Source organism: Pseudomonas sp. LH21 (genome assembly GCF_036549575.1).
GTDB lineage: Bacteria > Pseudomonadota > Gammaproteobacteria > Pseudomonadales > Pseudomonadaceae > Aquipseudomonas > Aquipseudomonas peradeniyensis.
On record NZ_CP144367.1, the window covers coordinates 3046482 to 3274674 of the forward strand.

Consider the following 228193-nt stretch of genomic DNA (forward strand, 5'->3'; position numbering starts at 1 on the left):
CAAGGCGGCTTAGGCAAGAACCAGGTGTTTGTCGCGGACGGCGACCCCAATAACATCTTCAATCGCCCAGGTGGCGCGAAATCATTGGGCGTCTACCAGTTCTACGAAGAGCCTGGCAAACCCACATTCACTGCCTACGATGTCGAAATCGACTGTGCGAAGAACCGCGTGCGCATCACGGGTGCACAGGATTTTCGAAGCGTTTTCAATGAGCTGCGAAACGCGAAGTATTCCAATCAATGGCAGAGCAAACCTGACACCTGGTTGGCGCAAAGCCGCGACTTCCTGTGCAAGCCGACCGACCGCCAGGCCCGGAAAATGGAGCGCCTGGGGGTAATGCCTGCATCGCAAATAGCCAAGGCAGGGCCGCAGCTGTTCGAAATATTGAACCGCGAGGCCGCCAAGGCGGCGATCATGCAGAAGATCGACGAAGGGTTCGCACAGATGTCTGCCAAGTAAAGCGGCCTTCAGGGAGAAGACCTTATGAACCGATTGTTCGCATTGGGCCTGTTGGCCACATTGCTCAGTGGCTGCTCATCGCTGGAAGCCAGCAGTGCCTGGAAAGATCGTCCGGTGGGCGAGCTGATCGATTTCTTCGGGGTGCCAAGGCAGATCATGGTGGTGCCGGAAGAAGATCTGGTGGTGCTCAGGTATGTGCGTGACAGCAGCTATGTCACGCGTGAAGCCGCGGGCACTTACACGGGACCACAGAACGGGCAGCTTGTGCACACGGAATACTGGGAAGATGTGCAGCACTCAGGCAGTTGTCAGATCGATGTGTTCGTCAACAGAGCGCGATTAGTGCAGAAGGTGCGAACGAAGGGGCGCTGCGCAGTTGTGGAGATTGCGCCGGCGGCTCGAGCGTGATCTGGAACACAGGTGATCGACTCAGGAGGTCACCTCCCATAATACGTCATTTAACATAATATACATTATGCGTATGTTCGTATTGAGCCTCACGCCCAGAGGGAGGCCAGATTCCAGCCTCCATCAAAGCCCCATCCAGCTCACTGGAACGTCAATTCCTTCGGCACCTCATACCGACTGCCGTCATAATCCAGATTGAACGTCTTCGTCGTCGAACTGCTCTCGATCTCCTCACAGTCATCAACACCTTTCACAACGCTCTGACTTCCGGTCGTGATCTCGGTAACCCGCAACCTGCTGAAACCATCCTTGCCAGGTTTGCCAATCGCCAGAGTCCGCTTTGTCTCGCCGAACTCACCAGCGCAGGAACCATCCCATTCACCGTTGCCCTTGCTTACAACCAGGCCTCCCATGATCTGGCGCAATTGCGAGCCGTCGTTCACGTAAAGACTCAGGGTCTCGCTACTGAACGGATTGACCCGTGACGAGCCGGTATGGCTAATACGCACGCCAAATGCCCGCTGCCCAGGCGCAACCTGATACCGCGCCGTGTCCAACGTCAGGCCTGAAAACTGCACCGCGTCGGAGACTATCGCAGCCTCCTGGTAACTGCGAGCAATGATCTTGCCGCTGGCGGCTTCGGCCACCAGTACCTCCAGACCGTAATCGCCTTGCCCGTACTCATCGACATTCATCATCACGGGCAAGGCTGCCAATACCTGATTGGCGTCTGCGGGATTGACCTTGCATACCGCAAACTCGCTGGCGAGCTTCAAGGTTGGATGCAGGTTCTGGGCCCAGGTTTGCAGGTGCTGCGTGCAGTCGCCCCAGGCGATCATGGGGGCAAACAACAACGGTATTACGGTGAGTCCACGCATGGATATATCTCATTCCTTTGATGGTTTTTTCAGGGTATGTGAACTGGTGGCAAACTTCACATGATCGGCAGGCTCCTGCAACACGTCTGTGTGCCATGCCCGACCATCAATAACCAATAATTATAACTCAACTAAATGAATATTTAGTTGAGTTATATATGAGTTCTTGGAACAGCGTCATGACCCTACGCTCTACCCTCCTCCATGGCCCTTTCCCAACCAGCGAAATACCTCCAGCCATCTATGCTCAGCAGACCTACCCCACGGAGCCTGTTCGAAAATGGACATTCGCCAGAAAACCATCGGGTTCGGTCTTGTCAGCATCCTCGCCGCCCTGTTGCTCGGCGGCAGCGGCCTGCTCGCCGAGCATGACCAGAACCAGGCACTCAAGCGCAGCGAGGCCAGCATGGCCGCCCTGCGCAATCATATGGAAGGCGACATGATGCACGACGCGCTGCGCGCCGATGTGCTGGCCGCCCTGCTGGTCAAGCCGGGCGATACGGACACCGCCAACCAGGTGCTGGCCGACCTCGACGAGCACGCCAAGTGGTTCCGCAGTGTCGTGCAAAGCAATCTCGAACTACCCCTGGACGCTGATCTGCACCAGGCCATCAGCGATCTGGGGCCGTTGCTGGAGCAGTACATCGCCAGCGCCACCTCGATCATCCAGCTGGCATTGAAATCCCCCGAGCAGGCCCAGACGCAGTTGCCGGCCTTCGTCGCGGCGTTCAAGGAGCTGGAGCAGCGCAACAGCACCCTCAGCGACCTGATCGCCGGCAATGCCGACAAGAGCCGCGAGCAGAGCACCGCCACCCTGCACCAGGGCATCGCCGTGCTGGTCGGCGGGATGATCCTGGCCACCCTGGTCCTGGCGCTGTGCACTTTCCTGTTGCTGCGCTCGATCCTGCGTCCCCTGAGCCAGACCATGGCGGTGGCCGAACGCATCGCCCAAGGCGACCTCACCACCCAGATCAAGGTCCATGACCGCGACGAGACCGGGCACCTGCTGCGCTCGCTGGCCGACATGCGCGACAGCCTGGGCAACATGATCAAGGCCATCCACGAGGAAAACCTGCTGCTGCGCGAGGTGGCCGACGAACTGGGCCAGGCCTCCAGCAGCCTGGTGGAACGCACCAGCCAGCAGTCCGACAGCGCCGTGAGCATGGCCTCGGCCACCGAGCAGATGATCGCCAACCTGGCGCAGATCGCCGAGCACGCCCGGGATGCGCAGTCCATCTCCGGCCAGTCCGAGCGCCTGGCCAGCGACGGCGGCGAGGTCATCCTCAGCGTGGTCGGCGGCATGCAGGGGATCGACGAGGCGGTCAACCGCTCCTCCGAAACCATCACCGTGCTGGGCCAGAGTTCCGAGGAGATCTACTCGATCATCCAGGTGATCAACACCATCGCCGAGCAGACCAACCTGCTGGCCCTTAACGCGGCCATTGAGGCGGCCCGCGCCGGCGACGCCGGGCGCGGCTTCGCCGTGGTGGCCGACGAGGTGCGCGGCCTGGCCGGGCGCACGGCGCAGTCGACCCGGGAAATCGCCGACATGATCGAGCGCATCCGCCACAGCACCGGCAATGCCGTGGACAGCATGCAGACCGGCGTCACCCGGGTACGCGCCGGGGTGGAACTGGCCACCCAGGCTGGCGCGTCGATCCAGCAGATTCGTGAAGGGGCGCGGCGCGCGGCTTCAGTGGTCGAGGAGATCTCGCAGACCATCGGCGAGCAGACGAAGGCCAGCCAGGAGGTGGCGCAGCAGGTCGAGCTGATTGCCCGCATGTCGCGGGACAGTACCGACACCACGCGGCAACTGGCGTCGGCGGCGCAGCGCCTGGGCGAGATTGCCCAGGGCATGCAGGCGAGTGTGTCGCGGTTTAGGGTGTGAGGGGGCTGCCTGCTCTTGGTTCAACACATAACTTGTTGATTTAGTATGGACCTGTGGGAGCGGCTTCAGCCGCAAACACCGGCGAAGCCGGTGCCATCCACCGCGTTGCTTGCTTCGCGGGTAAACCCGCTCCCACAGGGTGCGTAGGGCTACCGATCCTCACGGGTGTGCCAGAGCCGCAGCAGGAAGAGCGTGGAGTCCGCTATCTCGTAACGCATCTCATAGTGGCCGATCTGGATCCGGCGCACATCCCGTGGTTCGAACTCTTCCAGGCGTTCACCGATACGCGGATTGGCCAAGAGCATGGAGGCAGCGCCGGTGAGCTGCTGGACGGTTCTCACGGCAGCCGGTTTATTGACCGCCGCAAGAAACTCATACAGTCGGGCAATATCAGAGAGCGCCTTGCTGGTCCACTTCAAGTCCATCAGCGGGGTACAGGTAATGGCGTGTCCGTGCCGAGGCTATCGGCCCAGGCCTGAACGGCCTGATGGTCGATCACACGGTTGGCATCAACATCGGCCAAGGCCTCGCGAGTCAGCCGACTGCGCTCCTCTTCCTGGTCTATCCAGGCAATCAGGGCCTGCTTGACGATCCAGTTCTTCGAGCGCTCCAGGCGTTCGGCCAGCAAATCGACTTTCTCGGCGAGTTGCACCGGTACGTGAGCCGTGACAGAGCGGGTTTTGATGGTGGTCGCCATGATGGGCGCTCCTCACTTGCTTGGCTGAAAGCGAGCCTGCTGGGGATGAGCACCTTTTACGGTGATCTGAGCAGTCTTTCAGCGGTTCGATTGAAAATTAATCATAGTGAATAGTTATCCTGCGTCAAGGGGCTGCAGAGCCTGGCACCGGCTGCGTGGTGATTGCGGTGCAAGTCGCACCGCCCCTCCCACGCAGCCAGCGCGGGTTTGCCTAGAAGTCCACCGAGGTAGAGAACAACAACGACCGCGGCGTCCCCAGCCCACCGGACAGGCCACTGCCATCGCCGCCATTCCACGAACCGATCCAGTAGGCCTTGTTGGCCACGTTCTGCACGGTGGCGCGCAAGGTCACCGGCTTGTCCGAGATCTTCAGGCTGTAGCGGGCACCCAGGTCGAAGATGGTGTAGGACGGCAGCGACAGGTTGTTGGCATCGGTGGCGTAGCGCCGCCCGGCATAGTTGGCGTTGCCGGTCAGGGTCAGGCCGGGAAGCTCACGCAGGTCGTACTCAACGCCGAGCTTGGCCAGCACCTTGGGCACGCCGGTGGCCTGGTTGCCCTCGTTTGCCTTGCGGATCGATTTCGTCAGCTCGGCCTTGGTGTAGGACGCACCGCCCAGCAGGCGCAGCCCCGGCTCGAGCTCGCCGAAGAACGACCATTCCAGGCCACGGTTGCGCTGCTCGCCGTACACGCCGTAGATCTGCGTGACCGGGTCGGTGTAGGCGCTTGGCTTCTTCACCTGGTAGACACTGACCGTGTGCGCGAAGGTGCCCAGGTCGAGCTTGGCGCCCAGTTCGTACTGCTTGGTCTGGTACGGCGCCATGATCGCACCCGCGTTTCGCGCGTTGTCCGGGGCGATGCCGCCCTGGCTCAGGCCTTCGATGTAGTTGCCGTACAGCGACAGCTCGTCGGTGACCTTGACCAGCAGGGCCGTGGCCGGCGATACCCGGCTTTCATCGTAGGCCTTGGAGGTGCGCTGGTGGTTACCGTCGTAGTTCGACGCCCGCACGTTCTGGTGGCGTGCACCGACGGTCCACTGCACCTTGTCATCGAGGAATGACAGAGTATCGAGCAAGGCTTCGCTGCTCAGCCGGGCGCGCATGCGCGAGGTGACATTGCCGTATGCGCCGATCTCCGGGCGCGGGCCGTAGTCCAGATCGTAGTAGTTGGTGAGGATGCGCGTCGGTAGGCGCTTGTCCTTGAAGCTGTTCTCGGAGTCGTAGCGGGTGGCCGCCAGCGACCAGGCGTGGTCCACGGGACCGGTGGCGAAACGCCCGCGCAGACCGACTTCACCGGACTTCTGCTCGCCGTCGCGGGCCGAGCGGATCGGCGTGGCGGAGATGTCGCCGGCATCGTTGAGCAGCATGCCGCTGGTCATCAGGGCGTTGTAGCCCCCTTCCCTGTGGCCCCAGCCGGCGAATGCGGTGAGCGAGTCGTTGAGGTCGTACTCGCCGCGCAGCACCACGGTGTCGGTGTCGTTGACGGTATAGGCCCACTCCGGGGCCAGCGAATGATCGCCCTTCTTGGCCTTGGGCAGGTGAGTCACCCCAGGGCTGATCGAAGAGATGCCGAAATAGTTGACCCCGTCCATGCGCTCGCGCTGGTGGTAGTAGTCCAGCGACGCCCTCGCCCGCTCGCCGCGCCAGTCCAGGGCCAGCGACGACAGCTGCATGCGGTGCTGCTGGTCGTCCACGGGGGTGTCGCCGTCGCGGTAGACGCCGTTGAAGCGCACGCCGAACTGCTTCTGGTCACCGAAGCGGCGGCCGATATCGGCATGCATGCCGGCCAGGCCATCGGACTCGTACGAGGCGGTCAGCCGGGCCAGGGGCTCGTCGCCGGCACGCTTGGGCACGATGTTGATGCTGCCGCCGACGCTGCCGTCAGGCGGCATGCCGTTGAGCAGCGCCGATGGGCCCTTGAGCACTTCGATGCGCTCGGCAAGCTCGGTGGAGCCGCGCATGTTCGGCGCCATGCTCGGCAGGCCATTGAAGGTGATGTCGTTGCCGGTGCTGTAGAGGCCTCGGATGAAGAAGGTCTCGAAGATGCCGCGCTTGCTCGGCACATAGACCGACGGATCGGTGGCGCCGATCACCGAGCCGATGTCCTGGGCCTGGCGGTTCTCGATGTATTCCTTGGTGTAGCTGATGGCGTTGAACGGTGTTTCGCTGAAGTCCTTGTTGCCCATCAGCCCGAGCCGGCTGCCCGAGCCGACCTGGCCACCGGCATATTCCGCTGGCGGAGCGCCGAGGGCGTCGCGGGTGTCCTGTACCAGGGTTTCCGGCAGGGTCAGGCCCTCTTCCTTCACATCGGGGGTCTGTTGCTGCGCCGAGGAAGTGGGGCGTGGCGGTTGCGCGAAGGCGTTGCCGGCGATGGCGGCCATGCCCAGCAGCACGGCCATGCGCAAGGCCCTGCGAGGCAGGTTCGGGGCCTGGGGATGTTGCAGTGGAGACATGAGGGATTCCTTTCGGGACGCAATGGTAATGTTTCTCATTAGTCATTCCGTACGAGTCGGCGAATCCCTCAACAGAAATTACAGTCATTTGGCCACTATCCGTGTAGGAGCGGCCTTGTGCCGCGAAAGGGCTGCATGGCAGCCCCAGGGTTTTAGCGTTGACATAAAGATCGCCGGGGCCGCTTTGCGGCCCTTTCGCGGCACAAGGCCGCTCCTACAGGGGGGCAAATGACAGACTTAGCCCTGATACCCCTTCACCACCTCGTCCGCCACCCGCTCCAGACAGGTCACGCTGGCCGTGCACAGGTACCAGGTCTGCGGGTCGACGAACACCACATGGCCGTTCTTCCACGCCTTGGTCTGGCGAAGCAGCGGGTTGTCCAGGGTCTCGCGGTCCAGCGCGGCCCGGCGCTCCATCACCGCGGTGCGGTCGATCACGTAGAGGATGTCCGGGTCGGCCTGGTGAATGAACTCGTTGGAAATCGGCTGCCCGTGCAATCCGGCCTGCATGTCGTCACTGGCCGGCTTGACCCCGAGGGTGTCGAAGATGAAACCGTAGCGCGAGCGCACGCCGTAGGCGGTGAACGCGCCGTTGTTGTGCAGCACCACCAGCGCCTTCTCCGGGCGCCCGTCGGTCACCTGACGCACCTGGGCCACCTTGGCGTCGATGCGCGCGGCGGTTTCCCGGGCCCGCTCTTCCTTGCCGAGGATCCGCCCGACGGTCAACAGGTGCTGCTTGGCGGTCTCGATGACGTTGCCCTGGCGGTTGTCCATGTCGATGTCGTAGTGCACCGTCGGCGCGATCTGGCTCAGTTCCTGGTAGCTCTGCGCCTGCAGCGGCGAGATCAGGATCAGGTCGGGCTTGAGCGCATGCAGGCGCTCGAGGTTGGGCTGGATGGTGGTGCCGACATCGGCCACCTTGGGGTCGTCGCGGTACTTGACCAGGAAGCCCGCCACGTAGTCCTTGGCGATGCCGACCACCGGCGCGCCGAGCTGGTCGAGGGTGTCCAGCTCGCTCATGTCGAAGGCCACCACGCGCTGCGGCTGGTGTTCGACCAGCGTGGTGCCCAGGGCGTGCTCGACCTTCACCGGGGCGTAGTCGGCGCTGGCGGCGCGCGCCTGGGCCGGCGGGGCCTGGTCGCAGCCGGGCAGCGCGGCCGCCACGGCGGCGGCCAGCAGTATCTTGCAGATTCCGTTCATACCAGCTCTCTCGATAGTGATGGGTTGAAGTAGTTGCAGACGAAACCGTGCGCGCTGGGCAGGATCTCGAAGGCCAGGCCGAACAGCGCGCGCAGGTTGGCCTGGGTGACCACCTCGGCGACCGGCCCGTGGCTGTGCACGGCGCCGCCCTTCATGGCGACGATGTGGTCGGAAAAGTTGGCGGCGAAGTTGATGTCGTGTACCACCAGGATCACCGTGCGCCCCTGCTCGTCGCAGAGCCTGCGGATCGCCTGCATGATCTGCACCGCGTGCTTCATGTCGAGGTTGTTCAGCGGCTCGTCGAGCAGCAGCAGATCGGTGCGCTGGGCGATGGTCATGGCCAGGAAGGCCATTTGCCGCTGGCCGCCGCTGAGCTCGTCGAGGTAAGCCCCGCGCAGAGGCTGCAGCCCGAGGAAATCCAGCGACTCGTCGATCACCTGCTGGTCGTCGGCGGTCAGCAGGCCGCGGCTGTACGGGAAGCGGCCGAAGGCGACCAGTTCCTCGACAGTCAGGCGCAGGTTGAAGTCCAGCACCTGGCGCAGGGTGGCCACGCGGCGGGCGTAATCGGCGATGGCGATGCGGCCGATGTCCTGGCCGTCGAGCAGGATCCGCCCGCGGCTGGCCGGTAGCAGCCGGGCGATGCACATCAGCAAGGTGCTCTTGCCGGCGCCGTTGGGGCCGATCAGCGAGGTGACCTGGCCTGCGGGAAACGCCAGGCTCACGTCGTCGAGCACGGTCTTGTCGCCGTAGGCCTTGTGCAGGTGTTCGAGGGTGATCATGGGGTGCCTCGGGTGCGGACCATCAGCGCGAGGAAATACGCGCCGCACACCAGGTTGACGAGGATGCTGACGCTGGTCCGGTAGTTGAACAGGTGCTCGACCAGCAACTGGGCGAGCAGGAACATGCCGATGGCCACGGCGCAGGCCAGTGGCAGGGTGACCTGGTGCCGGGCGCTGCGCGCCAGGGCGTAGGCGATGTTGGCGACGAACACGCCCATGAACGCGGTCGGCCCCACCAGGCTGGTGGACACCGCCACCAGCACGGCGATCAGCGCCATCTGCAGGCGCAGGCAGCGGCCATGGTCCAGGCCCAGGGCGATGGCCTGGTCGCGCCCCAGCGCCAGCACGTCGAGCACCCGCGTGCCGCGCGCCACCAGCAGCGCAACCGCCGCCACCAGCAGGCCCGAGTACAGCACCTGGGTCGGCTGGGCGCGGTTGAAGCTGGTGTAGCCCAGGCTCTGCAGGATGGAGAACTCCCCCGGGCTGGTCTTGAGCTGGATGAACTGGGTGAAGGTGCCCAGCACCATGGTCAGCACCAGGCCCAGCAGCAATAGGCGGTAGACATCACCCCGCCCCTCGCGCAGCAGCCAGCGCTGCAGCAGCCACGAGTAGCCGAGCATCAGCGCGATCGACAGCAGCGCGTTGCCCTGGGCGCCCAGCAGCGCCACGCTGGCGGTGCCCAGCCACAGCACCAGCAGGGCCTGGAACAGCAGGTAGATGCCTTCGTAGCCCATGATCGCCGGGGTCAGCACGCGGTTGCCGGCCAGGGTCTGGAAGATCACCGAGGACAAGGCGATGCACACCCCTGCCACGACGATCGCGCCCAGGCGCACCAGGCGCTTGGGGATCACGTAGCTGAAGTCCAGGCCCGAGCCCAGCAACAGGAACGCCAGCGCCAGGGCCGGCAGCAACAACCAGGCGGCGCGGCGCATCATTTGCACTTCCACAGGATCAGCAACAGGAACAGCACGCCGCCGACACTGCCGGCGGTCAGGCCAATGGGTACCTCATAGGGATGGATCAGCAGCCGGCCGAGGATGTCGCAGGCCAGCAGCAGCGCCGCGCCGCACATGGCGACGATGGGCAGGGTGCGCTTGAGGTTCTCGCCGTAGCGCAGCGCCACCAGGTTCGGCACCACCAGGCCGACGAAGGGGATCGCGCCCACGGTGATCACCGTGGCCGACACGGTCACCGCCACCAGCACCAGGCCGAGGATGGCGGTGGCCGCATAGTTGAGCCCGAGGCTGGTGGCCATGCCCTCGCCCATGCCGAGCACGGTGAAACGCTGGGCGTACAGGTAAGTGAGCACGACGATCGGCAGGATCAGGTAGATGATCTCGTAGTTGCCCTCGATCACCCGCGAGAAGTCGCCCAGCAGCCAGCCCTGCATGCTCTGCAGGATATTGTGGCGGTAGGCGTAGAATTCGGCGATGGCGCTGAGCAGGCTGCCGTACATCAGGCCGATCACCGGCACCAGCACCAGGTTGGTGAAGCGGATGCGGCGAATGATCGCCACATACACCAGGCTCGCCAGCAGGCAGAACACCAGGGCGAACAGCATGCGCCCGCTGGCGCCGGCCCCGGGCAGCACGGTCAGGGCCACCAGGATGCCCAGCTTGGCCGCGTCGAGCCCGCCGCAGGTGGCCGGCTCGACGAAGCGGTTGCGCACGATCTGCTGCAGGATCACCCCGCAGATCGACAGGCCGACACCGGTCAGCACCAGCGCCGCCAGGCGTGGCAGGCGGCTGGCGGTGAGGGTCAGCCAGGCATCGTCGGAAGCCGACAGCAAGGCCGACCAGGAAATCTGGCTGGCCCCGACCATCAGTGAAACGCCACACAGCAGCAACAACAGTGTTGGCAGCAGCACCCGAGTCAAGCGGTCACTCCATCACCCGCCGCCTCGCCGATGCGCCAGCCCTTGGCGGCCCGGCGCTGCTCGAGGAAGTGCGCGTACAGCCCACCCTCGGCGGCCAACTGGGCATGGGCGCCCTGCTCGCGGATACGCCCTTGGTCCAGCACCACGATCTGGTCGGCCATGGCCACCGTCGACAGTTGGTGGGCGATGACGATCAGCGTGCGCTTGCCGCGCAGCCGTGCCAGCGCCTCGGCGATGGCCGCCTGGTTCTCGGCGTCCAGCGCCGCGGTGGCCTCGTCGATCAGCAGGATCGGCGCGTCCTTGATCAGCGCCCGGGCGATCGAGATGCGCTGGCGTTCGCCGCCGGACAGCCGTGCACCGCCCTCGCCCACCGGCGTGTGCAAGCCTTCGGGCAGGCGTTCGAGGATCTCCTGCACCCCGGCCAGCCGCGCCGCCTCGAGCACCTCGGCCTCGCTGGCATCGGGTTTGCCGAGGCGGATGTTGTCGGCGATGCTGCCCTGGAACAGGTAGGCGTCCTGGAAGATCTGGCTGATCTGCCCGGCCAGCTGTTCGGCGGACATCTGCCGCACATCCGCACCGCCGACCTTGACCCGGCCCTGGGTGACATCGAAGAAGCGGGCGATCAGGCGCACCAGGGTGGTCTTGCCCGACCCTGACGCGCCGACCAGCGCGGTCATGCTGCCGGGCGCGATATCCAGGCTGACCTCGCGCAGTACTTCAGGTTGATCATCGCCGTAGCGGAAACCGACCTGCTCCAGCTGCACCGAACCATCGGCCGGCGCCTGCGGCGCGTTGGGTTCGGGCAGCGGCTCGACGGCCAGCAGCTCGGCCACCGCCTGCAACTGGCCACGGGTGCCGCGCAGCACCTCGCTGTAGCCGGCCACATCCAGCAACGGGTCGATGAAGCGGGTCGCCAGCACCAGCGCGACCAGGGTGGCGATCACCGCCGCACTGTCGAAGGCGGCACCGGCCTGCTCGCCGAGCCACAGCGTGGCGGTCACCAGCAAGGCGGCGAAGCTGGCCTGCACCGCCCAGACATTGAGCACCGACGACAGCGCCGAAAGCTGGATCAGCTTGCGCGCCGCCTGCTGTTGCTGGGCCACGGCCTGCTCCAGGAAGCGCGTCCCGCCCTGCTCGCCATTGAAGGCGCGCAGCACCGACTGCGCCTGGGCGAACTCGACCATGCGCTGGCTGGTCTGCGCGGTGTCACGCTGGTAGCGCTGGTCGGCGCGCTGGCCCAGGCGCATGGTCGCCAACATCACCAGGGCCAGCAGCGGCAGGCTGACCAGGGCCACCAGGCCCAGGCGCAGGTCGACCAGCATCAGCGCGACGAGGATCACCAGCGGCGTCACCACCCCGGTGAACAGCGGCGTGAACACATGGGCCGGTAGTTGGGCGATCTCCATCATGCCCTGGGTGGTGACGTGGCTCAGGCGCGCGGTGTTGGCGGCGCTGAACCAGCCCACCGGCAGCGTGCCGACATGCTCGCCCAGGCGCTGACGGCCACCGCGCAGCACCGCGATGCCGACGGCGATACCGGCCTTCTCCACCCGCCGGCGCAGGTACCAGCACACCACCACGCCCAGGGCCAGCAGGGCCAGCCACTGACCGGCGGCCTCCAGCTGGTTGCCCAGCAGGTGGCGCAGGATCGGCACCAGGGTGACGATGGTCAGCCCGCACAGCACGCCATACACCAGCGCCAGACGGATGTAGCGGCGCAGGAACACGGCATCGGCGCCGAGCAGTCGAACGAATATCCCCAACATGATCAGTGCTCCTCCACCTGCGCGGTCGCCCGCGCCTTGGCATAACCCCCGGCAGCCCACAAGCGGGCGTACAGGCCGCGCCGGGCCAGCAGTGCGTCGTGATTGCCGCGTTCGGCGACCGTGCCTTGGTCCAGCACCAAGATCTGGTCTGCGTGCATCACCGTGTCCAGGCGGTGAGCGATCACCAACAGCGTGCGGCCCTGGGCGAAGCGCGACAGTGCCTGCTGCAGCTTGACTTCGTTCTCGGCGTCGGCCGCCGCGGTGGCTTCGTCGAGCACCAGCACCGGCGGGTCGAGCAGCACGGCGCGGGCGATGCTCAGCCGTTGCAGCTCGCCGCCGGAGAACTGCACGTCTTCGCCGATCACCGCGTCGTAGCCGCGTGGTTGGGCAAGGATGCGCTCGTGAATATTGGCGATCCGCGCCGCCGCCTCGATCTGCTCCTGGCTCGCCGAAGGCCGGCCCAGGGCGATGTTTTCGCGCACACTGGCATGGATCAGCCGCACGTCCTGCAGGACGAAGCCGATGCGTCGATACAGCTGGGCGCTGTCGATCTGGCGCAGGTCGACGCCGCCCAGGGTGATGCGCCCGGCGCTGGGGTCGAAGAAGCGCAGCAGCAGGCGCGCCAGGGTCGACTTGCCGGCCCCTGAAGCACCGACCACCGCCGTTACCGTGCCGGGTTCAAGGGTGAACGACACCTCGCTCAGTACCGGATTGCGCGGGTCGTAGTGATAGCCCAGGCCCTGCACTTCGATCCGCGCATCGGTCGGCAGCTTGCCGGCGCCCTGGCTGTCGGTATCCAGCACCGGCGTGCGCAGCAGCGCCTGCACGCGCTGGGCGGCGCCAGTGGCGTTGTTCAGGTCGTGGGTGATATAGGCCAGCAACAGCAGCGGCGCGCAGATGCCCGGCGCCACCAGGGCGAACGGCAGCACCTGCACCGGGGTGATCCAGCCCAGGCCGACGAACAGCGTGCCGAACGCCAGCACCACGCCGAGCACCGACACCGGGGCGATCATTGCGTTGGCATTGGCCATGGCGCTGACCAGCGGCCGGGTGAAGTCGGTGAAGGCCGCGGCGAAGGCGTCCACCGCCTCGCGGTAGCTGCCATGGGCCTTGCGCTGGCCACCGAAGGCCTTGACCACCGGGATGCCGTTGACGAACTCGACCACCGCCTGGTTGATCCGCCCCATGCCGGCGCCGAAGGCCTGCATGTTGCGGGCGCTGGCCTGGTGGGCGCGGGCGAAGAACAGGAAGAACAGCGGGAACGGCAGCATCGACACGATCGCCATGCGCCAGTCCATGGCGAACAGGTAGACGATCGAGGCCAGCACCGCCCCGGCGCTGCGCCCGAGGGTAGTATAGAAGTGTGCGGTGAGGCTGTGCAGGATGCCGATGTCGTCCTGCATGGCCTGCTTGACCTCGCCTGAGGCGCGGCTGGTGAACCAGCCCAGCGGCACCCGCGCCAGGCGGCGGATGATCGCCAGGCGCAGCGTGCCGGTGATGTGGTTGTCGGCCAGGTGCGCGACCAGGTCGCCCAGCGAGATCAGCGCCATGCCGGCGAACAGGCAGCCCAGCCCCACGGCGATGACCGGCCAGGCCTGGTCGAGGCCCTGCCCGCCGGCCAGGGCCAGCCGGGCGACTTCGGCGATGGCCGCCAGCGGCGCCAGGGTCAACATGGCGCCCAGGGCGGCGAGCAACCCGGCGACGATCAATCGGCCGCGTATCGGCGCAAGCACCGCGGCGACCGGTCCACGGGCGGACGGGTCCGCCACCCCTTGTTCAACACTCATGAATGCTCCTTTTCAGCACGAGGCGCGGACCGGGCCGTCCCAGGGGCGCCCTGCCCGCATGTCCTTCTCAACCTGTATTCCGCACGAGGCGGGCAAACCCGCAAGAAAATCTGCGCGCCCTCAGGCGCCGCCCAGCCGGTAGCGCCTGCAAGTGCGCAGGCCGGCGGCGATGTACTTTTCCACCGAGGACACCGAAACCCGCAGCTCGTCGGCGATGGCGCGGTGGGCCATGCCGTCGAGGCGGCACAGCAACAGGGCCTGGCGCGCCTTGGGCGAGTGCCGCTGCAGGGCGCTGTCGATCGCCCCCAACGCTTCGACTACCAGCGCCCGCGCCTCCTCCGACGGCACCCGTGGCTCGGGCAGCAGGCCATGGTCTTCGAGGTAGCGGGTTTCGCGCTGGCGGCGGCGGTACAGGTCGATGACCTTGCCGTTGGCGATCTGCGTGAGGTAGCAGCGCGATTGCTCGGCGCTGGGCACCTGGCCCTTGTTCATCAGGTGCAGGTAGATGTCGTGGGCCAGGTCCGCCGCATCCACCGAGTTGCCGAGCTTGCGCCGCAGCAGGTCGCACAACCAGCCGTGATGATCCTGGTACAGCTGGTGCAGCTGCTGACGAAGCGCGAACGTTCCGTTGTCCACGGTACCTCTCCCTGAGCGTGGTGCATTCCAGACGGCTTGCTTTGACGTGCGCCAATCTAGATGATAATTATTTGCATCTTTCACACCATAACGAATCCCCGGGATTCACGCAATGCACCCCGGTGGTGCAACCCCTCTGCGCGGCCACTCACCGCGATCCATGGATGGCAGTGAAGGCCGACGCGGGCCTTGAACGATCGAACAGCAGGAAGCTAGCTATGTTGGAACGCAACATCACCCCACCCTCGCCCCAGGCCCTGGACGAACACGAGGAACTCGCCTGGTTCGCCCAGCAGCAGCAACCCGAACAGCTGCACCGGCAACTGGGCGCCTGGCGTCTTGGCCCCCGGGCCGACCTGTCGTTGCTGGCCCTGGCCGTGCAGGCGGTGGTCGAAGCCACGCCGGGCCTGAACAGCCGCTACCACTTCAGCGACGACGGCGACCTGTACAAGACCCAGGAACCCGGCTGGTATCCGTGCCTGCGCATCGAACGGAGCGCGGCCGAGGGCATGGACGCCCTGTTGCGGGCGCGCCAGGCGGCGCCCTGGCATTCCACCACGCAGCCGCCGTTCGAGGCCCTGCTGCTGGCCGGCGACCAGCAGGCCGCGCTCGGCCTGCTCTGCCATGCGGTGCTGCGCCAGTCGCCGCAAGCCCTGCTCGAACGCATCCGCGCCGAATACGACACCCTGGCCGGCGACCAGCCACTGCAGCTCGAGTCGCTGTCCCAGGCGCCCTCTACGGACATCGCGCAACGCATTCTCGATGCGTTCCGCCAGGCCCTGGCGGAGCCTGGCATGACCCTGGACGATGACTTCTTCGACATGGGCGGCCACTCGCTGCTGGCCACCCGGATCATCGGGCGCCTGCAGGGCGAGCACGGCATCGAACTACGCTTCAGCGACTTCTTCGCTTCGCCCAGCGCGTCGGCGCTCGCTACCCGTGCCAAGCTGAGCCAAGGGCAAGCCAGCCAGGCCAGCGACCAGGCCGGGGATATCCAGCAGGCACCGATGGCCCTGGCCCAGGCGTCGTTGTGGCGCGCCTGCGCGGCGTTCGACTACGGCACCATTTTCAACCTGCCCTTTGCCCTGGACTTCCACGACCCGGTGGACGAAGCGCTGCTGCAGCAAGCTTTCAGCGACCTGCTGGAGCGCCACGCCAGCCTGCGCACCACCTACCATGGCGAAGGCGACAGCGCCTGCCAGCGCATCGTGCCGTTGGCCGAACTGGGCCGCTACAAGTGGTTCTGGAACAGCGCCGAGAGCACCGGCGCGAGCCTTGCCAGCGAGGCGAAGCACCGCTTCGACCTGGCCCGCGAACTGCCACTGAGGCTACGCCTGCTGCGTGACCCGCACAGCGGCCACCAGGTGCTGTCGTTCCTGGTCCACCACATGGCCATCGACGAGTGGTCGCTGAACGTGATCATGGCCGAACTGGCCGAGGCCTACCTGGCCCGTGCCCAGGACCGTGCGCCGCAATGGCCGGCGGCGGCGCGCACCTTCCACGAATTCGCCCTCGCCCAGAGTGCCCAGGGCCCGAACCCGCGCCACCTGGCGTACTGGACCGAACTGCTGCGCGACGCCACCCGCGGCCTTGCCCTGCCCGCCTGGGATGATGCCACGCTGCTGCCCGCCGACCAGGCGACCACCCGTGCGCGCTGGCTGGAGCTGCGGCCCGCACCCGGCGTGCTGGAGCAACTCGGCGCCAGTGCCCGGCAGCACCAGTCATCGCTGTTCAGCGTGATCTACACCGCCATCGCCCTGTCGCTGCACAAGCTCGGCAACCTCTCGGACCTGGTGATCGGCACCTCGGCCTCGGGGCGTACGGATCCGGCGTTCTTCGACACCGTCGGCTACTTCACCACCATGGTCGCCCACCGTGTGCAGTTCGCCCCGGAACAGTCGTTGGGCGAGCTGCTGGGCGATGTGACGCGGATGATCAACGACTCGATGGCCTATGCCGACGTGCCCATGGAGACCATCCAGCAGGCGCTGGGCATGACGCCCGCCGAGGGCCTGATGTTCGATGTGTACGTGCAGATCCATGCCAACAACGCCCTCAATGGCGCCCTGCGCACGCCCGAGGGCCAGGCGATCCGCTACAAGCAGATCGACCCGGACAAGAGCGAGTCGATGTTCGGCCTGCAGTTCGAGATCATGGAGGATGTGTTCGACGGCCAGCGCTCGCTGCGCCTGGTGGTCACCTACCGCAGCGAGCGCTACAGCGCCGCCCAGGTCGAGCGCCTGTGCGCGATGATTTCGGCGGCGTTCGGGGTATTTGCCGAGGCGGATGCCGGCCGGCGGGCGCTGGGCGACGTGGTGTTGTAAGCATCACCAGCGTGGGAGCGGGCTTGCCCCGCGATGCGGTACAGCACCGGCTTCGCCGGTGATCGCGGGGCAAGCCCGCTCCCACGCAGTCCGATTTAAATCAGGGCTGCGCAGCAGCCCCATCGTTCAGTCCTGCGGCAACCCATAGCGCTGGAACGACGACCGCTGCGGCACCCGATACTGCGCCCGGCCCAGCAACTGGTTGAGGATCACCGCATTGCGCACCGGCCCCAGCCCCAGGTCCGGCGAACCGACGCCATGCTGGAAGATCTCCGCGTTCTGCACGAACACCCGGCCACTGCCGCCATCGCAGCGCTGCGCGGTGAAATCCTCGCCGACGATGCAGTCGCCATGCGCGTCGGTGGCCAGCACCGTGCCCTTGAGCTGCTCGAACCACTGCGGCCAGGCATGGGCATAGCCGGTCGCCGCGACGATCGCATCGGTTTCCAGGGTCGCACGCTGGTCCAGCTGACGGTGGCGGAAGGTCATGCGCAGGCCCGCCGAGGCCAGGTCCTCAACCGTCTCCACCTCGCAGCTGGACAGCAGCGTCAGACCTGGTTCGCGCCCGCCGATGGAGCGTTCGTAGATCAGGTCGTAGATAGCGCCGATAGTGGAAAAACTGATGCCCTTGTACAGAAGGCCCTGCTCCGCGACGATCTCGCGGCGCTTGTCCCGGTCCAGGGTGTGGAAGTAGTTCATATAGGCCGGGGTGAAGCACTCCTGGCCAAGCTTGGAGTACTCCATGGGATGGAAGCCCCCTGAACGGGTGATCCAGTGGATCGACGCTCCTGCCTCCACCTGCTCCGGCGTCAGCGCATTGAACAGGGCCAGCACGCACTCTGCCGCGCTCTGCCCGGAGCCGACCACCACCACGCGCCGGCACTGCTCCAGTTCGCCCTGGCGCTTGCCGAACTCCGCCGAGTGCAGCACCGGCGCCTGGCTGCGGGTGCGCGCCCAGGCCGGCAGCCACGGCCGGGTGCCGAGGCCGATGGCCAGGTCTCGGCTGCTGTAGCGCCGCTCCAGGCCCGACACCGACACGCTGTCGATGACGAAGCGCTCGCTGCCGCCATCGTAGTGCACCCCGGTGACCTCCTCGCCGAAGTGGCAGGCCGGCAGCTGGCGCGCGGCCCAGCGGCAATAGTGATCGTATTCGCGCCGGGGCACCTGGAAGTGGTCGTAGTAGTAGAACTGGAACAAGCGGTCGTGCTGGTGCAGGTAGTTGAGGTAGCTCAACGGGTGGCACGGGTCGGCCAGGGTCACAAGGTCGGCGAGAAACGGCACCTGCAAGGTGGTGCCCGGCAGCAGCAGGCCCTCGTGCCAGCGAAATTCCGCCTTGCGCTCGAGGAACGCGCAGCGCAGGTCCGGGTGGCGCGACAGCAACGCGGCCAAGCCCAGGTTGAACGGTCCGATGCCGATGCCGGCGATGTCTACGGTTGCTATGTCCATATGCTCGATGATTTCCCAAAAACTACGGATGGCGCCCTGGGTGCGGCCCAGGGCGGTTGATTCAGGCAGGCGTGGCGGCGAGCAGTCGCTCAACGTCTTCGACCGTGCGACACGGCAGCAGCTGTGCGGGCGACAAGCGCACCGCGAAGGCCTCGCCCAGGCGTGCGGCCAGGGGTTTGAGGTGCTGCGGGCGCAGGCCCATGGCGAGGAAGTCCAGGGCCGGCTGCGTGACGCCGAGCACCTGCTGATAGATCGCCAGCACCTGGGCGCAACGCTGCGGGTCACTGGGCGTCGCTGCCGGCGGCTGCTCGGTTTCGCCTTCCAGCAACGTGCGGGCGCGGCGGCGGTCCGGCTTGCCATTGGCCGTCAACGGCAACTCGGCTACCTCGACGAAGCGCGTGGGCACATGGGATTGCGCCAGCAACGCCCGGGCATGCTCGCGCAACGCCACGGCGCCGGGTGGCGCGCCTTTGCGCCGCACATAGAGCGCGCCGATGCAGGCCTCGCCCTGTTGCGTGTCGCCGTAGTCCACCACCAGCACCTGCTGCACCGCCGGATGGCGGATCAGCTCGATCTCGATGTCCGGCAGCGACACGCGCACGCCGCGCACCTTCACATAGCCATTGACCCGGCTGTCGAACAGCAGCACGCCGTCCTCGCGGTAGCGGCCACGGTCGCCGGTGCGGAAAGCCCGCACCGGCGCACCGTGCTCGTCGAGCACGCTGACGAAGTCGTTCTGCACCAGCTCACCCTCTTGCAGGTAGCCCAGGGCCAGGCCCACGCCACTGGTGTGAATACGCCCGGCGACGCCCTGTGGGCAATGCTCGCCGTGCTCGTCCAGCAGCCAGTAGCGGTTGCCCGGCAATGGGCATCCATAGGGCACCCTGGCGCGGTCCTGGTCGCCGATCTCGTGCCAGATGCTCCAGATGGTGGTCTCGGTCGGCCCGCCCAGGGACACCAGGCGTGCCGCCGGCAACTGCTCGCGCAGCTCGGCGATCACCGCCGGCTTGATGTAGTCGCCGCCCTGGGCCAGCAGGCGCAGGCTGCGCAATCCATCGCCCTGGCGACAGGCCAGGAGCATTTCGAGAATGGCCGGCACCGAGCACCACAGACTCACGCCATGCTGCCTGACCAGCTGGTTCCAGCGCAGCGCGTCCTTTTCCTCGCCGGGCTCGGGCAGTACCAGCGCCGCCCCGGCGCAGAGGCTGCCGAACACGTCGAACACCGACATGTCGTGGTGCAGCGGGGTCACCGAGATAAACACATCGTCGCGGCTGACCTGCCACTGCGCCAGGGTGCTGCCGATGACATTGGCCGTGGCGCGGTTGTTCAGCACCACGCACTTGGGCTTGCCGGTGGTGCCGGAGGTATAGAGGTAGTAGGCCGGTGCGGTGCTGGCCGACAACGCCGCCAGGCCCGTCAGGTCCAGGGCGGCCGGCGGGCTGGCCAGCAGTGGCGCGGCGCTGTCGACCACCAGCGCCGGCTGGCAGTTGTCCAGCAGGTAGCGCAGGCGCTCCTCGGGCGCCGCCGCGTCGATCGGCACCCAGACCAGCCCGCTCAGGGCGCAGGCCAGGGTCGTCATGCTGTGCTCGGGACTGCGCGGCAGGCAGATCGCGACCACTTGGCCAGGCTGCAGGCCCCGTGCCTTGAAAGCCTGGGCGATGCGGGCGACGCCCTCGCCCAGTTCGGCGTAGCTGATCCGCCGCTCGCCATGCAATAAGGCGATGCGTGCATTGTCCGGGCCGAACAGGTTGTGGGCGATGCGCCCGAGGAAATCGACAGGTTCGGCCTGCGCCTCGCTGCTGTTCAGGCGGTAGTGGCCAAGGTCGATGAACTGCCGTGCCTGGACCTCGAACGCGGCCTGCCCGCCCAGTTGCGCCACCGCCTGGCCAAAGGCTGCGAGCAACTGCCCGACCCAGCGGCCATCGACCGCTTCGCGGGCATAGTCGATCTCGAACGCCAGGCCTCCCTCGGCGGTGTTGCAGAAACGGATGTCCATGGCCACCTGGGGTGTCTGGGTCAGGCCTGCGCTCAAGGTCATCGGACCCTCGACCGCGCCCACCGGCCAGGACAGGCCATTGGTCAACACCACCGGCAGTGCCGGGCCCGGGCCGTTGCTGTCGTACAGCAGGCGCGCCAGGTCCACGCCGGAGAACGCCAGGTGCTGCAGCCCCTCCAGCACGTCGGCCTGCAGGCGTTTGGCGCGCTCGGCGAACGTCGGCAGTTTGTGTTGCCAGTCGAGGGCGATGAAGCTGGAACGGTTGGCGAACGCGCCGTCCTGTGGCGGTGCCACCGGCACCGCTACGCACAGGCTGCCCTCGTCGAGCCAGTGGCCGAGCACTTCCAGTACCACGGCCATGATCGTCGAGTTCTTGAACAGCCCCTCGCGCGCACCGGCGCGGCTCAACGCCTTGTACGTCGGGGCCGGGATCACCTGGCGCTGGCGTGCGTATCGGGCCACGCCGACCTTGTCCAGGGCGCAGCGCCAAGGCAGCCGTGGCGCGCCATCGACCTCGGCCAGCTTTGACTTCCAATACTCGGCATCGGCCTTGCGCACCTCGCTCCGGTCGACGACGACTGCCGTCGGCTCGCTGGCAGTCAGCGGCTGGCAATGCCCGTCGAACAGCTCGATCATCAAGGTGGCGATGGAGCGTCCATCGAGGATCAGCGCATCGAAGCGCACGAACACCACCAGCTCGCCCTGCGGCAGCTGGAAGGCGGTGACATTCCAGGGCGGCCCGGCCAGGTCGAACAGCGCGTGGGCATAGGCCTCGCGACGGACCTCGAGCTGCGCCTGGGCTTGCTCGGCCGTCAATGCGTGCAGGTCGATCACCTCCAGGTTGACCTGCACCTGGTCGCTCAACGACTGGGTCAGTGCCTGGGCATCGATGCGGGTGCGCAGGCTGTCATGGCGACGCACCATGTCCGTGAGGCGGCTGCGCAGCAGCGCCAGGTCCATGCGCCCGCGGTACTCACGGAACTCCTGCATGGCCACGCCGCCCAGCGTCAGATGCTCGCCACGCCCCAGCAGGTAGGCCTGCTGCAGGGCATTCAAGGGGCGATCCCGGCTGGCCGCGATCGTCAAAGGCTGGTGCAGGGCGCCCGTGTCGGCAGCCACCGCGACGGCCAGGGCAATGAAGCGCTCGAACAGTGCCTGGACCCAATCCGCCGGCAGTGCGTCCAGGCGCACATCCCAGTTGACCAGCAAGCCGCCATCGACCTGGGCCACCTGCGCATCCAGCGCCACCTGCGGACCCTGGGAGATCACCCAGTCCATCGGCCCGAACACCCGGCCCACGCGCTCGGAGAACAGCTCGCCACCGGGCAGGTCCAGCCCTGCGGTGAACACCACCGGCGCCAGTTGCGGCGTGCCGTGATGGCGAGACAGGTCGCGCATCAGGTCTACGCCTGGATAGGCGCTGTGCGCCAGGCGTTCGACCAATTGCCGGTGCAGGTCCTGGCACAGCGCGGCAAGGCTGGCGACGCCGGTGAAGTCGACATCGACCAGCACCAGGTTGGCGAACTCGCCGACGATCCGTTGCACCGGCTCCAGCACCGGTTCGCGCCAGAACACCGGGACGTTCAGGCGCAGACGCCGATCGCCGGTGTGCTCGCCCAGGGCGGTGGCAAACAGCCCGAGCAGCAACGCCGACGAGGTGATCCGCTGCACCCGCGCCGCCTGCTGCAAGGCGCGGTACTGATCGGGTTCGAGCCGGGTGGCAAAGCGCTCGCTGCGTGCAGGGCCCGGGGCAAGCAAGGGCAACGTCGGCGCCGGTGCGATCTGCGCCAGGCGTGTCCGCCACCAGGCGCGGTCGCGGCTGCGAGCATCGCGCAGGTCGGCATCGGCACGCGCCTGGTCCAGCCAGTCGAAGTAGCTCGGCGTGCTCGGCAGCATGGTTTCAGGGGTGTCGTACAGCCGGGCCAGGTCTTCCATCAGCACCCGGAAGCTGGACGGGTCCACCGCGATCATGTCGGTGTCCACGTGCAGCCGAGCGGCATTGCCCGGCAACAGGCTCAGGCCGAAACGCGCACCCTGGCCAGCACCCAGGTCCAGGCGCTGGTGGCTCCACTGGAGACGTTTCTCCAGCAGGCGTCGCTCCACGGCGGGCCCGTCCAGATCGCTGAAATCCTCAAGCTCCAGATGGGCGCGCAGCGTCTCGTCGATGCTCTGCCGCCCCTGCCCGTCGATGCGCAGCCTGAGCATCGGATGTGCCCGGTACAGCCCCTCAAGTGCGCCCGCAAGGCGCGCCACATCGATGGCCTGGCCATCGAACTCGGCATACAGGTGCGCGCTGACGCCACCCAGTGCCGCATGTGCATCCCGCCCGATCCAACAGGCGGCCTGCATCGAAGTTAACTCTCTCATCGCTTACCCGCGTGGTTGACAAATCCATGTGTTTCGCGTCCTCATATTTACTAACGAGAATGATTATATTTCAAGGTTTTCTTTCTCACCCATCGGCCAAGGAGGCTACCCATGAAGACAGGCACCCTGCGTTTGCAAGACAGGGACACCGTGCCGCTCAGCCAAGAGGACTCGAGCTTTTCATTCACATCCGGCGACCGCGAGCTGAGCGTCAGCGGCCTGCGCGAGCGGATCGACACCCCGGCCAACGGCAGCCACCTGGCCGGTAGCGCGCTGCGGCGCAGCATCGACCAGGCCTTCGAACGCGCCCGCCAGGCCGGGCAGGACAACCCGATCGTGGTCGGCGCCATCCCCTTCGACACCACCCAGGCTTGCAGCCTGTACGTTCCCCAGGCCTATGCCTGGCAGCAGCGCACCGCGGCGCCCGCCCAGGCCGGCGCGCTGCCGGCGCTGCACAGCCAGACCAACATCCCCGACGAACACGGCTTCAAGCGCGCCGTGTGCCATGCCATCGTCAACTTCCAGCACAGCGATGTGCGCAAGGCCGTGCTTTCGGTGCAGCGTGAACTGCACTTCGCCGCGCCCGTGGACCCGGCACAGGTGCAGGCCAACCTCAAGGCGCTGAACCGCGAGGGCTACCACTTCCGCGTGCCCCTGGCCGACGGCGCCACCCTGCTGGGGGTGAGCCCGGAGCTGCTGGTGCACAAGCAAGGCACGGCGTTCGTCAGCAATCCGCTGGCAGGCTCTGTGCGGCGCATGGCCGACCCTGCGGCCGACCGCGCCAACGCGCAATGGCTGGCGGCATCTGAGAAGGACCACTACGAACACCGCCTGGTCACCGAGGACATCGCCCAGCGCGTCGGCGAGCTGTGCAGCCGCCTGCAGGTCCCCGAGCGGCCGTCGCTGATCAGCACCGCCGCGCTGTGGCACCTGTCCACCCGCATCGAGGGCGAACTGGCCACGGCCGATATCGACGCCCTGCAACTGGCCTGCCGCCTGCACCCGACCCCCGCCGTGTGCGGCTACCCCACCGAGCGGGCTCGGCAACTGATCCGCTTCGTCGAACCCTTCGAGCGCGGCCTGTTCACCGGCATGGTTGGTTGGTGCGACGCCCAGGGCAACGGCGAGTGGGTGGTGACCATCCGCTGCGGCACCTTCAGCGGCCAGCGCGTGCGCCTGTTCGCCGGCGCCGGCATCGTCGAGGCCTCCAGCCCCGACACCGAATGGAACGAAGTGCAGACCAAGCTCGGCACCATGCTGCGTGCCTGCGGCCTGGACCATTGACCTCAAACCCGCTTTCCGAGATGCCCATGACCATCGAATTCACCCCCTGGCCCGCGGACCGGGCGCAGCGCTATCGCGCCGCCGGCTACTGGAACGACCAGCCGCTCAGCCAACTGCTGATCGAGCGCGCCGCCGCGCAGCCACAGGCCCCGGCGATCCTCTGCGGCGAACGCTGCATCAGCTACGGCGAACTGGACCGGCGCGCTTCCAACCTGGCCTCGCGCCTGGCCGCCCACGGTCTGGGCCAGGGCGACACGGCACTGGTGCAGTTGCCCAACGTCGCCGAGTTCTACATCGTGCTGTTTGCCCTGTTCAAGGCCGGCATCGCCCCGGTCAACGCGCTCTACAGCCACCGCCAGCACGAGCTGGGCGCCTTCGCCCGGCAGATCCGCCCCGCCTTGCTGATCGCCTCGGCCGAGCATGAGGTGTTCCGCAACGACGCGTTCCTCGACGACCTGGCCAAGGAAGGCCTGCGTCCGCAACTGACGCTTATGCTCGATGCCCTCGACGACTGGAGCGCCAGCGCCGATGTGCGCGGCACCCACTACGCGCCCAGCGCTGCCGACGAGGTGGCGCTGTTCCAGCTGTCCGGCGGCAGCACCGGCACCCCCAAGCTGATCCCGCGCACCCACAACGACTATGCCTACAGCGTGCGGGCCAGCGCGCAGATCTGCGCCTTGGACAGCGCCACACGCTTTCTCTGCGCCCTGCCCGCCGCACACAACTACACCCTCAGCTCCCCCGGCGGCCTGGGCGTGCTGCATGCCGGCGGCTGCATCGTCATGGCGGCCAATCCGGAGCCGCTCAACTGCTTCGCCCTGATCGAGCGCCACGCCGTGACCATGGCCGCCCTGGTGCCCAGCGCCGTGGCCCTGTGGCTGCAGGCCGCGCCCGGGCACGCGGCCAAGCTGCGCAGCCTGCGCCTGCTGCAGGTCGGCGGTGCCAGCTTCGCCGAGGCCCTGGCCCGTCAGGTTCCCGAGGTATTGGGCTGCCGCCTGCAACAGGTGTTCGGCATGGCCGAGGGCCTGGTCAACTACACCCGCCTGGACGACAGCGACGAGCAGGTGTTCACCACCCAGGGCCGGCCGATCAGCGAGCTGGACGAGGTGCGCATCCTCGACGAGCAGGGCCAGCCGGTCGCCGACGGCGAGCCGGGCATGCTCGCCACCCGTGGCCCGTACACCTTCTGCGGCTACTACAAGAGCCCCGAGCACAACGCCCAGGTGTTCGACCAGGACGGCTTCTACCACTCCGGCGACATCGTCCAGCGCAGCGCCAATGGCAACCTGCGGGTAGTCGGCCGGGTCAAGGACCAGATCAACCGCGGCGGCGAGAAAGTCGCCTCGGAAGAGATCGAGAACCTGATCGTCATGCACCCGGACGTGACCCACGCCGCCCTGGTGGCGCTGCCCGACGACCTGCTCGGCGAAAAGAGCTGCGCCTTCATCGTCTCGCGCAACCCGCAACTCAAGCCGATCGCCGTGCGCCGCCACCTGATGGGTCTGGGCATCGCCGAGTACAAACTCCCGGACCGGATCCGGCTGATCGACGCCATGCCGCTGACCGCGGTGGGCAAGATCGACAAGAAGCAACTGCGCGCGCTGCTCGCCGTCGCCCCGACCGCCTGACCATCCAAGGACCCGAGATGACCATTCCAACCATCCACGACTATGCCATGCCGCAGCGGGCCAGCTACCCGGCCAACAAGACCCAGTGGCAGCCCGACCCGGCCCGCGCCGTGCTGCTGATCCACGACATGCAGCGCTACTTCCTGCGTTTCTACCAGCCCGACGGTGCCCTGCTCACCGCCCTGGTGGACAACCTGTCGCGGCTGATCCTGTGGGCCCGCGAGCAGGGCATCCCGGTGGTCTACACCGCCCAGCCCCATGAACAGCCGCCCGAGGACCGCGCCCTGCTCAACGCCATGTGGGGCCCGGGCCTGCCGGCGGCCAGCCCCGAGCAGCAACCGATCATCGACGCCCTGGCGCCGCAGCCGGGCGACACGGTGCTGACCAAGTGGCGCTACAGCGCCTTCCAGCGCTCCGACCTGCTCGAGCGTATGCGCGATTGGCGGCGCGACCAGTTGCTGATCGGCGGCGTGTACGCCCATATCGGCTGCATGATCACCGCCGCCGACGCCTTCATGAACGATATCCAGGCGTTCCTGGTAGGTGACGCGGTGGCCGACTTCTCCGAGGAGGAGCACCGCCTGGCCCTGAAGTACGTGGCCACCCGCTGCGGCCATGTCACCGACACCGGCGCCCTGCTGACCCAACCCGCGGGCGAGACCACCCGCGATTGGCTGCATGGCCGGGTGCGCCAGATGATCGAGGACGACAGCGACCTCGACCCACAGGAAAGCCTGATCTTCTACGGCCTGGACTCGCTGCAGGTGATGAAGCTGGCCGCCGAGCTCAAGCAGCGCGGTATCGCCGTCAGCTTCGAGGAGCTGGCCAACGCGCCGACCCTGGACGGCTGGTGGTCGCTGGTGCAAGCGCGGGGGGCCGCCTGATGGCCATGGCCCGTTTCACCGGCCGGCGCGTGCTGGTCACCGGCGCCGCCAGCGGCATCGGCCGCTGCGTGGCGCAGCAGTTTCTCGAGGAAGGCGCCGAGGTCATCGGCCTGGACTGCGAGGAGGCCGACCTGCCGTTCCCGCTGCTGCATGTCGACCTGACCGACCCGGCCGACGTGCAGCGGGTCTGCGACCGCCTCAAGGAGCAGGCGCAGTACCTCGACGTGCTGGTCAATGTCGCCGGCGTGCTGCGCCTGGGGCGCAGTGACGAGGTGTCCTGCGAGGACTGGCAGCGCTGCCTGGATGTCAACGTGAGCGCGCCGTTCTACCTGATGCGCCAGTGGACCCCGGTGTTCCGCCGCCAGCGCCGCGGCGCCATCGTCAACGTCGCCTCCAACGCCGCCCACGTGCCGCGCCTGAACATGGCCGCCTACTGCGCCTCCAAGGCCGCATTGGTCAGCCTGAGTCACTGCGTGGGCCTGGAGCTGGCGCCCTACGGCGTGCGCTGCAACGTGGTGTCGCCGGGCTCGACGCGCACGCCGATGCTCGCCGGTATGCTCGGCGACCCGGCGGGCGAACGCCAGCTGGTCGACGGCTTGCCGGAGCAGTTCAAGCTCGGCGTGCCGCTGGGCAAGATCGCCACGCCCGACGACATCGCCCAGGTGGTGCTGTTCCTGGCCTCCGAGCAGGCCGGGCACGTGACCCTGCAGGATATCGTGGTCGACGGCGGCGCCACCCTGGCCGCCTGAGCCTGATGCGGCACTGACAAGGACTTTCACCCGCACCGCGCTCGGCCCTGGCCGGTCGAGCGCGCACCATGGAGCTGGACATGACATTCTCACCCGCCGACCACAAGCGCCTCGAGGCCTTCTGGCAGTACTGCCTCACCCACCAGTACTTCAACGTCGGCTACCCCGAGTCGGCCGACTTCGACTACAGCCTGCTGCACCGCTTCATGCGCTTTTCCATCAACAACTGCGGCGACTGGAACGAACCCAGCAACTACCTGCTCAACTCCTTCGACTTCGAGCGCGAGGTGATGCGCTTCTTCGCCGAGCTGTTCCACATCCCGTTCGAGGACAGCTGGGGCTACGTCACCAACGGCGGCACCGAAGGCAACATGTTCGGCTGCTACCTGGCCCGCGAGCTGTTTCCCGACGCCACCCTCTACTACTCCAAGGACACCCACTACTCGGTGGCCAAGATCGTCCGCCTGCTGCGCATCAAGGCCCAGGTGGTGGAATCCCAGGCCAACGGCGAGATGGACTACGACGACCTGGTCGCGCGGATCACGGTCGACGGTGAACGCCACCCGATCATCTTCGCCAATATCGGCACCACTTTGCGCGGTGCCACCGACAACATCACCGTCATCCAGCAGCGCCTGGCCCAAGCCGGCATCCGCCGCGAGGACTACTACCTGCACGCCGACGCGGCCCTGAGCGGCATGATCCTGCCCTTCGTCGACGCCCCCGAGCCCTACTCGTTCGCCGACGGCATCGACTCGATCTGCGTCTCCGGGCACAAGATGATCGGCTCGCCGATGCCCTGCGGCATCGTCGTGGCCCGGCGCGGCAACGTCGAGCGCATCTCGGTGGAAATCGACTACATCAGCGCCCGCGACCAGACCATCAGCGGCTCGCGCAACGGCCACACGCCACTGATGATGTGGGCCGCCCTGTGCAGCCGGTCGCTGGAGGATTGGCGCGCACGCATCCAGCGCTGCCTGGACCTGGCCCAGCATGCGGTGGACCGGCTGCGGGCGGCCGGCATCGAGGCCTGGCGCAACCCCAACTCGATCACCGTGGTGTTCCCCTGCCCCTCGGCCAGCGTGTGGAAACGCCATTGCCTGGCCACCTCGGGCGACACCGCGCACCTGATCACCACCGCTCATCACCAGGACAGCACGCAGATCGACGCGCTGCTTGACGAGGTGATCGCCGACCTCAAGGCCCGCACTCGATACCCGCTGCAGGCGCCCCTGGTAGAGGGCCTGGGCAGTCGTACCCGGGTCTACAGCACGGCAGGACTACCTCGGCCTGAGCCGCTGCCGGGCCATGCGAGAGCCACACGCGACAGCGGCCTTGCCCGCCTCAAGGACAGCGATATCTGAACGCCTGGTCGTCTTTACAACCATTTACATGTCAGCCTTTTCCTACAGCGCACTGCTCCTGGACCTGGCGTGCCGAAAAACAGGGGGCGGGCCTGCCCGCCGCCTCGGCACCTTGCCTAGGCAACGCGTTGCCGCTTCCTGCCGATACCCGTTTGACGGCCCCCTGTGTGGCTCTATAGTCCCTTTCCTGCCAGCGCCAAGGATTTGCGCTGGCCTTGAACAAGAACCCGCCATGTACAGGAGTCGCATGATGGCCATGCTCACGGATGACGCCCCCTCGCCTCACCCTCTATACGAATCGCCCCGCCGCGCCGACCTGCGACGACATCCCCGTCACTGACCCCAGCCCCGCCACGTGCCCGTGACCTGCCTTGGGCGGTCACTGCCTTCGTTCGCCTTCAATAAAGACAAAAGGTGCGTCATGACTGCGACCCGTTCGCCGCAAACGGCCGTTGCGCCGTTGCCGGAAACCGAAACACTGCGCTATCGCCCGGCCAGCTCCACCGATATCGAAGCCCTCGCCGCGCTGTTCCAGCAGGTCTATGGGCAGACCACCCACCCTTGCCAGAGCCCGGACTATATCCGCCACTCGATGGGCAGCGGGCAACAGCAATGGTTCGTCGCCGAGGCCCAAGGCCAGCTGCTCGGATGCTGCTGCATCGCCCGCCGCCCCTGGAACCGCTCGTGGGAAGTCTGCCACGGGGTGATCCACCCCGATGCGCGCAGGACCGGCGCCATTTCCAGCCTGGTGCGCCTGGGCTTCGAGACCCACCGGCCCGAGCCCCTGGAGCTGGGCTTCTACATCACCCGCAACATCGCAAGCCACGGCGTCATGAAGAAGATTCGCCCCGCGGTGCTGGTGGGGCACGACGGCGGTCCGGACAAGGTCGACGGCCTGCGCGAGTATCACCTGACCGCCATCCACCCGGTGCCCCAGGCTGGCTTTGTGCATGTCGCGCCCTGGTACGTGACCACCCGCGCCGCCGACTTCGTCCGCCGCCTGCTCTACCCCGCCCTGCAGCTCGCCGTCACCCCCGGCAACTACCCGGACACCTTCCTCAGCGGCCCCACCGGCGCCGAACGCCATGGCCAGCTCAGCTACAGCCACGATCCCCAGGCCGGCGCGCTGATGCTGTCGGGCCAGTGCGGCCGTTACCCGTCGACCCAGGCCGTGCTGGCGGAGCTGGGCGCGCTGCTGCGCCAGCATGCGCAGGCCGAGTACGTCAGCCTGCTGATCCTGGCCGACAAGCTGGAGCTGCTGGCCAGCCTGCGTCGCCTGGGCTTTGCCATCACCGCCTACCTGCCGGCCTGGCACCTGGAGAACGGCAGCCGCTACGACTGCCTCCAGCTGGTGTTCCAGGACTTCGCCGTAGCCCCGCGCAGCCATGGTTTCGACGACGACATCGCCCGTTTCGACCTGGCCTACGCACACCTGGCCAACAACCTCTGCAGCATTCCCGCAGCCCCGGCTTCCCGGGCCGCCAGCTAACCGATCGGAGTTTTTGCAAGTGACCAAGGACCAATGGCTTAGTGTAAGAAAACAGATCCCCGACGGCGCCCGGGAACCCTGGACCGTGATGCTCTGGGTCGCTGACCTGCTGTTGTTGGCGGTGGCCTGGAACCTTTGGCTCGCCGACTCCACCGCCTTGCAGTTGCTGGGTCTGGCGCTGGCCGGCCTGGCCACCGTGCAGCTCTACCTGATCATGCACGAGGCGACCCACGGCGCCGCCTCGGCCAACCGCCGGCTCAACGACTTCATCGGCCACTGCGACGGCTGGCTGATCGCCTTGCCGTTCCTGGTCCGCCGGCGCTTCCACATGGCCCACCACACCTGGACCGCGCACCCGGTGAACGACCCGGAGAACCGCGGCATGATCGAGCGCTTCTCAGTGATGACGAAAAAACAGGAGCGCACCCTGGAGTTCGTCTGGAAGCACTGGATCCCGATGATCGCCGCCAACCATTTCCTGCTCAACTGGCGCGCGCCGTTCATTGCCCGGGCCAAGGGTGACAGTTCGCCGAGGATTCTCAAGGAGATCCGCTTCGCCCGCCTGTACCTGGCCGGTTACCTGGCGGCGGCCGTGCTGGCCTGGAGCTTTGGGCACCTGCTGGACCTGGTGCTGTTCTACGGGATCACCTGGGTATTCCTGTTCTTTATGGTCGAGCTGCTCAACCTGCCCCACCACGCCGAGGCGCCGTTGCTTGCGCGAGATGCTGACCGCCTGCAGTTCTGGGAGCAGGACGGGGTATCCCACGACTGCAAGAGCCTGCCGCTGTGGTCGCGCTATGTGATCCTCAACTTCAACCTGCATATCGTTCATCACGCCTTCCCCTCGGTGCCGTGGTACCGCTTGGCCCAGGTGCAGAAGCTGCTGAGCGAGCATGAGCTCGGCCATGCGCCGTCGCAGACCCATGAGTGGGAGTTCGCGGTGAAGAACCGGCGGCGGCCGTTGTTGCAGCTGATGGGGCACTTCTTCGATCAGCGGGGTTGATTTCGCGGCACAAGGCCGCTCCTACACAGGCACGCGATCACCTGTAGGAGCGGCCTTGTGCCGCGAAAGGGGCGCAACGCGCCCCCAGCGATCCTCAGCCCTGAAAATGTCGATTGGGCACATACCGCAACCCCAGGTTCTCCCGCAACGTACGCCCCTCATACTCGCGCCGGAACAACCCCAGCCGCTGCAACTCGGGCACCACCTGCCCGACAAAATCATCCAGCCCACCCGGCAGATGGGTGAACAGCAGGTTGAAGCCATCCGCCGCCCCTTCCTCGAACCAGCAGGCCATCTCCTCGACGATCTGCGAAGGCGTACCCACCAGCAGCCGGTGCCCGCCTGCGCCGAGCCTGGCCAGCAACTGCCTGGCGGTGGGCCGTTCGCGGCGGATCAGGTCCACCACCAGCTGCTGGCGGCTCTGGTGCCGCTCGGTCAGCGGCAACGGCTCCGGCAGCACCACCGGGGCCTCCGCGGGCAGCCGCTCCAGGTCGATGCCGATGTCCAGCAGGAAGGACAACGCCTTGAGCGCCGCCTCCGGATCCACCAGCGCCTGCAGTTGCTCGTGCTTCTCCTGGGCTTCGCTGGTCGTGCGCCCCACCACCGGCGCCAGGCCCGGAAACACCAGCAACGACTCCGCCGCCCGCCCGGCCAGGGCCAGGCGCTGGTGCATGTCGGCGTAGAACGCCCGACCCTCGCTCAAGGTCTGCTGGGCGGTGAACACCAGCTCGGCGCTGTGTGCCGCCAGCGCCCGGCCGGCCTGCGAGGAACCGGCCTGGGCGATCACCGGCCAGCCTTGCACGGGTCGTGGAGCATTCAACGGGCCACGCACGCGGAAATGCTCGCCCTGGTGGTCGAGCACCCGCATGCGCGCGGTCTCCAGCCAGGTACCGGAGGCCTTGTCCAGCGGGAAGGCATCGTCCGCCCAGCTGTCCCAGAGCCCGGTGACCACATCGAAGAACTCCTCGGCGCGGGCGTAACGATCGGCATGGGGCAGGTGCGCCGCCTGGTTGAAATTCTCGCCACCGATCAGCGCGGTAACCAGGTTCCAGCCGGCGCGACCAGCGGACAGGTGATCGAGGGAGGCGAAGCTGCGGGCGATGTTGTAGGGCTCGTTGAAACTGGTGTTGGCGGTGGCGATCAGGCCGATGTGGCGAGTCACCACCGCCAGCGCCGGCAGCAGGGTCAGCGGGTCCCAGCGCAGGCTGTAGGCGCTGCTGCGCAGCACCCGTGGGTCCAGTTCGCCGACGGCGACGTTGTCGTTGAGAAACAGCGCGTCGAAACGCCCGCGTTCCAGGGTCTGGGCGTACTGCCGGTAGCGCTCGAAGTTGATCGAGGCGTCGGCGTCGGCCTGCGGGTGTCGCCAGCTGCCGGCGTGAGCACCGGAGCCGGAGAGAAAGGCGCCCAGCCGCAGGCGGCCGTCACGCCTTGCCATGGCTGGGCTCCTGGGCGGGTACGCTTGCCTTCTTCGCTCGCAGCAGCAAGGTCACGCCACCCCAGACCAGCAACAGGCTGACGGCGAGAAACACCATCAGCGCCTGGTAACCGTCGAGGAACGCGGCATGCACCCAGCCCTGCAGCACATCGCCGCCCTGCCCCAGGTGCTCGCCCAACAAAGCCGCCCCCTGCTCCGGCGCCGCTGCCGCCCGGGCCAGCCAGTCGGTCTGCGCGGGCACGCCGCTGGCGGCGGACAACGTATCGGTGGCCACCGCCCGGTACAACCCGACTCCCACCGCCAGCCCGAGCCCACCGCCGACGTTGTGCAGGGTCATCAGCGAGCCCATGGCCACCGAGCTCACCTGCTGCGGCACCGAGGAGATCCCCAGTACCGTCGAAGGCCCGAGGATGCAGGCCCAACCCAGCCCCATCACGGCGAATGCGCCCAACAGATGCAACAGTGAGGTGTGCTCGCCAAATGCCGCCTGCAGCACGGCGGACAGCACGAACAGCAGCAACCCGGCCTGCACCAGCAGCGCCGGGCCCTTGCGATCCACCAGACGCCCCACCAACGGCGACAGCAGCGCCACCCCGAGCGTCGTCGGCAGCAACAGCAGGCCGCTGGCCTGCACGCTCTCGCCACGGATCAACGCCAGGTACAGCGGCATCACGAAGAACGCCACGCAGTAGAACACCGCCAGGCCGAAGCTGGCGGTGACCGCCGCGACGAAGCGGCGGTTGGCGAACAGGCGCAGGTCGATGATCGGCGCCTCGACCCGCAACTCGACCGCGACGAAGGCCAGCAAGGCGAACAACGCCAGCGTCAGCAGGCCCAGGGTAGTGGCCGAAGTCCAACCCCAGGCAGCACCTTGGACGATCACCAGCACCAGGCTTGGCAAGCCCACCAGCAACAGCACCACACCCAGCCAGTCGAGCCGCGCGCCCTCCTCGCCGGCCCGCGACTCGTCCGCCGCCACTGCGATGATCGCCAAGCTCAGCAGCACGAACGGCACGTTGACCAGGAAAATCCACTGCCAGCCGAAGGCGCTGGTGATCAGCCCGCCCAGCACCGGCCCCGCGGCAAGACCGATGCCGTTGACGCCGAACAGCACACCGAACGCCTTGCCCTGTTCCTCGCTGGCGAAGGTGGCCGCGACGATCGCCCCCGACGCGGTGTACAGCACCGCGCAGGCCAGGCCCTGGGCGACCCGGGCGGCCACCAGGGTATCAATGCCGCTGGCCAGCCCCGCCGCCAGCGAGGCCAGCCCGAACACGCCCAGCCCGATGCCCAGTACCCGCCGACGGCCTTTCAGGTCGGCCAGCCGGCCAACCAGCACCATGGCGCTGGACAGCGCCAGGATGAAACCGTTGATCACCCACTGCAGGCTGTCCACCGAGGCGCCAAGGTCGGCCTGCAGCGCCGGCAGCGCGGTGTTGACGATGGTGAAGTCGACGCAGCCGAGAAAACTGGCGATGCTCACGCCGAGCAAAGCCCACCATTTGCGTTGCTGTTGCGCAAAAACGCCCATGGAAACTCCTGTTCCGGATTTCAGTATGAAGGCCGTCGTCCGTGTGGCGTGGGGCCGGGGTTGCAGCGATTCAGATGGCGATGGCGCTGGCGGCCCAGGCCGGGTGCACCGCCCCTGGCAGGGTGAAGGGAATCGGGATGCCGCGCTTCTTGAACTTCAGCGGCAGCCAGTGCACCCGCTCCGGCGCGTGCGGCTCGACCAGCAGGCGCCGGGCGGTGGCCATGGCATCGGTCATCTGTTGCGGATAGATCACGTAGTCGTACCCCTCCTCGGCCCATTGGGGCAGGATGATCGGCACCTCCTCGAGGATGTACTCGCGGCACTGGGCGGCGGCGCGCTCCAGATCCGCCTCGGGGTCGCGCAATCGCAAACGCTCGATGAACACGCCGATGGTCGCCTCGATGGCACCGCGCAGGTCCTCGCTGTCGCGGTACAGCTGGTTCACCTGCTGGCGCAGCTCGGCGTAGCGGTCCGAGGCCAGCTCCTGGTTCCAGCGGCTGATGCGCACCGGCGCTTCGAGCCCGGCCAGGTACTTGCGGTTGCGCGCCAGCCACGCGTCGCCGTCGCGGATCGACGCCGACAGCGCCTCGCCCGGCGACTTGCCGTGCTTGTTGTGGCGCTGCAAGGTGTCGGCCACCACCACCTTCACCTGGCTGAAGCCGGACTTGTTGATCAGGTGCACGGTGGAGCTGAGCTTGTGCTCCTCGTGGTATTCCTGGCCCACGCTGACCGCCAGCACGCAACGCTTGCCGGTGAAGTCCAGTTCTTCGCCACCCTTGTTGAAATAGGCTTTGAGGTTGATCGCTTCCACATTGCTCATGTCGCTTAGCTCCAGTAGGCCAAAGGCTGGTCGTCGCCGAAATAACCGATGAATACGCCGAGGGTGACCCGGGTGCTGGTGGCCGATGGGCGCACCGCGTGGATCAGCCGCGGGTTGAGGAAGATCAGGTCGCCCGGCTCGGGCTTGACCACCAGGTCCGGCGGCGGCAGCAGGTGACGCTCGATGCCGTAGGCGCGCTGGCCACGCAGGCGCTGGTATTCGGCCTCGTCGGGGTGCAGGTTCCAGATCTCCAGTTCGCCGCCGTCCTCGGGGATCTGCAGGTAGATGTTGGTCGACAGCTGGGTGAGCAGCCGCGGCTGGTGATCGGCCGGGGCGTTGCGCGCCAGGTCGTCGGTATGCGGCGTGAGGTCGACATTGTTGCCCTGGAAGCGGGCGATGCCGACGAAGCACTTTTGCCCGTTCACGTCCAGCAGCCGCGCCCCCTTGGGCCAGACCTCGTCGAGCAGCAGGCGCAGGTGATCGATGGGCGAAGCCAGCGGGCCGAAGGCGCTGCGGATCTTGCGGATGTTGCCGATGGCCTGGCCGTGGTATTCGGCGCGGCTGGCCTCGTCCTTGATCTCGATATAGGCCTTGCCCAGGCGCACGAACTCGGTCTGTTCACTGAACGCGCCGCGCAATTCGTGATGGCTCAGGCGCTCCAGGGCCAGGGCCACGGTATCGGCGGGTGCAAAACCTTTGATCAGGATGCCCAGTGTACGGGCGTGAATCACATCGTCTAACTGTGCGGCGGTCAACTCCTCGACCGTGGTAATCGTCAGCATGAACACTCCCTCGCGTATTCCTGAACGGTTTGACTGCACCTGTGATGGGCAAATAACCGGCGACATCCGATGGTCGCCAAGCCATCTTCAACAAGCGGCAAGCACTTGTGAAATATCGTTTTTCTCTAGCGTCAAAACTTTTTTCAAAATATTACAGAGCAACTTCAGTCATTATCAGCAATGCGCATGAACATTATAAAAATGACAACTTACGTCACACACATCGGGCAACTTTCACTGAACTTCCGGCGCCTCATTGAACTGCCTGTCCACCTGTTGTTCGGCAACGAAGCCTGGGCCGATCACCCCCTCGTCCCGGTACAGCCGGGCGGTGTCGGCAAGGTCCCTGACCAGGGCGTCGTCCACCGCGACCCGGCGAGGTTTTGAGTAGTGGTTCGAACGCAGGTGCACTTCCAGTGGCAGCCCGCTCTGGCGGGCCTGGATCGCCGAGAACTGCTCGACATGAGCATTGGCCCAGTCCCAGGCGCGGCCGACCCGATGCAGGAAATCCCGCAGTTGCGCCGGCTTGTCGCGGATCGCCGCAGGGTTGGCCACCAGCAGCATGTTGCCGGCGAATAAACCTTCGCCGCTGACCAGCACCCGCGTGCCGCCTTCGAGCTGGACCATGCTGGTGTACGGATCCCAGGTGGCCCAGGCGTCGGCGCCGCCGTTGGCCAGCAGGCTGCGCGACTCGCCTGGCTGGAGGAACACGAACGTGGCGTCGCCGCCGTTGTGGCCGCTGGCGCGCAATGCGGCCAGCGCCAGGTAGTGACCGATGGAGCCGCGGGTGGTGGTGATGCGCCGGCCCACCAGCGACGCCGCGTCGGTCAGGGGTGATGCTTCGGGCACGACGATCGCCACCGCCGTGGGCGTCACCTGCAGGCGCACCACCCCGACGGTCTTGAGCCCGGTGCCGGCCGCCGTGGCGAACACGAACGGCGCGGTGCCCAGGGTGCCGATATCCACCGCGCCGGCCGCCAGGGCCTCGGCGGTGGGCGCGGCGGCGCCGAAGGCGGCGAACTCCAGGGGGTATGGCACATCGTCGAGCTCGCCGGCGGCCTGCAGCAGCACCTGCAGCGAGTTCTTCTGGCTGGAGACGCGCAGGGTTTCGTCGGCGTGTGACACGCCCAGCATCAGGCACAGCAACCCCGCCAGGATGTAACGCCCCCTGAATCCCGTGGGAGCGGGCTTGCCCCGCGATGCAGGCAGCGCGTTGGATGGCACCGGCCCTGCCGGTGATCGCGGGGCAAGCCCGCTCCCACGCTCAATCATGCAGGAAGCTCCCATGGCTGGATGACTCATCAGAACGCCAGACTCACACGGCCGTAGTAGTACCCCCCACCCAGTCCATACGGCGAGAACATCCCGTACTCGTAGGTCCCGGCCCAGGGCACGATGCCGATCTTGTCCGGGTACTTGTCGAACAGGTTGTTGGCGCCCAGGGCCACCGTGATGTTCTGGGTCAGGTCATAGGCCACGTCGATATCGGTGATCCACTTGGCGCCGTAGGTCCGGTCGTTGGCTGGGATGTTCGAGCCTTCGGTGTACTCGCCGTAGCGGGTCAGGGTCAGGTTCACCGTCCAATCGTCGACCTTGTAGTTGCTGTTGAGGATCCACTTGTCCTTGGGCGTGGCCTTGGTCAGGTCGATCTGCTGCTGGCGGTCGAACAGCACGTAGCCCGCCCCCAGGCTCGACAGGCTCGCCGGGGTGTCGGCCAGGTCGCGGATGGTGGTCTTGTTGTGGTTGTAGGCCAGGCTCCAGCGCACGGTGCCGTACTCGGCCAGCGGCTGGCGGTACTCGGCCACCAGGTCGACGCCCTTGGTGCGGGTATCGGCGGCGTTGGCGAAGTACTGCCCCGACAGGTCCGGCGACAGGCCGTTGGCCACCAGGATGCGCGACACCGCGGGGCCGGTGAGCACGCCGGTCTGCAGGATGCGATCGTCGATGTCGATCAGGTAGAAGTCGGCGGTCAGGCGCAGGCGGTCGGTGGGTTCGGCGGTGAAGCCCAGGCTGTAGTTGCGCGACTTTTCCGGCTCCAGGGTCTGGGCGCCGAGGGCGATGGCCTCGGGCGAGCCAGGGCGCATCTGCTTGGTGCGCGCCGTGCTGGTGCTGCCGCCGGCGCCGAAAATGGTCACCGAGCTGGTCGAGGAAAACACGTTCTGCGCCAGGGACGGCGCGCGGAAGCCATTGCTCACCGCGGCCCTGACCGCATAGCCGGGGGCGAACTCGTAGCGGGTGGTGAATTTGCCGCTGACGGTCTCGCCGACCTCCTGGTTGTAGCGCTCGTAGCGCAGGGCGAAGGCGCTGTACCACTGCGGCGTGAGGTTGAGGCCGAAATCGACATAGGCCGCGCCGCTGTGGCGGATCATCTGCCCGGCGTCCTCCGGGGTGGTGCCGTTGACCGAGAACAGCCCCGGGTCCGGGCGCCGCCCGGCCAGCGGGCCGCTGGGGATCACATAGTCACCGTAGTTGTAGGAATTGGGCTCGCCCTCGGTAAGCTCGTACTTCTCCCAACGGTACTCGACGCCGAACGAGGTCTCCAGCGGGCTGCTCCAGCCGATGTCCAGGGCCCGGCTGAAATCCAGGTTGGTGGTCCACTGGTCGAAGATCTCGTCGGTCAGGTGAAAGCGCCGCTGGCTCAGCAACGGGTCGTTGGACAGGTTGAGGTTGTTGTCGGTATACAGCTTGGCCTTGTCCCGGCCATAGGTGGTCGACAGGTCCCAATCCCAATTGGCGGCCAGGCCCTTGAGGCCGGCGAGCAACTGGTAGTCGGTCTCCTCCACTTCGCGGGTGGCCTGGCCGCCTTTCGGATACGGCGTGTTGGCCAGCCAGTTGGTCGCGGTGATGTCGGTGGGCGCGCGGTGGCCGAGGACCTTCTTGCCGTCGCGGTAGCTGAGGGTGGAGAACGAATACAGCTTCAGTTCCTCGCCCAGGGGCAGCTCCAGGTTGTAGGCGCCGCTGTAGGTGCGGTCGCGGCCCAGGCCGTATTCCTCGCCCCAGCCGTGGCGCTCAGTCAGGCGCGGGTCGGGCTGGCCGTTGGCCAAGGTGGTGAAGTTGCCGCGCACGGCGCCGGCGCGGTCGTAGGGCTCCTGCACCTTGGCGTCGAACGACAGGTTGAGGAAGCCGCCGTCGCCCAGGCCGAAGCCGGCGTTGGCCGCCTCATGGCCGCTGGTGCCGTCGCCGGCGTAGTACTGGCCGACCGAACTGTCGGAGGTGATGCCCTCGGCGTCCTGCTTGAGGATGATGTTGATCACCCCGGCGATGGCGTCGGAGCCATACTGCGCCGCCGCGCCGTCGCGCAGCACCTCGATGCGCTCGATCGCCGCGGTGGGAATCAGGTCCAGGTCCACCGGCACCGCAGCGGTGCCGACCCGCGCATTGTTGTTGATCATCGCCGTGTTGTGCCGGCGCTTGCCGTTGACCAGGATCAGCACCTGGTCGCCGCCCAGCCCGCGCATGCTGATGCCGCGCACCAGGAAGGCGGTGCCGCCGCCGTTGATGGTCGGCGCGTTGAACGAGGGCAGCAGGCGCGTGAGCATGTCCTTGAGGCCGTTCTGGCCACTGGTGCGCAACTGCTCGCCGGAGATCACGTCCACCGGCACCGGGCTGTCGGTCACGGTGCGTTGCTGACTGCCGCGTACGCCGGTCACCACCACGGTGGACAGCGCCGGGTCTTCGGCGGCGATGGCCTCGCCGGCCAGGCTCAGGGCCAGGGCGGTGGCCACGGGGGAAAGCTTGAAGGTCTTGGGCATCTGCGGATATTCCTTGTGGCGGCCATGGCCCGGCCGCCGCGCTCGGGTTCGGGGGCTCAACGGGCCTTGGCGGCGACCGCCTCGACTTCGATCAGGGCGCCGGGCAACACCAGCCCGGCCACCTGCACCGTGGTGCGGGTCGGCTTCAACGGCTGGTGCTCGCTGCCGAAGAACTGGCGGAAGCCGCGTTGCAGGCCGTCGAAATCCATGCGCCCCTGCAAACTCGGGTCGCCCACCAGGTACACCCGCAGTTGCACCACGTCGCCCAGGCCCAGTCCGCGCGGGGCCAGGGCGGCCTCTACCTTGCGCAGCACCGCCACGGTCTGCGCCTCGGTGTCGCCGCTGGCGCGCAGCTCGTCCTTGGCCGCCTTGGGGTCGGCCGGGTCGGGCAGGATGCCCGAGACAAAGGTCAGCGCCGTGCCCGGCGGCAGGGTCGCCGACTGCAGGATCGGCGAGTTGGGATAGGTCGAGGGGACGCGCTCGATATCGGCGGCCTGGCTGGCCGCGGCGAACAGGACCCCCAACCCCAGAAGGGCGTGCTTGAAAGGCATGGCGAAGCTCCACTGATGTGTAGGCGCCAGCCTCGGAGGTCCGCTACCTGGCAGGTGGTTTTAGTTGTGTAGTAATTAGGCTGTCTGCCGGCTCTGCGAGGTGCCTTGGGCACGCTTGCACAAGTTGCGCACCACTCGTCGGGCGGCGCCGGCGGCGGTTTCCTGCCAGATACCGATGCCGCTGTGGGCCAGGGCGTCGCTGGTCAGGTGCACCCGGCCCTGGGCCTGGTTGAGCAGGTCGTAGTCGGCGTCGGCCAGCGGGTGGCTGATCCACGGCCCGAGGCTGTGAGGTATGCGCCCCCAGTCCACCACCAGTGGCTTGCGCAGTTCGTGGTCGTGCCCGGGGTGCAACAGTTCCACGGCCTGGCGCGACAGGGCGATCTGCTCGGCGACGGACTTGTCGGCAAACTGGCGGGCGGTCTCGCCGTTGTTGTAGGCGGCGACGAGAATGCCCTCGGCCTGGTTGAAACCGCCGCTGGGGTACCACAGCCCGGAAGATGCCTGGTTGATGAACGACAGGCCGCCGTAGATCTGGTAGTCGGTCTCCCAGAAGCGGCGGGACTGCCAGGCCACCTTGTTGGCATGGCCGAACTGCACGGCGCCGATGGCCTGGCGCACCGGGGCGCTGAAGTTGCTGTCGAGCCTGGCCAGCAGCGGCAGCGGCAAGGCGATCACCGCATAGTCGCTGGTGATGCGCCGTGGCTGGCCATGCTGCTGGTAGCCGATCTCCACCCGGTCTTCGAAGTTGCGAATCGAGCGCACCTCGGCCCCCAGGCGCAGGACATCCTGCAGGTGACGCTGGAACGCCAGGGGAATGCGGTCCATGCCGCCCACCGGCTGGAACATGGTCGGCGAGAACTCCGGGTACTCGTCGATCATCAGCGCCGTGCCCAACGCCGGATTGAGCAAGGTGCGCAGGGGCAGCGGGTCGTTGCGCAGGGCTTGCTGGTCGCCGGCGCCGGGCCAGACCTTGTAGCCCGAGCGCGCCGAGCCCAGGTACTCGAGCTTGTCCGACAGATCGCCCCAGGTACGCAGGAAGCCCAGCAGGTTACGTCGGTCGTCCAGGCTCAGCTCTTGGTCCAGGGCCTGGCGGTCGACGGCCTTGGCCAGCAGTTCGGCCAAGTGCCCGCGGCTGTCGTTGACCGCCTGGCGGATCTGCATCGGTGGCTGGTCGAGGTCGGGGCGCACCAGGGCGTTGCGGCTGGTGTTGACCAGCACCTCCAGCTCCACCCCCAGTTCGCGGCAGTAGCCGAGCATCAACTGGTGATGGCTGGGCAGCCGGCCGGGGCCGGCGTTGAGGTAGAAGCCGTCGTCGAATTCGACGGTCTGCACGCTGCCATCGGTGAACGTGACCCGGTCACCCCGGCGCACGGTCCAGTTGCGCCCGCCGACCCGCTCGCGGGCCTCCAGCAGGGTGACGGCAAAGCCGGCCTTGCGCAGCTCGTAGGCCGCCACCAGGCCGCCGATGCCGGCGCCGACCACGGTGACACTGGCGCCCTGCCCCACACGGGCCAGCGGCAACTGGGCGTAGTTCTCCTGGCTGGCCCGCGCCGGGCCCAGCGACCCGAACAGCCCCAGGGCCGCCGTGGCGGCCTGCAGGCCACCGACCATACCGATACGGGCAATGAGTTGGCGTCTGGTCAATGGCATCGCGGGCACTCTCCCTGATCCACGGTTATCGCTTTCGGTTATGGCTTGATGATTTCAAGCTACGAAAACGCTCTATGTGGAGCCATCCTAGAGAGCGGGATGAGCTAAGAGAAATACATTTTGAGCATATGCAAATATTAAAATGTGTAATGTCTTAAGCTTTGCATGCTGCACAGAATGCATAATTATCTTGAAACACCTGCTCTATTTCTAGGGGACTCTATCGTGGGAGCGGGCTTGCCCCGCGATCACTGGCGAAGCCGGTGCCACCGAATCGCGGGGCAAGCCCGCTCCCACGCTGCCCCAGATAAATCAAACAACGTGGTTTTGGTCCATGTGAGCGCGTTACTCAATGAGCAGCCTGCGCTTCCCCCATCAACCGCAACAGGTTCCCACCCCAGATATCCGCCAGGTCCTGCTCGCTGTACCCCGCCGCCAGCAACCGCGCAGTGATCTGCGACAACTGGCTGACATCACGCAGCCCCTCCACCCCACCACCGCCATCCCAGTCCGCGCCGATGCCGACATGCCGTGGGCCAACCACGTCGAGGATGTGCAGCAGATGCCGCATGAAGTCGTCCAGGCTGGTCGCCGGCAATGGATACCGGGCCTCGGCCTCGCGTATGCGCCGGGCCAGGTCCGCGACCTGCGCCGGTGGCAGGCTGGCCGCCAGACGGAACTCCCGGTACAGCGGCGCCAGGGCCTTGTCCCGTTCCGGGTTCAGCGCACGCGGCACCAGATCGCTGGCGTAGGTGTTGACCTGCACCACCCCGCCCCTGGCGGCAAGCCGGCGCAATCGTTCGTCATCGAGATTGCGCGGATGCGGGCCGATGGCCCGGGCGCCGGAATGCGAGGCGATCACCGGGGCGCTGGACAACGCCAGCACCTGGTCGAACACCGCATCGGAGGCATGGGACACATCAATGAGGATTCCCAGGCGGTTGGCCGCCTGCACCAGTTCGCGGCCAGCCGGGCTCAAGCCATGCCAGTGTGGCAACGCAGTGGCCGAATCGGCGAAGTCGTTGTTCTGCGCATGTACCAGGCCGAGCATGCGCAGGCCCAGGCGGTGGTAGGTGGCCAGCCGGCCGGGGTCGGCCGCCAGCGGTTCGGCATTTTCCATGCTGATCAGCACCACCCGGCGGCCGGAGGCGACGATCGCCGGCACCTCCTGCGCCCGCGTGGCCAAGGCGAATGCGTCCGGCCGGGCGGCGACCATGTCGCGGATCCGGGTGATCACCGCCAGGCCATGCTCGCTGGCCAGGGTGCGGCCCTCGGGCGTGAGCGGCCCCTGGGGGGTGAAGATGGCGAAGAAGCCGCCGTCCAGGCCGCCGTCGCGCATGCGCGGCAGGTCGACCTGGGACAGGTCGTCGGCATAGCTGTGGCGCTGGCCGATGTCCCAGCCGGGCCGGGCCAGTTGCATGGGCGTGTCCAGGTGGCTGTCGAGGACGATCAGGCGTTCGTGGAGGGCGCGGACATCGGCCAGCGCGCAGCCGCAGGCGAGCATCAACGCCACCCAGACATATCGAGTTGAGCGAGGCATAGAATTCCTTATTGCCAGGCGCGGTCCCTGTAGGAGCGGCCTTGTGCCGCGAAAGGGCCGCAAAGCGGCCCCAGGATTTAAAGATCGACGGGGCTGCTCTGCAGCCCTTTCGCGACACAAGGCCGCTCCTACAGGGGGGCCGCGTTAATCACGAAGTCCAACTGAAACTCCGATCCCACAACGGCGCCACATCCAGGCGCTGGGGCAGCACGCCGGCGGCGTAGAAGGTGTCGGCCACGTCCTGCTGCGAACGCACCGCGGCATCGTCCACCGCCTGCAGCACCCGCGGCCCGCTCTGGGCCTTGTACTGGGCGATGAACACTTCCCGGGGAATGCCCAGCACCTGCTCGCAACGCGCAGCCCAGGCCTCCGGATGGTGCTGCACCCATTGCCAGCTGCGGTACTCGCGGCGCACGTAGTCCTCGATCGCCGCGCGCTTGCGCGGGTCCTCGATCGCTCGCTGGTTGGCGGCAATCACATAGTTGCCCGACAGGTAGCCCTGCCCGGTGCGCAGCACCCGCGCCCCGCTGCGCAGCTCGGCCAGCTGGATGAAATAGCCGAAGGTCACCCAGACATCCAGGTTGCCGTTCTGGAACGCCGCGAAACCATCCTGGGGTGTCAGCGCCAGGGGCTGGATGTCCGCCAGGGTCAAGCCCTGGTCCTTGAGGGCGCGCAGCAGCATGTAGTGCGAGGACGTCGACCGGATATAACCCACGCGCTTGCCCGGCAGCTCGGCCAGCGACTGCATGGTAGAGCCCTTGGGCACGACGAAGGCCTGGTTGTTGACGTCACCGGTCAGCACGGCGATGAGCTTGACCGGCGCCTGGTTGCGGATACCGAAGATCGGCGGGATCTCGCTCATCGGCGCCAGGTCCAGGGTGCCGCTGATCAACGCTTCGAAGCCGAGGTTGCCGCCATTGAACTCGGCATATTTCACCTCGTACGCAGGGCGCTCGATGCCGGCCTCCTCGAAGAAGGTCGGCGCGGCGCCCTTGTAGGTGGCCACGCCCAGGGTCAACCCCTGCCAGTCGCGGGCAAAGGCGCCGGGCAGCGCGCAGGCGAGCCCGCCCAGGGCGCTGTACTGCAGAAAACGACGGCGATTCATGGCGCCTCCTTGCACTCAGTCGAGAAAGTCAGGTTCGTCGCGCAGCAGGCGGTCCCAGTACGGCTGGAAGCTGAACCAGCCGCCGAACTCGGTACCGACCTGGCGCGCAGTGTGCTCGGCCACCGCCGCCGGGATCGGCCGCGGCGTGCCGGCGGCCTCGGCCAGCAGTTGCGCATGGGCGGCGTTGTCCAGGGCGATGAAGCGCCATACTGCCGCTTCCACCGTGCGCCCGACGGTGAGCAGCCCATGGTTCTGCAGGATCAGCGCGACCTTGTCCGGCCCCAGGGTGGCGGCGATGCGCGCCCCCTCGCTGGCCTCCAGCACCACCCCGGTGAAGTTGTCGAACAGCGCGTGCTTGCCATGAAAGGCGCAGGCGTCCTGGGTCAGCGGGTCGAGCAGGCGCCCCAGGCTCGACCACGCCTTGCCGTACAACGAATGGGCATGGGCGGCGGCCACCACATCCGGGCGCGCCTCGTGCAGCGCCGCATGGATGGCGAAGGCGGCCAGGTTCAACGCGCCCTGCCCTTCGACGATCTCACCCCGAGGACTCACCAGCAGCAGGTCGCTGACGCGGATATGGCCGAAGTACACACCCACCGGATTGACCCAGAAGTGATCGGGGTACTGCGGGTCGCGCACGGTGATATGGCCGGCGCCGCCCATATCGAAGCCGTGCCGGGCGAACAGGCGGAACGAGCCGGCCAGGCGCTGCTTGCGCAAGCGTCGCTCGGCCTCGTGGGTCGGTTGCTGGGGCGGGTCCTGCCAGCGATGCACGGTGTGGCCGTCGCGGGGCAATGAATAGGCGGTGGGTAGGCGGCTCAGCCTGGCGCTCATGCGGTCTCTCCTTGGGCCAGCAAGTTCTCCAGCGGTCGTCCGCTACGGAAATGATCGAGGTTGCGCGCCAGCAGCGCGGCGAGGTTGCGGTACACCTGCGGCGTGTTGGCCGAGGTGTGGGGGCTCAGCCGGACCTTGGGGTGGCTGTACAGCCAGTGCCCGGCCGGCAACGGCTCGGGCTCGGTGACATCGAGGCTGGCCAGGGCTACTTGGCCGCTGTCCAGTGCCTCGAGCAAGGCGTCCTGGTCGACCAGGGCGCCACGGGCGATATTGATCAGGTGCAGGCCAGGCTTGGCTTGGGCGAGGCTGCGCCGATCGACCACATGCCGGGTCGACGGGTCGGCCGGTGCCGCCAGCACCAGGTGATCGGCGCGGGCGAACAGTTCCTCGACGCTGGCCACGCCCCGCACACCGGCCACCTCGAACGGCCTGGCCGAGCGGCGCAGGGCGATCACTTCGATATCCAGCGCCAGGGCCTTGCGCGCCAGGGCCTGGCCGATCCGCCCGAAACCGTAGATCCCCAAGGTGCTGCCGGCCAGCGAGGCCAGCGGACGTGGTTGCCATTGCCCGGGCTCGTCGATCCACAGGTGAGGCAGTTGCTTGGCGGCGGCGAACATCGCCGCCAGGGCGAATTCGGCCAGGCTGTCCGCCGTTACCCCGCGAGCACTGGCCACGGGCAGCGGCTCGAGCAACCAGTCGGGAAAGTAGTCGGTGCCGGAACTGACCAGTTGCACGAAGCCGAGCCCGAACGGCCAGCCCGAGGGCGGCGCGGCGGCGTCACGCAGGCCAGGGTCGGGCGCGGCCAGCAAGACCCGAATATCCTCCGGCAGCCCATGGGGCACGCCCCTGGGCAACGCCAGGATCTCCACGCCCGGCACGACGGCAGCCAGCAACGCGTTGAACCGCGCATCCAGCTGGCTGGCGATACGCACGCCGCTCATGCCTGGCCGCCACGGCTGGGCAAGGCGAATGCCGCGCGGCCGGCGGCGCCGAGCACCGCGTCGTTCTGCGGCGTGTGGATACGGCTGCACAGCACGTCGCGGTAATGCCGCTCGAGCGGGTTGCCCCGGGCCAGCGCCGGATTGCCGATGGCCTCGATGCCCAATTCGACTGCGCTGATGGCCTGGGTGGTGACCAGGTACTTGACCTGGGTGGCCTCGCTTGCCGGGATGCGCCCTTCGGCGGCGGCGTCGAGCAACACCCGATTGGACAGCAGCAAGGCATCGATACGCCCCACCAGCTCCTGAAAGCGCGGCAGGCTCGACAGCGGCGCGCCGAGGTTGGCCGGCGTGCGCCCGGCCAGCCAGCCTACCAGCCAGTCGCGGGCGGCGCGGGCAACGCCGTCGTAGATGCTCGACAGCAGCACGGCCAGCCACAGCACGCCGTTGTGGTCGAGCTCGGATGGGCGTGGCTGGTGCGCCGGCAGGACATCCACAGCCTGTTCGACGGGCACCAGTACATCATCGAAAATCACATCGTGGCTGCAGGTGGCACGCATGCCCAGGTGGTCCCAGGTTTCCTCGATGCGAATGCCCGGCGTGTCGCGGTGCACCAGCCAGGTGCCGACCCGCGGCTCGGCCTCGTCGCTGCGCGCCCACACCGCCAGCCAAGTCAGCCCGGGGATGCCGGTGGAGTAGATCTTGCGCCCGCTGATCCGCCACCCCTCGGCCACGCGCCGGGCGACGGTGCCCGGCAGGCCGCCCCGGGCCGGGGTGCCCAGCTCCGGCTCGACGCGCAGGGCGTTGACCAGCGCGCCGTCGGTCACCGCCTCGCGGGCCAGGCGCAGGCGCAGGTGCTCGGGCCAGGCCTGGTTCTGCTGCAATCGGGCGTGCTGCAGGTACTGCATCACCAGCACCAGGGCGGTGGACGGCTCGCCCCGGGCCACGGCGGCGATCACCCGTCGGGCCTGGGCCAGCGTTGCTTCGCCACCACCCAGGCGGCGCGGCACGGTCAGGGCCAGCAGGCCGTGTTCATGCAGGCGGCGCAGGTTGGCGTGGGGGAAGCTGCCTTGGCGATCGTGCTCGGCGGCGCTGGCGGCAAATTCGTCGCTCAGGCGGGCCAGCAGGTCGGCGAAGGCCGGTGAGTCGAGGTCGGGCGCCTGGGTGGCGCTGTACAGGTCGAGGCTCATCGTTGGGCGGTCCGTGCGAGGGTGTGGGCATGGCTGGCCGCGGGCGCTTCGACGCCGAGCAGGGCCAGCAGGTGTTGGCGCAGTTCCTGGAAGCCACGGCTGGCCACCTCGCGATGGCGCGGCAGGCGGATCGGGATCTGCTCGGCGATGCGCCCGGCGTCCAGCACCACCACGCGGTCGGCCAGCAGCAGGGCCTCGTCGACGTCATGGGTGACCAGCAGCACCGACGGCTGATGGGTACGCCACAGTTCGAGGATCAACTGGTGCATGCGAATGCGGGTCAAGGCATCCAGCGCGGCGAACGGCTCGTCGAGCAGCAGCAATTGCGGCTCGCGCACCAATGCCCGGGCCAGGGCCACACGCTGGGCCTCGCCACCGGACAGCGTGCCCGGCCAGGCCTCGGTGCGGTGCGCCAGGCCCACCTCACGCAGCGCCGCCAGGGCACGCGCTTTCGGCTCGGCGCCCCTCAGGCCCAGGACGACATTGCGCCAGGCCCGCTTCCAGGGCATCAGCCGTGGCTCCTGGAACACCGCCGCATGGGCGCCAGGCACCTCCAGGCTGCCGGCCTCCACCCGGTCGAGCCCGGCCAGCGCCCGCAGCAGCGTGGTCTTGCCCGAGCCGCTGCGCCCGAGCAAGGCAACGAATTCGCCGGGCGCCAGGTCCAGGTCCAGGCCGTCGAGCACCGTGTGGCCCTGGAACCTGCGCGTGAGCCCGCGCACCCGCACCGGGGGGCGCAGGCGTTGCAGTGCGACTTCCATGGTCAATTCCTTATGAAGGTGGGGCGCCAGGCCAAGGCCAGGCGTTCGAGCAGGCGCACCAGGGCGTCGATGGACAGGCCCAGCACGCTGTAGACGATCAGGCAGATGACGATGACATCGGTGCGCATGAAGTCGCGGGCATCGTTGACCAGGTAGCCCAGACCCGCACTGGCGTTGATCTGCTCGACCACCACCAGGCCCAGCCAGCTGATGCCGAAGGCGTAGCGCAGGCCGACGAAGAACGCCGGCAGCGCGCCGGGCAGGATCACATGCCAGACCAGCCCCAGGCGGCCCAGGCCGAACAGCCGCCCGGCCTCCACCAGCTTGGGGTCGACGCCACGGATGCCGGAGAACAGGGCGAGGTACACCGGGAAGGTGGTGCCCAGGGCAATCAGGGCGATCTTGGGCGTTTCGCCCACCCCGAACCACAAGATGAACAGCGGCACGATGGCCAGGAACGGCAAGGTGCGCAGCATCTGCACCGGCGAGTCGATGGCCAGTTCGCCGCGTCGCGACAGGCCTGCGAGCAATGCCAGCAGAGTGCCCACGCTGACACCGATGGCCAGGCCGCTCAAGGCGCGCTTGAGGGACACCCACAAATGGCCGGCCAGCTCGCCGCTGACGATCATCTGCCAGAGGGTGTCGCCGATGGCGCTGGGCGCGGCGATGATTCGCGGCGGCAGCAGGCCGCTGCGCGAGGCCAGCTCCCAGGCCGCCAGCAGCAGCAACGGGCTGACCAGGCGCAGGCCAAGGTTGCGAAAGCCCTGCCAGTGCAGCAGGGCCGTGATGGGTACGAGGGTGTTGCTTTGCCGGGACATCCCATCTCCTAGCTCAAGGCCGTTCCATTGATTGCTGGCCGTGGCGGGAGTGTCGATCAAGCCCGCCGGTGCCTGGCTTGATCCTTATGCTATCGATCTTAAAAAGTGCCGTGAAATTCGATCTGCTTCTAACCTAATATACAAATAATGCATTTATAACGACTTCTTACATGCAACAATTTTAACCTCCGGATATGGGCGGCGATTGGCTTTACAGCTGATTCGCCACCCGTTGCGCCACGGTCTCACCGAACAACGCCACCGGCGCCTGCAGGTTGCCGAGAAAACGCGGATGGATCAGCCACAGGTCGATCACCGGCTTGAAATCGCTCACCTGCACAACCTCCAGGCGCTCGCGGTGACGGCTGTTGTCCAGCAACGGCCGTGGCACCAGGCCATAGCCCAGTCCATTGGCTATCAAGCCCAGCTGCAGCTCTGTACCGAAGGTCTCCAGGTTGATCCGCAACGACAGCCCTTCGTCGTTCAGCGCCCGCTGCAGGCCGGCACGGAAGCCGCAGCCGTCGGGGTTGAGCACCCAGCCACGCTGGTAGCAGTCGGCGAGCTTGCAACTGCGCTTGCCCACCTCGCCACGGGCAGCCACCACCACCAGGTCCATGCTCGCCAACGAGCGGCCGACGATGCCCTCGGGGAATACCTTGCCGGCCGGGAACAGCGCCGCCACGGCGTCCAGCTCGCCATTTTCCATCTTGCCCAGCAGGTGGCTGCCCCAACCGGTGGCGACCTGGGTCTGCAGGTCGGGGTACAGCGCCTTGAGCTGGCTCAGGGCGTCGAGCAGCACCACGTCGCCGACGGTCTGCGGCACCCCCAGGCGCAGGGCGCCGCTGGGCGAGGAGTCGCTGAGCACCAGCTCGCGCAGCGCGTCCATCTCGCGCAGCACCGCCCGGCACTGCTCGTAGACGCGCATGCCCATGGGCGTGGGTTTCAGCGGTTTGGTATTGCGGTCCAGCAGGCTGACGCCCAGGGCCTCCTCGAAGTTCTGCACCCGACGGGTGATGGCCGGCTGAGTCAGGCGCAGCGACTCGGCCGCCTGGCTGATGGACTGGCTGCGGATGACGGCCACGAATGCATCGATATCATCTATCTTCATTCTTAATTCGCATAATAAATATCTGGAAAAATACGTAACAAGAATAATACCTTTTCCCTCGCCACGGTAGCGCCCGGCGCTGCCTCACCTGACGGACATCGAGGGAACCCATGTCTCAAACGCCCAACCTCGGACGGCTACGCGGCTTCATCGGCGAGCTGGCCGACCTCCTCGCCCAGGCACCGGACGAGCCACGCCTGCTCGACCAAGGCGCGCGGCTGCTGCGCGAGCTGGTCAGTGTCGACGACTGGCTGCCGAACGACTACGCCCGGCCCAACCCGGAGCGCTACCAGCAGTACCTGCTGCACGCCGATTCCAGCCAGCGGTTTTCCATCGTCAGTTTCGTCTGGGGGCCGGGCCAGGAAACGCCCGTGCACGACCATCGCACCTGGGGCCTGATCGGCATGCTGCGCGGCAGCGAGATCAGCCAGGGCTACGCCCTGTCACACGGTGCCCTGCAACCGGAAGGACTGGCCGAGCGGCTGGAACCCGGCCAGGTGATCGCGGTGTCACCGCGCATCGGTGACCTGCACCAGGTGCGCAACGCCCATGCCGACCGCACCTCCATCAGCATCCATGTCTACGGCGCCAATATCGGCGCGGTGCGGCGTGCGGTGTACAGCGCCGAGGGCGCAGAGAAGCCCTTCATTTCCGGCTATTCCAACAACCATCTGCCCAACCTCTGGGATCTGTCGAAAGAGAACCGCGCATGAGCCAGGTCACCCGTCGCAGCTATCACGCTATCCGCACCGCCCTCCTTGCCGGCCAGGAGCTGGCCTTGCTCGATGTCCGCGAGGAAGACCCGTTCGCCCAGGCCCATCCGCTGTTCGCCGCCAATGTGCCGCTGTCGCGCCTGGAGCTGGAGATCTACGCCCGAGTGCCGCGCCGCGACACGCCCATCACCGTCTACGACGACGGCGAAGGCCTGGCGTCGGCCGCCGCGCAGCGCCTGCTCGCCCTCGGCTACACCGACGTGGCGCTGCTCGAAGGCGGCCTGGCCGGTTGGCGCGAAGCAGGGGGCGAGTTGTTCCGCGATGTCAACGTGCCGAGCAAGGCCTTCGGCGAACTGGTCGAGGCCGAGCGCCATACGCCCTCGCTGGCTGCCGAAGAGGTCAAGGCGCTGCTCGACGCCAACGCCGACGTGGTGGTGCTGGATGCCCGTCGCTTCGACGAGTACCAGACCATGAGCATCCCCGGCGGCATCAGCGTGCCCGGCGCCGAACTGGTGCTGCGCGTGGCGGAGCTGGCCCCCGACCCGGCCACCCGGGTGATCGTCAACTGCGCAGGGCGCACCCGCAGCATCATCGGCACCCAGTCGCTGGTCAATGCCGGTATTCCCAACCCGGTGGCAGCCCTGCGCAACGGCACCATCGGCTGGACCCTCGCCGGGCAAACCCTGGAGCAAGGCCAGTCGCGCCGTTTCCGCGCCGTGACCGCCGCCACCCGCGACAGCGCCGCGCAACGCGCCCGCCAGGTGGCCGACCGCGCGGGTGTGGCACGCATCGATCTGGCGGGCCTGCGCCAATGGCAGGCCGAAGCGCAGCGCACCACCTACCTGTTCGATGTGCGCACGCCCGAGGAGTTTGCCCTGGGCCACCTGCCCGGCGCCCGCTCCACGCCCGGCGGCCAGCTGGTGCAGGAGACCGACCATGTCGCCAGTGTGCGCGGCGCGCGCCTGGTGCTGGTGGACGATGACGGCGTGCGCGCCAACATGAGCGCGTCATGGCTGGCCCAGATGGGCTGGGAGGTGGCGGTGCTCGAGGGGGTGTCCTCGGACGACTTCACGCAAACCGGTGCCTGGGTCGCACCCGTGCCGTCGCCGCCCCAGGCCGATACCATCAGCCCCGCCCGCCTCGCCGACTGGCTATCGGAGCCGGGTACCCAGGTGCTGGACTTCACCACCAGCGCCAACCATGTCAGGCAGCATATTCCTGGCGCGGTGTGGGCGCTGCGCAGCCAGCTGAAGGATGTGCTGGCGTCGTTGTCCGGAGCACGACGCATTGTCCTCACTTGCGGCTCGAGCCAGCTGGCGCGCTATGCCGCGCCGGAGGTAGCGGCCCTGAGCGGCAAGCCGGTGTTCGTGCTCGAAGGCGGCAACAGCGCCTGGCACGCCGCCGGGCTGCCGATCGAGCAAGGCGAGCGGCGTCTCGGCGCGCCACGCATCGATCGCTATCGTCGTCCCTATGAAGGCACCGACAATCCTCGGGAGGCGATGCAGGGGTATCTGGATTGGGAGTTCGGGTTGGTGGACCAGTTGGGGCGGGATGGGACCCATGGGTTCTTTGTGATCTGAAGAAAGAACACCCGACAATCGGCCCAGCGCTGTCGCGCAGAAAGCCATGATTGCGCGGCTGGCGCGCACCCTGTAGGAGCGGCTATACCCATCTCAGCCAAGCCCACCAAACCGCCGATAGTAACTCTCGTTGGCATCCGGCAACGGCCCATCCGCCGTTTCCAGCGCGCTGGCCAGGTACTCCTCCGCCCTGCCCTGCACCAGCCGGTACAGGTTGCGGCACAGCTGCCGCGCCGCGCGCCCTTCCCAATCCCCCGGCAACAACTCGTCCGGCAGTTGCGGATCACGCAACAACAGGCGGCGGTATTCGTGGATCAGCAGCGTGCGCGCCAGGAAGCAGTCCTGCGGGCTCGGCGCCTCGATGTCCTTCATGGCCTGCCACAGCGGGCGGAACAGGCGGATGAACTCGCTGTAGTGCTGGCCCAGGTCCTCGATGTTCCAGCTTTCCCGCACCTGGGCGCGCAGGGCCTTGGAGGCCAGCACTTCCTGGGCGTGGGTTTCGAAGACGATGCAATCGTCCTCGGCGTCCTGCTCGCGCAGGGTCGCGGCGAGGTCCGCACGGTCGGTGCGCGGGCAGCCCAGCAGGTTCGCGCCCATGGCGCCGAAGCCCTGCCATTCCAGTTCTTCGCGCACGGCCTTGCGCTTGCCGGCGTCGAGCTGTGACAGCAGCACCAGGGTCCAGGCGCCGTTCCAGGCCGGCAGGCTGGCGCTGTAGACGCGCTTGAAGGCTTTCTCGAAACGCCGCCGGCCGGTGCCGGTCAGGCTGTAGTAGCTGCGCCGACCGACTTTCTCGGCGGTCAGCCAGCCTTCCTTGGTCAGGCGGAAGATCGAGGTACGGATCAGCCGTTCATTGATGCCCATCGGCTCCAGCAGGTTGATCAGGCTGCCCAGCCAGACCGTGCCGCCATGGGGTTCGATGGCATCGCCATAGAGGGTGATGATCAGGGAGCTGGCGCGGATCGGCGTCTGCTGCTGGAAACGGGTGATCAGGTGGTTCAGGGGGGCAAGGCTGCTCATGGGGGAACGAGGCGCGGCTAAAGCCTCGACTATACCTGCCTGCCGCGACCGCGCAAGGCTCATGCGCTACCCTCGGCCTTGGGCCTGAAGCCAGTGTCGCCCATGCGTGGGCGGTCCGCTTCGGGCGCGGTCAGCGGCGGGCACTCCACCAGCGCGGTCATGCAGCGCCGGGCCAGGCTGTGGTATTCGGCGGTGCCGCGCTGTTTCCAGGCCAGCTCCTGGTCGCTGAGCGGGCGCTTGACCTCGGCCGGCGCGCCAACCACCAGGCTTTGCTCCGGGCAGGTGAACCCCGCCTTGACGAAGGCCGTGGCGGCGACGATGCAGCGTGGGGCGATATGCGCGCCGTCCATGACCACCGCGTTCATGCCGACCAGGGCGTCCTCGCCTATCCGACAGCCGTGCAGCACCGCGCCATGGCCGATATGGCCGTTGCGCTCGACCAGCGTATCGCCGCCGGGGAAACCGTGCATCACGCAGGTGTCCTGCAGGTTGGCGCCCTCTTCCAGGATGATTCGCCCGAAATCGCCGCGCAACGAGGCCAGGGGACCGATGTAGCAGTTGGGGCCGACCAGGACGTCGCCGATCAGCACGGCGCTGGGGTGAACATAGGCGCTGGGATGAACCACTGGGGTCAGGCCGTCGAGGCGATAGCAGGGCATGGGCTGGGTGCTCGATATGATTCAGAAGACATGGAGATCCTGTATCAGATCAAATCACTTAGTCAATGCCTTGCTGATGTATCGCTTTCTTCACACGACTTACGCGCATTAACCACCCTATCGCTGGGCAATCTCGCTGCCACGAAAGCCCTAATAAGCGAGGCAGCGTGGGAGCGGGCTTGCCCCGCGATAGCGTCACTCGCCTCAAATACAGATACGTAATTACAATTTCAATGTTGATTTTGCGTATCGCTTTGTACATATACTTGCCCCAGCACCACGAACAACTCCAAGAAAAGCCGGCCCCAGCCGGCGCCGAACGTGCAGCCTGAGGTACCCCCATGCCAAGCAACCTCATCGTGCAGGCCCCGGCGGACGGCGTCCGCCTGATCACCCTGCACCGCCCGCAAGCCCTCAACGCCCTGAACACGGCGCTGCTGGAAGAGCTGGCCGCAGAACTGGACGCCGCCGACCAGGATCCAGAGATCCGCGCCGTGGTCATCACCGGCAGCCGCAAGGCCTTCGCCGCCGGCGCCGACATCAACGAAATGGCCCAGCGCGACCTGGTCGGCATCCTCAACGATCCGCGCGTGGCCCACTGGCAGCGCATCGCCGGCTTTGGCAAACCCCTGATCGCCGCCGTCAACGGCTTTGCCCTGGGTGGCGGCTGCGAACTGGTGATGTGCGCCGACATCGTCATCGCCGGCAGCGACGCCCGTTTTGGCCAGCCGGAAATCAACCTCGGCATCATCCCCGGCGCCGGCGGCACCCAGCGCCTGCTGCGCGCCGTGGGCAAGCCGCTGGCCATGCAGATGGTCCTCGGCGGCGAAGCCATTGATGCCCGTCATGCCCTGCAGGCAGGCCTGGTCGGCGAAGTCACCCAGCCCGAACTCACCGTAGAGCGCGCCCTGCAGGTGGCCGCCGCCATCGCCGCCAAGGCACCGCTGGCGGTGCGCCTGGCCAAGGAGGCGCTGCTCAAGGCCCAGGACATGGACCTGGCCTGCGGCCTGCGCTTCGAACGCCACGCCTTCACCCTGCTGGCCGGCACCGCCGACCGCGACGAGGGTATCCGCGCCTTCCAGGCCAAACGCCCGGCCCGATTCCAAGGGCTGTAAGCCTTCCACCGACTGACGGAGCGAGCCAGTCATGTCCTTCCAGCACATCCTGTTTTCCATTGGCGACGACGGCGTCGCCCTGCTTTCGCTGAACCGGCCCGAGCAGCTCAACAGCTTCAACAGCGCCATGCACCTGGAAGTGCGCGAGGCGCTGAAGCAGGTGCGCCAGAGCGAAACCGCCCGGGTGCTGCTGCTGACCGGCGAAGGCCGTGGCTTCTGCGCAGGCCAGGACCTGGCCGACCGCAACGTCGCGCCCGGCGCCGAGCTGCCTGACCTCGGTCAGTCCATCGAAGAGTTCTACAACCCGCTGGTGCGCAGCCTGCGCGACCTGCCGCTGCCGGTGATCTGCGCGGTCAACGGCGTGGCCGCCGGCGCCGGGGCCAACCTGCCGCTGGCCTGCGACCTGGTGCTGGCGGCGCGCTCGGCAAGCTTCATCCAGGCGTTCTGCAAGATCGGCCTGGTGCCGGACTCCGGCGGCACCTGGCTGTTGCCGCGCCTGGTCGGCATGGCCCGGGCCAAGGCACTGGCCCTGCTGGGCGAGCGCCTGAGCGCCGAGCAGGCCGAGCAATGGGGGCTGATCCATCGGGTGGTGGACGATGCCGCGTTGCGCGACGAGGCGCTCAAGCTCGCCCGCCACCTGGCGACCCAGCCCACCTATGGCCTGGCCTTGATCAAGCGCGCCCTCAACCAGAGCTTCGACAACCGCTTCGACGAACAGCTGGAACTGGAGCGCGACCTGCAACGCCTGGCCGGGCGCAGCGAGGACTACTGCGAGGGCGTCGGCGCCTTCATGAACAAACGCACACCTGCGTTCAAGGGGCGCTGACCATGGCCGCACTCGACAACCACGCCCTGGTGGCGGTGATCGGCGCCGGCGCCATGGGGGCCGGCATCGCCCAGGTGGCGGCCCAGGCCGGCCACCCGGTACGCCTGTATGACAACCGCCCCGGCGCCGCTGCGCAGGCCATCGAGGGTATCGACCGGCAGCTCGGCCGGCTGGTGGAAAAAGGCAGGCTCACCCCTGACAACCGCAGTGCCATCCGCGCTCGCCTGCAACCGATCGACAGCCTCGACGACCTGGCCGATGCCCGCCTGGTGATCGAGGCCATCGTCGAAAGCCTGCCGATCAAGCAAGAATTGCTGCGCCAACTTGAAGCCCGGTGCGCCGACGACTGCATCCTGGCCAGCAACACCTCTTCGCTGTCGATCACCAGCCTTGCCGCCGGGCTCCGCCACCCGCAACGGGTGATCGGCATGCACTTCTTCAACCCGGCACCGCTGATGGCGCTGGTGGAGGTCGTGTCCGGGCTGGCCACGGCGCCGACACTGGCGACCACCCTGTACGACACCGCCCGCAACTGGGGCAAGCAACCGGTGCATGCCCGTTCGACGCCGGGCTTTATCGTCAACCGCGTGGCTCGGCCCTTCTACGCCGAAAGCCTGCGCCTGCTGCAGGAGGGCGCCGCCGACTGCGCCACCCTCGATGCCCTGCTGCGCGACGCCGGAGGCTTTCGCATGGGCGCCTTCGAGCTGACCGACCTGATCGGCCATGACGTCAACTACGCGGTGACCTGCTCGGTGTTCGAGGCGTTCTATGGCGATTTCCGCTTCCAGCCATCGCTGGTGCAAAAAGAGCTGGTCGACGCCGGGCGCCTCGGGCGCAAGACCGGCCAGGGCTTCTATAGCTACGCCGACGGTGCCGAGCGACCAGAGCCTGCGGCACTCACCAGCCAGGCGCCTGTCGAGCACTGCACGGTGGAAGGTGACCTCGGCGTCCTGCAGCCCCTGGTCGAGCGCCTGCGCGCCAAGGGGATGGGCATCACCGAACGCGCTGGCAGCGGTCTGCTGCGGGTGGGGGACGCCACCCTGGCGCTGTCTGATGGCCGCCTGGCCAGCCAGCGCGCCCGCGAGGACGGTTTGCGCAACCTGGTGCTGCTGGACCTGGCCCTGGACTACGCCAGCGCCACGCGCCTGGCCATCAGCCACGACGCCGAGTGCAGTGACGAGGCCCTTGACCAGGCCGTCGCCCTGCTCGCCCAGGCCGGGCTGAGCGTCTGCCCGGTGGCCGACCTGCCCGGCCTGGTGGTGCTGCGCACCGTGGCGATGCTCGCCAACGAGGCCGCCGACGCGGTGCTGCAAGGCGTCGGCACGCCTGGCGACATCGACCTGGCGATGCGCGCCGGGGTCAATTACCCGCGCGGCCCGCTGGCCTGGGCCGACGGCCTGGGGGTCGGCTTCACCCTGAGCGTACTCGACAACCTGCAACGCAGCTACGGTGAGGAGCGTTACCGCCCGTCCCTGCTGCTACGCCGTACCCACGCAGAAGGAGGCCGCCTGCATGGCTGAACAATCCGCACACACCCTGGCCCGCGCCTGTGCCCAGGCCATGTTCGCCCGCGACGCCGCCAGCCAGGGCCTGGGCATCGAGCTGCTCGACGCCGGCCCCGGCTGCGCCCGACTGAGCATGCGCGTGCGCGCCGACATGCTCCAGGGCCACGGCACCTGCCACGGCGGCTACCTGTTCGCCCTGGCCGATTCGGCCTTCGCCTTCGCCTGCAACAGCTACGATGAAGCGGCCGTGGCCCTGGGTTGCAGCATCGACTATGTGGCGCCGGCACGCCTGGGCGATCAGTTGCTGGCCACCGCCGGCGAGCAGAGCCGCAAGGGCCGCACCGGCAACTACGACGTGCGCATCGAGAACCAGCAGGGCGAGCTGATCGCCCTGTTCCACGGCAAATCCTACAAAGTGCGCGGCACCGTGCTGTCGCCGGAGACCTCCCATGACTGATGCCACCCTGCCCCACGCGCTGATCATCGATGCCGTGCGCACGCCCATCGGCCGCTATGGCGGCGCACTGTCGAGCATACGCCCCGACGACCTCGCCGCAGTGCCGATCAAGGCACTGATGGCGCGCCACCCGGAGCTGGACTGGGCGGCCGTGGACGATGTGATCCTCGGCTGCGCCAACCAGGCCGGCGAAGACAACCGCAACGTCGCGCGCATGGCCGGCCTGATGGCCGGGTTGCCGATCGAGGTGCCCGGCACCACGATCAACCGCCTGTGCGGCTCGGGCCTGGACGCCATCGGCAACGCCGCCCGCGCCCTGCGCTGCGGCGAGGCCGGGCTGATGTTGGCCGGCGGCGTCGAATCGATGTCGCGGGCGCCCTTCGTCATGGGCAAGTCGGAACAGGCCTTCGGTCGCAGCGCGCAGCTGTTCGACACCACCATAGGCTGGCGCTTCGTCAACCCGCTGATGCAGGCGCAATACGGCATCGACTCGATGCCCGAGACCGCCGAGAACGTCGCCGAGCGCTTCGCCATCTCCCGCGAGGACCAGGACGCCTTCGCCCTGCGCAGCCAGCTCAAGGCCGCCGCCGCCCAGGCCAATGGCCGCCTGGCCCGGGAGATCGTCGCGGTGGAGATCCCCCAGCGCAAAGGCACGGCCAAGCGCGTCGAGCACGACGAACATCCACGGGGCGACACCACCCTTGAGCAACTGGCGCGCCTCGGCACGCCGTTCCGCGACGGCGGCAGCGTCACCGCCGGCAATGCCTCGGGGGTCAACGACGGCGCCTGCGCCCTGCTCCTGGCCAGCCCCGCGGCAGCCCGGCTACATGGCCTCAAGGCTCGTGGCCGGGTCCTTGGCCTCGCCGTGGCGGGCGTCGAGCCGCGACTGATGGGCATCGGCCCAGTACCGGCCACCCGCAAGGTGCTGGAACTGACCGGCCTGTCCCTGGCCGATATGGACGTGATCGAACTCAACGAAGCCTTCGCCGCCCAGGGCCTGGCCGTGCTGCGCGAGCTGGGCCTGGCCGACGACGATCCCCGGGTCAACCCCAACGGCGGCGCCATTGCCCTGGGTCACCCGCTGGGCATGAGCGGCGCACGGCTGGTCACCACCGCCCTGCACCAGCTGGAGCAGACTGGCGGGCGCTACGCCTTGTGCACCATGTGCATCGGCGTCGGCCAGGGCATCGCCCTGGTGCTCGAACGCCTCTGATCAGCCGCCAGAGACGCCACGCGACGCGGGCAGTATGCTGCCTGCCATGACACTCAGGGCTTCGGCCCACGACAAGAACAACTCGAGTGAAACCATGAATCTCTACCACGATGCCGACCGCGCCCTGCTCGACCCGATGGAAACCGCCAGCCTCGATGCGCTGCGCCAGCACCAGCTGGAGCGCCTGCGCTGGAGCCTGAACCACGCCTACGCCAACGTGCCGCTCTATCGCCAGCGCTTCGATGCGTGCGGCGCCCACCCCGATGACCTGAAGTCGCTGGACGACCTGGCGAAGTTCCCCTTCACCGGCAAGAACGACCTGCGCGACAACTACCCCTACGGCATGTTCGCCGTGCCCCAGGACCAGGTGGTGCGCCTGCACGCCTCCAGTGGCACCACCGGCAAGCCGACGGTAGTCGGCTACACCCAGAACGACATCGACACCTGGGCCAACGTGGTGGCGCGCTCGATCCGCGCCGCCGGCGGGCGCCGCGGCGACAAGGTGCACGTGTCCTACGGCTACGGCCTGTTCACCGGCGGCCTGGGCGCGCACTACGGCGCCGAGCGCCTGGGCTGCACGGTAATCCCCATGTCCGGCGGCCAGACCGAGAAGCAGGTACAGCTGATCCGCGACTTCCAGCCGGACATCATCATGGTCACGCCCTCGTACATGCTCAACCTGGCCGACGAGATCGAGCGCCAGGGCATCGACCCGCACGACCTCAAGCTGCGCCTGGGCATCTTTGGCGCCGAACCCTGGACCGACGAACTGCGCCGCTCCATCGAGCAGCGCCTGGGCATCAATGCGCTGGACATCTACGGGCTGTCGGAAATCATGGGCCCGGGCGTGGCCATGGAATGCCTCGAGACCAAGGACGGCCCGACCATCTGGGAGGACCACTTCTACCCCGAGATCATCGACCCGGTCAGCGGCGACGTGCTGCCGGACGGCCAGCTTGGCGAGTTGGTGTTCACCTCGCTGAGCAAGGAGGCATTGCCGATGGTGCGCTACCGCACCCGCGATCTGACCCGCCTGCTGCCCGGCACGGCGCGGCCAATGCGGCGCATTGGCAAGATTACCGGGCGCAGCGACGACATGCTGATCATCCGCGGGGTCAATGTGTTCCCGACGCAGATCGAGGAACAGGTGCTGAAGATTAAACAGCTTTCAGAGCTGTATGAGATTCATCTGTATCGCAATGGCAACCTCGACAGCGTCGAGGTGCATGTGGAACTGCGCAGCGACAGCCAGTACCTCGACGAGGGGCAGCGCAAGCAGGTGGTGGGCGAACTGGCGCGGCAGATCAAGACCTATATCGGTATCAGTACGCAGATCCAGTTGCAGCCTTGCGGCACGTTGAAGCGTTCGGAGGGCAAGGCTTGTCATGTGTATGACAAGCGGCTGGCTGGCTGACGGCAAGCGCTTAGAAGGGAGCCCCGGCATAGTCCGGGGCTTTTTTTGGCCTTTAGAAAGCCGGGGGCGCTCTGCGCCCCTTTCGCGGCACAAGGCCGCTCCTACAGGGGAACACGAATCCCTGTAGGAGCGGCCTTGCGCCGCGAAAGGGCTGCGCAGCAGCCCAATGTGATACACAATTCATATCCGATACATCAAATACTGTTTGATGTTGTGTTTTGTATCGCTTATAAATGACCCACGCCCCAAGCAGCCCACAACCGGGAGCCCGAACATGTACGCACAGCTCGTAGAAACCGGCGTCAAGCGCCTCAAGTCCCTGGAGGAGATGTCGCCCGAAGAGCGCGCCTTCCAGGAGAAGATCGACGCCGAGATCAAGATCGAAGCCAAGAACTGGATGCCCGAGGCCTACCGCCAGACCCTCATCCGCCAGATCTCCCAGCACGCCCACTCGGAAATCGTCGGCATGCTCCCGGAAGGCAACTGGGTCACCCGCGCCCCGTCGCTCAAGCGCAAGCTGCAACTGATGGCCAAGATCCAGGACGAAGCCGGTCATGGCCTGTACCTGTACAGCGCCATGGAAACTCTCGGCGCCGACCGCGACGAAGAGATCGCCAAGCTGCACAGTGGCAAGGCCAAGTACTCGAGCATCTTCAACTACCCGACCCTGAGCTGGGCCGACATGGGCGCGGTGGGCTGGCTGGTGGACGGCGCGGCGATCGTCAACCAGGTGGTGCTGCAGCGCACCTCCTACGGCCCCTACTCCCGCGCCATGATCCGCATCTGCAAGGAAGAGAGCTTCCACCAGCGCCAGGGCTACGAACTGCTGCTGACCATGATGCGCCACGGCACCCAGGCGCAGAAGGACATGGTCCAGGATGCCATCGACCGCCTGTGGTGGCCGGCGCTGATGATGTTCGGCCCCAGCGACGAGCACTCGCCCAACAGCGCCCAGTCCATGGCCTGGAAGATCAAGCGCCAGACCAACGACGAACTGCGCCAGCGCTTCATCGACCAGACCGTGCCCCAGCTCGAACTGCTCGGCTGCACCGCGCCGGATCCGGCGCTCAAGTGGAACGAGGCCCGCGGCCACTACGACTTCGGCGAGATCCAGTGGGACGAGTTCTACGAAGTGCTCAAGGGCAACGGCCCGTGCAACCAGGAACGCCTGGCCACCCGGCGCAACGCCATCGAAAGCGGTGCCTGGGTGCGCGAGGCCGCCGTGGCCTATGCCCGCAAGCAACAGAACAAGAACGCCGCCTGAAGCGGCGAATGATGCGGAGATACCCCCAATGTCTGTCTGGACCCTGTTCGAAGTCTTCGTGCGCAGCAAGCACGGCCTGAACCACAAGCACGTTGGCAGCGTGCACGCCGCCGACGCCGCCATGGCCATCGAGAACGCCCGCGAGCTTTACACCCGCCGCAGCGAGGGAGTAAGCCTGTGGGTGGTGCCCTCGGCGCTGATCACCGCCTCCTCCCCCGACGAGAAGGACCCGCTGTTCGCCCCGGCCGATGACAAGGTCTACCGCCACGCCAGCTTCTACGAGCTGCCGGCCGAAGTCGGACACATGTGAGGCGCGCCATGCACAAGCAAGCACTGATTCAATACCTGCTGCTGCTCGGCGACAGCGCCCTGGTCCAGGGCCAGCGCCTGTGTGAGTGGTGCGGCAAGGCCCCGGCGCTGGAGGAAGAACTGGCGCTGATGAACGTCGGCCTCGACCTGGTCGGCCAGGCCCGCAACTGGCTGGACTATGCCGCCGAATTGCAGGACGACGGCCGCGATGCCGACGCCCTGGCCTTCCGTCGCGACGAGCGCGCCTACCGCAACCTGCTACTGGTCGAGCAGCCCAACGGCGACTATGCCGTGACGATGCTCAAGCAGTTCCTCTACGACGCCTGGCACCACGCCATGCTCGATGGCTTGAGTGCCTCGGACGATGAGCGTATCGCCGGCATCGCCGCCAAGGCCCTGAAGGAGGTGACCTACCACCTGCGCCGCTCCGGCGAGTGGGTGCAGCGCCTGGGTGGCGGCACCGAGGAAAGCCGCCGACGCATGCTCGAGGCCATTGCGATGCTGTGGCGCTTCACCGTCGAGCTGACGGTCGCCAGCGACAGCGAAGTACAGCTGGCCCGGGCTGGCATTGCCGCCGACCCGACGCAGGTCGCCCAGCGCTGGCACGCCGCTGTGGAGGTAATCTTCGCCTCGGTCGAGCTGCCGCTGCCCAACGCCGCCAGCCACTTCTACCTGGACGGACGCAAGGGCCTGCACACCGAGCACCTGGGCCTGCTGCTGGCCGAGATGCAGTTCTTGCCGCGAGCCTACCCCGATGCGACCTGGTGAGCTGATCGCGGGTGACCGCGGCGCCCGCGCCCTGCGCGACGGCGACCTGGCCCAGGCCTGGGCGGTGCTGGCCGAGGTGATGGACCCGGAGGTGCCGGTGGTCAGCGTGGTCGACTTGGGTGTCGTCCGCGACCTCGACTGGCGCGCCGGCCACCTGCATCTGGTGGTCACCCCGACCTACTCCGGTTGTCCGGCCACCGAGGTGATCGAGGGCGATATCCGCCAGGCCCTGGAACAGGCCGGGTTCGCCGAGCCCGCGCTGGAGCGCAGGCTTACTCCGGCCTGGAGCACCGACTGGATCAGCGACCAGGGCCGCGAGCGCCTGCGCGCCTACGGCATCGCACCGCCCGCCGGCAGTGCCAGCCTGCGCGGGGCCCCGCCCACGGTGTGCTGCCCGCAATGCGCAAGCCGCGATACCGAACTGCTCAGCCAGTTCGGCTCCACCGCCTGCAAGGCCCTGTACCGCTGCCGTGCGTGCCTGGAACCGTTCGACTATTTCAAATGCCTTTGAGCCGTGGAGAACGCCATGAGCCAGTTTCACAGCCTGACCGTCCGGCAAGTGCGCCAGGAGACCCGCGACGCGGTGTCCATCGCCTTCGACGTGCCCGCGCACCTGCGCGAAGAGTTCCGCTTCACCCAGGGCCAGTACCTGGTCATGCGCACCCGACTGGATGACGAAGAGGTGCGCCGCTCCTACTCGATCTGCAGCGCGGTGCAGGACGGCGAATTGCGCGTGGCGGTCAAACGCGTGCCGGGCGGTCGTTTCTCGGCCTTCGCCAACGAAGTGCTCAAGGCCGGCCAGCAGTTGGAGGTGATGCCGCCGTCGGGCAGCTTCTTCGTGCCGCTGGACCCGGCGCGCCGGGGTCATTACCTGGGCGTGGCCGCCGGCAGCGGCATCACCCCGATCCTGTCGCTGGTCGCCACGACCTTGGCCTGCGAGCCCCACAGCCGCTTCACCTTGCTGTACGGCAACCGCGCCAGCAACAGCGCGCTGTTCCGCGATCGTCTGGAAGACCTGAAGAACCAGTACCTCGACCGCCTCAACCTGATCTTCGTGTTCAGCCGCGAGCAGCAGGACGTCGACCTGTACAACGGCCGCATCGACGCCGACAAGTGCGGCCAGCTGTTCGCCCGCTGGCTCGACGTGCAGTCACTCGATGCGGCGTTCATCTGCGGCCCGCAGGCGATGACCGAGACCGTGCGCGACAGCCTGCAGGCCAATGGCCTGGCCAAGGAGCGCATCCACTTCGAGCTGTTTGCCGCCGCCGGTGGCGAGGCCCGTCGCGAAGCTCGCGAGGCGGCGCGCCAGGTGGATTCGGCGGTCAGCCACGTGACCGTGATCAGCGACGGCCGCGCCCTGGCCTTCGACCTGCCGCGCAACACCCGCAGCGTGCTCGAGGCCGGCAACGCCATCGGCGCCGAACTGCCCTGGTCGTGCAAGGCCGGGGTGTGCTCGACCTGCAAGTGCAAGGTGATCGAGGGCGAGGTGGAGATGGACAGCAACCATGCCCTGGAGGACTACGAAGTGGCGGCCGGGTATGTGCTGTCGTGCCAGACCTACCCGCTGAGCGACAAGGTGGTGCTCGATTTCGATCAGCTCTAGCACCGCGTCGCCTGCTTCGCGGGTAAACCCGCTCCCACAGGTACATCGGCGCCCTCAAGATCAGCGCCGTCCCTGTGGGAGCGGGTTTACCCGCGAAGAAGCCAACACCGATACCAGCAACACCCGCGTGACCTGAAAAAACAATTACAACAGCCAGAGAGAACGCCCCCATGACACCCGAACACCTCGAATCCATCAGCAAGCACCCCGCCTTCGTGCAACTGATCCAGCGCAAGCGCCGTCTCAACGGCTCGCTGACCCTGACCATGCTCGTCGCCTACTACGGCTTCGTCCTGCTGGTGGCCTTCGCCCCCGGCGTGCTCGGCCAGTCCCTCAGCGGCGGGGTGACCAGCGTCGGCATGCTGGTGGGCGTGCTGATGGTGCTGCTGTCCTTCGCCCTCACCGGCGTCTACATGCACCGCGCCAACCGCGTCATCGACCCGCTCAACGAAGTGGTCAAGCAGGAGTGCGCGCGATGAACTGGACCGCCATCTCGATGTTCCTGGTGTTCGTCTGTTTCACCCTGCTGGTGACCCGCTGGGCCGCCCTGCGCACCCGTTCGGCCAGCGACTTCTACACCGCCGGCGGCGGCCTGACCGGCATGCAGAACGGCCTGGCGATCGCCGGTGACATGATCAGCGCCGCGTCCTTCCTCGGCATCTCGGCGATGATGTTCATGAACGGCTACGACGGCCTGCTCTACGCCCTGGGCGTGCTGGCCGGCTGGCCGATCATCCTGTTCCTGATCGCCGAGCGCCTGCGCAACCTGGGCAAGTACACCTTCGCCGACGTGGTTTCCTACCGCCTGGCCCAGGCCCCGGTGCGCCTGACCTCGGCCTTCGGCACCCTGGCCGTGGCATTGATGTACCTGGTGGCGCAGATGGTCGGCGCCGGCAAGCTGATCGAACTGCTGTTCGGCATCAGCTACCTGTACGCGGTTATGCTGGTGGGCGTGCTGATGGTGCTGTACGTCACCTTCGGCGGCATGCTCGCCACCACCTGGGTGCAGATCATCAAGGCGGTGATGCTGCTGTCGGGCACCACCTTCATGGCCTTCATGGTGCTCAGGCACTTCGATTTCAGCACCGAGGCGATGTTCGCCAGTGCCGTGGCCGTGCATGCCAAGGGTCAGGCGATCATGGCGCCGGGGGCGCTGCTGTCCAACCCGGTGGACGCCATCTCCCTGGGCCTGGGCATGATGTTCGGCACGGCCGGCCTGCCGCATATCCTCATGCGTTTCTTCACCGTCAGCGACGCCAAGGAAGCGCGCAAGAGCGTGTTCTACGCCACCGGTTTCATCGGCTACTTCTACCTGCTGCTGATCGTCATCGGCTTCGGCGCCATCGTCATGGTCGGCACCGAGCCGTCCTACCGCGACGCCAGCGGGGCGATCATCGGCGGCGGTAACATGGTCGCGGTGCACCTGGCCCAGGCCGTGGGCGGCAACCTGTTCCTCGGCTTCATCTCGGCGGTGGCCTTCGCCACCATCCTCGCCGTTGTCGCGGGCCTGGCGCTGTCCGGCGCCTCGGCGGTGTCCCACGACCTGTACGCCTGCGTGGTGCGCAAGGGCCAGGCCAGCGAGCAGCAAGAGATGCGCGTCTCGCGCCTGGCCACCCTGGGGATCGGCCTGTTCGCGGTACTGCTGGGGTTGCTGTTCGAGTCGCAGAACATCGCCTTCCTTTCCGGCCTGGTGCTGGCGGTGGCCGCCTCGGTCAACTTCCCGGTGCTGCTGCTCTCGATGTTCTGGAAAGGCCTGACCACCCGCGGCGCGGTGGGCGGCAGCCTGGCCGGGTTGGTCTCGGCGATCGTCCTGGTGGTGCTGGGCCCGGCGGTGTGGGTCAACGTGCTGCACAACGAGCGGGCGCTGTTCCCCTACAGCAACCCGGCGCTGTTCTCCATGTCGCTGGCCTTCCTCGCCGCCTGGGCCTTCTCGGTCACCGACGGCTCGGAACGGGCGCGCGATGAACGTGGTCGCTATCTGGCCCAGTTCATCCGCTCGATGACCGGTATCGGCGCCGCTGGCGCCAGCAAGCACTGACTTCAAGAACAATAACAATGTCGGGTACAACAACAATGAACCGCACGCACCTCACGTCAGCCGCCTGGCTGGCCACCCTCGCCCTGCCCTTGCCGGCCATGGCGGACTTTATTGCTGACAGCCACGCACGCCTCGAACTGCGCAACCACTACATCAACCGCGACTTCCGCCAGGGCAACGCCCCGCAGAGCAAGGCCGAGGAATGGGGCCAGGGCTTCACCGCGCGCTTCGAGTCGGGTTTCACCGACGGGCCGGTCGGTGTCGGGGTGGACGCCATGGGCCAACTGGGCATCAAGCTCGATTCCAGCCGCGACCGGCGCAACACCGGCCTGCTGCCCTACGGGCCACGCAGCCTGGAGCCGGTGGACGACTACAGCGAACTGGGCCTGACCGGCAAACTGAGGGTGTCCAAGAGCACCCTGCGCCTGGGCACCTTGCAGCCGATTTTGCCGGTGGTGGTGTACAACGACACCCGCCTGCTGGCCTCGACCTTCCAGGGCGGCCTGCTGACCAGCCAGGAGCTGGACGGCCTCACCTTCAACGGCGGCCGCCTGACCAAGGCCAACCTGCGCGACTCCTCCGGGCGCGACGACATCGGCTACGGCGCCGCCAGCAGCGACCACTTCGACTTCGGCGGCGGCAGCTACGCCATCACCCCGCAGACCAGCGTCAGCTACTACTACGCCAAGCTCGAAGACATCTACCGCCAGCAGTACGTGGGCTTGCTGCACACCCAGCCCCTGGCCGAAGGCGTCAGCCTGCGCAGCGACCTGCGCTACTTCGACAGCCGCGGCGACGGCGCCGAGCGTGCCGGGCGCATCGACAACCGCAACTTCAACGCCATGTTCACCCTGGGCGTGAAGGCCCACAAGTTCACCGCCACCTGGCAGCAGATGTCCGGCGACAGCGCCTTCCCGTTCCTCAATGGCGGCGATCCGTACACCGTCAACCTGGTCACCTACAACACCTTCACCCGCGCCGGGCTCGACTCCTGGCAACTGCGCTACGACTACGACTTCGTCGCGATGGGCATTCCCGGGTTGAGTTTCATGACCCGCTACACCGACGGCCGCCACGCCGAAACCGCCACGCTCAGCAATGGCCGCGAGCGCGAGCGCGACACCGACATCACCTACGTCATCCAGAGCGGCCCGTTCAAGGACGTCAGCCTGCGCTGGCGCAATGTCACCTTCCGTTCCGGCAATGGCCTGACCAACGCCGTGGACGAGAACCGCCTGATCATCGGCTACACCGTGGCGCTCTGGTAACCGCGCCCCTTCAAAGGAGAACAGCATGTCCGCCGCCCCTACCCTGCAGAGCTTCATCGCCGGCCGCTGGATCGGCCAGCACGGCGCCCAGGCCCTGCGCAGCGCCCTCGACGGCCACGTCCTGGCCTACAGCCACGAAGAGCGCCCGGACTTCGCCGAGGCCGTGGATTTCGCCAGGGCCCAGGGCCTCAAGCAACTGCTGGCCATGGATTTCCAGCAGCGCGCCGCCCGGCTCAAGGCCCTGGCGCTGTACCTGGCCGAGCGCAAGGAGCAGCTCTACGCCCTGTCCCACCACTCCGGCGCCACCCGCGCCGACAGCTGGATCGACATCGAGGGCGGCAACGCCACGCTGTTCGCCTATTCCAGCATGGGCCGGCGCGAACTGCCGTCGGGCAACCTGGTGCATGAAGGGCCGGCGATCCCGTTGGGCAAGCAAGGCCATTTCGCCGGCAGCCATATCCTGGTGCCGCGCGCAGGGGTGGCCGTGCATATCAACGCCTTCAACTTCCCGATCTGGGGCATGCTGGAGAAGTTCGCCCCGACCTTCCTCGCCGGCATGCCGTGCATCGTCAAGCCCGCTACCGCCACCAGCTACCTGACCGAAGCCGTGGTGCGCCTGATGAATGAATCGGGCCTGCTGCCGGCCGGCAGCCTGCAACTGGTGATCGGCAGCACCGGCGATCTGCTCGACCGCCTGCAGGGTCAGGACGTGGTGACCTTCACCGGCTCCGCCGACACGGCGGCCAAGCTGCGCGTGACCCCGAACCTGATCCGCCATTCGGTGCCCTTCACCGCCGAGGCCGACTCGCTTAACTGCGCCATCCTCGGCCCGGACGTCAGCCCCGACAGCGAGGAGTTCGAGCTGTACATCAAGGAAGTGGCGCGGGAGATGACCACCAAGGCCGGGCAGAAATGCACGGCGATACGCCGCGCCATCGTCCCGGCCAAACACCTCGACGCGGTGGCCACCCGCCTGCGCGAACGCCTGCGCAAGGTGGTGGTGGGCGATCCTGCGGTCGAGGGCGTGCGCATGGGCGCGCTGGCCTCCCACGACCAGCAGCGCGATGTCGGCGAGCGCGTGCGCCAATTGCTGGACAGCTGCGAGCAGTTGCTGGGTGCCAGTGACGGTTTCACCCCGGTCGGCGATGCCGTGGCCGAAGGCGCGTTTTTCGCCCCGACCCTGCTGTTGGCCCGCGACCCACACGCTGAGGGCGGCGCCCATGACATCGAGGCGTTCGGCCCAGTGAGCACGCTGATGGCCTACGACGACCTCGACGAGGCCCTGGCCCTGGCCGCCCGCGGCAAGGGCAGCCTGGTGGCATCGCTGGTGACCGCCGACCGCGCCGTGGCGGCCAAGGCCATCCCGGTGGCGGCGGCCTGGCACGGGCGGCTGCTGGTGCTCGACAGCGAGGCGGCCAAGGAATCCACCGGCCATGGCTCGCCATTGCCGCAGCTCAAGCATGGCGGCCCCGGCCGTGCCGGCGGCGGTGAGGAGCTGGGTGGCCTGCGCGCAGTCAAGCACTACCTGCAACGCGCGGCCGTGCAAGGCTCGCCGAGCATGCTGATGGCGGTGACCGGCGAATACGTGCGCGGCGCCGAGGTGATCGAGACCGAGGTGCACCCGTTCCGCCGCCATTTCGACGACCTGCGCATCGGCGAATCGCTGCTGACCCACCGCCGCACCGTGACCGAAGCCGACCTGGTCAATTTCGGCTGCCTGTCGGGCGATCATTTCTACATGCACTTCGACGAAATCGCGGCGAAGCAGTCGCAGTTCGGCAAGCGCATCGCCCATGGCTATTTCGTGCTGTCGGCGGCGGCCGGGTTGTTTGTTTCTCCTGGCGAAGGGCCCGTGCTGGCCAACTATGGCCTGGACACGCTGCGCTTCATCACCCCGGTGGGGATCGGCGACACCATCCAGGCGCGCTTGACCTGCAAGCGCAAGATCGACCAGGGCAAGACCAGCCCGCAGGGACAGGCGCAAGGGGTGGTGGCCTGGGATGTGGAAGTGACCAACCAGCTCGGTGAGCTGGTGGCCAGCTATGACATCCTGACATTGGTGCTCAAGCGCTAGTGGCGATAGCCTGCAGCACTCTCGAGATCGAGAGCGCTGCAATCCCGCCGGCAAACACCTGCTGAACGCCCTGCACCAAGCCCGGCCCCCGTCACTGCGCCGGTGCGGTGGCCGGCGGCGCTTCGTTGGTCACCCGCAGGATTCCCCACAGCCCAGAAACATTGCCATAGGCGGCATAGTCGCGGAACAGATAATCCCCTTGCACCGCGTTGGCCCCCCCGGCGCTGGGCAGCATGAAGCTGAAGTGCGCCGCCGGCAGCACGCTTTCCTGCGCGCCCACGTAAATTGCCATCGGGTTGTAGCCGTAGCGCACCGAGCCAATGCCCGGCAGGCCCATGGGGTAGCCATGCACATCGTTCTTCTCGGCCTGGTAGTTGTGCAGCGGCCACAGGTGTCCGTCGAGCTGGTAGGTGATGCCGCGGCTGCCGCCGCTGGGCATCAGCACATGGCTACGCGCAGGCTGGCCCGGCCTGGCCCAGAGCACCGGGGTCTGCGGGTCGCCGCCGACCAGGGCGTTGCTGTAGGCCATGTGGGCGTTGGGCACATCGGCGAAGCCGAAGCCGTCGGCATGGCCGAACGGCGCGTCCGGCGCCAGGCCGAAGCGTAGCCACAGCGGCTCGGTCTTGTAGTTCATCGCCATGTTGCCGTTGTCCTTCGGATCACCGGGCACGCCATTGCCCTCGGTGGCGATACCCTCCACCGGCCGGCCATCGGCCCAGCGCATGTTCAGCGAGCGCTGCCACACGGTGACGAAGTCGCGGTAGTCGGGCTGGCCGCTGACCTTCACCGTGGCCTGGGCGCGGCTGGCGTTGTCCTCAGTCCAGGTCGCGCTCTGCGGCAATACGCTCATGGCGCCCACCAGGCCCTTTTGCGGCTGCTTGATGACATCCGCCGGGGTCAGGTTGAGGCCGCCGAACTCGATGGCCGTGGTGTTGATGTTGTCCACCGTGCGGCCCAGTTGCAGCACCGGCTTGCCTTCGCGCTCCAGGTGCCCGGCATAGTACTGGTACACACGGTTCGGGTAGGCGCCGCTGGCGCCGGCGCGCGGCGGCACGGTCTGCACCGGGTTGAGGCCGACGTTGACGCCGTCCGACTTGGTGATGTCGTAAGCCAGCAGTTGCGCATGCAGGCCGACATGGCTGGACGGGCGCATCAGGTTGTTGTTGAACGCCGTGGAGCCCTCGCCGCCGGCCCGGTCGCGCTTGACCACGTTCTGCATCACCGCGCTGCTGGGCAGATCCGGCATCATCAGCGGCAGGCGGTTCTCCAGGGTGATGCTGATGCAGTCACCGGCATTGGCGCGCAGCACCAGGGGCTCGACCGGCACGCCGGCCTTGAGCTTGCCGGTGCTGGTATCGAGGTCGGCCTTGCGCACGTAGAGCACCGCGGTCGGGTCGTGCAATGGCGAGCTGTGGCCGCCGACGGTGAAGGTCGCGCCGTCCTCTTCGTCGGTGACCGTGGCCATGGGGATATCGACCTTGCGGCTGTTGAACACCAGGGTGCCGCCGTTGGCCTTGAGCGCGCCACCTACATGCTGGCCGATCCCGGCCGGGTCGCTGATGCTGACCCCGTGGCGATTCTCGAGGATGTCGTTGGCCAGGGCCGCGACGATCTCGTAACTGCGTTTGACCGTCGGCCGGGTGCCGATGCCATTGGCGTTGGCCGTGGTTTTCGGGCAGATGCCGTCGAAGTTTACGGTGTTGCGCATGGCCACCGGCTGCGGGTTGTTCGGCAGGGCGAACAGGTCGGCGCGCTGGGCGGTGTAGTTGCGCATGATGCCCCAGATGCCGTTCCAATAGCCTTCCAGCGCGGCGTCCAGCGAGTACAGGTAGTCGCCGTTGGTGGCGGCGGAGCTGGAGATCATGGACACCGGGGCCATGAACCCGAGCTGCTCGGAAATGCCCACCATCTGCGACGACTTCCACCCCGAGTTGGAGCTGTTGCCGAAGCCCGAGCCGTTCTGCAGCCACTTCACGCCGTGCAGGGTGACGTTGTGCTCCTCCTCATGGCCGCCGGCGTGCATGCGCAGGCGCACGTTGTCGCCGGAATAGGTGCGCAGCAACGGGGTGAACGGGTCGCCCGGCTCGGTGCCCTTGTTGACGTGCGGTGGGAACAGCGTAGTGCCGCCGGTGGGGCCGGTGGCCTGGGTGATCGCCGAAGGCGCCAGGTTCATCGCCGGGATGGCGCGGTCGGTGCGGCTCTGCATGGCATAGGCCAGGTCGCCGCCCAGGCCGTCGGCCTGCATGCCGCGCTTGCCGTCCGGGCCGACCTTGTTCGGGTCGAACACGCGCAGGGCCAGCGGCTCGTTGCGGTAGTTGACGACGAACATGCCCGGGTCATCCACCGAGATCGCCTGTGGGCACGGCCGCGTCGGGCAGCCCGGGCTCAGCCCGCCTCGGGACTCGACCACCGACTCGAGCAGCGTCGAGGCTTTCTGCCGCACCGGCGGGTTGATGGCGTAGCGGAAGCTGTCGGCGGTGGCTGGATAGGCCTGGCCATCGGGTATGCCGTTGGGGCCGGCCCCCACATACACGCCGGCCTCATAGGCGTGCTGGAAGTCGCTGTACTCGAGGAAGAACTCGCGATAGCTGTCGTTCTTGCCGTCGCCGTCGTGGTCGCCGGTCTGGATCACCGCCTGCCACGAGGTCGGGCCGCCGTCCTGGCGGGTGGCCGGGTTGTACAGCTGCTCGCCGGTCTCGGCGTGGTACCAGGTGGAACCGGCGGGCTCGGCCAGCACGGTCGCGTACAGCCCGAGTTGCTGGTGGGTCGATGGGCCAAGGTGGTCATGGGTGAAGATGGTGCCCAGGCCACGGTCGACGTTGTGCACGTTCACCAGCGGGTCGGCGAACCAGCGTTGCATGGCGGTGCGCGCGCCGAGCCAGTCGGCCCGGCCGAAACGCCCGAAGTACGGATGCTGTTTGGCTTTCGGGCACGCGGCGGTACCGTCGCGGGCATCGCCCTCGGTGCAATTATTGAAGCTGCGGATGGCATGCACGCGCTCGACCACACTGCCGGGCGAGAGGATGCCGTCTTCGTAGTTCCAGCCGTTGGCCGAGCCGTCCGCGGCGGTCAGGTCCCACTTGGGTAGGTGGATGTGCTGGCCAATCACGTCGGTCGGTGTGCGCACCTGGTAGTCATCCATCTCGTAGAACGACGGAATCAGGTTGGTGTGCACGTACTGGGTGCAGTCGAAGGTGTTCATGCGCATCACCAGCGGCTCCGGCGGGCGCTGCTTGGTGATCACCGGCCAGGCGTCCTCCCACAGGGCGAGGATGCGCGCCTGCGGGAAGTGGTAGCCGACCTTGTTGTACACCGCGTCGAACTGGATGTTGGCCGCCTTGTAGATGCGCGGGCGGTCGGCGGTGAAGGTGGACGAGCCGCGGAAACTCATGCCGCTGAGGTTCTCACCGCTGAAGAACTCGCCGACACCCGAGGACTGGGTCAGGCGCTTGCCACGGTCGTCCATGCAGGGCTCGTAGAACGGCGCCCCCGCCGTGGGCAGGGCGCCGTTGGTGCGGAAGGCCTTGGCCACCGGCGCGCTGCCGGGGATCAGGGCAAAGCTCGGGTGCTCGGCCTTGGCGTGGAACTGCATGGCGGCCTGCTCGACCTCGGTGCCCTCCTCGGGCAGGTAGATCGGCTTGGCCTTGTGCACCACCTTGGAGAAATCCAGCTTGGTGGTGGTGGTCACCGCCTCGCCGCCGGCCGATACGCCGTCCAGCGCGTGGCGACCAAGGCCGCCGTCCCAGCCATCGACCTGGTTGGGGTCGAGGTTGGCCCACAGCGCCTTGCCGCTGTCCTTGAGCTGGCGGGCCAGGGCCGGGTCGAGCATGTCCAGCGGCGGGGTCGGTGGGCGCTGGCCGACGCTGCTTTCCATGCCGCCGATCCAGAACGGGTAGCCGGGGTTCTTCAGGCTGCCATCGGCGTTGCGATTGGTCTCGCTGCGGTCGACCAGGGCCAGGGAGCCGACGGCACGCGGGGTGGCTGGCGCGTTCGGATGGTCGTCGCCCTCCTCCTCTTCTTCATCGTCACGACCGGCGACCAGGGTCTCGGACAGCTTGGGCACCACGGTCACCTTGCCCGGCATCGGCGCCATGGCCTTGCCCGGCAGCGGCACGATGGCCGGAATCGGCGTGCCGGCGATGATCTCGCCGTCCGGCAGCGCCCGGGCGCCCTGGGCCGGCTTGCCATTGCGCAGGGCGAACGGCGTGCTGTGGAAGCCGTTGGCGCCCTCGCCGCTGACCTCCAATCGGGTGCCTGGCTCGAACACGTCGTGCACCCGCCACATGGCCCACATGCCCTGGGCGAAGTGCGGATAGAAGTGGCAATGGTAGATGGCATCGCCCGCCACCCGGTTGCGGTTGCCCGAGCCGCCGTTGGCGATCTCGTAGGTGTAGCCCACCCCCGGGCCGATGCCCTGGGCGTCGATGTAGTCGGAGTTATCGTCGTTGGGGTTGAACAGCCATTGGTGCCCGTGCAGGTGGAAAATGTGCTGCTCGTGGCCGTTGTGGGTGTTGCGGAACTTGGTGAAGTCGCCGATGTAGCTGTGGTGCACGTTGGCGGGCTCGGCCGGGTACAGGGCCATGGTCGCCTTGACCCCGGTGGCGCTGGCCGGCGGCGTCTGGCCAGGGCGGATGTTCTCCAGCCCGACGTTGGCCGGGATATCCACCAGGGTGCCGATATCGCCCACGGTGTGGGCGCTGAGGAAGAACTCCTCGTAGGCGCACGACAGGCAGTCATGCATCGGCCCCACGCCCAGGCGGTTGGCCACCACCTCGGCGCCCATGCCACCGGAGCCGTAGTTGATCATGAACGAGTCGCGGGTCGGCTCGAGTACATGGCCCATGACAGGGTCCGCCCAGTAGGCGGGGAAGGCCTGGGTGGCGGCCACCTCGTCGGCGAACTGCGAGGCGAAGTCGCGGAAGGCTTCCAGTCGGTTGGGCAGCGCCGGGTTGCGCTTGCCGACGCTTTCCAGCGGATAAGTGCTGGCCGGGAAGCTGCCGTCGGGGTTGGGGCCCATGACGATGGCATCAGTCTCGCTGCTGAGGATCTCGTTGCCGTCGAGCATGGCGATGATCGGCTTGCCGGCCTTGCCCTCGGCGATCCACGGCTCGGCGTTGGGGTAGCGGGCGTGGTAGTCGATCACCGGCTGGCCGGTGGCCGTGCGCCCGGTGGTGGCCAGGCGCATCTCTTCCTCGGTCAGGGTGTTGCGGTAGGTACGCCCGGCCTTGGGCACCACCACCACCTGGCCGAACAGGCCGTTGGCGACGTTGCCGGCGCCGCCCTGGCCGCCAAAGGTGGCGCCCTGGCTGGTGACGGCGAACGCCCCTTCGCGCTCGGCGTACAGGGTGTAGCTGCGGGTGCCGCCCGGAGCGACCAGGAAGTTGCCGTTGCGCCCGGTGTTGGCGGCGATGTCGCCGATGCTGTTGACCGCCTGCAGACCATTGACCTGGAAGCCGACATGACGGTCGGTGACCTGCTCGTCGGCAACGAAGTGCTCGCCGCCTTCGTTCTCGACCTCGGCGCCCTCTTCTTCCTCGCCTTCGACTTCGGTTTCGTCGTGGTCGATGCCGTGCTTGTTGGGGTTGGCCTGGTAGGCCAGCAGGTTGGTCAGGTTGACCGTCAGGCAGTCACCGGCGGCCACCCGCAGCACGATCGGCCGCGGGCGCTTGTCCGGGCGCAGGGTGACCTTGCCCGGTACCGCGGCGCCGCCCTTGCTCAAGGGCACCTGGTGCTCGTCCACCACGTCCTGGCGCAGGGCGTACATCATGCCGTTGGCGTTCTGCGCGCCGAGGCGGTTGAACATCAGTGGCTGATCCAGCGCCACCACGTTGGCCACCAGCGTGCGCTGGCACTGCACCGCGGCCTCGCTGGAAACCTGCCAGCCCAGCAGGGCCAGCAGGACGGTGGACAGGACCGGGCCTTTGCGAGTGGTCGACATGGGGCACCTCCGGGGACACAGGGATACTGCGGGGAGGTGAGCAAGGCTTGTGCCAGGAATTTAGTTGTTTTTAATCAAATGCTTGCGAGAAATAGGAAGGATGAGCTGGGCGCTTTCACCCTTAACTGGGGGGCTTTGCTGGAACAGCCTGGGAGCAACTGTCTTACTGAGATTTCTCAACCAGCGTGATCTCTGTAGGAGCGGCCTTGTGCCGCGAAAGGGGTGCGAAGCGCCCCCGCGATTTGTGCATCAAGCAGATATTGCCGGGGCCGCTTTGCGGCCCTTTCGCGGCACAAGGCCGCTCCTACAGGTTGGCGTAGTACCTGTGCGCCGCTCCCACGCTATCGAATCGATAGCATTTAGTGATTGAACACACGCGCAAAGGTGCAGTAAGCTCGGCCTCAATCACTGGAGAGCAACATGTCGAAACAAACCTGCAACCACGCCAACCACACCGGTCGCTCCGCGCACCGCGTGCTGGCCGTTGCCGGTCGTAACGCCGTTGCCAGCTTTTATTTTGGGTATTGGTTTAGCCACTAGGCGCCGATGACCCATCCGGCGCCCACCTTCGAGGGGCCGCCGAACATGAGAATACTCAAACCCCCGGTCGGCTCCCCGACCGGGGGTTTTGCTTTTCCGGACCTACGAAACATACCGATTACCTTGAGGACAGCGACATGAACTACACCACCTATTACCGCACCTTCGCATGGCGATTTAGCCAGTTCCGTTCGGGCCAGCCTGCCGCCTCCGTTCGGTCGATTCCCGGTGGCAATGCCGCACAGACACCCCATTTGACGATCAGTCGAACACCTCGATAGGGCCGACGACGCGGGCCAGAACCCGCCGTCCGCCCAGGGAAAAAACGCCATGCAAGCCTCGAACCTCGCCCTGCCCCTGACTCAGCCGCACGCTGCCAACACCACCGTCAGCCAGCGCCTGCCCAGCCCGCACCTGCTCAAGCAGCAGATGCCGCTGTCCAACGAACTCACCCAGCAAGTCCATGCTCACCGCCAGGCGATCCGCGCCATCCTCGAAGGCCGCGACGAACGTCTGCTGGTGGTGGTCGGCCCCTGCTCGATCCATGACCCGCGCTCGGCCCTCGAATACGCCGACCGCCTGGCCGCGCTCAGCCGCGAAGTCGACGACAAGCTGCTGCTGGTGATGCGCGCCTACGTGGAAAAACCACGCACCACCGTGGGCTGGAAAGGCCTGACCTACGATCCGCACCTCGATGGCAGCGACGACATGCACGCCGGCATCGCCCTGTCTCGCGGCCTGATGCTGGGCATGCTCGAACGCGGCCTGCCGATCGCCACCGAGCTGCTGCAGCCGATGGCCGCCGGCTACTTCGACGACCTGCTGGGCTGGGCCGCCATCGGCGCGCGCACCACCGAGTCGCAGATCCACCGCGAGATGGTCAGCGGCCTGGAACTGCCGGTCGGCTTCAAGAACGGCACCGACGGCGGTATCGGCATCGCCTGCGACGCCATGCGCAGCGCCGCCCACCCACACCGCCACTTCGGCATGGACGCCCAGGGCCACCCGGCGATCATCGAGACCCTGGGCAACCCCGATACTCACCTGGTGCTGCGTGGCGGGCACAAGGGGCCGAACTACGACGCCCAGAGCGTCGCCCTGGCCCGCCAGGGGCTGGCCAAGGCAGGTCTGGCGCCACGGATCATGGTCGACTGCAGCCACGCGAACAGCGGCAAGGACCCGGCCCGTCAGCCGGCGGTGTTCGAGGACGTGCTGGCCCAGCGCCTGGACGGCGACCGTTCGCTGGTCGGGGTGATGCTCGAAGGGCACCTGTTCGATGGCTGCCAGGCCCTGGGCAAGGGCGCGCTGAAGTACGGCGTGTCGATCACCGACGGCTGCCTGGGCTGGGAGGCGACCGAGGCCCTGCTGCGCGAAGCCGCCGCTCGCCTGTAGGCCTCTATGGCAAGCCTTGCGAGACACGGCACGAACAAGTGCGCTAGGCTTGCCTTTTCGACCTCCAAGGAACAGTACCCATGGCCCGAGCCACCGCCCGTCACATCCTGGTTTCCAGCGAAGAGAAGTGCAACGAACTCAAAGCACAGATCGAAGCCGGCGCCGACTTCGCCGAAGTCGCCAAGGCCAACTCCACCTGCCCGTCCAGCCGCCAGGGCGGTGACCTGGGCTCGTTCGGCCCGGGCCAGATGGTTCGCGAGTTCGACACCGTGGTCTTCAGCGCGCCGCTGAATGTCGTCCAAGGTCCGGTCAAGACCCAGTTCGGCTACCACCTGCTGGAAGTGACCAGCCGTCAGGACTGATGCACCGTTGTTCGCCAAGAACAACACCTCCCCTGTAGGAGCGGGCTTGCCCCGCGATAGCGACCGCCCAGGCAGCCTCGATGGCCCTGCTGACGCAATCGCGGGGCAAGCCCGCTCCTACAGAGGCTTGCGAGTATTGCTGGCATGTTGCCTGGGCCTGGTGCTTTGCCTGCCATTGGCAACCCACGCCGCCCCCACCCACGCCCTCACCGTCTACGCCGAAGCCCCGCGCTACCCCGCGAATTTCGACCACTTCGACTACGTCAACCCCGACGCCCCCAAGGGCGGCAGCCTGCGCCGCTCGGCCATCGAGATCGGCAACTTCGACCATATCCTGCCCTACATCGACAAAGGCATCGGCGTCAGCCAGGTCGATGGCTGGCTGTACGCACCGCTGGCCGTGCGCTCGCTCGATGAGCCCTACACCGTCTATGGCCTGATCGCCCAGCGCATGGAGCGTGGCCCCGACGATGCCTGGCTGCGCTTCTACCTCGACCCGCGCGCCACCTTCGCCGACGGCAAGCCGGTACGGGCCGAAGACGTACGCTTCAGCTACGAGCGGCTGATGAACCAGGGCAGCCTCAAGTTTCGCACCCAGTTCGCCGATGTCGCCGCGGTCACGGTCGAAGGCCCTCGCCAGGTGCGCTTCGACTTCAAGCAACCCCATGGCCGTACCCTGCCCCTGGAGCTTGCCGGCCTACCGGTGCTGCCCGAGCACGACTGGCAGCAACGCGACTTCGCCAACGGCGCCGGCTTCGACAAGCCGGTCGGTAGCGGCCCTTACCGCATCGGCAGGATCGACAACGGCCGCAGCATTACCTTCGAGCGCGATGCGAGCTGGTGGGCGCGGGATCTGCCGGCCGTCCGCGGGCTGTACAACTTCGCCCGCATCGGCGTCGAATTCTTCGGCGACACCGAGGTGGCCCGCCAGGTACTCAAGGGCGGAGGCTACGATTACAACCGCGAGTACTCCGCCACCGCCTACACCCTCGGCTACAACGGTGCCTCACTGGATGACGGGCGCCTGCAGCGCGCCCACCTCGCCCCGGCCAAACCGCAGATCGCCCAGGGCTTCGTGTTCAACCTGGACCAGCCGCAATTCAAGGACCGCCGCGTGCGCCAGGCCCTGGGCATGCTCTGGGACTTCGAGTGGAGCAACCGGCAGATGATGCGCAATATGTACATCCGCCAGCAGAGCCTCTACTCCAACACACCTCTGGCCGCCCGCGCCCTGCCCGACGCCGAGGAGCTCAAGCTGCTCGAGCCGCTGCGCGGCCAGGTACCGGACGAAGTGTTCAGCCGGGTTTTCAGCGCCCCGGTCACCGACGGCTCCGGCATCATCCGCCAGCAGCAACTGCAGGCGCTGGCGTTGCTGCAGGACGCCGGCTGGCATCCCCAGGGTGATCGGCTGGTCAACGCCCAGGGCCAGCCGCTGAGCTTCACCTTCCTCAATGGCCAGTCCGGCCTGGAACGCCTGCTGCTGCCGTGGAAGCGCAACCTCGCACAGATCGGCGTCGAGCTGAACATCCGCAACGTCGACTCAGCCCAGTACGTCAACCGCGTGATGGCCCGCGACTACGACATGATCGTCACCGGCTACCCGGTAACCCTGTCGCCGGGCAGCGAGCAGTACAACTATTTCGGCTCCGCCGCGGCCAACGACCCGGGCTCGAACAACCTGATGGTGCTCAAGGACCCAGCGGTGGACCGCCTGCTCGAGGGCCTGGTGCGCGCCACCAGCCAGGCCGACATGCTGCGCCACGCCCGCGCCCTGGACCGGGTGCTGCAATGGAATTACTACTGGATTCCCAACTACTACCCGCCGGGCAGCTCGACGGTGTGGTGGAACCGCTTCGGCCTGCCCAAGGTACAGCCGGCCTATGACGAAGGCCTGGACACCTGGTGGGAAGTCAGCCCCCGGGCGCTGACCAACACGCAGATGGCCGAGCGCCTGCGGAGCGCGCCATGACCACCTACATCCTGCGCCGCCTGCTGCTGATCATCCCCACCTTGCTGGCCATCCTGCTGGTGAACTTCGCCATCGTCCAGGCCGCGCCCGGCGGGCCGGTGGAGCAGGCCGTGGCGCGCCTGCAGGGCATCGGCGGCGGCGCGCCGGGCGCCCGCGTCGAGGCGGTACAGGGCGAATCGCGCGCGACCCGCGGCCTGGACCCGAAGCTGATCGAGGAGATCAAGCGCCAGTACGGTTTCGACAAGTCCGCGCCCGAACGGTTGTGGCTGATGCTCGGCCAGTATGCACGGCTGGACTTCGGCCAGAGCTTCTTTCGCGGCGCCACGGTCACCGAGCTGATCGTGCAGAAGCTGCCGGTAACCCTGTCGCTGGGCTTCTGGGCCACGCTGATCACCTACCTGGTGTCGATCCCGCTGGGCATCCGCAAGGCGGTACGCCATGGCAGCCGTTTCGACGCCTGGAGCAGCGCGCTGATCGTGATCGGCTATGCCCTGCCCTCGTTCCTGTTCGCCCTGCTGCTGATCGTGCTGTTCGCCGGCGGCACCTCGCTCAACTGGTTCCCGGTTCGCGGCCTGGTCTCGGAAGACTTCGACCAGCTCAGCCTGCTGGGCAAGGTCGCCGACTACTTCTGGCACCTGGTGCTTCCGGTCGGCGCCCTGGTGATCGGCGGCTTCGCCACCCTCACGCTGCTGACCAAGAACGCCTTCCTCGATGAGATCGCCCGCCAGTACGTGGTCACGGCCCGGGCCAAGGGCCTGAGCGAGCGCCGGGTGCTCTACGGCCATGTGCTGCGCAACGCCATGCTGCTGGTGGTGGCCGGCCTGCCCCAGGCGCTGATCACGGTGTTCTTCGCCGGTTCCCTGCTGATCGAGGTGATCTTCTCCCTCGACGGCCTCGGGCGCATGAGCTACGAGGCGGCGGTGTCGCGGGACTACCCGGTGGTGTTCGGCACGTTGTTCATCTTCACCCTGGCCGGGCTGCTGATCCGCCTGCTGGGCGACCTGTGCTACACGGTGCTCGACCCGCGCATCGACTTCGACGCGAGGGGCCGCTGATGTTCTCGCCCATCGCTCGGCGGCGCCTGCGGCGTTTTCGCGACAACCGCCGCGGCTGGATCTCACTGTGGCTGTTCGCTGGATTGTTGCTGCTAAGCCTGGGCGCGGAGCTGGTGGCCAATGACAAGCCCTTGCTGCTGGGCTACCAGGGCGAGCTGTACACGCCGGCGCTCAAGCGCTACACCGAGCAGCAGTTCGGCGGGCAGCTGCCGTTCCAGCCCGACTACCGCAGCCAGTACGTGCGCCAGTTGATCGAGGGCCAGGAGGGATGGATGCTGTTCGCGCCGATCCCGTTCAGCGCCGATACCCCCAACTACGACCTGCAGGTCCCCACCCCCAGCCCGCCCAGCGCGAGCAACTGGCTGGGCACCGACGACCAGGGCCGCGACGTGCTGGCACGAGTGTTGTACGGCGCGCGTGTCTCGCTGCTGTTCGCCTTCGCCCTGACCCTGCTCAGCGTGCTGATCGGCGTCACGGCCGGTGCTCTGCAGGGCTACCACGGCGGCTGGGTGGATTTGCTCGGCCAGCGATTGCTGGAGGTGTGGTCGGGCTTGCCGGTGCTGTACCTCTTGATCATCCTGTCGGGGTTCGTCGAGCCGGACTTCTGGTGGCTGCTGGGGATCATGGCGCTGTTCTCCTGGCTGACCCTGGTCGATGTGGTGCGCGCCGAATTCCTCCGAGGGCGCAACCTGGAGTACGTCAAGGCGGCCCGGGCCCTGGGGCTTTCGGACACCCAGGTGATGCTGCGGCATATCCTGCCCAACGCCCTGAACGCGACCCTGACCTATGTACCGTTCATGCTCACCGGGGCGATCACTACCCTCACCGCGCTGGATTTTCTCGGCTTCGGCATGCCCGCCGGCAGCGCCTCGCTGGGCGAGCTGGTGACCCAGGGCAAGCAACACCTCGAGGCGCCGTGGCTGGGCTTTACCGCGTTCTTTGCCCTGGCGTTGATCCTGTCGTTGCTGGTATTCATCGGCGATGCGCTGCGCGAGGCGTTTGATCCCCGCATGTAGGAGCGGCGTACATTTTCAACTATGGGTATCCCTTCCATGCACGACAACCTCAAGGACTACCCCCAGGTCCGCCAACTGGCCATCCGCTCGCTGTTCGAGATCATCGAGCAATCCAGCGAAGGCACGGTGATCGTCGACCGCCAGGCGCGCATCGTCTGGATGAACGAGCGCTATGCCCGGCGTTTCGGCCTGCAGGATGCCGCCAGCGCCATTGGCCAGCCCTGCGAGGCGGTGATACCCGGCAGCCTGATGCGCGAGGTGGTGAGCAACGGCAAGCCGATCCTGCTGGACATGCTCGATACGCCGAACGAGCCGCTGGTGGTGATGCGCCTGCCGATCCATGACGACCAGGGCGCGCTGATCGGTGCCATCGGCTTCGCCCTGTTCGACGAACTGCGCAGCCTGTCGCCATTGCTCAAGCGCTACGCCAGCATGCAGCAGGAACTGGCCTCGACCCGCTCCCAGTTGCGCGCCCGCCAGGCCCGCTACAGCTTCGCCCAGTTCGTCGGCAGCAGCCCCGCCTGCCTCGAGGCCAAGCGCCGCGCCCGCCGCGGCGCGACCAGCGACTCGCCGGTGCTGCTGCTCGGCGAGACCGGCACCGGCAAGGAACTGCTGGCCCACGCCATCCACGCCGCCTCGGCGCGGGCGCACAAGGCGTTCGTCAGCATCAACAGCGCGGCGATCCCCGAGGCATTGCTTGAGGCCGAGTTCTTCGGCACCGCCCCCGGCGCCTTCACCGGCGCCGACCGCAAGGGCCGCAGCGGCAAGCTGCAACTGGCCGAAGGCGGCACCTTGTTCCTCGACGAGATCGGCGACATGCCCCTGGCCCTGCAGAGCAAGCTGTTGCGCGTGCTGCAGGAGAAGGAATACGAGCCGGTGGGCAGCAACCAGATGCTGCGCAGCGATGTGCGGGTCATCGCCGCCACCTCCATCGACCTGCAGGCGGCCATGGCCCGGGGGACGTTTCGTGCCGACCTGTACTACCGGCTGAATGTGCTGCCGGTGCAAGTGCCGCCGCTGCGTGAACGCCTGGAGGACTTGCCGGCGCTGTGCGAGGCGATCCTTGCCGAGTTGGGCAGCCAATATGAGCTAGAGGCTGATGCCCAGGCGCTGTTGGGGCGGCATGCCTGGCCCGGGAATATCCGTGAGCTGCGTAATGTGCTGGAACGGGCGACTCTGCTGGCGGACCAGCCGCGGCTGGGCGTGCATGATCTGATGAACGCGCTGGGGCCGTTGAGCCCGGTGGCCGAGACGGCACCGCAGTTGGGGTACCGGGAGGCCTGTGCGCAGTTCGAACGCGGGCTTATTGTGCAAGCGTTGGGGCGTAGTGGCGGGAATGTACCGGAGGCCGCAAAGGCATTGGGATTGGGGCGCTCGACGCTATACAAGAAAATGGTGGCGTTGGGGATAGAGTCTCAATAGTGAGACTTAGATCCTCAAAACAGAGATCGTGGGAGCGGGCTTGCCCCGCGATGACGTCAGCCGCATAAAATCAAATATTTCCTATTAAGGTCATCGCGGGGCAAGCCCGCTCCCACGCAGCCGTGTCTCAAGATAAAGACTGTTAATTTAACGAGTTCAATTTTCTACATATATATCAATGACTTAATAAACTGGCACGATTCCCGCTATCCCTATTTCCAACCATAAAAACAACAGTTGGAGAACCACCCCGATGACCGTGCTCATCGCCCTCGCTGCCCTGGCCCTGCTGATGCTCGCCGCCTACCGCGGCTACAGCGTGATCCTCTTCGCCCCCATCGCCGCCCTCGGCGCCGTGCTGCTCACCGACCCCGCCGCCGTGGCCCCGGCCTTCACCGGGGTGTTCATGGAGAAAATGGTCGGGTTCATCAAGCTGTACTTCCCGGTATTCCTGCTCGGCGCCGTGTTCGGCAAACTGATCGAGCTGTCGGGATTCTCGCGCTCGATCGTCGCCGCCGCCATCCGCCTGCTCGGCACCCGCCAGGCCATGCTGGTGATCGTGCTGGTCTGCGCCTTGCTCACCTACGGCGGCGTGTCGCTGTTCGTGGTGGTGTTCGCGGTGTACCCGTTCGCCGCCGAGATGTTCCGCCAGAGCGACATCCCCAAGCGGCTGATCCCGGCAACCATCGCCCTGGGCGCGTTCTCCTTCACCATGGACGCCCTGCCCGGCACCCCGCAGATCCAGAACATCATTCCCAGCACCTTCTTCAACACCACCGCCTGGGCCGCGCCCTGGCTGGGGCTGATCGGCACGCTGTTCGTGTTCTGCGCCGGCATGCTCTACCTGCAACGCCAGCGCAACAAGGCCCAGCGCAAGGGCGAAGGCTACGGCAGCAACCTGCGCAACGAGCCGGAAACCGCCGACGATATCAATCTGCCCAACCCGTGGCTGGCCCTGGCGCCGCTGCTGCTGGTGGGGGTGATGAACCTGCTGTTCACCCACTGGATTCCGCAGTGGTACGGGGCCAGCCACACCCTGCAGCTGCCGGGCATGGCCACGCCAGTGCAGAGCGACGTGGCCAAGCTCACGGCGATCTGGGCGGTGCAGGCGGCCCTGCTGGTGGGCATCCTGATGGTACTGGTGTGCGCCTTCGGCACCATCCGCCAGCGCCTGGCCGAAGGCACCAAGAGCGCCGTGAGCGGTGCCCTGCTGGCGGCGATGAACACTGCCTCGGAATACGGTTTCGGTGCGGTGATCGCCTCGCTGCCGGGCTTCCTGGTCCTGGCCGACGCCCTGCGCGGCATCCCCAACCCGCTGGTCAACGAGGCCATCACCGTCACCCTGCTGGCCGGCATCACCGGCTCCGCCTCCGGCGGCATGAGCATCGCCCTGGCGGCCATGAGCGACAGCTTCATCGCCGCCGCCAACGCGGCGAACATCCCGCTGGAGGTACTGCATCGGGTCGCCGCCATGGCCAGTGGCGGCATGGACACCCTGCCACACAACGGCGCGGTGATCACCCTGCTGGCGGTGACCGGGCTGACCCACCGCGAGGCCTACAAGGACATCTTCGGTATTACCCTGATCAAGACCCTGGCCGTGTTCGTGGTCATCGCCACGTTCTACGCCACCGGCATCGTATGAAGGAGAACGGCATGACGCTCAAAGGCAAGACCGCACTGGTCACCGGTTCCACCAGCGGCATCGGCTTAGGAGTAGCCCAGGTGCTGGCCGAGGCCGGCGCGAATATCCTGCTCAACGGCTTTGGCGACCCGGCGGCCGCCATTGCCGAGATCAGGCAGCACGGGGTCAAGGTGGCCCACCACCCCGCCGACCTGTCCGACGTGGCGCAGATCGAGCAGATGTTCGCCCTGGCCGAGCGCGAGTTCGGCGCGGTCGATATCCTGGTCAACAACGCCGGCATCCAGCACGTGGCGCCGATCGAGCAGTTTCCGGTGGAGGCTTGGGACAAGATCATCGCGCTGAACCTGTCAGCGGTGTTCCACGGTAGCCGCCTGGTCCTGCCGGGCATGCGCGCGCGGGGCTGGGGGCGGATCGTCAACATCGCCTCGGTGCACGGCCTGGTGGGCTCCACCGGCAAGGCCGCGTACGTGGCCGCCAAGCACGGCGTGGTCGGCCTGACCAAGGTCATCGGCCTGGAGACCGCCACCAGCAACGTCACCTGCAACGCCATCTGCCCGGGCTGGGTGCTGACCCCGCTGGTGCAGAAGCAGATCGACGACCGCGCCGCCCATGGGGGCGATGCGCAGCAGGCACAGCACGACCTGCTGGCCGAGAAGCAGCCCTCGCTGGCCTTCGTCACGCCCCGGCACCTCGGCGAGCTGGTGTTGTTCCTGTGCAGCGAGGCCGGCAGCCAGGTGCGTGGCGCCGCCTGGAATGTCGATGGCGGCTGGCTGGCTCAGTAAGCGGCTAGAATGATGGTCGGGGTAGCGCATTCTCTTTGTGTAGGAGCGGCCTTGTGCCGCGAAAGGGCCGCAACGCGGCCCCGGCGATTGGTGATGTGACATCATTGGCTGGGGCTGCGATGCAGCCCTTTCGCGGCACAAGGCCGCTCCTACAGGGGGTGCGAGGCGGGTGGATCAGCAATCACCGAGGGTCCCGGCATGAACGACGTACTTTGGCGCCCCTCCACCACCCGCATCGAAGCGAGCCGGATGGAAGCCTTCCGCCGCCGGGTCAACCGGCGCTTCAACCTCCAGCTCGACAGCTACGCCGCCCTGCACCGCTGGAGCATCGAGCAGCGCCCGCAGTTCTGGCAGGCCTTGGCCGAGTACTTCCATGTGCGCTGGCATACGCCACCGGCCAGCGTCCTCGAGGAAGGCAAGCACATGACCGAGGCCCGCTGGTTCCGCGGCGCCACCTTGAACGTTGCCGAGCACCTGCTGCAACGCCGCGACGATCGCCCTGCCGTGGTGGCCGTGCGCGAGGACGGCACGCGCCACTGCCTCACCCACAACCAGCTGGCCGCCCAGGTCGCCGGGCTGCAACAGGCCTTCAGGCAGGCCGGCATCCAGCCCGGCGACCGTATCGCCGCGGTGATGCCCAACACCTGGGAAACCCTGGTGGCCATGCTCGCCGCCACCAGCCTTGGCGCGGTCTGGTCCAGTTGTTCGCCGGAGTTCGGCACCCACGGCATCATCGACCGTTTCGGCCAGATCGCGCCCCGGCTGCTGGTGGCCTGCGCCGGTTACCAGTACGCCGGCAAGACCATCGACCAGGTGGAAAAGATCAACCAGGTCGTGGCCCAGCTCCCCAGTGTCGAGCTGTTGCTGGTAGTGCCCCATACTCGGCCGCAGACCCGCGCCGATGAGTTCAGCGGCAAGCGCACTGCGCTGTGGGCCAAGTACTTCACGCCGGGTGGCGCGCTGGGCTTTACCGCCCTGCCCTTCGACCACCCGCTCTACATCCTCTACTCCAGCGGCACCACCGGCATGCCCAAGTGCATCGTCCACCGTGCCGGCGGCGTGCTGCTGCAACACCTGAAGGAACACGGCCTGCACAATGACCTCAAGGCCGACGACGTGCTGTTCTACTACACCACCTGCGGCTGGATGATGTGGAACTGGCTGGTCAGCGGCCTGGCGGTCGGCGCCACCCTGGTGCTGTACGACGGCTCGCCGTTCCACCCGGGCCCCGAGCGCCTGCTCGATCTGATCGACGCCGAAGGGATCAACGCCTTCGGCACCAGCGCCAAGTACCTCGCCGCGCTGGAGCAGGCCGGTGTCGAACCGGCCAAGTCCCACCGCCTCGACAGCCTGCGGCTGATCCTCTCCACCGGCTCGCCCCTGTCACCACACAGCTACGACTATGTCTACGCCAAGGTGAAGGCCGACGTCTGTCTGGCATCCATGTCCGGTGGCACCGATATCGTTGCCTGCTTCGTGCTCGGCAACCCGCTGCTGCCGGTGCGCCGGGGCGAAATCGCCGGCAAGGGCCTGGGCATGGCGGTGGAGGTGTGGAACGAACAGCGGCAGCCGATCACTGGCGAGAAAGGCGAGCTGGTCTGTGTCCGGCCCTTCCCTTCGATGCCTCTGGGCTTCTGGGGCGACGACGACGGCAGGCGCTACCATGACGCGTATTTCAGCCAGTTCGAGGGGGTCTGGTGCCAGGGCGACTATGCCGAGCAGATCCCGGGGGGTGGCCTGGTGATCCACGGCCGTTCCGATGCCGTGCTCAACCCCGGCGGCGTGCGCATCGGCACCGCGGAGATCTACCGACAGGTGGAAAAGGTCGATGAGGTGCTGGAGAGCGTGGCCATCGGCCAGGACTGGCACGGCGACGTGCGCGTGGTGCTGTTCGTGCGCCTGCACGACGATCTGCAACTGGATGATGCCCTGCGCCAGCGCATCCGCCGGGTTATCCGCCAGTACACCACGCCGCGCCATGTGCCGGCGGTGATCGCCCAGGTCGACGATATCCCGCGCACACTCAGCGGCAAGCTGGTGGAGCTGGCGATCCGCAACGTGGTGCATGGCCTGCCGGTGAAAAACACCGATGCCCTGGCCAACCCCGAGGCGCTGGAACAGTTCCGCGACCGGCCGGAGTTACGCTGATGGTGACATCAGGCATAATGTCGACCTTTTGCCCCGAAGCACAGGTAAGCCCATGAAAGCCCAAGCCCGCCATATCCTGGTCAAGACCGCTGACGAAGCCGAAAAGCTCAAGCAGCGCATCGCCAACGGCGAGGCCTTCGACGTGCTGGCGAAGAAGTTCTCCACCTGCCCATCCGGCAAGCGCGGCGGAGACCTGGGCGAAGTGCGCCCGGGCCAGCTGGTAGGCGCCATCGACCAGGTAATCTTCAAAAAGCCCCTGCGCGTGGTGCATGGGCCGATCAAGAGCAAGTTTGGCTATCACCTGGTGCAGACCTTCTACCGCGACTGACCCCCTCAGCGCCGGGCGGCCAGCAGGCCGATGCCGGCGCAGCCCAGCAGCGACGCGCTGATTCGGTTGAACAGCCGCCGTGGCCCGGGCCGCTCGAACCAGCGCTGCAGGTAGGCGCCAAGCCCGGCGTAAATGGCGATGGCCGCCCACTCCAGCAGCAGGAACAGCACGCCCAGTTGCAGGAACTGCTCGCTCACCGGCGTGGCGCTGCCCACCGAGACGAACTGCGGCAGGAAGGCGGTGAAGATCAGAATGGCCTTGGGATTGCCCGCCGCCACCCAGAACTCCTGGCGCGCCAGTTTCCAGGTGCCGCGCGGCTGCTCGCCGGCCACCGCCGCCTCGCCGACCGGCGCCCGCCACAGCTGCCAGGCGATGTAGAACAGATAGCCCGCACCCAGCACCTTGATCGCCAGGAACAGGTATTCGCTGGTATGCAGCACCACGGCCAGGCCCATGGCGGCCAGGGCGATCATGCCGCTGAAGGCGATCAGGCGCCCGCCCCCGGCCACGCAGGCGGTGCGCAGGCCGTAGCGGCTGGCGTTATGCAGGGACAGCAGGTTGTTGGGGCCCGGCGCCATGTTCAAGGCGAAACAGGCGGGAATGAACAGCAGCAGGCTCGACAGGTCCATTATTCTTCTCCAGCGGGGACCGTCGCAGCGTCGCGTTCGGCGAGCAGGCGCGTCAAGCACAGTGGCGTGGCAAATGGCCGGAACAGTAGGTAGACGCTAGACTGGCGCCCTGCGTCCATTTCCAGGCTCCCTCGACATGCCCCTTTCGAGTAGCGAAATCTGGCACGATCCGGCCTTGCCCTATGTCGAGAGCCGACGCGCCTGCCACAGCCGCGCCTGCTACAAGGCCCACAGCCACCCGAGCTTTTCCATCGGCGCGGTGGATGCCGGCCAGAGCCGCTTCACCGGGGCCGGCGCCGGGCAGGTGCGCCTGATACCGGGTACCCTGGTGTTCGTGCCGGCCCAGCGGGTGCATGCCTGCAACCCCGAAACCGGGCAGGCCTGGAGCTACCAGATGCTGCACCTGGACACCGACTGGTTGCATGGCCTGTGCCTGGAGTCGGGCATTGCCGCCGCCCAGCCCGGCGCAGCGGCCCGGGTCAGTCGCTTGGCGCCGCTGTACCGGCAGTTCTGCGCGCTGAACGCCTTGCTGTTTTCCCAGGCTACGGTGTTCGAGAAGGAGACAGCACTGGTGGCCTTTCTTGGCGACAACGACTTCTCCCTCCATCCGCAGCTGCTACCCGCGCCACCCTTGCCGCCTTCGACACTGCGCGACCTGCTGGCCCATGCCGGGGAGCAGACGTTGGCCGAGTTGAGCCTGGACGCTCTGGCAAGGCTGGCGGGCATGGGGCGCTACCAGCTGATCCGTGCCTTCGGCGCCGCCACCGGCATGACGCCCCATGCCTACCTGCTCAATGCACGGGTGAACAAGGCACGGCAAATGCTGCGCGAGGGCCAGGCACTGGCGGAGGTTGCCTACCGATTGGGCTTTGCCGACCAGAGCCATTTCCAAAGAGTATTCAAGGCGCATGCCGGGATCACCCCCGGGACCTACCGTACCGCGCGTCCATAGAGGGTCGTGACGTCGCAACCCTGGCCAACCCAGCTTTTTCCTCTGCACCAACCACATATTTACTAATTTCCCCGCCCCGCACCCTGTCCCAGTATCTGGCGCAACTACAACAACAACGAGCGGGGAACTGTCATGAGTGCAAGTGCGTCCGTGCCTGCCAGCGTGCAGCACGATCAAGCCGGCTTTCGCCGGGTCCTGGGAATGGGGTCGCTACTGGCGGTGGCCGTCGGCCTGGTGGTGTCGCAAGGGGTGATGGTGATGATGCTGCAAGGGGTTGGCGCCGCCGGTCTGGGCTTCATCGTGCCGTTGGGGCTGGCCTACCTGCTGGCCCTGAGCTATGCCTTTTCCTTCTCCGAACTGGCCCTGCTTGTTCCGCGCGCCGGCAGCCTGTCGAGCTACACCGAAGTGGCGCTGGGGCACTTCCCGGCGATCCTGGCGACCTTTTCCGGCTACGTGGTGGTAGCCATGTTCGCCCTGTCGGCCGAGCTGCTGTTGCTCGACCTGATCGTCGGCAAGGTCTACCCCGGGGTGTTCCCGCAGTACTCGGTGGCCTTTGGCGTGCTCGCGCTGTTCACCGCCCTCAACCTGATGGGCATCGACATCTTCGCCAAGCTGCAGAGCGCCATGGCCGTGGTCATGGTGATCGTGCTGCTGATCCTCGGCGTGGCCGCAATCAGCGAAGGGCATGCCGAAGGGGTCACCAGCACCCTGCTGCAGGGCGACTGGAACCCCATGGGCGTCGGGGTGCTGGCCCTGACCGCCATGGCCGTGTGGGGCTTCGTCGGCGCCGAGTTCGTCTGCTCGCTGGTGGAGGAAACCCGCAAGCCCGAGCGCAACATCCCACGCTCGATGATCATTGGCCTGACGGTGATCTTCGCCACCATCGGCCTGTATGGCCTGGGTGCGCTGTTCCTGGTGCCCCGCGAAGCGCTGAGCAGCGACGCCCTGCCCCATTACCTGTTCGCCACCACGGTGTTCGGCAAGACCGGCGAAGTATTCCTGGTGATCGCCGCGGTGACCGCCACCTGCAGTACCCTCAACACTTCGTTGGCGGCCATCCCGCGCATGCTCTACGGCATGGCCTGCAACGGCCAGGCATTCCCCCAGTTCAAGCAGCTCAGCCCGCGGGCGCGCACGCCCTGGGTGGCGGTGCTGTTCGTCGCGGCGATCACCGGCCTACCGATCCTGCTGATGGGCCAGGACGCCGCGGCGATCAACCTGTTGCTGCTGGCCGCCGCGCTGGCCTGGTTGCTGGCGTACATCATCGTACACCTGGATGTGATCGCCCTGCGCCAGCGCTATCCGCACCTGCCACGGCCATTCCGCACACCGTGCTATCCACTGCCGCAGCTATTCGGTATCGGCGGGATGCTGTATGCGATCTGGAATGCCTCGCCGAGCCCCGAGATGAGCCTGAAGATCTTCGGTACGGCGGGGGTGGTGCTGGCGGTGGTGTCGCTGATCGCCGTCGCGTGGATCAAGGGCGTGATGAAGAAGCCGCTGTTCAAGCCTGAGGCGCTGTAGACCTTGGCGGCAGGAAGCCACACGCCACCTTTCGGGGTGGCGCTTTCCCGCGAAAGATTCGTTAGCCTGCTTCCTTTTGCGCCGGACAACGGCCATGATGCCCGTACGCCCAACCGCCCACCCGCGAACGAGCCCATGACAGCGCAAGAACCTGCCCAAGGCACCCGCTCCAGCATCACCCGGCAGATCCTCTCGATCGTCTTCTACACCTTCATCGCCTTCCTCTGCATCGGCCTGCCAATTGCGGTGCTGCCTGGCCATGTGCACGACCAGCTGGGGTTCGGCGCGGTGATCGCCGGCCTGACCATCGGCCTGCAGTACCTGGCCACCCTGCTCAGCCGGCCCTTCGCCGGACGGGTGGCGGACACCCTCGGCGGCAAGCGCGCGATCCGCTACGGCCTTTACGGCATCGCCGGCTGCGGCGTGCTGACCCTGCTCTCGGCCTGGGCCCTCGCCCTGCCCTGGCTGAGCCTGGCGCTGCTGCTGGGCGGCCGGCTGTTGCTGGGCGTCGCCCAGGGGCTGATCGGTGTCGCGACGCTGAGCTGGGGCATCGGCCAGGTGGGGCCGGAGCATACCGCGCGGGTCATTTCCTGGAACGGCATCGCCTCCTATGGCGCCATCGCCATCGGCGCGCCCGCTGGCGTGCTGCTGGTGGATGGCCTGAGCTTCGCCGTGCTCGGGCCGGCACTGCTGGGCCTGGCGCTGCTGGCCCTGCTGGTGCTGCGCACGCGGCCGGACGTGGTGGTGGGGCGCGGCGAACGGTTGCCGTTCTGGTCGGCGTTCGGCCGCGTGGCGCCCTGTGGCGTGGGGCTGACCCTGGCGTCGATCGGCTACGGCACCCTGACCACCTTCGTCACCCTGTACTACCTCGAACGGGGCTGGATCGGCGCCGCCTGGTGCCTGAGCGCCTTCGGCCTGTGCTTCATCCTGTCGCGGCTGCTGTTCGTCAATGCAGTCAACCGCTTCGGCGGCTACAACGTGGCCATCGCCTGCATGGCCACCGAGGTGCTCGGGCTGACCCTGCTGTGGCTGGCGCCGTCGCCGTTGTGGGCGATGGTCGGTGCCGGGCTGACCGGCTTCGGCCTGTCGCTGGTGTACCCGGCCCTGGGCGTCGAGGCGATCCGCCAGGTGCCCAGCAGCAGCCGTGGCGCCGGGCTGGGCGCCTACGCAGTGTTCTTCGACCTGGCGCTGGCCATCGCCGGACCGGTGATGGGCGCGGTGGCGGTGCACCTGGGGTATGCCTCGATCTTCTGCGTCGCCGCACTGCTCGCCCTGTCAGGGGTGGGCCTGACCCTGCTGCTGGCCCGCCGCGGCTGAACGTTCGGCGGGCTCCGGAGCGCCCAGGGCCTGGCTGAAGAAGGTGGTGGTCTCGCTGCGCAGCGAACGATGGATATGCCGACGGTCGACGCCCTCGGCGTCCTTGCACAGCACTGGCATGCGCTGATGCTGCTCGTCGTCGCAGGGGGCCATGAACACGAAGTGTCCGGCACCGGCCAACAGGCGGTAGTCGGGCGTGACCGGCAGCTTGCGCGCCAGGGCATCGGCGTTGTGCTCCAAGGCCAGCAACTGGTCATTGTCACCGCTGTAGATCAGCGCCGGCACCTGCACGCCGGCCAGGGCGTGGCGACCGAACATCAGGCTCAACGGCGCCATCAGCATTACCGCGCCCACCCGGGGGTCGGCGCGGGGCGCCAACTCGCTGTGGTCGGCAATCAGCACGCCATGGGTCTTGCAGGCGTCGGCGTCAGTGGGGCGTTGCTCGCAATAGCGGCGCAGGCGTTCGAGGTCGGGCCGTGCGCCGGACAGGATCAGCGCGGTCTCGCCGCCGGCGGAATAACCAATCACTCCGACCTTGCCGTCATTCAGATACGGCGCGAGCAGCCTGTCGTTGCGCGCCGCGGTGATCGCGGCGCTGATCTGCAGTGGCCGGCCATAGAGGTTGCTCAGGTTACCCAGGCGGCTATGGTCGCGATTGTTGTCGCCGGGGTGGACTACCGCCACCACCACGAAACCCTGGCGGGCCAGGCCATTGGCCAGGTCATGCAAGGCCATCGGGCTGCCGGTGTTGCCGTGGGAGATCACCAGCAGCGGGAACTGGCCCATGGCTACCGGCGCCTCTTCGGCGACACGGGTCTGGTAGCCCTCGATGCGCACCGGGCGCGCTTCGCCGCTGGAGGGGTAGAACACCAGCGCCTGCATGGGCCGGGCGTCCACCGGGTCAGTGAGCGTCAAGCGATGCAACCCGGCCACCCACGGCGCCGCGTCGGCGCGGGCCAACAGGCCGCCGAGCAGCAACAACGCCATCAGCATGCGGGTTCGTTTCATCGCAGGGCACTCCTTGTCTCAGGGCACTGCGCGGCACTCGGGTATGGATGCCAGCATAGAACCCGGCTCGCCGGCGGCACATGAAAACTGGATGAAAAAAGCCGACTGGCGCACTGGGCGGCAGTCGGCTTTGGGTACGCAGTGCGATCAGGCGGCGGCGAACAGCTCACCGGCGATCTGCGCCTGGGCGGCGTCGATGGCCTTGGCACGGTGCTCCGGACCGTAGGCCAGGCCATGGGCACGGACGATTTCCAGGTCGGTGATGCCGATGAAGCCAAGGAACACCTTGAGGAAGTCTTCATGGCCGACGCCGGTAGGCTGGCCATGGTGCAGGCCACCAGCGGTGGACACCAGGATCACCTTCTTGTCGCCGCACAGGCCTTCAGGGCCAGCCTCGGTGTAGCGGAAGGTCTTGCCGGCCACCGCCACGCGGTCGATCCAGGCCTTGAGCTGGGTCGGCACGGTGAAGTTGTACATCGGCGCGCCGATCACCACGGCGTCGGCGGCGAGGAATTCTTCCAGGGTCTCTGCGCTCAGCTTGGCCTCGTGGGCCTGGGCAGCGTCGCGCATCTCCTCCGGGGTGCCGGCGGCGACCAGGGTGGCGGCGGAGAAGTGGCTGATGGCGTCAGCAGCCAAATCGCGGTAGACCACTTCGAGGCTCGGGTCGGCAGCTTTCCAGGCCTCGACCACTTCGCGGCTCAGCTGGCGGGAGGCGGAATTGTCGCCCAGGATGCTCGAATCGATATGCAACAGTTTCATGGGACTCTCCTGTGAATGAAGACCGCGGCGGTGGGCGATCACGATGGGAGCAATCCTATCGGCACATCGAATAGCTGATAAGTCGGTAAAAACGCGTTAGTTTGTTCCACTGATGGAACAATGAGACTGTCAAATGCAAGACCTCAACGACCTCTTCTACTTCGCCCGGGTGGTCGAAGCCGGTGGCTTTGCCGCCGCCGGGCGCCAGCTGGGCATCCCCAAGTCGCGCCTGTCGCGGCGCATCGCCGAGCTGGAGGAGCGCCTGGGCACCCGCCTGCTCCAGCGTACCACCCGCCAGCTCAAGCTCACCGCCGTGGGCGAGCGCTACCTGAACCATTGCCAGGCCATGCTGCTGGAGGCGGAAATGGCCGACGAGGTGGTGGCCAGCATGTCCAGCGAGCCCCGCGGCCGCCTGCGGGTGTCCTGCCCGGTGGCCCTGGCTCACGCCTTCCTACCGGATGTGGTCAGCCGCTTTCTCAGCCAGTACCCCCTGGTGCAGCTGGACATGGTGCTGCTCAACCGCCGGGTCGACCTGATCTCCGAAGGCATCGACGTGGCCCTGCGGGTGCGCGACCTGGGCGACGAAGACCCGGCGCTGGTCACCCGGCGCCTGCGCCAGGCACAGATGCAACTGGTGGCCGCGCCGGGCTTCGCCGACCATATCCGCGAACCCGCCGAGCTGGCCAGTCTGCCGGTACTCGGCGCGGCCGAGGCTGACCGCCTGGTGCACTTCCGTCTGCATGGGCCCCACGGCCGCCAGGAGGATGTTGCCCTTGAGCCACGGCTGGCCATCGACGACTTCGTCGTGCGCAACGCCGCGGTGCGCGCGGGCCTGGGCTTCACCGCCCTGCCATCGATGTTCTGCGAAGAGGAGCTGGCCCGTGGCGAACTGGTGCGCCTGCTGCCAGACTGGTCGCTGCCCGGCGGCTACCTGCAGGCGGTCTACCCACACCGCCGCGGCCTGCTGCCGGCGGTACGCGCGTGGATCGATCATCTGGCGGTCTCGTTCGAGGCCTGTGGAGAGCGTTATGTCTGAGAAAAGGCTGTCCGAGGATCAGGTGGCGGCGCTGTGCCTGGCCCTGCCCGGGGCGCAGGAAGACTACAAATGGGGCGGCATCCGGGTATTCTCGGTGGCCGGCAACAAGATGTTCGCCGTGCAGGACCTGGGCGGCGCCGGCTTGTCGTTCAAGGTGGCCGACGAGCTGTTCCTCGGCTACTGCGACCGCCCCGGCATTCGCCCGGCGCCCTACCTGGCGCGGGCGAAGTGGATCAGCATGCTGCCGCCCTACCCCATGGGCCGCGACGAGCTGAGCGACCTGCTGCGTCGGTCGCATCAACTGGTGGTGCGACGGTTGCCCAAGCGTCAGCAGGTTGGGTTGCTGATCGGGGCGGACGAGATTCCTTAGGGGGCTCGACGTTGTAGTTGCAGTGCCTGTCAAATCGAGCGCCGCCCGCGCGGCGCATCGCGGCACAAGGCCGCTCCTACATTTGTTGCAACGTGCCGAACCTGTCAGGCCATGGTTGCCCGCCTTGGTACATGTCTTGAGACAGGTGGAGCGGCAGTGGTGTCTACGCTGAGAGCGCGTCGGACCAACAAGGCGTACCAGGTAATGGCACAGGACTCACTGGCCCGAAACAGATGTAGGAGCGGCCTTGCGTCGCGATGCGCCGCGCGGGCGGCGCTCGATCTGATAGGCGCTGCAAGGGTTGCGACGGACACTTGGTGGCCCTCACTCGGTCAACAGCCCCAGCGCCCAAAGACCTTGAAAAGCCTGGCTCTAAAACTTCCTACCCAACGGCGGCCCCTTGAGTTCGACCCGATTGCCATCAGGGTCATAGCAATACAGCGAGACCCCTTCGCCTTCAGCCCCATAACGTTTCTCCGCGGCCTCGACCCTTACCCCAGCCTCGCGCAGCATTGTACTCAGCGCCGATTCATCAAACGGCTCGATGCGCAGGCAGAAATGATCGACATTGTGCCCGCTCGAGCCGGGCGCCGCGCCACCCTCGCGCCCCAGCGGGCCGTCGACCGCCACCAGGTCGATCAGACCGTCACCGGCCCCCAGGTGGATCATCCCCAGCGAATCCCGGCGCTTGCGCACCGGGCAGCCAAGCAGTTCATGGTAGAAGGCCAGGCTGCGCTGCAGATCGCTGACGCGCAGGACCAGGTGGTCGATATGCAGGATGGTGAAAGCTGGCATGGCAGTGCTCCACGTTCAGGCTTTGTCTAGACCATAGCAGCGTCCCCGCCGGCTGACCTTAGGCCGTCGCCGTCAATGGCCGACGGTGGAGCCGCCGCAGCTGCTGTGGGCCAAACGGCCTCGGACGTGTCAGTCATCGCCCTGGTGGCAGACTCAATTATGTACCACCCGAGGCGCTGCCCCCTGCTCTTGAATAGTCGCTCCCCCTTATTGGAGTGCGACCATGCACAGCATCGATCCTCCCTACCACCAGCAACAGATCCTGCGCAGCCTGCCGGGCTGGACCAGGCACCTGCATCCATCCCACGCGCAAAGGCTGTTGCGCCGGGCACACCGGGAGCATGTCAAGCCGGACGGACAGTTCGCGGACTGGTTCGTCCAGGCATCCCCTGTCCGCCAGACCGAGCTGCGCGAGGCCACCAGGCAGCGAACGACCAGCAGCAAGGCGCTGGCCAAGGCCTTGCAGGGGCTGCAGGGCATTACCGAGTTCTGTGAACCTTTGCTGAAGGCGCGACTGGGTGTCCAGGTGTCCATGACTGAAGCGCAGTTCAAGCAGCAACCCTTCATGCAGGTCCAGGAAGGAGGCATCCCCGACCCGGGGGCGTCCCATGACATACCTAACCCTCCGATCTTGACCGAGCTGCCGTCCGGCACCGCCACCCTCACCAGCCTGCTCGAAGCCGCTCTGCACAATTTCGAAGGCATGGCCGAGGTCGGCCCCTTCAGCACCCTGCAAGCCAGCGTCGACGACAGCACCTCGATCCCCGGGCTGAGTACCAGCACCTTCGTCAGCCACTGCCGTGCGCTCGACCTGGGCAAACGCTATCAGCAGCATCTGCAAGGTATCTATGGCGGTACGCGCAAGGGTGTGCTGCAACCGCTGTGGGCCCAGGCCCGACGCGATGAGCTTGCCGTACAGGCGCTGATCGCCCATATGCGTGGGTACCTGACAGATGATGGCCTCCAGGCCCTGCGCCAACTCTGCGCAACCGACCAAGCGCCGCGCTTTGGGACGGCAATGGCCTCGGTACGAACCTTGAGCATGCTGGGCATCCAACTGCACGACCTGTGGCTGTTGGCTGCCAACGACCAGTCCAATCCGCCCTATATCGTCTACCTGCCCTTCGACGATGATCGGCCGGTACAGGAGTTCATCAACCTGCTGGCCCTAGGTCGGTACCTGCGCCGCCGGCTGCTTGAGCCCGACTATCGAGAACGCTTTCTGGAACATGTCGCCCTCAAGGATCGCCCCGAGATGGCGAGAAAACTCAAGGCCAGGCTGTTCGAAGGCCCCCGGGCCGAGGTGATCCCCCTCGAGACACCTTCCCCCGCCTTTGCCGAGACCGAGCCCGGCACGCACCCCTGGCATGGACAAGAGGCCACAAGCGAAACAGATGACCCATCGGCTCCGCGCCCCGTCCGCTTCCCGGCGCTGGCGGTTCATGAAACCGCGATTGCCTTCCCGGTGTGGCCCAAGCTGTTCAACGACCATGTGCAACGCCTGCAGGACGACGCTCGCGGCGTGGCGGTACCAACGGCGGACATCGACGCCAAGGCCCGGCGCGAGCGCCTGATGTTGTGGGGCGAGCGCGGCCTGACCCTGCTGGGAGTGGCGGCCATGTTCGTCCCCGGCCTGGACGTCGCCATGCTGGCCGTGGGGGCGTACCAGATCATGGGCAGCATCTTCCACGCGTTCGAAGCCTGGTCCGAAGGTGACAACGCCCAGGCCGTGAGCCAGGTCGAGTCGTTGCTCATCAACGTCGGAAGCGTGGTCGCCATCGCCGGCGTCGCCAAGCTGGCAAAGGCCTCGGGATTCGTCGACTGGACGGAAAGTCTCTGGCTTGATGGTGAGGAGCGACTATGGCATCCGCAGCTTGAGCCATACCGCAGTCAGGTCGAACTGCCGAACGAGCTGCAGCCGGACGACCAAGGCATCCTGCAGTATGGCGACCGGCATTTCGTGGAGCTGGACGACACCCTCCACGAGGTCCGCAAAGATACCGCGGGGGACTGGCGAATCCGCCATCCGCAAGACCCCAAGGCCTACCAGCCACGTTTGCTTGGCAATGGCAAAGGAGCTTGGCGCATGGCGCACGAGCGGCCGCAGGAATGGCCCCGGCTCAAGTTGATGCGCCGTCTCGGCCCACTTTGCAAGGGGTTGAGCGATGACGACCTGCTGGCCGCACTCGACAGCAGCGGACTGGAACGAGGCGTGCTGGAGCAGGTCCACGTCGATGGCAAGCGCCCTCCGCCACTGCTGGAGGACGCCCTGCGACGACTGAAAGCCGACAGCACCGCCGACGACATCATCGCCCGCACCCGCCAGGGTCGTCCGCTGGCCGCCTACAAACAGTTCGCCATCAGCGTGCTCGGCGAACTGCCCGGCTGGCCCGAGGATGTGGTGCTGGAAGTGTTCGATGGCGCCGAACCGATGGGCAGCGCCACCCGCTATGGGCGCAACCGCCTCGGTGACACGGTCATCCAGCTGACCCGAAGCGACCTGGAGAACGGTGACCTGGCCCGGATCGTCCTGGAAAACCTGGAGGAAGAAATGGTTGTGGCGCTGCTGCCCGAAGGTACAGCAAACGAGCACCGCCAACAGGCCTTGCAGACGCTGATGGCCGACCGCTTGGGCACAAAGCGATCGTCACTGTTCAACAGCCTCTACAACACCCAGTCCAAGCTACTCTCCCCTGTAACTTCAGCCATCGGCCGGCAGTTCTCTAGCTTGCCCCTGCAGGCACTTGACGAATTGGTCGGCCAGGCTAATACCGCCGAACGCGACAGCCTGCTTGCAGGCCGGGTCCCGCTGCGCATTGCCGAGGAAGCTCGGCTACTGCAAGCCCGCGTGCGACTGGACCGGGCCATCCTCGGTCTGTACCGCGACAGCCTGGCCAACACCGATAGCCAGATCATCAGCGACAACCTGCTGGCACGCCATCCGCAATGGTCCGCGCAGCAGCGCTATCACGCGGCACTCGCCGACCGCTCCGCCGCCGCCCGGCTGATTGGCCAGCAACCCATGTCCACCGGCTTTCGCTCGCCAATGCGGCTGGGTGATGGTAGGTATGGCTACCCTCTGAGTCCCGGGATATTCGCCTCTCGCGCCGAGCGCGAGCTGCATGCCTTGTACCCCGGGCTCACGGGGCGCGAGATCCGACAGCTGCTGGGTACCCTGCGCGCCAGAGGTAGCGCGACCGAGCAGATTCAGGTGTTGCGCGCTCAACTGGCGGTACTGCGCGAACAGCTCGGCACCTGGGCTAGCGCAGGCGCCAACGACTGGGGCGAGGAAGTCGGCGCGTACTACAGCACGACCGCCGACCGGCTGATCCGGGCCTGGCAGCGTCTGGATGGCGAGACACTCTACCTGTCCAACATTGCCCTCGATGCGCTGCCGCCGCTTTCGACACGCTTCGACCATATCACCACGCTGGAGCTGGAGAACCTGAACGTGATCGAGATGCCTGCCGATTTCCTGCAGGCTTTCCCGTCATTGCGGCGCGTCGATGTACGTAGCAGTCCGCAACTAAGCGGCATATCTGTCCTGCAAGCGCTGCGCAATGCCCCGCAGCTGCGGGAACTGCGTCTGAGCGGTGCGCGCCTGGGTGAGTTGCCAGCCATCGCCCACGAAGTATTGCCGGCACTGACCAATCTTCGTAGCCTGGAAATACCTCGTAACCGTCTGACCCTCACCCTGGCGGACCTGCAGATGATCGCAGGCCTGCGCCTGGAGAACCTGGACTTGCGGGCCAACCGCATTGCGCTGGATGCGGACATGGCGGGCGCGTTCCGCTCAATGCGCGAACTGCGGCACTTGCACCTGACCTCGAATCCGCTGGGCCTCAGCCCAGACCTGAGCGGCCTGGAAAACCTGGCCACCCTGCGCCTGGACAGCGGCCAGCTTCAGCAGTGGCCCACCGGACTCAGCACCTTGATGCAGCGCACCCCCTGCATGCTGCGCGAAGTGGACCTGAGCATGAATCGCATCGGGCAGGTCCCCGATTTCGAAAATCTCTTGAACTCACCCTATTTCGGACATCTGCTGGCAAGACGTCCCAACTATCGCTGGCGCTTCAATTACAACTCTTTAGATGAAAACACCCGTGAAAGCCTGAGAGTCATTGGCGCCTCCGTCGAAGAGGAAGCGATCGCGGCCCCCCAGCCCGCTCCATCGCCGCGCTTCAACTGGCTGAGCAACGCCAGCGAGAGGCAGCAAGCCACCTGGAACGCACTATTTGAAAGAGACCGCAATGCCTGCCTGCGTGATGTGGTCGAACAGGTCGGCATGTCGGCCAGTGCGCTGCGTCAGCCCAGGGCGTTTGCCCGTCAGGTCTGGATGCTGCTTGACCGGGCAGCTGCCAGCAGCCGCCTGCGCAAGCGACTTAACGAGGTGGCCGCCGCATTCCCGGTCAGCTGCGGCGATGCCGGTGCCGATGGCTTCGGTACGCTCCAGACCGAAGTCATGGTCTACGATGAAGCCGAAGGCATGGAGACTGCGACGCCACGGCTGTTCCAGTTCTTCCGACGCCTGTTCCGGCGTGATCAGGTAAATGCCCTGGCACAGGACCTGTACAACGCGCGGCTGGCGCGGCGCGACGCACTGCGAGTCTTGGACGCCTGGCAAGCCCGGCCGCTGGGCGAACGCGGCACCAGGCCTGCGCTGCCGGCCCTGCATCGCTTCGATACGCTGCCGGACGACGTGTTGCACAACGGCCTGGGCGAAGGCCTGGATCTGATCGAGATCCGCCTGGCCCTGCGTACGCGCTTGTCGAGGCGTCTCGATTTCCCCGAACCCCAGCAAGAGATGCTTTACCGCCAAACCGCCGAAGTCTCTGCGTGGACCGAGGACGCGGTACATGACGAGGTCGAGACACGAGACGCCAGCGCAGACTCGCGTCGCCAATGGATTTCCCGTCACCCGACCTGGCGCCGTCTGCTGCGCCGGGAGTTCAGTTCCCGCTTCGGTTCGCTCAGGCGCCGCTGGGACGTCGGCGTGGATTACCTCGAAGGCAATGAACTGGACGGCACGTTGGACCCCACGGTAGTCGAGGCCCTGACCCAGGCGCTGGACCGTAGTCCTCTGGGCGAAGATGGCCAACCCCTGCGCCAGGCCATCACCAGCGAGCATTATATCGCCGGCATGAACCGCATGGCCCTGGGCCTGGAAGCGGACGAAGACGCCCTTTACCTGCGCCTGACCACGCGCCGCGACCCCAACGACTGAACCTACTGGCCGCGCAGGTCTTCGAAGAAGGCCTGCCGGCCCTGCACCTGACTCGACGCGCGCGATTGGGCGGCGGCCTCGCTGCTGGCCTTTTCCACATGCCAGTAGCAATGCCGGACGGCTCGCGTCACCGCCACATAGGCCAGGCGCTGCACCTCTTCCTTCTGCGCCGTGTCGAACGCCTGGGCGTCGCCCGGCTTGCCCAGGCCGGCCTGGCGATAGACTTGGTTCTTGTACGGCGAGCTGGTCAGATACTGGCAATCGCCCAACATGAACACCGCGTCGGCCTGCAGCCCCTTGGCACTGTGATAGGTCAGCTGGCGCAGGCGGCGCTGGTCGGGCGGCAAGCTAGAATCGACTTTAATAATCGAAGACAAATACTGTTCTATCAGTAACTTATCGCTTGTTTTTCGAAACAGCATCATGATTGTTTCGCCTCGATCATAGTGTTCGATGACGGTCTCGGCCAATGCCGCCTCGTCCCGATCGAAGACCCTTACCGGCGCGAGCGGGAGCTCGGCGGCAAGCCCCGCTGCCCTGGCCTTCTTGCCGGTGATGGCCGGCGCGCCTTTGACCAGGTGCTCGGCGGCATCGATGATGTGCTGGTGACTGCGGTAGTTCTCCACCAGCATCACCCGCGTGTTGGCGGGTGACGGGAACGTCTTGGTGAACTCCATGAAGTACTTCGGCGAGCTGCCGCGCCAGCCGTAGATCGACTGCCAGTCATCACCCACACACATCAGCGACGAATGCTGCGCCACCCGCCCGACATGCAGGGCCGAGCCACGGCGGCGGATCTCGGCCAGACTTGCCCGCAGCCAGCTGACGATCTGCGGGGAGACGTCCTGGAACTCGTCGATCATCAGATGCGCGAGGGGGCGCAGCAACGGATCAGGCAACAGCCCGAGGTTCTCCGGGTTGTTCTCGCCGAACAGGGCGAACATGCGGTTGTAGGTCATCACCGGCGGCGACTGGGCCAGCAGGTGCGCCTCCAGCGCCTTCCAGTACAGGGCCAGGGCTTCGAAGAAGGCCGCGTCGGTGTCGCCGGACGGGAAACTCATGGCCGCCACCGCCGCATTGACGTCCAGGCCCAGGTTCTCGATGAAACTTGCCGCGGTGACGAAGGCGTCGAGCAACGGTGCCGGGGCCAGCTCACCCTTGACCTTGTACTCGAAGCCCGGGCCCGCCACGGCATCACCCGCCAAGGACGCCGCCAGGCGCTTTGCCGATGAGTAGTTATCAAGCCATATCAATGGCTTACCGCAGAAAGCTTGAAGCAAGGTGCGCTTAACCGCCCATTCCGCACGCACCGCCAGCTTGGCGCCAGGGCGCTGGTACTGGCCGCTCTCGGCCGGGTCGAAGCCCAGCACCACCCAGGCATCCAGCCCTTCCAGGCGGCCGTGCACATGAAAGCGGCTGCCGCGGATCTGCACCGTTTCCCGGCACGGCTCGATACCCTTGATCGGCCAGGCGCCGGCGGCGAACCACAGGTCCTCGATCACATCGCACAGTTCCTCGTCGCGCTGGGCCGCCAACTGGGTCACCTGGACGCGCTTCTGCACGTCCGGGTGATCCGGATCCAGCGGCTTGAGCAGCAGGGCTTCCTGGCGCAGGGCACCGATCAACTGGGCAAAACGCGGGCTCTGGCCCATCAGGTCGCGGTAGCACAGGTTGAGTTGCTGGCGCTGGCCGTCGTTCAGGCGCAGGTCGAACGGGTTGCTGTCGGCGCTGGCCTCGCCCCCGATAGGCATCTCGCTGCCCAGGGTCTCGAACGCCCGCACCTGGGCAAAGCCCGGCAAGCTGCGCACCAGTGGCAGGATACGCGAGTGAAAGGTGCGCACCAGCTCGCGACCCTGGGCTGGCGACAGCTCGACCTGCCACAGGGCGAACACCTGCAGCAGGCGCTGGATGAAGTCCTTTCGCGACTCGCGGGTGAAGGTCACCACGGTCAGGGCATCGAGTTCAAAGCCCAGGTAGTGGCGCAGCAACAGGATGCGCAGCACCAGCGAGGTCGACTTGCCCGCCCCGGCACCGGCCACCACGCAGGTGGATGGCGTGTCGCTGAAGACCAGCTTCCATTGCGCCGCACTAGGTTGCGCCTCGGCGGGCAGTCGCTGGGCGACGTCGGCCTTGAAGCGCTTCTTCAGCTCGGTGGTCAGCGGCAGGCGCCAGTCGTCGAACAGGTTGTCGTCCTGGCCCGGCACGGCAACGTGCTCGGGACGGGTATCACGGATCACCAGGACCTGGCGCCCGGCCTCATAGCCATCCACCCGGCCCCGCTCATAGCCTTCGCGCAGGCCATCGGCATGGCCGTTGCGTTGCCCGGTAGCGTGGCCCAGGAACCAGGAGTCGCGGTGTTGTGCCTGCAGTCGCGACAGGCCACGCCCTAGCAGGCGGGCCGCCAGGCGGCGCAGCCAGGGCAGCTGTGCGGGCGGGGTCAGGTCGGCCGGGGCCTGGGGAAGCTCGTGAGGCACGGTCACTCCATTGAAAATCGAAACAGCGGGCATGTTCGCCTCATCCGCGCAAAAGTGCCAGCGAATGCTTATGGATCAGGGAATTAGGCGATGAAACGCATGCTGTTTCGCATAAACATATATCGAATAATCAAATTATATAAAGCCGATATTTACGCTTTTTATCGATCTATCAAAGTCGCATCATGGCCCCATTCCACCGAATCAGAGGAGCATCACCATGCTGCAACTGCGACCCTTCGAGAGCCTTGGCCACGCCAACCACGGCTGGCTGGACGCCCACCATCACTTCTCGTTCGCCGAGTACCATGATCCGGCGCGTGTGCACTGGGGCAACCTGCGGGTCTGGAACGACGACCTGATCGCCGCCGGCGCCGGCTTCCCGCCCCATCCACACCGCGACATGGAAATCATCACCTACGTACGCGAAGGTGCCATCACCCACCAGGACAGCCTGGGGAACAAGGGCCGTACCGAGGCCGGCGACGTGCAGGTGATGAGTGCCGGCAGCGGTATTGTCCACAGCGAATACAACCTGGAGAAGGTCGACACGCGGATCTTCCAGATCTGGATCATTCCCGAGAAGGTCGGCGACGCGCCGTCCTGGGGTACCCGACCGTTCCCCAAAGGCGAACGCGGCGAGGGCTTCGTGACCCTGGCCAGCGGCCGCGAGGGCGATGAGGACAGCCTGCGCATCCGCACCGACGCCCGCCTGGTGGCCGCCACCCTGCGCGCCGGGGAAAGCGCCGAGTACCGGCTCGATGAAGGTCGCCGTGGCTACCTGGTCCCAGCCAAAGGCCTGGTCGAAGTGAACGGGCTGCAGGCCAAGGCGCGCGACGGCGTGGCGATCGAGCAGGAGACGGTGGTGAAGGTGACCGCGCTGCAGGACAGCGAGATCGTGCTGGTGGATGTAGCCTGATCCATCTCGAACACGGGACAAGCCCGCTTGGGTTTGTCCCGTGTTGCTTCGCTAGCCTCGCCGCCTGAGCGTTGCCGACGGCAACTCACCGAAACGCTGGCGATAGCTCTCGGAAAACCGCCCCAAGTGCAGGAAGCCGTAGTCCAACGCCAGTTCGGTCACGCTGCGCACCGCGCAGCTGGGATCGCTCAGGCAGGCCTGCACGCGCTCCAGCTTGCGTTGGCGGATGTACTGCCGAGGCGTGGTATTCAGATGGCGATCGAACAGCGCATACAACGAGCGCACACTCATGTTCGCCTGCTCGGCCAGCGCTTCGGCGCTCACTTCCAGCTTGAGGTTGCGCTCCACGTAGTCCAGGATCCGCTCCAGGCCTGCGCCCGCCCCGCTCAGCGTCTCCATGCGCACGTTGGTGCTCATCAGCGTCAGCAGCTTGCTGGCGATGATCTGGCTGTAATGTCCCTGTACTCGCGGCAACGAGCCGCTCACTTCGGCTTCGTTGCAGATCATGCCCAAAAGATTGAGAAAGCCGCCCAGTTCCTCCAGCCGGTAGTGGTTGCGCAGGAAGCGCACGCCGCCGCTGGGCCTTTGCCAGCGCTGCTCGTCGCAAATGCTGTCGAGCAGGCGCACCGGCACCTTGAGAATGAACTTCTCGCAATCCTCGGAATAGGTCAGGTCCACCGGGTCGTCCGGGTTGATCAGCAACAGCTCGCCCGGCACCAGGTGGTGTTCGCGCTGATGCCCGCGCCACAGGCAGTTGCCGTTGAGCAGCACCTGCAGGTGGTAGATGGTTTCCAGCGCCGGCGAGGTGACCCGCACACTGCCGCCGTAGCTGATCCGGCACAGGTCCAGTTCGGCGAACTTGCGGTGGCTGAGGCTGGCCTGGGGGTGGGTGGTGCGGGACAGGCCGATATGGTGCTGGCCCACATGCCGGTTCACGTAGTCGGACACGGCATAAGGGTCGGCATGGTGGAACACGCAGCTTTGCTCGCTCAGCAGGCGGCTTTCCATGGACAAGGCACTCGCCATCGTTATTGTTATGGGCGCCGCCCGCTGCTACCCGGGAGGTGCGCAGGTGGTCGTTCACGGTCATTCTATCCAGCAGCCCAGGGTGTGTCGGGGCAGGTGACGGTCGGCTGGCAAGGCCCACACTAAGCAAAAACCCGGGGTCTGGGCAATGCGCAGGCGACAAACGCCGGGCGGACAGCGGACAGTGCGCGGATCAGCTTGTTCGATCAGCGAACACGGCTCATTGCACCGGCAGGAAATTCATCAGCAGCAGGCTCTGCGCGTAGTTCAGGCCGATCCTCCGGTAGCGCTCATCGAGCATTTGCGCCAGCAGGTCCAGGCGGGCGACGACCTTGCCGAACTCCACCGCAAAACTCAGGTTGCTGCCCTGCTCGGTGATCTCGTTGGAGAACAGCAGCAGCACGCCGTTGGCATCCTGGCGCTGGCTGAGCATCCAGGTGGCCTTCTCGATGTTGCGGGCGGCGTTGTTGATGAACAACGGATCGAGGGTGTCGGTCATGTAGAACTCGGTGCGTCCGCCATGGGCGGTGACCAGCATGCTGCCGATGGCGTAGATGAACGCGCCTACCCGATCACCACGAAATTCAGGGCTCAGGGCGTAGCTCAGGGCGGTCAGGTCACGGCGCTCGCCCAGTTGCGGCAAGGGTTGGCGTTGCTCGATGGCGATACGAATCTGCCGCGCCGCCGTGGTGGCGTCAAGGTAGCCGGACTGCTTCCACTGGCTGGGGTTGCGCAGGTACAGCTTGTTCATCAGCAGGTAGAGGCTTTGCAGGTTGTCGCGCATGGCCAGGGTCGCCATGCGATCGACACTGGTCTGGAACAGCTCGTCCGGCTTGCCGTTGCCGAACTGGGTCAGCATGTCACGCCCCTGTTGCTGGGTGCAGGCGGCCAGGCACGCCAGACTGCCGGCCAGTAGTAGACAGCGGGGAAACTGGATGAGTCGTCGTACGGCCATCGGCACCGGTGGGGGTCGTCGGCCCTGCCGGGGATCGGCGGGGCCTGGCCATGCATAGAACGCACAAATGCGAAAAAGTGCGATGGCCAGGCCGATTGCCGGTGCGCGGCCTTACAGGGCGTGACGCAACATCTCCAGCACCTGCGCATGCAGCGCCGGATCGCCACAGGCCACCACGCAGCCACCGTCCTGGGCCGAGCTGCCGTCCCAGGCGGTGATGACGCCGCCCGCCCCTTCGATGATCGGCATCAGCGCCTGTACGTCGTACGGCTGCAGGCTCGCCTCGACGATCACATCGACGAACCCCGATGCCAGCATGCAGTAGGCGTAGCAGTCACCGCCGTAGCGCATCAGCCGCGCCTTGCCGGCGACCGACTCGAAGGCCGCCTTGCGCGCCGGGGTATCGAACATGTCGGGGGTGGTGCACATCAGCGTGGCTGAAGCCAGGTCGGCGCAGGCGCGGGTCTTGAGCGGCGTGTCACCGCGCCATGCGCCTTGTGGGGTGCCGATGAAGCGCTCGCCGGTGAACGGCTGGTTCATCACACCGACCACCGGGTGCTCGCCATCGTTGAGGGCGATCAGCGTGCCCCACAGCGGCAGGCCAGTGATGAAGGCACGTGTGCCGTCGATCGGGTCGAGCACCCAGGTCAACGGGCTGCTGCCCTGTGCGGTGCCCTGCTCCTCGCCGAGGATGCCATGGGCCGGATAACGGGCCTGGATCAGCTGGCGCATGGCCTCTTCGGCGGCCTTGTCAGCGACGGTCACCGGGTCGTACAGGCGTCCGCCCTTGTCCTCGACATCCAGGCTGGCGCGAAAATACGGCTGGATCGCGGTGGCGGCGGCATCGGCCAGCTGTTCGGCGAAATGGCGGAATTCGACGATCTGGTCAGCGCTCAGGGACATGGGGCGGGCCTCGTGATTGGAAAGGATCGGCATCATACCCGACTACACGATGAGGCGGATTCCGGCGGCATCAATGATATTGTTATGCCATTATTCCTGCTTCATTTAACCGTCACTCACTCGTTGTACTAGGATAGCAAGCAGCTTCAACGGCCCCGCCGGCAGTCAAGGACGCTGGTCACTGGCGCGCGCAGGCCTTCGTTCCACCGCTTATCATGGATGACACGATGAATTCGCACTTGCTCTTTCCGCAGATCGGCAAAGTCATAGCCAGTACCGGCAGCCGCCATTTTCCGCGGCATCTGCACGACCTGATCCAGACCCACCTGACCATCGACGCCACGCATATTCGCCAGTTGCGCGACCCGGTTTGCGCCACCCGCCCGGACGCGACGCTGATCAGCGAGACGGTGTTCAGTGCCGGCGATTCGGGCGAAGACTTCGACGACCCTGCGCGCCTGCACCTGGCGCGGCGCAAGGATGGTTACCGCTACGAGATCACGGTGTTGCGGGCTGACCCGCGGGTTGGCTTCTCGGCGACCGAACGCAGCCGGCTCGAAGACATTTCGCCGTTGCTGCTGCCTATGCTGGAGAAGCACATCAATGCCTTGCAGCCGGCCGCTTCTGGACCGGTGGACCTCGACAGCGTCGAGCAGCGGTTTATGGAACGGCTGCGACAGACGGGGATCAGCCTGTCGCACCGGGAGATGCAGGTGTGCGAGGGGTTGCTGGCCGGGCTTACGGCGCCGCAGCAGGCCGAGCAATTGCGGCTCAAGGTCAATACGGTGGAGAGCTACCTGCGCAGGGCGGCGATCAAGTTGGGGATCAGTGGGCGGCATTCGTTGATGAGGTGGATGTATGGTTAGGGGGGCTCTGGTTCTTTGATGATTGTTTTGGTTTTTGTATGCGCATTCGTAGTTGATGTCGACATTTAGTCACCTTTTCGCCTTTACGTGAACTGACCCCCGAAAGTTGGACGCCTGACTCCAACCGGAGGGTGTTCCATGACGAAATACAATCTAGCGCTCAAGCAAGCACTCATCGAAGAGTGCCTTTCTGCACGGAGTGTTCATGAGGTAGCACTGAAGCATAGCCTGAGTCCATCGTTGCTACGCCGTTGGATAAAGGGCTATGAGCAACACGGCGCAGCAGGTCTGACTACCAAGTACAGCCACTACGACGCCCAGTTCAAGTTGAAGGTTTTGCAGTGCATCGAGCAAGGCGGACTGTCAGCCCAGCAAGCCTGCATACAGTTTGATATCCGAGGTCCGAGTAGCATCAGGCAGTGGAAAAGGCTGTACGATGAAGGCGGAGTAGAAGCACTTCACCCGCATCGTGCCCGAGAATCCCGAATGCCCCGCAAAGCATCAAAACAACCCAGCATAAGCCCGGCTACCCCTGCAGATACCGAGCTGACACCTGAGCAGATGCTCGAAGAGCTGGAGTATCTGCGTGCGGAGAATGCCTATCTAAAAAAGCTCGATGCCTTGATCCAAGCGGACCCCAGCACTGCGCAATCAAGAAAGCGCAGACCGTCCAAGGATTGAGGCATGAGCATCGGCTAGCTCTGCTTTTACGCGCGGCAGGGCTGGCACGCAGCACCTTCTATTACCAAAGCAAAGCGTTGGTGACCGACAAGCATGCGGTTCTCAAAGAGCGCATCAATAGCCTCTATCACAAGCACAAGGGGCGGTACGGCTATCGCCGCATCACCGCAGTGCTTGAGCGGCACGGCGAAGTGATCAATCACAAGAAGGTGCAGCGGTTGATGCAGTTGATGAATCTGAAATCCCTGGTAAAAGTGAAGAAATATCGCTCCTACCGAGGTTCCGAAGGGCTTGTTGCATCTGATCTGCTCAAGCGTGAATTCAAGGCGGAAGCCCCTAATCAGAAATGGGTCACCGATGTGACTGAGTTCAAGGTGAAAGGGCAGAAGCTGTATCTTTCACCTGTGATGGACCTGTACAACGGCGAAATTCTTGCCTATCAGATCAATCCGCGCCCTGAGTTCAAGATGGTATCGACGATGTTGGAGCAAGCTTTCGAGCGGCTGAACCCAGATGACAAACCGATATTGCACTCCGATCAAGGTTGGCAATACCGACAGCCTGCTTATCGACATATGCTGGGCGGAAAGGAAATCCAGCAGAGCATGTCGCGTAAGGGCAACTGCCTAGACAATGCCGCGATGGAAAGCTTTTTCGGTACACTCAAGAGCGAGTTTTTCTATCTGGAATCGTTTGACAGTGTTGAGCAACTGGCATCAGGGCTAGAGGACTACATCGCCTACTACAATCAAGAACGTATAAGTCTAAGACTGAATGGCTTGAGCCCGGTACAATTTCGGACTCAAGCGCTGAACCCATAGCGTACCCCGTCCAACTTTCGGGGGTCAGTTCAACGGCGACCTACTTTTCTCTAGGGAAAAGTAGGCAAAACCGTTCCGCTCCGTTCATCCGGCCCCTACGCTGCTCTCCGGGGTTCCCTCGCTCCGTTCTTGCTCCCGTGGGTACCGCGCTGTACGCCCCATCCTGGGGCGCAGCGCTCGACGGCCATCCATGGCCGTCGCCCCACTACGCAAGAACTCCGCTCGGCCTCCTGAAGTCGCAATTGGTGGCGCTTGGACTATTGCGCGCTTAGAAGCAAGAGCAAGAGCAGAAGTTCGAAGTTGGTTGTTTGACAGTTAATTATGTATTGGTTATTTCGGCCCCTTCGCGGGGCAAGCCCGCTCCTACAGGGTTCTATATAACGGCGACTATCGCGTGGGAGCGGGCTTGCCCCGCGATGCGATCGAGAGATTAATTAAGCTTCAACTAGCGACAGCTACGCCAGTCCAGGCACCGCCCGTAACTTCGCGACTTCAGGAGGCCGAACGGAGGTCTTGCGGAGGGAGGTGACGGGCATGGATGCCCGTCAAGCGCTGGGGCCCAGGATGGGCCCTGCAGCGCGGTCCTCCCGGGAGCAAGGCCGGAGTGAGGGAACCCGGAGCGAAGCGGAGGGCCGGATGAATGGAGCGAGGATTTTTTGGTGACTTTTTGATCCTTCAAAAAGTTACCCGCCGTAAGGGCGGAAAGGTGACTTCGCGTCACCATCGCAAATGAATGCGCATACAACTTCCAATACCAGCCAACAACAACAACAACAACAACAACAACAACAACAACAACAACAACAACCCCTAGGTCAGGCCCCAGGTCCCCGAGGTAACGCTTCGGCCTGAGCCGTTCTCGCCGCGACCGGCGGAGTCAACCGCAACACCCGATCCCGCCCCCCCTCAGCAAGCAGATACCCACCCTTACCATCCGGAACAATAGCCTGAGGCGCCTTCAGATAGCTGAGCACCGTATGGCGAGTACCATCACCATCAATACGCAGCAACCGCGCTCGATGAGTCGAGTCCTCGCTGATCCAAAGCCCACGCTGGTCACAAAGCAGGAACGTTGGATTACGCAGCCCCTCCACCACCACTGGATCAGCACCTTCGGCATTGAGCGCACGAACCTTGCCGGCGGCCTTCTCGGTATATAACAGCCGCCCATCGGTACAACGGGTCAGACCTTCCGTTTCGGTCAGCCCCGCACGCAGCACATCGAGTTCACCGCTGCGCCAGTCGTAGCGCATCAACCGGCCATCACCCTTGCGGTCTTCGATGGCATAAAGATGCTGGCCATCGTTATACAGGCCCTGCACGTTGTTACCCTCGAACAGCTGGCTGACTTGCCCATCGCGCGAAACGCTGACCGGTGCCCCGCCTACCTCCTGGCTGAACGCCCAGCCACCCTCGACGGCAACCATGCCGTCGGGCTTGGACAAACGATCAAGCACCACCACCCGATCCCCCTCGGCGGTGATGCGCATGATGCTGCCCTTGCCGCCGTTCAGCTCGCGGCTGACCAGCAGGCTGCCGTCGGCCTGGGGCAGCAGCGAAGCGGCCCGGGTCACCGAGTTGTGCAGCACCTGCACGTTCCAGCCCTCGGCGGCCTGCACCGGATAGAAGGACTGCCAGCCGAAGAAGCCCAGGGTACAGGCCGCCAGGCCCACGGTGGTGGCCAGGGTAAGACGGACAGCACGTTTGCGCAGGACAGGCATCATCGATTCAGCTCCGTGAAAGTGCTGGCGATGCTAGCAAGGTGATGTGAAAAAAATGTCGTTGCCATAAACCCTGGGAAACTTCCTACAACTGCGCCATGGAAACGCTGTCATCACATTCAGTATTTGGATACCGGGTATTCCAACATTTAATTTGTAGATGATGCAGCCACGCCCCTATGCTGGCGGTGCATCCCCTGCACGCACCGGCCGGTGTGGTCCAAGGCATGGGGAGAGAACAACAAGTCGAGACCGTTCATGTCGAAACCTTCCTACTTCGCCCCCCACGGTGGGCACCCGGCTCAGACCGAGCTGCTGACTGACCGTGCCATGTTCACCGAAGCCTATGCCGTCATCCCCAAGGGCGTGATGCGTGACATCGTCACCAGCCACCTGCCGTTCTGGGACAAGATGCGCATGTGGGTCATCGCCCGTCCGCTGACCGGTTTCGCCGAGACCTTCTCCCAGTACATCGTCGAAGTCGCCCCCGAAGGCGGCAGCGAGCGTCCAGAACTGGACCCGAACGCCGAAGCCGTGCTGTTCGTGGTCGAGGGCGAGATCGACATCACCGTCGAAGGCAAGCACCACACCCTGGTTCCCGGCGGCTACGCGTTCCTGGCCCCGGGCGCCGACTGGAGCCTGCGCAACAACAGCAAGGCCAACGTCACCTTCCACTGGCTGCGCAAGCACTACCAGAAGGTCGAAGGCCTGCCGGTTCCCGAGTCGTTCGTCACCCACCGCGACAACGCCACCGTCATCGAGATGCCGGGCACCGAAGGCCGTTGGGTCACCACCCGCTTCGTCGACATGGCCGACATGCGCCACGACATGCACGTGAACATCGTGACCTTCCAGCCGGGCGGCGTGATTCCGTTCGCCGAGACCCACGTCATGGAACACGGCCTGTACGTGCTGGAAGGCAAGGCGGTGTACCGCCTGAACCAGGACTGGGTCGAGGTCGAGGCCGGCGACTTCATGTGGCTGCGCGCCTTCTGCCCGCAGGCCTGCTACTCCGGCGGCCCGGGCCCGTTCAGCTACCTGCTGTACAAGGACGTCAACCGTCACGTGCACCTGACGCTCAATCCGCAGCGTTAGTCGTAAGCATCACCAGCGTGGGAGCGGGCTTGTCGGAACGCCGCACCGCCCGGATCACCGGCGAAGCCGGTGCTCTACACCCCATCGCGGGGCAAGCCCGCTCCCACGCTGTCCAGTGCCCCTGCGCGACGGTGCAGCCAAACGGGCTGGACGACCTCCTGCAGGTCTTGATCCATACTGATCGGACCTTCCCCCTACGGCATCCCCGCCATGACCCTCCTGCGCCCTCTGTTCGTCCTGCTGCTCCTGCTGCCGGGCACCTTGCCGTGGGCGGACGACTGGCAACTCGCCCACCAGGAAGACGGCATCGATGTCTACCTGAGCAGTGTCAGCGGTTCGCCCTACCAGCAGTTCCGCGGCATCACCCGGATCAAGGCCAGCCTGCGCACCCTCACCGACCTGCAGGAGAACCTGCGGGTGGCCTGCAAATGGCTGTACGCCTGCGCCGACATGCGCCTGCTGGAGGTGGACGGCGACACCACCTGGGTCTACCTCACCACCGCCCTGCCCTGGCCGGCCAAGCCCCGCGACATGGTGCTCAAGGTACGCACCGAGCGCCTCGACGACGACACCCTGGTCCGCCACCTGAGCGCCGAGCCCGGGCGGGTACCGGCAACACCCGGGCTGATCCGCGTGCGCCGGCTCAGCGGCGAGTGGATCATGCGCCCGCTGGGCGAGCGCGAGACCGAGGTCACCTACCAGCTACGCGCCGACCCGGCCGGCGATGTGCCGGGCTGGCTGGCCAATCGCTTCGTCGTCGATGCGCCGATGGTCACCCTGAAGACCTTGCGGGCGGTGGCCGAGCGTCAACCGTAATCGCTAGCGACTGCGCAGCAGCAGGGACGCCAGCGCACAACCGAGCAACGCCACGCACGACAGGTAGAACGCATCCGAATAAGCCATCAGGTAAGCCTGCTCGCGCACGCTCTGGTCGATCAACGCCAAGGTCTGCATCACCTGCGGCGACTGCGGGTCGACCATGCCGCCAGGCAGGCGCTGCTGCAGCCCGCCGTCGAACAGCGTCAGCCCTTCGCCGACCCGCACCGAATGAAAGCGCTCGCGCTGCGACACCAGTTGCGTGAGCAGCGCCGTGCCCAGCGCGCCGCCTAGGTTGCGCAGCATCGAGATCAGCGCCGAGGCCGAGCCGGCCTGGGCCTTGTCCAGGCCCTTCACCGCCAGCACCGACAGCGCCACCATGATCAGCGGCTGGCCAATGCCGCGCACCACGGTCGAGGGGATGATCACGTTGCTGCCCGCGTCCACCGTCAGCGTCGAGCCCAGCCAGCAGCCCAGGGCCATGATGGCGAAGCCGCTGGCCACCAGCAGCTTGGCGTTGAGCCAGCGCATCAGCCGGGGCAGCAACGGCGCCAGCAGCAACTGGACCAGGCCGTAGGCGATCAGGCTCTTGCCGATCTCGCTGGCGCTGTAGCCCTGCACCAGCGACAGGTAGTTGGGAACCAGGAACACCAGGCCGAAAGTGGCCGCGCCGAACACCGCCATGGCCAGGCTCGACACGCCGAAGTTGTAGCTGCCCAGCAGCCGCAGGTTGATGAACGGCCGCGTGCCCCACAGCTGGCGCTGGATGAACAGCGCCAGGGCGATCACCGCGACGAGGCTGAAACCGACGATGAAGCGCGACTCGAACCAGTCCTTGCGCCCGCCCTCCTCCAGCACCACCTGCAACGCCCCCAGCCCCAGCGCCATGGCGACGATGCCCAGCCAGTCAGCCTGGCGCAGGGCACTGCGATCACCGGCCTGGCCCTTGATCGACCAGGCCACCGCCGCCAGCAGGGCCACGCCCGGCGGCAGCTGCAGCAGGAAGATCCAGCGCCAGGAGTACATGTCGGTGAGCCAGCCGCCGATCGACGGCCCGGCGGCCTGGGCCACGCTGTTGGACAGGCTGAACAATGCCATGCCCAGCGCCAGGCGGCTGGCCGGCAGCTCGGTGATGATCAGCTGCATCGACAGCGGGATCAGCACCGCGCCGGAGGCGCCCTGGATCACCCGCAGACTGATCATCGCCTCCAGGCTGCCGGCCATGGCGCAGCTCACCGAGCTGACCAGGAACACCGCCGAGCCCACCAGCATCACCCGGCGCAGGGAGAACACCTGCACCAGCCAGGCCGTCAGCGGGATCATGCTGATCTCGGCCACCAGGTAGGCGGTGGAGATCCACGAGCCCTCCTCGAAGCTGGCCCCCAGCGCGCCCTCGATCTCGGGCAGGGCGGCGCTGGTGACATGCACGTTCATGCCGGCCATGAAGCAGCCGAACAGGCCGCCGATCACCGCCACCCAGGCGCGCAGCGAGACTTTGTCCTCAGCGCTCATGGCGGGCCTGCCGGGTGTCGACGGTGGCGATCACCGACATGCCGGGCAGCAGCCGTGGGCTGTCGTCGCCCTCCGGGTCGAGGTGGATGCGTACCGGAAAGCGCTGGACGATCTTGGTGAAGTTGCCAGTGGCGTTGTCCGGCGGCAGCAGCGCGAACACCGCGCCGGAGCCTGGGGAGACGCTGTCTACCGTGCCGCGCCAGTGCTGGCCGAAGGTGTCGACCTCAAGGGTCACCGGCTGGCCGGGGCGCATCTGCGCCAGCTGGGTTTCCTTGAAGTTGGCCACCACGTACGCCTGCGCCACCGGTACCAGCGCCAGCAGCGGCAGGCCGGGGGTGACGTACTGCTGCTGGCGCACCTTGCGCTGGCCGATCACGCCGTCGAACGGCGCGCGGATCTCGGTGTCGGCCAGGGCGCTGCGGGCCAGGTCGGCCTCGGCGCGGGCCTGGTCGAGGTCAGCCTGGCGCTGCAGCAGCTCGGCTTCCAGTTGCTTGCCCTGCTGCTCCAGCATCGCCTTGCGCGCATGCTGGCGGGCCAGTTCGGCGTCGGCGGCGCGCTGCATGGCCTGGGCCTGGATACGGGTGGCGCGGGCCTGCTCCATGCGCTGCACGCTGGCCGCCTGCCATTGTGCCAGGTGCTGGTAGCGCTGCCAGTCGGCCTCGGCCCGCTGCGCCTCGCCGCGGCTGCCACCGCGTTCGGCGTCGGCGCGGGCGATGGCGTGGGCCTGCTCGTCCTGCTCGGCGGCGAAGGCGCGCAGACGCATGCGTTGCACCTGCAGCGCCGCCTCGCTCACCGCCAGTTGCGCCTCGGCCTTGCGCAGGCGGTCGCGAAAGTCGCGTTCGTCCAGGCGCACCAGCAGGTCGCCGGCCTTGACCGTGGCGTTGTCCGCCACCGCCACCTCGGCCACGTAGCCACTGACCCGGGCACTGATCGGTGCCCAGTCAGCGCGCACGTAGGCGTCGTCGGTTTGCTCCAGGAAACGACCATCCAGCCACCAGTAGCCGCCATAGGCCGCCGCCAGCAGCCCCAGTCCCCCGGCCAGGCCGAAGCGCAGCAGGCGCTGGCGGCGCCGGGCGCGGGTTTGCTCGAAGGTGTGCTGGGGATCTGGGCTGACCGCCTGGTTCATGCTGGGCTCCATCCGATGGGGGGAGCGCCAGGGTACGGAATCTGAGATTGTCGTTCGCTCGCGAATCGGCAAGCAATCGTCGCGAAATGGACAGCAAATCAGTGAGTAGAGAACCTGTAGGAGCGGCCTTGTGCCGCGAAAGGGCTGCAAAGCAGCCCCGGCGATCTTTGCGCTTACGCTGAAATCCGGGGGCCGCTATGCGGCCCTTTCGCGGCACAAGGCCGCTCCTACAGGGGGTTGCGTCCGCTGTGGGAGACTTTCAATCCTGTAGGAACGCCAGCACCTGCTCCGCGGCCACCTGCGGATCTTCCTGCATGAAGCAGTGCCCACCCGCCACCTGCCGCGCACTCACCTGGGCGTTGAGCCCCGCCAGGCGCTGTACCGAGTGCGGCACGAACGGATAGGTCTGCTCGCCGTACAGGATCCGCGTCGGCGTCTGGATACGGCCCAGCTGCTGCCACATACGCTCGGGGAACGAACTGAAGATCTCCACCTCACGGCTGGGCCGGCACTTGAGTACCACGCCTTCGCCGCAATCGCCGATGGCGTGCTCCACATAGGCCTGCAAGGCGGCGTCGGTCCAGCCCTTGAAGATCCCCCGCCCTTGCAGCGAGGCCTGCGCCGCCTCGCGATCAGGCCAGTGACTGCGGCGGGTGGCGGCCTTGCGCGCCAGGGCGTGGCGACGGTGCAGGCCGACCATGGCGGCGGCGCCCATTACCCCGATCATGCGCCGGCTGAACAGTACCGGGTCGAGCAGCACGGCGCGTTGGAACAACTGCGGCTCGCTGGCCAGGATCAGGCCGGTGAGCACGCCGCCGAAACTGTGGCCCAAGGCGTAACGCGGGACATCGCCATACTCGCCACGCCCGGCCTCGAACGCCTCCACCGCCAGCGCCGCGCTGCGGTTCCAACCGCAAAAGGCGCCGCCGTGGTCACTGTCGCCATGGCCTTGCACATCGCTCAGCCACAGGTCGAAGTGTTCGCCCAGGCGCATGAGCATCGGTTGGTAGACCAGGCTGCAGAAGCCGTTGCCATGCAGAAAGTGCAGCAGCGGCCTGCCACTGGCGGGGGTTCGCCATCCGCGCAGGGTAAAGCCTTCCGCGCATTCATGGGACCAGGGAATCAACTCCATCGACGGCACTCATCGGCTCTAGGAAAACGCCGATTCTACAAACAGCAGCGGATACAGTGAAATCACCAGCAGCACGGCCATCAGGACATTGAACAGCACCACCGCGCGCGGGTTGCGCAGCAAGTTGCGCAAGGCGCTGCCGAACATCACCCAGATACCGACGCTGGGCAGGTTCACCAGGGCAAAAACGGTGGCGATGACAATCACGTTGAACACGTAGCCCTGGGCCGGCGTATAGGTGGTGATCGCCCCGATCGCCATTACCCAGGCCTTCGGGTTGACCCACTGGAATGCCGCGGCGCCCCAGAACCCGAGCGGCTTGCGACTGCCGACGGTATCGCCAGACATCGGTCCGGAGGTGGCGATCTTCCAGGCCAGGTACAGCAGGTACGCCGCGCCCGCGTAGCGCAGGATGCTGTACAGCGGTGGCCAGGCCTTGAACACCTCGCCCAGCCCGAGGCCCACCGCCAGCACCATCACCATGAAGCCGACACTGATGCCCAGGGCGTGGGGAATGCTGCGACGCACGCCGAAGTTGACCCCCGAGGCCAGCAGCATGGTGTTGTTCGGACCGGGGGTGATGGAAGAAACGAAGGCGAACAGGACGAACGCACTGAGCAGATCGAGCGAGGCAAGCATGGCGGCGGTTTCCGGCTTTTCTGATTATCGAAAGGCCACAGTAGCGGAGGGTTGAATGGAATGACCGGTACAGTTAGGTGAAATTGAGTGGATACACATTTCTGAGCTGGTTGTATGGCCTCCGGGTGCATGCCTTCAGGCTTGCATCGTCCTTGAGATCGAGCGCCGCCCGCGCGGCGCATCGCGGCACAAGGCCGCTCCCACATCTGTTTCGGGCCAATTTTTCCTGTGCCATTACCTGGTCCGCCCTGTTGGTACGACGCGGTTTCAGCGTGGTCGCTACCGCCGCTCCACATGACTGAAGACATGCACCAAGGCGGGCAACCATGGCGTAACAGGTTCGGCACGTTGCAACAAATGTGGGAGCGGCGGTGCGCCGATGCGACTTGACCCGCGATGCGCCGCGCGGGCGGCGCTCGATCTCATAGGCGCTGCAAATCTTCCGACAAACCACCAGTTCTATTAATTGCGAGGCGCCTCGCCCCAGAACGACGCCTGCGCCAATACCGGTACCTCGACGCGGCTGCGCTGGCCGCCGCGCTCGATCACCAGGCCGCGGCCTTCGATGGCCACCAGGTGCACGCCACGGGCCAGTTCCTCGCCGCTGCGCACGGCACGCGCCGGGCCACCGTCGATGCTGACGATGGCCACCGCGCCCTGGCTGCCGGCCATCACCCCGCTGACCTGGATCTGCACCTGCAACGGCAGGTCGGCGAACCAACGCCCGGCCGGCGCTTCGCTGGGCGCCAGGGCTTCGGCGGGCTGCTGCGATACCACGTCCAGCGAGGGCTGCAGCAACAGGCTGGTCCAGGTCACCAGGCCGGCGATCAGGGCCAGCAACCCCAGCCCCTGCAACAACGGGCCGAGGGACAGGTTGAGACGGGCAATACGCATGGTCACGCGCTCCTTGTGTGCCTGCGTCCGAGCATACCGACCTAATCTCACGGTTTTGTTTCACACGGCGATCATCTTGCGCGGGCAAGCTGTCGGGCAGGACAAGGAGCACCCCGTGAACGGACAACGTGGTTTCACCCTGATCGAACTGATGGTGGTGCTGGTGATCGTCGGTATCGCCAGCGCCGCTATCAGCCTGAACATCCGCCCCGACCCAGGCAAGCACCTGCGTGCCGACGCCGAACGCCTGGCGCGCCTGCTGGAATTGGCGCAGAGCGAGGCCCAGGCCGACGGCCAGCCGCTGCGCTGGCAAAACGATCGCGACGGTTACCGATTCGTGCGCGCCGATGGCCAGCTACTCGCCGAGGGCCCGCTCAAGCCGCGCCGCTGGCAGGCCGAGGCGGTCAAGGTTCAGCGCGAACCCCGAGGCGCGGTGTGGCTCGATGGCGAATGGATCAGCGCGCCGCTGACCCTGCGCCTGCGCAGCGGCGCGCTGCGGGTGGAACTGGCGCGCAACGCCGCCGGCCAGGTGCGGGTGAGCCAGCCATGAATCGGCAAACAGGCTTCACCCTGATCGAAGTGATGATCGCCATCCTGCTGATGGCGGTGGTCAGCCTGATCGCCTGGCGCGGGCTGGACAGCGTCAGCCGCGCCGGCCGGCATGTGCGTGAGGCCAGCGAGGACCAACAGGCGATCCTGCGGGTGTTCCAGCAGCTGGAACGCGACCTGGCCCTGCGCGCCACCGTCGAACTGGTCGAACCACCCCTGCCCGGCCGCGAACCGCCGGGCAAGCCATTGCTGCCTGCAGTGCGCGCGCGTGCCGATCGCCTTGAGCTGGTGCGCTCCGGCGCCGTCGCCGGCAGCGGCCTGCAACGGGTGCGTTGGTACGTGCGTGGCGGCACCCTGTACCGCACCGCCGCGCCGCTGCGCGAGCGCTTTCCGCTGCCCGCGCCCAAGGCTGCGGTGGCCGTGCTGGACAACGTCAGTGCCTTCGAGCTGCGCAGCTGGCAGGCCAAGGGCGGCTGGCGCTCACCGGCCAGCGAAGCCGACGACAACCCAGCCGGTCTCGAAGTACGCCTGAACCGCCGTGGCCCCCAGGGCGAGGAGCGTTACCGCCAGGTGCTGGGCCCGTTCAACTGACCAGCACCACGCCGCCCGGCAGCTCCAGGCAGCGTGCGCCATAGGCGACACGGATCAGTTCGGCGGCCTGGCGCAACTGGTCGAAACTGAACCGCGCCTGCACCCGCCGGCGCCCCAGCGTGGGGTTGAGCAGCACCAACCGGCCGGGGCGGTAGCGGTTGATCTCGTCGATCACCCGGGCCAACGGCGCGTCGCGGAACACCAGCATGCGCTCACGCCAGGCCATCACCTGGCCCGGGTCGAACGACTCCGGCATCCCGATGCCTTGCGCGCCATAGCGCAGTTGGCGCCCCGCCGGGAGCACCTCGACCCGGCCCTGGACGGCCACGCGCAACTCACCGCCCAGGCAGGTGACGCAGACCCCCTCATCGTCCTCGCGCACGTTGAACCGGGCCTGCTCGGTGCTGATCACCCCATCCTGCGCTCGCACCTGCAAGGGCTGGCCGGCCTGCACCTCGATCTCGCCGGCCAGCAGGGCGATCCCCTCGGGCTCGCGGCTGACCCGGGTGCGCACGTTCAGCTCAAGCTCGATCCCGGGCGCCAGCGCTACCCGTTGCTGCTCGCCGATATCGGTGGCAAACGCCGGTGCCGGCGCCATGGCCTCTTCGAGCAGTCCGCCACGCCAGGCCAGCAGCGCCACCGATGCCGCCAGCGCGCCGCCCAGCAACGCCCGGCGACCGAGCAGCGGCGCGCCCTGCCCGGCCTGTCGTGCCGCGGGCCCGAGCAGGTGCCAGAGCTGGCGTGCCTGGGCAAACGCCTCGGCATGCGCCGGGCTGCGCGCGCACCACTGGCGCAGGGCCCGGGCATCGGCCTGGGTGGCCTGGCCGGACGTCAGCCGTAGCAGCCAGTCCTGGGCCTGGCGCTGCAAGTCGGAATCGGGCGGAATCTGGGACATGGGGCTCACATGAAGAGGTCGACTATCGTTCAAGACGGTTTTCCCGCGCCGGGACCGAACCGCTGAAACACTTTTCGGTCCAGGCGCATCGCGCAATGCCCCAGCGCCGCCTTGAGTTCCTTCTCCACCGTGCGCGTGGAGATGCCGAAGCGCTGGGAGATTTCCAGGTGCGAGGCCTCCTCCAGGCGGGCGGCAATAAAGATCCGCCGACGCCGGGCCGGCAGCTCGTAGAGGGCACCCAACAGGTTCTGGATCTCGCGCTGGCCGCCGACGATGCGCGCCGGGTCCTGGTCTTCGGCCACCTGCAGCAGCGCCTCGACCTCGGCGCCAGTGAGCAGCCGGGCGTCGGCCTCGCGGCGGTCGGCGGCGACGTTCAGGGCCATGCGGTACAGGTAGGCGCCGGGGCGCTGCAGGTCGTGCGTCGCGTCCATGCGGTCGACCCGTAGGTAGGTTTCCTGCAGCACGTCATTGGCCAGGTCGTCAGAACCGAGCCGACGCCTCAGGCGTACCCTGAAGGCGTCGTAGGAGGTCAGAAACAGCTTGACCAGCGCACTGTCCCGAGGTTTGTTCATGCCGCCGCAGCTCCTTGCGAAAGTGGGCAATCCATAGGTTCCGGACGCAGCAGCAGGGTCAGCGGCTGCGCCAGGGATGTCGGCGGCGCCTGTTCCAGACGCACCGTGCGCAGGCGCTCGACCAGCGCGGCGTCGCGGGCGAAATCGCCGGTCGAGGCCAACAGGCGGCTCTGCACCAGCTGACCACCGGCGTCGATCCATACCTGCAAGGCCGCCCGGTAAGCGCCTGGGCGGGTCAATGGCGAAGCGCACAGCGCGCGCTCGACCGCGTGTTGCAACGCCAGCGCATAACTGCCCGATGACGGGCCGCCGTTGCGCCCACGCTCGGCCGCTGCGCGCAGGCGCAGCGGTTGCAGGGTGAAGCCGCCGCCACTGTAGTGCGCCTGCAAGCCGGTGCCCTGCAACAGTCGCTGCAGGCCTTCACGTGCAGGGTAACGACCCAGGACCTGGCTGGAGCGCTGGCCGGCGAGCAACGCCTGGTCGACCAGCACCGCCAGGCCGCTCTGCCGACCGAAGCTGTCCAGCGCCCGGTCCAGCGCCTGGGCCGGGATATCCAGCGTCAGCAATGGCTGGCCACGCAGCCCGGGGGCCGTCACCAACCAGGCCAGCATCAGCGCGCCGACCACAAGCAATGCACGCACAGCTGTCCGGGCCTCCTTGCTGGCCGCCGTCGCCGGGGAAACGTCATCCTGGGGCCTGTGTATGACGCTGTGGTGACAGCCTGCGGCAACCAAAGCTTCACCCCGATTGCGACCTGCAGGCGCTAGACTGCGGCGAAGAACGACTGCCCGGAGACTCGCCATGGCCCGCCTGCCCCTGACCGCCCTGCCCCTGCTGCTGGCCTGCGGCCTGCCGGCGTTCGCCGAACCGCCCAAGGACGGCCAGGGTTGCATCGACGTGCAGGTCGGGCAGTCGCGTGCGCTGGCCTATGACTGCCTGACCCAGCAGTTGCAAGGCAGTGATCCGCGCGCGGCCAAGGGGCTGCGCGAACAGCTGGATCCGGCGCGGCAGATGCAGCGCAGGGCGCCGAACCAGATGGGGCTGGCGACGCCGGCGGCGACTTCGACACGCATGGGTAACAGTTTTGGCAGCTCGGTGGTGCCGCAGCGGCCTTGATGGGGTTGGCGATGGATCGGCAGCGCTCTTGAGATCGAGCGCCGCCCGCGCGGCGCATCGCGGCACAAGGCCGCTCCTACATCTGTTTCGGGCCAATCAATCCTGTACCAATGCCTGGTCTGCCTTGTTGGCCCGACGAAATTACAGCATGGGCACCACTACCCCTCCCTGCGCAACAAATAGGTATCCATGATCCACCCCTTGCGCCGCCGCACCTCCTCGCGCAGCTGCACGATACGCGCCTTCACCGCCAACAACGGCCCGCTGACCAGCAGCTCGTCCGGCGTGCCCAGGTAGGCCCCCCAATAGATCACCAGTTGCGGGTCGTCCAGGGCGGCAAAGGCGCACTGGCCGTCGAGCATCACCAGCACATTGTCGATCCGCGCCTGTTCGCCCAGGCGTCGGCCCGGCAGCACGGTCAGCGGCTCGCCGATGCGGTTGAGGGGAATCTGGTGGCGGGCGGACAGGGCCTGGATGCTGCTGATGCCGGGGATCACCTGCAAGGCCAGCGCCACGCCTCGTTCGCGTACCAGGTCGAGAATGCGCAAAGTGCTGTCGTACAGCCCGGGCTCGCCCCAGAGCAGGAAGGCGCCGACGTCGTCGGCCCCCAGTTCGTCCTCGATCAGGCGGACGTACAACGCGGCGCGCTGGACGTGCCAGTCCTGCACCGCGCCGACATAATCCGGCGCCTGGCCATCCCGGCGCGGGTCCGCGACCTGCACCAGGCGGTAGCCGCCCTCGGGCCGATAGCGCTCGAGGATGGCCCGGCGCAGGCGCACCAGTTCATCCTTGTCGCTGCCCTTGTCGAGGACAAAGAACACCGTGGCGCGGCGCAGGGCCTCCACCGCCTCATAGGTGACCTGACGTGGATCGCCCGGCCCGATGCCGATCAGTAGAAGCTGTTTCATCGCCTGCCCTGCCTGGTTGCCAGTGGTCATTGTCGACCGACCACCGGCCCTTTCGCAAAGCGGCTCAGAAGATCGAGAAGTTGTAGCTGACGATGACCCGGGTCTCGTCCATGTCACGCGCCCACTTCTCGTAGTTGCTGCGGTAGGTGGAGTTGCGCAGGCGCACGCTGACGTCCTTGAAGGTGCCGGACTGCACCTGGTACTTCAGCTCGCTGTCGCGTTCCCATTCCTTGCCCTCGGCATTGCTGCCCGGGACCTTGACGTTGTCGCCGTTGATGTAGCGGGTGAAGAAGGTCAGGCCGGGCACGCCCAGGGCCTTGAAGTCATAGTCGTAGCGCACCTGCCAGGAGCGCTCCTGGGCGGCGGCGAAGTCGTTGACCTGGGCGTAGTTGACCAGGTACGGGTTGCTGCCATCGAGGTACGGCATGGCGCTGTCGCCGTACATGCGCTGCCAGCCGGCGCTGAGCTTGTGGCCCCCGAGGCTGTAGCCGAGCATGCCGCTGAAGGCGCGGTGGTCGATGTGCCCGGCGCGGGCGTTGCCGATATCGTCGCTCTTGATCAGCCGCAGGTCGGCCGACAGCGTGCCGACCTCCAGGGGCTGGCTGGCGACCAGGCCGAGGAAGTGCTGGCGATAGATGTTCTCGAGCTTGGAGACCTGGTACTGGGCACTGACCCGCTCGTTGAAGCGGTAGTCGACACCGGCCAGGTCGAAGTGGTCGGCCTCGATGTCGCAGGCGTAGCGCTTGTTCTTGCAATGCACGCGGATGTCCTGGCGGTCGGTGGAATCCCGCGCGGTGTACTGGTTCAGGCGCGCCAGGGTGAACTTGAGGTCGCGCACTTCCTCGGAGGTCAGCCAGGCACCGTGGAACATGGTCGGCAGCAGGCGGCCGTCGTTGTACTTGAGCAGCGGCACATCCGGCATCATCGACCCGTACTTGAGCACGGTGTTGGACACTTTCACCTTGCCGGCGACGCCCATCTTGGCGTACTGGTCGGCGGAGTGGCGCGGGTCGTGGCCGGAAGACGGCAACAGACCGCTATTGCTGTCGGCGGGGCTGGAGTCGAGTTTGAAACCGACCATGCCCAAGGCATCCACACCAAAGCCGACCGGCCCCTGGGTATAACCGGACTGGACATTGAGAATAAAGCCCTGCGCCCACTCTTCGCGTTTCGACGCGCCCTGTTTGGAACTGCTGTGGCCGTCACGAAAGTCCCGGTTGAAATAGACATTGCGTGCTTCGACCTTGGCACTGCTGTCTTCAAGAAAACCGGCGGCCTGGGCGTTGACACCGGCACACAGGAAGAACAGGCCGGCAACTCGGCGCCCAGGGGCGATGGGAAAAGGGGCAAACATGCGAGGGAACATCCAAAAGAAAGGCGAAAAACCATCCGGGCAGTCATCTGCACCGGCACTACGCGATGAACGAATACATTTCGACCATCATCCATAATTTTGCGCCAAGGGCTCTAGCATGAGCCATGGGACCATGGTCTAAAGCCTCTGGCCGGGTCGGTTCGAATAACGCGTGAAAAACCGGCAAAGTTCCCCACTAATTGATTGAAAGTTTGCTGTTTACCCACTCGCAAGCGACTACTACACTCTCGCTTAGCGAACAGCTTTACCCATCCACGTGGCCGGCGTTCAGTCTGGTTTCATGTTCGTCACGTCCCGCCACGACAGACTTACAGGAGTGATGACAGTGTCCAGACTTGCAGAGTTTCGTGCTGCCGAAAAAGCGCTCAAGGAACAGATGGCACAACTGGAAGCGCTGAAAAAGGATGCCGGCCTTAAACGCGAAATCGAATTCGAGCAGAAACTAGTCGGCCTGATGAAAAGCTATGACAAGAACCTGCGCGACATCATCGCCATCCTCGATCCGAAGGCCGTGAGCCGCGCCCCGGCGCCGATCAAGCAGCAGCGTCGCCCCCGAGTGGTGAAGGTCTACCAGAACCCGCATACCGGCGAGCGGATCGAAACCAAGGGCGGCAACCACCGGGGGCTGAAAGCCTGGAAGGAACAGTACGGAGCGCAGACGGTGGAAAGTTGGGTGCGCTGATGAAACCTCGACACCTGCTTCACACTTTTTTCACATGCGCAGGCCCACTATCGAACCAGCTAAAGGACTAGCGACCCCATCACGCGCCCGCACATGCGGGCCTCTAATTCCGGCGCCCCGCACTCGTGCGGGGCGCTTTCATTTGCGCTGGCGAGGGACTCCCGTATCATGGTCCGCCTGTTTTAGGCCCTGATTCAGGAGTACCCATGAGCCTGCACGATCTGCAAACCCTGCCCGGCGTCACCGCCCAGCCGGACACCGCCACCGCCAACTTCGTGTTCAACCACACCATGCTGCGGGTAAAGGACATCGAAAAGTCCCTGGATTTCTACACCCGCGTGCTGGGCTTCAGCCTGGTGGACAAGCGCGACTTCCCGGAAGCGGCCTTCAGCCTGTACTTCCTGGCCTTGGTCGACCAGAAGGCCATCCCGGTGGACGACGCCGAGCGCCACCAGTGGATGAAGTCGATCCCCGGCGTGCTCGAGCTGACCCACAACCACGGCACCGAGAACGACACTGAGTTCGCCTACCACAATGGCAACACAGACCCGCGCGGCTTCGGTCACATCTGCATCTCGGTACCGGACGTGGTCACCGCCTGCACCCGCTTCGAAGCCCTGGGCGTGCCGTTCCAGAAGCGCCTGAGCGATGGCCGCATGAAGCACCTGGCCTTCGTCAAGGACCCGGACGGCTACTGGGTCGAGATCATCCAGCCGACCGAACTCAAGGCCTGATCGTCGGTCGCGCTCGTCGGGCCGGGAACTCCCGGCCCCTCGCTGTGGTATCAAGAAGGAACGCCTGTTCCCAGCCACAGCGAGGTAAGGACGATGCAAACCCTTCACTGTGAATACCGCGACCACACCATCACCGCCAGCGTGATGCCCCACCCCGACTCGCCCCTGCCCTATGCGGCCGGCTGCGTGATCACCGATCCCGCGGGCCACAGCAGCCGGCGGATCTCGATGCCGATGAAGTTCTTCGCCGACCTGGACAATGCCCAGCATGTATCCCTGGCCCATGGCCGGGCGCTGGTTGACCAGCAGCTGGACGAGGCTGACCGGCGGGTGTTCTGAACGGAGGCGTTCTCGCACTCCCAGAAAAAATCGAAACTTTTTGATTTCACCGGGACAGCGTGGGAGCGGGCTTGCCCCGCGATCACCGGCAAGGCCGGTGCCATATCACATCGCGGGGCAAGCCCGCTCCCACGCTGATGATGCTTGCAGCTTTGCGCCCTGCGCGACAGTAAAGCCCGAAAGACTTGGCGATCTCCTGCAGGTCGCCACGATGCGGTCAGATATCCCGGGCAAACGCCACTGCCGCGTCTACCTGCTCGGCCGTCGGCCGCACCCCGGTGTACAGCACGAACTGCTCCAGCGCCTGCAACGCGATGACATCGAGCCCGGTGATCACCGGTTTGCCCAGCGCCTCGGCGGCGCGGATCAGTGGTGTCCGCGCGGGCATGGCCACCACGTCGAACACTTGCTGCGCCGCCGCGATGGCGGCTTCACTGAATGCCAACTGCTCAGCCTCCGGCCCTCCGGCCATGCCGATCGGCGTGACATTGACCAGCATGGGCGGACACCGATCGCCCAGGTCCGGCAGCCAGCGGTACCCGCAGACATCCGCCAACTGTCGCCCGGCTTGCTCGTTGCGAGCGACGATAGTGCCCTCACGAAATCCTGCGTCACGCAGGGCACTGGCCACCGCCTTGGCCATGCCGCCGCTGCCGCGCAGGGCGAACGCGGTCGCTGGATCGACCTGGTGCCGGGCCAGCAGCTGGCGCACCGCCAGGTAGTCGGTGTTGTAGGCCTTGAGATGACCATTGGTGTTGACCAGGGTGTTCACCGAGGCGATGGCCGCGGCGGACGGATCGACCTCGTCCACCAGCGCCAGACAGGCCTCCTTGTACGGCATCGACACGCCGCAACCACGGATCCCCAGTGCGCGAATACCGGCTACGGCGCCAGGCAGGTCCTGTGTGGTCATGGCCTTGTAGTAGTAATCCAGCCCCAGCTGGCGGTAGAGATGGTTGTGAAAGCGCACGCCGAACGTCCCGGGGCGCCCGGCCAGGGAGATGCACAGCACCGTGTCCCTGCTCGGTGAATGGCTCATCGCGGTTCCTCTGTCATGGCTGAATCGATTGTGCCAGCGTACCAGACCCTGCCGCCGGTCGCCCCTTACACAACCTTTACCCTTTGCCGGCGCGCACTTTACCGTAGCCGCGGTCATAGTTATCAGGCCCCGTGCGTGGGGCTGTCTTGCGAGGTGTCGCCATGAAGCGTTTGATTCCCGGAATCGCCCTGCTGGTCGGCGCGTTGGCCATCAGCGGGCAGGCATCGGCCCATGGTGGCGGCTGGTATGGCCCGGGGCCAGTGATCGGCGCGGCGGTGGTGGGTGCGGTGGTCGGGGCGGCGGTATCGGGCGGCCACGACCGTACCGTCTACGTCGAGCGCCAGCCGGCCTACTACCCGCCACCCCCGGTCTATGTGCAGGCGCCACCGCCGCCGGTCTACTACCAGCCCTACGTGGTCGAGCGCTATGTGCCCGCCCCGCCGCCACCGGTGTACCGGCGCTACTACGGCCCGCCACCGGTGTACTACGGTCCGCCGCGCTGGTAAGCGCCATAGTTGATAAAAGCAATGACCACTATCGAGGACATTGATTTCAAACCCTGAAGCCATCTGCGTAAGGTGGGGCCATGTTCGAGAGGAGATCCATCATGGCCCCGATCCAGATCATGTCCGTAGTCGGCAGCGCGGTACCCAGCAACCTGCGCCAACAAGGCCTGCTGGCCTGCTGGTACCTGCTGCGCAATGGTGAAACCATCAGCGGCCCGTTGACCAGCCGCCGCTCGGCCGAAACCCTGGCCGACCGCCTGCTCGGCCAGGTGTTCGCTGCCTGACCCCGAATTAGTTGTGCTTTGCTCCCTACGCCCCTTGTGCCCGCCTTGATGGCGGGCTTTTTTTGCCTCGCAGAAACCCGCAACCTCACGGTTTCACGACCTGCGCAACGCCTGCGCCGTGCAGCCGAAGCGCCGCCGAACCCACTTGCCCAGGTAGCTGGCATCGCCCATCCCCACTTCATCGGCGATCTGCGCCAGGCTGTGGCTGGAATTGAGCAAACGCCAGCGCGCCTGCTGCAGGCGCAGCTCCTGCCACCAGGCCTTGGCGCTCATGCCATGACACGCCTGGAACTGGCGGTCGAGCTGGCGCCGGCTGATGCCCAGCTCGGCCGCCAGCGCCTCCACCGGCAACTGCGCCGCCAGGTGATGGCGCATCAGCGCCGTGGCACGCTGCACCTGGCGTCCCTGCCCGACACCAGCGTCCAGCGAACGCAGGGCGTGAAGGCTATCCCGGCTCTCGTCCACCAGCATGTCGGCCAGGCCCTTGAGCGCCCGGGCGCGGCCACTGGCGCGGGCGATCAGCTCCACCGCCAGGTCGATGGCCGCCGTGCCGCCGGCGCAGGTGATCCGCTCACCATCGAAGCAGAACAGCTGCCCGGTCAGCAGGCGCACGCGGGGAAAGGCCAGGCGAAACTCCGCCTCATGGCGCCAGTGCACGACCACCTGATGACCGTCCAGCAGGCCACAGGCGGCCAGCAGGAAGGCTGCGTTGTCGACGCACACCAGCTTCACCCCGGCCTTGCTCGCCTGCTTGAGCAGGGCCTGGTAACGCGGCGCCAAGGCCGCCGTGGCACTGGCGTTGCGCCCGCCGAACAGCACCAGGTGGTCGTAGTCGCCCCAGCGGATGTCCGCAGGGGTTGCCTCGACCTGGACCATCACTGCGCTGCTGGAAACCACTGGCTCCCGGTCCAGCCCGAGCACGGTCCAGCGGCAATAGCGCTGGCGGCTGTAGTCCTCGTCGTCGGCGGAAAAGCGCAGCTTGTCGAGGAACGCGCCGAACGGCAGCAGGGCGAACTCCGGTAACGGCAGGATCAGCAGTCGCAGGTCAGGTGTCATTCAGGAATGTCCAGATATAACCGTTCAATGACCAGATACTACCCTGTATTTCCACTGCCCTGCCCTACACTGGCGCCCTGCACACCCACAAGGCTCCCCCATGGCACTCGACACCTGGCTCATCTACCTGCTCGCCAGCATCGGCCTGTCGCTGACCCCAGGTCCGAACAGCTTGCTGGCCCTGACCCATGGCGCGCTATATGGCGCCCGCCGTACGCTGTTCACTATCCTCGGTGGGGTGCTGGGCTTCAGTCTCCTGATCGCCCTGACCATGTTCGGCCTGAGCGCACTGCTGCAGGCCTCGGCCTCGGTGCTGACGGTGCTCAAATGGGTCGGGGGGGCCTACCTGCTCTGGCTGGGGATCCAGCTGTGGCGCAGCCCGGCGCTGCACCTGGAGCAACCTCGCGGCGGCGTGGCGCTGAGCAATGCCGGGCTGTTCCGCCAGGGCTGCCTGGCGGCACTGGCCAACCCCAAGGTGCTGCTGTTCTATGGCGCGTTCCTGCCCCAGTTCATCGATCCGCAGCGCGGTTTGCTGGTGCAGTTCGTGGTGATGGCGGCGACCTTCGCCAGTGTCGAATGCCTGGTGGAGTACCTGCTGGCACGCCTGGCGTTTCGCATCCGCCCGTGGCTGGCCAAGGGCGGCCGTAAGTTCAACCGCTGCTGCGGGAGCCTGTTCGCGCTGATCGGCGTGGCCCTGCCGCTGGGGCGATAGAAGCCCCGGAGATCAACGCCGGGAAACGCTCAGGAACACCATCAGCGCCAGCGCCGGCAATCCCGCGCCCAGCAACGCCACGCCGCTCCAACCGTACTGCGCATACACCCCGCTGGCCAGCGCCGAGCCCAATGCCCCGCCGAGGAAGATACTGGTCATGTACAAGGCATTCAGCCGGCCGCGACTGGCCGGATCCAGCGCGTACACCTCACGCTGGCCGATGACCATGTTCATCTGCACGGCGAAATCCAGCAGCACCCCGCTCAACCCCAGGCCGATCACGCTGGCGCCCGGCGCGCTCAGACCCAGCAGCAACGCCAGCGGCGCCAGGGCCATCGCCAGCAGCGAAGCACGTCGCGCATGCCCGGCATCGGCCAGGCGCCCGGCCAGCGGCGCCGCCACCGCGCCCACCGCCCCCACCAGGGCGAACAGCGCGATCTGGCTCTGCGACAGGCCGTGCTCGCTGGCCAGCGCCAGCGGCACCGCCGTCCAGTACAGGCTGAATGCGGCAAACATCAGCGCCTGGTACAACGCCCGCTGGCGCAACGCCGGATGGCGACGCAACAGCACCAGCAACGAGGCCATCAGCCCGGCATAGCTGGCCTTGTGCTCCGGCACCCGGCGCGGCAAGGTCAACGCCAGCAGCAGGATGATCGCCACCATCACTCCGGCGGCGCCGACAAACACCGCGCGCCAGCCGAAGTGATCCGCCACCAGGCTCGCCAGCGGCCGCGCCAGCAGGATACCCAGCAGCAACCCACCCATGATGTTGCCGACCACCCGGCCACGCTCACGCTCCGGCGCCAGGTGCGCCGCCAGTGGTATCAGCATCTGCACCGCCACCGAGCTGAAGCCGATCAGCAACGCGTACAGCAGGAACATCTCACCCTGCCCGTGGCCGCTGGTGCCGGCCAGCAACAGGCTGCCGGTGGCCAGCACCGCCGTGGCGATCATCAGCCGGCGGTTCTCCAGCAGGTCGGCCAGCGGCACCAGGAACAACAGGCCCAGGGCGTAGCCGATCTGGGTCAGGGACACGATCAGGCTGGCCCGCTCGGCGGGCAGCCCCAGGTCCGGCGCGATCAGGCCGACGATGGGCTGGGCGTAGTAGATGTTGGCGACGATGGCGCCGCAGCAGAACGCCAGCAGCGTCACCAGGGCGCGGCTCAGGCCCGGGGCCGATGCCTGGGCGACGGCGAGGGAGGGATTCATACGAGGGTACCTCGGCTTGCGAAAGGATGTGCGCGAAGGGTGACGGACAACCGCCCCGGCGAGAATCCATCGCCCGCGCAACGGGCCTTTGCGTGGCGCGCAACGCCTCAGCCGACCAGCAGTTCCTCGCAGAAGGCAACGAACGCCATGACCCGGCGCGAGCCGCGGTGGTTGGGCAGGTACAGGGCGTTGATGCTGGCGCTGGCCGCCCCCGGACTCACCGTCCAGTCGGCAAACAACCGTTGCAGGCGCCCGGCCTCGACATCCTCGCGCACCAGCCAGTCGGCCAGCAGCGCCACGCCGCTGCCGGCAATGGCCGCCTCGCGCAACAGGTCGGCGTTGGCGCTGCGCAACGGGCCGCTGACATCCAGTTCCAGGCGCTGCTCGCCCAGGCTTAGCCGCCACGGCCGCGCCGACTGGCCGTAGCGAAAGCGCAGGCAGGCGCACGCGGCCAGTTGCTGCGGTTCGGTCAGCACCGGCTGCTGGCTCAGGTACGCCGGGCTGGCCACCAGCCAGCGCTCGAAACGCCCCAGCGGGCGACACACCAGTTCATCGCTGGGCGCCGGCTCGCCAAGGCGGATGCTCAGGTCGTAGCGGCCATCGAGCAGGTCGTCGAAGCGGTCGCTCAGGTCGATGTCCAGCTCCAGTGCCGGGTGGCGGGCAAGGAACGCGCCCAGGTGCGGAGCGATGACCCGGCGACCGAACTCCACCGGCAGGCACAGGCGCAACACGCCGACCGGCTCCTCGCCCCGATCGGCGACGCTGGCGTCGGCCTCGGCCAAGGCCTCGAGAATCTCGCGGGCCCGCTGGTAGTAGCTGGCGCCGGCTTCGGTCAGGCTGACCTGGCGGGTCGAGCGGTTGAGCAGGCTGGCCCCCAGCTCGAGTTCCAGGGTGTCAACCTGGCGGGTCACCGAGGAAGTCGCCACCCCGAGCCTGCGCGCGGCGGCGGAAAAGCCGCCGGCCTCGGCGGTGGCCATGAACACCTTGAGCGCCAGCAGCTTGTCCATCGTCAATCTTCCATGGGGCAAAGGCCGAAACCTTCCTACAATCACCGACTGGAATCAACCACGCGAGACACCCATGCCCGACAACCTGTTCACCGCCCTGCCCCCCCTCGCGCCCGACGCCGACGAGCAGTTCACCGACCTGCTCCGGCGCCCGGGCCTGCGCATCGAGCGTATCGTCTCCAGCGGCCAGGCCAGCCCGCCGGGGTTCTGGTACGACCAGGCCGAGGGCGAATGGGTGGTCGTGCTCAGCGGCAGCGCCGGGCTGCGCCTGGAGCACGAGCCGCACACCCGCGTGCTGCGCCCCGGCGACCACCTGGACATCCCGCCCGGTTGCCGCCACCGGGTGGAATGGACCGAGCCCGGCGTGGCGACGGTATGGCTGGCGGTGTTCTATCAGGGCTGAGCCAGTACCGCCGTGGCGGGCGTTGCCTGCAGGCGATAGAACCGCCACGGCAGCAGCACCGCCGCCACGGCCAGGCCACAGGCGAAGCCGACCCAGACACCCACCGCGCCCAGCGAGGAGTGGAAGGCCAACCAGTAGCTCAGCGGCAGCGCCAACAACCAGTAGCTGACCAGGGTCACCCCCACCGGCCAGCGGTAGTCCTGCAGGCCACGCAAGGCACCCAGCGCGGTGGACTGCAGACCGTCGGCCACCTGCATGGCCGCGACCACCACGAACATCGGCACGGCGATGGCGATCACCTGCGGGTCATCGCTCATGGCCTCGGCGATGGAACGGCCGAACAACGCAAGCAGCACGGTGGCCACCAGCATCCAGGCGGTAACGCTGGCAAAGGTGGCGCTGCCGATGGCGCGGATGCGCGCCCTCTCGCCGCGGCCCTGGGCCTGGCTGATGCGGATGCTCACCGCCGCGGCCATGCCCAGCGGCAGCATGTACAGCAGCGCGCCGATCGACTGCACCACCTGGTTGGCCGCCAGGGCCGCATTGCCCAGCCAGCCGAGCATCCAGGCGGCGATCACCACCGCGCCGGCCTCGGCGAGATACCCCAGGCCCAGCGGCCAGCCCTCGCCCAGCAGCGTGCGCCAGCTTAGTCGCGGCCCCTGTGGCGCCTGCCGGTAACGCGCCAGCGAAGGCGCCAGGCGCCAGTAAGCCAGGGCCAGCAGCACAGCCAACGATTCGGCGATCACCCCGGCGACGCCCGCGCCCAGCAGGCCCAGCGCCGGCAGACCGAAATGGCCGTGAATCAAGCCGTAGCTCAGCGGAATGTTGAACAGCACCGCGCTCATCACCAACAGCACGCCCACCCAGGGCCGGCCGATGGCTTCCAGCACGTCCTTGAACACCACCGCCAGGCAGTACGGGATCAGGAACACCGCCATCGCCTGCCAGTACGGCGTCAGCAGCGCCACATCGGGCAGTGGCACGCCCAGCCATTGCACCAATGGCAGGCAGGCCAGCATCGCCAGGCAGCCGAGGATACCCACCAGCAGGCCATAACCCAGCCCGGCACGCAGGGTGCGCGCCACGGCCCCGGGTTCATCGGCGCCATAGGCATGGCCGACGCGCACGCTCAGGGTAGCAAGCATGCCGTACAGCCCGGCATGGAAGATCAGCCCGGCGCTGCTGGTCAGCGCGACACAAGCCAGCACCACAGTGCCCAGCGAGGCCAACAGCACGGTATCGGTCAGGCTGATCAGCTCGGCCGCCGACAGGCCCAGCACCAGCGGCAGCGCCAGGCGCAACAGGCCGGGCAGCTCGCCCAGCCAGGCAACATTCTTGGGTGAAACGAGGGCAGTCACGGTAGTAACCTCCAATTCACATACGCCGCGTATGCTAATGCTATTTATTGACATACGCAACGTATGCTAATTTGCAGGCATTGCTTTTTTACCCGGAGCCTCCCATGCCCAACCCTCGCCGCAGCCGCGCCGCCATGAGCGCGGACACCACCGAACGGCTGATCGCCGTCGCCCGCCGTCAGTTCGCCGAAAAGGGCTTTGCCGCCGTGGTGATGGACGAACTGTGTGCCGAAGCCGACCTCACCCGAGGGGCCCTGCACCATCATTTCGGCGGCAAGGCCGGATTGTTCACCGCGGTGGTGGAGCACCTGCTCGAGGAGATCAACCAGGCGATCGACGCCCGCTACGCCACCCACGACGACCCGTGGGAGGGCTATATCGACACCTGCCTGTACTACTACGACCTGCTGCACGAGCCGGCCCTGCGGCGCATCCTGCTGCAGGACGCCCCCGGGGTACTCGGCCCGCGCCTGCGCGAGCTGGAGGAAGCCAGCTATATCGGGCCCATGGCCCAGGGGCTGGTGGAGTTGCAGCAGGCCGGCAGGCTGCGCGCCTTCGACGCCGTGGCCATGGCGCACCTGATCAACGGCGCGATGGGCGACAGCGGCATGTGGGTGATCGCCCAGGACGATCCGCAGGCGGCGGCGGAGCGGGTGAAGGGGGCGTTGCGCTGTTTGATGGAGGGGTTGCAGGTCTGAATGGCTACGCCCCCCTGTAGGAGCGGCCTCGTGCCGCGAAAGGGCTGCGCAGCGGCCCCAAGAGTTCAGTACTGAGCAAAGATCGCCGGGGCCGCTTTGCGGCCCTTTCGCGGCACGAGGCCGCTCCTACAGGGGGGCGTGTAATCTGCAGAATTTTGCTCGCCGCAAAATGTACTAACCTGTTAATTAGCTTGCTAAGGGCTTAAACTTACCGCATTCCACCTGCGAGATCCCTGGCATGAAAGACTCACCCCGCGCCTGCGGCGCCTCAACCTTCATACTGGTCGGCCTGGGCGTCGTCATCGCCCTGCTCGGCCTGCTCCTGGCCGCCGGCGGCGTCAAGCTGGCCGGCCTGGGCGGTTCCTGGTACTTCCTGGTCGGCGGCCTGGCCATGGCCATTGCCGGTATCCTCATAGCCCGTCGCAAGCCGGCCGGCGCCTGGCTGTACGCGGTGTTTCTCGCCGGCACCGCCGTCTGGGCCGTGACCGATGTCGGGCTGGTGTTCTGGCCGCTGTTCTCGAGGTTGTTCATGTTCGCCGCCATCGGCCTGGCGGTGGCGCTGGTGTATCCGCAACTGGTCCAAGGCCCTGCGCGTGGCGCCTATGGCGTCGCCGGCCTGCTGGGCGTGGCGCTGGTGATCGCCGCCGGCAACATGTTCGTCGCCCATCCCAGCGTCGCCCCCACCGGCAAGGGCCCGGACCTGACCCCGGTGGAGCCGGGCCAGCAACAGAAAGACTGGGCCCACTACGGCAACACCGAGGGCGGCAGCCGCTTCGCCGCGCTGGACCAGATCAACCGAGGCAACGTCGACCAGCTCAAGGTGGCCTGGACCTACCACACCGGTGACGTCGCCCTCAGCGACGGCAACGGCGCCGAAGACCAGCTCACCCCGCTGCAAGTAGGCGACAAGGTGTTCATCTGTACCCCGCACAACAACCTGATCGCCCTCGACGCCGACACCGGCAAGGAACTGTGGAAGAACGCCATCAACGCCCAGTCCAAGGTCTGGCAGCGCTGCCGTGGCATGGCCTATTTCGACGCCAGCGCGCCGATCGCCCAGCCATCCCAACCCGACAGCACACCCGTCAGCGCGGCCAGCGTGCCAGCCGGCGCCAACTGCCAGCGCCGCCTGCTGACCAACACCATCGATGCCCGCCTGATCGCGGTCGATGCCGACACCGGCGCGTTCTGCGAAGGCTTCGGCGACAACGGCCAGGTCGACCTCAAGGCTGGCCTGGGTAACGTGCCGGACTCTTACTACCAGCTGTCCTCGGCGCCGCTGATGGCCGGCACCACCGTGGTGGTCGGCGGCCGCGTCGCCGACAATGTGCAGACCGACATGCCCGGCGGCGTGATCCGTGGCTTCGATGTGATCACCGGTGCCCAGCGCTGGGCCTTCGACCCGGGCAACCCGCAGGACCGCGACGCCCCGCAAGGCGACCAGACCTACGTGCGCAGCACCCCCAACAGCTGGGCGCCGATGTCGTACGACCCGGCGATGAACACCCTGTTCCTGCCGATGGGCTCCTCGTCCACCGACATCTACGGCGTCGAACGCAACAAGCTTGACCACACCTACGGCGCCTCGGTGCTTGCCCTGGACGCAACCACCGGCAACGAAAAGTGGGTGTACCAAACCGTGCACAACGACCTCTGGGACTTCGACCTGCCGATGCAGCCAAGCCTGATCGACTTCACCAAGGATGACGGCAACACCGTGCCCGCACTGGTGATCGGCACCAAGGCCGGGCAGATCTACGTGCTCGACCGCGCCACCGGCAAGCCGCTGACCCAGGTCGACGAAGTACCGGTCAAGCCGGGCAACATCCCCAACGAGCCGTACTCGCCGACCCAGCCGAAGTCGGTGGGCATGCCGCAGATCGGCGCGCAGACCCTGACCGAGTCGGACATGTGGGGCGCCACTCCGTACGACCAGTTGCTGTGCCGCATCGACTTCAAGAAGATGCGCTACGACGGCCTGTACACCGCGCCCGGCACCGACTTGTCGCTGAGTTTTCCGGGCTCACTGGGCGGCATGAACTGGGGCAGCCTCTCCACCGATCCGGTGCATGGTTTCATCTTCGTCAACGACATGCGCCTGGGCCTGTGGATCCAGATGATCCCGTCGCAGAACAAAGGTGCCGCCGCAGGCGGTGGCGAAGCACTGAACACTGGCATGGGCGCGGTGCCGCTCAAGGGCACACCGTACGCGGTGAACAAGAACCGCTTCCTGTCGGTGGCCGGTATTCCGTGCCAGGCGCCGCCGTTCGGCACCCTCACCGCCATCGACATGAAGACCCGACAGATCGCCTGGCAAGTGCCGGTCGGCACCGTCGAGGACACAGGCCCCCTGGGCATCCGCATGCACCTGCCGATCAAGATTGGCCTGCCGACCCTGGGCGGCACCCTGCCCACCCAAGGCGGCCTGGTGTTCATCGCCGGCACCCAGGACTTCTACCTGCGCGCCTACGACAGCGGCAACGGCAACGAAATCTGGAAGGCCCGCCTGCCGGTCGGCAGCCAGGGCGGCCCGATGACCTATGTGTCGCCGAAAACCGGCAAGCAGTACGTAGTGGTCACCGCCGGTGGCGCACGCCAGTCGACTGATCGTGGCGACTACGTGATGGCGTACGCCCTGCCCTGATCCGCGTCGCTCCCTTCGCGGGTAAACCCGCTCCTACAGGACTTTCACTGGACTGCAACTTGTGCGGTCCCTGTGGGAGCGGGTTTACCCGCGAAGGGGCCCTACACACAACCCGAGATTACGCAATGCCCGGTGTTCTTCGTTTCACTCCCTTCTTTCTTGTGCTGACCAGCACCGCGTCTCTCGCCGACGACAACACCCTGACCGGCGACTGGGGCGGCCTGCGCCACCAGCTCGAAGCAGACGGCATCACCTTCACCGGCGACTACAGCGGCGAGACCGCCTACAACGCCCATGGCGGCCTGCACCGCTCGGCCCGCTACTCGCAGAACCTCAAACTCGGCGTGCAGTTCGACCTGTCGAAGCTGTACGGCCTGGCCAACGGCGGCAAGGTCCAGCTGACCATCAACGACCGCTGCGGCAACAGCGCCTCGGAGGACCTGGTGGGCAACCGCCTGCCGATCCAGGAAAACTACGGTGGTCTCTACACCCGCCTGACCGAGCTCAGCTACGAGCGCAACCTGTCGCCGGCGCTGAACCTCAAGCTCGGCTACATGGCCATGGGCAATGATCTCGGCGGGCTGGACAGCGGCATTTTGTGCAACTTCATGAACGCCGGCTTCTGCGGTCACCCGCTGAACATGTCCGGCGGCAGCGGCTGGACCAACTATCCCAACGCCCACCTCGGCGTACGGGTGAAGTACGACCTGACGCCCGACTGGCAACTGCGGCTGGCGGCATTCAACGTCGACCCCGAGAGCAACGGCAATTCCAGCCGTGCCTGGCACCTGGGGCCCAAGCACACCACCGGCACCGTGGTCCCGGTGGAGCTGGTGTACAAGCTGCGCGGCGAACTGCCTGGCGAGTACAAGCTCGGTTACTACTACGACAGCTCGAACGCCAAGCGCATCGGCAGCAGCGCGGAAGTCGCCGGTCGTGGCGGCCATTACCTGCTGGTCGACCAGGCTGTGTGGAACGACCCGGCATCGCCTGAGCGCAGCCTGCATGCCTTCGGCCAGTACTCGGCGTCGAGCAAGGCCGCCTCGCCGTTTACCAAGTGGTATGGTGCGGGGCTGGTGCTCTACAAGCCGTTCACAAACCGGCCACGGGATACCGTCGCATTGGGATATGGCCGCGCGGTAGCGAACCCACGTAGCCGCGAGGTGCTGGAAGACGCCGCCCTGGACGCCGGGCAGCCCTTCCCGAACCTCGACAGCGCCGAGCAACTGGTCGAGCTGAGCTATGGCTACCAGGCCACCGCGTGGTTGAACCTGCGGCCTGATGTGCAGTACATCGTCGAGCCGGGGGCGTTTTCCGGCAACGACATCAAGGACGCGCTGGTGTTCGGGTTGCAGGTCAAGGCGACTTTCTGAGCCATGCAGCCCTTTCGTCACGGCGCTTGGTCACGGTAAATCCGCAGCCACACCCCTGCAATATTCTTCAATACCGGCTCAAGCAGTGGCCCTAGAGTGCAGCTTCCTCTCCCTGGAAGCCTGCACCATGCAACTGTTCCTGCTTATCGCCAGCGCTCACTTTCTCGCCCTGCTCTCCCCCGGCCCGGACTTCTTCCTGGTTGCCCGCACTTCGGCCAGCGCCGGCTGGCGGGTGGCCAGCGGCGCCTGCGTAGGGATCGCCCTGGCCAATGGCGTGTTCATCGGCGCGGCCTTCGCCGGGGTATCGTTTCTGCAAGCCGACAGCCTTTTGTTCGTCGCCCTGCAACTGGCCGGCTGTGGCTACCTGCTTTACCTCGGGCAGCTGTTCCTGCGCCATGCCGGGCAGAGCAGCGTAATCGGTGCCGAGCCCCGCACGGCATCGCACATCGGTGGTTGGCTGAACCGCCTGGGCATGGGCTTCGCCTCGGGCATCCTCAATCCGAAGAACGCCTTGTTCTACGCCAGCCTGGCGAGCATGATCGCCAGCAGCGGCGCCCTGGCCAAGCTGGCCTATGGCACCTGGATGTGCGGCATCGTCCTGGCCTGGGACCTGCTGGTGGCGGTGGCCATCGGCAACCAGCAGGTGCTGCGCCGCTTCGCCCATGCCCTGCCCTGGCTGGAGCGGGCCTCGGGGGTGATGCTGATCCTGCTCGCCAGTGGCGTGCTCATGCACCTGGCCTTGGACTGAGCAGCGTCAGCCGCCGCAGCTCGAGCAGGCTGAAGTAGCCACGGCTCCAGCCGCCGGTGTCCAGATGCCAGACATTGCCCAGCACCTTCATCTCCAGCACCGGTGTGTGCCCGACCAGCAAGGCCCGCAAGCCCTTCACCGGTCGACTGTCGCCCTCCTTCAGGCGCCGTCGCGACCACTGGCACACCTCGCGCACCTGCAGATCGCCCCCGGCCTGCAGGTTCGCGCACAAACGCTCCCAGTCGTCAAAGGGGCTGTCGGCGTGCAGCAGCCCGACCGGCCCGTCGGGCGTGTCGACCTGCAACGCAATCGGCAACCGCTCGAACACCTCGACGAAACGCGCCTGCTGTGTTTTCGGCAGGTCGAGGAACCAGCCGCCGCCGGCCGCCCGGTACATGTCCAGGTCGACCCGCCCGCCGCGCAGATGATTGACCGCCAGCGACTCGTGGTTGCCCTGCACCGCGTGAAACCAGGGCTTGGCCAGCCATTCCAGCGCCTGCGGGCTGGCCGGCCCACGGTCGACCAGGTCGCCGACGCTGAACAGGCGGTCGACCAACGGATCGAACTCGACGGCCTCGAGGCATTCCTGAAGGCGCTCGAAGTGCCCATGAATATCGCCCACGGCCAGGTCACGCCCGCGGGTATTGGCGGTCATCCGCCGAAAAGCGCTCATTGCATCAGTCCTCTGCTTATGCCCCGCACCGGCGTAAAATAGGCAGGCAAGCCGCCCAAACCCGGAGGTGCATCATGCGTACCACCCTGGCCAGCGCCCTGTTGCTGGTGCTGGCATTCGACAGCATGGCACAGGGCGTTCCGACCGCGCAGGTCGAGGTGCGTTTCGACCACCCGGAAAAATTCCGCGATGCCAGCCTCGACAACCGCGGCTACCCCCAAGGCGCCGACCCGCAGGTGATGAAAGCCCTCACCCAACACCTGCAGAAGCTCGGCCAGCGCTACCTGCGACCCGGCCAGCAACTGGTCATCGACATCCGCGACATCGACCTGGCCGGACGTTTCGAGCCCTGGCACAGCCAGGCCTACGATGTGCGTTTCATGCGCGAGGTCACCTGGCCCAGCATCGACCTCTACTACACCCTCCAGCAGCCCGGGCAACCCGCGCTCAAGGCCCAGGAACACCTGAGCGACAAGATGTACCTCAGCCGCCCCGGCCGCCTTGGCAGCAACGACCGGCTGTATGCGGAAAAGGCCATGCTTGGCGATTGGTTCCGTCAACGCTTCGCACCGCCGTCCTGATCGTCACCGCGCCAGCCGGCGCAGGGCGATGGGCGCGATCAGCCGATGGAATGGCGCCACCGGCAACATGTACAGGCGGCCCAGCCAGTTGTGCGTGCGCACCACGGTGCTGACCAGCACCTCGCACCGCCCGGGGGCCGTCGGGCGACGCATCAGGGCAATGTGCACGTCCAGGTGGTGATCGCAATCGGCCAGCAGCACCTCATGCTCGCTGTTGCTGACCAAAGTAAAGATGCCCACCCGCTCTCCAGGCCGGTAACTGCCCGGTGCGCGGGTCTGATCGATGGCGGTCAGCCGGCCCAGGTTCTTCAACCCGAACAGCCCGACCAGGCGGTTGCGCAACACCATCATCTCGTCGATCCAGCCGGGCATGCTCGTCATCAGGCGCAGGAAGTACGCCATGGCCGGTTGCTCGTCGTCCGCCAGGTCGATGGCCCGGCAATGGCGGAAGCCCGCAACTTCTGCATGCGGGATAATCAATGAATCAACAGGTATGGCGGCGCGGCTCATCGAATCCTCATCCATGAAAGTGCTGCCTCACGACTGGTGGAGGCTGCATGCCCGATAGTATCCTCGGCGCTCGTACTCACGCCAGGGATCAGGCCAGATGAAATACCTGTTGTTGACACTGGGCAGCTACGCCGGCAGTTATTACCTGGTGGGGCTGTTGATCCGTGGTCGCCTGGCCGACCTCGCCGAAGGCTTGCGTCATCGCCCCGATGCACCATCACCACGCCTTTACTTGCGTGAAGTCGAATCCCACGCACGACGCGCCCACCGGCATTACAGCCTGGTCGTCGGAACCGTCCTGGCATTGTTGTCATTGCTGGCCTGTATCTGGCTCGCTTGAAATGCTGGGTTCAGGCAAGCCAGCCGGCGTGCTTCGGACAAACTGATCTTGGGTATGACAGTGTCCGGAATGCGTGACGAGGCTGACAGGTTGTAGGCGCGAAAATCGCGGTTTAGCACCTGGTCCGCCATCAGCGACAGCGACGGCAGGATGCGGCTTTCCCAGTGCTGGTCAAGCCCACAAGGCGAACGCGCCTGCCCCTCACGCTCGTAGAACCGCCCGGCTGCCTGGTTCATGTCCAGCCCCACCAGCAGCACGTCATCGAAGCCCAGGTGATAGGCCAGCTGCAACGCCACATAAGCCACCGTGCGCGCATCGAAGAAGCCGTGGGAGAGGTCCTTGCTGAAGCCGATCGAGCGGGAGCGCTTGCTCCACAACGCGCGGTTGCGCACATAGACCCCATCACGCGCGCCCAGCCAGTCTGCAAGGCCAGGATCCTTCGCCTTGCTCAGCGGGTAGCAGACGGTGCCCGGCGGCACCTCGAGCGACTCCAGTTGCTCCGGCCACAAGGCCAGGTGCGCACTGGTGCGCACGGCCGTGGCAAACAACTCGGGTTGCTGGCGAGGAAAGTCCCGGTCAGTGCACAAGTAGAAGAAGGGCCCCAGGCCGGCGGCGTCGAGCATGGCGATGGAACCGTTCATGGCGATCACGGGCACGCTGGAAAATTCAGCAATGGGAAAATCCTTGGCCGATACGCCGGATCCTAGAATCACGACTGGCCCCCGCTGGGTATTGCGACACGCCTCGAAGCTGGAGAGCGCCCCACAAGCAGCATACGGCTGCGAGGGAGAAGAAGACATTGGCGAGTGAAGTCCTTGAAGATACACACAGGCACCTTACAGTTCTTCACAATTCAAATGAACAATTTTACAAAAATCTTACAGAACCGAGACACCTCAAGCCTCGCAGCCTAGAACGCCAGCGCCAGGCTCTGCCGCCCCTCCAGCGCCAGCAGGAACTGCTTGGCCGGCAATCCACCAGCGAAACCGGTCAGGCTACCCGAGGCCCCGATCACCCGGTGGCATGGCGCGATGATCGAGATCGGATTGCGTCCGTTGGCCGCGCCCACCGCGCGGACCGCGTCGGGCTTGCCGATCTGCCGGGCGATCTCGCCGTAGCTGCGAGTCTGGCCGAAGGGGATGGTCAAGAGCGCCGCCCAGACCTCACGCTGGAACTCGGTGCCGACGAAGTCCAGTTCCAGCTCGAAGCGCTGGCGTTGTCCTGCAAAGTACTCGCCCAGCTGGCGGGCGGTCTCGCGCAGCACGCCGTGCTGGTCATCACGGTGCAGTTCGCCCAGGCGCACCCGGTTTTCCCGCTCGTGCTCCCACAGCACGGCGCCCAGCCGCTCGCCTCGCGCCACCAGGGTCAGGGTGCCGACGGGCGATTGCATGAGGGTGAAGGCACAGGACATGGCAGGCTCCGGCAGGACGACGATCACTGCACTGTACCCATCGCGGCGTGCCGGCGCATCCGCTTTCTTGCCAGGGCATCGCCCCTGGCCAGCCCGGGCCTGCGCCCCGTACACTGGGGCGCCACTCGTTTTTCAAAGGATGGAAACACAGTGAACGACGCATCGCCCGACATCGTCATCGAACGTTTTGCCGAGCAGCACTTGCAGGGCATCGCCGCGCTCTACAACGAACCAGCCGTGTGCCGCCAGGTGCTGCAGATGCCCTATCAGTCCGTCGAGGTCTGGCGTGAACGCCTGGCCGCCTATCACGAACGCCAGGTCCGCCTGGTGGCGGTGCACCAAGGCCAGGTGATCGGCAATATCGGCCTCGACCAGAGCACACGCATCCGCCAGGCGCACCTGGGCGAACTGCTCATGGGCGTTGCCCAGGCCTGGCAAGGCAAGGGCGTCGGCTCGCGGCTGATGACGGCCATCCTCGACATCGCCGACAACTGGATGAACCTGCGGCGGGTCCAGCTCACCGTCTACGCCGACAATGAGCCGGCGCTGGCGCTGTATCGCAAGTTCGGCTTCGAAACCGAAGGCCGGCTGCGCGATTATGGCGTGCGCGACGGGGTGTACGTCGATGCGCTGTGCATGGCGCGGATGCGTCAGTCGTAGAACGCCATGCCCGCGTAGGGTTTGACCCGACAGGCCGCCAGCCGCGACTGCAGATCGCCGACATGGGCTTCGAGCTGGTGGCCGTCCGGGTCGAGGAAGTACAGCGAGTCGCCCTCGCTGCTGTCCTGTTTCCACAGCCGTACGGCATGCTCACGCTGCTATCATACCCGCGAACACATCAGCGCCGCATCGAGCAGGCGCCCCTTGTCATACCAGGCATCCCGCTGGTACGCCGAGAACTGCTGCCGCCCGGCGGAGCCTTGAACCTTGACCAGGCCCTCGGCCTTGTTCGGATCGGTGCTGGCGACAAACAGCTCCAGGGCGCCCTGGTTCTGCACGACATAGGTCTTGGCCGTATCGGGAAGCTCGGCCTTGACGCAATTCAGGTACTCCGGCGGGCTTTTCGCAGTCATGCCGAAGGTGTTGTCGCGGCCCGCACGGATATCGGGATCGTGTGCGCAGCCCACCAGCAACAGGCTGGTGGCCACTGCCATCATCAAACGGCTCATACAGACTCCAACCACCCCAGCAGCAAGCCCTGGACAGGGTCAGACACCCACCATCCTTTTTAATAGTCTGCTTACGATCTACAAGACTAGCCCCAGGTGACGAGGGCGGTAGGCCGGTTCGCTATATCGCCTGGCTTTCAGGCCGGCCTGTCGATTCGGTAGAGCACATGCGGCCGCAATGCATTGCCTTCAGGCACCGTCGGGTCGGGGAAGTCCTCCGCCGGATCCGAGCGCATACCCAACCGCTCCATCAAAGCCCGCGACGGGGTGTTGATACCGGAGGTGTAGCCGATGACCTGCCTTAGCCCAAGCGTCGACCAGGCGTGCTCCAGGCATGCGCTGGCCGCCTCGAATGCATACCCCTGTCGCCAGTGGTGGCGTCCGAAGATCCAGCCGATTTCGACGTGCGGGCCGCCCGGTATCTCATCCCCGGTCAAGGACAGTCCAAGCCCGCCGACCAATACGCCATCGACCTTGCGTTCGACAGCGACGAAACCGAACCCATGGACCTGCAGATGTTGATCGCAATCCGCGAGCATCGACCTGGTTTCATCGGGCGACAGTATCGATGGGTAGTAGTAGCGCCTGACTTCGGGGTCGGCATTGATCAGGGCAAAGGTTTCGATGTCCCGCTCGGCCCAGGGACGCAGGACAAGACGTGGTGTTTCGATGAACATGGGTAAACTGCAACTCCCTTCTACCAGGCACTCCTCGCATCGCCCCGGGCAAAAACCACCCGTTCGATGCCTGCAAGGCGAAGGAATCTAGCACAGTCACAGGATTGCAGACGCAAGACTCCGGTCATCGAACGACCGGAGTCCATGCAGGTCAAGCGAACCCGATCAAGGTTTTCCGAACACGTAGAAACTCAGGTTGGCCGAACTCTTGCCGGCGGCGAACAAGCCACGCAGGTTGCTCATCGAAACGCTGCGAATATTGAAGGTCTCCTGGGCGGAGTAGTTCGCATCGATACTGACGTATTGCAGGTTCTTGTCGCTGCCACCAGAGTAGTCCAGGCGCACCATGAACGTGCCCGCACCGGCGGTGGTCCTGAGGATGAAGGATTTGTACTGCTGGATCTGCGCTTCGACGAAGTTCGCGCCGGCCCGCTCTCCCTCCTTGCCCTTCACATCGCAACGACCGCTGCTCAGGTAGGTATAACCCGGAGGTACCTGAACATCGGCGGCCAGTTCTTCATCAAAAGCCTTTTGTTGCTGTGCCATGACTCATGCTCCTTATGAGTGGGACTTGCTTACCGCACGGGTGAGTGTACTAGCGTCCAGAGGGTCGGCTTGTCCAGCAGACAAGCGGAGCACTCACACGAATATCAATTTAAACCAATAAACACTCAAACAGATTTTCTGGTACAGGCCCCAGTTCAGGGGCCTTATCCCCAGGAATGGGGATCAGGCACTGGCCTGCAGGAACACGAAGATCGCCACCACATCCAAAGCCAGCACGGCAGCCACGACGAAGCTCATGAAATTGAAGTCATCCTGGAACATGTCTGCTCTCCCGCATGATCGGTTTCCTGGGTTCAAGCAACTCCCATTCCAGCCCGCCAGCGCCAGGACAACGTCCATTGGTCAGGCGAGACGGGTGTTTCAGGCAAACAGGCGTTTACTGATGGTCATGCCCTCCGGCTCTCGCAAGGATGCCCATCAAGGTGTGCCCCCATGAGACGCATCCAGAAGATCATCCAGCAGCGTCGTCGGCAGCTGCATGTCCACATTCCGCCCAGCGAATTGAAGGGAATGCAGTGTGGCGATGGGGCCGGCACGGCGAAACCGCTGCCGCCGCTAGAGGTTCGCCAGGTAGGAATGAGAAGAGCCGCGCTTGAGGGATCGACCACTGACTGAACAGGCCCTGCCCAAGCTGTTAGAGTGAGCCAGGAGCCAGATCCAATGAGGCCTGTTTACCAGGTTGGCGATAGACTCCTGCCCGGCCCAGACAGGCGATGCCAGGAGGCAATCAATGCAGCCGATCACTTTGCGCAAAGCGCTGCCTCAGGATGCCCTGTGCCTTGCCGCACTGGGTATCCAGGTATTTCTCGACACCTATGCCACCGAAGGCATACGCGACGCGATCGCCCAGGAAGCCCTGGACGCCTTCTCGCCAGACAACCTGTCGAAGGTGATTGCCAGACCAGATACCTTCATCACGCTCGCAGAGATTGACGGGCATCTGGACAATGCTCGGCCACGGGCATTGATCCAACAGCAGATCGCCTCGCTGATCAGCGGGTTCCTGGCGCAGTCATTCAACAACTGAGGATCGCGGACACCGCTCGACGACCTATCCTTCAAGTTCAAGCAGGAGGGATGGGAAATGTGCGGACGGCTGAGCCAGTACCGCGGGCTCCATGACTTCGTTGAAACCCTGAGCATGCCGCGGGCCTGGCGGAACAATGTCGGTGAGCAGCCGCTCGGTCATTACAACGTTGCACCGAGCACGCAGGTTGCAGTGCTTCGAGTAGATGGCACAGGCCCGCGTGCAGACATGGTCAGGTGGGGATGGCGCCCGCACTGGGCGACCGACCGTGCTGCGCCGATCAATGCCCGCGTCGAAAAGGTGGCGCACGGTGCCTTCTTTCGGGCGATATGGCCATACCGTGCCATCACCCCGGTGGACGGCTGGTATGAATGGGTGGATGAAGGCGGGCCGAAGAAGCAGCCCTACTACATCCGCCGACGCGACGGTCGCCCTGCCCTGTGCGCCGCCATCGGCCAGTTCGCCGGCAACGATCATGACGGGTTCGTGATCATCACCGCCGATGCCCAGGGCGGCCTGGTCGACGTGCACGACCGGCGACCGGTTGTGCTGCCATCTGGCCTGGCTAAAGAATGGATGTCGGCCCCTATGCCCAGTGAACACGCCGAGCAGTTGCTGCTCAACCTGGGCGAGCCGTCGGAGACTTTTGAGTGGTACCGGGTGGGCGCTGCAGTGGGTAACGTACGCAATCAAGGACAGGATCTGATCGAACCAGTTCAGTGAAGGACTAGCGACTGGCAAGGGGCTTCAGGTTAGCTCCGTCCACTTCAATCAGCAGCTGTCCAGACAGCCAGCTCATAGCCATCTGGGTCGATGAAGTGGAACCGTTTTCCACCTGGGAACGAAAACACTTCCCGGCTGATCTTGCCGCCCGCCGCCACGACACTGTTCTCGGCCTTGGCAAGATCGCCTGCGTACAGGATGACCAAAGGCCCTCCTGGCCTGACCGGCTCGCCCGTGGTGAAGCCACCGGTAAGCCGACCGTCACTGAACTCGGTGTATGTCGGACCGTAGTCCATGAAGGTCCAACCGAACACCGCGCCGTAAAAATCCTTGCTGCGCTTGATGTCGCTGACGTTGAACTCGATGTTGTCGATCTGACTATCCTTCCCTCGATTGCTCATTGGCACCTCCCTGTTGGAGGCAGGAATCTACCATAGCCCGGCTACAGCCGCCTTCAATGCCCGCGTAGAACCAGATACAGAATCGCCTGGGCAAGACCTGCTACAACTTTTGCCAGTCATGCTGGCGCTGGGCGGATGAAAAAGCCAGGCTGGATCACACCTCGATTTGGACGAGTCCGCTACGTTAAAGATTGCAGGTGTATTGATACTCGAAGGGAAAGAAGACGGTGTCGACCACCAGAGAAAACGGCGCGTCTAGCAGTAGAAAAGGGATCAGCTTTCCTTTGGATGTGCCTACCAGCCACCAATCGAACCTGAGGCCGATGTAAGGACAACGGTGCTTGTCATAATCCATGCGCATGGCGGTGGCCATGCATCCGTTCAAGCTGGCACCAGTAAAATCGCCATGCAAATCACGTAAACTCCTTTTTGCTTCCTTGCACAGCCCCCTATAGACGCCGTTGCGTGGCGTGGGTCACCCACTGGCGCCGATGGTCAAGAGGCTGAGTGAACTGGGGATCAGGAGAGCCCCCATACAACTGTCGTCACACCTATGCGACAATAGCCGCAATGTCTGGCCTCAACTCCCGCATTTATCACCCAACAGCTGGGTCACAGCGTGCGCATGCTGCTGTCGACGCATGCGCGTTGGCTCAACTCAAGCTCCGACTGGAGCGAGCTGGACACGCTCAGGATTGGTATCAGATCGGTATCAGCTGAAAATCCAGCCACGTAAGCTACTGATAGGTAAGCGCTTTGATCTCCACCGCCAATATCACCATGCAGTTCGGCTCCAAGCCCCTGTTCGAAAACGTCTCGGTCAAATTCAACAACGGCAACCGCTACGGCCTGATCGGCGCCAACGGTTGCGGCAAGTCGACCTTCATGAAGATCCTCGGCGGCGACCTGGAGCCGTCCGGCGGCCAGGTGATGCTCGAGCCCAACACCCGCCTGGGCAAGCTGCGCCAGGATCAGTTCGCCTATGAAGAATTCACCGTGATCGACACGGTGATCATGGGCCACGAGCAGCTGTGGAAGGTCAAGGCCGAACGCGACCGCATCTACTCGCTGCCGGAGATGACCGAGGAAGACGGCATGGCCGTCGCCGAGCTGGAAACCGAATTCGCCGAGATGGACGGCTATACCGCCGAATCCCGCGCCGGCGAACTGCTGCTGGGCCTGGGCATTCCCCTGGAACAGCACTTCGGCCCGATGAGCGAAGTCGCTCCCGGCTGGAAGCTGCGTGTGCTGCTGGCCCAGGCGCTGTTCTCCGACCCGGACGTGCTGCTGCTCGACGAGCCGACCAACCACCTGGACATCAACACCATCCGCTGGCTGGAAACCATCCTCACCGCGCGCAACAGCACCATGGTGATCATTTCCCACGACCGCCACTTCCTCAACAGCGTCTGCACCCACATGGCCGACCTGGACTACGGTGAGCTGCGTCTGTTCCCGGGCAACTACGACGAGTACATGACCGCGGCCACCCAGGCCCGCGAGCAACTGCTGTCGGACAACGCCAAGAAGAAAGCCCAGATCGCCGAACTGCAGACCTTCGTCAGCCGCTTCTCGGCCAACGCCTCGAAAGCCAAGCAGGCCACCTCGCGCGCCAAGCAGATCGACAAGATCCAGTTGGCCGAGGTCAAGCCGTCGAGCCGGGTAAGCCCGTTCATCCGCTTCGAGCAGACCAAGAAGCTGCACCGCCAGGCGGTCACCGTCGAGAAGATGGCCAAGGCCTTCGACGACAAGGTGCTGTTCAAGGACTTCAGCTTCACCATCGAAGCCGGCGAACGCGTGGCCATCATCGGCCCCAACGGCATCGGCAAGACCACCCTGCTGCGCACCCTGGTCGGCGAGATGACCCCGGACAAGGGCGAAGTGAAGTGGACCGACAGCGCCGAGGTGGGCTACTACGCCCAGGACCACGCCCACGACTTCGAGGACGACGTCACCTTGTTCGACTGGATGGGTCAGTGGACCAGCGGCGAGCAAGTGATCCGTGGCACCCTGGGACGCATGCTGTTCTCCAACGACGAGATCCTCAAGTCGGTAAAGGTGATTTCCGGTGGTGAACAGGGCCGCATGCTGTTCGGCAAGCTGATCCTGCAGAAACCCAACGTGCTGGTGATGGACGAACCGACCAACCACCTGGACATGGAGTCGATCGAGGCGCTGAACCTGGCGCTGGAGAACTACCCGGGCACCCTGCTGTTCGTCAGCCACGACCGTGAGTTCGTGTCGTCGCTGGCCACCCGCATCATCGAGCTGACGGCCGATGGCGTGGTGGACTTCAGCGGGACCTACGACGACTACCTGCGCAGCCAGGGTGTCGTGGTCTGAGGTAAAAAACATGCCTGGTCGCCTTGCGGCGACTGGGCTTGTCCGTCAGTCAGTCCTGCTTGAGATGGACCACCAAGCGACGCAACATCGCATCACACCCCTGCAACTGCTCGACACTGACGAACTCGTCGGGCTTGTGCCCCTGGTCCATGCTGCCTGGTCCACAGACCACCGTGGGGATACCCGCCTGGTCGAACAGTCCGCCCTCGGTGCCGAACGCCACGGTACCGAAATCGTCCGAACCGCTAAGCAACGCCACCCACTGTGCGGCCTCGCTCTCGGCTGACGTGGCCAGACCCGGATAAGCACTCAACGCGCGCAAGCGAATATCACTGGTCGCATTGACGGCACGCATGCGCGGCAGCAGCTCGGCCTCGGCGTAGCTTTGCAAGCGGTCGGCCACGGCCTGGGCCTCGAAGCCGGGCAAGGCGCGCACTTCGAAATCGAACTCGCACTCCTCGGGGACGATATTCAGCGCCCGGCCGCCCTTGATTATCCCGGTCTGCACCGTGGAGAACGGCGGATCGAAGCGCTCGTCGTGATGCTCGGGGCGCGCCAGGTCGTCACCGATCTCGCCCAGCTTGCCGATCAGCCGCGCCGCGTACTCGATGGCATTGACGCCGTAGGGGGCATAGGCCGAGTGGCAGGCCGCGCCATGCACCTGGCAGCGCATGGCCAGCTTGCCCTTGTGGCCGAGCACAGGCTTGAGTTCAGTGGGCTCGCCGATCAGGCACAGGCGCGGCTTGTGCGGGCGCTGCGCCAGGGCGGCGAGCATCGAGCGCACGCCCAGGCAGCCCACTTCCTCGTCATAGGAAAACGCCAGGTGCACCGGCAGCTTCAGCGGCTGGGCGAGAAACGCCGGCACCGCCGCCAGCACCGAGGCGATAAAGCCTTTCATGTCCGCTGTGCCGCGGCCGTACAGGCGCCCTTCGCGTTCAGTCAGCCGGAACGGTTCGACGGTCCAGGTCTGGCCCTCCACCGGCACTACGTCGGTGTGCCCGGAGAGCACCACGCCGCCACGGTCGGCGGGGCCGATGGTGGCGAACAGATTGGCCTTGGTACCCTCCTCGTTGTGGAACAGCTCGCTGGCAACGTCAAGTCCGGCCAGGTAATCGCGGATGAAGGCGATCAGTTCGAGGTTGGAATCGCGACTGACCGTGGCGAACCCGACCAAGCGCTCCAACAGCGCACGGCTGGAAACCTCATTCATCGCCCGGCACTCCATAGCTCGGTGCTGCGGTCGGGTTCAGGGCGCGGGTCACATAGTCCTGCATCTGCGGGCGGTAGGCCTGCCAGAGGCTGTCCAGCTCGCCGATGGGATCGTGCTCGACCCAGTCCACGCGCAGGTCCACCAAGGGCCAGGTCAGCTCGCCGGCGATCTTCAACGCCGCCGAGTGCACCGGCCCCGCCTCACCGCCTGCGGCCATGGCCGCGTGCATCGCCGCCAGCAGACGGTCGGCCAGGTGGCCGCCGGCGTGTTCGAACGCCGTCACCATGGCCTCGATCACCGCCCGCGACGACAGCAGATTGCCGGCCGCCGCGCATTGCTCGCCGGCCACGGCGTTGTGCACGCCCAGGGCCTCCTTGCCGGTGAACAGCGCCACCTGGCCCTGGCTGTCGATCACCGTGACCTGGCGATATTCGCTCCAGCCATTGGCGCTCAGCACCCGGTCCAGCGCCGCGGCGGGCGGCAGCTGGCCCTGTTCGAGGGCGTCGAGGATCTGTGGGCCGAGGGCCGGCAAGGTGATGTTCTGGGTGGCCACGGCACCAACCCCGGCGCGCACCCACGGGCAGCGGGCGCCGACGGCGATGCTCGATGAACTGATGGCGATGCCGACCTGGCCGGTTTCCTGGCAGCGGCCGATGATGGAGAAGGTCATGGTGCAGCTCCTGTGTTGAGGTTACCGGCATTCTCGGTGGGCCCCGGGAGCTGCGAAACCAACATTTTCCTCGGTACTGGGCAGGAAAAAACTAAGGCGGCGCAAATGCATCCTGTGTAGGAGCGGCCTTGCGCCGCGAAAGGGTTGCGTAGCAGCCCCGGGATTTGTGCCCACCTCAAGATTGCCGGGGCTGCTCTGCAGCCCTTTCGCGGCACAAGGCCGCTCCTACAAGGCCCCATGCAACCCTGAACATCCGCGTCACAACGCAGGCCTTCGCCAATTTATCGGCAACCCCCAGCTAAATACTATTTTCGCGATTTCCCGCCCATCCCTAGTCTGGCCCCAGGCAAAGGCGGTCCCCACCGACCTGAACAAGAACGCCGCTGAAGAAGGGCTGGGACATGACACTGAACAACATCGAAATCGACACCCTCGTGGTCGGCGCCGGCCAGGCCGGCGTGGCCATGAGCGAACACCTGAGCAAGCTCGGCGTGCCGCACCTGGTGCTGGAGCGCAAGCGCATCGCCGAGGCCTGGCGTACCGGGCGCTGGGATTCGCTGGTGGCCAACGGGCCAGTCTGGCACGACCGCTTCCCGGGCCTGGAATTCGACCTCGACGCCGACGCCTTCGCCGGCAAGGACCAGGTCGCCGACTACTTCGAGCAATACGTGCGCAAGTACAACCTGCCGGTACGCACCGGCGTCGAGGTGAGGAAGGTGGTGCGCAACGCCGACCGCCCGGGCTTCACCATCGACACCAACCAGGGCGTGATCCGCGCCAACCGCGTGGTGGCCGCCACCGGTCCGTTCCAGCGCCCGGTGATCCCGGCCATCGCGCCGAAGGACGAGGGCCTGCACCAGATCCACTCCGCCGCCTACTTCAACCCCGAGCAGTTGCCCGAGGGCGCGGTGCTGGTGGTCGGCGCCGGCTCCTCCGGGGTGCAGATCGCCGAGGAACTGATGCGCGCCGGGCGCCAGGTGTACCTCTCGGTCGGCGCCCATGACCGTCCGCCGCGCAGCTACCGCAACCGCGATTTCTGCTGGTGGCTGGGCGTGCTCGGCGAGTGGGACGCGGAGATCGCCAAGCCTGGCCGTGAGCACGTGACCATCGCCGTGTCCGGCGCCCGTGGTGGCCATACCGTGGACTTTCGCGCCCTCGCCCATCAGGGCATGACCCTGGTCGGCCTGACCCAGTCGTTCGAGGGCGGTGTGGCCCGCTTCCAGGACAACCTGGCCGAGAACATCAACCGCGGCGACGAGAACTACCTGGCCCTGCTGGACGCCGCCGACGCCTATATCGAGCGCAACGGCCTGGACCTGCCGGAAGAACCCGAGGCACGCAAGCGCCTGCCCGACCCGGCCTGCGTCAGCCAGCCATTGCTGGAATTGAACCTCGCCCAGGCCAACGTCAGGACCATCATCTGGGCCACCGGCTACGGCGTGGATTTCAGCTGGCTACAGGTGGACGCCTTCGACGCCAACGGCAAGCCGCAACACCAGCGCGGCGTGTCGAAGGAGCCGGGCGTGTACTTCCTCGGCCTGCCCTGGCTGTCGCGCCGTGGCTCGTCGTTCATCTGGGGCGTATGGCACGACGCCAAGCACGTCGCCGGCCACATCGCCACCCAGCGCACCTACCTGGCCTACCGCGACCGCGAGCAGCGCGCGGCGGATGAGCAGCAACCCTCGATCAGCAACGTCAGCACCTTCGGAGCCCTCTGATGCCTACCCACACTCGCATCCGCATGTTCAACACCAAAGCCACCTACCCCAACCAGACCCTGGACAACGACCTGTGCCAGGCGGTGCGGGCCGGCAACACCATCTACGTGCGCGGGCAGGTCGGCACCGACTTCGAAGGCCGGCTGGTGGGCCTGGGCGATCCGCAGGCCCAGGCCGAGCAGGCGATGAAGAACGTCAAGCAGCTGCTCGAAGAAGCCGGCTCGGACCTGTCGCACATCGTCAAGACCACTACCTACATTACCGACCCGCGCTTTCGCGAGCCGGTATACAAGGAGGTGGGCAAGTGGCTCAAGGGGGTGTTCCCGATTTCCACCGGGCTGGTGGTGGCGGGGTTGGCCCAGGCTGAATGGCTGATGGAGATCGATGTGATCGCGGTGGTGCCGGATCAGGTGTGACCGCTAAAAAAATCGCGGGGCAAGCCCGCTCCCACGCCTTGAGTCCACAATGACTCAAAGCGTGGGAGCGGGCTTGCCCCGCGATCGGCGTCAATGCCGGGCGCCGCGCTCGACGCCGCCCATCTGCCCAAACCGCCCGGCCTGGAAATCATCGAACGACTCGGCGATTTCCGCCTGGCTGTTCATCACGAACGGCCCGTAGCCAACAATCGGCTCGTCGATCGGCTCGCCGCTGAGCAGCAGCACGCTCACCTCCTCCAGCGCCTCAAGGCGCACATCGCTGCCATCGCGCTCCAGCAGCACCAGGCTGGCAGGGCCGGCCTCACGCTCGTCGTTGACCCGCAGGTTACCCCGCAGCACCACCAGCGCGGCATTGCGCCCGGCGGCCAAGGGCAGTTGCAACGTGGCGCCGGCCCTCAGCCGCAGGTCCCAGACATCCATCTCGGTGAAGGTACGCGCCGGCCCCTGATGATCCAGGTAACGTCCGGCAATCACCCGCAAACTGCCCGCCTCACCTGCCAGCGCCACCACGGGAATGTCGTTGGCCAGCAGCGTCTGGTAGCCCGCCGCGGCACGCTTGTCCTTGGCCGGCAGGTTGACCCACAGTTGCACCATCTCCAGGGTGCCGCCGCTACGGGCAAAGGCCGGGGAATGGAACTCCTCGTGGATGATGCCTCCCGCGGCGGTCATCCATTGCACATCGCCCGGGCCGATCAGGCCGCCGGCGCCGGTGGAGTCACGGTGCTCCAGTTCGCCCTGGTAGACGATGGTCACCGTCTCGAAACCGCGATGCGGATGCTGGCCGACGCCGCGACGGGCCGTGGTCGGGGTGAAGTCGTGGGGGCCGGCGTAGTCCAGCAGCAGGAACGGGCTGATGTGCCGGGCCAGGTGATCGTAGGTGAACAGGCTGCGCACCGGGAAGCCGTCGCCCACCCAATGGGCGTGGGGGCTGCGGTGGATACCTTGGATCTTTTTCATGAGAAGCCTCCTCTCGTGGATGGGAACCACCTTACAGATGAGGCCAATTGATCGGTAGATAGCTTAAATGGCCTGGATCGTTCCACCGATGGAACAATCAAACGTATCGCGGGGCAAGCCCGCTCCCACGCCAGAATGAAACAGGCAGTGGGAGCGGGCTTGCCCCGCGATTGGTATCAGCGTCGATCAGGCGATCGCCGCGTCTACCAGCACCTGGGCTTCAGCCACCAGGCGCGCCAGGTGCGCCTCGTCGATGAAGCTCTCGGCGTAGATCTTGTAGATGTCCTCGGTGCCCGAAGGACGGGCGGCGAACCAGCCGTTCTCGGTCATCACCTTCAGCCCGCCAATGGCCTGGTTGTTGCCCGGGGCGTGGCTGAGGATCTGCTGGATCGGCTCGCCGGCCAGCTCGGTGGACTTGACCTGCTCCGGTGCCAGCTTGCTCAGCAGCGCCTTCTGCCGCGCATCGGCCTTGGCCTCGACGCGGGTGGCGTAGGGTTTGCCCAGCTTGGCGGTCAGGTCGGCGTAGATCTGGCTCGGGTTGCGCCCGGTGCGGGCGGTCATTTCGGCCGCCAGCAGCGCCGGGATCAGGCCGTCCTTGTCGGTGGCCCAGACGCTGCCGTCCTTGCGCAGGAACGAGGCACCGGCGCTCTCTTCGCCGCCAAAGCCCAGCGAGCCGTCGAACAGGCCCTGGGCGAAGAACTTGAAGCCCACCGGCACTTCGTACAGCTCACGGCCCAGCGCGGCGGTGACCCGGTCGATCAGGCCACTGGAGACCACGGTCTTGCCCACCGCCGCGTCGCTGCGCCATTGCGGGCGGTTGCGGTACAGGTAGTCGATGGCCACGGCCAGGTAGTTGTTCGGCTGCAGCAGGCCGTCGGCGGTGACGATGCCGTGGCGGTCGTGGTCGGGGTCGCAGGCGAAGGCCACGTCGAAGCGCTCGCGCAGGCCGATCAGGCCCTGCATGGCATACGGCGAGGACGGGTCCATGCGAATCTGGCCGTCCCAGTCGACGGTCATGAAGCGGAAGGTCGGATCGACCTCGGTGTTGACCACTTCCAGGTTCAGCTGGTAGCGCTCGGCGATGGCCGACCAGTAGCGCACTCCAGCGCCGCCCAGCGGGTCGACGCCCAGGCGCAGATTGGCGCTGCGGATCACCTCGAAGTCGATGACGTTTTCCAGGTCGGCGACGTAGTTGCTGACGTAGTCGTGACGCTGGGTGGTCGGTGCCGCCAGCGCCTGCTTGTAATCCATGCGCTTGACGCCGGCCAGGTTCGCCGCCAGCAGCTCGTTGGCCTTGGCCTCGATCCACTTGGTCACGTCGCTGTCGGCCGGGCCGCCGTTGGGCGGGTTGTACTTGAAACCGCCGCTCTGCGGCGGGTTGTGCGACGGGGTGATGACGATGCCGTCGGCCAGGCCCTGCTGGCGGCCACGGTTGTAGCAGAGGATGGCGTGGGACACCGCCGGGGTCGGGGTGTACTCGTCATCCTGGCTCAGCATCACCTGCACGCCGTTGGCGGCCAGCACTTCCAGGGCGCTGGCGGCGGCCGGGGCGGACAACGCGTGGGTATCGGCGCCGATGAACAGCGGACCGTCGATGCCCTTTTCCTGGCGGTACAGGCAGATGGCCTGGGTGATCGCCAGCACGTGGTATTCGTTGAAGCTCAGCTCGAACGAAGTGCCGCGGTGCCCCGAGGTGCCGAAGGCCACGCGCTGGGCCGCCACCGCGGCGTCGGGACGGCCGGTGTAGTAGGCGGTCAACAGGCGGGGAATATCGACCAGCACGCTGGCCGGAGCCGGCTTGCCTGCCAAAGGACTGAGCGTCATGCGGAACCTCGAAATCAACAGAAGTAGGTGTTGGAACGCGCAGTGTACTGGGAGTTTCAGCGCCAGGCGATGGCCGCGTTCAGCCCAGTTGCCACCAGCCGGGGAACATCTGCCGCACCCGGGGCTCGGCGAAGCGCTCATCGATCAGCATCAGCACGCCACGGTCCTGGTCGCCGCGGATCACCCGGCCGGCGGCCTGGATCACCTTGCGCACGCCCGGGTACAGGTACGCGTAGTCGAAACCGGCGCCGAACTGGCGGCCCAGGCGCTGCTTGTACTGCTCGTTGACCGGGTTGACCTGGGGCAGCCCGAGGGTGGCGACGAAGGCGCCGATCAGGCGCGTGCCCGGCAGGTCCACGCCCTCGCCGAAGGCGCCACCGAGCACGGCGAAGCCCACCCCCTGCCCGTGCTCCACGAAACGCGCCAGGAAGGCCTCGCGCCCGGCCTCGTCCATGCCAGGCGCCTGGCACCAGATGGGCAGTGCCGCATAGCGCTCGGCCAGCAACCGCGCCACCTGTTCGAGGTATTCGAAGCTGCTGAAGAAAGCCAGGTAGTTGCCCGGCTGGCCGGCAAACTGGCCAGCGATCAGCTCGACGATCGGCGCCAGCGACGCCTGGCGCTGCTGGTAGCGAGTGGACACCTCGCTGACGATGCGCACCTGCAGCTGCTCGGCCCGGAACGGCGCGGCGACCTCCAGCCAGGCCGTGTCGGCGGGCATGCCCAGCAAGTCGCTGTAGAAGTGCCGCGGATTGAGCGTGGCGGAAAACAGCGTGACGCTGCGCGCCGCACTCATCCGCGGCCCCAGCAGCCGCGCCGGCACCACGTTGCGCAGGCACAGCGTGGCCAGCCGCCGCCCCCGTGGACCGTTGCGCGGGCTGATATCGAACAGGAAGTTCTCGTCGAACAGCTCGGCGATGCGGCAGAACTGCAGGGCCTGGAAGAAGAACTCCAGCACCTTGGGCTCGACCTCGGCGGGCGCCTGGTTCATGCGCTCCTGGATCAGCCCGATGCATTGCTGCAGGGCTCGCAGGAAGGCGTCCGGCAGCTGTTCGCTGGCCTGGTACGGCGCCACCTGGGCCTTGTACAGCGCGTTCCACTGCCGGTTCAGCCGGTCGAGGGCACTGCCCAGCCCGGCCGGCTTGCTCTGGCGCAGCGCCAACAACTGCCCCTGGTCGAGGCTGGCGCTGTACATCTGCCGCCCCCGTTCGACCAGGTTGTGCGCCTCGTCCACCAGTACCGCCGTGCGCCACTGGTTGGCCTGGGCCAGGCCGAACAGCAAGGCGTGGGCGTCGAAGTAGTAGTTGTAGTCAGCCACCAGCAGGTCGGCCCAGCGCGCCATCTCCTGGCCCAGGTAGTAGGGGCAGACCTGGTGCGCCAGGGCCACCTCGCGCAGGCTGGCGCGGTCGAGCAGCGACACCTGCGCGGCGGCTTCGCGGGCGGCAGGCAGGCGGTCGTAGAAGCCCCGCGCCAAGGGGCAGGACTCGCCATGGCAGGCGTTCTCGGGGTACTCGCAGGCCTTGTCGCGGGCGATCAGTTCGAGGCTGCGCAAGGCTGGTTGCGGCGACGCCCGGGTGATCTGGCGCAGCGCATCGAGGGCCAGGGCCCGGCCTGGGGTCTTGGCGGTAAGGAAGTAGAGCTTGTCCAACTGCTGCGGGACCACGGCCTTGAGCAGCGGGAACAGCGTACCGAGGGTCTTGCCGATGCCGGTGCTGGCCTGGGCCATCAGGCAGCGGCCGGTACTCACGGCCTTGTACAACGTTTCGGCCAGTTGGCGCTGGCCCTGCCTGAATGCGGGATAGGGGAATGTCAGCGCGCCAAGATCCCGGTCCCGCTCGCTCAGCCGCCGCTCCTGCGCCTGCGCCCAAGCCAGGAAGCGCTGGCACTGAGTCTCGAAGAAGCGCTTGAGCTCATCGGCTTGGTAACGCTCGCTGATCACTGTCTGGGCGTCACTGTCGACCTCGAGATAGACCAGCGCCACATCGATCACCGAGAGCTGCCGTGCCTGGCACAGCAACCAGGCATAGACCTTGGCCTGGGCCCAGTGCAGTTGGCGGTGATTGTCGGGCTGCCTGACCAGATCGCCGCGGTGGGTCTTGATCTCCTCCAGGCGATTGCACGCCGGATCGTAGCCATCGGCGCGACCGCGGACCCGCAGCCCCTGGTACTCGCCCTCCAGCGCCACCTCCGCTTCATAGCCGGCGCCGCGCCGCGCCACCACCCGGCGGTGCCCGGCAATGCCCTCCTGGGCGGTGGGCGACGGGGTGAAGCGCAGGTCGAGGTCGCCTACCTTGGCACTGAACTCGCACAGGGCGCGCACGGCCACGGTGTAACTCATGCCGGCACATCGCTCCAGCGCACATGGCAGACCGCGACCGGCAGCCCGTGGGCATGGCAGAACTCGAGCCAGCGCAGCTGGTTGTCCTGTAGCCGGTCGCCCGGCCCCTTGACCTCGATCATGCGGTAGCCGCCCAGCCCAGGCCAGAACTGGATCAGGTCGGGCATGCCGGCGCGGTTGGCACGGATATCCTGCAGCAGGCGCAGGAAGCAGGCCTTCAGGTGCGCGGGCGGCAGGTACTCGAGTGCCTGTTCGAGCAACGGCTCGTCGAGCATTTGCCAGAACACGAAAGGCGACTGCAGGCCTTGCTTGGCCTGGAAGCAGTGGCGGATGGCCTGGCGATGGCTGCCATCGTCCAGGCGTTCGAGGCAGGCGTCAAACAGTGCCGCGCGACGCTGCTGGAAGTCGACGTCGTGCAGGTCCTGCGGCCCGCTCTGGAACGGGTGGAAGAACGCCCCCGGCACCGGGGCGAAGATCGCCTCCCAGCACAGCAGGCCGAACAGGCTGTTGAACAGGGTGTTCTCGACGTAGTGAACGCTGCCGCCTTCCTGCTCCAAATGCTGGCGCACCGCCTCTTCCACCCCCAGCGCTGCCATTTCGGCCGGCAGTTCCAGTTCGACAAGTGTCACCGCCTCGCTGCGCCGGCGCGGCTGTGCCGGACCGCCAAGCTTGCGCGCCAGGCGTGGCAGCAGGCGTTCCAGGGCCTGGCGTTCCAGGGCGTTGGCAGGCGCCTGGGCCATGTGCTGGGCCAGGGCATGCGCCTCTGGCCATTGCTCGCTGCGCTCGTGGACCCGGACCTGGCGAATACGCGCCTCGGGGTGCGCGCAGCCAGCATAGATCCGCAGTGCCAGGTTCCAGTCCCCCAGACGCTCGCACTGTTGGCCGAGGCTGAACAGCAGGCGCGCCCGGCGCCGGGCCAGCCAGGGGTTGCTGTCGTCAAAACCGTCCAGCGCCGCCAGCAGCTCGGCGGGCGCGCCCCCCTGCTCCAGGCGCTCGGCGCACTGGTGCAGGGCCATGGCCAGGTCGACTTCGGCGCGCTGACGCAAGGCCCGTGAGTCGTTGCTGAATGCCACCTGTTCGTAGCGAAACACCCCGAGGTCGGCCAGCACGAAGTCCGACCAGCTCTGGTACAAATTGCCGAAGAACAGCAGGCGCAAGCGGTCGCACAACGGCTGCTGGCACCAGTGCAGGATCCGCAGCGGGAAACCGGGGCACCACTGGGCCAGCGGGCCAGGCGGCAAGCCCAGGGCCTGCAACTGCTCCAGCAGCTCGGCCTTGCCGGCGCGCGGCCTGGGAAGTCGCCCGGCGAAGCACGTCGCCAGCTCGTCCTTGCGCAGCAAAGCCCCTAGCTGCTCGATGGTCAACGGCGCATCGTCGGCCACCCAACCCAATACCAGCAGTGGCGCCAGGGCCGCCTCGGTCTCACCAATCTCGGCATAGTCGAGCTTGTCACTGCGAAACAGCTCGCCCTTGCGCATGACCATGCGCACCAGCAGGGCCTGACTGGGCACCGGCAGTTCGCTGAAGGTCTGGATGAAACCGTGCTCGTCGCGGTCCAGCAGGTCGGCATAGCGCTGCCCGACCCAGCTCAGGACCTGGCGAAAGTTGTGCAGGTAGTACAGGGGATCATCGACGGAATGGGCGATCACGGTGCAAGTCGGGTGTTGAGGAACAAGCACTGGTTATACATACAGACCACATGCCTGGGCAAGCGCGCTGGATCGACGGTCACACGATCGTTACGGGCGTCACCCAGGCAGCAGGCCTAGGCTTTGTACGAAAAGTGCCTGCGCGACGATCATGCTGCGTTGAAAACAGGCTCGGAATGCTCATTGACAACCAGTCAAGTCGGGCGCGACCCCGGCCGTTCCTCGCCTGTTTTCGCCTTGCCTGATCGCCGCTCGGCTACTTTTCGTACAAACCCTACTCGACGGCGCGCAACGGCGTATAGCCGCCGCACGGGCTGGCCGGCAAAGGCCGCAACCACAGGTCGCGTCGGCCCAGCAGTTGGAACAGGCGGCGGGCCTGGTGGCTGAGCGTACCGGCATACAACCCGCGCAGTTGCGCGAGCTGCAGGCCGCTGGTTTCAACCAGCCACTGGCTGACCGGCTCCGGGCAAGGACGACCCTGCAAGGCACGGTGCAGGTACGGCAGCGCGACGCGCATGCCCGGATGACAGCGCAGCACGAAGGTCTCGAGGTTGTGCCCTTGCGCCTCGAACGGGGTGAACAGCTGGCAGACCAGTTGTGCTTCGCTCACGCCATAGGCGCCGGCCAGGCGCGCCTGTGCCTCGCTGCGCAAGGCCCGCCCCTGGGGCCAGGCGGTCGAAGGCTGGCGCAAGCGCTGGAAGAACATATGGGTGCCTTCGCGATAGCTGCGCTGGTCGAGGTACTGCGCCTTGAGCCCATGCAGGTGGGCCAGCGGCAAGGGATCGAACAGCCCTGACGGCCCCTGGGCCTGACTGCCCTTGACGTCCTGCCGGCCGAGCATGCGGTCCAACGCTCCTCCGTCGTCCGGGTGGTGCAACAGGTCCTCGACCATGACCAGGCGCGGCTCGCCGCCGGGGTGGCGCAGCACGGGCGAAGTCGGCGGTTGCCAAGGATCGGCCAGCACCGCGCCCAACTGCTCCAGACCCGCCACCAGCACATTGTGAGGCGTCAAGGCGTGGGCCACCTCCACGGTATGGCGCAGGCAACGGCGTCCCCAAGCCAGCAGGCGATGGCGCTGGGCGAACGGCACGGCGCTGATCAGGATCTGTTCGCCGACCTCCCCCGCCAGCGCCTGGCCCAGGCTGTTGGCCAGCTCCAGGTAACCCCTGGCACCGAGCATCGCGTCCGGCTGCCCGCCGACCAGATGGCCGAACAGCAACCAGGCGTTGCCGGCATCGGCCAGTTGCTCGCCCGAGCAGGCCTGGCGGGCACCGAACGGGCCGAGCTGCCCACCATCGGCTCGCAGCAGCTCCACCCGCGGATCGTCGTGCAGGAACAGCGCGCTGAAGCAGCGGTCGTGAAGGGCCAGGGCGGTATCGTCGAGGGTCGGCAGACGGGCCGCCAGCACGCGCAGGCGGCAGGTGGCGCCATGGCGCAGGGCGATGCTCAACTGCGCGGCGCGCAGGCAGGCCAGCAGATGCGCGCTGCGCCGGTCGACGCCGTGCAGCACCAGCACCCGGACGTTGCCGACGTATTCCTGGCCGCCGGCGATGACCAGCAATCGCTGGACCAGCAGCTGCACCGAGGCGCGCTGGGCCTGGGTCATGTGCTCCAGCAGGCGCTGCAGGACTTGCTGGTAGACATAGTGCATGGCTTGGTCGTGGGTCTCGGTCATGCTATCGCTCCATCTCCCTGACGGCTTCGAAATGAAGTCCGATTCTGGCAGATGAATAGCAAACCGAGCTTGAAGGAAACTTCCTAAAGCCTAGTAGGACATTTAGCTAAATTTGGCTGATGTCTCAGCCCTGCAGGCTACACGTCCCCTGTGGGAGCGGCCTTGTGTCGCGAAAGGGCCGCGTAGCGGCCCCGGCGATATCTGCTTGATGCACAAATCGTGGGGGTGCTTCGCACCCCTTTCGCGGCACAAGGCCGCTCCTACAGGGACCGCGTACGACCTGAGGCGTCAGTGAGCCCCCATATCCAGCACCACCCGCCCGCCACACGGACACTCGTCCATGTGCCGATGCGCCTCGACCACCTGCTCGAACGGGTACACCTTGATGATCTGCGGTGTCAGCAGCTGGTCGGCGGTGAACTGGTTGATGTCGCGCAATGCCCGCTGCAGGGCCACCTGGTCCTGGGCGATGCCCAGCTCCGGCTTGCCGGTGAAGTTGCCGATGCAGTGCACATGGAACTGGATGTTCTTCTGGAACGCCGCGCAAGCCGGGAACGGCGTCTGGTTGCCGCCCTGCAGGCCGTACAGCACCAGGCTGCCACGCGGTGCCAGGACATCGCCGAGCAGCGACATCTGCGGGCCGCCCATGCCGTCGAGGACCATGTCCACGCCACGGCCATCGGTGTACTTGCCGATCTGCATCAGCAGGTCCTGCTCCTCGGTGACGATCACCTTGTCGGCGCCAAGGCCCAGCAGGTACTCACGCTGCTCGGGTTCCTTGGTGGCGGCGAACACCTTCAGCCCCAGGGCCTTGCCCAGTTGCACGAAGGCCGGCCCCGCGCAGTGGCTGGCGTCGGTGACCAGCGCGGTCTGCCCAGCCTTGGCCCGCGCCAGGTCGACGAAGGCAAAATAGGCGATCAGCAGCGGCGTGTAGTGCACGCTGGCCTCGATCGGGGTCAGTACATCCGGGTAACGGGTGATGGCACTGCGCGGCAGGACGATCACGTCGCCGTACACCGGGTGGTCGTTGGCGCTGGTGGCCGGGAAGCTGGCGACCCGGTCGCCCACCGCGATATCGTCCACACCCTCGCCCACGGCGGTGACCACACCGGCCATTTCGTGGCCGATACCGGCCGGCAGGCGTGCCTGGGACGGCGCCAGGTTCTGCCGCCAGAGCACGTCGTACCAGCTGACGCCGATCGCCTCGACGCGGATCTGCACCTCGCCGGTAGCCGGGGACGGTTCGGCCTGCTCCTCGCAACGGAGCACATCGGCCTGGCCGAACTTGTGGAAACGGATCATGCGGGACATCGCATACCTCGCCTGTGTGAATCTCGTATTACCACGGACTTTATCCGGGCTTTCACGGTTGGACCATCAGTGGCTGTTAATAGTCGACATGCCTGTCATTGATTGGGCCCCTGACAAATCTGTGCATTGGCACCCGGAAATCGGTGCAGGGTACCAGCCTTTGGCCTTAAGATTCACCCCTGCCCCATTTCTGGCGAGCCGCATCGAATGAATCGTAACGACTTGCGTCGCGTAGACCTCAACCTGCTGATCGTGTTCGAAACGCTCATGCACGAACGCAGCGTGACCCGCGCCGCCGAGAAACTGTTCCTCGGCCAGCCGGCGATCAGCGCCGCGCTGTCGCGCCTGCGCAACCTGTTCGACGACCCGCTGTTCGTGCGCACCGGCCGCAGCATGGAACCCTCGGCGCGGGCCCACGAGATCTTCGCCCTGCTGTCGCCGGCGCTGGATTCGATCTCCACCGCCGTCAGCCGCGCCGCCGATTTCGACCCGGCCACCAGCAACGCGGTGTTCCGTATCGGCCTGTCCGACGACGCCGAGTTCGCCCTGCTGCCGCAGCTGCTCAAGCGCATCCGCGCCGAAGCGCCCGGCATCGTCCTGGTGGTGCGTCGGGTCAACTACCTGCTGATGCCCACCCTGCTGGCCTCGGGCGAGATCTCGGTGGGCGTGAGCTACACCAACGAACTCCCCGCCAACGCCAAGCGCAAGGTGCTGCGCCGCAGCATGCCCAAGCTGCTGCGCGCCGACAGCATGCCCGGCAGCATCACCCTGGATGACTTCTGCGCCCGCCCCCATGCCCTGGTGTCGTTCGCCGGCGACCTCTCGGGGTTCATCGACGAGGCACTGGACGAGATAGGCCGCAAGCGCCACGTGGTGCTGGCAGTGCCGCAGTTCAACGGATTGGGGAGTTTGCTGGCAGGGACCGATATCGTCGCCACGGTGCCGGACTACACCGCCGATGCGCTGACCGCGGCGGGCGGGTTGCGGGCGGAGGACCTGCCGCTGGAGGTGCGCAGCTTCGAACTGCACATGGCCTGGCGTGGAGCGCAGGACAATGATCCGGCGGAACGGTGGTTACGCTCGCGGATTCAGATGTTCTTTGGCGACCCCGACAGCCTTTGACCGAGCCCCAGCCAAGCGCCAAAAACACTCAAACACATACAACTTGTGTGCAGCCTCATCGCCAGCGTGTCATCAACGCGCCATGCAAGCCACTGACCGGATCCTGCTCAGGCTGCGGCACCTTGGCGATGCGCTCCAAGGCACGCTGGTGCGCCGCACTATCGGGCCGTTGAATGTCGTAATCTTCCTGCCCGTGGGGATAGGCGCCGACCACCAGGAAATCATCGCTGCACTCGATGCAGCGATGGCCCGTGCCTGCTGGCAGCACCAGCACATCCCCCCGCTCCACGCTCACGCTTTGCCCGCATTCCCCGCCAAGCGTCAATCGGGCCCGCCCACGGGCAATCCCGAGTGCCTCGTGGGCGTTAGGATGAAAGTGGTGATAATCGAAGATCCCGTCGCGCCAGAGCGGGGTCCATTCGTGAGCCGCAAACAGGGCCTCGAAGGCGCTGGCAGTATCCCCTGCCCGATCGAGTTTCAGCCGGTAGAGCAGTACCGGAAAACGGCTGTTCGGCGTCGCGCCGTCGTCTTCGAAAAACAAGGCCTGCACGCTGGCATCTTGCGTATTCATGAGCGTCATGATGCGCTCCCTGATCGAGTGATTGGTTCACCTTCGAGCCCGTCGGCTGTTGCCAGGTTCCAGCCGGCAGACCGCTGCACAGACCGATGAAACTTTCCTGCCACGTGCCAACTCCAGACGCCTATCGATAACAGAACGGGAGCAGGCAATGACCGGCACGGTAGGCGACTTTCTGGTGGAGCGATTGTATCAATGGGGCGTGCGGCGCATCTTCGGTTACCCCGGCGACGGCATCAATGGTGTATTCGGCGCGCTGAGCCGTGCCAACGGCAAGATTCAATTCATCCAGGCCCGCCACGAGGAAATGGCCGCCTTCATGGCCAGCGCCCATGCCAAGTTCACCGGCGAGCTCGGCGTGTGCATCGCCACCTCCGGCCCGGGCGCCTCGCACCTGCTCACCGGCCTGTACGATGCACGCATGGACCACCAGCCGGTACTGGCCATCGTCGGTCAACAAGCCCGTGCGGCACTGGGTGGGCACTATCAGCAGGAGCTGGATCTGCTGTCGATGTTCAAGGACGTCGCCGGTGCGTTCGTCCAGCAGGCATCGACACCTGGGCAGGTGCGCCACCTGCTCGACCGTGCGGTGCGCACAGCCATCGGTGAGCGCCGCGTTACCGCCATCATCTTGCCCAACGACCTGCAAGATCTACCCTACAACGAACCACCGAGGGCCCACGGTACCGTGCATTCCGGAGTCGGCTACAGCAAGCCCCGGGTCTTGCCATTCGAAGAAGACCTGCAGCGCGCCGCCGATGTATTAAACGCTGGGCACAAGGTGGCGATACTGGTGGGGGCTGGCGCACTGCAGGCGACAGACCAGGTCATTTCAATCGCCGAAAGACTGGGTGCCGGGGTTGCCAAAGCGCTGTTGGGCAAGGCTGTGCTGCCGGATGAGCTGCCGTGGGTCACCGGATCGATAGGCCTGCTCGGCACCGAACCCAGCTATCAGCTGATGACCGAATGCGACACCTTGCTGATGATCGGCTCCGGCTTTCCCTATTCCGAATTTTTGCCCAGGGAAGGCCAGGCGCGTGGCGTGCAGATCGACCTGCAACCCGACATGCTCAGCCTGCGCTATCCGATGGAGGTCAACCTGGTCGGCGACGCCAGCGAAACATTACGCGCACTGTTGCCGTTGCTCGAGCACAAGACCGACCGGCGCTGGCGCGACAAGGTAGAGACCTGGCGGGCGCAGTGGGACAAGACCGTGGCCAAGCGCGCCCGGGTCAAGGCTGACCCGATCAACCCGCAACGCGTGGTCCATGAGCTGTCCCCTCGCCTGCCCGACCATGCCATCGTCACCAGCGATTCCGGCTCCTGCGCCAACTGGTTTGCCCGCGACCTGCAGATTCGCCAGGGTATGCAATGCTCGCTGTCCGGCGGCCTGGCTTGCATGGGCGCAGCCGTGCCCTATGCGATTGCAGCCAAGTTCGCCCACCCGCAACGGGCTGTGATTGCCCTGGTGGGCGATGGGGCGATGCAGATGAACAACCTCGCCGAACTGATCACCGTGGCCAAATACTGGCAGCAATGGGACAACCCTCGATGGATCTGTGCCGTGTTCAACAATGAGGACCTCAACCAGGTGACTTGGGAGCAACGGGTCATGGAGGGGGACCCCAAGTTCGAAGCGTCGCAGACAATTCCTGACGTGCCCTACCATGTGTTCGCCATGTCCATTGGCCTGCAAGGTATCTACGTAGATCGCGAAGGGGACGTTGCCGCTGCGTGGGAGCGCGCCCTGGCGGCTGATCGACCAGTACTGATCGAGTTCAAGACCGACCCGAACGTGCCGCCCCTGCCTCCTCACATCACGCTGGAACAGGCGAAGAAGTTTGCCGGTACCTTGCTCAAGGGAGACCCCGACCAGGCGGGCATCATCGTGCAGACAGCCAAGCAGGTGCTCGGCTCGGTGCTGCCTGGCAAGAAATGAGCGACACCTCGGCGAGCCGGCTGAACGTTTATTCGGCCGGCCCGGTCGCACAACTGAGACGCAGCCGACTGCGCGAACCCTGACCGTGAGGACCTACCATGAGCGCGATCGCTTCCAACGGAGTTGCAGAGCACCCCATCTGTCTGACCCTCAATGGTCAGCCCCGAACACTGCAGGTGCATCCCTGGGTCACCTTGCTCGACCTGCTGCGTGAGCAATTGGACCTGATCGGCACCAAGAAAGGTTGCGACCATGGTCAGTGCGGCGCCTGCACGGTGCTGCGCGACGGCAAACGCGTGAATGCCTGCCTGACCTTGGCCATCATGTGCGACGGGGCCGAGTTGGTGACCATCGAAGGGCTGGCCAGCGGTGACGCCCTGCACCCGATGCAGCGCGCCTTCATCACCCACGATGCGTTCCAGTGCGGCTACTGTACCCCGGGGCAGATCTGCTCTGCGGTCGGGCTTGCTCACGAAGGGCGTGCAGACACCCGCGAGGCCATCCGCGAGCAGATGAGCGGCAACCTTTGCCGTTGTGGTGCCTACGGCAACATCGTCGCAGCGGTGGAAGAAGCGCTGCCGTTGATGAGAGGCGCAGCCCAGCCGCAACGGGGGCCAAATTCATGATGCCCTTCAACTACTACAAGCCCGCATCAGTCCGCGAAGCGGTGAGCTTGGCTGACACCCGCTCGCATTTCATTGCCGGGGGCACCAACCTTGTCGACCTGATGAAGGAAAACGTCGTTCGTCCCGAGCGGCTCATCGATATCACCGGCCTTGAGCTGAACGGTATCCATCCCACCTTGAACGGCGGCGTACAGATCGGTGCTCTGGTGAGCAATGCCGAGCTGGCCTGGCACCCCATGATCGAGCAGCATTATCCACTGCTGTCGGACGCTATCCTGGCTGGGGCTTCACCGCAGTTGAGGAACATGGCCAGCACCGGTGGCAACTTGCTGCAACGTACCCGGTGCTATTACTTCTACGACACCGGCACCCCCTGCAACAAACGTGAACCCGGCAGCGGATGCCCCGCGCGTACAGGGTCGAACCGTATCCATGCCATTCTCGGTGCCAGCGATGCCTGTGTCGCGACTCATCCCTCGGACATGTGCGTGGCATTGGCAGCGCTCGAAGCCGTGGTGCACGTACAGGGGCCGTCCGGTGAACGGCAGATCCCCTTCGCGGATTTCCATCGCCTGCCCGGGGACACGCCCGAGCGCGACAATCACCTGGCATCCGATGAGCTTGTGACAGGCATCGAGCTGCCGCCCCCGCTGTTCGAACACCATTACCGTTATCTGAAAATACGCGACCGCGCCTCCTACGCGTTCGCGCTGGTGTCAGTCGCTGCAGCCTTGAACTTCGATGGCGAAGTGATCCAGCAGGCGCGCCTGGCGCTGGGCGGCGTTGCCCACAAGCCCTGGCGGGACCCGGTTGTCGAACGCATGCTGGCCGGCCAGGTGCCATCTGAAGCACTCTTCACCCGCGCCGCGCAAACGTTGCTGCAAGGTGCACAACCCCTGAGCCACAACGGTTTCAAGGTAACGCTCGCTCAGCGAGCAATCGTGCGGGCATTGGATGACGCGGCGCGCGGCACCGCTGGCGGGGAGGCACGCTCATGATCAAAAGCACACCCGTAGTCGGCACACCCCTGGACCGCGTGGACGGTGTGACGAAGGTCACCGGGCAGGCCCGCTATGCGGGCGAATACCCCGAGGCGGGCCTGCTGCACGGCAGCGTCGTGTCCAGTACCATCGCCCGCGGCCGGATACTCGACATCGACATTACCCAAGCCATGCGCGTGCCCGGGGTAATCGCCGTGCTCGACCATGGCCATCGCCCGCATATATCCAGTTATGACGACGACTACAGCGATGCGGACTCTGCCAAGGGTTCGCCGTTTCGGCCCTTGTTCAACGATCGAGTGCTGTACAGTGGGCAACCGCTGGCGCTGGTGATCGCCGAAACCCTCGAACTGGCCCGGTATGCAGGCTCGCTGATCAAAATCGACTATGCCGAGGAGGCTCACCAGACAGACCTGGACGCATGCCAACAGTCGCATGCGGCACCCGCCGAAACACCGGCGCCACGTGGCGACTTCGCCGGGCAGTTTGCCGGGGCGCCGGTGCAGGTGGATGTCACCTACCTGACAGCCAACGAGTACCACAACCCGATGGAGCCCCATGCGTCGACCGTGCACTATAAGGCCGACGGCACTCTGGAAATCCACGACAAGACCCAAGGTACGCAGAACTGCCAGGACTACCTGCACAAGGTGTTCGGGTTGTCCAAGGCAGACATCCGCGTGCGTGCGGCATTCGTCGGCGGCGCCTTCGGCTCGGGTTTGCGCCCGCAGTACCAGTTGCCGCTGGCAGTGATGGCGGCGTTGCACCTGAAGCGCTCGGTGCGCGTGACCCTGACCCGCCAGCAGATGTTCACCTTTGGCTACCGGCCCCGCACCGAGCAACGCATGCGCCTGGGTGCAGACGCAAACGGGCGCTTGCTGGCGATCGCTCATGATGCGCTTGGCCAGACCTCCCGCTTCGAGGACTTCACCGAACACCTGGTCGAATGGAGCGGCATGCTGTACCAGTGCGACAACGTTGCGCTCAGCTATCGCCTGGCCTCGCTCGATGTGTACACCCCGCTGGACATGCGGGCACCTGGGGCTGCGTCCGGGATGATTGCGCTGGAGTGCGCCATGGATGAACTCGCCTGTGCGGCCCAGATTGACCCGCTTGACCTGCGCCGGCGCAATTTCACCAACAACAATGCCAACGAAGGCAAGCCCTACTCCAGCAAGGAGTTGCTGGCGTGCTACCAGCAAGGTGCCGACCGTTTTGGCTGGCATAACCGCACGCCCCAACCGCGCAGCATGCGCAAGGGCAACCAGTTGCTCGGCTGGGGGATGGCCGGCGGCGTCTGGGAAGCCATGCAGATGAAGGCCAGCGCCAGGGCGCGCATCGATGCCCAGGGCCACCTCATCGTCAGCAGTGCCACCACCGATATCGGGACCGGCACTTATACCGTCATGACCCAGATCGCAGCCGATGCTGCTGGCGTCAGGGTGCAGGATGTCACCTTCGTGCTGGGCGACTCTTCACTCCCCACCGCACCGCTTCAGGGTGGATCATTCACGGTGTCGTCGGTGGGCTCGGCGGTGCGCCAGGCCTGCCAGGTACTGCGCGCCAAGGTGCTGGAACATGCGCGCAACATGTACCCCCAGGTGGCCAGCACTGCCCGGCAGCAGATCGTTATCGCCGACGGCTATCTGCACGCGGGCAGCCATCGCCTGGCATTGGCGGACATCGTCGCCAGCGCACCCGCCGGTGCGTTCGAAGTGCAGATCGACGCCGAGCCCGGCGCCAGGCGCCAACCGTTCTCCACCGCCACCCATTCGGCGGTATTCGTGGAAGTCCACGTCGATGAGGACCTTGGCACGATCAAGGTAGCCCGAGTGGTCAGCGCTGTGGCGGCAGGACGGGTGGTCAACCCAAAAACCGCGCGCAGCCAGATCCTGGGGGGCGTGATATGGGGGGTTGGCATGGCCCTGCACGAAGCGGCGTTGACCGACCATCGGTTGGGTCGCATCGTCAATCACAACCTGGCGGAGTACCACATCCCGGTCAATGCAGACTGCGGGGATATCGAAGTGATCTTCGTTGAAGAGCACGATGACATTGTCAACGAACTGGGTTCCAAGGGCGTGGGCGAAATCGGTGTCGTTGGGGTAGCCGCTGCGGTGGCCAACGCGGTCTACCACGCCACAGGCAAACGTGTGAGGGAGTTTCCGATCACGCTCGACAAAGTGCTCTGAGCGGGCGGGGGCCAAGTCCCCCCACCTGCTTTGCGGTCAGCAGCAGCCCGATCGGCAGGATCGTCCGCACCAGCACCTCGCGCTCCTCGGCACGACGATGATTGCTCAGATATCAAGATGATCTGAATGGTTCAGCCAATTTTCGGGGCTGCAACAAATCAGTACCGCCAGACTTGTTGGTCTGAACTTTACTGTCCGTCATGGCTTCCCCTGCATACCGATAACGCAAACACGCGGCTGCAGGAGCTGATTTTCATGAGAGCACTGACCTACCACGGAGCAAACGACGTCAGGGTCGATAACGTCCCTGATCCCATCATCGAGCAAGAAGACGACATCATCCTCAGGGTCACCGCTACGGCCATTTGCGGTTCCGACCTGCACCTCTACCGAGGAAAAATTCCAGAAACCGAAGCGGGCGATATCTTCGGCCATGAATTCATGGGCATCGTCGAAGATACCGGCAAGGCCGTCACCAATCTGCAGATCGGCGACCGCGTAGTGATTCCCTTCGTGATCGCTTGCGGCAGCAGTTTCTTCTGCCAGCACGACCTGTTCGCAGCCTGTGAAACCACCAACACAGGTCGTGGTGCGATCATCAACAAGAAGGGGATTCCCCCAGGCGCCGCGCTGTTTGGATATAGCCATCTCTATGGCGGTATCCCTGGCGGTCAGGCGGATTACGTGAGGGTACCCAAGGCCAACGTCGGCCCGTTCAAAGTGCCCACCGAGCTGGCCGATGACAAGGTGCTGTTCCTCTCGGACATTCTGCCCACCGCTTGGCAGGCAGTCATCAACGCCGAGATTGGCCCGGGTTCAACGTTGGCAGTCTACGGCGCCGGGCCAGTGGGCTTGCTGAGCGCCGCCTGCGCGCGAATGCTCGGCGCGCAGACCATCTTCATGGTCGATGACAATGATTACCGCTTGGCCTACGCCCGCGAGGCTTACGGCGTCATACCGATCAATTTCGAGCAGGACGACGATCCAGCCGACAGCATCATTCGTCAGACACCCGGCATGCGCGGGGTCGATGCGGTGATCGACGCGGTCGGTTTCGAGGCCAAGGGCAGCACTGCCGAAACGGTGATGACGGCCCTGAAGATTGAAGGCAGCAGTGGCAAAGCATTGCGCCAGAGCATTGCAGCCGTGCGGCGTGGCGGCGTCGTGAGTGTCCCTGGAGTGTACGCGGGCTTCATTCATGCATTCATGTTCGGCGACGCGTTCGACAAGGGCCTTACCTTCAAGATGGGCCAGACCCATGTCCAGAAATACCTGCCCGAACTGCTGGAACACATCGAAGCAGGACGTCTACAACCGGAATTGATCGTCACTCACCGCCTGGCCCTCGAAGAAGCAGCCATGGGCTACAAGTTGTTCGATCAGAAGCAGGATGACTGTCGCAAGGTCATCCTCGTGCCAGGCGCTGCAGCGGGCACCCTGGGCCCTGGGCAGATGGATCGGGCGTTGGACTTCAACTACCTCCAGCAACGCCCGAAAACTTTTTGACGTCGATAGGTGGCGCCACGAATTCAGGGCCATCGCCAGCGAGCCGCCACTTCACCTTGGCGATGCCGTAGCGCTCGGCCATCGGTCGACTGACCAACTTGATTTTCTGCTGACTGAATCTCGGGATGATGCCAACGCCGGCATCGCAACTGGCCCAGTGCCAAGCCACGGCGTTGTCCATTTTCTCCAGGCGGATGATGAACGTCCGATGGTCACCGTGAAGGTCATACTCGATTACGTACAATTGAAGTGCTGGCACAAGATCCGCTCCCTGGTTCATACGCTATTGAGCGACTCCTGGAAGAGATAATTCCATCGGATTCGCAGGACGACGCGCAGCCAATCCATGCAGCGGACTGTCAGGCGAGTTGGATGTACACCGAGTAGCTACCCAGCAGCACCCAGAACACCAGAAAGATCCACGGTGTGCGCAGCGAGAACAGCAGTGATTTCCGATGGCCTGCACGCGAGGTTTCCGCCTCGCAGAACAGCGGCGATTCGTCGTAAGCCAACCCCATCAACGGCTCGCTGCGCAGCAGATGGCTTTGCTTGAGCTGCCAATGATCGATGATGTTGTAGGCCGCACGGATGCCAGGCCAGGCATTGAGCGAGCTCAATACCCCGAGCAGGGCGAGGAACGCAGGCACGATCAGGGTGAACATCTCGCCCCATCCTTGATTTAGGTTGCCCATGGAGGAGACGAAGGCGATGACCAGGAATGACTGCGCCGCCAGGTAGGCGTCGGTGCGGTTGGCCAGGATGCTGGTTTCGTACTGGATCTCACGCCGGTAAAAGTCCAGACGCTCCTTGGGAGAGCCAAACATCCTGGCATTGTGCTCGCTGATCTCGTGTTCAGGGGTCGTTGGGGTAATGATTCGAGGCACTTGCTACTCCGGGAGTTGGGCTCCGAACGACGAGATGCGCCTGGAGCTGAGCTCGGTAGAACGGCGATGGGGCGTGAAATTCAATTGGATTGGTATCCCGCACCGCTCGTCGTATCAACCGTAGATTGAAACCAACACGCCGGGGCCCGGCCTCTCGAACCGGTATGAACGTTCTCAACTGCAGGAGCTTTGACCATGCGAGACTTCCCTACCCCGCCCTTCCCTTCACAGCCTCAAAATGTCCCCGGCTCACAGCGCAAGATGGAACCCTACCCGGATTGTGGTGAGCAGTCGTATGCCGGCCACAATCGACTGGAAGGCAAAATTGCACTCATCACCGGAGCAGACAGCGGCATCGGGCGGGCAGTCGCGATTGCCTATGCCCGGGAAGGTGCCGACGTCGCCATCGCTTATCTGAATGAGCATGAAGACGCGCAAGAAACCGCGCGCTGGGTCGAGGCCGCGGGCCGTCAATGCCTGCTGTTGCCCGGAGACTTGGCGCAGAAACAGCACTGCTACGACATCGTCGAAAAGACCGTCCGCCAGTTCGGGCGTATCGACATCCTGGTCAACAACGCGGCATTCCAGATGTCCCACGAGACCCTGGAGGAAATCGACGATGATGAATGGGTGAAAACGTTCGATACCAATATCACCGCCATCTTCCGTATTTGCCAGGCGGCACTGCCTTCCATGCCCAAGGGCAGTTCGATCATCAATACGAGCTCGGTCAACTCCGACGATCCATCCCCCAGCCTGCTGGCCTATGCCACGACCAAGGGGGCCATTGCCAATTTCACTGCTGGCTTGGCTCAGTTGCTGGGCAAGAAAGGCATCAGGGTCAACAGTGTCGCGCCAGGCCCTATCTGGACGCCTTTGATTCCGGCAACCATGCCGGACGAGGCCGTCAAGAACTTTGGTTCCAGCTACCCGATGGGGCGGCCGGGGCAGCCGGTCGAAGTCGCGCCGATCTACGTGCTGCTGGGCTCCGACGAGGCCAGTTACATCAGTGGCTCACGTTACGCGGTGACTGGCGGCAAACCGATCCTTTAGCGCAAAGAGGCTCGCCGTGCTGGCGGGCCTCCTTTTTGCGTGGCAGTTTCAGTGTTTGTCCCGATCGTGATCACGGGCCGTTTTTTGCGCTGTCGAGTCATGTGATGTACCGGTGGATCCATCCGGACGATGAGCATCGTTGTCTCGCTCTTCTTCCCCATGCGGCCTGGTCTGCGCAGACTCCTTTTGCCTATCGCTCACTTTCTTCATGTTGCTCTCCTGCCATTGCCTTTGAACTAGGGAAGCCGAAGCACGGGCAAAGTTCACGTCACATTCACTTCTCGAGATAGCCGGGCAATAGATGCGATGAACCAAATACCCCAGGATCGCGTCCACCGCAAAACAAGCGAGTCGACACTGGAATGGCAAACGACCCTGTACTGGCCGCCCTCGGCTATCTCAAGAACAACAAACTGATTTTGACCACAGCAGAATCGTGCACTGCGGGCTGCATGGTGGCTTTGCTGGCGGCGGTACCGGGTACCGGAGAGGTGCTGGAAAGCGGCTACGTCGTCTACTCACCCAGCGCCAAGAAACGCCTGTTGGGCGTCAGCGCCGAAACCATCGAACGATACGGCTTGACCAGCGAAGCAGTGGCCTGGGAAATGGCCTTGGGCGCCTTGCGAGACAGCGATGCCAATGTGGTTATCGCCAGCACCGGGGTTGCCGGCCCGGCGCCCGAATCCGGAATACCGCCGGGGACGATGTGCTTTGCGTGGGCTTTCGCCGGCGATCCAATTGCCGTTTTCACACGCACTCGACGGTTCTTCGGCGAGCGATCTGAAGTCATGCGCGAAGGCGCCCTGTTCGGTCTGACCCAGGTTTCCCACTATCACCAGCGCTGGTTACACGGTGAGCGCGCTTGAGGGCTGTGATCATGTCGGAAGATGAACTGGTATCCCGGCGTCACCCTGTTCAAGAAGACATACCGATGCAGCAGCGCGTCTGGCGCTTCGAGCGCGTGGGGTGGTATGTACTCGTGACCATGGTACTGCTTGCCTTGGCAGGTCTGTTCGGTAACGGCCCGTTGAGCGATGCCGAGGTGGTGAGCCAGGATGGCAGGGTACGGGTTGAGTATCAGCGCCTCAGCCGAAGCGGCACGACAGATAGCCTTTTCATCACCGTTCAGGGCACCCCTGGTCAGCCGGTAGAGGTGCAACTCGCAGGATCATTGCTTCGTGACGCCAGTATCGAGACGTTACAGCCGGAGCCACAACGGTCGATGTCGCATGGCCAGGCCATGCTGTTCCAATTGGGTACAAGGCAAGATGGCGTGGCCACCTTGTACCTGACCCTTCGAAGCGAGCACGTAGGCACTCTGGAGGGCAGCGTCAGGGCTGGCCCCAAAAGCGCCGTTCGTTTCTCCACATTCCTTTACCCCTAGGAGTGCGTCATGGATTCGATCCTCCGCGCAGCCGGGATGTACGTCGCCCTCATGCTGCTGTTTCGCGTAGCCGGGCGGCGCTCGCTGGCCGACCTGACGACCTTTGACTTCGTCTTGCTGCTGATCATCGGGGAAGCCACCCAACAGGCGCTTCTGGGCGAGGACTTTTCGTTCACCAATGCCATGCTGGTGATTGCCACGCTGATCGTTCTGGACGTCGGCCTTTCGCTCGCAAAGCTCAACTCCAAGCCCTTGGCCAGGTTTCTGGATGGGCACGCTACCCTGGTTGTCGAGAATGGGCGCTTTCTGCATCACCGCATGCGTCGGGCACGCCTTACGGAGGACGACATCCTTGAGTCAGCGCGGGACAGCCAAGGCATCGAGAACATTGAGCAGGTCAAGTTCGCCATCGTCGAACGCAATGGAAAGATTTCGATCATTCCTGCCAAGTGAGGCCTTTTGGCAACAGTAAAGCTACGACTACCGCTTCGCGAGCACACGCGATGATGCCAGCCATCGTAAGCATTGAACCCTGTCACTCTGCGCGTACTCAACCACGAGCAAGTTCTTGACTCAATCCGTGATGAGGTAACGCCAATGAACGCCATCGACTTACTGATTCAAGACCACAAGCTGGTGAAAAAACTGCTCGAAGAACTGTCGACCACCACCGAGCGCGCAGTGAAGAAACGGGCCGAGTTGCTCCACAGGATCGAGCAGGAGTTGCAGATCCACACCACGCTCGAGGAAGAAATCCTCTACCCGGCCATCAAGCAAGCGGGTGGTAAGGAAGAAGCGAAGATGTACTACGAGGCCAAGGAAGAACACCGGACTGTCGACTCCCTCGTCCTACCCGACCTCCTGCATACCGAAACCGGCACCGTCGAATTCGCCGGGCGGGTCAAGGTCATGAAAGAGTTGTTGGAGCATCACATCGAGGAAGAGGAAGGCGAGCTCTTCCCCACCGCGAAGAAGCTGCTCAGCAAGGACACCCTCGAGGAGCTTGGGCAAACCATGGAAATGCAGAAAAAGATGCTCAAGGGCGAGCAGCGAGCAGCTTAGTCACGCGATCACCTGCCAGCGCTCAGTACGCTGGCAGGTGATCAGTTTCGGTTACCCATCATCAGTCGGAAGGTTTCATGGAATATTGGATTGGCTTACTTGAATGGCCCGCCATGGTAATGACCGTGCTGGCAGCCTGGTGCATCGGTTCACGCCGTCCGGGGCGCAGGAAGGCAGGTTTCTGTTGTTTTCTTGCAAGCAACGTTCTGTGGGCCGTCTGGGGCTGGCAAGCAGAAGCCTGGGCATTGATCATCCTGCAATTGTGCCTGTGTGCCATGAATCTTCGAGGGTGGCGAAAAAACACACAACTGCAAGCTGCCCACACGTTGCAGGGAACAGCCTAGCGTTGCTGGCGGCGCCCGCCCAACTGGATCCAGACCGGCGCATGATCACTGGCCTTGGCTTCGTTGCGCACCCAGGCATCCACGCCCGCCCGCTTCAAATAGGGGCTCAGACCCGAGTTGAGCAGCAGGTGGTCGATACGAAGCCCGGCATTACGCGCCCAGTGATTGCGAAAATAGTCCCAGAACGTGTAAATGCGCTGCTCGGGATAAAGGTGACGAACAGCATCGACCCAGCCCTGGGCCAACAATTCTTGGAATAACGCCCGCGATTCAGGTTGCAGCAGCGCGTCCTTGAGCCATGAGCGCGGGTTATAGATGTCCAGATCGGTGGGCACAACGTTGAAGTCCCCCGCTAATACCGCAGGATGGCTGCTGACATGCAGTGTTTGGGCATGCTTGATCAAGCACTCGAACCAGCGCAGTTTGTAATCGAACTTCGGGCCGGGTTGCGGGTTGCCGTTGGGCAGGTAAAGGCAGCCCACCAGTACACCGTGCGCCGCAGCTTCGAGATAGCGGCTCTGCTGATCGTCCTGCATGCCGGGCAGCCCGCGACGTACCTCCAGCGGCTCGCTATCGCGCGCCAGGATCGCCACGCCGTTCCAGGAGGGTTGCCCCTGGTAAAGGCAGCCATAACCTGCCGCTTCGATGGCCTGGCGAGGAAACTGCTGGTCGGCCGCCTTTAGCTCCTGCAAGCAGGCAATGTCCGGCTGCTCTCGCTCCAGCCAGGCCAACAGCGCGGGCAGGCGGCTGCGGATGCCATTGATATTGAAGGTGGCGATCTTCAGCGCTCTCATGCGTCAGGGTCGCTCACATGAGCCTGCACGGCATCTTCCAGAGCCCGGATATGTGCCTCGTCGGCCAGTGCCTTCAGCGCCAACCAGTCATCCCAGTCAATGGCGCCATCGTCCCGTAGCGCCTCGGCGGTGCGAACCAGTTCATGGTGGTAGGCGTCCGGCGATTCGCGCCGGTAGCTGATGTCGTCGTACTGCGCGTACCAGGCTTCAAGTTCAGGAATGCTGCGTTCGATGCTCATGACGGCCGCCTCGTTATATCCCTGCAAGTGAGAGCCCAAGCGCCGCGCAATGTTCAACCGCAACGGTCAGACGGTTAGCAACCCTACCGCTGAAGTAGTGCGATGGAACTTCTCACTCCGTCCGAGACGTCCCACGTCCACACCTGGCGAAAGTAGATGAAGAGGTGGTGGACGGGAATCTGATCACCCGCCGCATGCCGGATGATATACCCGCCTTCAATCAGGGTAGGCAAGCTCACGGTTTCTTTTCCACATCCCTGGGCGCTTTCGCTGGGCCTTGGGGGTCCACTTGAGGGTCGTCCAGGTCTGGAGAGTCCGGATCGAATCCCAGGTCCTGATCAGTCGTTGCATGATCGGAAGAATAGGGGCCTTTCTGCTGCTGATCGTCGGATTTGTTCATTTTGCGGTCTCCGGAGTGTGATGTATTCACCGTGAGGGTCTTGCCCCTTTCTGAACGGGCTGTTCATGAAATATTTCGGTGAAGCACTGGCATCCGGTGGAGGATCGCAAGATCGGTAAAGTTCCTTCTACATGCCATCTGCTGGACAAGTCTGAACGGTACCCGTGAGTTCGTTCTGATTGCGACATAGTGGATGAGCGGTGCCCAAAACGCCGGTTGCGCCCTCACAGTGGCCGGTTATTCGAGAAAAACTAAACCTTCACCTGCTCCTACGGCTCAACCGATTGCGGCATAGAGGTCGCAGCCACCAAGCGAAGGAGTGACAGATGAACAAACCATTATTGAAAATCGCCGGGGTAACCCTGTTGATGGGCCTGGCTTCGCTGCAGGTACAGGCAGCGTCTTCGGACGATTTCGTCGATGCGGCCACTGAAGCCGGTATCGCCGAAGTGGTCACCGGCAACCTGGCGCAGGAAAAGAGCCAAAGCGCAGACATCAAGCAATTCGCCCAGCAAATGGTCACAGACCATACCAAAGCCAACCAGGAACTCGGTGATATCGCCCGCAAGCTGGACATCAGCGTGCCCGACGAGGCGGCGCTGACCGACAAGGTCAAGAAGATGATCCTCGAATGGCGCGAGGAGTCGTTCGACCGGTCCTTCGTCAATAACCAGGTCGACGCGCACGAAAAGGCCGTGGAGCTGTTCAAGAAAGAGGCCGCCTCCTCCGACAAGCCTGAGCTGAAGGCCTTTGCCAGCGACAAGCTGCCAACGCTGCAACACCATCTGGAACAGGCCAAGGCGCTGCAAGCCACCCACGGCAAGTAACCCACACGTCACCGCGCAATCCCAGGGGCCGCCTTGCGGCCCTGCCTTGAGCCATCTGGAGGTGGGCTCCCCATGAATGATCGAATCATCGAACTGTTAACCGACTCCACATTCTTCGGCATTTCCATCCTCAACCTGTTGGTAGCGCTGTGCGTCGCCGTGCTGACGTTCGTGATTGCCAGAGCTGTCATCGGCCTGTTGATGCGCCGGGTGCAGCGCTGGTCCGAACATGACGGGGCAATGAGTCAGGTGCTGGCCAAGGTACTGGCTGGTACCAGCAACAGCCTGCTGCTGCTCGCTTCGCTGCTGGTCGGTTTGAGCATGCTGGACCTGCCCGAGCGCTGGTTGGGCCGGGTCAGTAGCTTGTGGTTCGTGGTCGCCGCCTTGCAGATCGGCCTCTGGGTCAATCGCGCCATCGCGCTGGGCCTGACCCGCTACTTCAGCCGGCACAGCGCCGACGGCCTGTATCAAGGCAGTGCGTTGGCCACGCTTTCGGCCTGGGGGGCACGGGTGCTGCTGTGGTCGGTGGTGTTGCTGGCCATGCTGTCCAATCTCGGCGTCAATATCACCGCCTTCGTGGCCAGCCTGGGTGTAGGCGGCATTGCCGTGGCCCTGGCCGTGCAGAACATCCTGGGTGACCTGTTCGCCTCATTGTCGATTGCCGTCGACAAACCCTTTGAAGTCGGTGATTTCATCGTCATCGGCCCACTGGCCGGCACGGTGGAACATGTTGGGCTGAAGACTACCCGCATCCGCAGCCTGGGCGGTGAGCAGATCGTCATGGCCAATGCCAGCATGATCAGCAGCACCATCCAGAACTACAAGCGCTTGCAGGAGCGACGCATCGTGTTCGAGTTCGGCTTGTCGTACGACACGCCCACCGAGGCGGTGAAACAGGCGCCCGCCATCGTCGAAGAGGCGATCAAGGCCCAGCAGCAGGTGCGTTTCGACCGCGCTCACTTGCGCGGCTTTGGCAAAGAGGCGCTGGAGTTCGAATGCGTCTATATCGTGAGAGACCCCGGCTATAACCTCTACATGGATATTCAACAGGCCATCAACTTTCACCTGCTCGAACGCTTCACCCGAATCGGCGCCAAATTTGCCGTGCCAGTGCGTGCCATCAAAGTTACGGCGCTGCCGCAACCCTTCGTTCAGTCTCAGGTACTGTGACGGCGGGTCGCATTTTGGCCCATCTCGGCCAGCTGGGCGTTTACCCGATGCCGTCCCCACCGATGTACCTGATCGTGCACAAGACCAACGCCGCCAGAAGGATGGCCAGGCAGTCGCACAACTGCTGCCCTCCTGGCCTCGCCGAACCGGCGGCGAGGCTCAGCGCCAGTTCAACCCCGGGCGGCGCAGTCTGAAGCTATCAACGTTGCGTTGCGCCGCAGGTCATTGGCAGGACTTGCCCAGCGCATGTGCCGATGGACTCAATCCCTTGGCAGCAGCAAGGTGGCGGCCAGTCCCCCGCCCGCTCGATTCTCCAACCGGACCTGCCCGCCCAGGCGATCGATGATGGTCGCAACGATCGACAGACCAAGGCCGGCGCCATTCGGGCTGTTGCGGCTATAGAAGCGCTCGAATACACGAGAAAGGCTTGCTTCATCGATACCTGGCCCCTCGTCCTCGACCACCAGCTCCAAGGCGCCATCCAGACGCCTGAGTGATACGGTTATGCGGCCTGCCGGGGGTGAATGTTCAACCGCGTTGGACACCAGGTTCTGTAGCGCAATGCCCAACGCGCCAGCATCGATCGCCAGGTGATGGTCGCCTTCACCGATCTCCAGCGAGGGCTCCAGGCCGCGATCAAGTATCCACGGGGTCAGCTCAGCCAAGGTCTCGGTAACTACCTCGGCCAGGTCGACCCAGGTACTGGCACGCTGCCCTAGTTTCGGCTCGACGCGGGCGAGTGTCAGCAACTGATTGACCACCCGGGTCAGCCGGTCAACCCCGCCCATCAGGAACCCCAGCGCTTTTTGCCGCTCCATGTCGTTGCTGGCGGCCAGCGCGTTCTGTGCATGCAGGCGCAGGACGGCCAGCGGCGTGCGCATTTCGTGAGCGGCATCGGCAATGAACCGATGCTCACGCCGCAAAAGGTCCTCGATCTGCGCCAACAGGCGATTGATGGCGGCCTGCATCGGCTCAAGCTCCGAGGGAAGCGGCACCAGTTGCAACGGCTCAAGAGAGTCGGCGTGGCGCGCGCGGATGACATTGGCCATGTTCTGCAACGGCCGCAGCCCCCAGCCGATCGCCGCCCACACCAACAGCGCCAATGCCAGGCTGCCCAGGAGGAACGGGAACAGGGTATGGCGGACAATACGGTCGATCAGGTCGTAGCGTACGTCATCACGCTCGCCGACCCAGATCACCCAGCGTTTTTCCGGCACCGGCAAGACGAAACCGCGCCATTGTTCGCCGCCGCTGGTGAAGTCGTAGAAGCCTGGTGCCGTCGGTGGCGAATCGAACGCTGGCGCGCTGGGTGTATGCACCAGAAGGGCTCCGCCGACCTGCCAGACCTGAAAAGCCAGCTTGCTTTCGTAAGGGTGCCCCACCTGATGTCGCCCTGCCCTGCCCAACGCTTCGTTGAAGGCCCGGTACAGCGCCTCACGCGAGCCGTCCTGCACCGGCAGGCTCATGACACCCTGCAGCAGGCGGGCGTTCTGGGCGAGATGGGCGTCATACACCTCGTTAATTTCGCGGCGGCTGTCGTGGTAGTTGTAGAGCGCCAGCAGACCGGTGCCGAGCAGCAGCAACAACATCACCCGCCACAGTGTGCGCTGGCGCAGCGAGCTCATGCCTTGGCCTCGACCAGGTAGCCGATGCCGCGTACCGTTCGGATCAACCCGTTGAACAGCTTCTTGCGCAGGTGGTAGATGTTCACCTCCAGCGTATTGCTCTCGGGCTCTTCGTCCCAGCCATACAGCAGCTGGGTCAGGCGCTCGCGGGTGAATACCTTGCCGGGTTGCGCCAACAGTTCATGTAACAGCACATACTCCTTCGGGGTCAGCACCACTTCGACACCGTTGTAGTGCACTTGCTGGGTGGCGGGGTCGAGGCTGACCCCGGCATGTTCGACCACTACCTTCGCCCGCCCCGCACTGCGCCGCAGCAAGGCGCGCAAGCGTGCCTTCAGTTCGTTGAGGTCGAAAGGTTTCACCAGGTAATCGTCGGCACCGGCATCAAGCCCGGTAATGCGGTCGTCCAGCGCATCCCGCGCGGTGAGGATCAGCACCGGCAGGCTGTCGCCGCCGGCGCGCACCCGCCGCAGCAGTTCCAGGCCATCCATGCGCGGCAGGCCAAGGTCCAGGATCACCAGGTCGAAGGCTTCATGCTGCAGCGCATGCAAGCCACTGACGCCGTCACGCAACCAGTCGAGCGTATAGCCTTCCTGGCGCAAGCCGTCGCAGATGCCCTCTCCCAGTGCGATGTCGTCCTCAACCAGCAGCAGCCGCATGTTCAGTCCTGTTTGTCCTTGATCGCTTTCATTAAAACATCGATATCGGCACGCCGGCCCTGGTCAGCCAACTCACGTCCTGGCCGGGCCGGGGCCTGCAAGGCTTTCTGCAGAGCAGCAGTAGCCTCAGGGTAGCGCTTTTGCCGATACAGATGATCGGCCCAGAAATAGTTGCTGTCGATACCATTGGGGTTGATTTGCAGCGCCTTGCGCAGCAGGGCGTCAGCCTTGTCGGTGTCGCCGAAACCAATTGGCCAGCCGGGCACCTGGTCGTACAAAGTGCCCAGGCTGGTATAGGCCGAACCCTGCAGGGCATTGGGGTCCAGTTTCATGGCCTGCTCAAGACTGGCCTTCGCCGCCTTGACCTTGCCCAGTGCGCCGAGGCCACCGGTGGCGCCCGCCCAGCTGCTGTCGATGATGCCTTGCCAGATCAACGGCTCAGGTGATCCGGGGTACTGATGAACGAATGCCGCCGCGTCAGCGGAGAGCTTTTCAAAGGCGTCGGCACGTTTGTCCTTGGGTACCTGGTACTGGATCTGCGCCCAGTGCTGCTGCAGATCGCTCAGGTGCTGTGTGCCTGCCTGGTCCAATGCCCAGGTCAAGGGTGCGAATGCCAACAAGCTGGCGACGAACAGACGCTTCATTTGATCGACTCCTTGGAGTGGCTAGCGATATAGCGCCGAATGAGGGGCAGTTGCTTGCGCAGTGCGCGGTCGACCACGCCCGGCAACATGCTGTTGATGCGCACGAAAAGCTTTTCCGGCCACCCCAGGTAAAGTTCGCTGCGCTCGGACTGCACCGCCTCGAGCACGGCCCGAGCAACATCCGCCGGGTCGTCCATGCCGACTTTAAGCGCTTGATTGAGCGCAGTCGCAGCACTGCTGTTCATGCCGGTACGGGTCGCCCGGGGGGCGGCATACAAGACGTTGACCGTGGTGTCGGCCAGCTCGCGTCGCAGTGCCTCGGAGAAACCGCGCAGGGCGAACTTGCTGGCGCAGTAGGTGGCGTAGCCGGGATAGCCGATCGAGCCATAGGTGGACCCGACATTGACCACCAGTGCCTTGGGCTGAGCACGCAGCAGCGGCAGACAGGCGCGCGTCAGCTGCAGCGGTGCCTTGAGGTTGATGTCCAGCAGCTCGTCGAGCTCGTGCTCGTCCAATTGGTCGAGCAGGGCGAAGCGATTCACGCCGGCCGCATTGATCAGCACGTTGACAGTGCCCATCTCGCGGGCTCGGCTCACGACCTGTTCGCGCCCCGCCTGGCTGCGCAAGTCGGCCTCCTGCCAACGCAGGCGATCCGGGTAGCGATTCATCAAGCCTGCCAGCTTGCCCATGTGCCGACTGACAGCCAGTACCTGGGCGCCGGCAGCGCACAACTGTTCGGCCAGCTCCAGGCCGATGCCGCCACTGGCACCGGTGAGGATCACCACGGACTCAGGCAAGCGCATGATGCACCTCTAGCTGCCCCGCGCGCGGCAAGCCTTGGAACATTTCGGTGTACAAGTGGTAGACGACCTTCGCCGCATGGATGACGGCCTGTTGGTCTGCGGCATCATCGAGGCGATCCATCAGTTGCTTGTAGGTCACCATGTGGTCCTGGTCCAGCGCCCCATGGGAGCTCAGGTAGCTGAACGCCTTGTCAGGCAGGTTCAGTGTGGTTTTGATCGTGCCCGCCGCTTGGGTGGCCAGGGCGATGCTGGTGCCTTCGAGCACGTTGACCATGCCGAAGAGCCCGACCGGGTTGCCGCGGGCGATCAGGTCGTAGAGGTAGGCGACCATCAGCTCGATCGACCGCGCCGGCCGACCATCACGCACCGCCTCCCAATCACCACCACAGGCGTTGATATCGTTGAGGATCCACTGCTCGTGGCCGTATTCCTCGTCGATGTACTCGCACACCGCGCCGCGCAGCCACTCCAGGCGCGACGGCAAGCGCGCGCCACAGGCCATCATCAGCGGAACCGTGTGGCGGACATGGTGGTAGGCCTGGGTCAGGAAGGCAATGTAACTGTCCAGGCTGACCTGGCCGGCCAGGGCGTCACGGATCACCGGTACGGCGAACAACGCCTGACGCTCTTGGGTTGTTTGTAGTTGCAGGGTGTCGAAAAAGGACATGGGGAGCCTCACCACGAGATGTCGGATAACAGGGTTTGGTAGTGCTGCAGGATCGCCTCGCGTCGCGGGCGGCCGTTGGCAGTCAGGGTTTCGTCATGGGTGCTGAAGGGGGCCGGCAAGCGCCGCCAGGTATGTACCCGGGCGTAGTCGGGCAGCTGCGCGTTGCACTGCTGCACGGCCTGTTCGATGGCATCGTTGCTGGCGGCAGGGTCAAGAGGCCAAAGCAGAGCCAGGTTGTGCGGCAAGGCTTCGCCATGCACGAATGCCTGGGCGATGACGCCGCTCTGGGTGAGTTCGGCTTCTACCCACTCCGGGTTGACGTTGCGCCCGAAGCTGGTGATGAACTGGTGTTTCTTGCGTCCATCGAGGAACAGATAGCCTTCTTCGTCGAGGTGGCCCAGGTCGCCCGTTGCCCACCAGGACTGGGTCACCGGGGCGTCCTCCAGGTAGCCAAGCAGTGTCGAGCCGGCCACCAGCACCTCGCCGTCCTCGGCAATACGCACTTGCACATGGGGCAATGGCTGGCCGACGCTGCCGTGGCGTAGGGCACCAGGGCGATTCAATGCGACCACGGAGGCACACTCCGACAGGCCGTAGCCTTCGAACACCGGCAACCCGACCGCCTCGGCCCGGGCTAGCAGGCTTGGCGATACCCGGGCACCGCCCACCGCCACGAAACGCAGTGGGCCAACGCGCATCAACCCGCGCTCAATGGCCGTGACCAGCCCCATCAGCAACTGCGGCACGAGGATCAGGCTCTGCGCACCACTGAGGGCAATGGCGCCCAGCAGTCGCTTGAAATCCACCTGACTTGCCCCGCCCATGCCCAACTGATGCTGCGGATAGAGCTGTACGCAGGCACCCGCCATCAGTGCTGCATAGACGCCGAGGTTCTCCAGCAATACGCCCAAAGGCAGCACGGCCAGGTACTGCTGCGGTTCAGTGGGCCGGCTTGCCGCCTCCAATTCCCGTGCTACCCGCAGCATGGCGTCAGCGCTCAGGCAGACACCTTTAGGGTGCCCGGTGCTGCCAGAGGTGTAGGTAATCTTGGCGGTACCATCAGGCAATCGGGCGCTGGCCAACCGCTCGCGCACCCAGAACTCACCTTCCTGAACAAACCCCTCACTGACCAGTCGCGGCTCCCACTGCGTCGTGCAAAGCACGGTTGAAGCACCACTCTGGGCAATGCAGTGATCAAACTGCGTCGCGCTGAAGAACGACGGCACGATCACGCAGGGGCGCGCCGCGAACAAGGCGGCCAGGTCCCAGAACAGCAGATCAGGGCCGTTATCCAGGGCCAGCACCAATGCCCCAGCAGGTTGCCGGTGCAGCACATGGGCTCGCAGTCCCACTTCACCGAGTAACTGCCGGTATGTGTAGCTGTGAGCATCACCTTTCACCGCCACGGCACCGGCATGATCGCGGGCGAACGACATCAGCAGCTCTTGAAACCGCTCCAGTTCACGCGGCATGGCCAGTCTCCTCGGCGAGCACTGGAAAACCCAGCCTTTGGAACACGCCGGCTCGGGTCAGGGCGTCGAAGCCATAGCCGATGTTTCCGGCAAACACCTGCGGATGTTGGTCATAGTAGGTCCCCCACTGATCCATCTGCCCCTGTAGGCGATCAGGATCGGCGGCGGCCAACACGCAGGGCGTAAGCCCAAGCCGTTGAAAACTGTTTATCAGTGTCGCCGCCCCAGTGAACGTGACCCACTCAAGGCCGCGGTTGGCCAACAACCACGTGACAGCGATGATCATGATGCGAGCACTGCCAGCGCTGAGGGAGGCCAAGTTTCCTACTTCGACTATGCAGGGGCGATCCAATGAAATACCCGCAACTTGAGAAACGGCGGTTTCCAAAGGCACGTCCAGGTACCGTTCGAGAAATACTGGACCCTGGCTGGCCGGGCGCATGCCGGCCGCGGCGATCAGGCGGCCGTGGCTGTCATGCAATGCCAAGAGTTCTGGTAGGTAATGCTGCACATTCGCTTGATGCACGGCGGCAAAGCACGTGTGGATGAATTGCTCAAGATCCGCACGTGAAGCATCTCCCTCCAGACAAAGCGAAAGCTGCGCGCGGTGGTTGGCATGGCTACCGATGGGTAGCGGGAGCAGACTGCTCCATTGAGATTCGGTCATGAAACTCCCCCCGATTGGGTTCGACGGAGGGATTATCGGGGTCGAATCTGAATAGAATCTGAAGTGACGTTTTCGACTTTAGGTGAATTCGGCCTGACGGCTAAATGCTGCAAACACCCACGTTGTATGCGAAGGCCCTGTGCCGTTTTGGATGATTCGAAATACTGCTCGATTTGCTCGAAGCATCCTTGGATGACCTGGACCAAATGCGGATCAAAATGCTGCCCGGACTGCTCCAGGTGAAGGCTTGGGCGCGTTGCGCGCTCCAACTGGGTTTGTAGGGACGGGTGCACTGGGTGGCCCGTTGGCCTACGTAGGCGGCGCAAGGTTTGCAGATGTCGCACTGACGCTTGGCACGCTGCAAACCGGCCAGCTACTGAGGCCGATATGGACCTTGGCCATGCCACTGCTCGCGCGCCTCGCGGCGCGGCGCTGACCTGCGGCATCGCTCTGAACAGTAGCGCACTTGGTCCCAACAGCGAGCCCAGCGCTTGCGCCAGTTGAACGGCCGATCACATACCACGCAGACCTTGCTGGGCAAAAGACTCTTTTTCATAACGGCTGCTGCGCATCAAGCCGCGCCAACAGTGCTTGGCCACGCTGCCACACGGCATCGCGCCGACTAACAGTCATGCCATCAAGGCTGCGATAGACCAGAGCCAAACGCGGGTTCGTTGACAGCAGGGGGCGATGGCGGATGAGAAAATGCCAGTACAGGGCATTGAACGGGCAGCCATCGTCCTCGATCACATGATTCACCTTGTAACTGCACGCCTTGCAATGATCGGACATGCGCTGGATGTAACGACCACTGGCGCAGTATGGCTTGGACCCCAGGTAGCCGCCGTCGGCGTGCATCACCATGCCAAGCGTGTTGGGCAGCTCGACCCAGTCGAAGGCATCCATATACACCGCCAGGTACCACTCGCAAATCGCGGTAGGCACGATACCCGCCAGCAAGGCGAAGTTGCCGGTCACCATCAACCGCTGGATATGGTGCGCGTAGCCCAACCGCAGGGTCTGCCCGATGGCTTGCTCCATGCAGCGCATGCGGGTGCGCCCGGTCCAATAGAATTCAGGTAGCGCTCGGTCGTTGCCCAGGTGATTGAGCCCGGCATATTCAGGCATGCGCAGCCAATAGATACCGCGCACATACTCGCGCCAGCCGATCAACTGGCGAATGAAGCCTTCAGCTGCATTGAGCGGCACCCGCCCCTCGCGCCAGGCCTTGTCGACCTCCTCACACACACATCGCACATCCAGAAGCCCGATGTTGAGCGCCGCACTGATGCGCGCATGGAACAGGTACGGCTCGCCCTCGGCCATCGCGTCCTGGTAGTCGCCGAAAGCCGCCAGGCCAAAATCCAGAAAGTGCTGCCACAGCTGCTTTGCCTCGGCATGGGTCACGGGGTAGTCAAAGCCGTCGATGTCCCCGTAGTGGTCGCTGAAGCGCCGTCGTACCAAGGCGACCACCGCTGCTGTGATCCCGTCCTGCGCGAAATGCGCAGCGAACGGCCCACGCAACTGGCGAGGCAGGGGCTTGCGGTTGTCACCATCAAAATTCCAGGCCCCACCTGCCGGGCTGCCGTCGGGCTGCATAAGCAGGCCGGTTCGTTTGCGCATGCCACGGTAGAAGTGCTCCATACGCAGCTGACGACGCTCGTGGGCCCAGCGCGCAAAGGCTTCGCGAGAGCACAGAAAACGCGTGTCGCGATGCCACACGAGGGGCAAACCGGCATCACGCAGAGCCTGCTCCAGGCGCCATTCCCCGCACTCGGTCAGGTGAATTTGCGTGGCGCCCAGGGCTTCTTGCCAGCGATGCAACTCGCCAACGATGCTGCCGCTGTTGCCGTCAGCATCGAGCTCGACATAATGCACCTGCCAACCCCGCTCACGCAGGGTCTGGGCAAAGTGCCGCATGGCACTGAAGATGAGCACGATCTTGAGCGGATGATGCGGCACATAGCGAGCCTCACCCTCCACTTCCGCCATCAGAACAGCATCGCGGGCGGGGTCAAGGGCAGCCAGGCTCGCCAGGTCGAACGACAGCTGGTCACCCAGCACAAGGCCCAGGCGCATCGTTCAGGCTACCATTGGCTGGTGAGCGTGACCGGTACGCGAAGCGGCGCAATGGGGCCGTCACGTTGCCCGCACATCTCATCATGCACCACCTGCTGTACCAGCACGCAAGGCACGGGTGGCAGGTCGGCCAACAGCTGCCGCAGCTCGGTAGTGGAACGCACGCGAACGGGCTGCCCATGGGCGTCGCTCAATGTCACGGGGCCGGCGTCGGTCAAGGCGCGCAGAAGGTAGAAGCCACCCTCCAGCGACAGCAGTTCAAGCTCCTTTGCTTCGCCAGTCGAGACCAGCTGGGTAAGCGCTATCAGGTTCATTGTGTGCCCTCTGGCTGGCGGCGGAAAAACAGGGTGATCTGGCCGATTTCGATGCCCAGCTTGCTCATGCTTGAACGGTTGATCAGGGTGTCGTCATCCATCAGATACATCCAGTCGTCCAGGTCTACCTGCCAGTGCCGCCCGTCAACTGGCAGGTCCAGCTGGTAACGCCATCGCAACGCGTTACCCGCCACTTCACCGCGCGCCTCGCCGATCACATCTCCTGCCGTTCCGCGCCAGCGACCAGGACCGTCTGGCACCAGTGTCCAGGTACGCTGCTGGCGAGTGCCATCGCTATAGAGAAAATGTTCGTCGAGAATCAGCCGCTCACCATCGCGGCGGCTGTCGATACGCACGTGGAAGCGCTTGACCACTTCCCCGGAACGCTTCTGGAACATCCCCCAGGCCTGCACTGGTCGCGAGAAGAATGCAGCCAGGTCCAGTTTCGGTTGCTCCTGGGCATAGTGCTCGACAACGACATTGCTGCAGCTGCCCAGAAGCACGCAGGAAACGAGCAACAGTACTTTGTACATGTTCATGTTCCTCAGTCGTTGCTAGCCAGCCCAAGCAGGCGCAGTTGCGGGCCCCTGGAGCGTGGGTCTAGCCAGATGGAGAAGAAACTCACCACTCCAGAGCCGTTGCGCACCAGGCAGCTCGGCCCTCCAGCTCGCGCCCGCCGAGAAGATAACCAGTAACAGACAAAGGCAAGTCCAACGAGTACGGTGCGCCATAATGACCTCGATCGCACGCAAATACTGTACAACAATAGCATCTTGTACAATTATTCGTTGCAACCGTATAGATTTTTATGGACAGCGCCAGACCTCGATCAGGTCACTAGCAATATCGCCAGGCACGAATGCCAAGGTCAGCAACGCATAGGCCTTACTGGCCTGGCGACGTCTGCACAGGGTGTTCAGGCAACCGTTACGCAGATTGCGTGCTTGGCGAACAGCGTTGTAGTGTTCACGCCACAGCGCTTTTTGCTGCCCTGAAGGATCGATCATGCTCTACATCGTCATGCTCGGCGGTCGTCACCCTCGAGCCCACATCGAAGTCCACGATGTGGTCTTCGCCCAGGCCGATACGCTGGAACAGCTCTATCCGCAATTGCGCGAAGCCTGGTTCGGCAGCGCCAAAGGCCTGCACATCGACTCCTGGCTGGAAGTTGCCGGTGTCGATGGTTATCGCGTCGAACTGAGCCAGGTGGCTCCGGGCCCCGACACCATGCGCCTGTTCTTCCTGAACCTGGGCGGCTATGAACGGCAGGTATTCGGTGAAGCGCATCGCTACCTTCTAGTGGCGGCCACCGACAAGGCCGAGGCCAAGCGCCTGGGCAAGCAACGCATGGCGGCAGATTGGCTCAAGCCGCATACCGACGCTGTGCTCGACGTCGACGATTGCCTGCCAGTCGATCTGGTGGCGGGACGCTATGTGCATCTGGTCAAGGGCGAGCATGGAGGTATCCGCCAGTTCAGTGACTACATCCTGCTCTGAAGACCGGCTTCACCGCCATGCCGGCGCGAGGCCTGTGCATGGACTGCACCGCCGAGGACTACCAGGCAGTGATCGACTACATGTCCAAGTGATGCGCCCAGCAAGCTGCGCAACAGCCAGGTGGAAGGCTGCCTGCTCAATACGTGATCAGTCTGCACGGGCCCTCCTCGTCCGATGAACCTGTCCAATCCACGGGTGACGAAGAAGGCGCGGCAAAATTCACCCCGCCGCCCCCTGATATGCGCCAAGCAACTGTCTGCCCAGGGCGCTGACCAGCGCATCGTCGGTGCCATCCATGAAGTGGGTGGCGTGGGCATGCCGGTAAATCCCAGAGCGGGGCTGGACCTCGGCCGTGCTGGCCATTGCCAAGGCTCAGGCCGGGCTGATCTCGGCGAGGTTGCAATACTGCCCCTTGAAGTACAGCAATGGCTGGGCAGCCGCAGCTTCCTGCAAGTTCAGCGCTTTCACCTCGCCAATCACGATCAGATGGTCACCGGCGGCGTATTCGGCGTGAATCTCGCAATCGAGCCAATGCAAGCTGCCTGCGATGATTGGGTTGCCCAGCGGCGAAGCCTGCCAGTCGACGCCCTGCCACTTATCCGTGCCGCGCCGTGCGAACTGGTTGGAAATCCCGACCTGCTCACCCGACAGGATATTGACCGCGAAGCGGCCGGCCTTGCGAATCCCGGGGTAGCTGGCCGAATTGGACATGACGCTGAATGACACCAGCGGCGGGTTCATCGACACGCTGTAGAACGACTGGCAGGTAAAGCCGAGCGGCTCGCCATCACAGTGCGAGGTGATCACCGTGATGCCGGAGGCGTAGTGCCCGAGCGCTTCGCGAAAGCGCAGTGGCTCGATGGCAGTACTGAAGAGCGACATAGTAGATCCTGGATATGGGGTGCGACCCGTCAGCAATAGGAAAGGGCCGAAGCTGCGCGCCCCGCCCTTCCACCTCGCGCTCAGCCTTACTTCGCGAGCTCTCGTCGCACGATCTCTGCACCTGCGCTCAACGCATTCAACTTGCCGCGTGCCACGGCACGCGGCAACGGCGCCATGCCGCAGTTGGTGCACGGGTAGAGCTTGTCGGCATCCACGAACTGAAGCGCTTTACGCAGGGTATTGGCCACTTCCTCCGGGGTTTCGATGGCGTGGTTGGCCACGTCGATGGCCCCAACCATCACCTTCTTGCCGCGGATCAGATCGATCAGGTCCATCGGAACGTGGGAGTTGTGGCACTCCAGCGAGACGATATCGATCTTGGATTTCTGCAGTTTGGGGAACGCCTCCTCATACTGGCGCCACTCCGAACCCAGGGTCTTCTTCCAGTCGGTATTGGCCTTGATGCCATAGCCATAGCAGATGTGCACGGCCGTTTCGCACTTGAGCCCTTCGATGGCCCGCTCCAGGGTGGCAACGCCCCAGTCGTTCACCTCGTCGAAGAACACGTTGAAGGCGGGTTCGTCGAATTGGATGATGTCAACGCCGGCAGCCTCGAGCTCGCGGGCTTCCTCGTTGAGGATCTTGGCGAATTCCCAGGCCAGCTTTTCGCGGCTTTTGTAGTGCGCGTCATACAGCGTATCGATCATCGTCATGGGGCCTGGCAGCGCCCATTTGATCGGCTGCGAGGTTTGCTGACGCAGGAACTTGGCGTCCTCCACGAACACCGGCTTCTGACGAGCCACGGCGCCCACGACCGTCGGAACGCTCGCGTCGTAGCGGTCACGAATGCGGACGGTTTCACGCTTCTCGAAGTCGACGCCGTCGAGGTGCTCGATGAACGTGGTGACGAAATGCTGACGGGTCTGCTCACCGTCGCTGACGATGTCGATACCGGCGACTTGTTGTTCGTGCAACGACAGACGCAGCGCGTCCTGCATGCCCTCGGTCAGCGCCTCGTCTTGCAGCCTCCAGGGCGACCAGAGGGTTTCCGGCTGCGCCAGCCAGGAAGGTTTGGGCAGGCTGCCGGCAGTCGAAGTGGGGAGTAGTTTTTTCATGACGCAAGGCCTTGTGTATTCGATCGATCAAACAGCGTAATGAGCGGACCACTGCTGCAGCACAGCGTGGTACGGCTTGATGAATTGTTCTTCTGCATACTTGCCTTGCTCAATGGCCAGACGGCTGCGCTCTTCGCGGTCGTAGACAATTCGAGTCAACGAGTAGTCCTGGTGCTTCAGGCTTGGCTGATAGGATTTACCTGCTGCGGAGTTCGCGTTGTAGATCTCGGGGCGGTAGATCTTCTGGAAGGTGTCCATCGTGCTGATGGTGCTGATGAGTTCCAGATTGGTGTAATCGCCCAACAGGTCGCCGGCAAAGTAGAACGCCAACGGCGCGACACTGTTCGGCGGCATGAAGTAGCGCACCTTCAGGCCCATCTTGGCGAAGTACTCATCGGTCAATGAGTACTCATCCTGCTGGTACTCATACCCCAGGACCGGGTGCTGATTTTCAGTACGCTGGTAGGTCTTGCTGCTCGAAACGCTCAGGCAGATGACCGGCAGTTTGTTGAAGTGCTCCTTGAAAACGCTCGAGTTCACGAAGCACTTGAACAGTTTCCCGTGCAGCTCGCCAAACGCTTCCGGCGTGCTGAAGCCGGATTGCCCTTTGTTGTGGTCCAGCAACAGCACGCTGAAGTCATAGTCCCGTACGTAAGAGGAGAAATTGTTCCCGACAATGCCTTCGATGCGCTCGTTGGTCTGGTGATCGACAATGCTGGTTTTCAGGATCTCGATCAGCGGCAAGGCATCGCCTGCTTGCTCACCCGCGATCTTCATCTCGACGGAAACGATATCGAGCTCTACCGAATAACGGTCACCCTTGGGGTTGTCCCAATGCGCCAGGGCATTGAAACGATTGTCGATCATCGCCAGCGTGTTGCGCAGGTTCTGCTGGCGGCTCGCGCCCCTGGCCAGGTTGGCAAAGTTGGTGGTGATGCGCGTGTTGTCCGCAGGCAGATAGTCTTCGTCGAAACGAATACTTTTAATGGCGAACGTAAAGGTTTTATTCATTGTGACCCGGCACCCTGATTCCCGAAGTAGATCCTGAAAAGTCTTCCTGCTTGCCCGGCTTCGAAGGAAAAATTCAATGGGGGGATTGTCAGTAAACGACCATAATGAGACAAACTCATTTTTTTTGAGTCGATCTTTAATATTCCTCATGATCGATCTAAGGCACGTGCGCACGATCCACGCCCTGCGCGATACCGATAGCCCGCACGACGCCGCTGCCTGCGCTGGAACGCGGCCTCGGAAAACGCGTATGCTCGCGGGCTTGAGAGAATGACGATCAACTGAAAACGGTAGCCGAGGGCATTTGCGATGGCCTGCTGACGGCTTTCGCAAGTGAGGAAGCTCAAAATGGTTGATACTCCCTCCGCTGTGAACACACAGCCACCTTCGCCAGCCACCCGGCAGCCGGTCAGTTTGTTTGAAGCCTTCCTGTTCTGGCTCAAGTTGGGATTCATCAGCTTCGGCGGGCCCGCCGGGCAGATTTCGATCATGCATCAGGAGCTGGTCGAGCGCCGGCGCTGGATCAGCGAGAAGCGGTTCTTGCATGCGCTGAATTACTGCATGTTGCTGCCCGGCCCTGAGGCTCAGCAGCTCGCCACCTACATCGGCTGGCTCATGCACCGCTCCTGGGGCGGGGTGATTGCCGGCGTGTTGTTCGTGTTGCCCTCACTGTTCATCCTGATCGGTTTGTCCTGGGTCTATATCGCCTTCGGTGAGGTCCCGGTAGTCGCAGGGATCTTCTACGGCATCAAGCCGGCAGTCACGGCGATCGTCGTCCATGCAGCCCACCGGATCGGTTCGCGCGCGTTGAAGAATGGCTGGTTGTGGGCCATGGCCGGCGCCTCGTTCGTTGCCATCTTCGCCCTCAACATGCCGTTCCCGCTGATCGTGCTGATGGCCGCGATCATCGGTTATGTGGGAGGCCGCTTTGCCCCAGGCCAGTTCGTGATCGGGCGCGGGCACGACGCCGCAAAGAGCAGCCATGGCCCGGCACTGATAGATGACGACACGCCGGCTCCCGAGCATGCACAATTCAGTTGGGGCCAGCTGTTGCGCCTGTTGCTGGTCGGTGCCGCGCTCTGGGTCCTGCCCATGGGGCTGCTGACGCTGTCGTTTGGTTGGAGTGCAACCCTGACGCAGATGGGCTGGTTCTTCACCAAGGCCGCACTGCTGACCTTTGGTGGTGCTTATGCGGTGCTGCCCTATGTCTACCAGGGCGCTGTCGGGCACTACGGCTGGCTGACGCCGACCCAGATGATCGATGGCCTCGCCTTGGGGGAAACCACGCCGGGACCACTGATCATGGTGGTCGCCTTTGTCGGTTTCGTGGGGGGCTACGTGCATCCCATGTTCGGTACCGAGCACCCGTTTCTTGCCGGTGCGGTCGCGGCGAGCCTGGTCACCTGGTTCACGTTCCTGCCATCGTTCCTCTTCATCCTCGCCGGTGGCCCGTTGGTGGAGTCGACGCACAACGAGATGAAGTTCACCGCACCGCTGACCGGCATCACAGCAGCGGTCGTGGGAGTGATCCTCAACCTGGCCCTGTTCTTTGGCTACCACGTGCTGTGGCCAAAGGGCTTCAGCGGGGCATTCGACTGGCCCTCAGCGGTGATCGCGTTTGCTGCGGCAGTCGCCTTGTTCCGCTTCAAGCGAGGCGTGATTCAGGTGCTGTTTGCCTGCGCCGTGGCCGGGCTGGCTGTCCATCTGCTGCGGGCTTGATTCCTGCTATCGCTCGGGAGGAGGCGCTCGCCCCCTCACAGTCATCGTGGACCACCGCCCCCCCTGAGCCCCCTCACATCTCGACCTGGGTCCCCAGCTCGATCACCCGGTTCAGTGGCAGCTTGAAGTATCGCAAGTTGCTGTTGGCGTTCTTCAGCAAGAAGGCGAACAGGTGCTCGCGCCACTTGGCCATGCCGATCCGTTTGGTCGGTACCACGGTTTCCCGGCTCAGGAAGAAGGTGGTGCGCATGGGGCTGAAGTCCAGCTCCGCCGTGCTGCTGTGGCTGAGCGCCAGGGGCACGTCAGGCTCCTCCATGAAGCCGAAGTGCAGGTTGACCCTGAAGAAGCCCTGGCCAAATGCCTCGACCTCGAAGCGCTTGTCCTCCGTCACCCGCGGCGAATCCTCCGACACCACCGTCAGCAGCACCACCTGCTCGTGCAGCACCTGGTTATGCAGCAGGTTGTGCAACAGCGCGTGGGGCACCGCATCGGAGCGGGCGGTGAGGAACACCGCCGTGCCCTGCACGCGATGGGGCGGCTGCGCCTGCACGCTGGCGATGAACAAGGGCAGCGGCAAGGCGGTTTCATCCAGGCGCTCGACGATGATGCTGCGCCCGCGCTTCCAGGTGGTCATCAGCACGAACAGCGCCAGGCCGGCGATCACCGGGAAGGCGCCGCCCTGCAGGATCTTCGGCGCGTTGGCGGCGAAGTACAGGCCGTCCACCAGCAAAAAGCCCAGCAGCAAGGGGATGGCCAGCCAGCGCGGGGTCTTCCATAGCAACAGCACCACCGCCGAGGCGAGCAGCGTGGTGATCAGCATGGTGCCGGTTACCGCGACGCCGTAGGCCGCCGCCAGGGCGCTGGACGACTCGAAGCCGACCACCAGCAGCACCACGCCGACCATCAGCGCCCAGTTGACCATGCCGATGTAGATCTGCCCCTGCTCTTCGCTGGAGGTGTGCTGGATGAACATGCGCGGCACATAGCCCAGCTGGATGGCCTGGCGGGTCAGCGAGAAGGCGCCGGAGATCACCGCCTGCGAGGCAATGATGGTGGCCAGGGTGGCCAGCGCGACCATGGGCAGCAGCGCCCACTCCGGAGCCAGTAGGTAGAACGGGTTGCGCACCGCCGCCGGGTTGTTGAGGATCAGCGCGCCCTGGCCGAAATAGTTCAACACCAGACCCGGCAACACCAGGATGAACCACGCGCGGGAAATCGGCTTGCGACCGAAGTGTCCCATGTCGGCGTAGAGCGCCTCGGCACCGGTCAAGGCCAGTACCACGGCGCCCAAAATCGCCACGCCGATGCCCGGATGGGCGACGAAGAAGTGCGCCGCCCAGGACGGGTTCAGCGCCTGCAGCACCTCGGGCCGCTGCATGATGCCATGGATGCCGAGCGCTCCCAGCACCACGAACCACAGCACCATCACCGGCCCGAACAGGATGCCGATGCGCGCGGTGCCGTGCTTCTGGATGATGAACAGCCCGACCAGCACCACCACTGCCAACGGCACGACCCAATGCTCGATGCCGTCGATGCCCAACTGCAGACCCTCCACCGCCGACAGCACGGAGATGGCCGGGGTGATCATGCTGTCACCGTAGAACAGCGCCGCGCCGAACAGCCCCAGCAGCACCAGCACCTTGCTCAGCTGCGGATAAGGACGTGCCGCCCGCCTGGCCAGGGCGGTAAGGGCCATGATCCCGCCCTCCCCCTGGTTGCTGGCGCGCAGGATGAACAGGACGTACTTCACCGAAACCACCCAGATCAACGACCAGAACACCAAAGACAGGATGCCCAGCACCCCTTCGAGGTTGGCCTGCACGCCGAAATGGCCGGAGAACACCTCCTTGAGCGTATATAAGGGGCTGGTGCCGATGTCGCCATAGACGACCCCGACGGCGGCGACCAGCAGGCCGACGCCCGCGCTCTTGTTGGCGTGGGACGGGTTTTCAACGATTGCGGATTGGCTCACAGGTAACGTCTCGTCAGTATTGCGTAAACACTGAATGCGGGCAGGCAGGCGGGGGACAGAAAAAGCCGCGCCAGTATCTTCTCAACCTGCAAAGGCCGGCATAAAGAAAGCGTAAAAAAACGCCATTGCCCGATGAGCGCTCGACATCGGAGGAAGAGCGCTGGCCACCTTGCGCGCTGTCGGCCAAGGCTCTCTTTTTTCGTCTGGGTGCATCCAGATCGCGTCCTTGTGGGTACTCACCTCAGGGCAACACCTGAATGCCCTGCCAAGTCCCCACCAGGAGATCGCTCGATGAACATCGCACACGTTTCGTTCCTGCCCGCCTGCGGCCTCGCCCTGGCCATGCTGCTGCCGACCGCCCACGCCCAGACCGGGGTCCCCGATGCCGTCAAGGTGCCGGACGGCCACAAGGTAGCGCTGGAAACCGTCGGTGTCGGCGAGATCACCTACGAATGCCGCGACAAGCCCGATGCCCCTGGCCAAACCGAATGGACCTTCGTCGGCCCGAAGGCCGTGCTCAAGGACCGGACCGGCAAGGCCGTGGGCGACTACTTCGGCCCGCCCGCCACCTGGCAGGCCAAGGACGGCTCGAAGATCACCGGCACGCAGCTGGCCATTGCCCCGGCGGCCAAGGGTGACCTGCCGTACCAGCTGGTCAAGGCCAATCCCGCCGAGGGCAACGGCGCCATGAGCGGCGTCAGCTTCGTCCAGCGCCTGGCCACCCGTGGCGGTGTCGCCCCGCAGACCGCCTGCACGGCGCAGAACAAGGGCGAGAAGCAGATCGTCAAGTACCAGGCCGACTACATCTTCTGGGCCGCCAACTGAGGGCCTGTGCGCAAGGCGCGCCAGCACCCTTGAACTACGCTCATCGACAGTCCCCGGCCGACCGGCCGGGGCTCCCGATAGCATGAGGATCGGCCCGACCTTGAACCTGCCCACGACACCATTCGACTACGAGCGCTGCCTCCAGGCCTGTGCCAGGGGCGATCGCGGCGCCCTGCAGGCGCTTTACGACCAGGAGGGTGCCCGGCTGCTCGGCGTGGCCCGGCGCATAGCCCGCGACCACGCCACCGCCGAGGACATCGTCCATGACGCCTTCATCCGCATCTGGACCCGCGCGGACAGCTTCGATCCGGCACGTGGTTCGGCGCGTGGCTGGGTGTACAGCCTGACCCGACACCTGGCGTTGAACTTCGTGCGCGATACCCGCCGTGAAGGCAAGGGTTGGCTGGTGCCGGCATGGCGGCCAGCCTGTTGCTGGGTCTTGCACTGCTGACGGTTCAGTCGCCTGCCACCACCTATATGGTCGTGCTGGTGGCACCCGCCACCCAGGCACCTGGCTGGGTAGTCCAGGCCCGTGGCCCTGACAACGTCCAGCTGATTCCCTTGGGCAAATCCGAGGTCCCGGGAGATAAGGTCCTGCAGTTCTGGACCAAGGGTGAACAATGGCCAGCACCCATCTCGCTCGGGCTGATCAAGCCCGGGGAGCAGGTCACCGTGCCGCTGGAGCGCCTGCCTGCGGTTGAGCCCAACCAGTTGTTCGAGCTGACCCTGGAGAATGTGGGTGGCTCTGCCAGCGGACTTCCGACCGGGCCTGTGCAGTTCATCGGGCGGGCGGTCAAAGTGCTCTGAGGACCAGGCCAAGGTGTTGAGAATTGCCAGGGCTGCTTTGCAGCCCTTTCGCGGCACGAGGCCGCTCCTACAGGGGCACGCGGTCGCCTGTAGGAGCGGCCTTGTGCCGCGAAAGGGTCGCAAAGCGACCCCGGCCAATCTTGAGTTCCACCTGCGGGTAGCCTTTTCGCCCGGGCGGTCAATACTTCCCTGTACAGGCGAGCGTGTCACTGATGACGCAAGCCGCGAGGAGGTGCGAGATGAACAAACTATCAATCGTGGGTGCCGGTATCGTCGGTGAGGCAGCGGCCCAGGTCATCGCCCGGGAGGCCCTCTGCCGTGAACTGGCGCTGATCGACGTCCAGGGCGAGCTGGCGCAGGGCAAGGCACTGGATGTCTGGCAGGCGGCGGTGGAGTCAGGCTCTGATACCAAGGTGCACGGCGGGTCGGATGCCCAATTGCTGCGGGGTTCCGACCTGGTGGTGATCACCGCGGGCGTGCCGCGCAAGCCTGGCCAGTCGCGCCAGGATGTCCTGGCCACCAACCTGCCGATACTCGACGGCATCATGCGCGATGTGAAACAGCATGCGCCGAGCGCGACGGTGCTGGTGGTGTCGAACCCGGTCGATGTGCTCACCTACCGGGCCTGGAGCCTCAGTGGCCTGGGCCGCGACAAGGTATTCGGCCAGGCGGGGGTGCTGGATACCGCGCGCATGAAGTGTTTCATCGCCGAGCAGACCGGGTTTTCGGCACGGGATATCACGGCGCTGGTCCTGGGCGGGCACGGCGACAGCATGGTGCCGTTGATGCGTTATTGCACGGTCGGTGCGGTGCCGCTGGCGCACTTGCTGTCCAGTGAGCAGATCGAGCAGATCGTTGAGCGTACCCGTAAAGGTGGCGGCGAGATCCTTGCCCTGAAGAAGGTCGGCAGCGCCTGCGATGCACCGGGCGTGGCGATCGCGCAGATGGTGGATGCGATTGCCAACGGCCGCAACCGCATCCTGCCGGCGGTCGCGATACTCGAGGGCGAGTACGGACGCACGGATATCGCCATGGGTGTTCCCTGCGTGCTTTCCGACGAAGGCATCACGAAGGTGATCGAACTGCCGCTGGATGCGCAGGAACAGGCGATGTTCGACCGCTCCGCAGATCAGGTGGCGCGGGATATTGCGGAGATGAAAGCGCTGTAGGTAGCCGTCACAGGTCCAGGGCGCCCCTGAGCAGAGCATCGAGCATGCCGGGCGCCTGCGGGTCAAGCTCATCCAGCAGACACATCGGAATCCCCTGCAACACCTCCTGCGAAGCGCCCAACCCCTCCCCCACCAAGGCCAGCGGACAAGGAATCTCCATCTGCAACGAACGCAGCCGTTTCGCCAAGGCCGCGCTTACCGGCCCCTGCACCGCGACCACCAGCACCGCGGGTTGGATTGCTCCGCACACCAGCGCCAGCTCCTCAAGCGGCTGGCCACAGCCCAGCACTTCAACGCGTTGCCGTCGATCGCTCAGCAGCAGGCCGGCACACAGCAACTGCAGGTCGGCCAGGCCCTCGGCGCCGGCCAGCAGCACCCGTGGCGCATCGGCCTGGTTCATGTGCAGGCGCAGTAGCAGACGGGCGCGCAGGAAGGTATCCAGGAACAGCCACTGGCTGCGCTCGCCGAAAGCCTCGCCCTCGGCCAGTTCACGCCACACCGGCATGAACACCTCATGCATCACCGCGGCCTTGGGTAGCAGCGTGAACAGCTGTCCATGAATACCTTCCAGCGCCTGCGCGTCGAACGCCTTGGTGGCCCGGACAACGGCCTGGCGCCAGTCGTGGAAGGCATCGTCCTGCGCGGGGGGCGCTTCGGGCTGGCCGGCGAGCAACCCGCCGACCTTGCTGATGGGCACGCCGTTGCCGGTCCAACGCAGAATGTCGCGAATGCGCTGGACATCCCTGGCCGTGTACAGCCGGTGCCCGCCTTCGGTGCGCTGTGGGCTGATCAGGCCATGGCGGCGCTCCCAGGCCCGCAATGTCACGGGGTTGATGCCGGTCAGGCTGACCACGTCGCGCATGGGCAGCAAGTCGAAGGAAGGGGTGTCGGTCATGGCCAGGGTTCGAATGGATGTGAGCACATTCTAAACCCATGGGCACCTGTTGCGGCGAGCCTGCTTGGGTCATCATGGTCGGCAAACGCGCCCGAGGCTCTCGCACGGTAGCTACGCTGCGCATTTGCATCCACGTTCCGACAGGTGAGCTCCATGATCAACGCGAAACTCCTGCAACTGATGGTCGAACAGTCCAACGATGGCATCGTCGTCGCCGAGCAGGAGGGCAACGACAGCATTCTCATCTACGTAAACCCCGCTTTCGAACGGCTCACCGGCTACGCCACGGACGACATCCTCTACCAGGACTGCCGCTTTCTCCAGGGCACCGACCATGATCAGCCGGGCGTCGCCGCCATCGGCCAGGCGATCCGCGCAGGCCATCCCTGCCGCCAGGTGCTGCGCAACTACCGCAAGGATGGCAGCCCGTTCTGGAACGAGCTGTCGATCACGCCGGTACGCAACGAAGCCGACCAGCTGACCTATTACATCGGTATCCAGCGCGATGTCACGGCCCAGGTGGCCGCCGAGGAGAAAGTGCGCGAACTGGAAGCGGAGGTCGCGCGCTTGCGCGAGGCGCTGGCGGCAGCCGGACGCTGACGACAAAAGCTGTACAAGAAGATTGTGTTTGTACAATTTTAGTCCTAGGCTTCAGTCATAACTGTACAACTCGCCATCGTTGTACAGGATTGCCCGGAGCCGCGCATGTCAGACTACCTGCAGCAGTTTGCCGAATACTTCGCCCGCCTGCACCGGGGCAATCTGGACTCGCTGGAAAACCTGTACAGCGAAGATGTCAGCTTTCGCGACCCGCTGCACCGGATCGAGGGCCTGCCGGCCCTGAAGGCGTACTTCGCCCAGCTCTACGCCAACGCCCACGACATCCGCTATGCCTTCACCGGCGCCGACGAGGTCCGGCCCGGGCAGGGTTACCTGCGCTGGACCCTGCACTTTCGCCATCCACGCCTGTCCGGTGGCCGGCCCATCAGCCTGCAGGGCTGCAGCCATCTGCAATGGCAGCAGCGGGTGCAGGTTCACCAGGATTATTTCGACGCCGGTGCCCTGCTCTATGAACATATCCCGGTCATGGGCGGCGCCATCCGCTGGCTCAAGGGTAGACTGGCATGAGCCGCTACTGGCTGACCGGTGCCAGCAGCGGCATCGGCGCCGCACTGGCCGGGCAGCTGCTGGAACAGGGGCACCAGGTGGCCTTGGGAGGCCGCTGTGCCGAGCGCCTGGAGCCCCTGCTCGAACGCTTTCCCGGGCAGGCGCTGGCGGCCCTTGGCGATATCGACGACCGCGAGCGGTTGGCGTTGATCGCCGGGGAACTGCAGCAGGCCTGGGGCGCGCTGGACGGGGTCATCCTCAACGCCGGGACCTGCGAATACCTGGAGCCGGGTCGGTTCGACCCTGACTTGGTCGAGCGCGTGGTGCGCACCAACCTGCTGGGCCTGTGTCATTGCCTGGCCGTCGCCCTGCCCTTGCTGCGCCGTGGCGAACGCCCGCATGTCGTGGTGATGGGCAGTTCGGTGGCCTGGCTCGCCCTGCCCCGGGCTGGCGCCTATGGCGCGTCCAAGTCCGCCGTGCGCTACCTGGTCGAATCGCTGCGCATCGACCTGGCCAATGAAGGCATCGATGTCACCCTGGTCAGCCCCGGCTTCGTCGACACGCCCCTGACCCGGCGCAACGATTTCCCCATGCCCCAGCGCTGGACAGCGCAACGCGCCGCCCGCCATATCGCCCGACGCCTGCCCGGGCGGCCACTGGAAATCAACTTCCCCGCCGCGTTCACCCTGGCCCTGCGCCTGCTCGGCGCGCTGCCGCCGCGTTGGCGCCTGGCGCTGGGTCGACGCCTGGCTAGACGGCCACAGGAATAGCCCGCCATGCGTATCGCGATCATAGGCAGCGGCATCGCCGGCCTGACCTGCGCCCACCTGCTGTCGCGCCGCCACGAAGTCACGGTGTTCGAGGCCGACGACTGGATCGGCGGCCACACCCATACCGTCGAAGTGCCCTGGCACGGCGAACGCCACGCGGTGGATACCGGCTTCATCGTGTTCAACGACTGGACCTACCCGAACTTCATCCGCCTGCTCGACCAGCTCGGGGTCGCCTCGCGTCCGACCCAGATGAGCTTCTCGGTGCATGACCCGGACAGTGGCCTCGAATACAACGGCCACAACCTCGACACCCTGTTCGCGCAACGGCGCAACCTCGTGTCGCCGGGGTTCTGGGGCATGCTGCGCGACATCCTGCGTTTCAACCGCCAGGCCCTGGCCGACCTGGACGACGGGCGCATCGATCCGTCCACCACCCTGGGCGGCTACCTCCAGGCACAGGGCTATGGCCGGCGCTTCGTCGAGCACTACATCGTGCCGATGGGCTCGGCGATCTGGTCGATGTCACGGACGGACATGCTCGGTTTTCCCCTGCAGTTCTTCGTGCGTTTCTGTCGCAACCATGGGCTGCTGTCGGTGAACCGGCGGCCGCAGTGGCGGGTCGTCGAGGGTGGTTCGCGCAGCTATGTCGCACCGCTGTGCCGGCCGTTCGCCGAGCGCATTCGCCTGGCGTGCAAGGTCGACCGGGTGAGCCGCGACGACGGCGGCGTCACCCTGTACGGCAAAGCCGGTAGCGAGCGCTTCGACAACGTGGTGTTCGCCTGCCACAGCGACCAGGCCCTATCCCTGCTGGAAGCACCCAGCGCCCAGGAGCGCGCGGTGCTCGGGGCCATCACCTACGCCAGCAACGATGTGCTGCTGCACACCGACACCCGCCTGCTGCCGCGCCGGCGCAAGGCCTGGGCCAGCTGGAACTACCGCCTGGGCGGTCCCGAACAGGCCCCGGCCGCGTTGACCTACAACATGAACATCCTGCAGGGCATCCAGGCCCCGGTGACCTTCTGCGTCAGCCTCAACCAGACCGCGCAGGTGGACCCGGCGCAGATCATCGCCCGCTACCAGTACGCCCACCCCCAGTACAGCCTCGGCGCCTGCGCCGCGCAGGCCCGCCAGGCCGAGCTGCAGGGCCAGCGCCACAGCTACTACTGCGGTGCCTACTGGGGCAACGGCTTTCACGAGGACGGCGTGGTCAGTGCGCTCAAGGTCGCCGAGCACTTCGGAGAGCAATTGTGAACAGCAGCCTGTGCCCGGGCTGGGTCAGCCATCGGCGCCTGGGGCCCCGGCCGCATGCCTTCCGCTACCGAATCGGCATGTTCTACCTGGACCTCGACGAGCAGGCCCGGCTGCTGGGCCTGTCGCGCTGGGTGGGGCGCTGGCGGCTGGCGCCCCTGAGCTGGCGCGAGACCGACTACCTGCCGGCGCTGACCGGCAAGGGCGAGCCGCTGGCCCAGGCCGCCCGCCGGCTGGTCGCCCAGGCCACCGGCCAGGTTCCCGAAGGCCCGGTGCGCCTGCTGACCCAGCTGCGCAGCTGGGGGCTGTCGTTCAACCCGGTGAGCCTGTACTTCTGCCATGACCGCGACGAGCAACTGACGGCGATTCTGCTGGAAGTGCGCAACACGCCGTGGCGCGAGCGTTTTCACTATGTGCTCCCGGTGCGGGACGGTCTTGGCCAGCCATTCATCATGGCCAAGGCCTTCCACGTGTCGCCGTTCCTGCCAATGGCCATGGACTACCACCTGCGTTTCCATCTGGATGCGCAGCGGATTCACGTGCACATGGAGAACTGGCGAGACGACCAGAAGGTCTTCGAAGCCGACCTCGCCTTGCGCCGCAAGCCCCTGGACAGCGCCGCGCTGTATCGCTACCTGCTGTCCTTCCCCTGGATGAGCCTGCGCACCGTTTCAGCCATCTACTGGCAAGCCCTGCGCCTGTTGCTCAAGCGCACTCCCGTCCACGACCACACCGCCAGCCAGGGCACCCTGGTGCTCGGCCATCGCCAAGAGGAGCCCGACCATGTCGAACCCCACCCTGAGCGTTAGCAAATCCGCAGGCCTCACACCGCTGTTGGGTGGGCTGGCCCGCAGCGCGGTGCTGGCGCAACTGGGCAAGCTGCGCCACGGCCACCTGCGGCTGTGCGAGCGGGGACGGCAATGGAACTTCGGCGACACCGACAGCCCGTTGCAGGCCGAAGTGGAAATTCTTGAGGGTGCCGCCTGGAACCTGGTGGCCGGCAATGGCTCGATCGGTGCCGGCGAAGCCTACATCCACGGCTACTGGCACAGCCCGGACCTGGCGGCCGTGACCCGGCTGTTCGTGGCCAACCTGGAGGTACTGGACGCTCTGGAAGGTGGTCTGGCGCGCCTGGGCCGCCCCTTGCTGCGCCTGCTGCATCGCCTGAACCGCAACAACCGGCGCGGCGCCAAACGCAATATCCTGGCCCACTACGACCTGGGCAACGTCCTGTTCGAACACCTGCTCGACCCGACCATGATGTACTCGGCGGCCCGGTTCGAGCACCCCGAGCAACCCCTGGAGCACGCCCAGCTGAACAAGCTGGAGCAGATCTGCCACAAGCTCGAACTGGGTGCGCAGGATCACCTGCTGGAGATCGGCAGCGGCTGGGGCAGCCTGGCGATCCACGCCGCGACCCGACACGGCTGCCGGGTCACCACCACGACGCTCTCCGAGGCCCAGTACGCCTTCACCCTCCAGCGCGTCCAGGCATTGGGGTTGGAACACCGTGTGACGGTGTTGCGCCAGGACTATCGCGACCTGCAGGGCCGCTTCGACAAGCTGGTGTCTATCGAGATGATCGAAGCCGTCGGCCACCGCTACCTGCCCGTGTACTTTCGCCAGTGCGCCACACTGCTCAAGCCTGACGGGCTGATGCTCCTGCAGGCCATCACCATCCGCGACCAGCGCTATGCCCAGGCCCGTCGCTCGGTGGACTTCATCCAGCGCTACATCTTCCCCGGCGGCGCCCTGCCGTCGCTGAGCGTGCTGCTCGACACCGCCAGCCGCCAGACAGGGCTGAACCTCGTGCACCTGGAGGACTTCGGCCTGGACTACGCCCGCACCCTGCGCCATTGGCGCGACAACCTGCGCCAGGCACGTGGTGTGCTGGCGGCGCTGGGTTACGACGAAATGTTCCAGCGCCTGTGGGAGTACTACCTGTGCTACTGCCAGGGCGGCTTCGAGGAACGCGCCATCGGCGTCGCCCAGTTGCTATGGGCAGCTCCCCTGGCACGCCGCGCTCCATTGCCCGGGCACTGACCCATGCGCCGTGGCTGGCTGATCGCCAATGTCCTGTGGCTGCAGGCCGGCTGGTGGCTGTGCGTGCTCGGCGCGCGATGGCCCGGGTTGCTGCTGGTGGTGCCGCCGGTCATGGCGGTGCATGTATACCTGTGCCGGGATCGCCCTGGCGAGGCTTGGGCGCTACTGCGCGTGACGCTGGCCGGCTGCCTGGTGGACAGCCTGTTGGGCGCGATTGGCTTGTTTACTTTCGACAGCCATCCGCTACCCCTGTGGCTGGCGATGCTTTGGCTGGTGCTGGCCAGCGGCCTGCGCCATAGCCTGGCCTGGGCCGGCCAGCCGTTCTCGCGTGGGGCGGTGCTGGGGGCTTTGGGCGGACCGCTGGCCTATCTGGCCGGTGCCCGGTTGGCGCAAGTCGACCTGCCGCTGGGAGCGGTCACCACCGCCCTGCTGCTGGCGCCGATCTGGGCGCTGCTGCTGCCCTCGCTGGTGCGCCTGGCCGCGTGGCGCTGAGCGAAGCCATCGATTGTCCTAATGCCCTGCGTGCAATGCTAATTTCAATCGTCCCCGGTGAACGCTCTAGACTGCCGGCTCACCACTCCAGGAGCCCACACGATGCATGGCGAAACCTCGATTGAAAAACTCCTCCAGTCCATGAGCCCCCTGCTCAATGAGGGCGAGTATGTCTTTGCCACAGTCACCGACACCTCACAGCTGCAGGACCTGAACATTGTCGGCAGTTTCAGGGAGCGCGAAGGCTGGACGGTCATCCTGGAGCGAAAGGTCGCGGACGCGATGCAGCTACCCTACACCTACGTGTGCGCCTGGATCACCCTGACCGTCCACTCTTCACTCGAGGCCGTGGGCCTGACTGCAGCGTTCGCCACCGCGCTGGGCAAGGCAGGCATCAGCTGCAATGTGGTGGCGGCGTATTACCATGACCACATCTTTGTCGGCGTGGACGATGCCCAGAGCGCCATGGCGGTGTTGAAGGCGCTGTCAGACAACGCTGGAAACCCATAAGTCAGGTTCACCGCGCGGCTGTTCATCCAGGGTTAAGAATATATCGCGGGGCAAGCCCGCTCCCACGCGATTCGTGGGAGCGGGCTTGCCCCGCGATGGGGCCTCAACGCTTTGCCACCATCCCCGCCACCCGATCCACCGCGATCCGGGTCTTCTCCACCAGCTCATCCAGCTCGCCACGACTGGCCACCAGCGCCGGCGCCATGATCATCCGACCCAGGGTGGAGCGAATGATCACCCCCTCTTCAAAGCCGAACGTGCGGCACTGCCAGGCCAGGTCGTTCTCGTTGGCGAAACGCTTGCGCGTGGCCTTGTCCTCGACGAACTGCAGCGCCGCCACCAGCCCGGCGCCCTGCACCTCGCCGATCAGTGGATGATCAGCGAACACCTCGCGCAGGATGCGCTGCAGGTACGGCCCGGTGTCGTCCTTGACCTGGCGCACGATGCCTTCGTCGCGCAGGGCCTTGAGGTTGGCCACCGCCACCGCCGCCGCCACCGGATGGCCGGAATAGGTCAGGCCGTGGGCGAACACCCCGCCCCGCTCCACCAGCGCCTCGGCGATGCGCTTGCTCAGCACCAGGCCGCCCATGGGCACGTAGCCGCTGGTCAGGCCCTTGGCGATGGACAGGGTGTCGGGCTCGAAACCGAAGTGCTGGTGGGCGAACCATTCGCCGGTGCGGCCGAAGCCACCGATCACCTCGTCGGCGCACAGCAGCACATCGTACTGGCGGCAGATGCGCTGGATTTCCGGCCAGTAGCTCTCGGGCGGGAAGATCATGCCGCCGGCGCCCTGGAACGGCTCGGCGATGAAGCCGGCGACGTTTTCGGCGCCCAGCTCGAGGATCTTCTCCTCCAGTTGCAGGGCGCAGCGGCGGCCGAACTCGGCCGGGGTCAGCTCGCCACCTGCGGCGAACCAATACGGTTCGTCGATATGCGCCACGTCCGGGATCAGCCCGCCCATCTCGTGCATGAACTTCATCCCGCCCAGCGCCGTGGCCGCCAGGGTCGAGCCGTGGTAGCCGTTCCAGCGGCCGATCATGATCTTCTTGCGCGGCTGGCCGACCACCTGCCAGTAGCGGCGCACGGTGCGGATCAGCACCTCGTTGGCCTCGGAGCCGGAGTTGGTGTAGATGGCGTGGCTGTAGTGACCCGGCAACAGGCTGAACAGCAGCTCGGACAGTTCGATCACCGCCGGGTGGGTGGTGTGGAAGAACATGTTGTAGTAGGCCAGCTGGTCCATCTGCGCGGCGGCGGCGGCAGTCAGGTCCTTGCGGCCATAGCCGAGCTGGGTGCACCACAGGCCGGACATGCCGTCCAGGTAGCGGCGGCCGTCGTTATCCCACAGGTACAGGCCCTCACCCCGGGTGATGACCCGTGGCCCCTCGGCGTTGAGCGCCTTCTGGTCGAGGAAGGCGTGGATGTGGTGGGCGGCGTCGCTGGCCTGGTAGTCGTGGGTGTCGCGTTTGGGCGAGAAAGGTGCGTTCATTATTGTTCTCCTCGGGTGAATGTCAGCGCAGCTGGATCCAGGTGGTCTTGAGCTGGGTGTACTTGTCGAACGAATGCAGCGAGAGGTCGCGGCCAAAGCCCGACTGGCGCCCGCCGCCGAACGGCACGGTGACGTCCAGGGCGTCGACGGTGTTGACCGACACCGTGCCGGCCTTCAGCCGCCGGGCTACGCGGTGGGCGCGGTTGAGGTCGTCGCTCCAGACCGAGGCGGCCAGGCCGTAGACGCTGTCGTTGGCCAGGGCGATGGCTTGCTCCTCGTCATCGAAGGCGCTGACCGCCAGTACCGGGCCGAAGATCTCCTCGCGGGCCAGGGCCATGTCCTGGCGCACATCGGTGAAGATCGTCGGCGTGATGAAGTTCTGCGAGCCGTTGACGCTCAGCCGCTCACCGCCGCACAGCAGGCGCGCGCCGTCGGCCCGGCCCTGGGCGATGGCCGCCTCGATGCGCGTGGTCTGCCCGGCATCGACGATGGCACCGGCGCGGCTGGCCGGATCCAGCGGGTCGCCCGGCAGCCATTCACGGGCCTGGCGCAGCAGGCGCTCGACGAACTCGTCATGGACCGAGCGCTGCACATACAGCCGCGAGTTGGCCGAGCACACCTCGCCCTGGTTGAAGAAGATGCCGAACGCCGCCTTCTGCGCCGCCAGGTCGAGGTCGCGGCAGTCGTCGAACACCAGGTTCGGGCTCTTGCCGCCGCATTCGAGCCAGACCTGCTTGAGGTTGGACTGCGCCGAGTACTGCATGAAGTACTTGCCCACCTGGGTGGAGCCGGTGAACACCAGGCAGTCCACGTCCGGGTGCAGCCCCAGGGCGCGGCCCGCGGTTTCACCCAGGCCAGGCACCACGTTGAGCACGCCTTCCGGCAGCCCGGCCTGCAATGCCAGCTCCGCCAGGCGCAGGGCCGAGAACGGCGACTGCTCGGCAGGCTTGAGCACCACGCTGTTGCCTGCGGCCAGCGCCGGGGCGACCTTCCAGGCGGCCATGTCCAGCGGGAAGTTCCACGGCACCACCGCGCCGATGACGCCCAACGCCTCGCGGCTGATCATTGCCACGGCGCTGGCGGCGGTCGGCGCGACCTGGTCGTAGAGTTTGTCCAGTGCCTCGCCGTACCAGGCGAACACATGAGCGGCGCCCGGCACGTCGATGTTGTAGGCGTCCATCACCGGCTTGCCCATGTTCAGCGAGTCGAGCAACGCCAGTTCCTCGCGGTGGGCCAGCATCAGTTCGGCCAGGCGCAGCAGCACACGCTTGCGCTCGGCCGGCGCCATACGTGCCCAAGGGCCGTGCTCGAAGGCCCGGCGGGCAGCGCGCACCGCCTGGTCGATCTCGTCGTCGGCGCAGGCGGCGACCTGGGCCAGGCAGCGGTCGGTTGCCGGGTTGACGGCGGCGAAGGTGGCGCCATCACGGGCCGCCACCGGGCGGCCGTCGATCAACGCGGTGGTGATGAAGCTTTGCCGTGCAGCGCGCTGCTGCCAATCGCTTTTCGTATGCACGCAGGTCTCCCCTCCGGCCACACGCGGGGCCGGTGATTGTCGTTGTCTGGATGAGGTGAAACGGTGGTTCAGCGCCGTCGCAGATAGCTTTCCAGCGGGTCCTTGCTCAGGCCTTCCTGGGCCTGGGCCAGCGAGGCGATGAACAGCGAGAACAGCTCGGCCTGGGTGGCGATGTCGAGCTTGGCGTAGAGGTTCTTGCGATGGGTCTTGACGGTGTCTTCGCTGATCCCCAGGCGCTCGGCCAGCGAGCGCGTGGAATGGCCGCGCAGCAGGTACTGGGCGATATGGCATTCACGCTCGGTGAGCAAGGAGGAGCCGAAATTGTTCAGCGCGGCGTTGATCTGCCGCCCCAGCGCGCTCTCGAAGCGCCCGCCCAGGGCCTCGGCATGCAACTGCCCCCAGTGCCGGCGCACCACCGCCACCACCCAGGCGGCGACGCACTTGAGCTCGGCCACCTGGCGGCTGCCCAGGCGCCGGGTACTACCCAGGGCCACGGCGATGGACAGCTGGGCGTCCAGCGGCACCAGGTAGTTGAGCTCGTCCTCCAGGTGGGCATGCTGGTAGAACGAGGTGTAGTACTCGCTGCGCTTGAAATGGTCGGGCGCGACATCGCTCAGGCGGTAGCAGCCGGCGGGCATGCCGTCCATGCAGGCGCGGTAGAACGGGCACAGCAGGTAGTAGCCTTCGAGGTACTTCTGCACGTTGCCTTCGGGCAGCCAGGGCCCCTCGTCGTCCTTTGCGAACAGTGCCGAAGGCAGGCCCTTGCGTGGGTACAGGAACACCGTGATGGCCTGGCATGGCGCCAGCTGGTTGAGGGCGGCGAACAACGCCTCGACGAAGCCGGGCGTGCCGATGGCGTCGACCACGCGGGCCATCTGCGCGTACCAGTCGGGCGAATTCAGCTGGGCGTTGCTCATTGGTATTGTCCCCGCCAGGGTGAGTGCTGGACGGGATTGTTTCATGGGGGGGACGGGGCGGCTATCACCCTTCGGGGTGAGCAGCCAGTCTCAATTGCTGCACGCCCCCTGTAGGAGCGGCCTTGTGCCGCGAAAGGGCCGCGCAGCGGCCCCGGCGATCTACGCATCAGTATTGAAATCCTGGGGCCGCTGCGCGGCCCTTTCGCGGCACAAGGCCGCTCCTACAGGGGGCGTGGAATTGCTACAGTGCTGCATCAGACTTGGAATGCGCATGGCGACAAAAATGCAGGGTAGCCCTGCAGATTTGCCAATTGTGCAGGGTAATTTTGCATGACAGGATCAATCGATCCGCCCGCGCATTCCAGGACTTCACTTGGAAAATCAATAACAAAGCAGGGAGACCGCGATGACCGCGCACGCTCAACCCTCGGCAACGGATAAAGTACTGGCCGAGGTCCGCAACCACATTGGCCACCTCACCCTCAACCGCCCCGCCGGCCTCAACGCCCTGACCCTGGACATGGTGCGCAGCCTGCAGCACCACCTCGACCTGTGGGCCCAGAATCCGCAGGTGCACGCCGTGATGCTGCGTGGCGAGGGCCCCAAGGGCTTCTGCGCCGGTGGCGATATCCGCTCGCTGCACGACAGCTACAAGGCCGGCGAGAAACTCCACGAGGACTTCTTCGTCGAGGAATACGCCCTGGACCTGTGCATCCACCGCTACCGCAAGCCGGTGCTGGTGCTGATGGATGGCTTCACCCTCGGCGGCGGCATGGGCCTGGCCCAGGGCTGCGACCTGCGCATCGTCACCGAACGCAGCCGCCTGGGCATGCCCGAGGTAGGCATCGGTTACTTCCCGGATGTCGGCGGCAGCTACTTCCTGCCCCGGGTACCGGGCGAGCTGGGTATCTACCTGGGCGTCAGCGGCAGCCAGGTCAAGGCGGCCGATGCCCTCTACTGCGGCCTGGCCGACTGGTACGTCGACAGTGAAAAGCTCGCGGCCCTGGATGACGGGCTCGACCGCCTGACCTTCGGCGCCAACCCGCTCAAGGACCTGCAAGGCTTGCTCGCCAAGCTCGGCACCCAGACCTTGGCGGACGCGCCGCTGGCGACACTGCGCCCGGTGATCGACCACTTCTTCGCCCTGCCCGACTTGCAAAGCATCATCGAGCAACTGCGCGCCGTGACCATCGGCGACAGCCGTCAATGGGCGCTGGACACCGCCGACCTGCTGGAAACCCGCTCGCCGTTGGCCATGGCCGTCACCCTGGAGCTGCTGCGCCGCGGCCGCCACCTGGCCCTGGAAGACTGCTTCGCCATGGAACTGCACATCGACCGCCAGTGGTTCGCCCACGGCGACATCATCGAAGGCGTGCGCGCCCTGATCGTCGACAAGGACAAGCAACCCCGCTGGAACCCGCCGACCCTCGCCGGCCTCACTGCCCAGCGGGTCGACCAATTCTTCGAAGGCCTGTGAGCCCGGGAGTACACAGATGCAAGACCTGGAACTGAGCGAAGAGCAGATCATGATCCGCGACATGGCCCGCGATTTCGCCCGCGGCGAGATCGCGCCCCATGCCCAGGCCTGGGAAAAGGCCGGCTGGATCGACGATGACGTGGTACGCAAGATGGGCGAACTGGGCCTGCTCGGCATGGTCGCCCCGGAGCAGTTCGGCGGCAGCTACACCGACTACGTCGCCTACGCCCTGGCGGTGGAGGAAATTTCCGCCGCCGATGGCGCCACCGGGGCGATGATGAGCATTCACAACTCGGTGGGCTGCGGCCCGCTGCTGGCCTACGGCACCCCCGAGCAGCAGCAGGCCTGGCTGCCGCGGCTGGCCAGCGGCGAGGCGATCGGCTGCTTCTGCCTGACCGAGCCCCAGGCCGGCTCCGAGGCCCACAACCTGCGTACCCGCGCCGAGCTGGTCGATGGCCAGTGGGTAATCAACGGCGCCAAGCAGTTCGTCAGCAACGCCCGCCGCGCCAAGCTGGCCATCGTCTTTGCCGTGACCGACCCGGAACTGGGCAAGAAAGGCCTCTCGGCCTTCCTGGTGCCGACCGACAACCCAGGCTTCAAGGTCGACCGCAGCGAGCACAAGATGGGTATCCGCGCCTCCGACACCTGCGCGGTGACCCTGGACGACTGCCGCATCCCGGCCGCCAACCTGCTGGGCGAGCGCGGCAAGGGCCTGGCCATCGCCCTGTCCAACCTCGAAGGCGGGCGCATCGGCATCGCCGCCCAGGCCCTGGGCATCGCCCGCGCGGCGTTCGAGGCGGCGCTGACCTACTCCCGCGAGCGCATCCAGTTCGGCAAGCCGATCAACGAGCACCAGAGCATCGCCAACCTGCTGGCCGACATGCAGGTGCAGGTCAACGCTGCTCGCCTGCTGATCCTGCATGCCGCGCGCCTGCGCAGCGCCGGCAAGCCTTGCCTGTCGGAGGCCTCCCAGGCCAAGCTGTTCGCCTCGGAGATGGCCGAGCGGGTCTGCTCGATGGCGATCCAGGTGCATGGCGGGTACGGCTACCTGGAAGACTACCCGGTGGAGAAGTACTATCGCGATGCGCGCATTACCCAGATCTACGAGGGTTCCAGCGAGATCCAGCGCATGCTGATTGCGCGTGAGTTGAAGCATTACACGGTGTGAGGCGAGGCATAAGGTTCTGTAGGAGCGGCCTTGTGCCGCGAAAGGGCTGCGCAGCAGCCCCAATCCAGGCATGACGCTGAAATTGCCGGGGCCGCTGCGCGGCCCTTTCGCGGCACAAGGCCGCTCCTACAGGGAACGCGCGGCCCTTTATGAGATTTATTCGTCTCATATGATACAATTGTGGATATTTCGTCGCCGAACCCCGACTCGAGGTCCCACATGCGTAGACCCCTCCAGGAAGAGCGCCTGCTCAAAGCCCTGGCCCAGGCCATTGTCGTCCACCCCCGCGCCACCCTCAAGGAGCTGGCGGAAACCGCCGGGGTCAGCAAGGCCACCCTGCACCGTTTCTGCGGCACCCGCGATAACCTGGTGAAGCTGCTGGAAGACCACGGCGAGCAGGTGCTCAACCAGGTCATCCTCGAAGCCGACCTCGAGCGCATCGAACCGCTGGCCGGTATTCGCCACCTGATCGCCGAACACCTCAAGCACCGCGAACTGCTGATGTTCCTGATGTTCCAGTACCGCCCCGACACCTTGCTCAACGACGCCGAGGACCTGCGCTGGCAGGCCTATATCCAGGCCATGGACGCGTTCTTCCTGCGTGCCCAGCAGCTGGGCGTGCTGCGCATCGACATCAGCGCGGCAGTGTTCACCGAGATATTCATGACCCTGATCTACGGCATGGTCGATGCCGAGCACCGTGGCCGCGCCGCCAGCGCCAACACCGCGCAGACGGTCGAGCAGCTGTTCCTCAACGGTGCCCGGCCACAGGGCTGATGACTAGCGATCTGTGCCGCCGGCCAGTTCCTCGATGCTGATCTCGCGCATCCTGAACTTCTGCACCTTGCCGGTCACCGTCATCGGGAACGCGTCGACGAAACGGATATGCCGCGGCACCTTGAAATGGGCGATGCGCGCCCGCGCCCAGTCACGCAGCTCGTCCGCGCCCAGTGCCTGCCCCGGGTGCAGGCGGACCCAGGCGACGATCTCCTCGCCATAGCGGCTGCAGGGGATGCCGATCACCTGCACGTCGGCCACCGCCGGGTGGGTGAAGAAGAACTCCTCCAGCTCTCGCGGATAGATGTTCTCGCCGCCACGGATGATCATGTCCTTGCTGCGGCCGACGATGCGTACATAGCCTTCGTCGTCCATCACCGCCAGGTCGCCGGTGTGCATCCAGCCATCGGCATCGATGCTCTCGGCGGTGGCCTTGGGGTTGTTCCAGTAGCCGAGCATCACGCTGTAGCCGCGGGTGCACAGCTCGCCGATCTCGCCGCGTGCCAGGGTAGCGTCTGCGCTGTCGATCACCTTGCTCTCCAGCCACGGCTGGGTGCGGCCGACGCTGGTCACCCGGCGCTCCAGGTCGTCGGCGGCGCCGGTCTGCAACGACACCGGGCTGGTCTCGGTCATGCCGTAGGCGATCTGCACCTCGCCCATGTGCATCTCGTCGATCACCCGGCGCATCACCTCGATCGGACAGGTGGCGCCGGCCATGATGCCGGTGCGCAGGCTGCCCAGGTCGAACTCGTGGCGTCGCGGATGGTCGAGCTCGGCGATGAACATGGTCGGCACGCCGTACAGCGCGGTGGCGCGCTCCTCGGCAACGGCCTGCAGGGTCAGCAGCGGATCGAAGGCGTCGTTGGGGTAGATCAGGGTGCTGCCGTGGGTCATGCAACCGAGGTTGGCCATGACCATGCCGAAGCAGTGGTACAGCGGCACCGGCACCACCAGCCGGTCGTGCTCGGTCAGCCCGAGGCTTTCGCCGACCATGTAGCCGTTGTTGAGGATGTTGTGGTGGCTGAGGGTCGCGCCTTTGGGGAAACCGGTGGTGCCGGAGGTGTACTGGATGTTGATCGGCTCGTGCCGGTGCAGGCTGGCCTGGCGTGCGGCCAGTTGCCCGGCGTCGGTTTCGCCGGCGCGGGCCTGCAACGCCGGCCAGGCCAGGAAGCCATTGGGGGGCGTGGCGGCCAGGCTGACGACCCCGCGCAGCTCGGGCAGGCGCGCGCTGTGCAGCTCGCCCGGCCGGCAGGCGCCGAGCTCGGGGACCAGGTCCAGCAGCATGGCGTGGTAGTCGGAGGTCTTGAAGGCGTCGGCGCAGATCACCCATTGGCAGGCCGACTGGCCTAGGGCGTACTCCAGCTCGCTGGTGCGGTAGGCCGGGTTGATGTTGACCAGGATCGCGCCGATCTTGGCGCTGGCGAACTGGGTGATGCACCACTCGGCGCAGTTGGGTGCCCAGATGCCCAGGCGATCGCCGGCCTGCAGGCCCAGGGCGATCAGGGCGCGGGCTTGCTGGTCGACGGCGTCTGCCAGCTGCCGCCAGGTGTAGCGCAGGTGCTGGTGGCGAACCACCAGGGCTTCGCGGTCGGGGAAGCGGGCGACGGTGGCGTCGAAGGCGTCGCCGATGCAGTGGGTGAGCAATGGAATGGCTTTTGAGCCTTGGGTATGGCTGGGCTGGGGCATAGGGGCTCTCTTGTTGTGCGATCCCTGTAGGAGCGGCCTTGTGCCGCGAAAGGGCTGCAAAGCAGCCCCAATCTCGCTGTGACGCTGAAATCGCCGGGGGCGCTGCGCGCCCCTTTCGCGGCGCAAGGCCGCTCCTACACGGGGATGTGTAATCCCGGTCCTCTAGCGAACGAACACCTGCGGCGTGGTGGTCGACATGTCGCCACCAGGCAGCTTGATGTTCTTCACCTTCTCCAGCGTATTCGGGTCGAACACCGCCAGGTCGTTGAAGGTACCGCCCAGGTAGAGCTTGTCGCCGGCCTTGTCGAAGGTCACGCAGTAGTAGGTATGGTCGAGGTTGGCGGCCTTGACCAGTTTCTTCTGCTGGATGTCGTAGCGGGCCAGGCGGTTGAGCACGCCGTACATCTGGTTCGGATCCTTCGGCGAGCGCAGGCCGGTGAAGTACAGTTCGGTCAGCTCGGCGAACTCCTGGGTGTGGGCCTTGCCGGTCTTCAGGTCGATGCTCAGGTAGCCGTACAGCGGCTCGGCGGTGGCCGGGTCCTGCTTGGCATCCTTGAACTTCGCAATGGTGTAGAGCATCGAGAACTCATGCAACGAACTCTGGTGCGGCCAGAAGTACAGCACGTCCGGCGCGCTGTAGCCCGGGCGGTTCCAGCTGCGCAGTGGCAGCGCGACGCTGTACTTGCCGGTCTTGACGTCGAGCTTGTAGATGTCCGGCCCGGCCACGTACAGGCTGCCGTCGTCGGCGGCGCGCATCAGGTAGACCTGGCGCGGCATCGGGAAGCTGCGCACGGGCTTGGCGTTGAGGCCGTCGCTGGTGCGAAACACCTCCAGGCGCGGTGGCTTGACCACGTAGTGGTCGTTCAGGCGCTGGCTCGGGTTGACCGTGGCGTAGACCTCCTTGCCGTCGGGGCTGATGGCGAAGGAGTACATGGCCTTGCCGACCTCGCCCGGCACGCTGGAGAGGTTGGCGTGGAAAGTGGTCTTGCAGCTGTCCAGGTCGATGCCGTAGATATCGGCGAAATGGTTGTTCAGCACGTAGGCCGTGCGGTTGTCCGGCGCCATCATCGCCGTGCCGGGGCCGAACGAATCGGGCATGCGGCAGGTCTTGTACAGGGTGTCGCTGGCCACCTCGACCACGTGCAGGTTGTTCGGGTAGTTGGTGGCGATCAGGTATTCATGGCCGGCCTTCAAGGCCGGGCCTGCATCATCTGCCTGGGCCGCCCAGGCACAGGCCGTGGCGGCAACGGTGAGCGCGAGCTGCGCGCAGAATCCAGCTTTCATGCGGTTTCCCCTTGTCGTTCTATTTGTCTTTCGGGAATACGGTGCCGAGGTTGCGCCAGTCTTCGGCGGAGTTGGTCGCCTGGGCGTTCCAGTCCTGGTAGGTGCTCATCATGTCCGGCACCTGGGCCGGCCACCAGCAAGGGTCGGAGCAGCCGTACAGGTCTGCCTCCATCGGCTGGCACAACGAGCTGACGCCGCCGAAGGCATCCACTTCCCAGCCCGGGTCGGTGGTGGCGGTGCAGCCGGCCACGGCGCTCATGGCCAGCACTTCGTCGACGCGGTCTTCGGCGGCGGCCTGTTCAAGGATGCGCGCCTTGTTGTTCAGCGGTTTGAGGTGCTTCATGTCAGTGCGCCTTCCTGGGAGTGATGTAGCGATCGATGAAGGCCGGGTTGGCGGCCATGATGCGGCTGTAGACCTCGATGCCGAAGTCGACCCAGTCGCGCATCAGCTCGCAGTAGTGGTAGGTCGGGTGCTGCGGATCGCCGTAGCGGGCATAGCTCTCGTGGTAGCAGCCGCCGGAACACAGGTTGCGGATGCGGCAGCTGTCGCAGCCGGTGCCGCTGCGGTCCAGACGTTGCGAGAGAAAGTCGTTGAGCTGCGCCTGCTTCACGCCCTGGTGCACGTTGCCAAAGGTCGGCAGGCTGGAGCCGGTGAAACGGTGGCACAGGTTCAGCTCGCCCTCGTGGTCGACCGCCAGCATCTTCAACCCGGCCCCGCATGGCAGGGCCTTCTTGTGGCCCTCGTGGATATCGGTGATCAGCTGGTGCAGGTTGGAGAAACCGATGTTTCGGTGCTCCAGCGCCGCCTCCAGGTAGCGCCGGCCCAGGGCCTTCATGTTGGCGAACACCTGCACCAGCTCGTCGCCTGTGAGGTTGTAGTCGGCCATGTCGCCGGAGGTCACCGGGGCGAAACCGACCTCGGCGAACCCCAGTTCGTTGAACAGGTGGTTCCAGATGGTCTCGATGTCGGTGATGCCTCGGGTCAGGGTGACCCGCGCCCCCACCGGCCGGCTGCGGTAGCGTGACAGCAGCATGTCGGCCTTGCGCCGCACCACATCGTAGGTGCCTTGCCCGCCCACGGTGATGCGATTGCGGTCGTGCACGGTCTTGGGCCCGTCGATGCTGACCGACAAACCGAAACGGTGGGCGTCGAGCCAGTCGACGATCTCCTCGGTCAGCAAGGTGGCGTTGGTGGTCATGATGAACTCGACCTGCTTGCCCGCTTCGGCGAAACGCCGCTCGCAGTAGGCCACCATGTGCTCGATCAGCGCCCGGTTGGAAAGCGGCTCGCCACCGAAAAACACCACGCTGTAGCGCTGCTCGTCGGGCGACTCCTTGAGCAGCATCTCCACCGAGGCCTCGGCGGTGGCCGTGTTCATCTTGCGCCCGGCCGAGGGCTTGTCGAGGTCTTCCTTGTAGCAGTAGGTGCAGCTCAGGTTGCAGCCGGTGTTGACGTTGAGCACCACGGTGTTCAGCGCCGTGCGCTCGACCTGTTTCAGGGCGATCTCCGGGGTCAGCGGCGAGCCGTCGCTGACCACCTCAAGTGCGATCAGCTCGCGCAGGGTTTCCTCGATGTCCTGCCCGGAAAACTGCTGGCCGAGGCGTTGCATCAGCTCCTCGGCGGAGCAGCCCTGGCGGCGCAAGGTGTCGATGATGCCGCCGGTCACCGCGTCGGCGGCGAACAGCGAACTGCTGGGGATATGGAACAGCATGCGGTCGGCATCCACCTGCACTTCGTGCAGGTTGCGTTCGACCAGGTTCAGTAGTGCGCCCATGGCGACCTCCCGGGATTCGATGCGTCAGTTGATGCCTATGGCAGTGGCGGATTGTTCCAGCGTTGCACGGTGACGATCATGTGACCCTCGCCCTGCTGGCCGCCGTCGGCGAGGGTGGCGATCACCTTCAGGTTGCCGGCGTTGTTGGTCATCATCTTGCGCGCGGGGTTGGGCCCTGCCCCGCCCGGCACGAACACGCCATCGGCCTGCATCTGCCCGGCGAACCTGACGTCCTCGTCCTCGACCGCGCGTTCGTTGAACGGCTCGACCTTCCAGCTGGCCGGCAGGTAGCCGATGCGCAGCGGCTGGCCGCTGGCGTCCCTGCCCCAGGCCTCGGCCTCGAAGCGGCCCTGGACCTTGGGCACCGAGGCGCCGTTCTCGCCGATGCGGGCAATGGAGAATGCCGGCACCACCTTGACCTCCTCGACCTTGTCGTACACCGCCAGCGTCCCCCCCTTGAGCGCGCCGACCGCCACTTCACGCTGGCCGCTCGCGGCGTTCTGGGCGGCACGCGCCCTGACCCGGATCAGCGTCGGCGTCGACTCCAGCACCTCGGTCACCTCAACGCCCGCGCCCAGGTCGGGCTTGCCGGACAGGTCGCTGCCCACCAGGCTGATCTCGCTGTCGCCACCGGCCTTGATGAACGCTGGCTGCACCGCCAGCAGGCGGCCCTGGCCGGCCTTGGCGGCAATGAAGTCCAGGCCGCGCTCGTCGTGCTCGGCCTCGAACATGCGGCCCTTCATCTGGCCGTCGATGGCGGCGAACACCTGGCGCAGGTTGGCTTCGCCGACCTTGACGTTGCCACGCCATTCGTAGCCGTTGTAGAGGATCGCCGAGCCGCTGCCGTTGAACGGCGTGCCGTCGGCATAGGCGCCCTTGAGCTCGACCTTGAAGGTGTCGCCCTGCTCGGCGCTGACCGTCATCACCCCGCGCACGTCGCCCTTGGCCAGCATGTGGCCGCTGAACGCCCAATGCCCAGCCAGGACCTTGGACTCGGGCCGCGCCTTGAGCCACTCGGCCCAGGCCGGATTGTCGAGGGGGAAGCGCTTGGCCAGGTCCGGCACCATCTGCTTGAGGGCGATGTCCAGCCAGTCGCGGTCACGGGCCTGGGCCTGGTACTCCAGGGACGGCCACTGGCCGAGGTGGAAGTTGACCAGGTGTTCCCATTCTCTGGCCGGACGCCGCTGCAGGGCGACCCGGGCGCCGGAGTGGCAACGGCCGCACATCTGGCTGAGCTGATCGTCGAAGTGCTCGACGGTGTTCAGCCGGCGCTCCATGGCGTAGCGCACGCCCTCGGTCTCGCTGGGCGCCAGGCCCTGCTTGTCGGCCAGGTACTTGACCAGGGTGCGGCGCTCGTCGTCGCTGATCGAAAGGCCATGCATCACCTGCATGCGGGCGATGCTCATCAGCCAGCCTTCCGGGGTCTTGCGCTGGTGGCTGATGCGGCTGTAGCTGTCGTTGCCTTCGGGGACATGGCAACCCATGCACTTGTTCTGCAACAGGCTCGGGCCCTGCTCGGCCGCCATGGCCTGGGCGGACAGCAGTGCGGTGGCGACCAGCGCCAGGGTGCCCGCTTGCCGCCGGAGTCGAGTCGTCTTCAAGGTCAGACCTCCACGGTGTTGTTCTTATCGTTATTCGCACGCTTGGATACAGCGGTGTGCATGTGACAGTTGCGATACAGGAAGTGTGCCAGTTGCAGCAAAAATGTTATGGATCAGTGAGTTGCCTTGGTTTTGCGGGTATGGGCCAGCGTCTGGGGTTGTAGGTGAACGTCCCATTTCGCGACTGGGTGTTTCACCTTGAGACATTTGCCGGGGCTGGCAATGCCGGGGCTGCTTCGCAACCCTTTCGCGGCACAAGGCCGCTCCTACAGGAAACCGTGATCCTCTGTAGGAGCGGCCTTGTGCCGCGAAAGGGCCGCACAGCGGCCCCAGCGCCCGCGAACCTGTATCACATGACGTCTCACCCGATCTCAATATGCAACAGATCAACCCTTGTTCTTTCTACTCCCAATCCGGCAAAAGCCACCACTAGCTGGGCCTACCCGGCATCCGAGTCCTTTGGCACGCCCATTGCCCCTGCCCTGGTCACAACCCTGACAAGAGGCACCGCCCCATGCATTCCGAACTGCCGATCCTCCCCGCCACACGCGACTTCCTCGCACGCAAGCTCAGGATGCGCATCGGCGCCGACTGGCAGGACGCCGCCAGCGGCCGCACCATGACCTTGCGCAACCCGGCCACCGGCGAGGTCCTCGGCGAAGTGCCCGCGGCCGAGGCCCAGGACGTGGACCGTGCCGTGCAGGCCGCGCGCCAGACCTTCGACAATTCGGCCTGGAGCCGCACACGCCCGCGTGAACGGCAGAACCTGCTGTGGCGCCTGGCCGACCTGATGCAGCGCGATGCCCGGGAGCTGGCCGAGCTGGAATGCCTGAACAACGGCAAGAGCGCCGCCGTGGCCCAGGCGATGGACGTGCAGTTGGCCATCGATTTCTTGCGCTACATGGCCGGCTGGGCCACCAAGCTCGAAGGCAGCACGGTCGAGCCCTCGCTGCCGCTGATGCCCGACGATCAGTTCCACGGCTTCATCCGCCGCGAAGCGGTCGGCGTGGTCGGCGCCATCGTCGCCTGGAACTTCCCGCTGCTGCTGGCCTGCTGGAAGCTCGGTCCGGCCCTGGCCACCGGCTGCACCGTGGTCCTCAAGCCGGCCGACGAAACCCCGCTGACCGCGCTGAAGCTCGCCGAGCTGGTGAGCGAGGCCGGTTACCCGGACGGCGTGTTCAACGTGATCACCGGCACCGGGCTGAACGCCGGCGCCGCCCTGAGCCGTCACCCGGGCGTGGACAAGCTGACCTTCACCGGCTCCACCGAGGTCGGCAAGCTGATCGGCAAGGCCGCCATGGACAACATGACCCGCGTCACCCTGGAGCTGGGCGGCAAGTCGCCGACCATCGTCCTGCCCGACGCCAACCTGCAGCAAGCCGCCGCCGGCGCCGCCACGGCGATCTTCTTCAACCAGGGCCAGGTATGCTGCGCCGGCTCCCGGCTGTACGTGCACCGCAAGCACTTCGACAACGTGGTGGCCGATATCGCCGGCATCGCCAACGCCATGAAACTGGGCAACGGCCTGGACCCCACCGTGCAGATGGGGCCGCTGATCTCGGCCAAGCAGCAGGACCGGGTTACCGGCTACATCGACCTGGGTCGCGAGCTGGGCGCGACCGTCGCCTGCGGCGGCGAAGGCTTCGGCCCAGGCTACTTCGTCAAGCCGACGGTGATCGTCGACGTGGACCAGCGCCACCGCCTGGTACAGGAGGAAATCTTCGGCCCGGTGTTGGTGGCCATGCCATTCGACGACCTCGACGAGGTGGTGCGCATGGCCAACGACAACCCCTACGGGCTGGGCGCGAGCATCTGGTCCAACGACCTCGCCGCGGTGCACCGGATGATCCCGCGGATCAAGTCCGGGTCGGTGTGGGTGAACTGCCACAGCGCGCTGGACCCGGCGCTGCCGTTCGGCGGCTACAAGCTCTCCGGCGTCGGTCGCGAGATGGGCGCGGCGGCGATCGAGCACTACACCGAGCTGAAGTCGGTGTTGATCAAGCTCTAGCCTGAAAGCCCGCTCCCACAACAGATGGCCTTCAAGTCGTGGGAGCGGGCTTGCCCCGCGATAGAAACACCAAGACCACAATAAAAACATGGAGCACACCATGACGCACAAACTCGCCTGCACATTGGCCCTGCTGCTGGCCTCGCCCCTCACCCAGGCGCATGAACTCTACAACAACGCCGGCACCACCCTGGACGCCAACCTCGAAGCCCTGTTCGGCGTCTTCCACAGCGACGAGAGCTTCGACCAGTTCGGCAACCGCCAGCCCGGCAGCAGCAACTGGCGCGAGGGCTACGTCAAATACGGCCTGAGCGCCAGCCAGGCCCTGGCCGACAGCGGCACGCTGTACGGTGCCTTCAGCCTGCTCAGCTCGGCCACCTGGGGCGATGGCGACGCCGCCGGTTTCACCCTCGGCAACGAGCGTCGCACCGGCGTCGAGGACGCCTACCTCGGCTGGCGCTCGGGCAACCTGTTCCCGGCCCTCGGCGAAGATGGCATCGACCTCTCCGGCGGTCGCCAGGTCATCACCCTCGGCGACGGCTTCCTGATCCAGGGCGACCCGGTCAATGCCGGCAATGTCGACCTGGGCGCCGATTTCGACCGTGGCGGCGCCTACTACCTGGCGGCGCGCAAGGCCTTCGACCGCACCGCCGTGCTGCGCCTGGGCGGCAAGCAAGGCTGGCGTGGCGACCTGATGTGGCTCAAGTCCGACAACCCGTTCCAGGCCGACACCGCCATGGCGGTGGCCAACCTCGAACATGTCGCCGACGCAGGCACCGTGGGCCTGAGCTGGATCCACGGCCTGGATGTCGACCGCCGCTACGCCGAGATCCTCGGCCTGGAACACCGCGACGGCATGGACACGTTGAGCCTGCGCGGGCGCGGCAACCTGGGGGTGAAGGACCTGGAGCTGGCCGCCGAGTACGTCACCCAGGACCGCACTGGCGGACGCGAGAACGCCTGGTACCTGGAGGGCAACTGGACCTTCTCCGCACTGCCCTGGTCGCCCACCGCCACCTACCGCTACAGCCGCTTCTCGGAGCATTTCGACCCGCTGTTCTATGGCCTGAGCCGTGGCTACGGCACCTGGTTCCAGGGCGAGGTGGCCGCCAACTACGCCGGGCCCTTCAACAGCAACACCCAGGTGCACCATGTGGCACTCAAGGCCACGCCGCGAGAGGGCCTGACCGTGGGGGCGCTGTACTTTGACTTCGACACGCTCGAGACCGACCAGGGCAACCTGGGTGGGCGCGAGGTGGACCTGTATGTGGAGTGGATGGTCAACGAACACTGGCTGATCAGCCCGCTGGTGGGGTTCTATACCCCACAGCGCAGTGCGCAGGATGGCGGCGTGCAGCTGGGTGGGCGGGAGAGCGGGACATACCTGCAATTGGTGGTCGGGACGTTCTTCTAGACCAAAGGCCCTATCGCGGGGCAAGCCCGCTCCCACGCAAGGTTTGCTGACTGATGCAGCACCGGTGGGAGCGGGCTTGCCCCGCGATGAATCCTCAGCAGAAACCTTGTACGCGCAACCAGCGCGCAACCATCGGCTGGTGCGCCTGTGTCACCAGGCGCTCCAGGCCGATGCCAGCCTGTACGCCACGCACCACCGGCGCCAGCTCGACACCCTGCAGGTGCCACACCCCCAGCGGCTGGTCCGCCGTCACCACCACCTCGGCCTCTTCCACCCAACCATCACGCAGCACCGGGCGTCGCTCCACCCGCACCGCCTGCCAGTCCGCAGCCGCGTGCAGCGGCTGCGCATCCGGCCACCCTCGGCGCCGAGCCCAGAACGGCTGTGCGCCGCGCTGCGCTTCCTGCGCGTAAAAATCCCGGCCGATCCGGGCAAAACGCAGGAACAGCTGCTCGACCCGCGTCTGATGGAAGCGCTGCGCCAAGTCCGCCTGTCCGGGTCGTTGCAACAGGGTATTGATCACCACGGGCGCCTGCAGCGCCGAGGACAACGACTGGAAGATGCCATTTCCCGACAGCGGGTCGACCGCCATCGCGGCATCGCCAACCCGCAGCCAGTCCGGGCCCGCGCAGTTGCCGGCGAGGATCGCCGTGCTGCTACGGGCATGCACCTGGGCGGGAGCGAAGGCCCGCTCATCGAACAGCTGCGCCACCAGCACCGAACCACACCGACGCTCGGCACAGTATTCGGGCAAGGCCGCCTTGCCCGGCAGCTGCGCCGCCGTCGCGTCCAGCGTCACCTGCCAGTAGCAGCGGCCATCGGCCAGTCGCGCCATCCAGGCCCAGCCGTCGTCCAGGCTCTCCACCGCCGAGGCCGGCGTGCCGGGCGCGGCCTGCCAGAGGTTGAGCAGGCTGACGGTCTCCGGCCCGCGCAGGCGACCTTCGCTCAACGGGGCCTGGCGACCACGGGCCTCGACCAGGAACTCGCCGTGCAGGGTGCGACCGTCGTCCAGGTGTATCCGGTACTCCTGCCCCCGCTCCACCTCGCGCACACGCCCTTCGATCAGCTCGACACCGGCGCGGCGCAGGTCATCGCGCAGGGCCTGGTCGAAACGCTGACGATCGAGCAGGCATTCCTGGTTCGGTTGCAGCCGCTCGCCGTTCCAGTGCACCTGGCGCGTGGCCGGCGTGGTGGCCTCGGCCAGGGCGGCGCCCAGGCCCGCATGACGCAGGCCCTCCAGCACCCGCTGCGACACGCCTTCCACCGCGGCAAAGCGGCGCCAGTCGGACACCACCGTGACGGGGTAGCCCATCCGTCGCAGCCCCAGGGCCGTGGCCGCGCCGGCAGGTCCGGCGCCGAGTACCAGGATGCTTGCTTCAGGCATTGATCGGCCCCTTGCGCTCAGGGCCGGCGAACGCCGCGTGGGTTTTCAGCCACCGCAACAGCGCCTCCCGGGTCATGCCGGGCTCATCGCGCAGCAGGGCCGCCACCCGGCCGCTGAATGCGGCGCAGGCCAGACTGGCGCCTGCCCCGCCATCGCTACCGACCGCCGCGCCGAAGTCGGCCTGGGCCGTGTCCAGCCACGACCACTGCCCGGCAGCGCAGCGGGCATCGCCGGTCACGCGGATGACCCCAGGGTAGCTGGCCGGGTACACCGGCTCGCCCCGCGCCGGGCTGGAGGCGCACAGCAGCACCCCGGCGGCCACGGCCTCGGCGCAGGCCTGGCGCAGCACCGGGCGGTCCTGGCGCAGGCCCAGGCTCAGGTTGACCACGCTCGCGCCGGCTTCCACCAGCCACAACAGACCAGCCGCCACCTGCAAGGCACTGGTGCTGCCCTGCCCGGCGAACACCTGGGCCAGCAGCACGGGCTGGGCGCCGGACTCGGCGCGCAGCCGCGCCAGCACGGCGCTGCCATGGCCCAAGGCGTCCGGTAGCAAGTCACCCTCGCGCAACATGCCCTCTTCGAGCCAGAAGCGACGCGCATCCAGCAGGCCGGTTTCCTGCTCCGGCGAGCAGCCGCTGTCGATCACGCCAATCCACGGTTCAGCGGCCATGGTCGGCGGGCTCCTTGCTGCGCAACTGCCCGCCGTGCAGCTCAAGGTGCAGGTTGGCATCGGCGAGGGTCGAGGCGCGGTGGCTGATGAGAATCCGCGTGCGCCCGGCGAACAGCTGGTCGA

Annotated in this window: 208 protein-coding genes and 8 pseudogenes (2 of these 216 only partly in view); 108 read left to right on the top strand and 108 right to left on the bottom strand. The window is 65.7% G+C overall.

Annotated elements, in window-relative coordinates; translation table 11 throughout:
- Positions 1-459 carry the 3' portion of a hypothetical protein gene (locus VUG52_RS13825; RefSeq protein ID WP_050705777.1) on the top strand. It extends 105 nt beyond the left edge of the window, so only the last 459 of its 564 coding nucleotides appear in the window; the start codon falls outside the window, past its left edge; it ends in the stop codon at positions 457-459.
- 24 nt (positions 460-483) lie between these two features.
- The gene (locus VUG52_RS13830; protein WP_050705776.1) at positions 484-867 is read left to right on the top strand and encodes a hypothetical protein; all 384 of its coding nucleotides are present in this window, start codon (positions 484-486) and stop codon (positions 865-867) included.
- A 140-nt stretch (positions 868-1007) separates the two neighbouring features.
- Here the strand turns inward: VUG52_RS13830 and VUG52_RS13835 are convergent, their stop codons facing one another.
- A complete protein-coding gene (locus tag VUG52_RS13835) occupies positions 1008-1745 on the bottom strand; it encodes a hypothetical protein (RefSeq protein WP_050705775.1) in 738 nt (245 codons plus the stop codon).
- 280 nt (positions 1746-2025) lie between these two features.
- Between VUG52_RS13835 and VUG52_RS13840 the strand changes: the two genes are divergently transcribed.
- A complete protein-coding gene (locus tag VUG52_RS13840) occupies positions 2026-3633 on the top strand; it encodes a methyl-accepting chemotaxis protein (protein ID WP_050705774.1) in 1608 nt (535 codons plus the stop codon).
- 149 nt (positions 3634-3782) lie between these two features.
- On the opposite strand, the gene VUG52_RS13845 is transcribed toward VUG52_RS13840, so the two are convergent.
- The 10 genes from VUG52_RS13845 to VUG52_RS13890 form a co-directional block, all read right to left on the bottom strand.
- Complete coding sequence (locus VUG52_RS13845) at positions 3783-4058, bottom strand: type II toxin-antitoxin system RelE/ParE family toxin (protein ID WP_050705773.1); 276 nt, start codon at positions 4056-4058, stop codon at positions 3783-3785.
- Positions 4058-4330 carry a CopG family ribbon-helix-helix protein gene (locus VUG52_RS13850; protein WP_050705772.1) on the bottom strand — a complete coding sequence of 91 codons (273 nt, stop codon included), beginning with the start codon at positions 4328-4330 and terminating at the stop codon, positions 4058-4060. The genes VUG52_RS13845 and VUG52_RS13850 overlap by 1 nt, the downstream gene beginning before the upstream one ends.
- A 211-nt stretch (positions 4331-4541) precedes the next feature.
- A complete protein-coding gene (locus tag VUG52_RS13855) occupies positions 4542-6779 on the bottom strand; it encodes a TonB-dependent receptor (protein WP_050705771.1) in 2238 nt (745 codons plus the stop codon).
- 237 nt (positions 6780-7016) lie between these two features.
- Positions 7017-7979: a siderophore ABC transporter substrate-binding protein gene (locus VUG52_RS13860; protein WP_050705770.1), complete on the bottom strand. Its 963-nt coding sequence runs from the start codon at positions 7977-7979 to the stop codon at positions 7017-7019.
- Positions 7976-8758: an iron ABC transporter ATP-binding protein gene (locus tag VUG52_RS13865; RefSeq protein ID WP_331831664.1), complete on the bottom strand. Its 783-nt coding sequence runs from the start codon at positions 8756-8758 to the stop codon at positions 7976-7978. The genes VUG52_RS13860 and VUG52_RS13865 overlap by 4 nt, the downstream gene beginning before the upstream one ends.
- Positions 8755-9690: an iron chelate uptake ABC transporter family permease subunit gene (locus tag VUG52_RS13870; RefSeq protein ID WP_050705788.1), complete on the bottom strand. Its 936-nt coding sequence runs from the start codon at positions 9688-9690 to the stop codon at positions 8755-8757. Before VUG52_RS13870 ends, VUG52_RS13865 begins: the two co-directional genes overlap by 4 nt.
- The gene (locus VUG52_RS13875) at positions 9690-10634 is read right to left on the bottom strand and encodes an ABC transporter permease (protein ID WP_050705768.1); all 945 of its coding nucleotides are present in this window, start codon (positions 10632-10634) and stop codon (positions 9690-9692) included. Before VUG52_RS13875 ends, VUG52_RS13870 begins: the two co-directional genes overlap by 1 nt.
- On the bottom strand, positions 10631-12400 hold the full coding sequence (locus tag VUG52_RS13880) for an ABC transporter ATP-binding protein (RefSeq protein WP_050705767.1): 1770 nt from the start codon (positions 12398-12400) through the stop codon (positions 10631-10633). Before VUG52_RS13880 ends, VUG52_RS13875 begins: the two co-directional genes overlap by 4 nt.
- Before the next feature lie 2 nt (positions 12401-12402).
- The gene (locus tag VUG52_RS13885) at positions 12403-14187 is read right to left on the bottom strand and encodes an ABC transporter ATP-binding protein (RefSeq protein ID WP_050705766.1); all 1785 of its coding nucleotides are present in this window, start codon (positions 14185-14187) and stop codon (positions 12403-12405) included.
- A 120-nt stretch (positions 14188-14307) separates the two neighbouring features.
- The gene (locus VUG52_RS13890) at positions 14308-14823 is read right to left on the bottom strand and encodes a sigma-70 family RNA polymerase sigma factor (protein ID WP_050705765.1); all 516 of its coding nucleotides are present in this window, start codon (positions 14821-14823) and stop codon (positions 14308-14310) included.
- A gap of 218 nt (positions 14824-15041) precedes the next feature.
- Here VUG52_RS13890 and VUG52_RS13895 point away from each other — a divergent pair, with 218 nt between their 5' ends.
- Positions 15042-17147 carry a condensation domain-containing protein gene (locus VUG52_RS13895; protein ID WP_050705764.1) on the top strand — a complete coding sequence of 702 codons (2106 nt, stop codon included), beginning with the start codon at positions 15042-15044 and terminating at the stop codon, positions 17145-17147.
- A gap of 126 nt (positions 17148-17273) precedes the next feature.
- On the opposite strand, the gene basC is transcribed toward VUG52_RS13895, so the two are convergent.
- Positions 17274-18593, bottom strand: coding sequence for a putative histamine N-monooxygenase (gene basC, locus VUG52_RS13900; RefSeq protein WP_050705763.1), 1320 nt, complete (start codon positions 18591-18593; stop codon positions 17274-17276).
- A 61-nt stretch (positions 18594-18654) separates the two neighbouring features.
- The gene (locus VUG52_RS13905; protein ID WP_259470154.1) at positions 18655-22941 is read right to left on the bottom strand and encodes an amino acid adenylation domain-containing protein; all 4287 of its coding nucleotides are present in this window, start codon (positions 22939-22941) and stop codon (positions 18655-18657) included.
- Between the two features lie 129 nt (positions 22942-23070).
- Between VUG52_RS13905 and VUG52_RS13910 the strand changes: the two genes are divergently transcribed.
- From VUG52_RS13910 to VUG52_RS13940, 7 genes are all read left to right on the top strand, one after another.
- Positions 23071-24243, top strand: coding sequence for an isochorismate synthase (locus VUG52_RS13910; protein ID WP_262950602.1), 1173 nt, complete (start codon positions 23071-23073; stop codon positions 24241-24243).
- Positions 24244-24269: 26 nt separating this feature from the next.
- Positions 24270-25871 (top strand): (2,3-dihydroxybenzoyl)adenylate synthase, encoded by a 1602-nt coding sequence (locus VUG52_RS13915; RefSeq protein WP_050705760.1) that lies wholly within the window; start codon positions 24270-24272, stop codon positions 25869-25871.
- A 17-nt stretch (positions 25872-25888) separates the two neighbouring features.
- Positions 25889-26755, top strand: coding sequence for an isochorismatase (locus VUG52_RS13920; protein WP_050705759.1), 867 nt, complete (start codon positions 25889-25891; stop codon positions 26753-26755).
- Positions 26755-27504, top strand: a complete 750-nt coding sequence (gene dhbA, locus VUG52_RS13925) for a 2,3-dihydro-2,3-dihydroxybenzoate dehydrogenase (RefSeq protein ID WP_050705787.1) — start codon at positions 26755-26757, stop codon at positions 27502-27504. Before VUG52_RS13920 ends, dhbA begins: the two co-directional genes overlap by 1 nt.
- 80 nt (positions 27505-27584) lie before the next feature.
- The gene (locus tag VUG52_RS13930) at positions 27585-28868 is read left to right on the top strand and encodes a histidine decarboxylase (protein ID WP_052896505.1); all 1284 of its coding nucleotides are present in this window, start codon (positions 27585-27587) and stop codon (positions 28866-28868) included.
- A gap of 421 nt (positions 28869-29289) precedes the next feature.
- Positions 29290-30357, top strand: a complete 1068-nt coding sequence (locus VUG52_RS13935; protein ID WP_262950608.1) for a GNAT family N-acetyltransferase — start codon at positions 29290-29292, stop codon at positions 30355-30357.
- 19 nt (positions 30358-30376) lie between these two features.
- Positions 30377-31360 carry a fatty acid desaturase family protein gene (locus VUG52_RS13940; protein ID WP_262950610.1) on the top strand — a complete coding sequence of 328 codons (984 nt, stop codon included), beginning with the start codon at positions 30377-30379 and terminating at the stop codon, positions 31358-31360.
- A 94-nt stretch (positions 31361-31454) separates the two neighbouring features.
- Here the strand turns inward: VUG52_RS13940 and VUG52_RS13945 are convergent, their stop codons facing one another.
- The 16 genes from VUG52_RS13945 to VUG52_RS14020 all read right to left on the bottom strand — a co-directional run bounded on the left by VUG52_RS13945 (position 31455) and on the right by VUG52_RS14020 (position 50172).
- The gene (locus VUG52_RS13945; protein WP_262950612.1) at positions 31455-32795 is read right to left on the bottom strand and encodes an LLM class flavin-dependent oxidoreductase; all 1341 of its coding nucleotides are present in this window, start codon (positions 32793-32795) and stop codon (positions 31455-31457) included.
- A complete protein-coding gene (locus VUG52_RS13950) occupies positions 32782-34326 on the bottom strand; it encodes a DHA2 family efflux MFS transporter permease subunit (RefSeq protein WP_331831665.1) in 1545 nt (514 codons plus the stop codon). The genes VUG52_RS13945 and VUG52_RS13950 overlap by 14 nt, the downstream gene beginning before the upstream one ends.
- 70 nt (positions 34327-34396) lie before the next feature.
- On the bottom strand, positions 34397-35146 hold the full coding sequence (locus tag VUG52_RS13955; protein ID WP_050705754.1) for a tRNA-dependent cyclodipeptide synthase: 750 nt from the start codon (positions 35144-35146) through the stop codon (positions 34397-34399).
- Positions 35147-35151: 5 nt separating this feature from the next.
- Positions 35152-35928 (bottom strand): 2OG-Fe(II) oxygenase, encoded by a 777-nt coding sequence (locus VUG52_RS13960; protein WP_050705786.1) that lies wholly within the window; start codon positions 35926-35928, stop codon positions 35152-35154.
- A gap of 234 nt (positions 35929-36162) precedes the next feature.
- On the bottom strand, positions 36163-37062 hold the full coding sequence (locus tag VUG52_RS13965; protein ID WP_177330845.1) for an aliphatic sulfonate ABC transporter substrate-binding protein: 900 nt from the start codon (positions 37060-37062) through the stop codon (positions 36163-36165).
- Positions 37063-37229: 167 nt separating this feature from the next.
- Positions 37230-39680 carry a TonB-dependent receptor plug domain-containing protein gene (locus VUG52_RS13970; RefSeq protein ID WP_050705752.1) on the bottom strand — a complete coding sequence of 817 codons (2451 nt, stop codon included), beginning with the start codon at positions 39678-39680 and terminating at the stop codon, positions 37230-37232.
- A 56-nt stretch (positions 39681-39736) separates the two neighbouring features.
- Entirely contained in the window at positions 39737-40231 is a 495-nt protein-coding gene (locus VUG52_RS13975; protein ID WP_050705751.1) for a RidA family protein, read from the bottom strand.
- A 75-nt stretch (positions 40232-40306) separates the two neighbouring features.
- A complete protein-coding gene (locus tag VUG52_RS13980) occupies positions 40307-41881 on the bottom strand; it encodes a flavin monoamine oxidase family protein (protein ID WP_050705750.1) in 1575 nt (524 codons plus the stop codon).
- A gap of 349 nt (positions 41882-42230) precedes the next feature.
- Positions 42231-43421, bottom strand: coding sequence for a dipeptidase (locus tag VUG52_RS13985; protein ID WP_331831666.1), 1191 nt, complete (start codon positions 43419-43421; stop codon positions 42231-42233).
- A gap of 148 nt (positions 43422-43569) precedes the next feature.
- Entirely contained in the window at positions 43570-44526 is a 957-nt protein-coding gene (locus VUG52_RS13990) for an ABC transporter substrate-binding protein (RefSeq protein WP_050705748.1), read from the bottom strand.
- A gap of 15 nt (positions 44527-44541) precedes the next feature.
- The gene (locus tag VUG52_RS13995) at positions 44542-45360 is read right to left on the bottom strand and encodes a class II aldolase/adducin family protein (protein WP_262950619.1); all 819 of its coding nucleotides are present in this window, start codon (positions 45358-45360) and stop codon (positions 44542-44544) included.
- Positions 45357-46301 carry an NAD(P)-dependent oxidoreductase gene (locus tag VUG52_RS14000; protein ID WP_050705746.1) on the bottom strand — a complete coding sequence of 315 codons (945 nt, stop codon included), beginning with the start codon at positions 46299-46301 and terminating at the stop codon, positions 45357-45359. Before VUG52_RS14000 ends, VUG52_RS13995 begins: the two co-directional genes overlap by 4 nt.
- Positions 46298-47488: an acyl-CoA dehydrogenase family protein gene (locus VUG52_RS14005; protein WP_050705745.1), complete on the bottom strand. Its 1191-nt coding sequence runs from the start codon at positions 47486-47488 to the stop codon at positions 46298-46300. The genes VUG52_RS14000 and VUG52_RS14005 overlap by 4 nt, the downstream gene beginning before the upstream one ends.
- Positions 47485-48246: an ABC transporter ATP-binding protein gene (locus VUG52_RS14010; protein WP_050705744.1), complete on the bottom strand. Its 762-nt coding sequence runs from the start codon at positions 48244-48246 to the stop codon at positions 47485-47487. The genes VUG52_RS14005 and VUG52_RS14010 overlap by 4 nt, the downstream gene beginning before the upstream one ends.
- 2 nt (positions 48247-48248) lie before the next feature.
- Complete coding sequence (locus VUG52_RS14015; RefSeq protein ID WP_262950620.1) at positions 48249-49064, bottom strand: ABC transporter permease; 816 nt, start codon at positions 49062-49064, stop codon at positions 48249-48251.
- Between the two features lie 211 nt (positions 49065-49275).
- Positions 49276-50172 (bottom strand): LysR family transcriptional regulator, encoded by an 897-nt coding sequence (locus tag VUG52_RS14020; RefSeq protein ID WP_050705743.1) that lies wholly within the window; start codon positions 50170-50172, stop codon positions 49276-49278.
- 110 nt (positions 50173-50282) lie between these two features.
- On the opposite strand from VUG52_RS14020, the gene VUG52_RS14025 reads away from it, so the two are divergent.
- Positions 50283-50885, top strand: a complete 603-nt coding sequence (locus VUG52_RS14025) for a cysteine dioxygenase (RefSeq protein WP_050705742.1) — start codon at positions 50283-50285, stop codon at positions 50883-50885.
- Positions 50882-52465, top strand: coding sequence for a rhodanese-related sulfurtransferase (locus VUG52_RS14030; protein WP_262950621.1), 1584 nt, complete (start codon positions 50882-50884; stop codon positions 52463-52465). Before VUG52_RS14025 ends, VUG52_RS14030 begins: the two co-directional genes overlap by 4 nt.
- 93 nt (positions 52466-52558) lie before the next feature.
- Here VUG52_RS14030 and paaX read toward each other — a convergent pair whose 3' ends face one another.
- Together paaX and paaY are read right to left on the bottom strand one after the other, a co-directional pair.
- On the bottom strand, positions 52559-53482 hold the full coding sequence (paaX, locus tag VUG52_RS14035; RefSeq protein ID WP_262950622.1) for a phenylacetic acid degradation operon negative regulatory protein PaaX: 924 nt from the start codon (positions 53480-53482) through the stop codon (positions 52559-52561).
- 59 nt (positions 53483-53541) lie between these two features.
- Entirely contained in the window at positions 53542-54141 is a 600-nt protein-coding gene (paaY, locus tag VUG52_RS14040; RefSeq protein ID WP_262950624.1) for a phenylacetic acid degradation protein PaaY, read from the bottom strand.
- A 341-nt stretch (positions 54142-54482) separates the two neighbouring features.
- Here paaY and paaF point away from each other — a divergent pair, with 341 nt between their 5' ends.
- The 15 genes and pseudogenes from paaF to paaZ all read left to right on the top strand — a co-directional run bounded on the left by paaF (position 54483) and on the right by paaZ (position 69995).
- Positions 54483-55256, top strand: coding sequence for a 2,3-dehydroadipyl-CoA hydratase PaaF (gene paaF, locus VUG52_RS14045; RefSeq protein ID WP_050705738.1), 774 nt, complete (start codon positions 54483-54485; stop codon positions 55254-55256).
- A gap of 31 nt (positions 55257-55287) precedes the next feature.
- Positions 55288-56082: a 2-(1,2-epoxy-1,2-dihydrophenyl)acetyl-CoA isomerase PaaG gene (paaG, locus tag VUG52_RS14050; RefSeq protein ID WP_262950625.1), complete on the top strand. Its 795-nt coding sequence runs from the start codon at positions 55288-55290 to the stop codon at positions 56080-56082.
- A 2-nt stretch (positions 56083-56084) separates the two neighbouring features.
- Entirely contained in the window at positions 56085-57602 is a 1518-nt protein-coding gene (paaH, locus tag VUG52_RS14055) for a 3-hydroxyacyl-CoA dehydrogenase PaaH (protein WP_262950626.1), read from the top strand.
- Positions 57595-58044, top strand: coding sequence for a hydroxyphenylacetyl-CoA thioesterase PaaI (gene paaI / locus VUG52_RS14060; protein WP_050705735.1), 450 nt, complete (start codon positions 57595-57597; stop codon positions 58042-58044). Before paaH ends, paaI begins: the two co-directional genes overlap by 8 nt.
- Complete coding sequence (gene pcaF / locus VUG52_RS14065) at positions 58037-59257, top strand: 3-oxoadipyl-CoA thiolase (RefSeq protein ID WP_276554453.1); 1221 nt, start codon at positions 58037-58039, stop codon at positions 59255-59257. The genes paaI and pcaF overlap by 8 nt, the downstream gene beginning before the upstream one ends.
- Positions 59258-59351: 94 nt before the next feature.
- On the top strand, positions 59352-60671 hold the full coding sequence (paaK, locus tag VUG52_RS14070; RefSeq protein WP_331831667.1) for a phenylacetate--CoA ligase PaaK: 1320 nt from the start codon (positions 59352-59354) through the stop codon (positions 60669-60671).
- Between the two features lie 274 nt (positions 60672-60945).
- Positions 60946-61935 carry a 1,2-phenylacetyl-CoA epoxidase subunit PaaA gene (gene paaA, locus VUG52_RS14075; RefSeq protein WP_050705732.1) on the top strand — a complete coding sequence of 330 codons (990 nt, stop codon included), beginning with the start codon at positions 60946-60948 and terminating at the stop codon, positions 61933-61935.
- Positions 61936-61963: 28 nt separating this feature from the next.
- On the top strand, positions 61964-62245 hold the full coding sequence (paaB, locus tag VUG52_RS14080) for a 1,2-phenylacetyl-CoA epoxidase subunit PaaB (RefSeq protein ID WP_011533969.1): 282 nt from the start codon (positions 61964-61966) through the stop codon (positions 62243-62245).
- Positions 62246-62253: 8 nt separating this feature from the next.
- Positions 62254-63012: a 1,2-phenylacetyl-CoA epoxidase subunit PaaC gene (paaC, locus tag VUG52_RS14085; RefSeq protein WP_050705731.1), complete on the top strand. Its 759-nt coding sequence runs from the start codon at positions 62254-62256 to the stop codon at positions 63010-63012.
- The gene (gene paaD / locus VUG52_RS14090; RefSeq protein WP_262950634.1) at positions 62999-63523 is read left to right on the top strand and encodes a 1,2-phenylacetyl-CoA epoxidase subunit PaaD; all 525 of its coding nucleotides are present in this window, start codon (positions 62999-63001) and stop codon (positions 63521-63523) included. Before paaC ends, paaD begins: the two co-directional genes overlap by 14 nt.
- Positions 63524-63538: 15 nt before the next feature.
- Entirely contained in the window at positions 63539-64615 is a 1077-nt protein-coding gene (paaE, locus tag VUG52_RS14095) for a 1,2-phenylacetyl-CoA epoxidase subunit PaaE (RefSeq protein WP_258802102.1), read from the top strand.
- 170 nt (positions 64616-64785) lie between these two features.
- Positions 64786-65094 (top strand): DUF485 domain-containing protein, encoded by a 309-nt coding sequence (locus VUG52_RS14100; RefSeq protein ID WP_028688889.1) that lies wholly within the window; start codon positions 64786-64788, stop codon positions 65092-65094.
- Positions 65085-66653, top strand: a pseudogene (locus VUG52_RS14105) (cation acetate symporter); the annotation flags it as partial. The gene VUG52_RS14100 and the pseudogene VUG52_RS14105, both read left to right, overlap by 10 nt.
- A gap of 35 nt (positions 66654-66688) precedes the next feature.
- A complete protein-coding gene (locus tag VUG52_RS14110; protein ID WP_262950637.1) occupies positions 66689-67921 on the top strand; it encodes an OprD family porin in 1233 nt (410 codons plus the stop codon).
- Positions 67922-67946: 25 nt separating this feature from the next.
- The gene (paaZ, locus tag VUG52_RS14115; RefSeq protein ID WP_262950638.1) at positions 67947-69995 is read left to right on the top strand and encodes a phenylacetic acid degradation bifunctional protein PaaZ; all 2049 of its coding nucleotides are present in this window, start codon (positions 67947-67949) and stop codon (positions 69993-69995) included.
- A gap of 91 nt (positions 69996-70086) precedes the next feature.
- On the opposite strand, the gene mnxG is transcribed toward paaZ, so the two are convergent.
- The gene (gene mnxG, locus VUG52_RS14120) at positions 70087-75933 is read right to left on the bottom strand and encodes a manganese-oxidizing multicopper oxidase MnxG (protein ID WP_331831668.1); all 5847 of its coding nucleotides are present in this window, start codon (positions 75931-75933) and stop codon (positions 70087-70089) included.
- Positions 75934-76803: 870 nt separating this feature from the next.
- Here mnxG and VUG52_RS14125 point away from each other — a divergent pair.
- The 10 genes from VUG52_RS14125 to VUG52_RS14170 all read left to right on the top strand — a co-directional run bounded on the left by VUG52_RS14125 (position 76804) and on the right by VUG52_RS14170 (position 88592).
- The gene (locus VUG52_RS14125; RefSeq protein WP_331831669.1) at positions 76804-77865 is read left to right on the top strand and encodes a 3-deoxy-7-phosphoheptulonate synthase; all 1062 of its coding nucleotides are present in this window, start codon (positions 76804-76806) and stop codon (positions 77863-77865) included.
- Between the two features lie 80 nt (positions 77866-77945).
- Positions 77946-78227 (top strand): peptidylprolyl isomerase, encoded by a 282-nt coding sequence (locus tag VUG52_RS14130; RefSeq protein ID WP_023380733.1) that lies wholly within the window; start codon positions 77946-77948, stop codon positions 78225-78227.
- A 136-nt stretch (positions 78228-78363) separates the two neighbouring features.
- Entirely contained in the window at positions 78364-80196 is a 1833-nt protein-coding gene (locus tag VUG52_RS14135) for an extracellular solute-binding protein (RefSeq protein WP_262950645.1), read from the top strand.
- Complete coding sequence (locus VUG52_RS14140) at positions 80193-81251, top strand: microcin C ABC transporter permease YejB (RefSeq protein ID WP_028688956.1); 1059 nt, start codon at positions 80193-80195, stop codon at positions 81249-81251. Before VUG52_RS14135 ends, VUG52_RS14140 begins: the two co-directional genes overlap by 4 nt.
- A complete protein-coding gene (locus VUG52_RS14145; RefSeq protein ID WP_262950648.1) occupies positions 81251-82267 on the top strand; it encodes an ABC transporter permease in 1017 nt (338 codons plus the stop codon). Before VUG52_RS14140 ends, VUG52_RS14145 begins: the two co-directional genes overlap by 1 nt.
- A gap of 36 nt (positions 82268-82303) precedes the next feature.
- Positions 82304-83689, top strand: coding sequence for a sigma-54 interaction domain-containing protein (locus tag VUG52_RS14150; RefSeq protein WP_331831670.1), 1386 nt, complete (start codon positions 82304-82306; stop codon positions 83687-83689).
- Between the two features lie 253 nt (positions 83690-83942).
- On the top strand, positions 83943-85334 hold the full coding sequence (locus tag VUG52_RS14155) for a GntP family permease (RefSeq protein ID WP_050705719.1): 1392 nt from the start codon (positions 83943-83945) through the stop codon (positions 85332-85334).
- A gap of 11 nt (positions 85335-85345) precedes the next feature.
- Positions 85346-86116: a 3-hydroxybutyrate dehydrogenase gene (hbdH, locus tag VUG52_RS14160; RefSeq protein ID WP_050705718.1), complete on the top strand. Its 771-nt coding sequence runs from the start codon at positions 85346-85348 to the stop codon at positions 86114-86116.
- Positions 86117-86314: 198 nt separating this feature from the next.
- Positions 86315-88264: an acetoacetate--CoA ligase gene (locus VUG52_RS14165; RefSeq protein WP_331831672.1), complete on the top strand. Its 1950-nt coding sequence runs from the start codon at positions 86315-86317 to the stop codon at positions 88262-88264.
- 52 nt (positions 88265-88316) lie between these two features.
- The gene (locus VUG52_RS14170) at positions 88317-88592 is read left to right on the top strand and encodes a peptidylprolyl isomerase (protein ID WP_008095636.1); all 276 of its coding nucleotides are present in this window, start codon (positions 88317-88319) and stop codon (positions 88590-88592) included.
- Positions 88593-88597: 5 nt separating this feature from the next.
- Here the strand turns inward: VUG52_RS14170 and VUG52_RS14175 are convergent, their stop codons facing one another.
- Positions 88598-89221, bottom strand: coding sequence for a LysE family translocator (locus VUG52_RS14175; RefSeq protein ID WP_050705716.1), 624 nt, complete (start codon positions 89219-89221; stop codon positions 88598-88600).
- 136 nt (positions 89222-89357) lie between these two features.
- Here VUG52_RS14175 and VUG52_RS14180 point away from each other — a divergent pair, with 136 nt between their 5' ends.
- From VUG52_RS14180 to VUG52_RS14190, 3 genes are all read left to right on the top strand, one after another.
- The gene (locus VUG52_RS14180) at positions 89358-90173 is read left to right on the top strand and encodes an AraC family transcriptional regulator (RefSeq protein WP_331831677.1); all 816 of its coding nucleotides are present in this window, start codon (positions 89358-89360) and stop codon (positions 90171-90173) included.
- 132 nt (positions 90174-90305) lie between these two features.
- Positions 90306-91697, top strand: coding sequence for an APC family permease (locus tag VUG52_RS14185; RefSeq protein ID WP_262974073.1), 1392 nt, complete (start codon positions 90306-90308; stop codon positions 91695-91697).
- Between the two features lie 135 nt (positions 91698-91832).
- Positions 91833-93014: an MFS transporter gene (locus tag VUG52_RS14190; RefSeq protein WP_050705713.1), complete on the top strand. Its 1182-nt coding sequence runs from the start codon at positions 91833-91835 to the stop codon at positions 93012-93014.
- Here the strand turns inward: VUG52_RS14190 and VUG52_RS14195 are convergent.
- Both VUG52_RS14195 and VUG52_RS14200 read right to left on the bottom strand, forming a co-directional pair.
- On the bottom strand, positions 92973-94022 hold the full coding sequence (locus VUG52_RS14195) for an alpha/beta hydrolase family protein (RefSeq protein ID WP_050705712.1): 1050 nt from the start codon (positions 94020-94022) through the stop codon (positions 92973-92975). The genes VUG52_RS14190 and VUG52_RS14195 overlap by 42 nt on opposite strands.
- 147 nt (positions 94023-94169) lie before the next feature.
- Entirely contained in the window at positions 94170-94781 is a 612-nt protein-coding gene (locus VUG52_RS14200) for an FMN-dependent NADH-azoreductase (RefSeq protein ID WP_050705711.1), read from the bottom strand.
- A 133-nt stretch (positions 94782-94914) separates the two neighbouring features.
- Between VUG52_RS14200 and VUG52_RS14205 the strand changes: the two genes are divergently transcribed.
- On the top strand, positions 94915-95817 hold the full coding sequence (locus VUG52_RS14205) for a LysR substrate-binding domain-containing protein (protein WP_050705710.1): 903 nt from the start codon (positions 94915-94917) through the stop codon (positions 95815-95817).
- Positions 95810-96187, top strand: coding sequence for an MmcQ/YjbR family DNA-binding protein (locus VUG52_RS14210; protein WP_050705709.1), 378 nt, complete (start codon positions 95810-95812; stop codon positions 96185-96187). Before VUG52_RS14205 ends, VUG52_RS14210 begins: the two co-directional genes overlap by 8 nt.
- A gap of 372 nt (positions 96188-96559) precedes the next feature.
- On the opposite strand, the gene VUG52_RS14215 is transcribed toward VUG52_RS14210, so the two are convergent.
- Positions 96560-96982, bottom strand: coding sequence for a VOC family protein (locus VUG52_RS14215; protein WP_050705708.1), 423 nt, complete (start codon positions 96980-96982; stop codon positions 96560-96562).
- A gap of 223 nt (positions 96983-97205) precedes the next feature.
- On the opposite strand from VUG52_RS14215, the gene VUG52_RS14220 reads away from it, so the two are divergent.
- Positions 97206-102206: an NEL-type E3 ubiquitin ligase domain-containing protein gene (locus VUG52_RS14220; RefSeq protein ID WP_331831678.1), complete on the top strand. Its 5001-nt coding sequence runs from the start codon at positions 97206-97208 to the stop codon at positions 102204-102206.
- Positions 102207-102208: 2 nt separating this feature from the next.
- On the opposite strand, the gene VUG52_RS14225 is transcribed toward VUG52_RS14220, so the two are convergent.
- The gene (locus tag VUG52_RS14225; RefSeq protein WP_050705706.1) at positions 102209-104713 is read right to left on the bottom strand and encodes a UvrD-helicase domain-containing protein; all 2505 of its coding nucleotides are present in this window, start codon (positions 104711-104713) and stop codon (positions 102209-102211) included.
- A 187-nt stretch (positions 104714-104900) separates the two neighbouring features.
- Here VUG52_RS14225 and VUG52_RS14230 point away from each other — a divergent pair, with 187 nt between their 5' ends.
- Complete coding sequence (locus VUG52_RS14230; protein ID WP_050705705.1) at positions 104901-105599, top strand: pirin family protein; 699 nt, start codon at positions 104901-104903, stop codon at positions 105597-105599.
- Between the two features lie 51 nt (positions 105600-105650).
- On the opposite strand, the gene VUG52_RS14235 is transcribed toward VUG52_RS14230, so the two are convergent.
- The 3 genes from VUG52_RS14235 to hisN all read right to left on the bottom strand — a co-directional run bounded on the left by VUG52_RS14235 (position 105651) and on the right by hisN (position 108483).
- Positions 105651-106607: an AraC family transcriptional regulator gene (locus VUG52_RS14235; protein WP_220689811.1), complete on the bottom strand. Its 957-nt coding sequence runs from the start codon at positions 106605-106607 to the stop codon at positions 105651-105653.
- A gap of 238 nt (positions 106608-106845) precedes the next feature.
- Positions 106846-107580, bottom strand: a complete 735-nt coding sequence (locus VUG52_RS14240) for a hypothetical protein (RefSeq protein WP_050705703.1) — start codon at positions 107578-107580, stop codon at positions 106846-106848.
- A gap of 111 nt (positions 107581-107691) precedes the next feature.
- The gene (gene hisN / locus VUG52_RS14245; protein WP_050705702.1) at positions 107692-108483 is read right to left on the bottom strand and encodes a histidinol-phosphatase; all 792 of its coding nucleotides are present in this window, start codon (positions 108481-108483) and stop codon (positions 107692-107694) included.
- Between the two features lie 227 nt (positions 108484-108710).
- Here hisN and VUG52_RS14250 point away from each other — a divergent pair, with 227 nt between their 5' ends.
- Together VUG52_RS14250 and VUG52_RS14255 are read left to right on the top strand one after the other, a co-directional pair.
- Complete coding sequence (locus VUG52_RS14250; RefSeq protein ID WP_050705701.1) at positions 108711-109349, top strand: helix-turn-helix transcriptional regulator; 639 nt, start codon at positions 108711-108713, stop codon at positions 109347-109349.
- Positions 109350-109487: 138 nt separating this feature from the next.
- A protein-coding gene (locus tag VUG52_RS14255) for an IS3 family transposase (protein WP_409077784.1) occupies positions 109488-110851 on the top strand; the annotation gives its coding sequence in 2 pieces (ribosomal slippage) (positions 109488-109973 and positions 109976-110851; 1362 coding nt in all).
- 815 nt (positions 110852-111666) lie between these two features.
- Here the strand turns inward: VUG52_RS14255 and VUG52_RS14260 are convergent.
- Positions 111667-112575 carry a hypothetical protein gene (locus tag VUG52_RS14260; protein WP_220689813.1) on the bottom strand — a complete coding sequence of 303 codons (909 nt, stop codon included), beginning with the start codon at positions 112573-112575 and terminating at the stop codon, positions 111667-111669.
- A gap of 255 nt (positions 112576-112830) precedes the next feature.
- Between VUG52_RS14260 and VUG52_RS14265 the strand changes: the two genes are divergently transcribed.
- Entirely contained in the window at positions 112831-113667 is an 837-nt protein-coding gene (locus VUG52_RS14265) for a bifunctional allantoicase/(S)-ureidoglycine aminohydrolase (protein WP_028692239.1), read from the top strand.
- Positions 113668-113877: 210 nt separating this feature from the next.
- The gene (locus tag VUG52_RS14270) at positions 113878-114483 is read left to right on the top strand and encodes an START domain-containing protein (protein ID WP_050705440.1); all 606 of its coding nucleotides are present in this window, start codon (positions 113878-113880) and stop codon (positions 114481-114483) included.
- Positions 114484-114486: 3 nt separating this feature from the next.
- Here the strand turns inward: VUG52_RS14270 and VUG52_RS14275 are convergent, their stop codons facing one another.
- The 5 genes from VUG52_RS14275 to VUG52_RS14295 all read right to left on the bottom strand — a co-directional run bounded on the left by VUG52_RS14275 (position 114487) and on the right by VUG52_RS14295 (position 119786).
- Complete coding sequence (locus VUG52_RS14275) at positions 114487-115995, bottom strand: MDR family MFS transporter (protein WP_050705439.1); 1509 nt, start codon at positions 115993-115995, stop codon at positions 114487-114489.
- Positions 115985-117121 (bottom strand): HlyD family secretion protein, encoded by a 1137-nt coding sequence (locus tag VUG52_RS14280; protein WP_050705438.1) that lies wholly within the window; start codon positions 117119-117121, stop codon positions 115985-115987. The genes VUG52_RS14275 and VUG52_RS14280 overlap by 11 nt, the downstream gene beginning before the upstream one ends.
- Positions 117122-117380: 259 nt before the next feature.
- Positions 117381-118253, bottom strand: coding sequence for an alpha/beta fold hydrolase (locus tag VUG52_RS14285; RefSeq protein WP_050705437.1), 873 nt, complete (start codon positions 118251-118253; stop codon positions 117381-117383).
- 18 nt (positions 118254-118271) lie between these two features.
- Positions 118272-118892: a LysE family translocator gene (locus VUG52_RS14290; RefSeq protein WP_050705436.1), complete on the bottom strand. Its 621-nt coding sequence runs from the start codon at positions 118890-118892 to the stop codon at positions 118272-118274.
- A gap of 462 nt (positions 118893-119354) precedes the next feature.
- Positions 119355-119786 (bottom strand): general secretion pathway protein GspC, encoded by a 432-nt coding sequence (locus tag VUG52_RS14295; protein ID WP_050705435.1) that lies wholly within the window; start codon positions 119784-119786, stop codon positions 119355-119357.
- A gap of 115 nt (positions 119787-119901) precedes the next feature.
- Here VUG52_RS14295 and gspH point away from each other — a divergent pair, with 115 nt between their 5' ends.
- Both gspH and VUG52_RS14305 read left to right on the top strand, forming a co-directional pair.
- Positions 119902-120336, top strand: coding sequence for a type II secretion system minor pseudopilin GspH (gspH, locus tag VUG52_RS14300; RefSeq protein WP_050705434.1), 435 nt, complete (start codon positions 119902-119904; stop codon positions 120334-120336).
- The gene (locus VUG52_RS14305) at positions 120333-120926 is read left to right on the top strand and encodes a PulJ/GspJ family protein (RefSeq protein ID WP_050705433.1); all 594 of its coding nucleotides are present in this window, start codon (positions 120333-120335) and stop codon (positions 120924-120926) included. The genes gspH and VUG52_RS14305 overlap by 4 nt, the downstream gene beginning before the upstream one ends.
- On the opposite strand, the gene VUG52_RS14310 is transcribed toward VUG52_RS14305, so the two are convergent.
- The 3 genes from VUG52_RS14310 to VUG52_RS14320 are packed head-to-tail and all read right to left on the bottom strand — an operon-like array spanning position 120919 to position 123034.
- Positions 120919-121821: a FecR family protein gene (locus VUG52_RS14310; RefSeq protein ID WP_050705432.1), complete on the bottom strand. Its 903-nt coding sequence runs from the start codon at positions 121819-121821 to the stop codon at positions 120919-120921. The genes VUG52_RS14305 and VUG52_RS14310 overlap by 8 nt on opposite strands.
- 29 nt (positions 121822-121850) lie before the next feature.
- Positions 121851-122393, bottom strand: coding sequence for an RNA polymerase sigma factor (locus tag VUG52_RS14315; RefSeq protein ID WP_050705431.1), 543 nt, complete (start codon positions 122391-122393; stop codon positions 121851-121853).
- The gene (locus tag VUG52_RS14320; RefSeq protein ID WP_256205984.1) at positions 122390-123034 is read right to left on the bottom strand and encodes an STN domain-containing protein; all 645 of its coding nucleotides are present in this window, start codon (positions 123032-123034) and stop codon (positions 122390-122392) included. The genes VUG52_RS14315 and VUG52_RS14320 overlap by 4 nt, the downstream gene beginning before the upstream one ends.
- Positions 123035-123194: 160 nt before the next feature.
- Between VUG52_RS14320 and VUG52_RS14325 the strand changes: the two genes are divergently transcribed.
- Complete coding sequence (locus VUG52_RS14325; protein ID WP_050705430.1) at positions 123195-123509, top strand: hypothetical protein; 315 nt, start codon at positions 123195-123197, stop codon at positions 123507-123509.
- A gap of 158 nt (positions 123510-123667) precedes the next feature.
- Here VUG52_RS14325 and cobF read toward each other — a convergent pair whose 3' ends face one another.
- Together cobF and VUG52_RS14335 are read right to left on the bottom strand one after the other, a co-directional pair.
- Positions 123668-124417 (bottom strand): precorrin-6A synthase (deacetylating), encoded by a 750-nt coding sequence (gene cobF, locus VUG52_RS14330; RefSeq protein ID WP_050705429.1) that lies wholly within the window; start codon positions 124415-124417, stop codon positions 123668-123670.
- Positions 124418-124481: 64 nt separating this feature from the next.
- A complete protein-coding gene (locus tag VUG52_RS14335) occupies positions 124482-125771 on the bottom strand; it encodes an OprD family porin (RefSeq protein ID WP_050705428.1) in 1290 nt (429 codons plus the stop codon).
- Positions 125772-126117: 346 nt separating this feature from the next.
- On the opposite strand from VUG52_RS14335, the gene VUG52_RS14340 reads away from it, so the two are divergent.
- The 3 genes from VUG52_RS14340 to VUG52_RS14350 all read left to right on the top strand — a co-directional run bounded on the left by VUG52_RS14340 (position 126118) and on the right by VUG52_RS14350 (position 127547).
- The gene (locus VUG52_RS14340) at positions 126118-126474 is read left to right on the top strand and encodes a histone-like nucleoid-structuring protein, MvaT/MvaU family (protein WP_050705427.1); all 357 of its coding nucleotides are present in this window, start codon (positions 126118-126120) and stop codon (positions 126472-126474) included.
- Positions 126475-126680: 206 nt separating this feature from the next.
- Positions 126681-127208, top strand: coding sequence for a lactoylglutathione lyase (gloA, locus tag VUG52_RS14345; protein ID WP_050705426.1), 528 nt, complete (start codon positions 126681-126683; stop codon positions 127206-127208).
- 93 nt (positions 127209-127301) lie between these two features.
- Positions 127302-127547: a hypothetical protein gene (locus tag VUG52_RS14350; protein WP_050705425.1), complete on the top strand. Its 246-nt coding sequence runs from the start codon at positions 127302-127304 to the stop codon at positions 127545-127547.
- 217 nt (positions 127548-127764) lie between these two features.
- On the opposite strand, the gene VUG52_RS14355 is transcribed toward VUG52_RS14350, so the two are convergent.
- The gene (locus tag VUG52_RS14355; protein WP_262951473.1) at positions 127765-128586 is read right to left on the bottom strand and encodes a shikimate 5-dehydrogenase; all 822 of its coding nucleotides are present in this window, start codon (positions 128584-128586) and stop codon (positions 127765-127767) included.
- A gap of 161 nt (positions 128587-128747) precedes the next feature.
- Between VUG52_RS14355 and VUG52_RS14360 the strand changes: the two genes are divergently transcribed.
- A complete protein-coding gene (locus VUG52_RS14360; RefSeq protein ID WP_262951472.1) occupies positions 128748-129092 on the top strand; it encodes a hypothetical protein in 345 nt (114 codons plus the stop codon).
- A gap of 101 nt (positions 129093-129193) precedes the next feature.
- On the top strand, positions 129194-129376 hold the full coding sequence (locus VUG52_RS14365; protein WP_050705422.1) for a hypothetical protein: 183 nt from the start codon (positions 129194-129196) through the stop codon (positions 129374-129376).
- Between the two features lie 93 nt (positions 129377-129469).
- On the opposite strand, the gene VUG52_RS14370 is transcribed toward VUG52_RS14365, so the two are convergent.
- Positions 129470-130432 carry a GlxA family transcriptional regulator gene (locus VUG52_RS14370; RefSeq protein WP_050705421.1) on the bottom strand — a complete coding sequence of 321 codons (963 nt, stop codon included), beginning with the start codon at positions 130430-130432 and terminating at the stop codon, positions 129470-129472.
- A 100-nt stretch (positions 130433-130532) separates the two neighbouring features.
- Here VUG52_RS14370 and VUG52_RS14375 point away from each other — a divergent pair, with 100 nt between their 5' ends.
- Complete coding sequence (locus tag VUG52_RS14375; RefSeq protein ID WP_262951471.1) at positions 130533-131144, top strand: LysE family translocator; 612 nt, start codon at positions 130533-130535, stop codon at positions 131142-131144.
- A 12-nt stretch (positions 131145-131156) separates the two neighbouring features.
- Here VUG52_RS14375 and VUG52_RS14380 read toward each other — a convergent pair whose 3' ends face one another.
- Together VUG52_RS14380 and VUG52_RS14385 are read right to left on the bottom strand one after the other, a co-directional pair.
- The gene (locus VUG52_RS14380) at positions 131157-132353 is read right to left on the bottom strand and encodes an MFS transporter (protein WP_050705419.1); all 1197 of its coding nucleotides are present in this window, start codon (positions 132351-132353) and stop codon (positions 131157-131159) included.
- A 107-nt stretch (positions 132354-132460) separates the two neighbouring features.
- Positions 132461-133360, bottom strand: a complete 900-nt coding sequence (locus VUG52_RS14385) for a LysR family transcriptional regulator (RefSeq protein WP_262951470.1) — start codon at positions 133358-133360, stop codon at positions 132461-132463.
- A gap of 73 nt (positions 133361-133433) precedes the next feature.
- Here VUG52_RS14385 and VUG52_RS14390 point away from each other — a divergent pair, with 73 nt between their 5' ends.
- Positions 133434-133763, top strand: coding sequence for a cupin domain-containing protein (locus VUG52_RS14390; protein WP_186712350.1), 330 nt, complete (start codon positions 133434-133436; stop codon positions 133761-133763).
- On the opposite strand, the gene VUG52_RS14395 is transcribed toward VUG52_RS14390, so the two are convergent.
- Positions 133754-135121 (bottom strand): MATE family efflux transporter, encoded by a 1368-nt coding sequence (locus VUG52_RS14395; RefSeq protein ID WP_262951469.1) that lies wholly within the window; start codon positions 135119-135121, stop codon positions 133754-133756. The two genes, VUG52_RS14390 and VUG52_RS14395, sit on opposite strands and share 10 nt — an antisense overlap.
- 104 nt (positions 135122-135225) lie before the next feature.
- Here VUG52_RS14395 and VUG52_RS14400 point away from each other — a divergent pair, with 104 nt between their 5' ends.
- The 4 genes from VUG52_RS14400 to VUG52_RS14415 all read left to right on the top strand — a co-directional run bounded on the left by VUG52_RS14400 (position 135226) and on the right by VUG52_RS14415 (position 140584).
- Complete coding sequence (locus tag VUG52_RS14400; RefSeq protein ID WP_186712352.1) at positions 135226-135819, top strand: TetR/AcrR family transcriptional regulator; 594 nt, start codon at positions 135226-135228, stop codon at positions 135817-135819.
- Between the two features lie 238 nt (positions 135820-136057).
- Positions 136058-138463 carry a glucose/quinate/shikimate family membrane-bound PQQ-dependent dehydrogenase gene (locus tag VUG52_RS14405; RefSeq protein WP_262951468.1) on the top strand — a complete coding sequence of 802 codons (2406 nt, stop codon included), beginning with the start codon at positions 136058-136060 and terminating at the stop codon, positions 138461-138463.
- 125 nt (positions 138464-138588) lie between these two features.
- On the top strand, positions 138589-139836 hold the full coding sequence (locus tag VUG52_RS14410) for a carbohydrate porin (RefSeq protein ID WP_331831680.1): 1248 nt from the start codon (positions 138589-138591) through the stop codon (positions 139834-139836).
- Positions 139837-139963: 127 nt separating this feature from the next.
- Positions 139964-140584 carry a LysE family translocator gene (locus tag VUG52_RS14415; protein ID WP_262951466.1) on the top strand — a complete coding sequence of 207 codons (621 nt, stop codon included), beginning with the start codon at positions 139964-139966 and terminating at the stop codon, positions 140582-140584.
- Here VUG52_RS14415 and VUG52_RS14420 read toward each other — a convergent pair.
- Positions 140562-141257 carry a metallophosphoesterase gene (locus tag VUG52_RS14420; RefSeq protein ID WP_262951465.1) on the bottom strand — a complete coding sequence of 232 codons (696 nt, stop codon included), beginning with the start codon at positions 141255-141257 and terminating at the stop codon, positions 140562-140564. The two genes, VUG52_RS14415 and VUG52_RS14420, sit on opposite strands and share 23 nt — an antisense overlap.
- Positions 141258-141331: 74 nt before the next feature.
- Between VUG52_RS14420 and VUG52_RS14425 the strand changes: the two genes are divergently transcribed.
- Entirely contained in the window at positions 141332-141838 is a 507-nt protein-coding gene (locus VUG52_RS14425) for a DUF3016 domain-containing protein (protein ID WP_050705408.1), read from the top strand.
- Between the two features lie 3 nt (positions 141839-141841).
- On the opposite strand, the gene VUG52_RS14430 is transcribed toward VUG52_RS14425, so the two are convergent.
- Positions 141842-142363: a DUF2867 domain-containing protein gene (locus VUG52_RS14430; protein WP_262951464.1), complete on the bottom strand. Its 522-nt coding sequence runs from the start codon at positions 142361-142363 to the stop codon at positions 141842-141844.
- 82 nt (positions 142364-142445) lie between these two features.
- On the opposite strand from VUG52_RS14430, the gene VUG52_RS14435 reads away from it, so the two are divergent.
- Positions 142446-142688 (top strand): hypothetical protein, encoded by a 243-nt coding sequence (locus tag VUG52_RS14435; protein WP_262951463.1) that lies wholly within the window; start codon positions 142446-142448, stop codon positions 142686-142688.
- Here VUG52_RS14435 and VUG52_RS14440 read toward each other — a convergent pair.
- Complete coding sequence (locus VUG52_RS14440; protein ID WP_262951462.1) at positions 142622-143488, bottom strand: lipopolysaccharide biosynthesis protein; 867 nt, start codon at positions 143486-143488, stop codon at positions 142622-142624. The two genes, VUG52_RS14435 and VUG52_RS14440, sit on opposite strands and share 67 nt — an antisense overlap.
- A 110-nt stretch (positions 143489-143598) precedes the next feature.
- The gene (locus VUG52_RS14445; RefSeq protein ID WP_050705406.1) at positions 143599-144099 is read right to left on the bottom strand and encodes a methylated-DNA--[protein]-cysteine S-methyltransferase; all 501 of its coding nucleotides are present in this window, start codon (positions 144097-144099) and stop codon (positions 143599-143601) included.
- 150 nt (positions 144100-144249) lie between these two features.
- Here VUG52_RS14445 and VUG52_RS14450 point away from each other — a divergent pair, with 150 nt between their 5' ends.
- The gene (locus VUG52_RS14450; RefSeq protein WP_050705405.1) at positions 144250-144759 is read left to right on the top strand and encodes a GNAT family N-acetyltransferase; all 510 of its coding nucleotides are present in this window, start codon (positions 144250-144252) and stop codon (positions 144757-144759) included.
- Here the strand turns inward: VUG52_RS14450 and VUG52_RS14455 are convergent.
- From VUG52_RS14455 to VUG52_RS14470, 4 genes and pseudogenes are all read right to left on the bottom strand, one after another.
- Positions 144750-144914, bottom strand: a pseudogene (locus VUG52_RS14455) (hypothetical protein); the annotation flags it as partial. The gene VUG52_RS14450 and the pseudogene VUG52_RS14455 sit on opposite strands and share 10 nt — an antisense overlap.
- A gap of 6 nt (positions 144915-144920) precedes the next feature.
- On the bottom strand, positions 144921-145268 hold the full coding sequence (locus tag VUG52_RS14460; protein ID WP_371263140.1) for a hypothetical protein: 348 nt from the start codon (positions 145266-145268) through the stop codon (positions 144921-144923).
- A gap of 137 nt (positions 145269-145405) precedes the next feature.
- A complete protein-coding gene (locus tag VUG52_RS14465; RefSeq protein ID WP_262951459.1) occupies positions 145406-145945 on the bottom strand; it encodes a GNAT family N-acetyltransferase in 540 nt (179 codons plus the stop codon).
- A 165-nt stretch (positions 145946-146110) separates the two neighbouring features.
- Positions 146111-146491: a hypothetical protein gene (locus VUG52_RS14470; RefSeq protein WP_050705403.1), complete on the bottom strand. Its 381-nt coding sequence runs from the start codon at positions 146489-146491 to the stop codon at positions 146111-146113.
- Between the two features lie 453 nt (positions 146492-146944).
- Between VUG52_RS14470 and VUG52_RS14475 the strand changes: the two genes are divergently transcribed.
- The 3 genes and pseudogenes from VUG52_RS14475 to VUG52_RS14485 all read left to right on the top strand — a co-directional run bounded on the left by VUG52_RS14475 (position 146945) and on the right by VUG52_RS14485 (position 148262).
- A complete protein-coding gene (locus VUG52_RS14475; RefSeq protein WP_050705402.1) occupies positions 146945-147127 on the top strand; it encodes a hypothetical protein in 183 nt (60 codons plus the stop codon).
- Positions 147128-147242: 115 nt separating this feature from the next.
- Positions 147243-147455, top strand: a pseudogene (locus VUG52_RS14480) (GNAT family N-acetyltransferase); the annotation flags it as partial.
- Positions 147456-147596: 141 nt separating this feature from the next.
- The gene (locus VUG52_RS14485) at positions 147597-148262 is read left to right on the top strand and encodes an SOS response-associated peptidase (protein ID WP_050705400.1); all 666 of its coding nucleotides are present in this window, start codon (positions 147597-147599) and stop codon (positions 148260-148262) included.
- A gap of 44 nt (positions 148263-148306) precedes the next feature.
- On the opposite strand, the gene VUG52_RS14490 is transcribed toward VUG52_RS14485, so the two are convergent.
- Together VUG52_RS14490 and VUG52_RS14495 are read right to left on the bottom strand one after the other, a co-directional pair.
- Entirely contained in the window at positions 148307-148663 is a 357-nt protein-coding gene (locus VUG52_RS14490; protein ID WP_050705399.1) for a VOC family protein, read from the bottom strand.
- Between the two features lie 184 nt (positions 148664-148847).
- Positions 148848-149036 (bottom strand): YceK/YidQ family lipoprotein, encoded by a 189-nt coding sequence (locus VUG52_RS14495; protein ID WP_050705398.1) that lies wholly within the window; start codon positions 149034-149036, stop codon positions 148848-148850.
- Positions 149037-149191: 155 nt separating this feature from the next.
- On the opposite strand from VUG52_RS14495, the pseudogene VUG52_RS14500 reads away from it, so the two are divergent.
- Positions 149192-149399 (top strand): annotated as a pseudogene (locus tag VUG52_RS14500) (site-specific integrase); the annotation flags it as partial.
- 20 nt (positions 149400-149419) lie between these two features.
- Positions 149420-151006: an ABC-F family ATPase gene (locus VUG52_RS14505; RefSeq protein WP_050705397.1), complete on the top strand. Its 1587-nt coding sequence runs from the start codon at positions 149420-149422 to the stop codon at positions 151004-151006.
- Positions 151007-151055: 49 nt separating this feature from the next.
- Here the strand turns inward: VUG52_RS14505 and argE are convergent, their stop codons facing one another.
- The gene (gene argE / locus VUG52_RS14510; protein WP_050705396.1) at positions 151056-152216 is read right to left on the bottom strand and encodes an acetylornithine deacetylase; all 1161 of its coding nucleotides are present in this window, start codon (positions 152214-152216) and stop codon (positions 151056-151058) included.
- A complete protein-coding gene (locus VUG52_RS14515; protein WP_050705395.1) occupies positions 152209-152886 on the bottom strand; it encodes a DUF1028 domain-containing protein in 678 nt (225 codons plus the stop codon). Before VUG52_RS14515 ends, argE begins: the two co-directional genes overlap by 8 nt.
- A gap of 401 nt (positions 152887-153287) precedes the next feature.
- On the opposite strand from VUG52_RS14515, the gene VUG52_RS14520 reads away from it, so the two are divergent.
- Together VUG52_RS14520 and VUG52_RS14525 are read left to right on the top strand one after the other, a co-directional pair.
- On the top strand, positions 153288-154604 hold the full coding sequence (locus tag VUG52_RS14520; RefSeq protein ID WP_050705394.1) for a flavin-containing monooxygenase: 1317 nt from the start codon (positions 153288-153290) through the stop codon (positions 154602-154604).
- Positions 154604-155020: a RidA family protein gene (locus tag VUG52_RS14525; RefSeq protein WP_050705393.1), complete on the top strand. Its 417-nt coding sequence runs from the start codon at positions 154604-154606 to the stop codon at positions 155018-155020. Before VUG52_RS14520 ends, VUG52_RS14525 begins: the two co-directional genes overlap by 1 nt.
- A gap of 90 nt (positions 155021-155110) precedes the next feature.
- Here VUG52_RS14525 and VUG52_RS14530 read toward each other — a convergent pair whose 3' ends face one another.
- From VUG52_RS14530 to VUG52_RS14555, 6 genes are all read right to left on the bottom strand, one after another.
- Positions 155111-155998 (bottom strand): pirin family protein, encoded by an 888-nt coding sequence (locus VUG52_RS14530; RefSeq protein WP_050705392.1) that lies wholly within the window; start codon positions 155996-155998, stop codon positions 155111-155113.
- Between the two features lie 186 nt (positions 155999-156184).
- The gene (gene pgm / locus VUG52_RS14535) at positions 156185-157822 is read right to left on the bottom strand and encodes a phosphoglucomutase (alpha-D-glucose-1,6-bisphosphate-dependent) (protein ID WP_050705391.1); all 1638 of its coding nucleotides are present in this window, start codon (positions 157820-157822) and stop codon (positions 156185-156187) included.
- 79 nt (positions 157823-157901) lie between these two features.
- Positions 157902-160157, bottom strand: coding sequence for an ATP-dependent DNA helicase (locus tag VUG52_RS14540; protein ID WP_220689815.1), 2256 nt, complete (start codon positions 160155-160157; stop codon positions 157902-157904).
- Positions 160154-161806 carry a VRR-NUC domain-containing protein gene (locus VUG52_RS14545; RefSeq protein ID WP_050705389.1) on the bottom strand — a complete coding sequence of 551 codons (1653 nt, stop codon included), beginning with the start codon at positions 161804-161806 and terminating at the stop codon, positions 160154-160156. The genes VUG52_RS14540 and VUG52_RS14545 overlap by 4 nt, the downstream gene beginning before the upstream one ends.
- Before the next feature lie 274 nt (positions 161807-162080).
- The gene (locus VUG52_RS14550) at positions 162081-163481 is read right to left on the bottom strand and encodes a hypothetical protein (protein ID WP_050705388.1); all 1401 of its coding nucleotides are present in this window, start codon (positions 163479-163481) and stop codon (positions 162081-162083) included.
- Between the two features lie 288 nt (positions 163482-163769).
- Positions 163770-164792, bottom strand: coding sequence for a zinc-dependent alcohol dehydrogenase family protein (locus VUG52_RS14555; RefSeq protein ID WP_050705387.1), 1023 nt, complete (start codon positions 164790-164792; stop codon positions 163770-163772).
- Between the two features lie 207 nt (positions 164793-164999).
- Here VUG52_RS14555 and VUG52_RS14560 point away from each other — a divergent pair, with 207 nt between their 5' ends.
- Entirely contained in the window at positions 165000-165914 is a 915-nt protein-coding gene (locus VUG52_RS14560) for a LysR family transcriptional regulator (RefSeq protein WP_050705386.1), read from the top strand.
- Between the two features lie 55 nt (positions 165915-165969).
- On the opposite strand, the gene VUG52_RS14565 is transcribed toward VUG52_RS14560, so the two are convergent.
- On the bottom strand, positions 165970-166494 hold the full coding sequence (locus VUG52_RS14565; protein ID WP_050705385.1) for a cupin domain-containing protein: 525 nt from the start codon (positions 166492-166494) through the stop codon (positions 165970-165972).
- Positions 166495-166642: 148 nt separating this feature from the next.
- Between VUG52_RS14565 and VUG52_RS14570 the strand changes: the two genes are divergently transcribed.
- From VUG52_RS14570 to VUG52_RS14590, 5 genes are all read left to right on the top strand, one after another.
- On the top strand, positions 166643-168430 hold the full coding sequence (locus VUG52_RS14570) for a thiamine pyrophosphate-requiring protein (RefSeq protein WP_050705384.1): 1788 nt from the start codon (positions 166643-166645) through the stop codon (positions 168428-168430).
- Positions 168431-168528: 98 nt separating this feature from the next.
- On the top strand, positions 168529-169056 hold the full coding sequence (locus tag VUG52_RS14575) for a (2Fe-2S)-binding protein (protein WP_050705383.1): 528 nt from the start codon (positions 168529-168531) through the stop codon (positions 169054-169056).
- The gene (locus tag VUG52_RS14580) at positions 169053-170054 is read left to right on the top strand and encodes an FAD binding domain-containing protein (RefSeq protein WP_050705382.1); all 1002 of its coding nucleotides are present in this window, start codon (positions 169053-169055) and stop codon (positions 170052-170054) included. Before VUG52_RS14575 ends, VUG52_RS14580 begins: the two co-directional genes overlap by 4 nt.
- Complete coding sequence (locus tag VUG52_RS14585) at positions 170051-172249, top strand: xanthine dehydrogenase family protein molybdopterin-binding subunit (RefSeq protein WP_050705381.1); 2199 nt, start codon at positions 170051-170053, stop codon at positions 172247-172249. Before VUG52_RS14580 ends, VUG52_RS14585 begins: the two co-directional genes overlap by 4 nt.
- A 255-nt stretch (positions 172250-172504) precedes the next feature.
- A complete protein-coding gene (locus tag VUG52_RS14590; RefSeq protein ID WP_050705380.1) occupies positions 172505-173755 on the top strand; it encodes a zinc-dependent alcohol dehydrogenase in 1251 nt (416 codons plus the stop codon).
- Here VUG52_RS14590 and VUG52_RS14595 read toward each other — a convergent pair.
- Complete coding sequence (locus VUG52_RS14595; RefSeq protein ID WP_028689333.1) at positions 173721-174035, bottom strand: DUF6555 family protein; 315 nt, start codon at positions 174033-174035, stop codon at positions 173721-173723. The two genes, VUG52_RS14590 and VUG52_RS14595, sit on opposite strands and share 35 nt — an antisense overlap.
- Before the next feature lie 79 nt (positions 174036-174114).
- Entirely contained in the window at positions 174115-174639 is a 525-nt protein-coding gene (locus VUG52_RS14600) for a hypothetical protein (RefSeq protein ID WP_016486361.1), read from the bottom strand.
- A gap of 195 nt (positions 174640-174834) precedes the next feature.
- On the opposite strand from VUG52_RS14600, the gene VUG52_RS14605 reads away from it, so the two are divergent.
- The 6 genes from VUG52_RS14605 to VUG52_RS14630 all read left to right on the top strand — a co-directional run bounded on the left by VUG52_RS14605 (position 174835) and on the right by VUG52_RS14630 (position 178482).
- Entirely contained in the window at positions 174835-175692 is an 858-nt protein-coding gene (locus VUG52_RS14605) for a glucose 1-dehydrogenase (RefSeq protein ID WP_050705379.1), read from the top strand.
- A 362-nt stretch (positions 175693-176054) separates the two neighbouring features.
- Positions 176055-176558, top strand: coding sequence for a CinA family protein (locus VUG52_RS14610; protein ID WP_050705378.1), 504 nt, complete (start codon positions 176055-176057; stop codon positions 176556-176558).
- Positions 176559-176569: 11 nt separating this feature from the next.
- Complete coding sequence (locus tag VUG52_RS14615; protein WP_220689816.1) at positions 176570-177076, top strand: hypothetical protein; 507 nt, start codon at positions 176570-176572, stop codon at positions 177074-177076.
- A 9-nt stretch (positions 177077-177085) separates the two neighbouring features.
- Entirely contained in the window at positions 177086-177529 is a 444-nt protein-coding gene (locus VUG52_RS14620; protein WP_050705376.1) for a DUF421 domain-containing protein, read from the top strand.
- A 144-nt stretch (positions 177530-177673) separates the two neighbouring features.
- The gene (locus VUG52_RS14625) at positions 177674-178138 is read left to right on the top strand and encodes a hemerythrin domain-containing protein (protein WP_050705375.1); all 465 of its coding nucleotides are present in this window, start codon (positions 177674-177676) and stop codon (positions 178136-178138) included.
- 77 nt (positions 178139-178215) lie between these two features.
- Positions 178216-178482: a hypothetical protein gene (locus VUG52_RS14630; protein WP_082337718.1), complete on the top strand. Its 267-nt coding sequence runs from the start codon at positions 178216-178218 to the stop codon at positions 178480-178482.
- Here the strand turns inward: VUG52_RS14630 and xth are convergent.
- From xth to VUG52_RS14645, 3 genes are all read right to left on the bottom strand, one after another.
- Positions 178479-179276, bottom strand: a complete 798-nt coding sequence (xth, locus tag VUG52_RS14635; RefSeq protein ID WP_050705374.1) for an exodeoxyribonuclease III — start codon at positions 179274-179276, stop codon at positions 178479-178481. The genes VUG52_RS14630 and xth overlap by 4 nt on opposite strands.
- Positions 179273-179515, bottom strand: coding sequence for a hypothetical protein (locus VUG52_RS14640; RefSeq protein WP_016486338.1), 243 nt, complete (start codon positions 179513-179515; stop codon positions 179273-179275). Before VUG52_RS14640 ends, xth begins: the two co-directional genes overlap by 4 nt.
- A gap of 235 nt (positions 179516-179750) precedes the next feature.
- The gene (locus VUG52_RS14645; RefSeq protein WP_177330839.1) at positions 179751-179915 is read right to left on the bottom strand and encodes a DUF6021 family protein; all 165 of its coding nucleotides are present in this window, start codon (positions 179913-179915) and stop codon (positions 179751-179753) included.
- Between the two features lie 326 nt (positions 179916-180241).
- Between VUG52_RS14645 and VUG52_RS14650 the strand changes: the two genes are divergently transcribed.
- Together VUG52_RS14650 and VUG52_RS14655 are read left to right on the top strand one after the other, a co-directional pair.
- Positions 180242-180742: a DUF4142 domain-containing protein gene (locus tag VUG52_RS14650; RefSeq protein WP_050705373.1), complete on the top strand. Its 501-nt coding sequence runs from the start codon at positions 180242-180244 to the stop codon at positions 180740-180742.
- 72 nt (positions 180743-180814) lie between these two features.
- Positions 180815-181912 (top strand): mechanosensitive ion channel family protein, encoded by a 1098-nt coding sequence (locus VUG52_RS14655; RefSeq protein WP_050705372.1) that lies wholly within the window; start codon positions 180815-180817, stop codon positions 181910-181912.
- Positions 181913-182172: 260 nt separating this feature from the next.
- Here VUG52_RS14655 and VUG52_RS14660 read toward each other — a convergent pair whose 3' ends face one another.
- The 7 genes from VUG52_RS14660 to VUG52_RS14690 are packed head-to-tail and all read right to left on the bottom strand — an operon-like array spanning position 182173 to position 188449.
- On the bottom strand, positions 182173-183537 hold the full coding sequence (locus VUG52_RS14660; protein WP_050705371.1) for a sensor histidine kinase: 1365 nt from the start codon (positions 183535-183537) through the stop codon (positions 182173-182175).
- Complete coding sequence (locus VUG52_RS14665; protein ID WP_050705370.1) at positions 183534-184196, bottom strand: response regulator; 663 nt, start codon at positions 184194-184196, stop codon at positions 183534-183536. Before VUG52_RS14665 ends, VUG52_RS14660 begins: the two co-directional genes overlap by 4 nt.
- 2 nt (positions 184197-184198) lie before the next feature.
- Positions 184199-184840, bottom strand: coding sequence for a tetratricopeptide repeat protein (locus tag VUG52_RS14670; protein ID WP_028689321.1), 642 nt, complete (start codon positions 184838-184840; stop codon positions 184199-184201).
- Positions 184837-185643: an SDR family oxidoreductase gene (locus VUG52_RS14675; RefSeq protein WP_050705369.1), complete on the bottom strand. Its 807-nt coding sequence runs from the start codon at positions 185641-185643 to the stop codon at positions 184837-184839. The genes VUG52_RS14670 and VUG52_RS14675 overlap by 4 nt, the downstream gene beginning before the upstream one ends.
- Positions 185630-186310 (bottom strand): TenA family transcriptional regulator, encoded by a 681-nt coding sequence (locus VUG52_RS14680; RefSeq protein WP_028689319.1) that lies wholly within the window; start codon positions 186308-186310, stop codon positions 185630-185632. Before VUG52_RS14680 ends, VUG52_RS14675 begins: the two co-directional genes overlap by 14 nt.
- A gap of 8 nt (positions 186311-186318) precedes the next feature.
- Positions 186319-187782: an AMP-binding protein gene (locus tag VUG52_RS14685; protein WP_050705368.1), complete on the bottom strand. Its 1464-nt coding sequence runs from the start codon at positions 187780-187782 to the stop codon at positions 186319-186321.
- Positions 187772-188449, bottom strand: coding sequence for a thermostable hemolysin (locus VUG52_RS14690; RefSeq protein WP_050705367.1), 678 nt, complete (start codon positions 188447-188449; stop codon positions 187772-187774). The genes VUG52_RS14685 and VUG52_RS14690 overlap by 11 nt, the downstream gene beginning before the upstream one ends.
- A gap of 286 nt (positions 188450-188735) precedes the next feature.
- Between VUG52_RS14690 and VUG52_RS14695 the strand changes: the two are divergent.
- Positions 188736-188885: pseudogene (locus VUG52_RS14695) on the top strand (DUF2878 family protein); the annotation flags it as partial.
- Here VUG52_RS14695 and VUG52_RS14700 read toward each other — a convergent pair.
- The 5 genes from VUG52_RS14700 to VUG52_RS14720 form a co-directional block, all read right to left on the bottom strand.
- Complete coding sequence (locus tag VUG52_RS14700; protein WP_082337716.1) at positions 188823-189005, bottom strand: DUF2256 domain-containing protein; 183 nt, start codon at positions 189003-189005, stop codon at positions 188823-188825. The pseudogene VUG52_RS14695 and the gene VUG52_RS14700 overlap by 63 nt on opposite strands.
- Positions 189002-190528 (bottom strand): cryptochrome/photolyase family protein, encoded by a 1527-nt coding sequence (locus tag VUG52_RS14705; protein ID WP_050705366.1) that lies wholly within the window; start codon positions 190526-190528, stop codon positions 189002-189004. Before VUG52_RS14705 ends, VUG52_RS14700 begins: the two co-directional genes overlap by 4 nt.
- Positions 190529-190536: 8 nt before the next feature.
- Entirely contained in the window at positions 190537-190842 is a 306-nt protein-coding gene (locus tag VUG52_RS14710; RefSeq protein ID WP_050705365.1) for a DUF6482 family protein, read from the bottom strand.
- Positions 190839-191375, bottom strand: coding sequence for a DUF3833 domain-containing protein (locus VUG52_RS14715; protein ID WP_050705364.1), 537 nt, complete (start codon positions 191373-191375; stop codon positions 190839-190841). Before VUG52_RS14715 ends, VUG52_RS14710 begins: the two co-directional genes overlap by 4 nt.
- Before the next feature lie 273 nt (positions 191376-191648).
- A complete protein-coding gene (locus VUG52_RS14720; RefSeq protein WP_156329622.1) occupies positions 191649-191849 on the bottom strand; it encodes a hypothetical protein in 201 nt (66 codons plus the stop codon).
- Between VUG52_RS14720 and VUG52_RS14725 the strand changes: the two genes are divergently transcribed.
- Positions 191848-192339, top strand: coding sequence for a DUF1543 domain-containing protein (locus tag VUG52_RS14725; RefSeq protein ID WP_050705363.1), 492 nt, complete (start codon positions 191848-191850; stop codon positions 192337-192339). The genes VUG52_RS14720 and VUG52_RS14725 overlap by 2 nt on opposite strands.
- Before the next feature lie 5 nt (positions 192340-192344).
- A pseudogene (locus tag VUG52_RS14730) lies at positions 192345-192431 on the top strand (c-type cytochrome); the annotation flags it as partial.
- A gap of 280 nt (positions 192432-192711) precedes the next feature.
- Here the strand turns inward: VUG52_RS14730 and VUG52_RS14735 are convergent.
- The 3 genes from VUG52_RS14735 to VUG52_RS14745 all read right to left on the bottom strand — a co-directional run bounded on the left by VUG52_RS14735 (position 192712) and on the right by VUG52_RS14745 (position 195347).
- Entirely contained in the window at positions 192712-193221 is a 510-nt protein-coding gene (locus VUG52_RS14735; protein ID WP_050705362.1) for a flavin reductase family protein, read from the bottom strand.
- An 86-nt stretch (positions 193222-193307) separates the two neighbouring features.
- The gene (locus VUG52_RS14740; protein WP_050705361.1) at positions 193308-194336 is read right to left on the bottom strand and encodes a methionine synthase; all 1029 of its coding nucleotides are present in this window, start codon (positions 194334-194336) and stop codon (positions 193308-193310) included.
- Positions 194337-194363: 27 nt separating this feature from the next.
- Complete coding sequence (locus tag VUG52_RS14745; protein WP_050705360.1) at positions 194364-195347, bottom strand: DUF1852 domain-containing protein; 984 nt, start codon at positions 195345-195347, stop codon at positions 194364-194366.
- Between the two features lie 348 nt (positions 195348-195695).
- Here VUG52_RS14745 and chrA point away from each other — a divergent pair, with 348 nt between their 5' ends.
- On the top strand, positions 195696-197066 hold the full coding sequence (chrA, locus tag VUG52_RS14750) for a chromate efflux transporter (protein WP_050705359.1): 1371 nt from the start codon (positions 195696-195698) through the stop codon (positions 197064-197066).
- 73 nt (positions 197067-197139) lie between these two features.
- Here chrA and VUG52_RS14755 read toward each other — a convergent pair whose 3' ends face one another.
- A complete protein-coding gene (locus VUG52_RS14755; RefSeq protein WP_050705358.1) occupies positions 197140-199041 on the bottom strand; it encodes a potassium transporter Kup in 1902 nt (633 codons plus the stop codon).
- Positions 199042-199332: 291 nt separating this feature from the next.
- On the opposite strand from VUG52_RS14755, the gene VUG52_RS14760 reads away from it, so the two are divergent.
- The 4 genes and pseudogenes from VUG52_RS14760 (at position 199333) to VUG52_RS14775 (ending at position 201842) form a co-directional block, all read left to right on the top strand.
- Positions 199333-199866 carry a DUF3455 domain-containing protein gene (locus tag VUG52_RS14760; protein ID WP_050705357.1) on the top strand — a complete coding sequence of 178 codons (534 nt, stop codon included), beginning with the start codon at positions 199333-199335 and terminating at the stop codon, positions 199864-199866.
- A gap of 100 nt (positions 199867-199966) precedes the next feature.
- Positions 199967-200257: pseudogene (locus VUG52_RS14765) on the top strand (sigma-70 family RNA polymerase sigma factor); the annotation flags it as partial.
- Between the two features lie 2 nt (positions 200258-200259).
- Positions 200260-200673: pseudogene (locus tag VUG52_RS14770) on the top strand (anti-sigma factor domain-containing protein); the annotation flags it as partial.
- Between the two features lie 239 nt (positions 200674-200912).
- Positions 200913-201842: a malate dehydrogenase gene (locus tag VUG52_RS14775; protein ID WP_050705356.1), complete on the top strand. Its 930-nt coding sequence runs from the start codon at positions 200913-200915 to the stop codon at positions 201840-201842.
- A gap of 7 nt (positions 201843-201849) precedes the next feature.
- On the opposite strand, the gene VUG52_RS14780 is transcribed toward VUG52_RS14775, so the two are convergent.
- Positions 201850-202737: a MerR family transcriptional regulator gene (locus VUG52_RS14780; RefSeq protein ID WP_050705355.1), complete on the bottom strand. Its 888-nt coding sequence runs from the start codon at positions 202735-202737 to the stop codon at positions 201850-201852.
- A 153-nt stretch (positions 202738-202890) separates the two neighbouring features.
- Between VUG52_RS14780 and VUG52_RS14785 the strand changes: the two genes are divergently transcribed.
- The 8 genes from VUG52_RS14785 to VUG52_RS14820 all read left to right on the top strand — a co-directional run bounded on the left by VUG52_RS14785 (position 202891) and on the right by VUG52_RS14820 (position 208910).
- Complete coding sequence (locus VUG52_RS14785) at positions 202891-203337, top strand: PAS domain-containing protein (protein ID WP_050705354.1); 447 nt, start codon at positions 202891-202893, stop codon at positions 203335-203337.
- 105 nt (positions 203338-203442) lie between these two features.
- Positions 203443-203865 carry a nuclear transport factor 2 family protein gene (locus VUG52_RS14790; RefSeq protein WP_050705353.1) on the top strand — a complete coding sequence of 141 codons (423 nt, stop codon included), beginning with the start codon at positions 203443-203445 and terminating at the stop codon, positions 203863-203865.
- On the top strand, positions 203862-204614 hold the full coding sequence (locus VUG52_RS14795; protein WP_050705352.1) for an SDR family NAD(P)-dependent oxidoreductase: 753 nt from the start codon (positions 203862-203864) through the stop codon (positions 204612-204614). The genes VUG52_RS14790 and VUG52_RS14795 overlap by 4 nt, the downstream gene beginning before the upstream one ends.
- Positions 204615-204620: 6 nt before the next feature.
- A complete protein-coding gene (locus VUG52_RS14800; RefSeq protein ID WP_050705351.1) occupies positions 204621-205868 on the top strand; it encodes an NAD(P)/FAD-dependent oxidoreductase in 1248 nt (415 codons plus the stop codon).
- Positions 205865-206674, top strand: a complete 810-nt coding sequence (locus VUG52_RS14805; protein ID WP_050705350.1) for a DUF1365 domain-containing protein — start codon at positions 205865-205867, stop codon at positions 206672-206674. The genes VUG52_RS14800 and VUG52_RS14805 overlap by 4 nt, the downstream gene beginning before the upstream one ends.
- Positions 206649-207908 (top strand): SAM-dependent methyltransferase, encoded by a 1260-nt coding sequence (locus VUG52_RS14810; protein ID WP_050705349.1) that lies wholly within the window; start codon positions 206649-206651, stop codon positions 207906-207908. The genes VUG52_RS14805 and VUG52_RS14810 overlap by 26 nt, the downstream gene beginning before the upstream one ends.
- A gap of 3 nt (positions 207909-207911) precedes the next feature.
- The gene (locus tag VUG52_RS14815) at positions 207912-208400 is read left to right on the top strand and encodes a DUF2878 domain-containing protein (RefSeq protein ID WP_050705348.1); all 489 of its coding nucleotides are present in this window, start codon (positions 207912-207914) and stop codon (positions 208398-208400) included.
- 102 nt (positions 208401-208502) lie between these two features.
- Complete coding sequence (locus VUG52_RS14820) at positions 208503-208910, top strand: ACT domain-containing protein (RefSeq protein ID WP_050705347.1); 408 nt, start codon at positions 208503-208505, stop codon at positions 208908-208910.
- Positions 208911-209013: 103 nt separating this feature from the next.
- Here the strand turns inward: VUG52_RS14820 and VUG52_RS14825 are convergent, their stop codons facing one another.
- The 3 genes from VUG52_RS14825 to VUG52_RS14835 form a co-directional block, all read right to left on the bottom strand.
- A complete protein-coding gene (locus VUG52_RS14825) occupies positions 209014-210396 on the bottom strand; it encodes an aspartate aminotransferase family protein (protein WP_050705346.1) in 1383 nt (460 codons plus the stop codon).
- A 22-nt stretch (positions 210397-210418) separates the two neighbouring features.
- Positions 210419-211909, bottom strand: a complete 1491-nt coding sequence (locus tag VUG52_RS14830) for an aldehyde dehydrogenase (RefSeq protein ID WP_050705345.1) — start codon at positions 211907-211909, stop codon at positions 210419-210421.
- Positions 211910-211977: 68 nt separating this feature from the next.
- Positions 211978-212826 carry a helix-turn-helix transcriptional regulator gene (locus VUG52_RS14835; RefSeq protein WP_050705344.1) on the bottom strand — a complete coding sequence of 283 codons (849 nt, stop codon included), beginning with the start codon at positions 212824-212826 and terminating at the stop codon, positions 211978-211980.
- A gap of 406 nt (positions 212827-213232) precedes the next feature.
- Here VUG52_RS14835 and VUG52_RS14840 point away from each other — a divergent pair, with 406 nt between their 5' ends.
- From VUG52_RS14840 to VUG52_RS14850, 3 genes are all read left to right on the top strand, one after another.
- A complete protein-coding gene (locus VUG52_RS14840) occupies positions 213233-214303 on the top strand; it encodes an enoyl-CoA hydratase/isomerase family protein (protein WP_050705343.1) in 1071 nt (356 codons plus the stop codon).
- Positions 214304-214319: 16 nt separating this feature from the next.
- Positions 214320-215471 carry an acyl-CoA dehydrogenase family protein gene (locus VUG52_RS14845; protein ID WP_050705342.1) on the top strand — a complete coding sequence of 384 codons (1152 nt, stop codon included), beginning with the start codon at positions 214320-214322 and terminating at the stop codon, positions 215469-215471.
- Between the two features lie 219 nt (positions 215472-215690).
- Positions 215691-216248, top strand: coding sequence for a TetR/AcrR family transcriptional regulator (locus tag VUG52_RS14850; RefSeq protein ID WP_050705341.1), 558 nt, complete (start codon positions 215691-215693; stop codon positions 216246-216248).
- Positions 216249-216251: 3 nt separating this feature from the next.
- Here VUG52_RS14850 and VUG52_RS14855 read toward each other — a convergent pair whose 3' ends face one another.
- The 5 genes from VUG52_RS14855 to peaA form a co-directional block, all read right to left on the bottom strand.
- Positions 216252-217934, bottom strand: coding sequence for an AMP-binding protein (locus tag VUG52_RS14855; RefSeq protein ID WP_331831690.1), 1683 nt, complete (start codon positions 217932-217934; stop codon positions 216252-216254).
- A gap of 162 nt (positions 217935-218096) precedes the next feature.
- Complete coding sequence (peaD, locus tag VUG52_RS14860) at positions 218097-219218, bottom strand: quinohemoprotein amine dehydrogenase subunit beta (RefSeq protein ID WP_050705339.1); 1122 nt, start codon at positions 219216-219218, stop codon at positions 218097-218099.
- Positions 219219-219237: 19 nt separating this feature from the next.
- The gene (qhpC, locus tag VUG52_RS14865; protein ID WP_050705338.1) at positions 219238-219561 is read right to left on the bottom strand and encodes a quinohemoprotein amine dehydrogenase subunit gamma; all 324 of its coding nucleotides are present in this window, start codon (positions 219559-219561) and stop codon (positions 219238-219240) included.
- Position 219562: 1 nt separating this feature from the next.
- Entirely contained in the window at positions 219563-220993 is a 1431-nt protein-coding gene (peaB, locus tag VUG52_RS14870) for a quinohemoprotein amine dehydrogenase maturation protein (protein WP_262951783.1), read from the bottom strand.
- A gap of 35 nt (positions 220994-221028) precedes the next feature.
- Entirely contained in the window at positions 221029-222594 is a 1566-nt protein-coding gene (peaA, locus tag VUG52_RS14875; RefSeq protein WP_331831691.1) for a quinohemoprotein amine dehydrogenase subunit alpha, read from the bottom strand.
- 514 nt (positions 222595-223108) lie between these two features.
- Between peaA and VUG52_RS14880 the strand changes: the two genes are divergently transcribed.
- Together VUG52_RS14880 and VUG52_RS14885 are read left to right on the top strand one after the other, a co-directional pair.
- Positions 223109-224602 (top strand): aldehyde dehydrogenase family protein, encoded by a 1494-nt coding sequence (locus VUG52_RS14880; RefSeq protein ID WP_050705335.1) that lies wholly within the window; start codon positions 223109-223111, stop codon positions 224600-224602.
- A 100-nt stretch (positions 224603-224702) separates the two neighbouring features.
- Positions 224703-226016 (top strand): hypothetical protein, encoded by a 1314-nt coding sequence (locus tag VUG52_RS14885; protein ID WP_050705334.1) that lies wholly within the window; start codon positions 224703-224705, stop codon positions 226014-226016.
- Between the two features lie 94 nt (positions 226017-226110).
- Here the strand turns inward: VUG52_RS14885 and qhpG are convergent, their stop codons facing one another.
- The 3 genes in view from qhpG to VUG52_RS14900 are tightly spaced (each overlapping or abutting the next) and all read right to left on the bottom strand, a layout consistent with a single transcriptional unit that may run on beyond the window.
- A complete protein-coding gene (gene qhpG, locus VUG52_RS14890) occupies positions 226111-227400 on the bottom strand; it encodes a flavin-dependent monooxygenase QhpG (RefSeq protein WP_050705333.1) in 1290 nt (429 codons plus the stop codon).
- Entirely contained in the window at positions 227393-228070 is a 678-nt protein-coding gene (qhpE, locus tag VUG52_RS14895) for a subtilisin-like serine protease QhpE (protein ID WP_050705332.1), read from the bottom strand. The genes qhpG and qhpE overlap by 8 nt, the downstream gene beginning before the upstream one ends.
- Positions 228060-228193, bottom strand: the 3' portion of a protein-coding gene (locus tag VUG52_RS14900) for an ABC transporter ATP-binding protein (protein WP_050705331.1). The gene runs 1594 nt beyond the window's last position; the window shows 134 of its 1728 coding nt (coding positions 1595-1728); the start codon falls outside the window, past its right edge; its stop codon occupies positions 228060-228062. Before VUG52_RS14900 ends, qhpE begins: the two co-directional genes overlap by 11 nt.

Bases quoted from the DNA above. Each gene is read 5' to 3' on its own strand.
- VUG52_RS14360 (WP_262951472.1), top strand. From the start codon at position 128,748: ATGAAGCGTTTGATTCCCGGAATCGCCCTGCTGGTCGGCGCGTTGGCC.
- cobF (WP_050705429.1), bottom strand. From the start codon at position 124,417: ATGAAACAGCTTCTACTGATCGGCATCGGGCCGGGCGATCCACGTCAG.
- peaD (WP_050705339.1), bottom strand. From the start codon at position 219,218: ATGAAAGCTGGATTCTGCGCGCAGCTCGCGCTCACCGTTGCCGCCACG.
- VUG52_RS14645 (WP_177330839.1), bottom strand. From the start codon at position 179,915: ATGAACAAATCCGACGATCAGCAGCAGAAAGGCCCCTATTCTTCCGAT.
- VUG52_RS13965 (WP_177330845.1), bottom strand. From the start codon at position 37,062: ATGCTGGGCGTGTCACACGCCGACGAAACCCTGCGCGTCTCCAGCCAG.
- VUG52_RS14000 (WP_050705746.1), bottom strand. From the start codon at position 46,301: ATGAGCGGCGTGCGTATCGCCAGCCAGCTGGATGCGCGGTTCAACGCG.
- VUG52_RS14650 (WP_050705373.1), top strand. From the start codon at position 180,242: ATGAACAAACCATTATTGAAAATCGCCGGGGTAACCCTGTTGATGGGC.
- VUG52_RS14270 (WP_050705440.1), top strand. From the start codon at position 113,878: ATGACCCTCCTGCGCCCTCTGTTCGTCCTGCTGCTCCTGCTGCCGGGC.
- VUG52_RS14365 (WP_050705422.1), top strand. From the start codon at position 129,194: ATGGCCCCGATCCAGATCATGTCCGTAGTCGGCAGCGCGGTACCCAGC.
- VUG52_RS14795 (WP_050705352.1), top strand. From the start codon at position 203,862: ATGAGCCGCTACTGGCTGACCGGTGCCAGCAGCGGCATCGGCGCCGCA.
- dhbA (WP_050705787.1), top strand. From the start codon at position 26,755: ATGGCCATGGCCCGTTTCACCGGCCGGCGCGTGCTGGTCACCGGCGCC.
- VUG52_RS14465 (WP_262951459.1), bottom strand. From the start codon at position 145,945: ATGTTCATCGAAACACCACGTCTTGTCCTGCGTCCCTGGGCCGAGCGG.
- VUG52_RS14810 (WP_050705349.1), top strand. From the start codon at position 206,649: ATGTCGAACCCCACCCTGAGCGTTAGCAAATCCGCAGGCCTCACACCG.
- VUG52_RS14530 (WP_050705392.1), bottom strand. From the start codon at position 155,998: ATGAAAAAGATCCAAGGTATCCACCGCAGCCCCCACGCCCATTGGGTG.
- argE (WP_050705396.1), bottom strand. From the start codon at position 152,216: ATGAATGAGGTTTCCAGCCGTGCGCTGTTGGAGCGCTTGGTCGGGTTC.
- VUG52_RS14220 (WP_331831678.1), top strand. From the start codon at position 97,206: ATGCACAGCATCGATCCTCCCTACCACCAGCAACAGATCCTGCGCAGC.
- VUG52_RS14185 (WP_262974073.1), top strand. From the start codon at position 90,306: ATGAGTGCAAGTGCGTCCGTGCCTGCCAGCGTGCAGCACGATCAAGCC.
- VUG52_RS14305 (WP_050705433.1), top strand. From the start codon at position 120,333: ATGAATCGGCAAACAGGCTTCACCCTGATCGAAGTGATGATCGCCATC.
- VUG52_RS14790 (WP_050705353.1), top strand. From the start codon at position 203,443: ATGTCAGACTACCTGCAGCAGTTTGCCGAATACTTCGCCCGCCTGCAC.
- VUG52_RS14520 (WP_050705394.1), top strand. From the start codon at position 153,288: ATGACACTGAACAACATCGAAATCGACACCCTCGTGGTCGGCGCCGGC.
- VUG52_RS14605 (WP_050705379.1), top strand. From the start codon at position 174,835: ATGCGAGACTTCCCTACCCCGCCCTTCCCTTCACAGCCTCAAAATGTC.
- paaE (WP_258802102.1), top strand. From the start codon at position 63,539: ATGAGCCAGTTTCACAGCCTGACCGTCCGGCAAGTGCGCCAGGAGACC.
- VUG52_RS14310 (WP_050705432.1), bottom strand. From the start codon at position 121,821: ATGTCCCAGATTCCGCCCGATTCCGACTTGCAGCGCCAGGCCCAGGAC.
- VUG52_RS14705 (WP_050705366.1), bottom strand. From the start codon at position 190,528: ATGCGCCTGGGCCTTGTGCTGGGTGACCAGCTGTCGTTCGACCTGGCG.
- VUG52_RS14420 (WP_262951465.1), bottom strand. From the start codon at position 141,257: ATGAGCGCTTTTCGGCGGATGACCGCCAATACCCGCGGGCGTGACCTG.
- VUG52_RS14150 (WP_331831670.1), top strand. From the start codon at position 82,304: ATGCACGACAACCTCAAGGACTACCCCCAGGTCCGCCAACTGGCCATC.
- VUG52_RS14410 (WP_331831680.1), top strand. From the start codon at position 138,589: ATGCCCGGTGTTCTTCGTTTCACTCCCTTCTTTCTTGTGCTGACCAGC.
- VUG52_RS14655 (WP_050705372.1), top strand. From the start codon at position 180,815: ATGAATGATCGAATCATCGAACTGTTAACCGACTCCACATTCTTCGGC.
- VUG52_RS14710 (WP_050705365.1), bottom strand. From the start codon at position 190,842: ATGAACCTGATAGCGCTTACCCAGCTGGTCTCGACTGGCGAAGCAAAG.
- VUG52_RS14825 (WP_050705346.1), bottom strand. From the start codon at position 210,396: ATGAACGCACCTTTCTCGCCCAAACGCGACACCCACGACTACCAGGCC.
- VUG52_RS14680 (WP_028689319.1), bottom strand. From the start codon at position 186,310: ATGTCCTTTTTCGACACCCTGCAACTACAAACAACCCAAGAGCGTCAG.
- paaF (WP_050705738.1), top strand. From the start codon at position 54,483: ATGCCAAGCAACCTCATCGTGCAGGCCCCGGCGGACGGCGTCCGCCTG.
- paaG (WP_262950625.1), top strand. From the start codon at position 55,288: ATGTCCTTCCAGCACATCCTGTTTTCCATTGGCGACGACGGCGTCGCC.
- VUG52_RS14230 (WP_050705705.1), top strand. From the start codon at position 104,901: ATGCTGCAACTGCGACCCTTCGAGAGCCTTGGCCACGCCAACCACGGC.
- VUG52_RS13855 (WP_050705771.1), bottom strand. From the start codon at position 6,779: ATGTCTCCACTGCAACATCCCCAGGCCCCGAACCTGCCTCGCAGGGCC.
- VUG52_RS14440 (WP_262951462.1), bottom strand. From the start codon at position 143,488: ATGTCTTCTTCTCCCTCGCAGCCGTATGCTGCTTGTGGGGCGCTCTCC.
- VUG52_RS14020 (WP_050705743.1), bottom strand. From the start codon at position 50,172: ATGAAGATAGATGATATCGATGCATTCGTGGCCGTCATCCGCAGCCAG.
- VUG52_RS13945 (WP_262950612.1), bottom strand. From the start codon at position 32,795: ATGGCAAGGCGTGACGGCCGCCTGCGGCTGGGCGCCTTTCTCTCCGGC.
- VUG52_RS14375 (WP_262951471.1), top strand. From the start codon at position 130,533: ATGGCACTCGACACCTGGCTCATCTACCTGCTCGCCAGCATCGGCCTG.
- VUG52_RS13905 (WP_259470154.1), bottom strand. From the start codon at position 22,941: ATGCAGGCCGCCTGTTGGATCGGGCGGGATGCACATGCGGCACTGGGT.
- peaB (WP_262951783.1), bottom strand. From the start codon at position 220,993: ATGGGCGCACTACTGAACCTGGTCGAACGCAACCTGCACGAAGTGCAG.
- VUG52_RS14575 (WP_050705383.1), top strand. From the start codon at position 168,529: ATGAGCGCGATCGCTTCCAACGGAGTTGCAGAGCACCCCATCTGTCTG.
- VUG52_RS14170 (WP_008095636.1), top strand. From the start codon at position 88,317: ATGAAAGCCCAAGCCCGCCATATCCTGGTCAAGACCGCTGACGAAGCC.
- VUG52_RS13955 (WP_050705754.1), bottom strand. From the start codon at position 35,146: ATGAGCAATGTGGAAGCGATCAACCTCAAAGCCTATTTCAACAAGGGT.
- VUG52_RS14130 (WP_023380733.1), top strand. From the start codon at position 77,946: ATGGCCCGAGCCACCGCCCGTCACATCCTGGTTTCCAGCGAAGAGAAG.
- VUG52_RS14615 (WP_220689816.1), top strand. From the start codon at position 176,570: ATGTCGGAAGATGAACTGGTATCCCGGCGTCACCCTGTTCAAGAAGAC.
- VUG52_RS13880 (WP_050705767.1), bottom strand. From the start codon at position 12,400: ATGTTGGGGATATTCGTTCGACTGCTCGGCGCCGATGCCGTGTTCCTG.
- VUG52_RS14180 (WP_331831677.1), top strand. From the start codon at position 89,358: ATGCCCCTTTCGAGTAGCGAAATCTGGCACGATCCGGCCTTGCCCTAT.
- basC (WP_050705763.1), bottom strand. From the start codon at position 18,593: ATGGACATAGCAACCGTAGACATCGCCGGCATCGGCATCGGACCGTTC.
- paaB (WP_011533969.1), top strand. From the start codon at position 61,964: ATGTCTGTCTGGACCCTGTTCGAAGTCTTCGTGCGCAGCAAGCACGGC.
- VUG52_RS14225 (WP_050705706.1), bottom strand. From the start codon at position 104,713: ATGCCCGCTGTTTCGATTTTCAATGGAGTGACCGTGCCTCACGAGCTT.
- VUG52_RS14005 (WP_050705745.1), bottom strand. From the start codon at position 47,488: ATGAGCCTCGACCTGTACAGCGCCACCCAGGCGCCCGACCTCGACTCA.
- paaD (WP_262950634.1), top strand. From the start codon at position 62,999: ATGCGACCTGGTGAGCTGATCGCGGGTGACCGCGGCGCCCGCGCCCTG.
- pcaF (WP_276554453.1), top strand. From the start codon at position 58,037: ATGACTGATGCCACCCTGCCCCACGCGCTGATCATCGATGCCGTGCGC.
- gloA (WP_050705426.1), top strand. From the start codon at position 126,681: ATGAGCCTGCACGATCTGCAAACCCTGCCCGGCGTCACCGCCCAGCCG.
- VUG52_RS14775 (WP_050705356.1), top strand. From the start codon at position 200,913: ATGAACAAACTATCAATCGTGGGTGCCGGTATCGTCGGTGAGGCAGCG.
- VUG52_RS14725 (WP_050705363.1), top strand. From the start codon at position 191,848: ATGCTCTACATCGTCATGCTCGGCGGTCGTCACCCTCGAGCCCACATC.
- VUG52_RS14550 (WP_050705388.1), bottom strand. From the start codon at position 163,481: ATGACCGAGACCCACGACCAAGCCATGCACTATGTCTACCAGCAAGTC.
- VUG52_RS14175 (WP_050705716.1), bottom strand. From the start codon at position 89,221: ATGGACCTGTCGAGCCTGCTGCTGTTCATTCCCGCCTGTTTCGCCTTG.
- VUG52_RS14235 (WP_220689811.1), bottom strand. From the start codon at position 106,607: ATGGAAAGCCGCCTGCTGAGCGAGCAAAGCTGCGTGTTCCACCATGCC.
- VUG52_RS14745 (WP_050705360.1), bottom strand. From the start codon at position 195,347: ATGAATAAAACCTTTACGTTCGCCATTAAAAGTATTCGTTTCGACGAA.
- VUG52_RS14030 (WP_262950621.1), top strand. From the start codon at position 50,882: ATGAGCCAGGTCACCCGTCGCAGCTATCACGCTATCCGCACCGCCCTC.
- VUG52_RS14580 (WP_050705382.1), top strand. From the start codon at position 169,053: ATGATGCCCTTCAACTACTACAAGCCCGCATCAGTCCGCGAAGCGGTG.
- VUG52_RS13995 (WP_262950619.1), bottom strand. From the start codon at position 45,360: ATGAGCGCCAGGCTGAGCCGCCTACCCACCGCCTATTCATTGCCCCGC.
- VUG52_RS14840 (WP_050705343.1), top strand. From the start codon at position 213,233: ATGACCGCGCACGCTCAACCCTCGGCAACGGATAAAGTACTGGCCGAG.
- VUG52_RS14110 (WP_262950637.1), top strand. From the start codon at position 66,689: ATGAACCGCACGCACCTCACGTCAGCCGCCTGGCTGGCCACCCTCGCC.
- VUG52_RS14350 (WP_050705425.1), top strand. From the start codon at position 127,302: ATGCAAACCCTTCACTGTGAATACCGCGACCACACCATCACCGCCAGC.
- VUG52_RS14590 (WP_050705380.1), top strand. From the start codon at position 172,505: ATGAGAGCACTGACCTACCACGGAGCAAACGACGTCAGGGTCGATAAC.
- VUG52_RS14205 (WP_050705710.1), top strand. From the start codon at position 94,915: ATGCAAGACCTCAACGACCTCTTCTACTTCGCCCGGGTGGTCGAAGCC.
- VUG52_RS14780 (WP_050705355.1), bottom strand. From the start codon at position 202,737: ATGACCGACACCCCTTCCTTCGACTTGCTGCCCATGCGCGACGTGGTC.
- VUG52_RS14515 (WP_050705395.1), bottom strand. From the start codon at position 152,886: ATGACCTTCTCCATCATCGGCCGCTGCCAGGAAACCGGCCAGGTCGGC.
- VUG52_RS13865 (WP_331831664.1), bottom strand. From the start codon at position 8,758: ATGATCACCCTCGAACACCTGCACAAGGCCTACGGCGACAAGACCGTG.
- VUG52_RS14665 (WP_050705370.1), bottom strand. From the start codon at position 184,196: ATGCGGCTGCTGCTGGTTGAGGACGACATCGCACTGGGAGAGGGCATC.
- VUG52_RS14880 (WP_050705335.1), top strand. From the start codon at position 223,109: ATGCATTCCGAACTGCCGATCCTCCCCGCCACACGCGACTTCCTCGCA.
- VUG52_RS14195 (WP_050705712.1), bottom strand. From the start codon at position 94,022: ATGAAACGAACCCGCATGCTGATGGCGTTGTTGCTGCTCGGCGGCCTG.
- VUG52_RS14760 (WP_050705357.1), top strand. From the start codon at position 199,333: ATGAACATCGCACACGTTTCGTTCCTGCCCGCCTGCGGCCTCGCCCTG.
- VUG52_RS14415 (WP_262951466.1), top strand. From the start codon at position 139,964: ATGCAACTGTTCCTGCTTATCGCCAGCGCTCACTTTCTCGCCCTGCTC.
- paaC (WP_050705731.1), top strand. From the start codon at position 62,254: ATGCACAAGCAAGCACTGATTCAATACCTGCTGCTGCTCGGCGACAGC.
- VUG52_RS14800 (WP_050705351.1), top strand. From the start codon at position 204,621: ATGCGTATCGCGATCATAGGCAGCGGCATCGCCGGCCTGACCTGCGCC.
- VUG52_RS13840 (WP_050705774.1), top strand. From the start codon at position 2,026: ATGGACATTCGCCAGAAAACCATCGGGTTCGGTCTTGTCAGCATCCTC.
- VUG52_RS14850 (WP_050705341.1), top strand. From the start codon at position 215,691: ATGCGTAGACCCCTCCAGGAAGAGCGCCTGCTCAAAGCCCTGGCCCAG.
- hisN (WP_050705702.1), bottom strand. From the start codon at position 108,483: ATGTCCCTGAGCGCTGACCAGATCGTCGAATTCCGCCATTTCGCCGAA.
- VUG52_RS14025 (WP_050705742.1), top strand. From the start codon at position 50,283: ATGTCTCAAACGCCCAACCTCGGACGGCTACGCGGCTTCATCGGCGAG.
- VUG52_RS14325 (WP_050705430.1), top strand. From the start codon at position 123,195: ATGGCCCGCCTGCCCCTGACCGCCCTGCCCCTGCTGCTGGCCTGCGGC.
- VUG52_RS13950 (WP_331831665.1), bottom strand. From the start codon at position 34,326: ATGGGCGTTTTTGCGCAACAGCAACGCAAATGGTGGGCTTTGCTCGGC.
- mnxG (WP_331831668.1), bottom strand. From the start codon at position 75,933: ATGTCGACCACTCGCAAAGGCCCGGTCCTGTCCACCGTCCTGCTGGCC.
- VUG52_RS14740 (WP_050705361.1), bottom strand. From the start codon at position 194,336: ATGAAAAAACTACTCCCCACTTCGACTGCCGGCAGCCTGCCCAAACCT.
- paaA (WP_050705732.1), top strand. From the start codon at position 60,946: ATGTACGCACAGCTCGTAGAAACCGGCGTCAAGCGCCTCAAGTCCCTG.
- VUG52_RS14690 (WP_050705367.1), bottom strand. From the start codon at position 188,449: ATGACCGAATCTCAATGGAGCAGTCTGCTCCCGCTACCCATCGGTAGC.
- paaH (WP_262950626.1), top strand. From the start codon at position 56,085: ATGGCCGCACTCGACAACCACGCCCTGGTGGCGGTGATCGGCGCCGGC.
- VUG52_RS14715 (WP_050705364.1), bottom strand. From the start codon at position 191,375: ATGTACAAAGTACTGTTGCTCGTTTCCTGCGTGCTTCTGGGCAGCTGC.
- VUG52_RS14100 (WP_028688889.1), top strand. From the start codon at position 64,786: ATGACACCCGAACACCTCGAATCCATCAGCAAGCACCCCGCCTTCGTG.
- VUG52_RS14285 (WP_050705437.1), bottom strand. From the start codon at position 118,253: ATGGAGTTGATTCCCTGGTCCCATGAATGCGCGGAAGGCTTTACCCTG.
- VUG52_RS14525 (WP_050705393.1), top strand. From the start codon at position 154,604: ATGCCTACCCACACTCGCATCCGCATGTTCAACACCAAAGCCACCTAC.
- VUG52_RS14215 (WP_050705708.1), bottom strand. From the start codon at position 96,982: ATGCCAGCTTTCACCATCCTGCATATCGACCACCTGGTCCTGCGCGTC.
- VUG52_RS14555 (WP_050705387.1), bottom strand. From the start codon at position 164,792: ATGTCCCGCATGATCCGTTTCCACAAGTTCGGCCAGGCCGATGTGCTC.
- VUG52_RS14210 (WP_050705709.1), top strand. From the start codon at position 95,810: ATGTCTGAGAAAAGGCTGTCCGAGGATCAGGTGGCGGCGCTGTGCCTG.
- VUG52_RS13960 (WP_050705786.1), bottom strand. From the start codon at position 35,928: ATGCTGACGATTACCACGGTCGAGGAGTTGACCGCCGCACAGTTAGAC.
- VUG52_RS14165 (WP_331831672.1), top strand. From the start codon at position 86,315: ATGAACGACGTACTTTGGCGCCCCTCCACCACCCGCATCGAAGCGAGC.
- VUG52_RS14620 (WP_050705376.1), top strand. From the start codon at position 177,086: ATGGATTCGATCCTCCGCGCAGCCGGGATGTACGTCGCCCTCATGCTG.
- VUG52_RS14400 (WP_186712352.1), top strand. From the start codon at position 135,226: ATGCCCAACCCTCGCCGCAGCCGCGCCGCCATGAGCGCGGACACCACC.
- VUG52_RS14290 (WP_050705436.1), bottom strand. From the start codon at position 118,892: ATGCTTGCCTCGCTCGATCTGCTCAGTGCGTTCGTCCTGTTCGCCTTC.
- VUG52_RS14405 (WP_262951468.1), top strand. From the start codon at position 136,058: ATGAAAGACTCACCCCGCGCCTGCGGCGCCTCAACCTTCATACTGGTC.
- VUG52_RS14485 (WP_050705400.1), top strand. From the start codon at position 147,597: ATGTGCGGACGGCTGAGCCAGTACCGCGGGCTCCATGACTTCGTTGAA.
- VUG52_RS13850 (WP_050705772.1), bottom strand. From the start codon at position 4,330: ATGGCGACCACCATCAAAACCCGCTCTGTCACGGCTCACGTACCGGTG.
- pgm (WP_050705391.1), bottom strand. From the start codon at position 157,822: ATGACGCTCAGTCCTTTGGCAGGCAAGCCGGCTCCGGCCAGCGTGCTG.
- VUG52_RS14355 (WP_262951473.1), bottom strand. From the start codon at position 128,586: ATGAGCCATTCACCGAGCAGGGACACGGTGCTGTGCATCTCCCTGGCC.
- VUG52_RS14125 (WP_331831669.1), top strand. From the start codon at position 76,804: ATGCAAGCCTCGAACCTCGCCCTGCCCCTGACTCAGCCGCACGCTGCC.
- VUG52_RS13920 (WP_050705759.1), top strand. From the start codon at position 25,889: ATGACCATTCCAACCATCCACGACTATGCCATGCCGCAGCGGGCCAGC.
- VUG52_RS14585 (WP_050705381.1), top strand. From the start codon at position 170,051: ATGATCAAAAGCACACCCGTAGTCGGCACACCCCTGGACCGCGTGGAC.
- VUG52_RS13895 (WP_050705764.1), top strand. From the start codon at position 15,042: ATGTTGGAACGCAACATCACCCCACCCTCGCCCCAGGCCCTGGACGAA.
- VUG52_RS14570 (WP_050705384.1), top strand. From the start codon at position 166,643: ATGACCGGCACGGTAGGCGACTTTCTGGTGGAGCGATTGTATCAATGG.
- chrA (WP_050705359.1), top strand. From the start codon at position 195,696: ATGGTTGATACTCCCTCCGCTGTGAACACACAGCCACCTTCGCCAGCC.
- VUG52_RS14630 (WP_082337718.1), top strand. From the start codon at position 178,216: ATGGAATATTGGATTGGCTTACTTGAATGGCCCGCCATGGTAATGACC.
- VUG52_RS13990 (WP_050705748.1), bottom strand. From the start codon at position 44,526: ATGAATCGCCGTCGTTTTCTGCAGTACAGCGCCCTGGGCGGGCTCGCC.
- qhpC (WP_050705338.1), bottom strand. From the start codon at position 219,561: ATGAAGCACCTCAAACCGCTGAACAACAAGGCGCGCATCCTTGAACAG.
- VUG52_RS14560 (WP_050705386.1), top strand. From the start codon at position 165,000: ATGAATCGTAACGACTTGCGTCGCGTAGACCTCAACCTGCTGATCGTG.
- VUG52_RS14565 (WP_050705385.1), bottom strand. From the start codon at position 166,494: ATGACGCTCATGAATACGCAAGATGCCAGCGTGCAGGCCTTGTTTTTC.
- VUG52_RS13975 (WP_050705751.1), bottom strand. From the start codon at position 40,231: ATGCCTTTCAAGCACGCCCTTCTGGGGTTGGGGGTCCTGTTCGCCGCG.
- VUG52_RS14430 (WP_262951464.1), bottom strand. From the start codon at position 142,363: ATGGATGAGGATTCGATGAGCCGCGCCGCCATACCTGTTGATTCATTG.
- hbdH (WP_050705718.1), top strand. From the start codon at position 85,346: ATGACGCTCAAAGGCAAGACCGCACTGGTCACCGGTTCCACCAGCGGC.
- VUG52_RS14380 (WP_050705419.1), bottom strand. From the start codon at position 132,353: ATGAATCCCTCCCTCGCCGTCGCCCAGGCATCGGCCCCGGGCCTGAGC.
- VUG52_RS14700 (WP_082337716.1), bottom strand. From the start codon at position 189,005: ATGAAAAAGAGTCTTTTGCCCAGCAAGGTCTGCGTGGTATGTGATCGG.
- VUG52_RS14390 (WP_186712350.1), top strand. From the start codon at position 133,434: ATGCCCGACAACCTGTTCACCGCCCTGCCCCCCCTCGCGCCCGACGCC.
- VUG52_RS14250 (WP_050705701.1), top strand. From the start codon at position 108,711: ATGAATTCGCACTTGCTCTTTCCGCAGATCGGCAAAGTCATAGCCAGT.
- VUG52_RS13930 (WP_052896505.1), top strand. From the start codon at position 27,585: ATGACATTCTCACCCGCCGACCACAAGCGCCTCGAGGCCTTCTGGCAG.
- VUG52_RS13845 (WP_050705773.1), bottom strand. From the start codon at position 4,058: ATGGACTTGAAGTGGACCAGCAAGGCGCTCTCTGATATTGCCCGACTG.
- paaK (WP_331831667.1), top strand. From the start codon at position 59,352: ATGAATCTCTACCACGATGCCGACCGCGCCCTGCTCGACCCGATGGAA.
- VUG52_RS14240 (WP_050705703.1), bottom strand. From the start codon at position 107,580: ATGGCCGTACGACGACTCATCCAGTTTCCCCGCTGTCTACTACTGGCC.
- paaX (WP_262950622.1), bottom strand. From the start codon at position 53,482: ATGAGCAGCCTTGCCCCCCTGAACCACCTGATCACCCGTTTCCAGCAG.
- VUG52_RS14735 (WP_050705362.1), bottom strand. From the start codon at position 193,221: ATGTCGCTCTTCAGTACTGCCATCGAGCCACTGCGCTTTCGCGAAGCG.
- VUG52_RS14660 (WP_050705371.1), bottom strand. From the start codon at position 183,537: ATGAGCTCGCTGCGCCAGCGCACACTGTGGCGGGTGATGTTGTTGCTG.
- VUG52_RS14835 (WP_050705344.1), bottom strand. From the start codon at position 212,826: ATGAGCAACGCCCAGCTGAATTCGCCCGACTGGTACGCGCAGATGGCC.
- VUG52_RS14540 (WP_220689815.1), bottom strand. From the start codon at position 160,157: ATGAGTTACACCGTGGCCGTGCGCGCCCTGTGCGAGTTCAGTGCCAAG.
- VUG52_RS14495 (WP_050705398.1), bottom strand. From the start codon at position 149,036: ATGGCCACCGCCATGCGCATGGATTATGACAAGCACCGTTGTCCTTAC.
- VUG52_RS14140 (WP_028688956.1), top strand. From the start codon at position 80,193: ATGACCACCTACATCCTGCGCCGCCTGCTGCTGATCATCCCCACCTTG.
- VUG52_RS13970 (WP_050705752.1), bottom strand. From the start codon at position 39,680: ATGCCCAAGACCTTCAAGCTTTCCCCCGTGGCCACCGCCCTGGCCCTG.
- paaZ (WP_262950638.1), top strand. From the start codon at position 67,947: ATGTCCGCCGCCCCTACCCTGCAGAGCTTCATCGCCGGCCGCTGGATC.
- VUG52_RS14315 (WP_050705431.1), bottom strand. From the start codon at position 122,393: ATGAACAAACCTCGGGACAGTGCGCTGGTCAAGCTGTTTCTGACCTCC.
- VUG52_RS14275 (WP_050705439.1), bottom strand. From the start codon at position 115,995: ATGAGCGCTGAGGACAAAGTCTCGCTGCGCGCCTGGGTGGCGGTGATC.
- VUG52_RS13885 (WP_050705766.1), bottom strand. From the start codon at position 14,187: ATGAGTGTTGAACAAGGGGTGGCGGACCCGTCCGCCCGTGGACCGGTC.
- VUG52_RS13915 (WP_050705760.1), top strand. From the start codon at position 24,270: ATGACCATCGAATTCACCCCCTGGCCCGCGGACCGGGCGCAGCGCTAT.
- VUG52_RS14885 (WP_050705334.1), top strand. From the start codon at position 224,703: ATGACGCACAAACTCGCCTGCACATTGGCCCTGCTGCTGGCCTCGCCC.
- VUG52_RS13985 (WP_331831666.1), bottom strand. From the start codon at position 43,421: ATGCCTCGCTCAACTCGATATGTCTGGGTGGCGTTGATGCTCGCCTGC.
- VUG52_RS13910 (WP_262950602.1), top strand. From the start codon at position 23,071: ATGAAGACAGGCACCCTGCGTTTGCAAGACAGGGACACCGTGCCGCTC.
- VUG52_RS14190 (WP_050705713.1), top strand. From the start codon at position 91,833: ATGACAGCGCAAGAACCTGCCCAAGGCACCCGCTCCAGCATCACCCGG.
- VUG52_RS14595 (WP_028689333.1), bottom strand. From the start codon at position 174,035: ATGAACCAGGGAGCGGATCTTGTGCCAGCACTTCAATTGTACGTAATC.
- VUG52_RS14845 (WP_050705342.1), top strand. From the start codon at position 214,320: ATGCAAGACCTGGAACTGAGCGAAGAGCAGATCATGATCCGCGACATG.
- qhpG (WP_050705333.1), bottom strand. From the start codon at position 227,400: ATGCCTGAAGCAAGCATCCTGGTACTCGGCGCCGGACCTGCCGGCGCG.
- VUG52_RS14640 (WP_016486338.1), bottom strand. From the start codon at position 179,515: ATGAGCATCGAACGCAGCATTCCTGAACTTGAAGCCTGGTACGCGCAG.
- VUG52_RS13835 (WP_050705775.1), bottom strand. From the start codon at position 1,745: ATGCGTGGACTCACCGTAATACCGTTGTTGTTTGCCCCCATGATCGCC.
- VUG52_RS13935 (WP_262950608.1), top strand. From the start codon at position 29,290: ATGACTGCGACCCGTTCGCCGCAAACGGCCGTTGCGCCGTTGCCGGAA.
- VUG52_RS13980 (WP_050705750.1), bottom strand. From the start codon at position 41,881: ATGCCATTGACCAGACGCCAACTCATTGCCCGTATCGGTATGGTCGGT.
- VUG52_RS14295 (WP_050705435.1), bottom strand. From the start codon at position 119,786: ATGCGTATTGCCCGTCTCAACCTGTCCCTCGGCCCGTTGTTGCAGGGG.
- paaI (WP_050705735.1), top strand. From the start codon at position 57,595: ATGGCTGAACAATCCGCACACACCCTGGCCCGCGCCTGTGCCCAGGCC.
- qhpE (WP_050705332.1), bottom strand. From the start codon at position 228,070: ATGGCCGCTGAACCGTGGATTGGCGTGATCGACAGCGGCTGCTCGCCG.
- xth (WP_050705374.1), bottom strand. From the start codon at position 179,276: ATGAGAGCGCTGAAGATCGCCACCTTCAATATCAATGGCATCCGCAGC.
- VUG52_RS14675 (WP_050705369.1), bottom strand. From the start codon at position 185,643: ATGCGCTTGCCTGAGTCCGTGGTGATCCTCACCGGTGCCAGTGGCGGC.
- VUG52_RS14685 (WP_050705368.1), bottom strand. From the start codon at position 187,782: ATGCCGCGTGAACTGGAGCGGTTTCAAGAGCTGCTGATGTCGTTCGCC.
- VUG52_RS14010 (WP_050705744.1), bottom strand. From the start codon at position 48,246: ATGGAAGTCGCACTGCAACGCCTGCGCCCCCCGGTGCGGGTGCGCGGG.
- VUG52_RS14625 (WP_050705375.1), top strand. From the start codon at position 177,674: ATGAACGCCATCGACTTACTGATTCAAGACCACAAGCTGGTGAAAAAA.
- VUG52_RS14280 (WP_050705438.1), bottom strand. From the start codon at position 117,121: ATGAACCAGGCGGTCAGCCCAGATCCCCAGCACACCTTCGAGCAAACC.
- VUG52_RS14155 (WP_050705719.1), top strand. From the start codon at position 83,943: ATGACCGTGCTCATCGCCCTCGCTGCCCTGGCCCTGCTGATGCTCGCC.
- VUG52_RS14435 (WP_262951463.1), top strand. From the start codon at position 142,446: ATGAAATACCTGTTGTTGACACTGGGCAGCTACGCCGGCAGTTATTAC.
- VUG52_RS14855 (WP_331831690.1), bottom strand. From the start codon at position 217,934: ATGCCCCAGCCCAGCCATACCCAAGGCTCAAAAGCCATTCCATTGCTC.
- VUG52_RS14260 (WP_220689813.1), bottom strand. From the start codon at position 112,575: ATGATGCCTGTCCTGCGCAAACGTGCTGTCCGTCTTACCCTGGCCACC.
- VUG52_RS14200 (WP_050705711.1), bottom strand. From the start codon at position 94,781: ATGAAACTGTTGCATATCGATTCGAGCATCCTGGGCGACAATTCCGCC.
- VUG52_RS14145 (WP_262950648.1), top strand. From the start codon at position 81,251: ATGTTCTCGCCCATCGCTCGGCGGCGCCTGCGGCGTTTTCGCGACAAC.
- VUG52_RS14470 (WP_050705403.1), bottom strand. From the start codon at position 146,491: ATGGCACAGCAACAAAAGGCTTTTGATGAAGAACTGGCCGCCGATGTT.
- VUG52_RS14370 (WP_050705421.1), bottom strand. From the start codon at position 130,432: ATGACACCTGACCTGCGACTGCTGATCCTGCCGTTACCGGAGTTCGCC.
- VUG52_RS13870 (WP_050705788.1), bottom strand. From the start codon at position 9,690: ATGCGCCGCGCCGCCTGGTTGTTGCTGCCGGCCCTGGCGCTGGCGTTC.
- VUG52_RS14610 (WP_050705378.1), top strand. From the start codon at position 176,055: ATGGCAAACGACCCTGTACTGGCCGCCCTCGGCTATCTCAAGAACAAC.
- VUG52_RS14815 (WP_050705348.1), top strand. From the start codon at position 207,912: ATGCGCCGTGGCTGGCTGATCGCCAATGTCCTGTGGCTGCAGGCCGGC.
- VUG52_RS14425 (WP_050705408.1), top strand. From the start codon at position 141,332: ATGCGTACCACCCTGGCCAGCGCCCTGTTGCTGGTGCTGGCATTCGAC.
- VUG52_RS14335 (WP_050705428.1), bottom strand. From the start codon at position 125,771: ATGTTTGCCCCTTTTCCCATCGCCCCTGGGCGCCGAGTTGCCGGCCTG.
- VUG52_RS13830 (WP_050705776.1), top strand. From the start codon at position 484: ATGAACCGATTGTTCGCATTGGGCCTGTTGGCCACATTGCTCAGTGGC.
- VUG52_RS14460 (WP_371263140.1), bottom strand. From the start codon at position 145,268: ATGAGCCGTTTGATGATGGCAGTGGCCACCAGCCTGTTGCTGGTGGGC.
- VUG52_RS13860 (WP_050705770.1), bottom strand. From the start codon at position 7,979: ATGAACGGAATCTGCAAGATACTGCTGGCCGCCGCCGTGGCGGCCGCG.
- VUG52_RS14475 (WP_050705402.1), top strand. From the start codon at position 146,945: ATGAGACGCATCCAGAAGATCATCCAGCAGCGTCGTCGGCAGCTGCAT.
- VUG52_RS14820 (WP_050705347.1), top strand. From the start codon at position 208,503: ATGCATGGCGAAACCTCGATTGAAAAACTCCTCCAGTCCATGAGCCCC.
- VUG52_RS14720 (WP_156329622.1), bottom strand. From the start codon at position 191,849: ATGATCGATCCTTCAGGGCAGCAAAAAGCGCTGTGGCGTGAACACTAC.
- paaY (WP_262950624.1), bottom strand. From the start codon at position 54,141: ATGCCCTGCTATCGCCTCGACGGCCTGACCCCAGTGGTTCATCCCAGC.
- VUG52_RS14785 (WP_050705354.1), top strand. From the start codon at position 202,891: ATGATCAACGCGAAACTCCTGCAACTGATGGTCGAACAGTCCAACGAT.
- VUG52_RS14445 (WP_050705406.1), bottom strand. From the start codon at position 144,099: ATGTCCTGTGCCTTCACCCTCATGCAATCGCCCGTCGGCACCCTGACC.
- VUG52_RS14385 (WP_262951470.1), bottom strand. From the start codon at position 133,360: ATGGACAAGCTGCTGGCGCTCAAGGTGTTCATGGCCACCGCCGAGGCC.
- VUG52_RS14670 (WP_028689321.1), bottom strand. From the start codon at position 184,840: ATGAAGCGTCTGTTCGTCGCCAGCTTGTTGGCATTCGCACCCTTGACC.
- VUG52_RS14265 (WP_028692239.1), top strand. From the start codon at position 112,831: ATGTCGAAACCTTCCTACTTCGCCCCCCACGGTGGGCACCCGGCTCAG.
- VUG52_RS14015 (WP_262950620.1), bottom strand. From the start codon at position 49,064: ATGTCCCGGCAAAGCAACACCCTCGTACCCATCACGGCCCTGCTGCAC.
- VUG52_RS14490 (WP_050705399.1), bottom strand. From the start codon at position 148,663: ATGAGCAATCGAGGGAAGGATAGTCAGATCGACAACATCGAGTTCAAC.